Consider the following 230,178-nt stretch of genomic DNA (forward strand, 5'->3'; position numbering starts at 1 on the left):
ATTGGCAGCGGGGGCGCTGGCGCCGACCGCGCCCGCGATCTGGTCGCCGGCCAAGGCCGACGCGCGCTCCGAGACGCTGCTGATCGTTTCCGAAGGCGGCCCCAACAATCTCGATATCCACGGCATCGGCACCAACGTGCCCGGCTATGAGGTGTCGTGGAATTGCTACGACCGGCTGATCAGCCACGAGATGAAGAGCGGTCCTGGCGACGTGCCCTATTACGACCGCGACAAGTTCAAGCCCGAGCTCGCCGAGGATTTCAACATCGGCGACATGTCGGCGACCTTCAAGCTGCGCAAGAACGCCAAATTCCATGACGGTACGCCGGTCACGGCGAAGGACGTCAAATGGTCGCTCGACCGTGCCGTCAGCGTCGGCGGCTTCCCGACCTTCCAGATGAGCGCGGGCTCGCTGACCAAGCCCGAGCAGTTCGTCGTCGTCGACGACCACACGGTGCGCGTCGACTTCCTGAAAAAGGACCGACTGACGATCCCCGACCTCGCCGTGATCGTGCCCTGCGTCGTCAACTCGGAGCTCGTCAAGAAGAACGCCAGCGAGAAGGACCCCTGGGGTCTCGAATTCACCAAGCAGCAGACCGCGGGCTCCGGCGCCTACAAGGTGACCAAATGGACCGCCGGCACCGAAGTCGTCATGGAGCGCAATGACGACTGGGTCTCGGGTCCCCTGCCGAAGATCAGGCGCGTGATCTGGCGCATGGTGCCGCAGGCCGGCAACCGCCGTGCGCTGCTCGAGCGCGGCGATGCCGATATCTCCTACGAACTGCCGTTCAAGGATTTCCAGGAGATGAAGGCGAACGGCAAGCTCAACGTGGTCTCGCTGCCGTTCTCCAACGGCATCCAGTACATCGGCATGAATGTCACCAAGCCGCCGTTCGACAATCCCAAGGTGCGGCAGGCGATGGCCTATGCGATGCCGTACCAAAAAATCATGGACGCGGTGCTGTTCGGCCTCGCCAACCCGATGTTCGGCGCACCGAAGGACAAGCCGACCGAGGTCGCCTGGCCGCAGCCGACCAAGTATGTCACCGACATGGAGAAGGCCAAGGCGCTGCTCGCGGAAGCCGGCTACGCCAACGGTTTCGAGACCACGATCTCGTTCGACCTGAATTTTGCCGGGGTCAACGAGCCGCTCTGCGTGCTGGTGCAGGAGAGCCTCGCGCAGCTCGGCATCAAGACCACGATCAACAAGGTGCCCGGCGCCAACTGGCGCACTGAGCTCACCAAGAAGGAGATGCCGCTGTTCACCAACGTGTTCTCGGGCTGGCTCGATTACCCCGAGTACTTCTTCTACTGGTGCTATCACGGCAACAATTCGATCTTCAACACGATGAGCTACAAGTCGGGCGAGATGGACAAGCTCATCGACGGCGCGCGCATCGCGGCCGCCAATGGCGACACCGCGGCCTACGATGCCGACGTCAAGGGCTTCGTCGATCTCGCGTTTACCGACATCCCGCGCATCCCGCTCTACCAGCCGTTCGTCAACGTCGCGATGCAGAAGAACATCTCGGGCTACCAATACTGGTTCCACCGCCGGCTGGATTATCGCGCGATGGCGAAGGGGTGAGGCGGTGATGCTGCGCTCCCTCCGCAATACGCTCGCGTATGGATGTGAGGTGAGCACACCTCTCAGGCTCCCTCCCCCCTTGCGGGGGAGGGCATTCGCATATGGCAAAAGAACTTCGTCGTCCCGGACAAGCGCAGCGAAGCGGAGCGCAGATCCGGGACCCATAACCACAGGATTTAGTTTGACGAAGACTCGTGGTCACTCGCCCGCGCCGCAACCGCTCCCTTGGGTTATGGGTCCCGGCCTACGCCGGGACGACACCGAACGCTTCATAGACGATTGCCCTGCCCGCAAGGGGGGAGGGAGCCCTGCCAGTCCCGTTGTGGCTTTGCATGATGCCGTTGGGAGCGCCTCATGCTGACCCTGATCGGCAAGCGGCTGCTGTTCGCGATCCCGTCGCTGATCGGGGTCGTGATCGTGACGTTCCTGCTGACGCGCGCGCTGCCCGGCGATCCCGCGGCGTATTTCGCGGGGCCTGCCGCAACGAAGGAAGCGGTCGACCAGATCAGGAAGAAGCTCGGTTTCGACAAGCCGCTGATCGAGCAGTTCGTGCGCTACACCAATGATCTCGCCCATGGCGATCTCGGCACCTCGCTGACCACGGGCCAGCCGGTCGCCGCCGAGCTGCGCAGCCGCCTGCCGGCATCGGCCGAACTCACACTGCTCGGCCTCGTCGTCTCGATCGTGATCGCGATCCCGCTCGGCGTGCTGGCGGCGACGCGGCCGGGCTCGTGGATCGACCATCTCTGCCGCGTCACGACGACGGCCGGCGTGTCGCTGCCGGTGTTCTTCACCGGGCTCGTGCTGGTCTATGTGTTCTATTTCCGGCTCGGCTGGGCACCGGCGCCGCTCGGCCGGCTCGACGTGTTCTACAGCGCGCCGCCGACCGTCACCGGCTTCTATCTGATCGATACGCTGATCGCGCGCGACTTCGAGGCGTTTCGTTCGGCGTTCAGCCAATTGATCCTGCCGGCGGTGACGCTCGCGATCTTCTCGCTGGCGCCGATCGCGCGCATGACGCGCGCCTCGATGCTGGCGGTGCTGGCGTCGGATTTCGTCCGCACCGCGCGCGCCAGCGGCCTGTCGCCCGGCAAGGTGATCGTGACCTACGCGTTCCGCAACGCGATGCTGCCGGTCATCACCACGCTCAGCATGGTGTTCTCTTTCCTGCTCGGGGCCAACGTGCTGGTCGAGAAAGTGTTCGCCTGGCCCGGCATCGGCTCCTATGCGGTGGAGGCGCTGATCGCATCCGACTTCGCGCCCGTCCAGGGCTTCGTGCTGACCATGGCGGTGATGTACGTCGCTCTCAATCTGCTGATCGACATCCTCTACGGCGTGATCGATCCGCGCGTCAGGCTGGAAGGGTAGGAGGGGCACATGAGCACCGTTGCGCCGACCGTCGAACCCGCGGGTCCCGCCCGAACCTCCGGGCTTGCCGCAGTGTTCGAGCAGACCCGCTATGTGCTGAGCGAGAACAAGGTCACCGGCTTCGCCTTCGCGCTGCTGATCCTGATCCTGTTCGCTGCGTTGTTCGGGCCCTATGTGGTGCCGTATGATCCGCTCGCCTCGAACACTGCGGCGGCATTGAAGCCGCCGTCCGCGGCGCACTGGTTCGGCACCGACCAGCTCGGCCGCGACATCTTCAGCCGCGTCATCGTCGCAACGAGGCTCGACACCTTCATCGCGGTCGCTTCCGTCGTGCTGGTGTTCCTGATGGGCGGGCTCGCCGGCATCGCCGCCGGCTATTTCGGCGGCTGGACCGACCGCATCGTCGGCCGCATCGCCGACACCATCATGGCGTTTCCGCTGTTCGTGCTGGCGATGGGCATCGTCGCGGCGCTCGGCAACACCGTGCAGAACATCATCATCGCGACCGCGATCGTGAACTTCCCGCTCTATGCCCGCGTCGCACGCGCGGAAGCCAATGTCCGCCGCAACGCCGGCTTCGTGCAGGCGGCGCGGCTGTCCGGCAATGGCGAATACCGCATCCTGCTCGGGCACATCCTGCCCAACATCATGCCGATCATGATCGTGCAGATGTCGCTGACCATGGGCTATGCGATCCTCAACGCCGCGGGGCTCTCTTTCATCGGTCTCGGTGTCCGCCCGCCGACCGCGGAGTGGGGCATCATGGTCGCCGAGGGCGCGGGCTTCATGGTGTCCGGCGAATGGTGGATCGCGCTATTCCCGGGCCTGGCGCTGATGATCGCGGTGTTCTGCTTCAACCTGCTCGGCGACGGCCTGCGCGACATCGTCGACCCGCAGCGGAGGACGTGATGACTGTGTCGCCGCGGTGTCATGCTACCGTAACACTGCTTTGCATGGGGTTGTTTTCGATATTTTGTGGGAGGCGCGCATGACTGCGCAGCCACTGCTCGACGTCAGCGACCTGACCGTCGAGTTCACCACGCGTCGCGGCATCGTGAAAGCCGTGCAGCACGTCAACATCTCGGTCGGCAAGGGCGAGACCGTCGGCATCGTCGGCGAGTCCGGCTCCGGCAAGTCGGTGACATCTTACGCCGTGATGCGCATCCTCGATCGTGCGGGCCGGATCGCCGAGGGCTCGGTGATGTTCTCCGGCATCGACGTCAAGGCGGCGACCGAGAGCCAGATGCGCGATCTGCGCGGCCGCGAAGTCTCGATGATCTTCCAGAACCCGCGCGCCGCGCTCAATCCGATCCGCAAGGTCGGGCACCAGATCGAGGATGTGCTGCGCCAGCATGTGCAGCAGGCCCAGGTCACCGACCGCGGCGAGACCGCGATCGAGGCGCTGGAGCAAGTCAAGATCGCGCGGCCGCGCGAGCGTTATCACGCCTATCCGTTCGAACTGTCAGGCGGCATGTGCCAGCGCGTCGTCATCGCGCTGGCGCTGGCCTGTAACCCGCAGCTTCTGATCGCCGACGAGCCGACCACCGGCCTCGACGTCACCACCCAGAAGGCGGTGATGGATCTGATCGTCGAGCTGACGAGGCGCCGGTCGATGTCGACGATCCTGATCACCCACGATCTTGGCCTCGCCGCCGCCTATTGCGACCGCGTCGTGGTGATGGAGAAGGGCCGTGTGGTCGAGACCGCAAAGTCGGCCGACATCTTCGCCGCGCCCCAGCACGATTATACGAAGAAGCTGATGCGCGCGACGCCGCGGCTCGGCGTGTCGCTGAGGGATTTGTTGCCTGAAGAGGAAGCGACTGCTTTCGCCTCTCCCCGCGTGCGGGGAGAGGCCGACGCGCGCAGCGCGGCGGGTGAGGGGGACTCTCCACAAGCTGTGCTCGCGGAGAGCCCCCCTCACCCCAACCCTTTCCCCGCACGCGGGGAGAGGGAGCAGGTGCAGCCCCTCCTGTCCGTCGAAAAGCTCGTCAAGGAATACCCTCGCCAGGGCGCGGGCTCGGTGCTGACAAAACTGTTCGGCCGCAAGCCGCCGGTCGAGGAAGACGTATTCCGCGCCGTCGACGGCATCAGTTTCGAGGTCGGCCATGGCGAGAGCGTCGGGCTGGTCGGCGAGTCCGGCTGCGGCAAGTCGACGACCTCGATGATGGTGATGCGGCTATTGGACCAGACCTCCGGCCGCATCATGTTCGACGGCGAGGACATCGGCGGCATCGTGCCGCAATCCTTCGCGCGGCTGCCGCGGCGCAGCCAGATCCAGATGGTGTTCCAGGATCCGACCGACAGCCTCAATCCGCGCTTCACCGCGGCGCGCGCGATCGCGGACCCGATCATGCAGCTCGGCGACGTCAGGGGGCGCGCCGCGCTGCGCGACCGCTGCGAGGAACTGGCACGGCTGGTCGGCCTGCCGGTCAATCTGCTGGATCGCTTTCCGCATCAGCTGTCCGGCGGCCAGAAGGCCCGCGTCGGCATCGCACGCGCCATCGCGCTGCACCCGAAGCTCGTGATCCTCGACGAGCCGACCGCGGCGCTCGATGTGTCCGTGCAGGCCGTCGTGCTCAATCTGCTGCAGGACCTCAAGCAGTCGATGGGCATGAGCTATCTGTTCGTGTCGCACGATCTCAACGTGGTGCGCCTGCTGTGCGATCGCGTCATCGTGATGCGGGCCGGCCGCATCGTCGAGCAGGGCACGTCAGAAGCCGTCTTGGGCAATCCGCAGGATGCCTATACAAGGGAACTGCTGACGGCGATCCCGCATCCGCCGTTGCCGGTTGCTTGAAGACTCACTGGGAGCGAAATGGCCGATCACCTCGACGACTACGTGAATGCTGCCGCCCGCGCGCTGGAGCTGCCGCTGGAAGATGCCTGGCGTCCCGCGGTGCGCGCCAATCTTGAGGTCGCGCTGCGGCTGGCGAAACTGGTCGATGACTTCCCGCTGCCCGATGACGCCGCATCGGCTGCGATCTATTCGGTCTGAGATCGCGATGTCCGACATTCCTGCTCTCCTGTCGGCCGCCGAAATCGCGCAGGCCGTCTCACACCGCAAGATGACGGCCTTCGCCGCGACCGAGGCGGCGCTCGCGCGCATTGCGCAGCACGACAAGGTCCTCAACGCCTTCACCGACGTCACCGCCGATCGCGCGCGCGCCAAAGCCAGGGCCATCGACGCCGCGATCGCGGCGGGTCAGCCGGCCGGCCCGCTCGCCGGCGTACCGTTCGCGGTGAAGAATTTGTTTGACGTGCAGGGCCTCTCGACCCGCGCCGGCTCGAAGATCAATCGCGACCTGCCGGCCTCGCCGCGCGATGCCACGCTGATCGAGCGGATGGAAGCCGCCGGCGCCGTGCTGGTCGGCGCGCTCAACATGGGCGAGTACGCCTACGACTTCACCGGCGAGAATGCGCATGACGGTCCGTCGCGCAATCCGCACGATCCGGCGCGGATGGCCGGCGGCTCCTCGGGCGGCTCCGGCAGTTCCGTCGGCGGTGCGCTGGTGCCGATCGCGCTCGGCTCCGATACCAACGGCTCGATCCGGGTGCCGTCATCGTTCTGCGGCATCTTCGGCCTGAAGCCGACCTACGGCCGGCTGTCGCGCGCGCGATCGTTTCCGTTCGTCGCAAGCCTCGATCATCTCGGCCCGTTTGCGCGCAGTGTGACGGATCTCGCCCTCGCCTACGACGTCATGCAGGGGCCCGAAACTGATGATCCCGCCTGCGTCGCGCGACCGCTCGAGCCCACGATGCCGCTGCTGGCCGAAGGAATCGGCGGGCTGCGGGTCGCGATCGCCGGCGGCTATTTCCAGCAGAATCTGTTGCCGGAGGCGGTCGAGGCGGTCGCGCGCATCGCAAAGGCACTCGGCGCGACGCAGGTCGTGGAGGTGCCGGAAGCGGCGCGTGCCCGTGCCGCGGCCTTCATCATCACCACGACCGAGGGCGCCGCGCTGCATCTCGACAGGCTGCGCACCCGTCCGAACGATTTCGATCCGGCAGTGCGCGATCGCCTGTTCTCGGGCGCGATGATCCCGGCCGTCCATGTCGACAAGGCGCAGAAATTCCGCCGCTGGTATCGCGCCAGGGTGCTGGAGCTGTTCCAGTCGGTCGACGTGATCCTGGCGCCGGCAACGCCGTGCATCGCGCCGAAGATCGGTCAGGCCAACTTCACGCTCGATGGGGTCGAGCTTCCGGTGCGTCCCAATATCGGAATCCATACCCAGCCGATCTCCTTCATCGGCCTGCCGGTGGTCGCCGTGCCGGTGCCGCTTGAACCGATGCCGATCGGCGTTCAGATTATTGCCGCGCCCTGGCGCGAGGACATCGCGCTGCGGGTCGCCTACGCGCTGGAACAGATGGGCGTTGCGAACGCGCCTGCGCCGAGAGGACTTTGACTATGGACATCGATCTTCCCGACGTGGTCGCCGAGGTCACCGCGCAGTTCCAGCGCTACGAAACGGCGCTGGTGTCGAACGATGTCGCGGTGCTCGGCGAACTGTTCCGCAACGACAGCCGCACGCTGCGCTATGGCATCGGCGAGAACCTTTACGGCTACGGCGAGATCGCGGCGTTCCGCGCCGGGCGGCCGGCGGCCGGGCTGATGCGCAGGATCGACCGCACCGTGATCACGACCTATGGCCGCGACACCGCGATCGCCTCGACGCTGTTCTATCGGGACAGCGCTCCGGGCAGGGTGGGACGGCAGATGCAGACGTGGATTCGCTTCCCCGAGGGCTGGAGAATCGTCGCGGCCCATGTCAGCGTCATCGACGAGCCCAAAGGCGTTTGAACAAGAGCGCTTGAACCATGAGCCTGGACGATCTTCCGACCCGCGCGCCGCAGCCGACTGAATCCGAGCCGGTCGTGCCGCGCGTCGATCGCCCGTCGTCGCTGGTCGACAAGGTCACGCGCGCCGAAGAGCTGCGCCTGCAACTCGCCGACGAGATCGTGCGCGGCACGCTGCCGCCGGGGGCCGGACTCGACGAGACCGACCTTGCGCGCCGCTTCAACGTCTCGCGGACGCCGGTGCGCGAGGCGCTGCGGCAGCTGGCCGCCAGCGGCCTGATCGACGCCCGTGCGCATCGCGGCGCGGTGGTGGCGCGGCCCTCGCTGGAGCGGCTCACCGGCATGTTCGAGGCGATGGCCGAGCTGGAGGCGATGTGCGCCGGCCTTGCCGCGGAACGCATGACGCCGGCGGAGCGTCACGCGCTGGAGGCGATCCACGAGGAGCTGCGGGTGCTGAGCTACACCGGCAATCCCGAGCGCTTCCACGAGGTCAATGAGCGCTTTCACAATGCGATCTATACCGGCTCGCAGAACGCCTATATCGCCGAGATCACCTTGGCGACGCGGGTGCGGGTGCAGCCGTTCCGCCGCGCCCAGTTCCGTAACCTCGGGCGCCTTGCAAAATCCCACGCCGAACATGATCGCGTCGTGGTCGCCATCATGCGCGGCGACAAGCCGGGCGCTGCGGCTGCGATGCGCGCCCATATCGAGCAGGTGCGCGGGGAATATGAGACCTACGCGGTGTCGGTGTAGCTCTCACCGTCATTCCGGGGCGCGCGAAGCGCGAGCCCGGAATCCATTCATCGGCATCTGACGTAGATGATTGGTTGCGGGCCGCTTCCGGCAACGGTCGCTGAGGCGAAATGGATTCCGGGCTCGCGCCAAGAGGCGCGCCCCGGAATGGCGGAAGGGGCGGCTAACCTTTCGCCTTCTCCGCCATGAACGCCCGCCAGCCGCCAAAGGCCGAAATATCTTTCGCGCCATGAATCGCGGCCGGCTCGACGATGAAGCCTTTGGCCTGCCGCCCGTCGGCAAGCCGGATCGTGCCGATCGACAGCGGCGGCGGGATCGCGGCAACGAATCTTCCGAACGCGGCAGGTGACATCGCCCAGAGCTCGAGCTTGATCGCATGACCCGCACCCGTCTCGATGCGCAGCATGCCGGGCTTCGGCGGCGTGGTGTCGAGCGCATAGAGCTTGTAGTCCGTTGCGGTGGCGGTCTCCTCCAGCAGGCGCGCATCGAGCGCGGTCAATTCGTGGTTCAGCGCCATGCCGGAGAGATGCGCGCCGACCACCGCGATGGTGATCTCGTTGGATGTCGCTTGCGCCGGCACTTGAGCGAGCGCGGGCTGCGGCAGCGATTTTGCGCCAAGGCCAAGTCCGGTGTCGGCATGGAATACCCGGCCGATGCCGGCAAGCTCGGCGTCGCGGCCGGCAGGTGCCAGCAGCGTGATGCCGAATGGCGCACCGTCGGGCCGTATCGCCGCCGGCAGCGCCAGGCCGCAGAGATCTAGCAGGTTGACGAAATTGGTGTAGGTGCCGAGCCGCGAGTTGAGCTCGATCGGCTTGGCCAGCACGTCGGCGGTGGAATAGACCGTCGGCGCCGTCGGCAGCACGATCGCGTCGAGTTGCGCGAAGCTGCGCTCGGCAACGCGGCGCAGCGCTTGCAGGCGATAGAGCGCGGAGAAAGTATCGGCCGCGGTCGGCCGCGCGCCGCCGATGGTGATCTCGCGCGTCACGGGATGGATCGCGTCGGGTGACGATGCCAGGAGGTCGCGGATCACGAGATAGCGCTCGGCGACCCACGGGCCCTCGTAGAGCAGCCGCGCGGTCTCGTAGAACGGCTCGAGGTCGAATTCGACGAGATCGGCGCCAAGCACCTGCCAGCGCTGCAATGCCTTGCCATAGGCCGTCTCGGCCTCGCGATCACCGAAGAAGATCAACTGACCCGACTTGGGAATGCCGAGCTTCAGCCTGGAGGGAAACGCTGCGAGGGCGGCCAGCGGCCGGTCGCGCGAGAACGGATCAGCGTCGTCGGGACCTGCCATCACGGCAAGCGCGGCCAGCGCGTCGTCGACGGTGAGCGAGAACACCGAGATGCAGTCGAGCGTGCGGCAGGCCGGCACCAGCCCGGTATTCGGGATCAGCCCGAGGCTCGGCTTGAGCCCGACGACGTTGTTGAGCATGGCCGGCACCCGGCCGCTGCCCGCGGTGTCGGTGCCGAGCGACAGCGGCACCAGGCCCGCGGATACCGCGACCGCGGAGCCCGAGCTCGATCCACCCGGCACGAGATCGTCGCGAACTGGATTTTTGGGAATGCCGTAGGGCGAGCGCACGCCGACCAGGCCGGTGGCGAACTGGTCGAGGTTGGTCTTGCCGATGATGATGGCGCCTGCCGCGCGCAGTCTTGCGACTGCGGTCGCGTCGTGCGCTGGCGTGTACGCGAAGGCCGGGCAGGCGGCGGTGGTCGGCAAGCCCGCGACGTCGATATTGTCCTTCACGGCGACCGGCACGCCATAGAGCGGCAGCGTCGGATCGGCGAGCTGCGCGGCCTCGGCGAGTGCCTCCTGCTCGTCGCGCAGGCTGATGAAGATGGCGGGATCGTTGTGTTCGCGGATGCGCTGGTAGCTGCGCGCCACGGTTTGCGCCGGCGTCATGGTCCTGGTGCGGTGTGCGGCAACGATCGCGGCGACAGTTTCAGTCACGTGGTTGGCCTCGTCTTTGGGAGCGGTGGCCTTCGGAAGGTCGCCGCGAAGGAATTGCCGCCTGATCGAAGCAAGCAATGTGCCATTGTGTACAATTAACCTGCGCCAGATGCGCGACAGATTATTACACAATATCAGCTGCTTGGAATGGCCACCGCGCGCTGAGGCGAGCTTGCTTGAAAGCGCATTCGCCTATTTTTCAGGCAGGCGTGGCTGAGCAGAAATCCGATCGATGGATCAGGTGAAGCAAGCAAGGATCCGTAGCAATTGCTCGCGGTTTGCCTTGCCGATCTTCTCGGCGACATGCCGCTCGTGTTCGGCGGCGAGCCGCTTGAACTGCGCCAGCGCCGCCTTGCCGCGCGTGGTCAAATGCAGCGCATGGGAACGGCGGTCGATGGTGGAAGGGATGCGGCTGACGAAGTCGCGCTCTTCCAGGCTGTCGAGCAGATGCACCAGCCGCGCGCGCTCGATCCCGAGCCGCTTGGCGACCGCCATCTGGCTCAGGCCTGGATTGGCCCCGATCACGGTCATGACCGAGTATTGGGTCGGACGGATATCGACCGTTGCCAGTGTCTTGATGAAGTCCTGGAAGATCCAGAGCTGGAAGCGACGCACCGCATAGCCGGCGTGGCCGACCAGCGCGTCGAGGCCGATATCATCGCCGGCGTCGCCACTGTGCGCCCGGCCACTCGCCGGGCGCGCGCGACGGATTGCCGCTCTCGTTCCTGCGGCCTTGCGCGATGTCTTTTGCGGGCTTGCCATGGCCGCAAGGCTAGCGTGCTTGAGGCGAGAGGGAAAGATTGTTGTTGACGACAACAATTGATGTCCGCAACATTATCGCCAAAGAGCCCGGCGGGGGCGCGGCGCAGCACGTTGTTGCGGCGCGATCCCGACAAGACACGGGCGAGGAGGAAACCATGACGGCCGTCAGCGGAGACAATCCGAACAGCCTGTTCGCGACGCCTGCCATCGTGGCGGATCGACGTGGCGACGGCAGCATCCTGGTTCGATCTACGACGCCCTTGCAGGAAAGCGCCCGCTGCATCGGCGACTGGCTGGAGCACTGGGCACGGCAGGCGCCGGATCGCATCTTCCTCGGCGAACGCGCCAGCGTCGAAACGCCCTGGAGCACCGTCAGCTATCGCGATGCGCTCGGCATCGTGCGTCAGGCCGCATCATGGGTCCTGTCACAGGGGCTGAGCGCGGAACGGCCGCTGGTCATCCTCTCCGACAACGGCATCGATCACGCATTGTTTGCGCTCTCCGCCCAGCATGTCGGCGTGCCATCGGCGGCGATCTCGCCGGCCTATTCATTGATGTCCCGGGATTTCGACAAGCTGAAGAGCACGATCGAGCTGCTCGATCCCGGTGCGATCTATGTCGCGAGCACAAAGCCGTTCGCCGCGGCGCTTGCCGCGATCAAGCCGCTGCATCGCGCCGTCATCGTCAGCGGCAATCCCGAGGACGCCGACGCGCTGGCATTCCCAGCCATCGCGGCGACGCCGGAGTCGCCGGATGTGGCTAAAGCCTTTGCCGCAGTGACGCCGGACACGATCGCAAAGTTCCTGTTCACTTCAGGCTCGACCGGCACGCCGAAGGCCGTGATCAACACCCAGCGCATGCTGACCTCGAGCCAGCAAGCCAAGGCGCAGACCTGGACGTTCCTGGAGCAGCCGGGCGCCGAACTCGTCATCCTGGATTGGCTGCCCTGGAGCCACACCTTCGGCGCCAACCACAATTTCAACCTGGTGCTGCGCAACGGCGGCACGCTTTATATCGACGGCGGCAAGCCGGCGCCCGGCCTGTTTGCGACGTCGCTCGCCAACCTGCGCAGCGTGGTGCCGACGGTCTATTTCAACGTGCCGCGCGGCTTCGACATGCTGATCGCGGCGCTGCGTACCGACGACGAATTGCGCCGCAAGTTCTTCGAGGGTGCGAAATTCGCCTTCTATGCCGGTGCGGCACTGCCGCAGAATCTGTGGGACGCGCTGGAGGAACTGTCGTTGCAGGCGGTCGGCCATAGGCTGCCGATGGTGTCGGCCTGGGGTTCGACCGAGACCTCGCCACTGGCGACCGACTGCCACTTCCTCGCCAAGCGCTCCGGCAATATCGGCGTGCCGATTCCCGGTACCGAGCTGAAGCTTGTGCCCTCGGGTGACAAGCTCGAGGTTCGCGTGCGCGGCCCCAATGTCACGCCGGGCTATTGGAAGGCGCCCGATCTGACCGCAGCGGCCTTTGATGATGAGGGATTCTACAAGATCGGCGACGCCGTCACCTTCGCCGATCCCGAGTGGCCCGATCTCGGCCTGTTCTTCGACGGCCGCGTGGCGGAGGATTTCAAGCTCAATTCCGGTACCTGGGTCAGCGTCGGCACTCTGCGCGTCGCCGGCATCGCGGCGCTGGCGCCGCTCGCGCAGGACATTGTCGTCACCGGCCATGGCCGCGACCACGTTCGCTTCCTGGTGTTTCCGAATCTTGCCGCCTGCCGCTCGCTGGCCGGACTGCCCGAGAGCGCCGACACGCGGGAGGCGATCGGCCATCCGTCGGTTCGCGCCGCGATCGGGCAGGGACTGGCGCGGCTGAAGGCGCAAGGCGGCCATTCCTCCGGCCACGCCACCCGCGCGCTTCTGCTGGCCGAGCCAGCCTCGGTCGACGGCGGCGAGATCACCGACAAGGGCTACATCAACCAGCGCGCCGTGCTGACGCGCCGCGCTGCGGCGGTCGCGGTGCTGGAGGACGACGGGTCGTCCGAGCCGGTGGGCTGCGCGGGGTGAGATTGCGGTAGAAAAGGCGGATGTAAGGAAGGCACCAGCGGAAGGGTTCCCTCCCCCGCAAGGAGGGAGGGAGCCTGGGCAGTGTGCTCACCTGACCCAAAGGCGACGTTACAAGTCTCGGCATGAGACCTGACGTCGCATGCGCTCGCGTTTTTAGTTGCCATAGCAACTAAGCTGTGCGAGTTTCCGCACCCAGAGAGACAGGGCCGGTTAACGGCCTCGCATTTGGGAGGATCATGTTGCGCAGCAGCGCGCGAGCACCACGTTTGAAAGGGCTGACGAATACCGCGGTGGCGCAGGGCGCCGGCCGTGGTCCGGCTGCGCCATCAGCTCGTGCTTTGCCCGGTCACGGCGCCGAGATTCTCGTGCAGCCGGCGCAGCAGGTCGATCAGCACCTCGCGCTCATCCTTTCTCAGGCACGACAGCAGCCGCCGCTCGCGCTCCAGCGCCGCGACGATCACCTTGTCGTGGATGGCGCGGCCGCGCGCGGTCAGCGTGATCGAATGGGTGCGGCCGTCGTCCGGCGCGGTGCGGATGGTCAACAGCCCGCGCTTCTGCAGCGCTGCGAGGTTGCGGCTGACCGGGCCCTTGTCGAAGCCGATCACCTGGCAGATCCGCGAGGCCGGAATCCCCGGCTCGATCGCCAACTGCGAGATGATCCGCCACTCGGTGACGTTGACCCCGAAATTCTTCTGGTAAAATGCGGTGGCGCTGTTCGACAGCTTGTTGCCGATGAAAGTGATGAACGCCGGCACATAGCGATTGAGGTCCAGCAGCGGGCCATCGATGGCGTCTGCGGGATCGGCCGGTCTTGGCCGGCGGGGCTTTCGGGGGAGGGGCTGGCTGCTCATTTCTCAAATCATCGCTGCGAAACCGCTCGGGAGCAAGTGACATGCGGCCCGTGTTGACAAGATCAAACCTCGGGAGGTCCCGATGACTGCAACAGACGATGCGTCCGTCCCGCATCTGGACGTCGATCCGTTCGCGCTCGATTTCTTCGCCGATCCGTTCCCGACCCATCAGCGGCTGCGCGAGGCCGGACCGGTGGTTTATCTGGACAAGTGGAATGTCTATGGCGTGGCGCGCTACGCGGAGGTGTACGCCGTCCTGAACGATCCCGCCACGTTCTGCTCCAGCCGCGGCGTCGGTCTCAGTGACTTTTCCAAGGAAAAGCCGTGGCGGCCGCCGAGCCTGATCCTGGAGGCCGATCCGCCAGCCCACACCCGAACCCGCAATGTGCTGAGCTCGGTGCTGTCTGCGACCGTGATGAAGCAGCTTCGTGGGCGATTTGCCGAGGCCGCGGAGGCTCGCGTCGATGCGCTGCTGGAGAAGCGCCGGTTCGACGCGATCGCGGACCTTGCGGAAGCCTATCCGTTGTCGATCTTCCCGGATGCGCTCGGTCTTAAGCCGGAGGGCCGCGAGCATCTGCTGCCTTATGCCAGCCTGGTGTTCAACGCCTTCGGTCCGCCGAACCAGCTCCGCGAGGAGGCGATCCAGCGCTCGGCGCCGCATCAGGCCTATGTCGCCGAGCAGTGCCAGCGCGACAATCTGACCCCGGGCGGCATCGGCGCCTGCATCCATGCCCACGTCGATAGTGGCGCCATTACCGCGACCGAGGCGCCCCTGCTGGTGCGCTCGCTGCTGTCGGCCGGCCTCGACACCACCGTCAACGGCATCGGCGCCGCCGTCTATTGTCTGGCGCGCTTTCCCGACCAGTTCGAGAAGCTGCGCGGTGATCCAACGCTGGCGCGCAATGCGTTCGAGGAAGCCGTGCGGTTCGAAAGTCCGGTCCAGACCTTCTTCCGCACCACCACCCGGGATATCGAGCTCAGCGGCGTCAATATCCCCGAGGGCGAGAAGGTGCTGATGTTCCTCGCCGCGGCCAACCGTGATCCGCGCCGTTGGGACGAACCCGACAGTTACAACATCACGCGCCGCACCTCGGGCCATGTCGGTTACGGCTCAGGCATCCACATGTGCGTCGGCCAACTCGTCGCCCGTCTCGAAGGCGAGGTGATGATGGCGGCATTGGCGCGCCGTGTTGCCAGGATCGAAATCACGGGCGAGCCGAAGCGCCTGTTCAACAACACGCTACGCGGGCTCGAGACGCTGCCGGTCGAGATCACGCCGGCCTGATGCCGGCTGCGGAACAACGCCAGGGAGGGGACAGGATGAGGGGCTTTAGGATTGGGCGATTTGGGATTGGATTTACGCTGGCATTGGCCTGCGCCGCGGGCAGCGCACGCGCGGAAATATCAGACAATGTCGTGCGGGTCGGCGTGCTGAACGATATTTCCGGCATCTTCCAGGACACCAACGGCATGGGCTCGGTGGAAGCCGCGCGGATGGCGGCGGAGGATTTCAACGGCGGCGGCAAGGGCATCAAGGTCGAGATCGTCTATGCCGATCACCAGAACAAGGCCGACGTCGGATCCGCGATCGCGCGCAAATGGCTCGATGTCGAGGGCGTCGATGCCATCGTCGACGTGCCGAACTCGGCCGTCGGGCTCGCCATCAACACCATCCTGCGCGACAGCAGGATGACGTTCCTGGCGTCGTCGACCGCGAGTTCCGATCTCACCGGCAAGGCCTGCTCACCCAACACCATCCAATGGGTCAACGACGCCTGGGCAACCGGCAACACCACGGCGGCCGCGATGATGCAGCGTGGCGGCAAGGACTGGTATTTTGTCACGGTCGACTATGCGCTGGGCAAGGGCATTGAGGCCGAGGCGACGAATTACATCGAGAAGCACGGCGGCAAGGTGCTGGGATCGAGCAAGCATCCGCTCGGAACCTCGGACTTCGCATCCTTCCTGTTGCAGGCGCAGGGTTCGAAAGCAAAGGTAATCGGCCTCGCCAATGCCGGCGGCGACACCATCAATGCGGTGAAGCAGGCGGCCGAGTTCGGCATCCAGCAGGGCGGCCAGACCATGGTGGCGTTCCTGCTGTTCGTGAACGACGTCCACGGCATGGGTCTGAAGGTCGCGCAGGGCCTGCAGCTACTGGAGGCGTTTTACTGGGACATGAACGACGACACCCGCGCATTCGCCAAACGCTTCGCCGCGCGTCCCGGCATGAACGGCAAGATGCCGAGCGGCAACCAGGCCGGCGTCTATGCTTCGACGCTAGCGTATCTCAATGCGGTCGCCGCCACCGGCAGCGACGATGCCAAGGTCGTGGTGCCGCAGATGAAGACCTTCAAGGGCAAGGACAAATTGTTCGGCGACACCACGATCCGCCAGGACGGTCGCGTCATCCACCCGATGTATCTGTTCGAGGTGAAGAAACCGGAGGAGTCGAAATACCCCTACGACTATTACAGACTGATCGCGACCATCCCGGCCGAGCAGGCGTTCCGGCCGCTGGCCGATGGCGGCTGCCCGCTGGTGAAGTGAGACGTTCGCCGCGAGTCTCGCCGCGCATGCTGAACCGCCTGTTCGCGCGCGAAGGCTCGACGCCGATCCGCTGGCTGTGGCAGCAGCGCCTCGCCGGCGCCTATCAGGCGCTGGCCGAACGGCGGTTCGGCGGCGTCACCGATGTCGCGCCGAGCTTCGGCTTCAGCGATGTCTCGCATTTCAGCCGCGCCTTGAAGGCCGCGTTCGGCCGCTCACCGCATCAGGTGATGGGGTGACGCGGCCTCCCGTCATGGCGCGCAGACGAAACTCGCCGCTTCAGTAACCGGTCCCGTCTTGTAATGCGGCCATGCCGGCCAGCGGCACAAGGGCAGCGAGCGGAGGGTGTCGAAGGCGGGCGCTTCCGTTGTCTGCTCGCGCACCTCGAGATCGCCGGGCGCTTTGCCGTTCTCGACCCAGTCGACCAGCACGGCCAGCATGTCGATATTGGCGGGCGCGCCGGAGCCGACATGGTCGACGCCGGGGGCAGTGTAGAGCCTGGCGAATTCCGCGACCTTGTCCTTGCCGAGCGTCTTCTCGATAGTCTCGAAGTAGCGGATGCCGGCATAGGGGCTTTGCGCGTAGTCGGCCATGTGTTCGAGAATCACGAGCTTGCCGCCACGCGCATGGAAGCGGCTGAGATCCGGATCGGTGGAATCCATCAGCGCGGACACTTCAAGCACGCGTGCCTTGTGATCTTCGGGGCGATAGGTCGTGACGTCGAGTTTCGGATCGCGTGCGAAGACATATTGAATGCCGCCGGCACCGTAGATCCAGGCGATGCCGTTGGTCGGAGCGGGCGGCTGCGCCGGCGCAGTGGTGCCGAGCCACCAGGCCTTCCAGCCGCCGGTCGGGCCGAACGCCGGCGTGTCCTCGCCCGACACGCCCCAGCCCGGATAGTCGTCGAGGCCGTTGGCGAGCGGAAACGGGAATTTGTACGGCGAATGCAGCGTCTCGATCGCGGCGATTTGCTTCTCGGTCAGGCAGTCGTCGCCGCTCTGGCCCGCAGTGCAGGCCAGCGTGGCCGGCTTGAACGCGGCCTTGCAGCCGACGGGATCCTGCACCAAGGCGTCGTCCGAGCCGTCCTGTTTGTCGCAGGCCTTGAGCACCGCCTCGGCCACGAGCTTGACCTGCGCCGGCCGGATCCAGCCGTCGCCCATCGTCACGAGGCCGGAGCGGGTGCCGGCATGTTGCAGTCCGACCCAGTTGATCACGGGCACGCGCGCGAAGATGCCGTCGAAATCGTCCGGGTAACGCTGCGCCATGGTCAGCGCCTCGCGCCCGCCCTCGGACGATCCCATGAAATACGTCTTCGCCGGCGGCTTGCCGTAGGCGCGCACCGTCAGCGCCCGCGCGGCGTCGCGCACCTTCTTGTAGGCCTTGTGCGAGAAATTCTCGAACGCCTCGTCGTTGAGCGCGAACAGCTGCGGCGGCTCGCCGGGCTTCTGCTCGTGGCCGGAGTCGGTGCCGGCCGTGACGAAGCCGAGCGCCAGCGGCGATGCCTTGTCGAACGGATAGGCTGGCGGCAGGCCGAGGCCCGATATCAGCACGCCGTTGAAGCCGCCGCCGCCATATTGCAGCGCGCGGCCGTTCCACTCGACGGGCAGATTCACCTCGAATTTGATCGGCGGGGCCTTGGGATCGACAGAATCAATATGCCCGAGCAGCTTGCAGAAGGCGGGATTGGCCGGGACGATGCGGCCGGCCGGTGTCGGCGCCTTGTCGGAGACCGAGAGCTGTGTCGGCGCCTGCAGCGTGGCGGTGTCGATCCTGACGGCACCGTCGGCTGGACCGGCAAGGCTGCTGCAGGTCGCCGCGGGATCGCCGGTCATCTGCGCCGCGGACGCGACTGAGCCGCATGACGTCAGCGTGACCAGCGAAGCCGCAAGCGCCCATACGCGCGCATCGATCCGCATCGTTTCCTCCCAGGGCATTATTGTTGCTGCGGCAAGTATTTCATGCGCGGCCCTGGCGCACAAGCCGCGCCGAGCATTGCGCGAGCGGAGCACGTCTACTGCGCGACCTTGCTGCTGCCCTGCGTGATCAGTCGTGCGGCGCGCTGGTTGCGGGCGTGGACCCAGAGCCAGCTCAGCGCGACGCTGAGGCGGTTGCGCAGGCCGATCAGGAAGTAGATGTGGGCGATGCCCCAGATCCACCACGCGAGCGCGCCGCGCAGCTTGAACTTGCCGAAATCGATCACCGCCAGCCGCTTGCCGATCTGCGCGAGGCTGCCGGCGTGCTTGTACTGGAACGGCGGCAAGGTCTCGCCCTTGAGCCGCGCCTTGATCAGGGCGGCGGCGTAGCGTCCTTCCTGCTTGGCGGCCGGCGCGATGCCGGGCACCGGATTGCCGTCCGGTCCCTTGATGGTGACGGTGTCGCCGACGGCGAAGATGTCGGGATGACCCGGCACGGTGAGATCAGGCTCGACCTGGAGCCGGTGCGCGCGGTCCGCGGGCGCGTTCAGCCATTCGGCGGCGCGCGAGGCGCGGACGCCGGCGGCCCACACGATGGTGCGTGCCGCGAGCTTGTTGCCGCCATAGATCACGCCGTCGGCCGCGCATTCGGTGACCGCTTCGCCGAGCACCACCTCGACGCCGAGGCTCTCCAGCGCGCGCTGAGCATAGGCGGAGAGATCGTCGGGGAAGCCGGCCAGCACACGCGGTCCGGCCTCGATCAGCACCACGCGCGCCATGCGGGTGTCGATGTGGCGGAAGTCGCGCGGCAGCGTGTCCTTGGCGAGGTCGGCGATGGTGCCGGCCATCTCGACACCGGTCGGGCCGGCGCCGACCACGACAAAGGTCAGCAGCGCGGCGCGCGCGTCCGGATCGGTCTCGCGCTCGGCGCGCTCGAACGCGACCAGGATGCGCCGCCTGAGCGTGGTGGCGTCCTCCAGCGTCTTCAGGCCGGGCGCGAATGGCTCCCATTCGTCATGGCCGAAATAGGCATGCCGCGCGCCTGTAGCGAGGATCAGCGTGTCATAGGGAATGCTGCCGCCGTCGTCGAGCTGCACTTGTTTCGCGGCCGCGTCGACGCCGCAGACATTGGCGAACAGCGTCCTCACTTCGGGGCGATCGCGCAGCAGATAGCGGATCGGCCAGGCGATCTCGCTGGTCGCGAGCGAAGCGGTCGCGACCTGGTAGAGCAGCGGCTGGAACAGATGGTGGTTGCGGCGGTCGATCAGCGTGATTTCGACCGGCGCGCCCGCAAGACCGAAGGCGGCTTCCAGTCCGCCGAAGCCGGCGCCGACGATCACCACGCGATGAGGTTTGGCCGGTGCTTGCGTCATCTGATGTCGCCCTCGGTTTCGAACGGCTTCGTCGCTTGATTATGTAATCATTCGCAGCTCCATTCCAATACGAATTGCTTGATCGCCCGATAGCGAAACCCAATCGCGGCAGGTCTCACGCATCCTGCGGCGCGGCCGCGGCGATGACCTGACGTCGCATCGGCAGGAACATTCCCGCGATCGCGCCGGCGAATGACAGCATTGCCGCAAGGCTCATCGCCGCAGCGAATCCATTGCTGAAATGTCCGGATGAATCTCCCGCGCCGTTCGCGACGAAGCTCGCCACCATCGCCGCGATGCCGAACATGCCGCCAAGGAAGCGGCCCATGTTGAAGATGCCCGATGCCTTGCCCATCTCGCTGACCGCAACGGCGCCCAGCACCGCGTTCTGCGCGGCCGGCATCGCCATCGACACACCGACGCCGGCGAGCACCAGCGGCGCGATCAGCGCGGAGTAGGGCACAGAGGGGCTCACGATCTCGCTGATCCAGCCGAGCCCGATCGCCTGCATCAAGAGGCCGGTGACCACGAGCGTGCGCTCGCCGAACCGGTTGACCACGGCGCCGGCGATCGGCGCCGTGACGAACAGCGTAGTCGTCCACGGCAACAGACGCAGCCCGGCGCCGAAGGCATCGAAGCCGAGCACGACCTGCAGGAACTGCGGCAGCAGGAACAGCACGCCGTACATCGCGGCATAGAACAGCACGCTCGCCGCCATGCCGGACGCGAATGGCCTTGCCGCGAACAGCCGCATCGGCACCATCGGGCTCGTCGCGCGCAGCTCCCACAGCACGAACATCACGGCCAACGCGACGCCGGCGATCAGGGCGCCCGCCACTTCCGCGCTGGCCCATCCGACGCTGTTGCCACGCAGCAGGCCCCAGACCAAAGCCAGCGCCGCGAGTGCGACCAGCGTCAGTCCGGGGATGTCGAGCGGCGCTGACGGTCCGAAGCTCTCACGCAGCCGCGCGATCACGAGTGCAATAGCGGCAAGGCCGATCGGCAAATTGATCCAGAAGATCCAGCGCCAGCCGAGATGCTCGGTGATGAAGCCGCCGATCGCAGGACCGATGATCAGCGCGCATCCGGTGATGCCGCTGAAGATGCCGAGCGCGCGGGCGCGCTCCTCGCGGCCGAACGCGCCGCTCAGGATCGCCATCGCCAGCGGCATCACCAGCGCCGCACCGGCGCCCTGCAGGGCGCGAGCGGCAACCAGCGAGGCGGCGTTGCCGGCCAGTGCACACGCAACTGAGGCCGCGACGAACAGGCCAATTCCGGCGGCGAACATCCGGCGCCGCCCGAAACGGTCGCCGAGCGCGGCACCGGTCAGCAGCAGCACCGCGAAGGTCAGGTTGAAGGCATTGACGGTCCATTGCAGCGTCTCCACGGCGCTGCCGAAATCCGCACGGATGGTGGCGAAGGCGGTGGTCATGATCATGGCGTCCAGCGCCATCATGAAGGATGCCAGCGCGGTGAGGCCGAGCGCCCAGCGCTGTTCAGGGGTCTGCATGGTGGTTCTCCGTTGGCGTACCGCAGGGCCGCGGCGCGCTTCGCCGGCAAGGACGAACCGGGATGGGCAAAGGATGCGGCCAACAATTATTTTTGCCGGGCCGCATCCTTTGGCGGTCCGCAAACGTCCTTGGGTCTGACGCGGCCGGTTCGGGCCGCAAACCAAGGAGGCTGCGATGCGACGGACCCTGATCAGGTACAAGACCAAGCCGGAGCTGGCGGAGAAGAATGCCGCGCTGGTTGCGGCTGTGTTCGCCGAGCTGAAGGCGGCCGGCCCGGACGACGTGCGCTACATGACGCTGCGGCTGGAGGACGACACCTTCATCCATATGGTCGAGACTGCGGCCGACGACGGCTCGAGCCCGATCCCGAAGCTGGCTGCGTTCCAGGCCTTCCAGGACGGCATCCGCGACCGTTGCGCCGAGCCGCCGCTGGTTCGCAGTGCCGTGATTGTCGGCAATTATCGTATGCTGGACGAGCCGTGAACCGATGGGCCATGAACAGATCCGCGGAGCCGTCATGACGTCACCACCCCAGGCGCCGGCCCCGACCGAGGTCGACGCGCTGCTGGCAGCGATGCGGCCGAGGCTGCATCGCTACTGTGCCCGCATGGTCGGATCCGTCATCGACGGCGAGGATGTGCTGCAGGATGCGCTGATCAAGGCGATGGAGGGCTTCGCGTCCGCAGCGCCGATCCAGAACCCTCAAGCCTGGCTGTTCCGGATCGCGCACAACACGGCGCTGGATTTCCTCAGGCGGCGCAACCGCCAGGACGCGCTCCACTCTTCGGAGGAGGTGGACATGATGGCCGGAGAGCTCGACGATGTCGGCCGCCGCGAGATCGCGGCGGCCAGCCTGCGCACCTTCATGCGGCTGCCGGTGGCGCAGCGCTCCAGCGTGATCCTGATGGATGTGCTCGGCTGTTCCTTGCAGGAGGTCTGCGGCATCATGGATTTCAGCCTGCCGGCGGTGAAGGCGGCGCTGCACCGTGGACGCACGCAACTGCGCGCGTTCGCCCGCGAGCCCGACGATGCGCCGCGGCCGGGCCTGTCGCCTGGCGAACGCACCAGGCTGAACGCCTATGTCAGCCGCTTCAACGCCCGCGACTTCGACGCCATCCGCGCCATGATCGCCGATGACATCAGGCTCGAGCTAGTCAACCGGACGCGGCTGAACGGCAAGGCCGAGGTATCACGCTATTTCGGCAACTATGCCAAGATCGATGACTGGCACCTCAAGACCGGACAGGTCGAGGGCCGTCCCGCGATCCTGGTGTTCGAGCCGGACGCGCTGGATGCGCCGCCGCGATCGTTCATGCTGCTCGACTGGTCCGCCGACAAGGTTGCGATCATCAGGGATTTCCGCCACGCATCCTATGCGATCGACGGCGCCGAATGGGCGGTGGACGAGGGGTGAGCGCGCCGCGGCTCAGCCGCCGCAAGGCAGTGACCGCGCCACAAACTCAGTGTCGTCCCGGACAAGCGAAGCGCGATCCGGGACACATAACCACGAATGGCAATTGGTTTGCGATGCTGGGGCCCCAGCTTGCTGCGACAACGCAAGGCAGTGGTTATGGGTCCCGGCCTTCGCCGGGACGACGGTGAGAAGAGAGCGCCGCTACCGCGTCTTGCCGCCGAATTCGCCGCTGGCAATCCGCGCCACGCGGCTGCCGCCGACGGCCGGTGCGCTGTTTCGTTCAAACATGCCGTCGCCGCCGCTCTCGCGCGGCGATGGCGAGGCTTCATCGAAACGGCCGCTGCCCGGCCAGAACGTCAGCACCAGATTCATCACGCCGTTGGCGATCGTGCCGACCACCGTTGCGGTGTGATGATAGGTCAGCGCATATTCGGGAAATCGTCCGGCAATGGCCCGGTCGAGCACCATGAGAGCGATCCATGCCGCCATCACGCAGACCGGATCCCATCCGATGTCACGCACGCGCATCGATTGCAGCATGAAGCAGATCAGGAGCATGCCATAGAAGGAAAAGATCAAGGCGGGGCTGTTCGCGGCCTGCGCCAGCAGCACGTCCGTCCTGCCGCTCGCCGGTGCATTGCCGGTGATGCCGTAGACCAGCATCAAGAAGCCGAAGCCGGTCACGAAGCTGCAGAAGAAGAAAGCCAGCCGGCCCATTCGGGCATTGAAGCCGAAGATGTAATTCAGCATGTGACGCACCCCTTTGGCGGCAGCGTCGCCCGGCGATGCTTTCCGGACCATGAAGCCTGCGAATGCTTGCCGGCCTGTGGTTTCCGCGTCCTTTACCGGATCACTAAAGCCTGCTGCACTGTGCGCCGGGGCCGTCGGGAGGAAGCGCGGGCCTGCGACAATCGTTGCCTACGCAACCGGCATTATATTTCTTGCCACGGTCGATTTGGACGAATTATGATGCAAGGTGCTGGGGTATGCGCCGAAGGTTCTAATCGAGGGCCGTCGGTTCATGCTTGCTGCACACTTGCGATATCGCGCACAAAACACGTCACAGAACGACGCGCGCAACGCGTGACCGCCGGCCTCGATCGGGCCCGGCGGAATCTTTGGTTGAGGAGGGGAGTGAATATGAAAAAGGCATTTTGGCTGGCAGGCGCCATGGCTCTGGCGCTGGCGCAGCCGGCGACGGCGGCTGACAGCGTCAAGATCGGCTTCGTCTCGACCTTCAGCGGTCCGACCGCCGTGATCGGCAACGACATGCGCAATTCGTTCGAGCTCGCGCTCGACCATCTCGGCCGCAAGATCGACGGCAAGCCGGTCGAGGTGATCTACGAGGACGACCAGCAGAAGCCTGATGTGGGCAAGCAGAAGACCGAGAAGCTGGTGCAGTCCGACAAGGTCGACTTCATCGTCGGCTACATCTGGTCGAACGTGCTGCTGGCCTCGCTGAAGACCGCAGTCGATTCGAAAACCTTCCTGATCTCCGCCAATGCCGGCCCGTCGCAGCTCGCCGGTGAGCTGTGCTCGCCTTACGTGTTCTCGACCTCCTGGCAGAACGACCAGACGCCCGCCGCGATGGGCCTCTACATGAACCAGAAGGGCGTCAAGTCGGTGTTCCTGATCGGCCCGAACTACGCTGCCGGCAAGGACATGCTCGCGGGCGTGAAGAGCACCTTCAAGGGCGAGGTGGTCGGCGAGGAATACACGGTGTGGCCGAGCCAGCTCGACTTCTCCGCCGAGCTGACCAAGGCGCGCAACTCCAAGGCCGAGTCGATCTTCGTGTTCTATCCGGGCGCGGCCGGCGTCCAGTTCCTGAACCAGTATGCACAGGCCGGCATCAAGGCGCAGATCCCGCTCTACACCGCCTTCACCATCGACGAATTGTCGCTGCCGCTGCAGAAGGACAATGCGATCGGCATCCCCGGCGCGCAGGAATGGGTCAACGACCTGCCGAACGCCGAGAACAAGAAGTTCGTCGAGGACTATCGCAAGAAGTATCCCGGCCTGCGCCCGACCTATTACGGCGCCCAGGCCTATGACGCCGCCCAGCTGATCAACAGCGCCGTCGTCGCGGTGAAGGGTGATCTCACCAAGAAGGACGCGATGAAGGCCGAGATGGAGAAGGCCAACTTCAAGTCGCTGCGCGGCCCGTTCAAATACGGCAACAACCACATCCCGATCCAGAATTTCTATCTGCAGGACGTGGTCAAGGATGCCGACGGCCAGCTTTCGTTGAAGACGGTCGCGACCATCGTCAAGGACGACCAGGACAAATTCCACGACAAGTGCTCGATGAAGTGATTGTCGGGCGCCTTTTGGCGCGCGGCTTGCTTCTTCACCTCGCCCCGCTCTTGCGGGGAGAGGTCAATCGCGAAGCGATTGGGTGAGGGGCCGTTTCCAAGAGCTCGATCCTGGAGACAGCCCCTCACCCCAACCCTCTCCCCGCAAGAGCGGGGCGAGGGAGAACGCGCAGCGTGCAATGCGCGGACACCCCAACCCGCTTCGCTCAAGGTGACGTAGCCTCACGATGTATCTCGTCGTCGAACAACTGCTGAATGGCCTGCAATTCGGCCTGCTGCTCTTCCTGCTGGCGGCCGGCCTCACGCTGGTGTTCGGCATCATGGACTTCGTCAACCTGGCGCATGGCTCGCTCTACATGATGGGCGCCTATTTCGCGGCGACCTTCGTGGCCTGGACCGGCAGCTTCGTGCTCGGTGCGCTGCTGGCGCTCGGCGCCACGCTGCTGCTCGGCGTCGCGCTGGAATACGTCGCGCTCAGGCATCTCTATGGCCGCGACCATCTCGACCAGGTGCTGGCGACGTTCGGCCTGATCCTGTTCTTCAACGATGCCGTGCGGCTGATCTGGGGCCCGGCCGGCCTCGCGCTGCCACTGCCGGCCTGGCTCACCGTGCCGGTGCAGATCGTTCCCGGGGTGTATTACCCGGCCTACCGGCTGATGATCATCGTGGTCGCGCTGGCGGTTGCGGCCTTGCTCTATCTCGTCGTGATGCGCACCCGCGTTGGCATGCTGATCCGCGCCGGTGCTTCCAATCGCGAGATGATCGGGGCGCTCGGCATCAACATCAAGCTGCTGTTCACGCTGGTGTTCGGCCTGGGGGCCGCGCTCGCCGGCCTCGCCGGGCTGATGCAGGCGCCGATCCTCACCGTGCAGATCGGCATGGGCGAGAACATCCTGATCCTCGCCTTCGTCATCATCGTGATCGGCGGCATCGGCTCGATCCGCGGTGCGTTCATGGCCGCGCTCTTCGTCGGCATCATCGACACGATGGGACGCGCCTTCCTGCCCGACCTGCTGCGCAAGGTCCTGAGCGGGGCGGCCGCTTCGACCGCGGCGCCGGCGCTGTCCTCGATGCTGATCTACCTCCTGATGGCCATCATCCTCGTATTGCGGCCCGAGGGGCTGTTCCCGGCGGCCAAACGATGATGCCCAAGCTCAACGCCTCCAATGCGGTCGCGGCGCTGCTGTGCGCCGCCCTGCTCCTGCTGCCGGCCTATTCGGCCGTCACCGGCAACATCTTCATCCTCACGCTGTTCACCCGCATCGTGATCTTCGCGCTGGCCGCGGCGAGCCTCAATCTGATCATGGGCTATGGCGGCATGATGAGCTTCGGCCACGCCGCCTATCTCGGCATCGGTGGCTATGCCGTCGGCATCCTCGCCGCCGAGGGCATCGGCTCCGGTTTCATCCAGTGGCCGGTGGCGCTCGTCGTCTCGGCGCTGTTCGCGCTGGTGATCGGCGCGCTCAGCCTGCGCACCCGCGGCGTCTATTTCATCATGATCACGCTGGCCTTCGCGCAGATGGCCTATTACATCGCCTCCGGCCTGTCGCGTTACGGCGGCGACGACGGGCTCACCGTCTACAAGCGCAGCGACTTCGCCGGCCTGATCAACCTGTCGGATCGCAACCAGTTCTATTATCTGTGCCTGGCCTGCCTGTTCGGCGGCCTCTATCTGATCTGGCGCATCGTCAATTCGCGCTTCGGGCTCGTGGTGCAGGGCGTCCGCTCCAACGAGCAGCGCATGCAGGCGATCGGCTTCCATGCCAACCGCTATCGGCTGGTCTGCTTCGTGATATCAGGTACGATCTGCGGGCTTGCCGGCGCACTGCTCGCCAACAATACCGATTTCGTCAGCCCGGCCGTGATGTACTGGACGCGTTCCGGCGACCTGATGGTGATGGTGATCCTGGGCGGCATGGGCACGCTGTTCGGCCCCGTGGTCGGCGCGATCGTCTATCTGCTGCTGGAGGAACTGCTGTCGCAGTTTACCGAATTCTCGGGCCTGATCCTCGGCCCGGTGCTGCTGTTGATCGTGCTGTTCGCGCGCGGCGGCATCATGGGGCTGCTCGGGAGGATGCGCCGTGGCTGAACCCTTGTTGCGTGTCGACAATCTGGTGCGCCGCTATGGCGGCATCACCGCGACCGACAACCTTTCGATGGAGGTGGTGCCGGGCGAGCTGCACGCCATCATCGGCCCCAACGGCGCCGGCAAGACCACGCTGATCAGCCAGTTGACAGGCCAGGTGATGCCGAATTCCGGCACCATCCGCTTCGCCGGCCGCGACGTCACGGGCTTGCCGTCCTACAAGCGCTCGAGGCTCGGGCTGGCGCGCTCGTTCCAGATCACCTCGCTGCTCAAGGACTTCTCGGCGATCGACAATGTCGCGCTGGCGGCGCAGGCGCATGACGGCCACTCGTTCCGCTTCTGGGGCAATGCGCGCAAGGAGACGCGTCTGCGCGAGGCCGCGCGCGCCGCGCTGGAGCGGGTCGGCCTCGGCAAGCGCGCCGATATCGTGGTCTCGCAATTGAGCCATGGCGAGCAGCGCGAGCTGGAGCTTGCGGTTGCGCTTGCCACCAAGCCGCAGCTTCTGCTGCTGGACGAGCCGATGGCCGGGCTCGGCGTCACCGAGTCGGCGCGGATGGTCGCGCTGCTCAAGGAGCTGCGCAAGGAAGTCACCATCGTGCTGGTCGAGCACGACATGGAGGCGGTGTTCGCGCTGGCCGACCGCATCACGGTGCTGGTCTATGGCCGCGTCATCGCCTGCGACGTGCCGGACGCGATCCGCAAGCACGAAGAGGTCAAGCGCGCCTATCTCGGCGAGCAGCATGCGGTGACGCGCCATGTCTGACACTTTGCTCGACGTCGATGGGATCGAGACCTGCTACGGGCTGAGCCAGGTGCTGTTCGGCATGTCGTTGCAGATCAAGGTCGGCGAGATGGTTGCCCTGATGGGACGCAACGGCATGGGCAAGACCACGACCATCCGCTCGATCATGGGCCTGACGCCAGCGCGATCAGGCGCCATCCGCTTCGCCGGCGAGGCGGTGCGCGGCCTGCCGTCCTACAAAATTGCAAAACTTGGCATCGGCCTGGTGCCGGAAGGCCGTCAGATCTTCCCGAACCTGACGGTGCGCGAGAATCTCGTCGCCGCCTCAGGCAATCGCCTCGGTGCCTCCGATCCCTGGACCATCGACAAGATCCATGCGCTGTTTCCGCGGCTCGCCGAGCGCACCAGCAATATGGGCGTCACGCTGTCCGGCGGCGAGCAGCAGATGCTCGCGATCGGCCGCGCACTGATGACCAATCCGCGGCTGCTGATCCTCGACGAAGCGACCGAGGGCCTAGCACCCCTGATCCGCGACGAGATCTGGAGCTGCCTGTCGATGCTGAAGGGGCGCGGCCAATCGGTGCTGGTGATCGACAAGAACGTCGGCAACCTCGCCCGCATCGCCGACCGCCACTACATCATCGAGCGCGGCAAGACGGTGTGGAGCGGCACCAGCGAGCAGCTGCTCGCCGAGCCGGACCTGCAGCACAAGTATCTCGGGATTTGAAGCAGAGCCTCCTCCACGTCTTGGTTGTCAAACGGCGGTTGACTGCCACTTCCGGTAGCGGACCACTCATATTGACTGTACAGTGACTAAATCACGGGTAGTGAGCGATTGTGCGCTCGCGCCGTTCGATCCAGCGCAGCCGTGCCATGAATTCTGAATCAAGATCATACTCGCATGTATCATTCTGGAGATGGGCGCTGTTGCTGCTCATTGCTCTCACGTTCCTTCCAGAAATCGTCGTCCTCGCAACCTCGGCTGTCGCAAAGCTGAAGGGCTGTCAGGCGGGCAGCAACGTGACGTGCGAGATCGGGCCGAGTTCGGCCGGCGAGATTATCCGCAGCGCACTGGAGGCCGGGTCCTTTGTAGGCCTCCGGTTCAGCGATGGCTTGGCGGCGATTTGGCTGACGTTGGGGTTTTTCCTGATCTGGAAAGGCTGGATGCGTCTCTCGAGCCGATTGTTGCTGGGGCTTGCCATCAGCCTGGTCTGCGCCTTCGTACCCTATTTCGGGCCGATGCTATCGATCGGATCCCTGGTCAATCCGAACTGCAATCCCAATGAGGGCGGTGTCGGTCCCTGCATGATCTATGGCGGAAATATCGGCGTCGTCGCCCACGATACCGTACGACTGGCGTGGCGGATCGCCGACGGCGCACCGATAGCTCTGGGCATTTTCGGCATCTATGCGATCGCTGTCATTGGCGTTCAACTGATCTCGAGGCGAGTTGCACCCCCGCCGCGCGGGTAGCGTCGCTCCTGCTTGATTCACGGGGCATATTGTCAGCCGCTGGTTGCTGTGCTTTGATACACGCATAGATTGCCAATTTATTTTCCGGAGGAAGCCGCCATGCGATCCAACCCGGTTTGGTCGATATTGAAGCTCGTCGCAATCGCGATACCCCTGGTAGCGGCGAATGTTGGTCCTGCGACGGCCCAGTCCGACGGACGCTATATTCAAGCTTCATTCGTCTATAACTACGCAAGATACTACGCTCCCTATGCGATCCAAGCGTCTGCGGCCTACCTGCCTCTCGACGAGTTCAATGCCCGGCGCGCAACGCAGGATGCCGATGGCTACGGCGCGGATGTGAACTACGCCGTTCAGACGATATTCCCGGATGAAAAAGTGAAGCCGCGGGCGCGGGAAGCCTTCAAGCGGTGGCGATATCAGTTCGGAAGTGACAGCTATCTCACCTGCATCGATCCGACTGACGCTGACTGCCTCGCCGCTTACAACAACCGAGGCTGGAGTTTCAGTGGCGGCCCGGCTTTCCAGGTCTGGGCTCGCGCGCGCTCGGCAAAGGTCGCCAGCGGGGCCTGCAGCGAAGTCAGCATTGCATTTCGCGGAACGGTTGGAACGTCGCTTGGCGATTGGCTCTCCAACGCGGACCGGTTCGGTTCTCCCTATGATGACTACTATCATCAGCTGCGCCGCAATGTGGACGCCATCATCAAGTCGGTCCAGAATCTCGATTGCTACAAGCGAGCCGCCGTCAAGCCGCAGATCGTTTCGACTGGGCACTCTCTTGGCGGCGGCCTCGCGCAGCTCGCCGCTCTGGCCACCAAGTTGAAGGGGCCGCGAATATCGAAGGTCTTCGCGTTCGATCCTTCCCCGGTCACCGGAGCGCATCTGGTCGACCAGTCACTGCGGGAATCGAATGCTGACGGCCTGACAATCGACAGGATCTACCAGGAAGGCGAAGTCCTGTCCTATGTACGCAGTGCGGCCCAGCAATATCCGTCCGCAAAGTCGAAGTGCAATCCGTATGTCCGAACCGTCAAGGTCGACGCACTGCCACCCGGTAGCCCGATTCAGCTTCATGGCATGACTGGCATGTCCACCCAGCTGGTGCAGCTGTCCTACAATGGCGAAACGCAGCTTGCCTATGAAGCACCGCCAGGGGGCTGCAGGGACATCAGATATCGTGCTCCGGCCACTGACCAGGACGAAGTGCTGGTTTCCAGCGTTTCGCAGCGCCAGACGCTGCTGGCGGCAGTGCGCAAGAAGCTGCGCGGCGGAAGCCAGCTTGCCGGATCGAGCTCGCTCGGAAGGCAGTGGACACAAGCCCTTCAGCGCGCGAATTCTCGTGAAGTCTTCGCCCAGGTTGGAGGCGCTGTTGCCTTCGAACCTCTACAAAGAGCGGAGTAAGCGGATAGCTTAACCTCAAAACATCTCGAAATATTCGCGGTGCTCCCAGTCCGATACCTCGGCCTGGAAGCGCTCGATCTCGGCGTTCTTGATGAAGACGTAATAGTCCACGAACTCCGGCCCCAACGCGCCGCGGAAGAACGGATCGTCGTTGAGCGCGAACACCGCTTCGCGCAGCGACTTCGGCAGCAGCGCGGCCTTGGTCTCGTAGGGCGTGTCGGCGGATGGACCGGGATCGAGCTTGCGGTCGACGCCGTCGAGGCCGGAGAGAATTTGCGAGGCCATGTAGAGATAGGGGTTGGCGGCGGGCTCGCCGATCCGGTTCTCCAGCCGTGTCGCCGGATCATTCGCTCCGCCGAGCACGCGGATCATGACGCCGCGGTTGTCGCGGCCCCAGATCGCGCGGTCCGGTGCCAGCGAGTAGGAGCGGTAGCGCTTGTAGCCGTTGATGGTCGGCGTCGTGAACACGGTCGAGGCCCGCGCGTGCTCGAGCAGGCCAGCGAGCCAGGCGCGGCCGAGCGGGCTCAAGGGCTCGCCGGTCTCCTTTCCAGTTTCCTTGGCCATGAAGGCGTTCTCGCCACCGGTGCGCGACACCAGCGACTGGTGCAGATGCCAGCCGCTGGCAAAAATGTTCGGCAGCTTCGGCCGGCACATGAAGGTCGCGTGATAGCCGTGGCGGCGCGCGATCTGCTTCACCGCCGAACGGAACAGCACCATGGTGTCGGCAGGGGCAAGGCCCACAGTGGGCGCGAAGGTGAATTCGCACTGGCTCGGGCCGAACTCGACCTCGACCGTGCGCAGCGGCAGCCCGAGCGCGAGGATGTCGCGGCGGATGATCTCGAGCGCCGGCTCCATCTGATCGTAGCGCTGCTCGGTGAGATACTGATAGCCGTGCGATAGCAGGCTGACCGACGGCGGCCGTCCGGGCTGGCCGGCATCCTCCGGCGCCATGTGCGTGTCGTCGAGCTTGAACAGATGAAACTCGACCTCGAGGCCGGCGACGAAATCGTAGCCGCGGTGTCCGAGCTGATCGAGCACCTTGCGATAGAGGTTGCGGGTCGCGAACGGCACCGGGCGGCCGTCGCTGAAATAGAGATCGCACAGCACCCAGCCGGTATTCTCGGCCCAGGGCAGCACGCGGAACGTGGTGGGGTCGGCGACCATCAGCACGTCGGCTGCGCCTTCCATTTCCTTCATGCCGAAGCCGCCGCCGGCGGTGAAGACGGGAAACACCGTCTTGTGCGAGGTGTCTTTGGCGAGCATCGTCGTGGTGATCGAGCAGCCGCCCTCGAGCGAGCGCACGGCTTCGCTGGCGATCAGCGTCTTGCCGCGCAGGATGCCGTGCTGGTCGGGGAACGACAGCCTGATGACCTCGAGGTTCCTCTCCTCGACGATGCGGCGGAGGCGGTGCGCGGCCTCCTTCTGCTCGTCCGACCACAGGCCGTGACGCTCGACGAAGCTCAAGGTGTCACTCCTTTGCTTCTTCCTCTCCCCGCAGGCGGGGTGAGGTGAAGGATACAGTGCGGCGTCACCGGAGCCATCATCACTCCGCCGCCGTCAGATGCTGCACCTTGCCGGCGATCTCGCGCGGCACGGGGGCGGCCCACGGCGCGCCGCGGCGGCGCTTGACGTCGACCTCCATCCAGTAGAGCTCCCAGCCCAGCGTCGGCCCGATGCCGTCCATCGTCGCCGGGCCCTGGATGCTGCGCGCGGAGGCCTCGTCGAGGAACAGCATCGGTTTCTCGCCGCCGCCGACCTTCTCGATCTCTTGCCGCAGCAGGCGGCGATACTGCACGATCGCCTTGTCGCTCTGGCCGAGATGCTCGTTGGTGCGGTCCTGGATCGCGCCCATCGATTCCACGGCCCACTGGTCGTGGACGTTGATGTCGCTGCCCATGCCGGTATAGGTCGCGCTCGCCTGCTCGTGCGGATCGAACCCGTAGTCGTTGCTGCGGTTCTTGCGCGACTTGTAGTCGGGCAGCGTATAGAGCTCGAGCCGCTGGTCGCGCATCTTCTGCTTGTCGACCGGCGCGGCGTAGCTGGTGAAGATCGCATACCAGTAGCAGTTCTCGTCGTCGACCGGCACGTGCCATTGCGTGATGGTCATCTCGGTCGACATCGGAATCACGAAGCCGTGCGGGAATAGCTGATTTGTCACCCGTACATGGGTGCGCTCGTTGTCGAGCTCGCGCAGCGCGATCAGGCGCAGGCCGTATTCGGTGTGCTCGACATTGATGATCGGGCGGTCATATTCGCGCAGGATTTTGGTCATCGGCATGTCGGAGCCGGCGGACGCGCCGCGGAATTGCTTGCCATAGGCCGCCGAAGTGTCCTCGTCCTCGAAGAAGCGATGCAGGAAGGAGGCGTGCGCCGGATCGATGCCGACCTCGAGCGCCTGCAGCCAGTTGCAGTTCATGTGGCCCTTGAACGCAAACGTATGCGTGCCGGGGGCAACGAAGCAGTCGAGCTCGGGGAAGGCCGGCGGTTCGCCTTCGCCGAGATACGCCCACAGGATGCCGCTCTTCTCGACCACGGGATAGGAGCGCTGCTTGATGCCCTTGCAGAGCTTCGAACCGGCGGGCTCGGCCGGCGTCTCGATGCACTGGCCCGACGTGTCGAACAGCCAGCCGTGGAAGGCGCAGCGCAGCCCGCCATTCTCGAGCCGGCCGAAGGCGAGGTCGGCGCCGCGATGCGCGCAGTGGCGATCGATCAGCCCGTAGCTGCCGTCCTCGCCGCGAAACAGCACCAGGTTTTCGCCGAGCAGGCGCACCGGCCGTACCGGGCGCGGGCCGTCCAGTTCGTCGACCAGCGCCGCCGGCTGCCAGTACATCCGCATCAGCTTTCCGCAGGGCTCCTTAGCCCCGGTGCGGGTGATCAGATCGTTCGCTTCCTGGCTCATCATGGCGGCGTCTCCCGGATTTGGATTTGTTCGCCTATTGAACGAATGTGCGAATTATGCCATGTCTGGTTCCGACAGCAAGCCCAATTTTTGAACCATTCAAATCATGCCCAAGCTGAAGCGGACCGACCAGGACGAGCGCGCCACCGACTTCGTCGAGGCGCTGGATCGCGGGCTTCGCCTGCTGCAGGTGTTCGGCACCGTCACCGGTCCGGCGACGCTGAGCGACCTCGCGCGTGCCGCCGATCTGCCGCGCGCCACCGCGCGCCGCATCCTGTTCACCTTGGCGCATGGCGGTTTTGTCACCACCGACGGCAAGCTGTTCACGCTGACCCCGCATGTGCTGACCTTGGCGGGCTCGTTCCTGCAATCCAACCAGGTGGTGACGGTGCTGCAGCCGGTGCTCGACCGAATCGCCTCCGCAGCGCAGGAGATTGCTTCGCTCGCGCTGCTCGACGGCGACGACGTCGTGTTCGTGGCGCGCTCCAGCCCGACGCGGGTGTTCTCCGCCGGTCTCGACATCGGCTACCGGCTGCCGGCGTTCTGCACCTCGGTCGGCCGCGCCATGCTCGGCCGGCTCGATGATGCCGAGCTTGCGGCGCGGCTGAAGGCGATGCGCCGCGATGCCGTGACGCCGCAGACCGTCACCGATCCGAAAAAACTGCTCGCGACGATCATCGCCGACCGCGCGCAGGGCTACTCGCTGGTCGACCGCGAGGCCGAGCCGCATTTCCGCTCGATCTCGGTGCCGGTGCGCCGCTACGACGGCACCATCGTCGCCGCCATCAACATGGGCGCGCATGTCGATCGCGTGCCGGCGGCTCAGATGATCGGAAGTTTTCTGCCGCAGTTGCGCGAGGCGGCAACTTCCGTCAAGCCGATGCTGCTGTGAGCGAGAAATGGCGGATGATGTTCCGGGCGGTCACTTCCGCAGAAGCCGTCCCTGTGTCGAGCGTGAGGCAATCGGCACGCGGCACGGCCGTGAAGTCGTAACTGTCGAGAAATCTGATCAGGTTCTCGCCTGACGTGATCTTGCGCCTTTCAATCCGATCGGGATTGTCGACCCTGCGCAGCGCCTCTTGCCTTGAGCAATGAAGGAACACCGGGAGCAGTTCACCGCCGTGCCGGTGTACGATCTCCTCAAACTTGCCGAACTGCTCGCGATCCTCAGGCTCGGCGTAGCAGAACGTCGTGACCAGCAGGGGGATGCTGTGTTCGGCCGCGGCGTCGAGCGCCGAATACCTGATCTGATGGACCAGCTCCCAAAATCCCGGGGCGCCAAAGTCGAAGATTGTACGCGCGAAATCAATCGCCGCGTGGTTGTCCATCAGCCGTCCCGGCATCATCCGGAGCAGCGCCTTGGCGACGGTGAGCTTGCCGGGTGAGCCGTGGAAGAACAGCAACTTCATGTGCAATTATTGGCTGAAAGGCGCTCGCGGAGCAACTAAGGCTGTACTTGCTGCTGCGCATCCGGCGTTTGACGCCGGTTTATCAGCTCATCCGAGCTACAGCGCCACGCTGCGCAGCCCGAACGAGCGCGCCTCGTTCTGCAGCACCGGCCGAACGGAATCGATCAGCCGCGCCGCGGCTGCATCGACCGATAGCCCGGCGGTGTCCACCACTGCCGACGCGCGGGCATAGAGCGGCTCGCGGCTGACCAAAATATTGCGCAGCTCGGCCATCGCCGAGCGGTCGTCGGCCATCGGGCGCAGATCGCCCTGGCGGCGGACGCGGGCCATGTGCTCTTCCGGCTCGGCCTTCAGCCAGATCGTGTAGAACGACGACAGGATCAAATCGAAGGTCAGCGCCTCCGAGACGATGCCGCCGCCGGTCGCCAGCACCATCAACTCCTTGCGCGCGAGCAGCTGCGTCAGCGCGGCCTGCTCCATGCGGCGAAAGCCTTCCTGGCCGTACAGCGCGATGATCTCGGCGACCGAGAGCCCGTTCTGCGCCTCGATCTCCTTGTTGAGCTCGACAAAGCTCCAGCCGATCTTCTTCGCCAGCATCCGCCCGAGCGTGGTCTTGCCGGCGCCGCGCAGGCCGATCAGCGCGATGCCGGAGAAAGAGGCGCGGCGTGGCGCCAGCGGGCTGCTGCCGGCGAGCATGTCCTTGGCCTGCGCGATCTGGCTCGGCGACGCCTTGCGCAGGAGATCTCGGATCACCGCCCAATCGGGCACCGGCTCGCTCGAGGGGATCAGGTCCTCGAGATGCGCGCCCATCGCGCCTGCGACACGGCGCAGCAGCACGATCGAGACATTGCCTTTGCCGCTCTCCAGCTGGGCGATGTAGCGTTCGGAAATGCCGGAGACTTTTGCGAGCACCTTGCGCGACATGCCGGCCAGGCCGCGCGTGGTGCGCACCCGCTGGCCGAGCTGTTCGAGGAAGTCGGTTTCCGGATCGTTGGCTGCGGTCATGATCCCTGTGCGACGCGCGGTCCTGGCTGAATCAGGCCGTTAGTCTAGGAAACATAATGCCGATAAAGATTGACAGCAAGCCGAGCTGGTGGCCTTGTATGAATTATAATTCTTAAATTCACAGGAGAGGGAAGCGTGGCGCGTCTGGGTCCCAAGCAAGGTCCGGGGAGCGGGGCATGACTTATAACGCAGTCTCCTGGCTGCTCGACCGCAACGTCGATGAGGGTCGCGGCGACAAGGTCGTGTTCGACGACACGGCCTCGCAAATCACCTACGGCCAGTTGCAGCAGCAGACCCGGCGGGTCGGCAACATGCTGCGCCGGCTCGGCGTCCGCCGCGAAGAGCGGGTCGCCATGATCATGCTGGACACGGTCGATTTCCCGATCGTGTTCCTGGGCGCGATCCGCGCCGGCGTGGTGCCGGTGCCGCTCAACACGCTGCTGACCGCGGAGCAATACGCCTACATCCTCGGCGACTGCCGCGCGCGCGTGCTGTTCGTGTCGGAGGCGCTGCTACCGGTCGTGAAGGACATCGTCGCGCGCATGCCCGACCTCGCGCATGTCGTGGTCTCCGGCAAGGACGCGCACGGCCACGCCAAGCTCTCCGACGAGATCGCGCGCGAGAGCGACGTGTTCGCGACCGCACCGACCCACGCCGACGAGCCGGCGTTCTGGCTCTATTCGTCGGGCTCGACCGGCATGCCGAAGGGCGTGCGCCATCTGCATTCCAATCTCGCCGCGACCGCGGAAACCTACGCAAAGCAGGTGCTCGGCATCCGCGAGGACGATGTCGGCCTGTCGGCGGCAAAGCTGTTCTTCGCCTATGGGCTCGGCAATGCGCTGACCTTCCCGATGTCGGTCGGCGCCACCACCGTGTTGAATTCGGAGCGGCCGACACCGGCTGTGATGTTCGCGCTGATGAACAAATATCACCCCAGCATCTTCTTCGGCGTGCCGACCTTGTTCGCGGCGATGCTGAACGACGAGGCGACCAAGACGCAAAGCGGCGGCGATCGCCTGCGCGTCTGCACCTCGGCCGGCGAGGCGCTGCCGGAATCGGTCGGCAATGCCTGGCGCGCGCGGTTCGGCGTCGACATCCTCGACGGCGTCGGCTCGACCGAGCTGCTGCACATCTTCCTGTCGAACGCGCCCGGCGACATCAAATACGGCTCGTCCGGCCGTCCGGTGCCCGGCTACAAGGTGCGGCTGGTCAACGAGGCCGGCGCCGACGTCGCCGATGGCGAGGTCGGCGAATTGCTGGTCGATGCGCCCTCGGCCGGCGAGAGCTACTGGAACCAACGCGCCAAGAGCCGCGCCACTTTCGAGGGCGCGTGGACCCGCACCGGCGACAAATACACGCGTGATGCCGATGGCCGTTACACTTTCTGCGGCCGCGCCGACGACATGTTCAAGGTGTCAGGCATCTGGGTCTCGCCGTTCGAGGTCGAGAGCGCGCTGATCACCCATCCCGCGGTGCTGGAAGCCGCCGTCGTGCCGGAAGCCGATCCGGAAGGTCTGCTCAAGCCGAAGGCCTATGTGGTGCTGCGGCCCGAGAGCTCGGCCGAAGGCTTGCACGAGGCGCTGAAGGAGCACGTCAAGCAGAAGATCGGCCCGTGGAAATATCCGCGCTGGATCGACGTGGTCGACAACCTGCCGAAGACCGCGACGGGGAAGATCCAGCGGTTCAAGTTGCGCGACGGTGCGCAATAACTCTCCACATGTCATCCCGGCGACGGCCGGGACCCATACGCCGCGGCGATTGTTTTGAGAGATGCAGTTCGACGGCTTTTGCGCAACAACTGAAGCCTGTGGTTATGGGTCCCGGCCTTCGCCGGGACGACGATTGAGGAAGGCCCCATCATGACAAACTTGAATCCATCAGGCTTCCTCACCATCGACGGCGCCGATCTCGAATACCGCATGATCGGTCCGTCACCCGAGTCAGCGCCGACCATCGTGATGCTGCATGAAGGCCTCGGCTGCGTCGGCCTGTGGGGCGACTTCCCCGAGAAGCTGCGAGCTGCGACCGGCGCCGGCGTGTTCGCCTATTCGCGCGCGGGTTATGGCGCGTCGTCGCCGGCGAAGCTGCCGCGCCCGGTCGACTACATGCATCGCGAGGCGCTCGACGTGCTGCCGCAGCTGCTGAATCGGATCGGCTTCCAACGTGGCCTGCTGCTCGGACATTCCGACGGTGCGTCGATCGCGGCGATCTATGCCGGCGCGCACCAGGATCATCGCCTGCAAGGCCTCGCGCTGCTCGCGCCGCACTTCATCGTCGAGGACATCTCGGTCAAGTCGATCGCCGAGATCAAGACCGCATACGAGACCACCAATCTGAAGGAGAAGCTGGCGCGCTGGCACAAGGATGTCGACAACGCCTTCTACGGCTGGAACGGCGCCTGGCTCGATCCGGCATTCCGCGATTGGGATATCTCCGACTATCTCGCCTATATCCGCGTGCCCGTGCTGATCGTGCAGGGTGCGGACGATCAATACGGCACGATGCGCCAGGTCGAGATCGCCGAGGCCGAGTGCTACTGCCCGGTCGATGTCACAGCGATCGCAGGTGCCGGTCACTCGCCGCATCGCGAGGCGCCGGCGGTGACGCTGGACGCGGTCACCGAATTCGCCAAGGCGGCGCTGCGCGACGACCCGGCGCTGGCGGCCTGACATTTCCTGCCGGTGTTAGGCCATTGGCCCAGCAAGTGATTTTCCCAAACATGAAACAAAATGCATGTTTTTGCGGTTTGAACTGGACTAGGTCAAAAACATGCATTATTGTGCATGAAGGCAAGACGAACCATCGCAACGAACAACAGGTAAGGGTGGCCCATGGCTGGTGACGATCGCGTCCTTGCAGGCGGGGCGAAGTACATCGACTTCCAGACCGAGCCGTCGCGCTACCGGCACTGGAAGCTCGACGTCGCGGGCGACGTCGCGACGCTGACCATGGACGTCGACGAGAACGCCGGCCTGTTCGAGGGCTATCAGCTCAAGCTCAATTCCTACGATCTCGGTGTCGACATCGAGCTGGCGGATGCCGTGCAGCGACTGCGCTTCGAGCATCCCGAGGTCAAGGTCGTGGTGATGCGCTCGGGCAAGAACCGCGTGTTCTGCGCCGGTGCCAACATCCGCATGCTGGCGGGCTCGACCCACGCCCACAAGGTCAACTTCTGCAAGTTCACCAACGAGACCCGCAACGGCCTGGAAGATTCCAGCGAGAATTCCGGCCAGAGCTTCATCACCGTCGTCAACGGCACCGCAGCCGGCGGCGGCTATGAGCTGGCGCTCGCGACCGATCACATCATGATGGCCGACGACGGCGCCGCCGCGGTCGCGCTGCCGGAAGTGCCGCTGCTCGCGGTGCTGCCGGGCACCGGCGGCCTCACCCGCGTCGTCGACAAGCGCAAGGTGCGCCGCGACCACGCCGATTTCTTCTGCACCATCGAGGAAGGCATCAAGGGCAAGCGCGCGGTGCAATGGCGGCTGGTCGACGAGATCGCGCCGAACTCCAAGCTCGAGGGCAAGCTCGCCGAGCGCGTCAAGGAATTCGCCGCGAAGTCGAAGCGCAACGGAGCGGGCAAGGGCCTAGCGCTGACGCCGTTGGAGCGCACCATCGACGACAGCGCGATCCTCTACGGCTTCGTCAGCGTCGACATCGATCGCGCCGCGCGCATCGCCACCATCTCGATCAAGGCGCCGGAGGCTGCGGCTCCCGCCGACATCGACGGCATGGTCGGGCAGGGCGCTGCGTTCTGGCCGCTGCAGGTCGCCCGCGAGCTCGACGACGCGATCCTGCATCTGCGCATCAATGAGCTCGGTATCGCGATGCTGGTGTTCAAGAGCCATGGCGACCGCGCCAACGTCGTGTCCCATGACGCGTTCCTGGAGGCCAACAAGGCGCATTGGCTGGTCAACGAGATCAGGCATTACTGGAAGCGCGTGCTCAAGCGCATCGACGTCACCTCGCGCACGCTGGTGACGCTGGTAGAGCCCGGCTCCTGCTTCGTCGGTACGCTCGCCGAGCTCGTGTTCGCCGCCGACCGCTCCTACATGCTGATCGGCCAGAAGCAGGGCGACAACCGTCCGCCGCCGGCGATCGAGCTGACCGCGATGAATTTCGGGCCCTATCCGATGAGCCACGGCCTGACGCGCTTGCAATCGCGCTTCCAGGCCGACCCAATGGACCTGGAGCGCGCGCAGGCCGCGATCGGCAAGGCGCTCGACGCCGAGGAGGCCGAGGAGCTCGGCCTCGTCACCTTCGCGCTCGACGATATCGATTGGGATGACGAGGTCCGCGTGTTCTTCGAGGAACGCACCTCGTTCTCGCCCGACGGCCTCACCGGCATGGAAGCCAATCTGCGCTTCGTCGGTCCCGAGACCATGGAATCGAAGATCTTCTCGCGCCTCACCGCGTGGCAGAACTGGATCTTCCAGCGGCCCAACGCAGTCGGCGAAGACGGCGCGCTGCGCCGCTACGGCACCGGCCAGAAGGCGCAATTCGACATGACGCGAGTTTAAGGGAGCACGGCCATGAACATGAACATCATGAACGTCGATTACTCGACCAAGATTCCGAACAATGTGAATCTCGCCGAAGACCGCCAGGTGCTGAAGGCGCTGGAAGGCTGGCATCCCGGCTACATGGACTGGTGGAAGGACATGGGCCCGGACGGCTTCCAGGAGTCGCTGGTCTATCTGCGTACCGCCTATTCGGTCGATCCGCGCGGCTGGGCCAAGTTCGACTACGTGCGGATGCCCGAATATCGCTGGGGCATTCTGCTTGCTCCCCAGGAGGAAAACCGCGTCATTCCGTTCGGCGAAGATTACGGCAAGCCGGCCTGGCAGGAAGTCCCCGGTGAGCATCGCGCGATGCTGCGCCGCCTGATCGTGATCCAGGGCGACACCGAGCCGGCCTCGGTCGAGCAGCAGCGCCATCTCGGCAAGACCGCGCCCTCGCTCTACGATATGCGCAATCTGTTCCAGGTCAATGTCGAGGAAGGCCGCCATCTCTGGGCGATGGTCTACCTGCTGCAGAAGTATTTCGGTCGCGACGGCCGTGAGGAAGCGGATGATTTGCTCCGCCGCCGCTCGGGCGATGCGGATTCACCGCGCATGCTCGGCGCCTTCAACGAGGCGACACCGGACTGGCTGTCGTTCTTTATGTTCACCTACTTCACCGACCGCGACGGCAAGATGCAGCTGCATTCGCTGGCACAGTCGGGCTTCGATCCGCTGTCGCGCACCTGCCGCTTCATGCTGACCGAGGAAGCTCACCACATGTTCGTCGGAGAGACCGGCATCACCCGGGTCGTGCAGCGCACCTGCGATGCGATGAACGAAGCCGGCATCACCGATCCGAACGACATCGCCAGGATCCGCGCGCTCGGCGTCATCGACCTGCCGACCATCCAGAAGAAGCTGAACCTGCACTATTCGCTGTCGCTCGATCTGTTCGGCTCCGAAGTGTCGACCAACGCGGCCAACGCCTTCAATGCCGGCATCAAGGGGCGCTACAAGGAAACCACGATCGAGGACGACCACCAGCTCAAGAACTCGACCTATCCGGTCATGAAGATGGTGGACGGCCAGATCAAGATGGTCGACGAGCCGGCGCTGACCGCGCTCAACATGCGGCTGCGCGACGATTACACGCAGGATTGCGTCAAGGGCATGCTGCGCTGGAACAAGGTGATCTCGACCGCGGGCATCGACTACAAGCTCCAGGTGCCGAACACCGCCTTCCACCGCCAGATCGGCGAGTTCAAGGACGTCCATGCGACGCCCGATGGCCTCCTGATCGACGACGCGACCTGGGCGAGCCGCAAGAACGACTGGCTGCCGTCGGCCGCGGACGGCGACTTCATCGCCTCGCTGATGAAGCCGGTCACCGAACCCGGCGAGTTCGCCTCCTGGATCTCGGCGCCCAAGGTCGGCATCGACAACAAGCCGGGCGATTTCGAGTATGTGAGGATCGAGAGCTGATCTTCAGCTCCTCTCCTCCCGGAGGGGCGGAAAGGGGTGAGCCGAACAAGGTCCTGGCTCGCCCCTTTTCTTTTTCGGCCAGATGCCGGTATGAAGCCGGCCTCAATCGTCATTTGCAAGTTCGTCGGGCCACATCTGCGCGCCGTGGAGCACGCGCAAGATGCGAACAGTCTCACTGTCGACAAGGTACGCCGCGACATAAGGTGTGCGCGGGATGACCAGCTCGCGCGTGCCTGCGACGCGCCCGGACCGACCACTGTCAGGAAAGTCGAGCAGGCGCCGCGCGGCATCGGCAATCCGCTCGTCAACATGAACCGCGGCAAGTGGGTTCTCGGCTTCGATGTAACTGAAAATATCGTCGCGATCGGACAATGCGAAGCGCGACCAGACGAGTTTCACCGCTTGCGCTCCGCCGCTTTTCGAAGCGCGGCGGCACGACGTTGCGCGAAATGCGTTTCAACTTCGGAATCATCGAGGCTGGGCCGGGTATCCGCCAGGGCCTGGCGCACCTTCTCGCGAAACCAGCCGTCGTAAGCGTGGCTGCTGCTTACGAGTTCCAGTGGAAGCATGCCTTCATTGGCCGTCCGCGTCAGCAGGATCCGCACGGCGTCGGACACCGTGAGGCCCATGTTCTCTAGAACCGCAGTGGCCTTTTCCTTTACGCCCGCATCAATGCGGGTTTGGATCAGGGCATTCGACGCCATAGCGCCCCCTCCTTGTTTGCAGTCAATGTAATGCATTTGAATGACAAATGCCAGAGGTGTCACAACCTGTGGCCAGAGCTGAGCACGGCGGCTAATTCGGCCCCGCCTCTCGGCGGGTCCATTGCCCCGCATGATCAAAGAAGGGCGCCACGCTACCAGCGAGGCGCCCCTTATCACCGTCCCGCTGACCGGCGCGGGAATGCCTGATGCTTGTGAGAGCCGCGGCTGCTACCCCGCGATCTCCAGTCCGGCGGTCGCGTAGACCACGCCGCCATCGACCGCGATGGTGTTGCCGACCACATAGTCGCCGGCGCGGGAGGCGAGATAGATCGCGGTGCCCGCCATATCCTCGTCGCTGCCGACCCGCCGCGACGGGACGCGCTGCGCGACCTCGTCGGCATGGTCGCGCGCGGCGCGGTTCATGTCCGACTTGAAGGCGCCCGGCGCGATCGCGGTGACGTTGATGTTGTCCTTGATCAGCCGCGTTGCCATCCGGCGCGTCAGGTGGATCACCGCGGCTTTGCTCGCGGCATACGAGTAGGTCTCCATCGGGTTGACGAAGATGCCGTCGATCGAGGCGATGTTGATCACCTTGCCGGGCTTGTCGTGCGTCGCTGCCGCGCGCAGCGGCTTGGCCAGCGCCTTGGTCAGGAAGAAGATCGACTTGACGTTGAGGTTCATCACCTTGTCCCAGCCGCTCTCCGGGAATTCGTCGAAGTCCGCGCCCCAGGCCGCGCCGGCATTGTTGACCAGGATGTCGAGCTTCGGCTCGCGCTTGATGATCTCGCCGGCGAGCTTGTCGCAGCCTTCGACCGTCGAGATATCGATCGGCAGCGCGATGCATTCGCCGTCATAGGCGGCTGTGAGCTCCTGGGCGGTGGCCTCGCAGGGACCTGCCTTGCGCGCGGTGATGTAGACCCTGGCGGCGCCCTGCGCCAGGAAGCCGGCCGCTATCATCTTGCCGATGCCGCGCGATCCTCCGGTCACCAGCGCGACGCGGCCCTTCAGTGAAAACAGATCCTTGAACATGCGTTCCTCCATTGCGTTGCCAGTGGTTCTGGGCGCGGCCGGGGATCGAGTCAAGGAAGGAGAGCGTCTGTAGCCGGGCTACATGTGCAGGCTCTACGCCGCATCGATCCGGCGAAAACCATTCCATACCGCGGTGGCAGCGCCCGAGGTGAGCACCGGCAACAGCCGCGCGTCCTGGTAATTGCCGTTCAGCGAGACCCGCTGCAAGGCGGTCAGATGGTCGGCGCTTTCGGGAAACAGCATGCCCGGCCGGGTCGTCACCGCGGTCCGGAAGCCGATCGATTTGGCGAGCGCGAATTCGCGCGGCCCGGCGGCGATCCGGTCGCCATAGGGATAGGCGAGATGTGCGACTTGCCGCTGCAATGCTTCCTCGATCCGCGCCCGGCTGGTCGCAAGCTCGAACGATGCGATGGTCTCGCTCTGCTTGGCGAGGTTGCAATGGCTGATGGTGTGGGCGCCGATCGTGACCAGCGGATCGGCGGCAAAGCCGCGCAGCTCGTCCCAGGACATGCAGAGCTCGCGCGCGATGCCCGCCTCGTCGACGCCGTGGCGGGCGCACAGCGCCGAGATCGCGTCCTGCATCTCCGTCTCGCCCGGCAGCGAGCGCAGCCAGTCATGCATGCGGCCGAACGCGGCCCGCTTGGCCTGCGGCGTCGCGGTGTCGAGCCGGGTCATCGCGCCGTCGATCGGCACCTCGATCGCCGATGCCGCCGCGATCACCCGCTCCAGTGCGATCCACCACAATTTGCCGCAGCCCTCGGCGAAATCGCTCGCGACAAACACCGTGAACGGCGCGCCGAACTGGCGCATGACAGGCAGCGCGAAATCGCGGTTGTCGCGATAGCCGTCGTCGCAGGTGAAGCAGGCGAAGCGCCGCGCGAAATTCCGTTCGGTGAGGCGGCGATGCGCCTCATCCATGCTGACGACGTCGACGTCGAGCGCGCGCAGATGCGTCAGCATCGCGCGCAGGAAGTCCGGCGTGACCTCGAGATGATGGTTGGGCTGGAACGCGTCGGCACGCCGCGGGCGGACATGATGCAGCATGAAGATGGCGCCGACGCCCGCGAAAATCGGCCGCAGCAGGATATGCGCACCCGAAAAATACAACGCCTCCATCCCGGCTCGGATCACGGTGTTGCGGAGTTGTTTCATGAGGGCACGGGCCGGCCGATTTGCATTCCGCCGCAAACTTAGCGAAAGACCACTGAAGAAACTGTTATCCCGATATCCGACATGGTGCCCCGCCTTGGTTCCGGATTTGGGGTTTGACAGTCAGCCAAGGGTTTGTTTTCTCTCTGGTTCCCGACCCGCAGGACGCTGAATGCACGGACTTTTCAAGTGGAGTAGCAAGTGGTGGCCGGGGGTGATTCCGCTGGTCGTCCTGTGGGGTATCGCTGCCTGGACCTCAACGGCGACAGTTGAAGCCGATCTTGCCGCGCGCTCGAATGCCGCGTTGAAGGACACCGTCCTCGACAAGCGCCGCATCAGCGTCGATGGCCGCGACGTCACGTTTGCGGCCAATGCCTTCTCCGAAGACGGCCGCCTCAGCGCGGTGGCATCGGTCGAAGCCGTGCCGGGCGTGCGGCTGGTCAACGACGAGACCCGCCTTGTTCCCGAGGCCAAGCCCTATGTGTGGTCGGCGGAACGCGACGTGGTGCGCGTCACGCTTGGCGGCAATGCGCCGCTGCCGTCGAGCAAGAGCAAGCTGACGGAGGCCGCGAAGGCCGGTCTCGGCGGTGTCGAGGTGGTCGATCAGATGGCGCTCGCCCGCGGCGCGCCACAGCGATTCGATCCGGCGGCGCTGTTGCTGCTCGACCAGATCGGCAAGCTGAAGGAAGGCAAGATCACGCTGACCGACAACAAGGTCGCGCTTGCCGGCATGGCGCGCGAGCTCGGCGGACGCGAAGCGATCGCGGCGGCGCTGAGGAACCTGCCGGACGGCTATTCGATCGCGGCCAATGACATCAAGGCGCCGCCCTATGTGTTCCAGGCCTACAAGGATCCGGTCGCGGTGACGCTGACGCTGACCGGCTACGTGCCCGACAACAACGTGCATGCCGCGCTGGTCGCCGCCGCCGGCCGCAAGTTCTTCAGCGAGAAGGTGGTCGACAATCTCAAGGCCAGCATTGGCGCGCCGTCAGGGTTTGCGGCTGCGGTGGTGCCCGCACTCGGTGCGCTGTCGCGGCTGTCGACCGGAACGCTCGTGGTGTCGGATCGCGAGGTGAAGCTGTCGGGCGATGCGCTCTACGACGCCGCAGCGGGCCAGATCCGCGAAGGGCTCGGCAAGGATTTTCCGCAGGGCTGGCAGTACAAGGCCGAGGTCACGGTCAAGCCGGCGGCGGCGCCGGTCGATCCCACCGTGTGCCAGCAGCTGTTTTCCGAGACCCTGTCGAAGGGAAAGATCCGCTTCGAGTCGGGCAAGGCCGACATCGTTCCTGACTCGGCCGGCCTGCTCGACCGCCTGATCGAGACCGCGATGCGCTGCCCCAACGCGACGATAGAGGTTGCCGGCCACACCGACAGCGACGGCGAGGAGGCGGCCAACCAGGCGCTGTCGGAACGCCGTGCACAGGCCGTGGTGGATTACCTGGTGCGCGCCGGACTGCCGGCCAACCGCTTCACGCCGATCGGCTATGGCAGCACGCAACCGCTCGCCGGCAACGAGAGTGAAGATGGCAAGGCGCAGAACCGCCGCATCGAATTCGTGGTGAAGTAGCGATGACCGTGCTCGCGACATTCGTCTGGGGTTGGCTGCTCGGCGCTGCGCTGCTCGGCTTCTGCATGGGCTGGATCGCGGTAGTGCATCGGGCGCAGGGCGTCTCGAAGCTCTGGATGCGCTGGCTCGCGCTGCTCGCCGCCGCGCTGGTGGCGGCATCGTTCGCGCGGGTCGTGCCCGGCCGCTTCGGCTATTGGCTCGATCTCTTCCTGATGATGTTCGCGCTCTACCTCGTCGGCTGCGCGATCGGCTCCTGGTTGCGCGACTGGGTGGTCTCGCGCAGCAAGCCCGCGAGCTGACCCCAAACCCTTGATCCATCGCGCCTGAGCGGTGTCGCCAAGCGGGGCGCACGCCGCATCCATCTTTGTGCTTGACAACAATACGTACGTACGTATTAAATGGCGTCCATGCCAAAGCCCTCTCTCCGCGATGCCATCCTTGACGCCGGCCTGAAGGAAATGTTCCGGACCGGCTATCACGGCACCAGCGTGCGCGACGTCACCGCGGCCGCCGGCGCGCCGCAGGGCTCGTTCACCAACCATTTCCGCTCCAAGGAGCTGTTCGCATCCGAAGTGCTCGACCGCTACTTCCTCTATGTGCGCGGCCTCGTCGCGGAAGCCCTCAGCGACACCTCGCTGCCGCCGCGCGACAGGCTGCGGCGCTATCTTGATCTCATCACCGGCAAGCTTGCCCATGACGGCTTCACCCGCGGCTGCCTGATCGGCGATTTCAGCCTCGAGGCGTCGGGCTCGAGCGAGATGCTGCGCGAGCAACTCGACGAGATCTTTCGGGAATGGCGCGCGCCGTTTGCTGCCTGCATCGCGGAAGCCCAGGCCGCGCGCGAGATCGCGTCCGACTTCGATGCCGATGAACTGGCCGATTTCCTGCTCGCATCCTGGCAGGGCGCCATGCTGCGCATGAAGGTCGAACGCAGCGCGGCCGCGCTCGAACGTTTCAAGACGATCGCATTCCAAACCGTGTTCAAGGAGTTGCCATGACGCTATCCGACGAGATCAGCCTGCATCACCGGCCCGTGCTCGCCTCCACGATGGCCTATCGCGAAACCGGGCGCGGCGACGCGCCGCACGTGCTGTTCCTGCACGGCAATCCGACATCGTCCTACATCTGGCGCAACATCATGCCGCTGGTGGCGCCGGTCGGGCACTGCATCGCGCCCGATCTGATCGGCTACGGCCAGTCCGGCAAGCCCGATATCGCCTACCGCTTCTTCGACCAGACTGACTATCTCGACGCGCTGATCGACGAACTCGGCATCACCTCGGCCTATCTCGTCGCCCAGGATTGGGGCACCGCGCTCGCCTTCCACCTTGCGGCGCGCCGTCCGCAATTGGTGCGCGGCCTCGCTTTCATGGAGTTCATCCGTCCGATGCGGGACTGGTCCGACTTCCACCAGCACGAGGCCGCCAGGGAGACGTTCCGCAAATTCCGCACGCCGGGCGTCGGCGAGGCGATGGTCCTCGACAACAACGCATTCGTCGAGCGCGTGCTGCCCGGCTCGATCCTGCGCACGCTCAGCGACGAGGAGATGGAAGCCTACCGCGCGCCGTTCGCGACGCGCGAGAGCCGCAGGCCGACGTTGATGCTGCCGCGCGAGCTGCCGATCGCAGGCGAGCCTGATGATGTCTATCAGGCGCTGACCACGGCGCACGTGGCGCTTGCGGCATCGACCTATCCGAAGCTGTTGTTCACCGGCTCGCCCGGCGCGTTGGTGTCGCCGGCCTTTGCAGCGGATTTCGCGGCGCGGCTGAAGCATTGCGCGGTCATCCAGCTCGGCGCCGGCGCGCATTATCTACAGGAGGATCATCCGGAAGCGATCGGTCGCTCGGTTGCCGGTTGGATCGCCGGCATCGAGGCCGCGAGCGCGCAACATCTTGCCGCAGCATGAGCGACCGGGAGGATATGCCATGACCGATCTCTCGATCACCTATTGCCGTCCCTGCGGCTACGAGATGCGCGCCAGGGAGGCGGCCACGCTGCTGCGCGAACGCCTTGGCCTCGATGCGGAGCTGGTGCCCGGCAAGGGCGGCGTCTTCGAGGTCAAGCTTGACGGCAAAGTGATCGCCAGGCGCGTGAAGGGACATTTCCCCGATGCCGAAGAAATCGTCGCCGCAGTGACTACCGCGCGGGCATAACGAAGCACGGACTTGCCGCCTCGCCGTCGTAATGATCATTGCGGCGGCGATTTTCGTTGATCGGCTGCCGCGCGGCGCGTCACTCTCCGTAGTTTCCCGGATGGTCTTGTGTACCTTTCGCCGGGCTAACTGCCGCACATCGACATCAAGCCTTGTCGAAGGTGGCGAGAAACGCGCATATTTGTGCACCCGCTGTCATGAATCATCCCTAATATCTTGAAGATGCGCGTTTTATTGTCGTTTGACGAATTCCACTCCGGCTTAAAACGCGCTACACGGGGCAGGGCACAGCGAAGCGCCGGCGGAGATCGCCGGGGGCCGTCGTCGCGGGATCGCAATTCGAGGTCTAGATGCTGGAAGCAATAGGCAGGGCGATGGCGTTTCTACGCCAGAAGCAACTCCTGCATCGGCTGGGTGTTGTCATCAGCATCGCCGTCATCGGCATCGCCTGCTACGTCCTCTACCACATGCTGCGCGGCATCGACACCAACGAGGTGCTCGAGGCCATCAAGAGCACCGAGCCGCGGCAGATCATGCTGGCGGGACTATTCGTCGCAGCCGGCTATTTCACGCTGACCTTCTACGACTTGTTCGCGGTGCGCGCGATCGGCCACGCCCATGTGCCCTATCGCATCAATGCGCTCGCGGCATTCACCTCCTATTCGATCGGCCACAATGTCGGCGCCAGCGTCTTCACCGGCGGCGCGGTGCGCTACCGGATCTATTCGGCCTGGGGACTAAACGCGATCGACGTCGCCAAGATCTGCTTTCTCGCCGGCCTCACCTTCTGGCTCGGCAATGCCGCGGTGCTCGGGCTCGGCATCGCCTATCACCCGGAGGCCGCGGCCAACATCGACCAGCTGCCGCCCTGGCTCAACCGCACGCTGGCGTTCGGCATCATTATCGCGCTGGTCGCCTATGTGGTCTGGGTCTGGACCCAGCCGCGGGTGGTCGGTCGCGGCCCCTGGACGGTGACCCTGCCGGGCGGCCCGCTGACGCTGCTGCAGATCGCGATCGGCATCGTCGACCTCGGCTTCTGCGCGCTCGCGATGTACGTGCTGGTGCCGGACGAGCCCAATCTCGGCTTCGTCGTGGTCGCGGTCATCTTCGTGTCGGCGACCCTGCTCGGCTTCGCCAGCCACTCCCCCGGCGGGCTCGGGGTGTTCGACGCCGCCATGCTGGTCGGCCTCTGGCAGATGGACCGCGAGGACCTGCTCGGCGGTATGCTGCTGTTCCGGCTGCTCTACTATATTGCGCCGTTCGTCATATCTGTAATCTTGCTGACGTTTCGGGAGGTTATCGTCGGCGCCCGACTCAAACGGCTGCCGCAGACTGATTCGGGTCCCCGCGCCGAGCCGCACCACGAGGCGGTTCTGGTCCGCAAGCGGGGCGATTCCGGGGTCTGATGACGCGGCCCGATGCCTCCCGAGGGACGGTCAATGTGACCGCGCCTGGGCGAGACACGAACCGACGGGAAGAAAGCCGCCGCGATGGCAATTGACGATACGCCGCAATCCATCTTCGCACCCTGGCCCGACCGCCTGCGCCATTCCGCGCTGATCCTGCTTGCTGCGGCGCTGGCGCTCAGCGTGGTGGTCGCGCTCGGCGAATTGTCGCTGGTGCGCGCCTGCGCGGTGTTCGTCTGCATCGCCGCCGCAGCGCTGGTGCCTTGGCGGCTGCATGATGCCGGGACTTCGCGCGAGGACGTCCGCGGCGTCAATCCGGTCGAGGCTGCCGCGGTCAGCGCCGTCGTCGCCGGCATGCCCGATCCGGCCGTGCTGCTCGATCGCGCCGGGCGCGTCATCCATCTCAATGCCGCCGCGGCCCAGCTCGCGCCGGCGCTGCGCAGGAACGAATTGGCGCAATTTGCCCTGCGTTCGCCGGAAATCATCACCGCGCTGCGCGAGGCGATCGCGACCACCGAGCCGCGCCGCGCCACTTACTCGGACCACGTTCCGGTCGATCGCTGGATGGAATTGGTGATCACGCCGGTGCCGGTGCCGACCCAGTTCGGCGGCACCGAGAAATGCATGCTGATGACATTCCACGACCTGACGCCGCTGCGCCGGGTCGAGGAGATGCGCGCCGACTTCGTCGCCAATGCCAGCCACGAGCTGCGCACCCCGCTCGCCGCCCTGTCCGGCTTCATCGACACGCTGCAGGGGCCGGCGCGCGAGGACGCGCGGGCCCGCGAACGCTTCCTCGGCATCATGCACACCCAGGCCACCCGCATGGCGCGGCTGATCGACGACCTCCTGTCGCTGTCGCGGGTCGAACTGTCGGCCCATGTGCGGCCCGAGGCCTCGATCGACATCGTGCCTATCATCCGCGAGGTGGCTGACGGGCTCGAGATGCTGGCCAGCGAGCGCCAGGTCGAGATCGAGGTCGACCTGCCGCAAGCCCCGGTCAGAATCGCCGGCGACCGCGAGGAACTGCTCCGCCTGTTCGAGAACCTGATCGAGAATGCCCTCAAATACGGCGCCTCGGGCGGCCGCGTCATAGTGTCGCTCAATCAGACCGTTCCGGGCGGATCGGGCGAGGGAAGCCCCGAAATCCGTGTCATGGTACGGGATTTCGGCCCCGGCATCGCGCCCGAGCACCTGCCGCGGCTGACCGAGCGCTTCTACCGGGTGGACGTCGGCGACAGCCGCAACCAGGGCGGAACGGGCCTCGGATTATCGCTGGTGAAACATATTCTTAACCGTCATCGCGGGCGTCTTCTGATCGAGAGCGTGCCGAACAATGGCGCGACTTTTACTGCCTGTTTTCCCCGGCCGAAGACCCCGCTACCGACTCAAAGCTAAGCATTTTCAGTTGCTTAGCTCTGTCATCCAAGTGTCATCCAACCTTCGTAAAAGCGGCACCGACCGCTCCTAGATGGACCGGCGTGAGCGCGATCGGGCGCATTCGGCGCTTCGCTCACAAGATGGAGACCACCCCATGAATTTCATCAAAGCAATCGTCGCTGCCGGCATGGTGGCCGCTTCGACGTCGGCCTTCGCTGCCGATATTACCGGCGCGGGCGCGACGTTTCCGTTCCCGATCTATTCGAAGTGGGCTGATGCCTACAAGAAGGACACCGGCAATGGCCTGAACTATCAGTCGATCGGTTCCGGCGCCGGCATCAAGCAGATCCAGGCCAAGACCGTGACCTTCGGCGCCACCGACGCGCCGCTCAAGGCCGAGCAGCTCGAGAAGGACGGCCTCGTCCAGTGGCCGATGGTGATGGGTGCGATCGTTCCGGTCGTGAACGTCGAGGGCATCAAGCCGGGCGATCTCGTGCTGTCCGGCGAAGTGCTCGGCGACATCTATCTCGGCAAGATCACCAAGTGGAATGACGCGGCGATCGCCAAGCTCAATCCGAAGCTGACCCTGCCGGGTGACGCGATCACCGTCGTGCGCCGTTCGGACGGTTCGGGCACCACCTTCAACTTCACCGACTACCTCTCCAAGTCGAACGCCGACTGGAAGTCCAAGGTCGGCTCCGGCACCGCGGTCGAGTGGCCGGTCGGCGTCGGCGCCAAGGGCAACGAAGGCGTTGCCGGCAACATCAGCCAGACCAAGAACGCGATCGGCTATGTCGAATACGCCTATGCCAAGCAGAACAAGCTGACCTACACGGCGCTGGTCAACAAGGCCGGCAAGACCGTGCAGCCGACCGTCGCCGCCTTCCAGGCTGCTGCGTCGAATGCCGACTGGTCGAAGGCCCCCGGCTACTACGTGATCCTGACCGACCAGCCGGGCGACGCCTCCTGGCCGATCACCGCGGCGACCTTCATCCTGATGCACAAGGAATCGACCGACAAGGCGGCCTCGCAGGAAGCGCTCAAGTTCTTCAAGTACGCCTTCGAGAAGGGCGGCAAGGCGGCCGAAGAGCTCGACTACATCCCGATGCCGGACTCGGTCGTCAAGCTGATCGAGAAGACCTGGTCCTCGGAGATCAAGAGCTAAGTCCGACGTTTCGAACAGGGCCTGTGCCGTCCCTCGAGGGCGGCGCAGGCCAAGCGATTAAGACCCGGGCTCCATCATCGCGGCAACAAGCGCGGGCGGGTCCCGGGGTTCGCGCCCCTGGCGCAGCCGGAACGACGCCCGGCCTTATGCGTCAGTGAAGATCGCTTCGGGGGCGTGGCGGTTTGTGCAAGTTTCAAATAAAAACGAGGGGATTGGCGTGGCAGACATGGCTGTTCAGAGCGATGTGATGGAAGCCGCGGGACCTTACGATCGCGCCAAGGCCCTCAGTGCCTTCAAGCTCGGTGATCTCACCTTTTATTGGATCACCCGCATCTCGGCGATCTCGGTCCTGTTGATCCTCGGCGGCATTATCCTGTCGCTGATCGTCGGCGCCTGGCCGGCGATGAAGGAATACGGCTTTGCCTTCCTCTGGACCCAGCGCTGGGCGCCCTCGGCTGATCCGCCGGTGCTCGGCGCGCTCGGCCCGATCTACGGCACGCTGATCACCTCGGTGATTGCGATGCTGATCGCGATCCCCGTCGGCATCGGCATCGCCGTGTTCCTCACCGAACTGTGCCCGCAGATGCTGCGCCGCCCGATCGGCATCGCGATCGAGCTGCTCGCCGGCATCCCCTCGATCATCTACGGCATGTGGGGCTTCTTCGTGCTGGGCCCGTTCCTGGCCAACACGTTCCAGCCGTTCATGATCAGGCTGTTCGAGGGCGTCCCGGTGCTCGGCGCGGTGTTCGCCGGCCCGCCGTCCTATCTCAGCCTGTTCAATGCGGCGCTGATCCTCGCCATCATGGTGCTGCCCTTCATCACCGCGATCTCGGTTGACGTGTTCAAGACCGTGCCGCCGGTGCTGAAGGAAGCCGCCTACGGCATGGGCTGCACCACCTGGGAAGTCGTCCGCAGCGTAGTGATCCCCTACACCCGCGTCGGCGTGATCGGCGGCATCATGCTGGCGCTCGGCCGCGCCCTCGGCGAGACCATGGCGGTGACCTTCATCATCGGCAACTCGTTCCGCATCTCGTCGTCGATCTTCGCGCCGGGCACCACGATCTCGGCGGCGATCGCTAGCGAATTCGCCGAGAGCGACGGCCTGCACCAGTCCGGCCTGATCCTGCTCGGCCTCTTGCTGTTCGTGCTGACCTTCTTCGTGCTCGCCGGTGCGCGGCTGATGCTGATGCGGCTTGAAACGAAAGCGGGGAAGTAGCGCCATGAACCCGATCTACAAATCCCGCCGCCGCAGCGACATCGTCATCCGTGCACTTTGCGTCGGCGCGGCGCTGTTCGGCGTCACCTGGCTGGCGCTGATCCTGATCACGCTGGTCTACAACGGCCTTGCTGGCCTCAGCGTGCAGCTATTCACCCAGAACACGCCGCCGCCGGGCTCGACCGATGGCGGTCTGCTCAACGCCATCGTCGGTTCGGTGATCATGACCGTGATCGGCGTCGGGATCGGCGCGCCGCTCGGCCTGTTCGCCGGCACCTACCTCGCCGAGTACGGCAAGCACGACAAGCTGACCTCGGTGATCCGCTTCATCAACGACATCCTGCTCAGTGCGCCCTCGATCATCATCGGCCTGTTCATCTATGGCGCGGTCGTGGTGCCGATGCGCGGCTTCTCGGCGATCGCAGGCGCGCTGGCGCTCGCCGTGATCGTGATCCCGGTCGTGCTGCGCACCACCGAGGACATGCTGCTGCTGGTGCCCAATCCGCTGCGCGAGGCGGCCTCCGCGCTCGGCCTGCCGCGTTCGCTGGTGATCAAGCGGATCGCTTACCGTGCGGCCCGGTCGGGTCTGATCACCGGCGTGCTGCTGGCGACCGCACGCGTCGCCGGCGAAACCGCGCCGCTGCTGTTCACCGCGCTGTCGAACCAGTTCTTCAGTCTGGATCTGACCAAGACGATGGCCAACCTGCCGGTGACCATCAACAACTTCGTGCAGAGCCCCTACGCCTACTGGAAAGAGCTGGCGTGGAGCGGTGCACTGCTGATCACATTCACCGTGCTCGCGCTGAATATCGGCGCGCGTATCCTTGGTGCCGAAAGGGCCGCAAAATGACCGAGCTTTCCGTCTCCACGACCGCCGCGGGCCACGTTCCCCAGGTTCCGCTTCCGGAAGCGCCGCCGAAAGTCACGGTGCGCAACCTCAACTTCTATTACGGCGAGCACCACGCGCTGAAGAACATCAACCTGACGCTCGGCACCAACCGCGTCACGGCGTTCATCGGCCCGTCGGGCTGCGGCAAGTCGACCCTGCTGCGCATCTTCAACCGGATGTATGACCTGTATCCGGGCCAGCGCGCGGTCGGCCAGTTGATGCTGGACCAGACCAACATTCTCGATCCCAAGCTCGACCTCAATCTGCTGCGTGCGCGGGTCGGCATGGTGTTCCAGAAGCCGACGCCGTTCCCGATGACGATCTACGAGAACATCGCCTTCGGCATTCGCCTCTATGAGAAGATCTCGAAGTCCGAGATGGACGATCGGGTCGAGAAGGCGCTGCGCGGCGGTGCGCTGTGGAACGAGGTCAAGGACAAGCTGAACGCCTCCGGCCTGTCGCTCTCCGGCGGCCAGCAGCAGCGGTTGTGCATCGCGCGCACCGTCGCGGTGCGCCCCGAAGTGATCCTGTTCGACGAGCCCTGCTCGGCGCTCGATCCGATCTCGACCGCCAAGGTCGAGGAGCTGATCCAGGAGCTCTCCGAGGACTACACGATCGCGATCGTGACCCACAACATGCAGCAGGCGGCGCGCGTCTCCGACAAGACCGCCTTCATGTATCTCGGCGAACTGATCGAGTTTGACGACACCAACAAGATCTTCACCTCACCGAGTGATCGACGCACCCAGGACTACATCACCGGCCGGTTCGGTTAGAGCATGATCCGGAAAAGTGGCAACCGGTTTTCCGATCGGATCATGCTGAAATATGGACACGAGATCATGGTCCCCAAGGGATCATGATCGAGGGAGACAAGCGATGGCTTCTGAACATACCGCCAAGGCATTCGACAGCGACCTGCAGGAGTTGACCCGCCTGGTCGCCGAGATGGGCGGCCTCGTCGAGCGGATGATCACCGAGTCGGTCGACGCGCTGATCCGCCGCGACGTCGCGCTCGGCAAGCGCGTGGTCGCCGCCGACATCGAGATCGACAATCTGCAGCGCGTCATCGAAGAGCGCGCGGTGCTGACGATCGCGCGCCGCCAGCCGATGGCGATCGACCTGCGCGAGATCGTCAGCGCGATGCGCGTGGCCACCGATCTCGAGCGGATCGGCGACCTTGCCAAGAACATGGGCAAGCGTGTCGCGGCGCTGGAAAGCGACTTCCAGCCGCTGAAGCTGATCCGCGGCCTCGAGCACATGACCGACCTCGTGCTGTCGCAGGTCAAGTCTGTGCTCGACGCCTATGCCGCGCACGACCTGCCGGCGGCGATGAACGTCTGGAAGGGCGACGAGGAGGTCGACGCGATCTGCACCTCGCTGTTCCGCGAGCTGCTCACCTACATGATGGAGGATCCGCGCAACATCTCATTCTGTATCCATCTGATGTTCTGCGCCAAGAACATCGAGCGGATCGGCGATCACGCCACCAATATCGCCGAGACGGTGTTCTACATGATCGAAGGCCAGCAGATCACCGACAAGCGCCCGAAGGGCGACATGACCAACTTTGCCACCACGGTGCCGGGTAACACGTAGTCGACGGCGTTTCGGTTTGCGTCAGGGCAACGGATCACCACAGAGAAAGAACTTAGACCGATGAGCGCACGCATTCTGGTAGTCGAAGACGAGGAAGCGCTGACGACACTGTTGCGCTACAACCTCGATGCCGAAGGCTACGATGTCGAAACGGTGGGGCGCGGCGACGATGCCGACACCCGGCTGAAGGAGCGCGTTCCCGACCTCGTGGTGCTGGACTGGATGCTGCCGGGCCTGTCCGGCATCGAGCTGTGCCGACGGTTGCGGGCGCGGCCCGAGACCAAGCAGCTTCCGATCATCATGCTGACCGCGCGCGGCGAGGAGAGCGAGCGGGTGCGCGGGCTGGCCACCGGCGCCGACGATTACATCGTCAAGCCGTTCTCGGTGCCGGAATTGCTGGCACGGGTGAAGGGCCTGTTGCGCCGCGCGAGCCCGGAGCGGCTTGCGACCGTGCTGACCTATGGTGACATCGAGCTCGACCGCGAGAAGCGCCGCGTGGCGCGTTCGGGGCGCCCGATCGATCTCGGGCCGACCGAATATCGCCTGCTTGAATTCTTCCTCGAGCATCCCGGCCGCGTATTCAGCCGCGAGCAGCTGCTCGACAGCGTCTGGGGCCGCGACATCTACATCGATGAGCGCACCGTCGACGTGCATATCGGCCGCCTGCGCAAGCTGCTCAATCCGGGCCGCGAGCAGGATCCGATCCGCACCGTGCGCGGCGCCGGCTATGCGCTCGACGACCGCTTCGCGAAAGCCGAGCCGCAGCCGTAACGGCTTGGTCGCGATCACAGGCCACAACACGGCGTCGTCCTGTTGGCTCCATGACGAGCTGCGCACCACAAAAAAATCCCCGCTTTCGCGGGGATTTGTTTTGAAGTCTTCCGTCGTTTCCCGAGTGCTTACTTGATCTGTGGCTTCGCCGATGGCCGGCGGCGATCGGCGGCGGGCTGGTAGGCGACGCGCGAGTGATGTGCGCAATAGGGCAGGCCGGCGAGCGCCTTGCCGCCGCAGAAGAAGAATTCCGGGCTCGAGGGATCGCCGACCGGCCAATGGCAGGTCGCCTCGTTGAGCTCGAGCAGCGACAGCCGCTGGCTCATCGGCACCACGTTGTCGAAGGAGATCGGATCGGGCTCCATCTCGACCTCGAAGGCGTGTGCGAGCGCGGTGTTGCCGCGCGAAACCGGGCGCGCCACCCGCATCATGTGCTGGGCGGGACGGGCCTTGCGCTGCCGCGGCGCGGCGGTCGAGGGGGCCTTGGCGCGGCCGGAGAGGCCGAGCCGATGCACTTTGCCGATCACGGCGTTTCGCGTCACATTGCCAAGTTCCGCTGCGATCTGGCTGGCCGAAAGGCCAGACTCCCAGAGCTTCTTCAGCTGCTCGACGCGATCGTCGGACCAGGTCAATACCGTCATCGCATTCTTCCTTTCGCATGGCGCCGGCCAGTCATTGGAGCGGCGCTGCGAGCCAAATCTGGACAAATATCCCTGCGGCCAGAATCCCTTAGCCCTCGCCGGACACGATGTTGCGCCCGAACGTTTACGTGAGACACGAAGGCTACTTAGAGGGTCCAGTACTGCCGCACGAGATGTCGTACCCGACAGGCCAAACGCTACAATATGGCGTGACTCTGGCGCAAGAGTCCGCGGTCGTGCGTCCACATGTTCCCACAAAGTTAAGCATTGCTATGAGGCTTTTCCACTGCACCGGAATGCTCCGGATTGCGCTGGTTTGGCATTGCAGGACGGCCGGCAAAGGGCGGCTCCTGGCGATTGACACCGACCGGCCGCAGCATAGAATGACCCCACGTGCCGCCCGCAAAGGCGGCCGTTTTGTTTTCCGAAGCTGGCCGTTGCTGCGCTGGCGTCAATGCGCGCGGCAATTGTCGGCCCCAAACCGGCAGTGAACGCCATGACCAACAGCGCCCCGTCGCATCTGCTCCCCGTCTTCGCCAGGGTCGATCTCGGCTTCGAGCGCGGTGAGGGCGCCTGGCTGATCGCAACCAACGGCGACCGCTATCTCGATTTCACCTCGGGCGTCGCGGTGAACGCGCTCGGGCACGCGCATCCGCATCTGGTCAAGGCGCTGCAGGAACAGGCGACCAAGCTGTGGCACATGTCGAACCTGTTCAAGAGCCCCGACGGCGAGGTGCTCGCCGCGCGGCTGTGCGAGCAGAGCTTTGCCGACTTCGTATTCTTCTGCAATTCCGGCGCTGAGGCGATGGAGGGCGTGATCAAGCTGGTCCGCCATCATCACTTCTCCAAGGGCCATGGCGAGCGCTACCGCATCATCACCTTCGAGGGCGCGTTCCATGGCCGCACGCTGGGCACGCTGGCCGCGACCGGCTCGGCGAAATATCTCGAGGGCTTCGGTCCGCCGATGGACGGCTTCGACCAGGTGCCGCATGGCGACATCGAGGCGGTGAAGAAGGCGATCGGTCCGCACACCGCCGGCATCCTGATCGAACCGGTGCAGGGCGAGGGCGGCGTGCGCGGCGCGCCGCAGGCGTTCTTCAAGGCATTGCGCGCGCTGTGCGACGAGCACGGCCTGTTGCTCGCCTTCGACGAGGTGCAGACCGGCATGGGCCGCACCGGCGAGCTGTTCGCTTACAAGCGCACCGGCGTGACGCCCGATGTGATGTCGCTGGCCAAGGCGCTCGGCGGTGGATTCCCGATCGGCGCGGTGCTGGCGACCGCGCAGGCCGCGGCCGGCATGGCGCCGGGCTCGCATGGCTCGACCTTCGGCGGCAATCCGCTCGCGGTTGCCGCCGCCAATGCCGTGCTCGACGTCGTGCTCAAGCCCGGCTTCTTCGAGCACGTGCAGAAGATGTCGCTGTTGCTCAAGCAGAAGCTCGCCTCCGTGGTGGACCGCTATCCCGGCGTGCTGTCGGAGGTGCGCGGCGAGGGCTTGCTGATAGGCGTCAAGGCCGTGGTGCCGTCCGGCGATCTGATCACCGCGCTGCGCAACGAGAAGCTGCTCACCGTCGGCGCCGGCGACAATGTGGTGCGGTTCCTCGCGCCCTTGATCGTGACCGAAGCCGAGATCGACCAGTCGATCGCCTCGCTCGAGCGCGCCTGCGCGACATTGTCGCCGGCGCAGCCGAGGAAGGCCGGATAATGAGCAAGCCGGTCCGTCATTTCCTCGACATCAACGAGCTGCCGCTCGGCGAGCTGCGCAACATGCTGTCGGCCGGCGCCGCCATGAAGGCGAAGCTGAAGGCGCATGAGAAGGGCAGGAAGCCGCTCGAAGGCAAGACGCTGGCGATGATCTTCGAGCGCCCGTCGACCCGCACCAGGGTGTCGTTCGACGTCGGCATGCGCCAGCTCGGCGGTGAATCCATCATGCTGACCGGCGCCGAGATGCAGCTCGGCCGCGGCGAGACCATCGCCGACACCGCGCGCGTGCTGTCGCGCTATGTCGATGCGATCATGATCCGCATCCTCAACCACGACGCGCTGCTCGAACTCGCCGCGCATGCCACCGTCCCCGTCATCAACGGCCTGACCCGGCGCTCGCATCCCTGCCAGGTGATGGCCGACCTCATGACCTATGAGGAAAATCGCGGCTCGATCGCGGGCAAGACCGTGGCGTGGACCGGCGACGACAACAACGTGCTGGCGTCCTGGGCGCACGCCGCCGAGCGGTTCAAGTTCCAGCTCAATATCGCGACGCCTCCGGAGCTGTCGCCGAAGAAGCCGATGCGCGACTGGATCAAGGCGACCGGCGCGCCTATCGTGCTCGGCACCGACCCGGAAGCCGCCGTGCGTGGCGCCGATTGCGTCGTCACCGACACCTGGGTGTCGATGGGCGACAAGGAGGGCGAGCGCCGCCACAACGTGCTGCAGCCCTATCAGGTCAATGCCAAGCTGATGTCGCTCGCCAAGCCGGACGCGCTGTTCATGCACTGCCTGCCCGCGCATCGCGGCGAGGAGGTCACCGACGAGGTGATCGACGGGCCGCAATCCGTGGTGTTCGACGAGGCGGAAAACCGCCTGCATGCGCAGAAGGGCATTCTGGCCTGGTGCTTTAACGAAGTCGCGTAAGCGCCGCTTCAACGCTGTCGTCCCGGCGAAAGCCGGGACCCATAAGCCGCGGCCCGTGGAAAGGGCACAAGGGGAGACGCCTTGTGTCGTAACAGAACTCTGTGGTTGGGTCCCGGCCTTCGCCGGGACGACGTTCCCTCGTTGAGTGAACCCCTTTATTTCACGGTCCGAGACCCCAGATAGAGCGCCATGGTTTCACAATCCCCCGACATCAAAATCACGACCGAGGCGCCGGTTCGCGCGCCGTCTTCGGTTCCTGTCGACGATGCCGTGCTGGCCTTCGAGGTCGGCGCGCTGGATTTGCGCGGCCGGTTGACCCGGCTCGGCCCCGCGCTCGACGAGATCCTGCACAAGCACGATTATCCGCCGGCAGTCGGCAAGCTGCTCGGCGAGGCCATCGTGCTGACCACGCTGCTCGGCTCGTCGGTCAAGTTCGAGGGGCGCTTCATCCTGCAGACCCGGACCGAAGGCCCGGTGTCGCTGCTGATCGTCGATTTCCAGGCGCCCGACCGGCTGCGTGCCTATGCCCGTTACGACGCGGCGCAGCTCAAGCCGGGGCAGACCTCGGGCGAACTGCTCGGCAAGGGTCACCTTGCGATGACGATCGACCAGGGCTCCAACACCAGCCGCTACCAGGGCCTGGTCGCGCTCGATGGCGGCGGCCTCGAAGAGGCGGCGCACGAATATTTCCTGCGCTCGGAGCAGATTCCGACACGGGTCCGGCTGGCGGTCGGCGAGGAGATGCGCGGCGGCGAGGGCGGCAAGCTGCACTGGCGCGCCGGCGGCATCCTGCTGCAGTTCCTGCCCAAGGCGCCGGAGCGCGCCAAGCAGGCCGATCTGCACCCCGGCGATGCGCCCGATGGTACGGTCACGCACAGCGTGCCGGACGACGATGCCTGGGTCGAGGGACAGTCGCTGATCTCGACCGTCGAGGATGTCGAGCTGATCGATCCCGATCTGTCCGGCGAGCGGCTGTTGTACCGCCTGTTCCACGAACGCGGCGTCCGCGTCTTCAACCCGCAACCGCTGCGCGCACAGTGCTCGTGCTCGCGCGATGCGGTGTCGTCGATGTTGAAGAGTTTTGCGCCGAACGATCGCGCCGAGATGGTCAAGGACGGTAAGGTCGTCGTGACCTGCGAGTTCTGCTCGTCGGTCTACGAGTTCACGCCGCAGGAAGCCGGCGTGGAGCAATAGCGGCGTGCGCGGAAGCGCATCAATTCAACACCCGCTTCCCGTCCGGGCTCGGGCTGTCCAGCGAGAAGGTCGGCACGTCGATCTCAAAACGCTCGCCGGCTTCGGTGACCATCTGATAGCTGCCGGCCATGAAGCCGGAGGCGGTCGGCAGCGGCACGCCGGAGGTGTATTCGAAGCGTTCGCCGGGCGCGAGCACCGGCTGTTCGCCGACCACGCCCTCGCCACGCACCTCCTGGCGGCGGCCGGTGGCATCGGTGATGATCCAGTGCCGCGTCCGCAGCTGCACCGTTTCCGGACCCGAATTGACGATCACGATCTTGTAGGACCAGAAATATTCGCGCCGGTCGACCGACGAGCGCTCCGGCATGAAGTTCGGCTCGACGGTGACTTCGATCTGGCGGGTAACGGCGCGGTACATGCGGCTCAATCCGATGGTCTTGGCCGTGATCCACTTTCGGCCGGATCACACTCAATCAGGACGCCATCATAGCCAATTGGTCAGCCGGAACCAATCGCCTGCCGGGCTGTGAAAACCCGGCCCCCGGGGACAGTCTGTTCATCGCGCTTTCAACATAGTTCCGCTCTAAAGCGCGGCCGCATGTCGCCGCACTCTGCGCTTTGTCCGCAAGTCGCGGACCGATATTATGTTTTCAGCTGGGCATGCGGAGCGTCCGCAGCCGACACGGTGTTTGATGAGCTCGATTGCCGATCCCATAGCCGGCTCGCCGGTGGCTGAGGCCAAAGCCGAGGCGAAGGTGGCGGCGGCCGCGCCCGCGATCACACTGCCGGCGACCGGCGAGCGCGAGCTCAGGCTCGATCTGTTCCGGGGGCTCGCGCTGTGGCTGATCTTCATCGATCACCTGCCGACCAATCTTTTGACCTGGCTGACGCTCCGCAATTACGGCTTCTCCGACGCCACCGAGATCTTCATCTTCATCTCCGGCTACACCGCAGCCTTCGTCTACGGCCGCGCGATGCTGGAGGGCGGCTTCGTGATCGCGACCGCGCGCATCCTGCGCCGGGTCTGGCAGATCTATGTCGCGCACGTCTTCCTGTTCACGATCTTCCTCGCCGAGATCTCCTATGTCGCGACCTCGTTCGAGAACCCGCTGTACAGCGAGGAAATGGGGATCATGGACTTCCTCAAGCAGCCCGACGTCACCATCGTGCAGGCGCTGCTGCTGCGCTTCCGTCCCGTCAACATGGACGTGCTGCCGCTCTATATCGTGCTGATGCTGTTCCTGCCGCTGATCCTGTGGCTGATGAAGTGGAAGCCCGACGTCACGCTCGGCCTGTCGGTCCTGCTCTACGCGCTGACCTGGCAGTTCGATCTGTATCTGTCGGCCTATCCGAACGGCTTCTGGGCGTTCAATCCGTTCGCCTGGCAATTGTTGTTCGTGTTCGGCGCCTGGTGCGCACTCGGCGGCGCGCGGCGGATGTCGCGCATCCTGTCGTCGAACATCACGATGTGGATCTGCATCGTCTATCTGGTCGCCGCGTTCTTCGTGACCCTGACCTGGTACGTGCCGCAGCTCGGCCACATCATGCCGAAGGTCATCGAGCAATGGATGTATCCGATCAACAAGACCGACCTGGACGTGTTGCGGTTTGCGCATTTCCTGGCGCTCGCCGCCCTCACCGTGCGCTTCCTGCCCCGGGATTGGCCGGGCTTGAAATCGCGGTGGCTGCGACCATTGATCCTGTGTGGCCAGCATTCGCTTGAGATATTCTGTCTCGGGGTCTTCCTCGCCTTTGCCGGTCATTTCGTGCTTGCCGAGGTCTCTGGCGGTGCCGCACTGCACGCCCTGATCAGCGTGTGCGGCATCCTCATCATGTGCGGCATGGCGTGGATTATTTCGTGGTACAAGCACTCCGCCGACAAAGGCGCCTCGAAAAAAGGTGCGGTCGGCAACGCCGATCTGGCGGGAGGGGGAGCATGAAGTCCGCACGGACGATGCTGGGCCTGCTGCTGCTGGCCGCCAGTTTGGCGGCAGCGCCCGCGCGCGCCGGCGACAATCCCGAGCCTGCGCCGCCGCCGCCCTGCGACGTGCCCGCCTATCTGCTGTCGAGCGAGAGCTCGCTGCCGAAGGTCACCGATGCGGTGAAGGCCAACCAGCCGCTCAACGTGCTGGTGGTGGGCAGCCGCTCCTCGACCATCCAGGGCAACGAGGCGAGTGCCTATCCGGCCAAGCTGCAGGCGGCGCTGAAGGAGGCATTTCCGCAGGCAAATATCGATCTATCCGTAGAATTACAGGGAAAAAGCACCGCGGAAGAGACCGCGGGAACCCTTGTTAAGCTTGTCGAAGCAAAAAAGCCTACTTTGGTTATCTGGCAGACCGGCACGGTCGATGCTATGCGAGCGGTCGATCCCGACGATTTCCGGACCGCCATCAACGACGGCGTTGTTGCGTTACGGGGCGCTGGGACAGACGTGGTGCTGGTCAATCTGCAATACAGCCCGCGCACGGAGACGATGATCTCTGCGCCGCCATATCTCGACAATATCAAGGTGGTGGCGCAGCAGCACGACGTTCCGCTGTTCGACCGGTTCTCGATTATGAAGCAGTGGAGCGACGCCGGATATTTTGACCTGTTCAGCACCTCGCATGGTGTCGACCTGGCCAAGAAGGTTCACGCCTGTCTCGGCCGCGCACTGGCGAAATTCGTGATCGATGCGGCCCATCTGGGCCCGGTGCAGTAGAATTAGAGGAAGCAGAGTTGATGCGTTTTGCGTTCCCTTTTCGCTCTCATGCAGGGCGGAGCCTGCGCGCCGTAGCGGCGCTCTTGCTGCTCGCGCCGTTGTCGGTCGCGCCGTCGCGCGCCCAGACCGGCCAGGCCGACCAGCATGCGGCATTGTCATCGGGTGCCGCGACAAGATCCGACGCCGCACGGCCTGATGTCGGCAAGCCCGCCGCGATGGCGGTCGACGCCGCCAGCCCGCAGCAGCCCGGCATCGCCTCCCAGGCGCTCGACAAGGTCAAGCAGGTCGCCAGATCCGCCGGCGACATCTTCCACCGCGTGCCCTGCCATCAGCCGACCGGCGTGCCCAACACCACCGGCTCGCTACCGCATGTCGCGGCCAAGCTTGCCGCCGGCAAGCCGGTCGTCATCATCGCGTTCGGCTCGTCCTCGACCCAGGGCTACGGATCGTCGGCGCCGGAATTCACCTATCCGAGCCGGCTCGCTGCGCAACTGCGCCGGCAATATCCCTCGGCCGACATCACCGTGCTCAACCGCGGCAAGGGCGGCGAGGACGCGCCGGAGATGATGAAGCGGCTGCAGACCGAAGTGATCGACATGCATCCCGACATGGTGATCTGGCAGGTCGGTACCAATGCGGTGCTGCGCAACCTCGATCCGAGCGAGACCGCCAAGCAGGTCGAGGACGGCGTGGCGCGCATCCAGGCCGACGGCGCCGATCTCGTGCTGGTCGATCCGCAATATTCGCCGCGCGTCACCGAGCGTCCGGAAAGCGCCCGCGGCATGGTGAAGCTGCTCGGCCGCATCGCCGCGCTGCGCCATGTCGGCATCTTCCCGCGCTTCGAGGTGATGCGCGACTGGCACGAGCGGCAGGCGATCCCGATCAACGATTTCGTCATCGACGACGGCCTGCACATGAACGATTGGGGCTATGCCTGCTTCGCCCAACTGCTCGGCGACGACATCATCCGCTCGGTCGGCGCGATCAAGATCGGCGTCAACGTGCCGGCCGACGTGCGGACGTACCGGCCGATGTGATCGGCCGCGCTTCGCGCGGACCCGCTGGCGCGGATCACAGAATGTAGGTGCATGAATCACCGGCGGTACCAAGCGTTCAGTGTCGTCCCGGCGAAGGCCGGGACCCATAACCACCGAGGGTCATTGTCGCACGCTCATGGGATGACGAGTCCCGCCTACAACAACCGCCGCGGAGTATGGGTCCCGGCCCCCGTGCGCAATTGCGCACTAGGCCGGGACGACAGCGGAGCGTGTGGCGCCACTCGCGCCTTAGGACCGTGGGTCTCTCACCACCACCTTCCCAAAGCTTGACCTCGCCGCGGTAATCCGCTCCCTTGGCGCCTGCTACCAAGCCTCAAGGGAAACGCTCATGTCTTTCGTGCTGGCCATCGATCAGGGCACCACATCGTCGCGCGCCATGGTGTTTCGCGGCGACATCTCCATTGCCGCGGTCGCGCAGCAGGAGTTTCCGCAGCATTTCCCGGCTTCCGGCTGGGTCGAGCACGAGCCGGACGACATCTGGACCTCGACCGTGATGGTGTGCCGCGAGGCGCTGGAAAAGGCCGGCCTGAAGGCCAAGGACATCGCCGCGATCGGCATCACCAACCAGCGCGAGACCACCGTGGTGTGGGACCGCGCCACGGGGCAGGCCGTGCACCGCGCCATCGTCTGGCAGGACCGCCGCACCGCCGACATCTGCGCAAGACTCAAGGCCGAGGGCCATGAGCCTGTGATCTCGGCCAAGACCGGTCTCATTATCGATCCCTATTTCTCGGGGACGAAAGTCGCCTGGATTCTCGATCACGTGCCGGGTGCGCGCGAGCGCGCCGAACGCGGCGAGCTGTTGTTCGGCACCATCGATTGTTACCTGCTATGGCGGCTCACCGGCGGCCGGGTGCACGCGACAGACGCCACCAACGCCTCGCGCACGCTGCTGTTCAACATCCACACCGGCGTGTGGGATGACGACCTCATCAACCTCCTGCGCGTGCCGCGCTCGATGCTCCCGGAGGTGAAGGATTCCTCCGCCCGGTTCGGCGAGAGCACGGCGGATCTGTTCGGCGGCCCGATCGCGATCTCCGGGATTGCCGGCGACCAGCAGGCCGCGACCATCGGCCAGGCCTGCTTCGAGCCCGGCATGATGAAGTCGACCTACGGCACCGGCTGTTTTGCCTTGCTCAACACCGGCACCACGCCGGTGGCCTCGAAGAACAAGCTGCTGACGACGATTGCCTATCAGCTCGGCGGCCAGCGCACCTACGCGCTCGAAGGCTCGATCTTCGTCGCCGGCTCCGCGGTGCAGTGGCTGCGCGACGGGCTCGGCATCATCAAGCACGCCGCCGAGACCGGCCCGCTTGCCGACAAATCCGACTCGATGCAGAGCGTCTATCTGGTGCCGGCCTTCGTCGGCATGGGCGCGCCATACTGGAATCCGCGCGTACGCGGCGCGCTGTTCGGGCTGACCCGCAACACCGGCCCGGCCGAGCTCGCGCATGCGACCCTTGAGAGCGTCTGCTACCAGACCTTCGATCTGTGGGCTGCGATGCGCACCGACTGGCCCGAGGCCAACGCCGCCAACACCGTGCTGCGCGTCGACGGCGGCATGACCGCATCCGATTGGACCATGCAACGGCTCGCCGACCTGCTCAACGCGCCGGTCGACCGCCCGATGATCCAGGAGACCACGGCGCTGGGCGCGGCCTATCTCGCCGGCCTCGAGGCCGGCGTCTACCCGGAGCCGGCGAAGTTCGCCGACAATTGGCGGCTCGAGCACCGCTTCAGGCCGGCGATGAGCGAGGCGACCCGCGAGCGCAAGCTCGCCGGCTGGGCGCGCGCCGTGAAGGGCGTGCTGGCGAGCGACGAGGGGGAGTAGTTGAACTCGTGCGGCAGAGTTTCTTCACCTCTCCCGCTTGCGGGGGAGGTCGACGCGCGTAGCGCGGCGGGTGGGGGCTCTCTCCGCATAGCGACTAGTCCCATCGCGGCGAAACCCCCACCCCAGCCCTCCCCCGCAAGCGGGAGAGGGGGCACGCCATCACCGCGGATGCAGACTTCCAACCAATAACAACCATTGGAGAACAACATGAACACGGATCTCAACCGCGTCACCAGACTGCTCGCTGCCGCGCTCTGCACCGCGATGCTCGCAGCTCCCGCCACCGCGCGCGAGAAGCCGAGCGCGCTTGTGTCGGCGCGCGAGGTGAAAACCGACGTCGCCGGGTTGAAGGCGCCGGGCCAGATCCTGGTCGACGTCTGGGGTATCCCGCACATCTATGCCGGCAACGAGCACGACCTGTTCTTCCTGCAGGGCTTCAACGCCGCGCGCGACCGGCTCTGGCAGATCGATCTCTGGCGCAAGCGCGGGCTCGGCCTGCTGGCGAAAGACTTCGGCCCCGCTTATGCCGAGCAGGACAAGGCGCTGCGCCTGTTCCTCTATCGCGGCGACATGAATGCGGAATGGGCCGCCTATGGCCCGAAGGCGAAAACCTATGCCGAGGCGTTCGTCGCCGGCGTCAACGCCTATGTTGCCGACGTCAACGCGGGCAAGCGTCCGCTGCCGATCGAGTTTCGGATCGCCGGGACGAAGCCGGACCTGTGGTCAGCGGAGGATGTCGTGCGCGTGCGTAGCCACGGACTAACGCGCAACGTCGCCTCCGAGGTGAAGCGCGCACTGGTCGCCTGCGCCGCAGGACTCGATGCCGATCGCTTCCGCGTCAAGCTGGAGCCGGACTGGACCACGAAGATTCCCGAGGGGCTCGATCCCTGCAGCGTGCCGAAAGGCGTGCTCGAGGCCTACGACCTCGCCACGCGCCCGGTGAAGTTCGCCGCGCCGAAGGACCAGAAGGCGGCGCTGGCGCATGATCCCGACCGGTTTTTGGCCGAGGCCGACCAGCAGCGCGACACCATCGGCTCCAACAACTGGGTGATCGCGGCGTCGCGCACCGCGACCGGACGTCCGATCCTCGCCAACGATCCGCATCGCGAGCATTCGGTGCCGTCGCTGCGCTACATCGTCGGCCTCAACGCGCCCGGCATCTCGGTGATCGGCGCCGGCGAGCCGGCTTTGCCGGGCATCTCGATCGGCCACAACGATACCATCGCGTTCGGTCTCACCATCTTCAACGTCGACCAGGAAGACCTCTACGTCTACGAGCTCAACCCTGACAATCCGAACCAGTACCGCTACGGCACGGGCTGGGAGGACATGAAGGTCGTGCATGAGAAGGAAGCGGTGAAGGGCGAGGCCGACCGCGACCTCGAGCTGAAGTTCACCCGCCACGGCCCGGTGATCTTCGTCGACGCCGACAACAAGCACGCGTTCGCGGTGCGCTCGATCTGGTTCGAGCCAGGCACCTCGGCCTATTTCGGCTCGTCCGACTACATGACCGCGAAGTCGTGGACCAGCTTCCTCGGCGCGATGCGGCGCTGGGGCGCGCCGTCGGAGAACCAGGTCTACGCCGACACGTCAGGCAATATCGGCTGGGTCGCGGCCGGCAAGACGCCGCGCCGCACCAGCTTCGACGGCCTGATGCCGGTGCCGGGCGACGGTCGTTACGAGTGGCAGGGTTTCCTGTCGCTCGATGAATTGCCGAAGCTGTACCAGCCGAAGCAGGGCTTTATTGCCACCGCCAACCAGATGAACCTGCCGGCGGATTATCCGGTGAACGAGCGCCGGGTCGGCTTCGAGTGGTCCGACAGCGCGCGCTGGCAGCGCATCACCGAGGTGCTGCAGGCCAACAGCAAGGTGACGCTGGCAGATGCGATGGCGTTGCAGAACGACGACACCGGTATGCTCGCGCGGCGCCTCGTCGCGCTTTTGAGGCCGCTCACGTCGGACGATGCCAACGTCAAGAAGGGTCTCGACCTGCTCAAGGCCTGGGATGCGCGCGACGCCGAGGACAGCGCCGCGGCTGCTGTCTATGAAGTGTGGATCGCAAACCACCTCGGCCCGGTGCTGCTTAAGACCACGGCGCCGAAAGCGGCCGAGCTGATCGCGCCGGAGGCTTCCAGCATTTCCGCCATCATCGGCTATCTCGAAAAGCCCGACGCTGCGCTCGGCAACGATCCGGCAGCGGAGCGCGACCGCGTGCTGCGCGACAGCCTCGGCGCGGCCGTCGCCGATGTCACCGACAAGCTCGGGAGCGATGCGTCCATGTGGCGCTGGGGCCGGTTGCACGTCGCCAAGTTCGACCACGCGCTGATGCCGCTCGCCGACAAGGCAACCGCGGCGCAGATGCAGGTCGGCCCGCTCGCCTTCGGCGGCGCCGCCAATGTGCCGCGCGCCGCCACTTATCGCCGCACCGACTATCATCTCACCGCGGGCGCCTCGTTCCGCATGGTGCTCGATGTCGGCAATTGGGATGCGAGCCGCACCATCAACACGCCAGGCCAATCCGGCGATCCCTTCAGCGGCCACTACCGCGACCTCGCCCCGCTCTGGGCGACGGGGCAGTATGTCCCGCTGCTCTACAGCCGCGGCGCGGTGGAAGCCGCAGCCGCCGAGGCGATCTCGCTGACGCCGAGGTGAGGGGGAGCGTACTCTCACTGACCGCGCCACAAACTCCGCAGTCGTCCCGGCGAAGGCCGGGACCCATAACCACGAATGCCAAATTGTTTCGCGCGCTGGGGCCACAGCGTGCCTTAACAACTCCACTTTGTGGCAATGGGTCCCGGCCTTCGCCGGGACGACATATGTGGCTCGTATCGCGCGCTCTATTTCGCCAGTTCTTCCTGCAGCTCCTGCATCGCACGTCGCATTGCATGTGCCGCGACATGCGAATATCTCCGGCCGATACGCAGAAATAAGGTCGCCTAATGCTGCTGCCCGACGGTTACTCCGACATTCCCCACGGCAAGGTCGCCGCCGTCGTCACGCATCTGGAAATGACTGCGCGCCCGCCGATGCGCGATGATCCGCCCGGCGCGTGGCGCCTACGCAAGGTCGAGCCGCCCGCGCTCGACTGGTATCGCGATCTCTACCGCCGCGTCGGCGAGGAATGGCTGTGGTTTACCCGCAGCGGGCTCGATGACGCCGATCTCGCCGGGCGCATTCACGCGCCCGGGGTCGAGCTCTACGGGCTGGTCGTCGATAGCCAGGATGAAGGCCTGCTTGAGCTCGACTTCAGCGTGGACGGCGAATGCCAGCTGCTCTATTTCGGCGTCACCGCAAAATTCATCGGCACCGGCGCCGCGCGCTTCCTGATGAACCGCGCGCTGGAGATCGCCTGGTCGCGCGATGTCGGCCGCGTCTGGGTGCACACCTGCACCTTCGATCATCCCTCAGCGGTCGCGTTCTACCAGCGCTCCGGCTTCCGCGCGTTCAAGCGGCAGATCGAGGTGGCGGATGATCCGAGGCTCAATGGCAAACTGCCGCGCGATGCGGCGAGGCATGTGCCGGTGATTGCATAGCTCGTCACACAGATCGGATCATGATCCGGTTGCAATGCAGCGCGGTCCATCTAGGATGGTGCAAAGCGCAACCTCTGACCTCGGCTCGACCGCCACACCTCGAAAGCCCTGCTTTCGCGGCCGCGGTCCGCTGCGGCATGACCTTCGAGATGACAGATGTTCCTGATCGGCCAGTACGACTCGCCCTTCGTCCGCCGCACCGCGATCGCGCTGCGGCTTTATGGATTGCCGTTCGAGCACAAGCCGTGGTCGACCTTCGGCGATGCGGAGCAGGTTGCGGCCTATAATCCGGTGCAGCGGGTGCCGACGCTGGTGCTGGACGACGGCGAGGCGCTGATCGAGAGCAGCGCGATCCTGGATTATCTCGACGAGTTGGTCGGGCCGGACAAGGCGATGATTGCACGCTCAGGCATCGAGCGGCGCCGGCATCTGCGCATCATGGCGCTGGCGACCGGGCTCGCCGACAAGGCGGTGAGCCTGGTCTACGAGCGCGTGCTGCGCAAGGAGCAGCTCAAGCTCTGGGTCGAGCGCTGCGAGGGACAGATCTCCCGCGTGCTCGCGGTGCTGGATCAGGAGCGCGCGGCGGTGCCGACGCCATATTGGCTCGGCGATCGTATCGGTCACGCCGACATCGCCGTGGCCTGCGCGCTGCGCTTCACCCGCGAGGCGCATCCGCATCTGTTCGACGCGCGCTATCCGGCGCTGCAGGCGCACGCCGCGCGCTGCGAGGCGCTGCCGCCGTTCCAGGAGATCGTGCAGCCGCTGGCGCCGCCGAAGGGGTAGGGAGCATATCGCCGACCTCTCTCCGCCGTCATTCCGGGGCTCGCGAAGCGAGAGCCCGGAATCCATTCCACTGCTTGTTCTGCGGTCCAATGGATTCCGGGCTCGGCGCTTCGCGCCACCTCGGAATGACGAAGAAATGCTGCAAACTCAGTGTCGTCCTGGCGAAAGCCAGGACCCATTACCCCGAATCTCAATTGTTGCGCGGCGCTGGGGCCGCCATCCCGTTCATCACCAACTGCGGTGGTTATGGGGTCCTGGCTTTCGCCAGGACGACATCGGTGAATGCGGCGCTATTGATGATCAGGCGAAGGCAACGCGCCGCACGACTCCGCGCCGCCCCCAATGCGCGCGCTTCGGGCTACCCATTGCCAGTCCGATCTTCTATGGTGAGCCGTTCGGGTCGCATGCGGCGAACTCGATAAATCCATGATATCAAAGGCTTAAGGCTCGGAGCGAAGCCTTTGGAGGGCGGTTTGACGCGATATATTTCGACCAGGGGTGAGGCCCCGGTGCTTGGCTTCTGCGATGTGATGCTGACCGGGCTCGCCCGCGACGGCGGGCTCTACGTGCCCGAGACCTGGCCGCAGCTGTCGCATGAGACCATCGCCGGCTTGTTCGGCCGTCCCTATTGGGAGGTCGCGGTCGAGATCATCAGGCCGTTTGCCGCCGGCGAGATTTCCGATGCCGAGCTCGGCCGTATGGCCAACGAAGCCTATGCCACGTTCCGGCATCCTGCGGTGGTGCCGCTCGACCAGGTCGGGCCGAACCAGTTCCTGCTCGAGCTGTTCCACGGGCCGACCCTAGCGTTCAAGGACGTCGCGATGCAGCTGATCTCGCGGCTGATGGATCATGTGCTGGCCAAGCGGGCGCAGCGCACCACCATCGTGGTCGCAACCTCGGGCGATACCGGCGGCGCCGCGGTCGAAGCTTTTGCCAATCTCGACAATGTCGACCTCGTGGTGCTGTTCCCGAACGGGCGCATCTCCGAGGTGCAGCGCCGCATGATGACGACGACCGGCGCTGCCAACGTCCATGCGCTGGCGATCGAAGGCACATTCGACGATTGCCAGGCGCTGGTGAAGGAGATGTTCAACAACCATCGCTTCCGCGACGCGGTGGCGCTGTCCGGCGTCAACTCGATCAACTGGGCGCGCATCGTGGCGCAGGTGGTGTATTATTTCACCTCGGCGGTGGCGCTCGGTTCGCCCGCGCGCACCGTCGACTTCACGGTGCCGACCGGCAATTTCGGCGACATCTTCGCCGGCTATGTGGCGAAGCGCATGGGGCTGCCGATCCGCTGGCTGCGCATCGCGGCCAACGTCAACGACATCCTGCCGCGCACGCTGAAGACCGGCAATTACGAGGTGCGCGAGGTTCACGCCACGGCATCGCCGTCGATGGACATCCAGGTGTCGTCGAATTTCGAGCGGCTCTTGTTCGAGGCGTCTGGCCGCGACGCCGACCAGGTCCGCCGCCTGATGGCTTCGCTGAAGCAGTCCGGCCGCTTCGTGCTCCCTGATGCGACGCTGGCCGCGGTGCGCCGCGATTTCGACGCCGGCCGCGCCGACGAGACCGAGACGGCGGCGGCGATCCGTGCCGCCTGGCGCGAGGCGGGCGACCTGGTCGATCCGCACACCGCAGTGGCGCTCGCGGTGGCCGATCGCGACACCTCCGACTCGAGGGTTCCGAACATCGTGCTGTCGACCGCGCATGCGGCCAAGTTCCCCGATGCGGTCGAGGCCGCCTGCGGGGTGCGTCCGCAACTGCCGGCCTGGCTCGGAGGGTTGATGACGAAATCAGAACAGATGACGGTCATGAAGAATGATTCCGCCGAGGTCGAGCGCTTCGTGCTGTCGGTCAGCCGTGCCGCCAAGCAGGGAGTTGCCTGATGAGCGTTGAAATCACCAAGCTGCCGAGCGGCCTGACCGTCGTCACCGACACCATGCCGCATCTGGAGACCGCGGCGCTTGGGGTCTGGGCCGGCGTCGGCGGGCGCGACGAGAAACCGAACGAGCACGGCATCTCGCATCTCCTGGAGCACATGGCGTTCAAGGGCACCGCGCGGCGCTCCTCGCGCGAGATCGTCGAGGAGATCGAGGCGGTCGGCGGCGACCTCAATGCCGGCACCTCGACCGAGACCACGGCCTATTATGCGCGGGTGATGAAGGCCGACGTGCCGCTGGCGCTCGACGTGCTCTCCGATATCCTCGCCAATCCGTCCTTCGTGCCGGATGAGCTGGAGCGCGAGAAGAGCGTCATCGTGCAGGAGATCGGCGCGGCGCAGGATACGCCCGACGACGTCGTGTTCGAGCATCTCAACGAGCTCTGCTACCCGGACCAGCCGATGGGGCGATCGCTGCTCGGCACCGCCAAGACGCTGAAGGCCTTCAACCGCGACACGCTGCGCGGCTATCTGTCGACCCATTACCGCGCCCCCGACATGGTGGTCGCCGCCGCCGGCGCGGTCGATCACAAGCGCGTCGTCGAGGACGTCGCGCAGAAATTTTCCAGCTTCGACGCCACGCCGGCGCCGAAGCCGCAGCCGGCGATGTTCGGCAAGGGCGGCTCGAAGGTGGTGCATCGCGATCTCGAGCAGGCGCATCTGACGCTGGCGCTCGAAGGCGTGCCGCAGACCGACCTGTCGCTGTTCTCGCTGCAGGTCTTCACCAACACGCTCGGCGGCGGGATGTCGTCGCGGCTGTTCCAGGAGGTGCGCGAGAAGCGCGGGCTGTGCTATTCGATCTACACTTTCCACGCCCCCTACACCGACACCGGCTTCTTCGGCCTCTACACCGGGACCGACCCCGCCGACGCGCCGGAAATGATGGAGGTCATCGTCGACGTCATCAATGACGCCGTCGAGACCCTGACGGAGGCCGAGGTCGCCCGCGCCAAGGCGCAGATGAAGGCCGGGTTGCTGATGGCGCTGGAAAGCTGTTCATCCCGGGCCGAACAGCTGGCACGCCATGTGCTGGCCTATGGCCGGCCGCAGACGGTGGAAGAACTGGTGGCGCGGATCGATGCGGTCAGCGTCGAATCGAGCCGCAATGCCGCCCGCGCGCTGCTGTCGCGCAGCCGGCCTGCCGTTGTCGCCCTCGGCAGCGGCAGGGGTCTGGACACGGCGGTGTCTTTTGCGGAAGGATTGACGAAGTCGAAGGCAAAGACGCTGCTGCATTGATTTGAGGTTTCACCTCGCCCCGCGCTTGCGGGGAGAGGTCGAAGCCGAAGGCTTCGGGTGAGGGGTCCATCCGCACATCGAGTCTGCGGAACGACCCCTCACCCCGACCCTCTCCCCGCAAGCGCGGGGCGAGGGAGAAGTCGGGGGAGTGTTGGGCCATGGCCCTGTTTCGTTTGCCGTCCGGTGGACCCGCTGCACTGATGCCGCGCGGTCACGGGCTTTTGCTGCGTGCGCCGCAAATGTCGGATTTCCCGCAATGGGCGCAGTTGCGCGAGTTCAGCCGCGCCTACCTGACGCCGTGGGAGCCGATCTGGCCCTCCGACGACCTGACCCGCGCCGGCTTCCGCCGCAGGCTGCGCCGCTACTCCGAGGATATCGCCGCGGATCGCTCCTATCCGTTCATCATCTTCCGCGAATCGGATGGGGTGATGATCGGCGGGATCACGCTCGCCAATGTCCGCCGCGGCATCGTGCAGGCCGGCACGATCGGCTATTGGGTCGGCCTGCCGCATGCCCATCGCGGCTACATGACGACGGCGTTGCGGGTGCTGCTGCCTTCGCTGTTCGGCGAGCTCAACCTGCATCGCATCGAGGCGGCCTGCATTCCTTCCAACGCGTCGTCGATCCGCGTGCTGGAGAAGTGCGGCTTCACCCGCGAGGGCCTGGCGCGGCGCTATCTCTGCATCAACGGGATCTGGCAGGACCATCTGCTGTTCGGCCTGCTGCACGAGGATTTCCGCGGCTGAACCGCGGGCCTGCCGGCGGATGGCCGCAGCCGCCCGGCGCGTTCCGGATGCCGTGTTACATGCCCTTCACATGCCTTTCACAGGCCTTGGGTTCGCCGCCATTGGCTTGCTATAACGCCCCGCGAACGGGGAACCGGTTTGGAGATTTGAGGATATTGATGGGTGACAGGGTGATCAGGTTCGCGCTCGCGGCGGCGGTATCGATCGGTCTCGGTGCCACCCTGCTGCCGGAGGCCAGCTCGGCGCAGTCGTTGAGCGACCGCTTCAAGAGCCTGTTCGGCGGCGGGTCGTCGGATTCGAAGCCGGCGACGCCGGCGGCGCCGCAGCAACTGAACGACGCCGATGCCGAGCTGACCTGCCCGCCGGTGCAGATCCGCTCCGGGGCCTCGACCTATTCGGTGGCGGCGGACGGCAAGGAGGCGGTCGGCAACGACGTCAAGTTCCTGGCCTCGATCACGCGCACCGCACGGCAATGCAGCCTCAATGGCGGCGTGATCACCGCCAAGATCGGTATTCAGGGACGGATCATCGTCGGGCCGCAGGGCGCCCCGCCGAGCATCCAGGTGCCGCTGCGCGTCGCCGTGGTGCTGGGCGGCGTCGGCGAGAAGACCATCGCGACCAAGGCCTACACGACCACGGTGCAGATGGACGACAGCGGCAGCGTGCCGTTCAGCCTGGTCGCCGAGGATGTCGTCTATCCGGCGCCGTCGCCGGCCGACAACGACAATTACATCTTCTATATCGGCTTCGACCCGCAGGCCCTGAAGCCGGAACCGAAGCCGCGCGCTCCGCGCAAGAAGAAGTAAAACAAGAAGTAAAACAAAAAGGCCGGCGCGATCAGCTCGCACCGGCCTCTTTTAGATCGAGTTGGGATCGCGTCAGTTCAGCTTGGAACGGACTTCGGCGATGCCCTTGCCGACGAGGTCGTCGGCAACCGAGCCCTTGACCGACTGCGACAGGATGGTCGAGGCGGCGGTCACCGCGGCGTTGGCCGCGGCGGCGCGGACATCGGCCACGGCCTGGGCCTCGGCCTGGGCGATCTTGCTCTCGGCGGTCTTGGTCCGCCTTGCGACAAAATCTTCCATCTTGGTCTTGGCTTCAGCCGCGATCCGCTCGGCTTCGGCCTTGGCGCTGGAGATGATGTCCTGGGCCTCGCGCTCGGCGCTGGCGCGGCGCGCCTTGTACTCGCCGAGCAGCTTGTTGGCCTCGTCCTTCAGACGGCGGGCGTCCTCCAGCTCGGCCTTGATGCGCTCGGCACGGTGGTCGAGCGCCGTCAGCAGGGTGCGATGGACACCGAGATAGCCGAAGACGACCAGCAGAATGACGAAGGCGATCGCAACCCAGGTTTCCGGTTCGTAAAACATCGTCTATCCCTTCAGCGACGCGTCGACGGCGCTGTTGACCGCATTGGCGTCCGGCGTGACGCCGGCGAGTTGCTGGACGATGGCGCCGGCCGCATCCGCCGCGATGCCGCGGACGTTGCTCATGGCGTTGGTCCGGGTCGTTGCGATCTGCTTCTCGGCGTCGGCGAGCTTGGCCGTCAGTTTCTCTTCCAGCGCCTTGCGCTCGGCTTCCGAGGCCGCGTTCAGCTTCTCGCGGGTCTCGTTGCCGATCGCCTGCGCGTTGGCGCGCGCATTCGCCAGCTCGGTTTCATAGGCCTTCAGCGCCGCGTCGGACTCGTCCTTCAGCTTCTGCGCCTCGGCCAGATCGCCCTCGATCTTGTTCTGACGTGCATCGATCGTCCCGCCGACACGCGGCAGTGCGATACGCGACACGATCAGGTAGAGCGCGACAAATGCAATCGCCAGCGACACCAGCTGCGAGGCGTAGGTGGACGAATCGAACGGCGGAAAGGCTCCGCCGTGATGTCCGCCTTCGGCCTCGGTGTGGGCGCCGGCTTTCTGGCCTTTTGCCTCGCCATGACTCTCAGCCATGGTGTTCTCCTGTTGCTGTCATGCGCGCCGCCCCTGGAACGATCCTCGGGATGATCCTGGGCGGCGCGAAGGAAGTGCCGCTCAGAGCGGAACGAACAGCAGGAGCAGCGCGATCAGCAGCGAGAAGATGCCGAGCGCTTCGGTCACGGCGAAGCCGAAGATCAGGTTGCCGAACTGGCCCTGAGCGGCCGAGGGGTTACGCACCGCAGCGGCGAGGTAGTTGCCGAAGATGATGCCCACGCCGACGCCCGCACCGCCCATGCCGATGCACGCGATGCCCGCGCCGATAAGTTTTGCTGCTGCCGGTTCCATTTGTAGCTCCTTGAGAAAGATAGACAGATTGGTGGGTGGAGATTCCCCGGACCGCTTAGTGTCCCGGATGAATGGCGTCGTTGAGGTAGATGCAGGTCAGGATCGCGAACACGTAGGCCTGCAGGAACGCGACCAGCAGTTCGAGGGCGTACAGCGCGACCGTGAGCGCCAGCGGCAGCACACCGCCGACCCAGCCGAGCGCGCCCAGCGAGAAGCCGAGCATCGCGACAAAGCCCGCGAACACCTTCAGCGCGATGTGGCCGGCCAGCATGTTGGCGAACAGACGAACGCTGTGCGAGACCGGCCGCAGGAAGAACGACAGGACCTCGATGAACATGACCAGCGGCAGGATGTAGACCGGAACGCCGGAGGGGACGAAAATCTTGAAGAATTTCGGGCCGTTCTTGTAGAGGCCGTAGATCAGGACGGTGAAGAACACCAAAAGCGCCAGCGCCGCGGTCACGATCAGGTGGGTCGCGATCGTGAACGTGTAGGGGACGACGCCCACCAGGTTCGAGACGCAGATGAACATGAACAGCGAGAAGATCAGCGGGAAGAACTTCATGCCTTCCGCGCCGGCGTTGCCGCGGATCGTCGAGGCGATGAACTCGTAGGAGAGTTCGGCGACCGACTGCAGCCGTCCCGGGACCAGCTCCCGGCCGCTCGCCAGCATCAGCAGTGCGATCAGCAGCACCGCGATGAACATGTAGAGCGACGAATTGGTGAAGGCGATCGTGTGATTGCCGATGTGGCCGAGCGTGAAGAGGGGCTCGATATTGAACTGATGGATCGGGTCGATTTTCATCCGCGCGGCTCTTGGTCCACCGGCCATCCTGCCGGTTATCGAATTTCAAATGTCGTGACTTCCGCCGGCGCTCAACGCTTGCCTGAAGCCACGCCCGCGGACCTCACCACGTTGAACACGCCGGCGACGAAGCCGAGCAGCATGAACACGATGAAGCCGAATGGCGACGTCGACAGCCAATGGTCGACCCCCCAGCCAATCGCCGCTCCGACGGCAACGCCCGCGATCAGCTCCGAGGAAAGACGAAAACCGAGCGCCATCGCCGAAGCTCTGGCGGCACTGTCCCCGCTTTCAGTACCGGATTGATCAGTCTTGTTCCTGCGGCTGTCGCGAATTTCTGACAACCGATGATCGAGACTTCCGAGCCTTGCGGAAAGCGCAGCTTCGTCAGGAGGCGATTGATCGCGACTTCCACTTGCGCCGTCGTTGGTGTTCTCAGCCATGCTGCAAACACTAACCGATGCCGCGGATGATGGAAATTGCGCCCGTCCCCGTCAAAAGCCGCGCGGACCATACTTACCGCGTCTAATCAAGTCAAGATTGCGTCGTAACCGGTTATTGCTTTGATTCTGCTCGATTTATTTTGAGATATTCAAGGTCAGAGTGACGCAGTGTTCGCAGTGCAACAGCTTGCGTGACATTGAGCGATGTTGCGCGGCTTTCCCCGCTCTGCTGGGATCGCCGAAAGTCTTCATCCCCTCGTGCAGTCAAGGTTCCGCATGCCGCGCCAGATCGACTACTACTTCTCGCTGCAATCACCCTGGGCCTATATCGGCCACACGCCCTTCGTTCGGCTCGTAAGCACTTACGATCTCAAGGTAAATTACCGGCCCGTGCTGCTCGTCGATCTGTTCTCGGAGACCGGCGGGCTGCCGCTCGCCAAGCGCCATCCGGTGCGGCAGCGCTATCGGTTGATCGAGTTGCAGCGCTGGCGCGACAAGCGCGGGCTGAATTTTCACCTGCAGCCGGCCAACTGGCCGTTCAACGCACGCCTCGCCGATGGCGTCGTGATCGCAGTGCTCGAGGCGGGTCTCGATCCCGAGCCGTTCCTGCAACGCGCCTACCCCGCGGTCTGGGAGCTAGAGCTCAACCTTGCCGATCCCGCGACGCTGGTGAAGCTCGCCGACGATGCGGGTTTGCCGGGCCGGCAACTGGTGGAGCGCTCGGGTTCTGATGCGATCAGCGCGGCCTACGAGCAGAACCGCCAGAATGCGTTGGATGCCGGCGTGTTCGGCTCGCCCGGATATGTGCTCGACGGCGAGGTCTTCTGGGGGCAGGACCGGATCGAATTGCTCGACGACGCGTTGAAGTCAGGCCGCAAGCCCTATAGCTCTGTGGGTGAGGGGCAGGAATCAGACTGAGGCGGAGCAAGCCATGCCCATCGCGATGTCGTGCCCGAAATTGTCGATTGCAATTGTCGCCGTTCTGATCTCGAGCGGCGCGGCGATCGCGGAAACCGCGCCCGACACCGAGAATGGTCGCTATGCATTGTCGCCGGCCGGCGACGGCTTCCTGCGGCTCGACACCCGCAGCGGTGCGGTGTCGACCTGCACCAACTCCAGCGCCGGCTGGGCCTGCTACATAGTGCCGGACGAGCGCGCGGCGCTCGATGCCGAGATCGGGCGCCTGCAGGCCGACAATGACAAACTGAAAGGCGAACTCGCCGCGCGCGCACCGTCGGCGAAGACTGACGAGGCGTTGCCGAAATCGGATTCGTTGAAGAAGCCGGATGCGAAGACCGCCGAGGGCGAGCGCAAGATCGAGATTCCGCTGCCGAGCGACCGCGACATGGATCGCATGATGTCGTTCGTCGAGCGGGCCTGGCGGCGGCTGATCGAGATGGCGAACCGCGTCCAGCGTGACGTCAACGGCGGCAAGATTTGAGGCGGCTCTGTCCGCTGCGTCGTCCCGGCGAAGGCCGGGACCCATAACCACCGCTCGGAGTTGGGTGGACAAGCTGGCAACTCCAAATCTTCGTGACCGAGGGGCCGCGGAGTATGGGTCCCGGCCTTCGCCGGGACGACATAGTGAAAGTTACTGATGACCTCACCAAGAACAATGTCCCGCTCAGCGCCATCCTCCGTCGCGGCAACCAGCATCGCCTCCTCGCGCTTGACGGTGGAAACGCCGGGCGCCGGCTTCACCGACGTCACGCGCGAGGTCGCAAAGTTCCTGCGTGAGGTGCGCGCCGGCGAGGGCGCGGTGACGCTGTTCATCCGTCACACCTCGGCTTCGCTGACGATCCAGGAGAATGCCGATCCGACCGTGTTGGCCGACCTGATGACGGCGCTCGACCGCGCAGCGCCGGAACACGGCGGCTGGCGTCACGACACCGAAGGTTCCGATGACATGCCGGCGCATATCAAGACCATGCTGACGGCGACCTCGCTGCAGGTCCCGGTGCTCGACGGCGAGATGGCGCTTGGCACCTGGCAGGGCATCTATCTGATCGAGCATCGCGCTAAGGCGCATCGGCGCGAGGTCGTGCTGCAATTCATCGGCGCCGTGCGCTGAAGCGCCCGAATGGCCAAACAAAACGACATCGGCCGCGGATCGCTCCGCGGCCGATGCATTTTGAGTGAGCCGTCGACCGGTCAGGTCTTGGTGATGTCGACGTCCTTGGTTTCCGGAATGAACAGCGCGCCGACCACGACGGTGATTGCCGCGAAGATGACTGGATACCAGAGACCGGAGTAGATATCGCCGGTCGAGGCGGTGATCGCGAACGCGGTCGCCGGGAGCAGGCCGCCGAACCAGCCGTTGCCGATATGATAGGGCAGCGACATCGAGGTGTAGCGGATGCGGGTCGGGAACAGTTCGACCAGCATGGCGGCGATCGGGCCGTAGACCATGGTGACGTAGAGCACCAGGATGAACAGCAGTCCGATGACCGCAGCCACCTGCGGACGGAAGACGTCGAACGGGTTCGACATCTTGACGATGCCGGCATCACCCGGCTTCGGATAGCCCGCCGCCAGCACCGCCGCCGTGATCGCGGGGTTCGACGTCTTGGCGTCCGTGTACGGCACGTCCTTGTCGTTGACCGTGACCTTCACCGGCGAGCCGGCCGGGCCCGGTACCGTCGCGTATTTCACCGACGACTGGGCAAGGAAGGCGCGGGCGGTGTCGCAAGGCGCGGTGAAGACGCGGGTACCGACCGGGTTGAACAGATCGCCGCAGCCGGCGGGATCCGCCACCACCTGCACCTTGACCGTCTCGTAGGCCTTCTCCAGCGCCGGGTTGGCGTTGGTCGTGATCATCTTGAAGATCGGGAACAGAGTGAGTGCGCCGATCAGGCAGCCCGCCAGGATGATCGGCTTGCGGCCGATGCGGTCCGACAGCGCGCCGAACACCAGGAAGAAGCCGGTGCCGAGCAGCAGCGCCCAGGCGATCAGGAGGTTGGCGGTGTAGCCGTCGACCTTGAGGATCGATTGCAGGAAGAACAGCGCGTAGAACTGCCCCGTGTACCAGATCACCGCCTGGCCCATGGTCAGGCCGAGCAGGGCGAGGATCACGATCTTGGCGTTGCTCCAGGTCCCGAAGGCTTCGGTCAGCGGCGCCTTGGAGGTCTTGCCTTCCTCCTTCATGCGCTGGAACACCGGCGATTCATTCAGCCGCAGCCGGATCCAGACCGAGATGCCGAGCAGCAGCACCGACACCAGGAACGGAACGCGCCAGCCGCCCCAATAGGCGCCCGGTGCGCCGGCGAAGCCGGGCTCGCCGGTCGCGGTGCGGGTGAACAGGATCACCAATAGCGACAGGAACAGGCCGAGTGTTGCCGTGGTCTGGATGAAGGAGGTGTAGTAGCCGCGCTTGCCCGGAGGCGCATGCTCGGCAACGTAGGTCGCCGCGCCACCATACTCGCCGCCGAGCGCGAGACCCTGGAGCAGGCGCAACGCAATCAGGATGATCGGTGCTGCGATGCCGATCTGGGCCGCCCCGGGCAACAAGCCGACGATGAAGGTCGACAGGCCCATGATCAGGATGGTGACGAGGAAGGTGTATTTGCGGCCGACGATGTCGCCGATGCGGCCGAACACGATGGCGCCGAACGGGCGCACCAGGAAGCCTGCCGCAAAGGCCAGCAGCGCGAAGATGTCACGCGTGGCCTGGTCGAACATCGGCTTGCCGTCGGCGCCGGCGATCGTGAAGAACTGCGTGCCGATGATGCCGGCCAGCGAGCCGTAGAGATAGAAGTCGTACCACTCGAACACGGTGCCGAGCGACGACGCGAGGATGACGAAACGCTCATCCTTGGTCATGCCGGCGGGCCGCGCCGAGGTTGCAGTCATTGTGGACATCTGGATAGCTCCCCCCGAATTATTGCTGATGCTCGCCCCCGGCTGGCGGGTTAGGCCCGAATGAGCCTAAGGCTTGATTTGAGGGTAACATCGCAGTGAAACCCGCCCCAATAAGACTTTTGGCTTTTGCACGCTTGAACTTATCTTTGGGGGCGAGTGCTGGATGGAACGTCCCCGCGTGCGTCTATTGCGGCGCACAAGCTAGGCGGGTTAACTGCGTTGGCATCTGGCATTTTCGAGCGCTTGCGTGATACTGCCGCGCGGGCGACAACCGAACGGCGCGGGGCTGCCAAAGCCCGCTTGTGGGACTGAGATGATTGCTGCTGCCAATACTCACCTTGTCATCGCCGACGACCATCCGCTGTTCCGCGATGCGTTGCGCCAGGCGGTGTCGAGCGTCGTGAGTTCGGCCACGATCAGCGAGGCCGGATCGTTCGAGGACCTGACCGGACTGCTGGAACGGGACTCCGAGGTCGACCTGATCCTGCTCGACCTGTCGATGCCGGGGATCAGCGGCTTTTCCGGGCTGATCTATCTGCGGGCGCAATATCCGGCGATCCCGGTGGTCATCGTGTCCGCCAGCGACGATGCCGGAACCATCCGCCGCTCGCTCGACTTCGGCGCCTCGGGGTTCATCCCCAAGCGGTTCGGCGTCGAGACGCTGCGCGATGCCATCATGAAGGTAATGGAAGGCGATGTCTGGGTTCCGCCGGACACCGACCTGTCGGCCGCCGGCGATCCCGACATGACCCGGCTGCGCGACCGCCTGGTGACACTCACCCCGCAGCAGGTGCGGGTGCTGATGATGCTGTCCGAGGGGCTGCTGAACAAGCAGATCGCCTATGAGCTCGGCGTCTCCGAAGCGACCATCAAGGCCCATGTCTCGGCCATCCTCCAGAAACTCGGCGTCGAAAGCCGGACCCAGGCTGTGATCGCCGCCGCCAAGATCGCCGGTGGCCAGTGGCGCCAGGGCACGCCGTCGACGTAGCATCCAACCACCGCCGTCATTCCGGGCTCGCGCCTTTGGCGCGCCCCGGAATGACGGTGAATGTGTTGAGCAGCTACTCCGCCGCCACCATCTGCTGCGTCCGCCACTGCCCGAGCAAGGCGCGCAGCGACGCCGGTTTGACCGGCTTGTTCAGCACCGCGATGTTTTCCTCGCGCGCGGCGGCGCGCACGGCGGGGCTGCGGTCGGCGGTGATCAGGATCGCCGGAATGTTGTCGCCGAAGCGGCGGCGGATCTCGCGGATCGCGGCGACGCCGTTGCCGCGGTCGAGGTGGTAGTCGACCAGCACGCCGGTGACGCGGCCGCCAGCGGCCTCGATCGCGCTGATCGCGCCGTCGGCGTCGAGCACCGCGATCACCTCGGCATCCCACGCCGTCAGCAGCGTCTTCATGCCGTCGAGAATGGCGGGATCGTTCTCGATGCAGACGATCAATGAGCCGCTCATCGGCGTCTTCGACAGTGGCGTGGCGCTGGTGACGGCCGCGGTGTGGTTGACGGCGGTCGCGACCGGGACCGTCACCGAGAACGCCGAGCCGCCGCTGACATTGGCGGAGATCGCGATGCGGTGGTTGAGCACCCGCGCCAGCCGCTCGACGATCGATAGTCCCAGGCCGAGGCCGCGGGCGATCCGGGCGCCCTGCTCGAGGCGGTGGAATTCCTTGAAGATCTCGCCGCGCTTCTGCACGGGGATGCCGACGCCGGTGTCGAAGATGCTGATCTCGAGCGCGTCGCCGCGGCGGCGGCAGCCGATCAGCACGCGGCCGCGCGGGGTGTATTTGATGGCGTTGGAGATGAAGTTCTGCAGCAGCCGGCGCAGCAGCGAGCGGTCGGATTCGACCGGCAGCGAGCAGGCCACGAAGCGCAGATCGAGGCCCTTGTCGCGGGCGATCGGCATGAACTCGATCTCCAGCGAGCGCATCAGGTCGGCCATCCGGAAGCTGGTGATCGCCGGTGTCATGGCGCCGGCATCGAGCCTCGAAATATCGAGCAGCGCGCCGAGGATGTCCTCGATCGCTTCGAGCGAGTCGTCGATATTCTCGACCAGCCGCGAATCCTCGCCGCCGTTCTGGCGCTCGACCAGGCTCGTGACATAGAGCCGCGCCGCGTTGAGCGGCTGCAGGATGTCGTGGCTGGCGGCAGCCAGGAAGCGCGTCTTGGAGGCGTTGGCGTCCTCCGCGATTCCCTTGGCGAGCGCGAGCTCCGAGTTCAGCCGGGTCAATTCCTCGGTGCGGTCGCGCACCCGCTTTTCCAGCGTCGCGTTGGCGCGCTCCAGCGCCTCCGCGGCCTCGAAGCTCGGGGTGACGTCGGAGAAGGTGATGACGAGTCCGCCGCCCGGCATCCGGTTGGCGCGGACCTCGATCACGAGGTGGCGGTCGGCGAAGCGTTCCAGATAGGGCTCGCCCTCGGTGGTGTAGGCACGCAGCCGCAATTGCAGCAGGTTGTTGCCGTCACCGGCCGGCGGCGGATTGATCGCGCCCATGAATTCGAGGATCTCGCGCAAGGGAATGCCGAGCTGCACCAGATGCGGCGGCAAAGCGAGCAGTTCGGAGAACTGGCGGTTGGAGCAGATCAGCTGCAGATCGGCGTCGAACACCGCGATGCCCTGGCGCACGTGATTGAGCGCGGTCTGCAGGATCTCGCGGTTGAAATGCAGCGCGGCGTGGGAGTCGTCGAGCAGCTTCAGCGCGGCCTTGGCCGACACCGTGCGCCGCTGCAGCAGCAGCGACATCACGAGGCGCGAGGACGCCGCCCCGATCGAGGAGGCGATCAGCCGCTCGGCGTGCTGCAGCAACTCGAAATCGGCCGGCGCTGCGGTTTGCAGCACGATGTTGCGGTCGGCGGCGAATGCGGCGAAGGCCTCGCGGGTGCGGTCGGGGCCGAGATATTGCGTCACCGTGCTCTGGATGTCCTGCACCGTCACCGTGGTGCGCCAGCGCCGGAAGCTCGGCGCGATCGGAGCCAGCGCGTTGGGCACGAACAGGTCGGCCTGCAACAGCTCGATCGCGGACGGCGCGCGCGCCAGCGAGAACACGACGTAGGTCAGGATGTTGAGGGCAAGGCTCCACAGCACGCCGTGCAGCAGTGGCGGCAGATCGGCGCTGAACAGCGCCTGCGGCCGCAGCGCCTCGATCCCGAACGGCCCGTGTTGCAGCAGCATCAACCCGGCAGTCGAGTTCTCCAGGAAGCTCGGGATGAACAGCGTGTAGAGCCACACCGCGAAGCCGACCAGCATGCCCGCCATGGCGCCGCGCGCGGTGGCCCTGCGCCAGAACAGGCCGCCGAAGAAGGCCGGCGCGAGCTGGGTGATCGCGGCAAAGGACAACAGGCCGATCGCGACCAGCTGGGTGTTGCCGAGCGCGCGATAGTAGAAATACGCCATCACCATGATGGCGAAGATCGAGAAGCGGCGCGCCTTCAGCAGGAAATCGCCGAAATCCTTCTGGCCGATGCGGGCGTCGTCGCTGCGCGGCAGCACCAGCGGCAGCACGATGTCGTTGGAGACCATGATCGACAGCGCGACGCATTCGACGATCACCATCGCGGTCGCCGCCGACAGCCCGCCGACGAACACCGCAAGGCTCAGCAATTGCGCATTGCCCTCGATCGGCAGCGCCAGCACGAACATGTCGGCATCGACGGCGCCGAACGGGAAGATGACGAGGCCGGCGATCGCGATCGGGATCACGAACACGTTGATGGCGACGAGGTAGAGCGGGAACAGCCAGCGCGCCCTCGTGACTTCCGCGGCGGTCGAATTCTCGACCACGCTGACATGGAACTGGCGCGGCAGCAGCATCACCGCGCAGAACGACAGCAGCGTCATGATCAGGAAGTTGCCGATCGACGGTACATATTCGATCGCGCGCACCGCCTCCGGCGTCTTCAGCGCGCGCTCGTAGAGCTCGACCGGGGAGAACATCCAGAAGGTGACGAAGGCGCCGGCGGCGATGAAGGCGACCAGCTTGACGATGGATTCGGCGGCGATCGCCAGGATCAGCCCGTGCTGGTGCTCGGTCGCGTTGGTGTGGCGGGTGCCGAACAGCACCGCGAACACCGCCATCGCCAGCGTCACCATCAGCGCGATGTCGCCGAGCACGGGGATCTTCGAAAATGCCTGGTCCTCGCTCAGGATGGTCTCCAGCGACGAGGCCATCGCCTTGAGCTGCAGCGCGATATAGGGCACCGAGCCGATGATCGCGATCAGCGCCACGGTGGCGGCGACCTTCTGGCTCTTGCCGTAGCGCGCGGCGATGAAATCGGCGATCGAGGTGATGTTCTGCGACTTGGCGAGCGCGATGACGCGGCGCAGCAGCGGCGTGCACAATCCGATCATCACGATCGGGCCGACATAGATCGCCAGGAAGTCGATGCTGGTGCGGGTGGCGAAGCCGACCGAGCCGAAGAAGGTCCAGGAGGTGCAGTAGATCGCCAGCGACAGCGGATAGATCCACTGGCTGGCGCGGCCGCGCGCGCCCGCCGACATCCGGTCGCCGCGGCTGGCAATGAAGAACAACAATCCGATGTAGGCGAACGCCGTGGCGATGACGCCCCAGTCGTGCAGCATCGCTGCCTATCTCCTGTCCCGGCCTCTAGGGCATGATCCGGAAAGGTGTGAAGCGGCTTTCCGAAAAGATCATGCTCAAACAAAGCGGCCGGGTGTCAGGATTATAACGCATTGGGCCGGCCGCGCGATGCACGGCCGGCCCAAATTCGGGACCCGTAACGGATAGGGTTACTCGGCGGCCAGCGACTTCTGGTGCAGCGGCAGGCCGAGCCGGTCCCAGACCTGGAGCAGGGCCTCGGCCAGCGCATCGACCAGCCCGTCGTCATGGTAGGGCGAGGGCGTGATGCGCAGCCGCTCGGTGCCCTTGGCGACCGTCGGATAGTTGATCGGCTGGATGTAGATGCCGTGGTCCTCGAGCAGCATGTCCGAGGCCCGCTTGCATTTCTCGGGGTCGCCGACGAACAGCGGCACGATATGGGTGTCGCTCGACATGACAGGCAGGCCGGCGGCGGTCAGGATCGCCTTGGTGCGCGCGGCGCGGTCCTGGTGGCGCTCGCGCTCCCAGTTCGAGGTCTTGAGGTGGCGGATCGCGGCCGTCGCGGCCGAGCAGATCGCCGGCGGCAGCGCGGTCGTGAAGATGAAGCCCGGCGCGTAGGAACGCACGGCATCGATGACCTCGGCCTTGCCGGCGATGTAGCCGCCGAGGCAGCCGAACGCCTTGGCGAGCGTGCCCTCGACGATATCGACCCGGTGCATCACGCCGTCGCGCTCGGCAATGCCGCCGCCGCGCGGGCCGTACATGCCGACCGCATGCACCTCGTCGACATAGGTCATGGCGCCGTATCTCTCGGCGAGATCGCAGATCCTGCCGAGCGGCGCGACGTCGCCGTCCATCGAATACAGGCTCTCGCAGACGATCAGCTTCGGCCGGTCGGGACCGGCGGCGATCAGCAGCTCTTCGAGATGGGCTGTGTCGTTGTGGCGGAAGATCTGGCGCTCGCAGCCGGCCTGGCGCACGCCTTCGATCATCGAATTGTGGTTCAGCGCGTCCGACAGGATCAGGCAGTTCGGGATCAGCTTGGCGAGCGTCGAGATGCCGGTCTGGTTCGAGACATAGCCCGAGGTGAACAGCAGCGAGGCTTGCTTGCCGTGCAGGTCGGCGAGCTCGGCCTCGAGCGCGACCAGCGGATGGTGGGTGCCCGCGATGTTGCGGGTGCCGCCGGCGCCGGTGCCGACCCGGGTCGCGGTCTCGACCATGGCGCCGACCACCTTGGGGTGCTGGCCCATGCCGAGATAGTCGTTGGAGCACCAGATCACGACGTTGCGGCTGCCCTTCGGCGAATGCCAGGTCGCGTGCGGGAAGCGTCCCGCGATCCGCTCGAGGTCGGCGAACACCCGGTAGCGCCGCTCGTCATGCAGGCGGTTGAGGGCGGAATTGAAGAACTGGCTGTAATCCATCGGCGAACCCAGAAAGCGGAACCTGACCGGAATGACTGCTTCTTCTTAGAGCTTTTCCAGCTCTAATGTCCATGCATTGGCCCACATCTGGGCATGCGTCGCAGTTGGGCAAATTGCCCTATCTGGCTCTATTTGGTTTGATTTTGCTCAAATCGCACGGCAGGCGCCCCTGCCGCCGATTCAGGTCGTCTTAAAGCGCAGCATGCCGTCGTCGTGCATCTGGGCGGTCAGGCGGCCCTCGACCAGCATGTAATTGACATGGGCGACCAGTTCGCCGGCGGCAAATCCCATCTGGTGCTCGTCCAGCACGTGCTTGTGGAACACCACCGGCACCAGCTGCTTGGAGGTCTGGGGCACCTCGCGGCAGGCCTCGGCGATCAGCCGGCAGCGCTCCTCATGGTGATCGGCGAGCTGCTTGATCCGGGTCTTCAGCCCGTAGAACGGCACGCCATGGCCGGGCAGCACCAGCACGTCGTAGGGCAGAGTGGTGGTCAGGCTCGCCAGCGAGGCCAGATATTCGCCGAGCGAGTTCTGCTCGGGTTCGACCGCCCAGACGCTGACATTGGGCGAGATCTTGCTCAGCACCTGGTCGGCGGAGAGGAACAGCTTGTCGGCCGCGCAATACAGCATCACCTGGTCGAGCGCGTGGCCGCCGCCGGTGATCACCTTGAAGCGCCGTGTGCCGATCACGACCTCGTCGCCATGGGTGAGGCGGTGATAGGACGGCGGCAGCACCGACACCCGCTTCAGGTAATCCTGGCCGCGGCCGAGCAGCTTCTCGGTCAGATCCTCGTCCATGCCGTGACGGCGGAAGAACAGCCGCTGCGCGTTGCGCCGTTCCTCGGTGCCGCGGTTCTGGTGATAGACCGATTGCAGATATTCCACCTGCGACATGAACAGCGGGCAGTCGAAGCGCTCGGTGATCCAGCCGGCGAGACCGACATGATCGGGATGCGAATGTGTCACGATCAACCTTGTGACCTTGACGTGCTTCAGCGGTCCCTCGAACAGCGTGGTCCACGCCGCGATCGATTCCTCGTTGCCGAAGCCGGCATCCACCATGGTCCAGCCGTCGCCGTCGGCGAGCAGATAGATGTTCACATGGTTAAGGCGGAACGGCAGCTTCAGCCGCGCCCACAATACGCCTGGAGCCACCTCCACGACCTGGTCGTGGCCGGGATGATTCTCCCAGGGGTATCGCAATGCCTCCGCCGAGGAGGGCAGGCTGTCGGTCTTCTTGTCCATGGTACCGGCTTAGCGGGACCCGGGCCGCCGCGCCAGCCGAAAATCAGATGGCCGTCCGGAGAATGGGGTCCGCAATTCCCGGGAATTCCGCAGCCCGGATCAAGCCGGGCTGCGGATCGCACGCAGCCCTGCTAGGCGGCGCGAATATTCGACAGGAAACCGTCGATCTCCGAGCGCAGCACGTCGGCCTCGCGGCGCAGCGCGTCGGAGGCGTTCAGCACCTCGCCGGCGGCGGCGCCGGCCTCGGCCGAGGCGGTCGAGACGCCGACGATGTTGCTCGACACCTCGCTGGTGCCGCCGGCGGCGTGCTGGATGTTGCGGGCGATCTCGCGGGTCGCCGCGCCCTGCTCCTCGACGGCGGCGGCGATCGCGGTGGTGACGTCGTTGATCTCGCCGATCGTGCTCGAGATGTTGCGGATCGCGGAGACCGCCGTGGTGGTGACCTCCTGCATGCTGACGATCTGCTGGCGGATCTCCTCGGTCGCCTTCGCGGTCTGGCTCGCGAGGTTCTTCACCTCGGAGGCGACCACGGCAAAGCCGCGGCCGGCTTCGCCGGCGCGCGCCGCCTCGATGGTGGCGTTGAGCGCCAGCAGATTGGTCTGCGAGGCGATGGTCTGGATCAGGTCGACCACGACGCTGATCCGCGCCGCGTTGTCGGCAAGGCCCTGCATGGTGGCGTCGGTGGCGCTGGCTTCCTCCACCGCCTTGCGGGCGATCTCCGCCGAGGTGACGACCTGGCGGCCGATCTCCTGGATCGAGGACGACAGCTCCTCGGTGCCGGCCGACACGGTCTGCACGTTGACCGAGGTCTCCTCGGCGGCCGAGGCAACCGCGTTGACCAGGGCGCTCGACTGGTCGGCGGTCGCCGACATGCTCTGCGCGGTGGACTGCATCGAGTTCGCCGCGGTCTGCAGGCTTTCGAGCGCGTCGCGGACCGTCGATTCGAACGTCGTGATCTGCGTCTCCATGCGCGAGGCGCGCTCCGCCTTGGCGGTGCGGTCCTTGTTCTGGTTTTCGGTGAGCTCGCGGCTCTCGATCATGCTCTCGCGGAACACCTGCAGCGCGTCGGCCATCACGGCGATCTCGTCGCGCTGGCGACTCTGCGGGATCTCGGTATCGAGGTCGCCGTCGGACAACAGCTGCATCGAGCGCTGCAGGCCGCGGATGCGGCGCAGGATGTTGCGCCCGACATAGAGCCAGACGAACAGGAACGAGCCGACCAGGGTCAGCGCGCCGAGGCCGATCATGACCGTGGTCGCGAGCGAGATCTGCTGCCGCGCCTGGAAGGTCGAGGCGTCGGTGTCCTTCTGCACGGCGTCGACCAGCTGCTGGACGCTGATGCCGAGCCCGACATTGAGCTTGCGGGTCTCTTCCAGGATGGTCTGACCGTAATCGATCGAGTCGAGCTCCTTCTGGCGCACCTTGAACACGCCGGTCTTGCCTTCGCCGAGCACGAGAAGCTTCGCGGCGGTGTCGCGCACGGCGACGATCGCCGGATTGTTCGGCAGATCGTCGAGGTTGGACTTGATGCGTTCGCGGCCCTTCTTGAACTCCGCCTCGATCGCATCGAGCGTCTCGCTGGAATTGGCCGACAGCGCTGCGGTCATGTCGGCGGCCATCAGATTGCCGGCCGCGAGCACGTTGCTGATCTGGCCGACGGTGCGGGCCGCTTCGGTCGCGTCATCCGCCGACACTTCGGCCGAGCCGAGGATGGCGTTGAGCCGGGTCTGCGCATCGAGCATCGCGGGACCGGCGGCGGAGACGAAGGCGTCTTGTGCCTTGCGCAGCGCGTTGTACTGCTTGTCGCGCAGCGCGCCGACCTCGAGCCGCTCGCGCGCCGCAGAGATCAGGCTCTTGGTCGCCTCGTCGGTGTTCTTGACGTTCTCCTGCAGCGCGCTGACGACGGATTTGTCGGCGCCGAGCTCGATGATCTCGCCGAGCTTGGCATTGGTCTGCTGCGCGACCTCCTGCACCTTCCTGGTGCGCTCGTTGAGCGCATCGTCGCTCTGCACCGCGAGCAGGCCGGGCCCCTGGGCGGCGAGCGAGGCACTCTGCGCGGACAGCTGCAGGCTTGCGGCGAGCCGCGGAATGTCGCGGCCTGAGAGATCGCTCATGGTGCCGCCGAGCCGATGCAGCACGATGCCGGCGCCTGCGCTGATCACCAGCGCCATGCCTGCGATCACGGCGAATGCCGCGAACAGGCTGCCCCTGACGCCCATCTGCGGCAGGCGGATGCGCTTGAGATTTGGTTTGCCGAGCTTGAACCGAAACGCCATTGCCCCGTGTCCCCCTGGCCAACTACAAGTGGCCACTACTCTTGGATGTTTCCCCGGCGCGGGAGTATCGGTGCGGTGGGTTAACAAAATCGGGAAAATCGCGGCAATCCGCAGGATTTTTCGGGGCTTGCCGCGCTGCCATGGTTCGCCATGCGGAATCGATGCGCGCGATCGGACGCAAAAAGGCCGGCTTGCGCCGGCCTTTTCTACTGTTGGTTGTGGCGCGTAATTCTCAGTAACGGCCGTAGGCCGGACCGCCGAGGCTGCCGAGGTTGAAGCGGTAGTTGAGGCCCGCCTTCACGGTGTGCTCGTCATTGTGGAAGCTGCCGTACTGCGCCAGCGCGCCCGGCGCGGTGAAGCGGCTGTCGCCGAAATCGTAGTACTGGTACTCGACCTTGGCCGACCAGTTCGGCGCGAACATGTATTCGGCGCCGCCGCCGATGGTCCAGCCGTTGCTGTGGTTGTCGGTGAGCGCGAAGCCGACCGGCGCGCCGCCGAGCCTCACCGATTCGTTGTTGTCGGAATAGGCGTAGCCGCCCTTCACATAGATCAGGCCCGGGCCCCAGGTGTAGCCGACGCGGCCGGTGATCGAGGCGATGCCGCGCTGGTTGTTGTTGTAGGTGTAGCCGCCCGGGAAGATCGCGTTGAGCTGGTGGCCGCCAAGCCAGGAATACTGGCCTTCGAGACCGATCACCCACATCGGCGACAGCTGCCAGTCGTAGCCGGCCTGCACGCCGCCCATGAAGCGGGCGTCGGAATTGGACAGCGCGAGGCCGTTGAACGAGTTGTTGCCCGAGAACGCGCCGCCGAGATGGCCGCCGAGATAGAAGCCGGTCCAGTTGTAGAGCGGAGCGGCGTAAACAGGCGCGGGCGCCTTCTGGTAATAGCCGCGGGAGCCGAGGTCGGCAGCCTGGGCGGTCGCGCCAAAGGCAGCGAGGGCAGCAGCCGTGGCTGCGGTTGCGAGCAGGAAGGTCTTCATGGGGCAGTCTCCGGACAAGTCATGAGGCGCAGCGTGAATGGCGCCATCCACGGCGAGGGGTTAGACCGCATTTGAATAAAATGCTGTCACCGAAAGACGACTTGGAGCGTTAAGTCGCACCTGATGCGATGAAACGTTTTGTTGTGCCTAACGAACGCTTAAAGCGGGATGACCGAAGGCTTAACGCGGCGTGCGCGGCTTGGCTCTCCCGTTAACCAAGCCGCCGCCTGCCGATCGAGACGCCGGCTAAGGCCTGATGAGATCGGGTTGAGCTGGAACGGCGTCGAAAGTTCACCTCTCCCTTGGGAGAGGTCGATTTGCGCAGCAAATCGGGTGAGGGGTTGCGGTCTATCGAGAGAGCAAGAGCCCTCACCCGGATTGCTGCGCAATCCGACCTCTCACCGCCGGGGAGAGGTGAAGCAAGACCGTGCGAAGCTCATTCAACCAAAACTTATCCCGCTTTAGTCGAGCCGCTTGCGCACGTCGTCGCGCATCTGCTCGCGGAACGCTTCGCGGCGCGCTGCGCGCTCCTTGACCGGTACGTCGTGGCGATTGAACACGTCGAACTCCTCCAGGATCGGATAGTGCTCGCTCGCCATCGCCAGCACGCGCAGCAGGCCCGCGACCTTCGGGGTCGGGCCGGTGACTTCCCATTTGCGGAGCTTTTCGGCGCCGTCGGCCGTCGGCAACCCGCACAGCTTCGCCATATCCGCCGCCGTCAGCTTGCGGCCGAGCGCCTCGCCGAGATGTTCGCGCAATTTTCTGAGTTCTGGGCCGGTCACTCTTGGGTCCGCTCCGCGACTTGGATGTGTGAAGTGAGTCACATGACGTGCTCGAGCTGCGGTCTATACGCCGCATATGCGACTTTCAAAGGAAACCATCATGCACGGCATCATCGAGAGCCTGAGCCCGGAACACGCACAGATCGATTGGAAATGGGTCGGCAGTGTGTTCGTGTTCTACGTCGTGCTGGTGATCGGCGGGGTGGGCCTGCTGCTCGCGCATTGATTCGGCTGACGCGGCCGGGCGCGTGCTCATCGCGGCGATCGTTGTGCGAAGATCCTGGTGCTGCCAGACAGGATTGAACTGTCGACCTCTCCATTACCAATGGAGTGCTCTACCACTGAGCTACGGCAGCATGCCCGGGAAAAATTGAATCGGCCCCAAGGGCCCGTCCAAGCGGGCGGTTCTTGCCACAGGCATCCCCTTGGCGCAAGCGAAACAGCGCTCCTCTTGCCGGGCAAATCGGCAGAAATGACGTTCCGCGGCGGTGATTGCGTCCAATCCGGCCGAATTTGGCTCGATTGGGTTCCAGATCGTGCCGGAAGGCGTCCGATCCACTGGCCACCGAATCATGCCGTCGCGCGCAACTGGCCGACCGGGCAGGGTGCGCCGGCGGCGGTCATTGTCTATGCTCGGCGCGGCGCAAGGCGTCGGCGGTTCGAGAGTTTTCCAGATGACGGGCGATCAGGACAGAGGCGGCGGGCAGGCTGGTGCCCGCGTGAAGGATTCACGACAGGATCGGCTCAAGCTGGCGCTGCGCGAGAACCTGAAGCGGCGGAAATCCCAGGCGCGCGGTCGCGAGGATGTGGCTTCCGAACCGGCTGACGGCTCGCTAGATCACGGCGCGCCGGATCACGCCGGCGGAAACGAGCCGGGCCGCTAACCCGGCTCGGATGTGTGTGCAAAGAGAAGCGGGGCGCCGACATGACTGCAATCGATGAGACGACGATCAATCGCCTGAGCGCAACCGCCGCCGCCTTCCCGCGCCATGAACAGACCTTTCCGACCTTGACGGCGCATGAGATCGAGCGGATGCGCCGCTTCGGCGAGCCGCGGTCATACAAGGACGGCGAGGCGTTGTTCGAGACCGGCACGCCGGGGCCCGGCATGTTCGTGGTGCTGTCGGGCAGCGTCGCGATCACCCAGCGCGACGGCCTCGGCCGTGTCACGCCGGTCATCGACCAGGGGCCGGGCCAGTTCCTCGCCGAGATCGGCCAGCTCTCCGGCCGCGCGGCGCTGGTCGACGGCCATGCCGACGGTGCGGTCGAGACATTGCTGCTGCCGCCGGACCGGCTGCGCGCGCTGCTGGTCGCCGAAGCCGACCTCGGCGAGCGCATCATGCGGGCGCTGATCCTGCGCCGCGTCAGCCTGATCCAGGGCGGCGCCGGCGGGCCGGTGCTGATCGGCTCGGCGTCGGCCGGCAACATGGCGCCGCTGCAGAATTTCCTGGCGCGCAACGGCCAGCCGCATCACGTGCTCGATCCCGAGGCCGACACCGATGCCGCCGACCTCGTCGCGCGCTATTCGCCGACGCGTGCCGAGTTGCCGCTGGTGGTCTGCCCCAACGGCACGGTGCTGCGCAATCCATCAGAGACCGCGCTGGCGATGGCGCTCGGCATGATCGGCAACAGTGCACAAGACAGGCTCTACGATGTCGCGGTGGTCGGCAGCGGCCCGGCCGGGCTCTCCACCGCGGTTTATGCCGCCTCCGAGGGCCTGTCGGTCGCGGTGTTCGATTCCCGCGCTTTCGGCGGCCAGGCCGGCGCCAGCATGCGGATCGAGAACTATCTGGGATTCCCGACCGGCATCACCGGCCAGGCGCTGGCCGGACGCGCCTTCAATCAGGCGCAGAAATTCGGCGCCGAGATGCTGATCCCGGTCTCGATCAAATCGCTCGACTGCTCGAAAGCGTCGGGCGCGTTCACGCTCGCCACCGGATGCGGGCACACGCTGCGCGCCAAATCGGTGGTGGTCGCAAGCGGCGCGCGCTATCGGCGGCCGGCGATCGACAATCTCGAGCACTATGAAGGCCGCGGCGTCTGGTACTGGGCCTCGCCGATCGAGGCGCGGCTGTGCGCCAACCAGGACGTCGTGCTGGTCGGCGGCGGCAACTCCGCAGGCCAGGCGGCGGTGTATCTGTCCGCGCATGCCCGCAGGGTCAACATGATGATCCGCGGCGGCGGGCTCGGCGCCAGCATGTCGCGCTATCTGATCGAGCGTATCGAGGCGACGCCGAACATCGAACTGATGTTCAACACCGAGGTGATCGGCCTCGACGGCGCGGAGACGCTGGAGCGCGTCCGCTGGCGCAGCCGGCTCGCACCCGACGAGTTCACGATGGATATCCGCAATCTCTTTTTGTTCGTCGGCGCCGATCCGGCCACCGGCTGGCTCGAGGGCTGCGGCGTGCAGGTCGACCGCGGCGGCTTCGTCAAGACCGGCGTACAGAACGGCGAGGGCGCGCCCGCCGTGCCGCTGCTCCAGACCACGGTGCCCGGCGTGTTCGCGGTCGGCGACGTCCGCTCCGGATCGGTCAAGCGCGTCGGCGGCGCGATCGGCGAGGGCGCACAGGTGGTCGCCGCGCTGCACGGCTATCTCGCCGATGCCGGCAGTCCGACGTTGTAGTGGAAAGCCATGCTGCACCATCCCCGTCATCCCCGCGCCTTTGCGCGGGGATGACGGTTCAAAGAGGTGCGGATAAAGATAGATCCGCGACCGTTCAGAACGAGAGGCCCGCAAATGCCAAAAGGCTGCACCCATATCGCCGGCATCCAGGACGTCACGCCGAGTGCGCGCGGCTGCGAGGAGTGCCTGAAGAGCGGCAGCCGCTGGCTGCATCTGCGGATCTGCCGGACCTGCGGCCATGTCGGCTGCTGCGACGACTCGCCGAACCGGCATGCAACGGCGCATTTCCACGCCACCGGCCATCCGGTGATCGAGGGCTACGATCCGCCGGAAGGCTGGGGCTGGTGCTATGTCGACGAGGTGCTGTTCGACCTGTCGAAGCGCAAGACGCCGCAGGATGGGCCGATCCCGCGCTTCTATTGATTCAAGTTCTCACAGGATGCCGCGGCGCGCGACGCCGACACCAAGGTTTTGCAACGGTCGGCGTCAGCGATTTTCTTGAGTGTCGGGCGTCCTGCCATCGAACGATGTAGCAATTTTCAAAGACGCATCGTAACGTCGTGCGGGTCTCAACGGGGGAGTGTGCTACATGACGACGTTGGTGCTTGTGCACGTCATTATCAGCCTGATCGCGATCGTCGCCGGTGTGATCGTGATGTTCGGCCTGCTCGGCTCGCGCCCGATGCCCGGACTGACCGCGATCTTCCTCATCTTCACGATCCTGACCAGCGCCACCGGCTTCGTGATCCCGCCACTGATTACCGAAAAGGTGCTGCCGTCCCAGATCATCGGCGGCCTCTCGCTGGTGCTGCTGGCGATCGCCTGCATCGCGCTCTATGCGATGCAGCTGAAGGGCGCATGGCGCCCGATCTATGTCGTGACCGCGATGGTCTCGCTTTATCTCAACGTCTTCGTGTTGGTCATCCAGAGCTTCCTCAAGATCCCCGCGTTGCAGGCGCTGGCGCCGGCGGTGCCGCCGAACCCGCCGTCCGGGCCGGTGTTCGGGGCGGTGCAGGGCATCGTGCTGGTGTTCTTCGCCGTGATGATCATCGGCGCCTGGCGCCGCTTCAGGCCGGTCAATTTCGCCTGATCCGGGGCGGGTGACATCAATTCGGAGCGACGCACGGCGTAGAAGGCGAAGGGCGGTGGCATGTCGGCGACACGCCGTCGCTCGGGGTCCGCTCATGTTTGGCGTGCCGGACCAACACATCGGCAACAGGAGGAGCGTTCAATGCCCACCATCACCACCAAAGACGGCGTCGAGATCTTCTACAAGGATTGGGGTTCGGGTCAGCCGATCGTGTTCAGCCATGGCTGGCCGCTGTCCTCGGACGATTGGGACGCGCAGATGCTGTTCTTCCTCAACCATGGCTTCCGCGTCATCGCCCATGACCGCCGCGGCCACGGCCGTTCCGCCCAGGTCGCCGACGGCCACGACATGGACCATTACGCCGACGACCTTGCGGCCGTCACCGCGCATCTCGACCTCAGGAATGCCGTCCATGTCGGCCATTCCACCGGCGGCGGCGAAGTCGTGCACTACATCGCGCGCCACGGCGAGAGCCGGGTCGCGAAGGCCGCGATCCTGAGCGCGGTGCCGCCGCTGATGGTGCAGACGGCCGCCAATCCCGGCGGCCTGCCGAAATCGGTGTTCGACGGCTTGCAGGCGCAGCTTGCGGCCAACCGTTCGCAATTCTACCGCGATCTCCCGGCCGGCCCGTTCTATGGCTACAACCGGCCCGGCGCAAAACCGTCCGAAGCCGTGATCCAGAACTGGTGGCGGCAGGGCATGATGGGCGGCGCCAAGGCGCATTACGACGGCATCGTCGCGTTCTCGCAGACCGACTTCACCGAGGACCTGAAGAAGATCAACGTGCCGGTGCTGGTGATGCATGGCGACGACGACCAGATCGTGCCCTACGCCGATTCCGGCCCGCTCTCGGCCAAGCTTTTGAAGAACGGCACGCTTGAAGACCTACAAGGGCTTTCCGCATGGCATGCCGACGACGGAAGCGGAGACCATCAACGCGGATCTGCTGGCGTTCATCACGGGGTGAGGCCAGCGCAAACACCATCGCAGGTCGGTGCGACTAGGTGAGGGAGCCACCAGCGGTAGGGTTCCCTCCCCCCTTGCGGGGGAGGGTTAGGGAGAGGGGTGGCCACACGGGTGCTCTCTCGAAATGCGCCTCTGATCATGCAGCCGAGATTGCGGGACCAACTGCGCCGTCGCTCATCTCGCCCGGGGCCACCCCTCTCCCCAACCCTCCCCCGACGCAAGTCGGGCCTGCCCGACTTGCGCAAACTTGCGATGCGCAACCGCGGTATACCCCGGTTGCGTGGGGGAGGGAGCCTGACGAGCGTGCTCACCTGACGAAGAGTGCCAATGCGCGTACGTTCGGTCGGGGCATGCCACGCCGCTTCCAGCCCCTTTGCATGGGGTTATTTTCGATATTTTGCTCGTGCGCTTGCCGGTTCCCTCGAGCGGGATTTCCTTGCGGCCACTGGTACCTCCGAGGCCGCGAGGCGTTATAGTCACCGTCATGTCCCCACCCGCGCCGCTGAAACTGATCGCCCTCGACGCCGATGACCTCGCGGTGATCTCCGCCCATCTGCAGGACGCCCGCGTCCAGCCTGCCGACATCGTCTGGCGCCAGGACGAGAAACGCCTCGTGGTCGGCCTGAACCGGCTCGATTGGGAGCAGACCCTGTCCGGCGGCACCTGCTCGCGCCGGCTGATCGCCGCACTCAGGTTCGACCGGGTGCTGGCATGCAAGTCGCGCAACATCGACCTGGAGACCCCGGAGGCGACCCTGGAACTGCTCGGGATCGAATTCCATGCCTCCGACCCGCCTGGCGGCAGCGCGCTGCTGATGTTCGGTCAGGGCGCGGCGCTGCGGCTCGATGTCGAATGCCTGGAGTGCGAATTGACCGATCTGGGGCCAGACGACCTCGGGGTGGGGCCTGGGTAACTCTCGGCCGTCGTCCCGGCTTTCGCCTGGACGACGGGAGCCAAGGGTTGACGGCCATTATCCGTCGCGCCATTGAGCAGGGACCCGAATTCCTCCTAAGAAAGCCGCCATGCCCGTTCGCCTGGACCGACAGAGCGCCGATTTTGAGCAGCGTTTCCGCGATTTCCTGGCGGCCAAGCGCGAGGTATCGGCCGACGTCGAGCGCGCCACCCGCGCCATCGTCGACGATGTGGCCGCCCGCGGCGATGCCGCGCTGCTCGAGGCGACCAGGAAGTTCGACCGGCTCGATATCACCGCCGCCGGTCTGCGCATCACGCCGGCCGAGATCGATGCCGCAGTCGCGGCCTGCGATCCCAAGACCGTCGAGGCGCTGAGCTTCGCGCGCGACCGGATCGAGACGTTCCATCGCCGCCAGCTGCCGAAGGACGAGCGCTTCACCGATGCCGCCGGCGTCGAGCTCGGCTGGCGCTGGAGCGCGGTCGATGCGGTCGGGCTCTATGTGCCCGGCGGCACCGCGGCCTATCCGTCCTCGGTGCTGATGAATGCGGTGCCGGCCAGGGTCGCCGGCGTGCCGCGGGTGGTGATGGTGGTGCCGGCGCCGGACGGCAAGCTCAACCCGCTGGTGCTGGCGGCCGCCCATCTCGGCGGCGTTTCGGAGATTTACCGCGTCGGCGGCGCCCAGGCGGTGGCCGCCCTGGCCTATGGCACCGCGTCGATCGCGCCGGTGGCCAAGATCGTCGGCCCCGGCAACGCCTATGTCGCCGCCGCCAAGCGGCTGGTGTTCGGCAAGGTCGGCATCGACATGATCGCCGGCCCTTCCGAGGTGCTGGTCATCGCCGACGATACCGGCAATGCCGACTGGATCGCGGCCGATCTGTTGGCGCAGGCCGAGCACGACGTCAGCGCACAGTCGATCCTGGTCACCGACAGTGCGCGGCTCGCCGCCGATGTCGAGCGCGCGGTCGAGGCGCAGCTGGCGACGCTGCCGCGTGCGGCGATTGCGCGCGCCTCGTGGGAGGATTTCGGCGCCGTGATCAAGGTGGCGAAGCTCGACGACGCGGTCGAGCTTGCGAACGCGATCGCGGCGGAGCATCTGGAGATCATGACCGCGGACGCCGAGGGCCTGTCGAAAAAGGTCCGCAATGCCGGCGCGATCTTCCTCGGGGCCCATACCCCGGAGGCGATCGGCGACTATGTCGGCGGCTCCAACCATGTGCTGCCGACGGCGCGCTCGGCGCGGTTCTCCTCGGGCCTCGGGGTGCTTGACTTCATGAAGCGAACCTCGATCCTGCGGTGCGGGCCGGATCAGCTTCGTGCGCTCGGGCCTGCCGCGATGACGCTCGGCCAGGCCGAGGGTCTCGATGCCCATTCACGTTCCGTCGGATTGCGCCTCAACCTCTCATGACCAAGCCACCAGACGACGAGGATTCCAACAATCGCATCGTCGCGGTGACGCTCGACGAGGAATCGATCGGCCGTTCCGGGCCCGATATCGAGCATGAGCGGGCGATCGCGATCTACGACCTGGTCGAGCAGAATTTGTTCGCGCCCGAGGGCGTCGCCGGGCCGGGTCCGTATACCCTGCATATCGCGATCACCGGCAACCGGCTGATGTTCGATATCAGGAAGGAGGACGGCTCGCCTGTCGTGGCGCATCTGTTGTCGCTGACGCCGTTCCGCCGTGTCGTGAAGGACTACTTCATGATCTGCGACAGCTACTATCAGGCGATCCGGACCGCGACACCGGACAAGATCGAGGCGATCGACATGGGCCGCCGCGGCATCCATGACGAGGGCTCGCGCACGCTGCAGGAGCGGCTCAAGGGCAAGGTGCGCGTCGATTTCGAGACCGCCCGGCGGCTGTTCACGCTGATCACTGTGCTGCACTGGAAGGGTGAGGGCGCATGATCCCGCTTATCGTCACTTCGCCAGACGACGGGGGCGTACCCCGGTCGAAAAAAGCCTGATCGCATGGCAGCGCCAAGCGCGCGCACCCCGCAGGCCGTGCTGTTCGCATGCGGCCACAATGCCGTGCGTTCGCCGATGGCCGAAAGCCTGCTGCAGCAGATGTTTCCGCAAGGGCTCTATGTGCGTTCGGCCGGCGTCAAGAAGGGCGAGCTCGATCCGTTCGCGGTCTCCGTCATGGCCGAGTTCGGCCAGGACATTTCCGGCCACAAGCCGCAGACCTTCGAGGAGCTCGAGGACTGGGAGGGGTTGAACTTCGATCTCATCATCACGCTCTCGCCGGAGGCGCACCACAAGGCGCTGGACCTGACGCGCACGCTCGCCGCCGATGTCGAATACTGGCCGACGCACGACCCGACCGGGACCAGCGGCAATCGCGAGCAGAAGCTCGCCGCCTATCGCGAGGTCTGCGACGGCCTCTTGATGCGCATCCGCCGCCGCTTCGCCAAGGCTGCGGCGAACTTGTGATGCGAACACGCGGCGTGTTCCGATTCGCAGGACCGCCCCTTGTCGCCAGACTGACAAACAGCTGTGCTTATGGGGCCTTGTCTCCAAGCGGGAGTACGATTCGCGACCGGTTCCAAGGTTGTGCATCCATGCCCCATCCGATAGGTTCCGCCCGCGTCCGTCCCCCCGATTCAGCCCAAAAGCCCGCATGCTAGGCCGTCCCAAATTCGTTCTTGCTTCCGGTTCGCCGCGGCGGCTGGCCCTGCTCAACCAGGCCGGCATCGAGCCCGACGCGCTGCGCCCGGCCGATGTCGACGAGACCCCGCGGCGGGGCGAGTTGCCGCGCGCCTGCGCCAACCGCCTGGCGCGCGCGAAGGCGGACGCGGCGCTGAAGTCAGTTCAGCTCGACGACGATCTGCGCGGCTCCTTCATCATCGCCGCCGACACCGTGGTCGCGGTCGGCCGCCGCATCCTGCCCAAGGCCAATCTGGTCGACGAGGCCGCGCAGTGCCTGCGGCTGCTGTCGGGCCGCAACCACCGCGTCTACACCGCGATCTGCGTGGTGACGCCGCGCGAGGCGTTCCGCCAGCGCCTGGTCGAGACGCGCGTGCGCTTCAAGCGGCTCAGCGAGGACGACATCCAGGCCTATATCGGCTCCGGCGAATGGCGCGGCAAAGCCGGCGGCTACGCCGTGCAGGGCATCGCCGGATCCTTCGTGGTCAAGATGGTCGGCTCCTACACCAACGTCGTCGGCCTGCCGCTCTACGAGACCGTGACCCTGCTCGGCGGCGAAGGCTTTCCGATCCGCCACGGCTGGCTCAACGCCGTCGCGGTGTGAGGCCGAGGAACCTCGTGCCCTCAGCGCCCTTGCATCTCGATTGATGTAAGCTACCTCCGAGCCATGACCGACCAGCCCCGAACGCCCCCGACCACGCGTGCCTGCCCGATCTGCGGCAAGCCGGTCGCGCAGGCCTTCCGCCCGTTCTGTTCGCCGCGCTGCCGCGATGTCGACCTGAACCGCTGGCTGACCGGCCGCTATGTCGTTCCCGGCCGCGAGGACGACGCGGAGGACCCGGAATAGCCAAGATTTCCCAATAAGTTGGGGAAATTGCACAGGGCGGGCCGCGCCCGGCGAAGCGTTTCGCGAAGCCGGGTGGACACAGCGCTCCGACCTCTCTATAAACCGCCCGCTCGCTCCGGCCTTTTCGGCCCAGCTTGTATGCCCAGGTAGCTCAGTTGGTAGAGCATGCGACTGAAAATCGCAGTGTCGGTGGTTCGATCCCGCCCCTGGGCACCATCCCCCTCTCTCTGACCGTAGTCCGCACGAACGGCACGCAAACGGTCGTCCCGGTGTAGCCCGAGGGCGAAGGCGGAGGTCGGTCGCCGCGTGTGGCCGGTGGCGGACATGTTTGTCGGCTGTTGACCGAGCCCTTGTCACCATCACGGTCTGCGCTCGCGATGATGGCGCTCGACTGGCGCGGCCGCTTCGCTTCATCGCCGCATGGTTGTATGCGGTGGCCGCGGTCGCGGTTTGGTGCTGCGATGCTGAAGCAGCAAGCGCTCGCTCGTCTCGTTTCGCAGGAAATGACAATCGCCTCGCGGCGCTCGTCGTTGCCGTGGTGTCGTGCAGAAGGTGCTGGCGCGATACTCAGCCGATCCCGGAAAGACCGGCTTCAGGTTCCGCGCCGCGACGTCGGTGCGCCACAATGATGGGAGACCTACGTGAAGGGGAGTGGCTCAAGACCTTTGCAGACGCTATGGGATAGGCGGAGTTCACCCGGGATAATGATGTCTGCATCTCATGCCGTTTCGGTGGCGTTTCTGGTTCTGCGGCCTTTTCTCCCTGGGCATGTTCTGGGCTTGTGCGGTATCGGCGCAAACCGCTCAACCGTCGAGCCAGGCTTGGTTCGACATTCCCGCGCAATCGCTCGCATCGGCACTAGACGCCTATAGCAAGACGACCGGCGTCGTCATCGCCTATAACGGCAATCTGGCGGTCGGCCGGGTCTCGAACCCGGTGCAGGGGCAGTTCAATCCGCAGCAGGCCATCCTGCTGCTTCTGCAGGGCAGCGGACTGGTCGCGGACTACACGGCACCCGATGCCATCGTCGTCGTTCCCGCGCCGAATGAAACTTTTGTGACGCGTTCGCCGGCGGCGATCGCGCAAGCGGCCTTGTCACAACAGAGCGCTATTGAACGGCGATATTCGGCGCTGCTACAGGAGCGGCTGAACAATGCCCTGTGCGCCCAGCGAGCGACAAGGCCTGGTGCGTACCGGGCCGCAATCAGCTTCTGGATCGGGCCGTCCGGCAGTGTGACGAGGGTGAAGCTTTTGGGGACGACCGGCGATCCGCAACGGGATGCAGCGATTGCGGAGGCGGCAAATCGCGTATCCGCGGGCGAAGCTCCCCCTGTGCAGATGACGCAACCCTTCACCATGGTGATCCTGCCCCGGGCGTCCGGCGGTACCGTCGACTGTCCGCCGGATGAAGGCGGCCGACGAGATGAGTGAGGGCGAGAGCCTCTCCAAGGCGTCGGATCATGACGAGGCCGCGGACAATGAGAGCGCGCGCACGTTGCGGGCCCTGTTGATCGAGCGCTATCAGGATTTGAAATCGCGCCTTGCGCGTCGACTGGGCTCGCTGGAATGGGCCGAAGACGCGCTGCAGGATACCTATCTGCGCCTGAACGGCCGGGAGATCGTCGGCGATGTCCGCAATCCGGCCGCCTACCTGCTTCGATCCGCCTTCCACGTCGCGCTCAATCAGCGGCGCGCCGACAACCGGCGCCTCAATGCGGAAGAGGTCGAGGCGCTGCTCAATCTGGCGGACGATGCACCCGACGCCGTGCGCGTGATCTCCGGCCGCTCCGATCTCGAAAGGCTCAAGCAGGTGATGGCGGAATTGCCACCGCGGCCGCGGGCCATCCTGCTGGCCGCCAGGCTGGAGGGGCTGTCCCGGCAGCAGATTGCCCGGCGCTTCGGCATTTCCGTGAGCCTGGTGGAGAAGGAATTGCGGAGGGCGCAGGAGCATTGCGTCGCCCGTTTCAAGAAAATCCGGCGCCCGGAGTAGAAAATTGTGCGGTTCGCGTCCTCTGGAGTGTCTATGTTACGGGAGGGCCGCCGGCTCGCCCGCAGAGCATTGCGACCACGGGCTTCAAGACGACCGGCAACATGCAACGTTGATGATTGAGAGCGACCAACATCACGACGAGCTTTCCGCGCTTGAGCGCGAAGCCCATGCCTGGATTCGTCGTCTGACGTCCGGAGAGGCGAGGGCGTCCGACGCGGCGGCCTTGCGGCGCTGGTGCGGCCAGAGCCCGGCGCATGCGGCGGCTTTTTCGGAGGCCAGCCGGTTCTGGAAGGCGTTCGGCCCCGCGGGCCAGAGCCTGCTCGCGGATTCGAGGACGACGGGCCGCCGCGCGCCCGCCGGCGGCAGGACGGCGATCACCAGCCGCCGTGCGATCATCGGAGGTGCGCTGGCGGCCACGGCAGCCGGGATCATGGTGGTGCACCCTCCGCTCGATCTGTGGCCGTCGCTGTTCGAACTGCGCGCTGATTATCGTACCGGCGTCGGCGAGCAGCGCGAGGTGGCCGTGGTGGACGGCGTCGCGGTCCAGATGAACACGCGCACCAGCATCTCGCTCGGATCGGGAGCTGCGTCCGGCACGGTCGAACTGATCGCCGGCGAGGCCTCTTTCAAGGTCGCGGATCGGCGAGCCGAGACATTCAGCGTGATCGCGGCGGGCGGAAGGACCACGTCGACGGGGGCGCAGTTCGACGTGCGCGTCGACGGGGCGAGCGTCTGTGTCACGTGCCTCGCGAACGAAGCGCATGTGGAGCATCTGGCGCAACAAGTCGTTCTCAAGTCCAGGCAGCGCGTCACCTATGGCGATGGCGGATTTGGCGATGTCGTCGCGATCGATCCGTCGATTGCCGCCGCCTGGCAACAGGGCCTGATCATCTGCAACATGACACCGTTGGCGGAGGTGATCGGGGAATTGAACAGATACCGCTCCGGCCGCATCGTGCTGCTGAATGCGGAGTTCGGGCGCAGCCCCGTCAACGGTCGTTTCAGGATCGATCGTCCGGACGAGGCCTTGCTGCAGATTGAGCGTGCGTTCGGCATTCGCGCCCGCAGCTTGCCCGGCGGGCTTGTCCTGCTTTCCTAGCGCTTTTGTCGCGCGCAACACGTGTTCCACGCGTTTCAGTTCCAGGGCGCGGCCTTGCTCGAACGCGCTCTGACGCTCGCGCGTGTGACACAAAACATTCATAAAAAACCTTTGAGGGCGTCGACGTCCGGAGGTGTCACGACAGTGAGCCCGCGGTCATCACAGTGATCGCGATTTGGCCTAGTCAGGATGCCTCATGTTCGTCGACCGTGTGATCTCCCGCCCATCGCGCGCCCGGAAAGCCGCCGACCGTTCCCGCCTCGCTCAGCGTCGGGTTGCGCCGCTGCCGCCGCGGCAGCGGATCGGATTGGTGTCCCGCTCGATGCTGCTGGCCGGAACCAGCACGCTGGCGCTGCTGCTGACCGGGCTCGAGGATGCGTCCGCGCGTCCGTTCGGCAATTTCGGAGCGATCAATTCGGCGCCGACGATCGCCAGCGACGGCGCCACCGCCGCGGCCCAGCAGGCAACCGAAGTCGCAAGGCAAAGCCAGGGCGCGCTGACCCGGGCGACCCAGGCCATCCAGGCGCTGCAGGCCGCGCAGGCGGCGGCCCGCGGCGCGGCTGCCGCCTCGCAGCGATCCACCACGCTGCCGCAGGTGGCGGTGCCGAACGGTCTTGCCGTGGGCGGGCTTCAGGTTGCGCCGGGCGCCGTGCCCGGCTCGGCCCTCTGGCAAGGCGCCGCGCTGCCGAGCCAGGCCGCGAGCGGCGGCCAGACCACGGTGACCGTCAACCAGACCGCGCCGCAGGCAATCCTCAACTGGCAGAGCTTCAATGTCGGCAGCCAGACCACGCTCAACTTCAACCAGCAGGCCGGCAACTGGACCGCGCTGAACCGCGTCGTCGGCAACACCGGGCCGAGCCAGATCCTCGGCCGCATCACCGCTCCCGGCCAGGTGCTGGTGATCAATCAGAACGGCATCATCTTCGGCGGCGCGAGCCAGATCAATGTCGGCTCGCTGATCGCCTCCAGCGCCAACATCACCGACGGCCAGTTCGGTAATGGCATCTATGCGAGCCAGAGCGGCAACGTCTATGTGCCGAACTTCACCGGCGCGGGCGGCAAGATCGTGGTCGAGAGCGGTGCGCTGATCACCACCAATGCGCCGTCCTCGGTGACGGCAGGCGGCGGCTTCGTGCTGCTGATGGGCACCGAAGTCAACAACGCCGGCGCCATCACCACGCCGAAGGGCCAGACCCAGTTCGCGGCCGGCGACGATTTCATCCTGCGCGCCGGTTACGGCACCAACGCCAACCAGAACTCGACCACACGCGGCAACGAGATCGCGCCACTGCTGCGCAGCGGCAGCAGCAGCGGCACGGTCACCAACACCGGCCTGGTGCTGGCCCAGCAGGGCGACATCACGCTGGCCGGCCATGCCGTCACCCAGGACGGCATCCTCGTCTCCACCACCTCGGTCAACCAGCGCGGCACCATTCATCTGCTCAACTCGGCGTCCGATACAAGCGGCAGTATTACGCTGACCAGTAACGGCATCAGCCTGATCCTGCCGGAGACCGATGCCGCGGCCGCGCTGGTCTCGGGCATCGATCCGACCGCGACCGCGTTCAATTCGCAGCGCGATGCGCTGATCGCCTCGGCCAAGCCCAATCTGCTGGCGGCCGGCCAGTTCGACAACCTCTCGACATTGGTGGATCGCCCCGATCAGTCGCGCATCGAGATCGTCACCGGCGGCACCATCGACTTCAGGAACGGCTCGCTGACCATGGCGCAGGGCGGCCAGGTGTCGGCTTCCGCCGGCAAGCGGGTGTTCGCCGAAACCGGCTCTGTCATCGACGTCTCCGGCACCACCGGCACCGTGCTGCCGGTGTCGGCCAATGCGATCAAGGTCAACGTCCAGGGCAACGAGCTGCGCGACAGCCCGCAGAACCGCGACAGCGGCACGCTGCTCAACAGCAACATGTGGATCGACGCCCGTGATCTCACTTTGGTGCCGGCCGGCACCGGCGGCTATGCGACCGACCGCTATTACACCGCGGGCGGGCTGCTCGAAGTCTCCGGCTATCTCAACAACACCGGCCACAAGATCGGCGAATGGACCGCGGTCGGCGGCACCATCACGCTGTCGGCGCCGGAAGTGGTGGCGCAGCAAGGCGCGCTCTTCAACATCTCCGGCGGCGCCGTGCAATATCAGAGCGGCTATGTGCGGCAGACGCTGCTGCTCGGCAGTGACGGCCGCATCTACAGTGCCGACAATGCGCCGTCCTATTTGACCTATGTCGCGGTGGCGAACGGCTTCATCGTCAATCACGCGCATTGGGGCGTCGTCGAGGTCTATCTCAGCCCGTTCGGCAAGGGCAGCAGCCGCTGGGAAAACGGCTACACAATGGGCCGCGATGCCGGCAGCCTCCTCCTTTCGACCCCGACCTCGGTGTTCGAGGGCACCATCCTCGCCAACGTGATCGACGGCGAGCAGCAGCTTGCCAAGCGGCCGGCCGGCATCACCGACGGCTACAAGCTGACGCAGACCACCGTGCCGCTCGCCGGCACGCTGGCGCTTGGGCAGTACGATCGCTATGGACTCTCCAACGCCTACAACACCGACGTGACGTTCGGTAACGTCGCGCCGGTCTCAGGCAATCTCGGTTTGACCTCCGCGCTGCCGTCCGACCGCACCAACACGGCCTGGTTCGATGCGCCGACGCTCAACAGCTTTGGCCTCGGCGGCTTCAACATCAACACCGGCAACAAGATCTCGATCAACGCGCCGCTGCAATTTGCGCCGGGCGCGCAGGTCAGGCTGACCGCTCCGACCGTCGATATCGCAGCCGACATCATCGCGCGCTCCGGCAGCGTCACGGTCAGCAACATCCTCAACACCGCAAACGGAACGGTTACGTTGACGAACGCGACCGGCGGCGCGACGCTGACGCTGGAGGGCGGCGCGACCATCGACACGCGCGGCCTGTGGGTCAATGCGCAGATCGATCCGATCAGCGTGTCGGGCCTCGGCCTGCTCGACGGCGGCAACGTCACCTTCGATTCGACCCAGAACGTCACGCTCGCGGCGGGCAGCGTGATCGATGTGTCCTCCGGCGGCGCCGTTCTCATCAACGGCAAGACGCAAGGCGGCAAGGGCGGCAACGTCACGATCATTGCGGGCCACACCCAGCAGAACGCCGGCACGCCGGGCGATGGAAATCTTGTTCTCGACGGCGCGATCCGCGCCTGGGGTGTCAGCGGCGGCGGCACGCTGACGATCTCGACGCCCGGCAACATCCTGATCGGCGAGAATGCCGAACTTGCCGGCGGTGTACTGCCCGCGGGCATGTCGGCGCCTCTGGCCGTGAAGCTGAAGCAGGCCATGACCATTCGCGCAGGCCAGCCCTTGCCGACGGCGCTGACGCTGAATTTCACCTCGCTGGTGTACGACACGCCGATACCGGTCGACGTCACGATCTCAGCGGTACCGACCGCGCCGACCGGTGCAGATTGGACCGTGCCGCAGGGCATGGATTCCCTCCAGAGCAGAGACAGCAATGGCGGGACAAGTTATTGGAGCGCAGGCAACGTGATCCCGGCCGGGACGCTCATCACCGGCTGGAGCGGCACTGGCCGTATTCCGGCGGGAACCGTCATTCCGTCCAACGTCTTCCCGAGTGGCCTTCCAATCACGCCCTATCAAGTCACTTACGCCGCAGGATCAATTCAATCCACGCCGATGACCTATCCGGTCGGGACCATTATTCCAGCCGGCGTGGTGCTGCCGCAGACGGTCCAGATCACGCCAGCACCGGCGCTCAATCCCGCGTTCTTCACCGCCGGCTTCTCCAACTACGACATCAATGGCGGGCTCGGCGTTGTGGTGGCCAGCAACACGGTGGTCGCGCCCGCGATGCCGGTCTATCGGTTCACGGCGAACAGCTATGCCGCAGCTACCGGCAGCGATCCGTCGTCGGCTCTGATGCTATGGACGCCGCCGTTGTTCACCGCGGACTCGGTCAAGGCCACGCTGACGCAGCGGGCCGGTGTCAGCGTAACCTTGCGTTCGCTGCTGAACGGAGCCGGCGGCGGCGCGATCGTGGTCGGCCATGGTGCGTCGATCACCGTCGATCCCGGACAGAGCATCAAGCTCGATGCCTACAATCAGATCACGATGAATGGCAGGCTCACCGCGCATGGCGGCGGCATCACGCTGATCAACGAGTCCGACAATGTACTGGAGCCGTCGCGCAACTTTGACACATCCGGCAACGGCCGTGCCTTATCGCTGTGGATCGGCGCGGACGCCGCGATCGACGTCTCGGGTGCGGCCTACACGGCCACCGATAACGGTGGACGGACCTACGGCACGGTCACCGACGGCGGCAGCATCAGCCTGAATGGTGGAACCGGCTTCGTGATCGTCCGGCCCGGTGCCGAACTCAATGCCGACGGCGCCAGCGTCACCGTCAACTCTGCGGCCGGGATGTCACCAAACACACCTGGCGGCGCGCAGACGCTTCCGAGCAATGGCGGCTCCATCGCACTCAGCTCATCGAGCGGGCTCTATCTCGACGGCAGCATCCATGCCGCGGGCGGCGGTTCGGGCGCGGCGGGCGGCAGCCTGTCGGTCTCCTTGCCCACCGCCGTTTTCCCGGCCGACGGCTCGGTCATACCGGCTACCGCGTTTGTGCCCAGCACGCTGATTGTGACTCAGGCGCGGCAATCGCTGCTGCCCGCCGACATCGCGCCGGGGACCGACGCTGCGAAGCTGACGTTCGGCCAAGCCACGGTCAGTGCCGACATGATCAAGGCGGGTGGCTTCGGCAGATTGTCGCTGAGCTCGGGCGACTACATGCAGTTTGCCGGCGACGTATCGCTCGCGCTTAGCCAAAGCATTACGCTCACGGCTGCCGCGTTCACATCGGCGCCGCCCGTGCCGGGCCTGCCCGTACCTGTCGGCTCGCCAAGCAAGCCGGATCCGTCCGCACCGGTCCCGACCGGCAACGTCTTGCTGTCCGCGCCCTATGTATTGCTGCGCGAACCGGTTGCGGTCGTCCCGGACAAGAGCACCAGCGGATTGATCGGCAATCCAGGTGCGGCCGGTGTTCCGACCAAAGCGAGCTTCGAGGTCGATGCCAACCAGATCGACGTTCAGGGGCTGATCCTGTTCTCCGCATCCGCGCCGAACAGCATGTATTCGCCCGGCTTTGCCGAGATCAGGCTGGTGAGCAAGGGCGATATCCGCTTCCTGGCCAGCGGCGCCGCGCAGAAGGCGACGACGCTGGCGACCGACTGGAATCTCGATCTCATTGCCGCTCAGCTCTATCCCGCCACGGGCGCCGTTGCGGTCGTCACCGCCGGGCAGAACAATTTCACGGCTGCACAGTCCGATCAGCCGCCGACGCTGACCATCGGCCGCAGCACCGACACGATTCCCGACGCACCGCTGTCGGTGTTTGGCAGCCTTGCGCTCGCCGCACCTGTTGTGGAGCAGGGCGGTATCGTCCGCGCGCCGTTCGGCAGCGTCGTGCTCGGCAACAACAATCCGTTCGACAACCGCATTCCGACACAACGGGTCGACGTGCTGCCGGGCAGCCTGACCTCGGTCTCGATGGCGGGCATGACCATCCCCTATGGCGGCACCGTCGACGGCGTGACCTACAGCTACAACGGGGCGAGCGTAAGCCGGATCGACGTGACGAACTTCGGCAATGTCGGCCATCAGTCCGGCGTCACGCTGGACGGTCAATCCATCAACGTCGAAAGTGGCGCAACGCTCGACATGTCGGGTGGTGGCGTCCTCAGCGGAGCCGCCTTCATTTCGGGGCGCGGCGGCTCGGTGAATGTGCTCAACACACCGTTGATCAATGCCAATCCGGCCACGCCTGTCAGCAAGCCTAGCGACAAGGTCTATGCCATCCTGCCTGGCTATGCGTCCGGTTATGCGCCCATCGCGCCCGAAAATGGCGCCGGGGATCCGGCCATCGGCCAGCAGATCACCGTTCCGGCCGGCGTGCCGGGCCTGCCGGCAGGCAGCTACACATTGCTTCCGTCGAACTATGCGTTGCTGCCTGGCGCCTATCGCGTTGAACTCGGCGCGGCCACGCGAACGCCGATCAACGGCGCCGTCGCGATCGGCAACGGCACATATGCGACCTCGGCGTACACCGGCACCAGCAATACCGCGATCAGGAGCGCACTTGCGTCGCAGGTGTTGATCACGCCGGGCGCGTCGGTGCGGATATATTCGCAGTACAACGAGCAGGGCTACAGCGACTTCATGATCGCCAATGCCACGCAGTTCGGCGGCGTGCGCCCGCTGCTGCCGGCCGATGGCAAGATGCTGATGCTGGCGTTCGAGCCGCCATCGACGACGCCACCGACATCGCCCGCATTGGCATTCAGCGGCACCGCGCTGTTGCAGGCCGGACCAGGCGGCTTCGGCGGACAAGTGGCCCTGTCAGGTGTAGATGAAATCTACGCCGGCTCGCCAACACCGGGTTTCGCCGGTGTATCCGTTCGCGCAGGCGATCTGGACGCGATCGGCGCTACGCGGATGATCATCAACGGCACCGATGGCATCGTTAACGGCACGATGCTCTTTTCCGGCGGAAGAGACCTCCAGGTTCGCGACGGCGTCACGCTGAGCGCCGGCGAGTTGTTCCTGGTCGGCGGCAATATCACGATCGGCAACAACGTCACGCTCAGCACCATCGGGCAGGGGCCCGCGCCGTTCGACTCCACGTCCCTTGGCGTGAGCTACACCACGGGCTCCGGCACCACAGTGCTGGCGCTGTCGAACGGCAATCTCAACTTCCTCGGCTCGAATGGCGGCGCCGGCACGATCACGATCGGCGCCGGTTCGCAGCTCTATTCCGAAGGGACGTTGGCCTTTGCCACCAACGGTGCCTCGAGCATCGATCCCACAGCGCATTTCGGATCGCGCAACATCACGCTCGCGGTCGGCAGCATCAATATCGGCGACGGCGGCACGATTGCCGCGGCCGGTGCCCCGGCAGGGTTCCTGTTCAACCAGGCGCTGTTCGATGTGCTGGTGCATGGCGACCCCAGCCATGCCGCGCCGGCGCTGGAAAAGATCACGTTGAGTGCCGCGAACTCCATCAACCTGTTCGGCGCGACCGGCCTCGACGCCACCGGCACCGGCATCGATCTGGTCCTGAACACGCCGGCGATCTACGGCTACGGCACCGCGAGTGACACCGCGACCATCGCAGGTGGCAAGATCACCTGGAACGGCATCGCCGGCGCGACGCCGCCGGCACCCGGGGCCAGCGGGCTCGGGACCGGCCTCGGCACGCTCAATCTGGTCGCGAACGAGATCGATTTCGGCATGGTCGCCTCGCTGACGTCGACGACGTCCAGCCGGGTCATCTACGGCTTCGGCAATGTCAACATGACCGGCGGCGCGCGGATCGTCTCGTCCGGCAACGGCTCGCTGTACGTCTACCAGGCGCCGAGCACGGCGGCCGGCGCCGTGTTCGGCCAGAGCGGCACCGGCGGCAACCTGACGCTGTCGACGCCGCTGCTGACCGGCGCGCAGAAGTCGATCATGAACTATACCGCCGGCGGTGCGCTTGCTGTCACCGTGCCCACAGGGCTCGCGCAGAGCGCTGCGACCTCCACGATATCAGGCGCCGAGATCGATCTGACCGGCAACAGCGTCGCGATCGCCAGCACCATTCTGCTGCCGAGCGGCAAGCTGGTCGTGAACGCGACCAACGACATCGCGATCGGCGGCAGCGGCCGCATCGATCTCTCCGGCCAGCCCTCGATGATCCAGAAGGCGACGGTCTACGGCTTCGGCGGTACCGCGATCTTCAACAGCAGCCAGGGCGGATTCACGCAGGCGGCCGGCTCGGTGATCGACGTCTCCGCCACTAACGCCAGCGCAGGGTCGATCAGCATCAGCGCCGGCAGCGGAGCGGTCTCGTTCGGCGGCCGCCTCGCGGGCAGCGCCACCGGCAACAACACCAGCGGCGACTTCAGCGTCACCGCCGCGAGCATGAGCAGCACCGATTTCGCCGCGCTCAACGCCCTCCTGACGCAAGGCGGCCTGTTCGATGCCCGCAGCTTCGACATCAAGAGCGGCGATCTGGTGATCGGCGACGGCGTCAAGGCGCACAGCGTGACGGTGTCGGTCGATGGCGGCGCCCTGACTGTCGCCGGCACGATCGATGCCAGCGGCGCGGCGCCCGGCACGATCCGCCTCTCGGCCGGCAACGGCTTGGCGCTTGCGTCGACTGCCGTACTCGATGCCCACGGCACGGTGCTGCAAACGGATAGCTACGGCCAGCCGATCGAAGCCAAGAACCGCGGTCATATCGAGTTGACCGCCGCCGGCGGCGTGCTCACGCTGTCGCCCGGCGCGACGATGGATCTCACCGCGCCGAACGGTGTCGCCTATGGCGACGTGGTGCTGAATGCCCAGCGCACCGGCGAGACCTCCGGCGATATCGCGATCAACGCCGCGGGTCCGCTCAACATCAAGGGCGCCTATAGCATCGCGCTCAACGCCTTCTGGACCTACGATCTGCCTGGCGGCAGCACCATCACCCAGGCCACGCTCGACGGGTACGACACCGCGAGCACGGCCTTCATCAGCGCGGCACTCGGCAATGCAGGATTGTCGGCGCGTGTTGCGGGGCTGTCGGCGTACGGCAGCGCCTATCATCTGCGGCCGGGCGTTCAGATCACCTCGAGCGGCGACCTGTCGACCTCGGGCGACATCGACCTCGCGACGTATCGCTACGGCGCCAATGCCGATCGCGATCCGAACTCGGCGACCTATGGCGCCGGCGAAGCGATGGCCCTCGTGATCCGGGCGGGTGGCAATCTGGCCATTCAGGGAAGCATATCGGACGGCTTCCGGCCGGCCACAGATGCTCCGGCGCTGTATTCCCCGGTGGCCGACGTCACCGCGAGTTCTGCTTTCAGACAGGTCGGCACCAACTATCTGCTGAGCATTGGTGGGACCGTGAAAACGGCCACCGCCTGGACTGTTCCAACGACGTGGGGATTGGTGCTGCCCTTCTATCCGAGGGACCCGAGCGGCCATCGCTATGCCCCGGGGCAGACAATTCCGGCCGGCACTACTCTCAGCTTCCTGTACATTCCGGCCACCAAGGCATCCTCCGTCGGCGGCGTATTCAGCTCGCCATCGGGTCCCGCCCTTCCAGCCGCACAGGGAACGTCGGCCTGGGCCGTCATGCTGCCGAGCGGCTCGCAATCGGCATCGCTGCGCTTGACGGCGGGCGCCGATCTCACTGCCGCCGACCAACGCGGCTTGCAAACGGTGGGTGCGCTGAGCGGCGCGGGCAATCTGACGCTCAACGATCCCACCTATGGCAACTTCGGCCAGGGCACCTTCTACAGTGTCGTTCGCACCGGCACCGGCAGCCTCGAGTTGCTCGCCGGCGGCAGCTTCAGCGAAGCGACCCCGTATGGCGTCTATACGGCCGGCACGCAGGCTGCCCCGGTTCTGGTCAACGGCAGCAATCCCTATGACCTGATCGGTGCGCTGCGAAGCAACATCACCCATGCCTGGTATCCGGAGCATGGCGGCGATCTGCTGCTCGTGGCGCAGCAGGATGTGACGGGTTACATCGAGACCGCCCCGGTACAAAACACCTTACGCAACACCAACACGGATCGGATCGCGAACTGGCTGCAAACCCAGGGCGGTGGCGGGCTGACGCCGGATCCGACCGCATGGTGGATCAATTTCGGCACCTTCGCCAAGACCGACGCGGCTGCAACCGGCGCCTCCCTCGTCGGCTTCCAGGGGATCGGTACGCTCGGTGGCGGCAATCTGACAGTGATCGCAGGCCGCAATGCCGGCGCATCCGGCGGCGGCGCCGCAACCACCTCGACCGGGCTCGATCTTGCGGTCGCGTCGAGCGGGCGGGTGCTGCCGGACGGGACGGTGCTGCAGACCGGCGGCGGCGATCTGACGCTGAACGTCGGAGGCATTCTCAATCCGATGAGCCCACTCACCGCGTCGGGATCCTACTGGCCGGATTATTTCGGGTCGGTCGCCGATCTGCGCGGAAACACCATTGTTCGCGCCGGGTCGGTCGGAGCTGTGCTTCCAAACGGGCGAGGTGGCGGGGCCTCGTCGGTCGATCCGCGCACGCTTGATCCATCCACCTTCAAGGATTCGATCAAGACGCTCGGCCCGACATTCACGCCGGGCGACGGCAGCGTCAGCATCACGACGCGCGGTGACCTCGTGATCAGCGGGGCGAGCGACCCCGGCATGGCCGCGCCGGTCGACGTGAATCGTGGCCTCTATACGCGGTTTCAGGTTAACGCGGACGGATCGTTGACGCCGGTGGTGAGTACCGGCGGGCTGACCAATTTCACGCTGTGGACGTCGGCCACTGCGATCAATCTCTACTCGGCGGGTGGCGATGTGGCACCAATGTCGGGAGACACCGGCGGCAAGCAGAACGCGAACGGCTTCTATCCGGGAACGCTGATCGTTGCAGCCGCCAACGGCGACATTCGCTTCAGCGGCGGATCGATCGAGATGATGCCGTCGCAATACGGCCAGCTGGAATTGCTGGCGGCAGGGTCGATCTACGGGCAGGGCCAGGTGTTGTCGATGTCGGGCGCCGACATCAGCGCGCTCGCGACGCCACGGCATCCGGTGTTCTCCACCAGCCGAGGGAACACCAACGCGTCGCCGGACGGGATTTACCGTACCAACAATTTCAACCCGCTCGCCTTCGGCGAAGACACGCCGGTCTCCAATCTGCACCAGGGTGATAGCCAGCCCGCGTTGGTCTATGCCGGCGTCGACATCGACGATCTCAGCCTTGGGGCGGCGCTGCCCATGGTCCGCAGCTCCGGCGCCGGCTTCTTTCCCCAGCACGGCACCTGGTATCTCGCGGCCAAGCCGTTCGAGGTGATTGCCGGCCGCGATATCGTCGGTCTTGGCGCGACGCCGGATGTGTTCTTCAACACCGGCCCCACCAGCGTTTCGCTGATGCAGGCCGGTCGCGACATCATCTACCAGTCGGTGGATGTGGTTGGTCCGGGCGTGTTTCAGATCCAGGCCGGCCGCAACCTGTACCAGGGCTATTATGGTACGCTGACCAGCGTCGGGGATGTCTTGAACCCTGCCAACAATGCGGGCGGCGCCGATATCGCGGTGCTGACCGGTGTCGGCGCGAACGGCCCGGATTATTCCGATTTCGCCAAACGCTATTTCGACCCGGCCAATCAGCTGGCAGGCAACGGCACGCCGCTCGCCGGCAGCGGCAAGGTGGTGCACGCCTATGGCGCCGAGCTGTTGGCATGGTTGCAGAAGCGCTACGGCTACACCGGAAGCGCGGCCGACGCGCTCGCCTATTTCCTGGCGCTGCCGAGCGAGCAACAGGGCGTATTCGTCCGCCAGGTCTTCTATGAGGAACTGACCCTCGGCGGCCGTGAGTACAACGATGCGACCGGACCGCGCTACAAGAGCTATCTGCGCGGCCGCGAGGCGATCGCGACGCTGTTCCCCGACCAGGACGCCCAGGGCAACGCGATCAACTATTCGGGTGGGCTGACGATGTTCAGCGGCTTTGCCAAGGACTACCTGGGCAATATCTATCTCGCCGATGCCGGCATCCGCACCCAGTACGGCGGCGCCATCCAGGTGCTGAATCCGGGCGGGCGGACCATCCTCGGCGTGGAAAGCGTCACCCCGGGCGCGGGCTCCGGCCTGATCACGCAGGGACGCAACAGCCCGATCGACATCTATTCGCTCGGCAGCATCCTGCTCGGCCAGAGCCGCATCATGACGACCTTCGGCGGCAACATTCTCGCCTGGTCCGCCACCGGCGATATCAACGCCGGCCGCGGCTCGAAGACCACGACGATCTTCACCCCGCCGCTGCTCAGCTACGACAGCTACGGCAACGCCACGCTCGCGCCCGCCGTACCGTCGAGCGGCGCCGGCATCGCCGCGCTCGCGACCATCCCGGGCACCCCGCCGAGCGATGTCGACCTGATCGCGCCGCTCGGCACCATCGATGCGGGCGAGGCCGGCATCCGTGTCTCGGGCAACGTCAATCTCGCCGCGCTGCAGGTGGTCAACGCCGCCAACATCCAGGTGCAGGGCACCTCGACCGGCGTTCCGACGGTGCAGGGGCCGCCGGTGGCCGCGCTGACAGCGGCGTCGAACACCGCCGCCGCGAGCCAGCAGGCCGCCGCGCCGCCGCCAAAGGGCAATGACCAGCCCTCGATCATCATCGTCGAGGTCATGGGTTACGGCGGCGGCGACGGCGCTGCGCCGGATCCCGCGCGGGACGAGCAGAAGCGGCGGCCGCAAGACCAGCACAGTTACAACCAGAACAGTGTTCTGCAGCTTGTCGGCAATGGTGCGCTTTCGGAGACGCAGAGGCAGGCGCTCACCGCGGAGGAACGAGCGAGTCTCGAGACGCACTGAAGAATAGTTTGGGGGCGCTGAACGTGGGCAATACCAACCAGGCGAGGCTGCGCGACCAGCTGGTGGAGAACTATGATGGTCTCATCGCAAGGCTGACGCGCCGCCTGGGGTCCTCCGACTTCGCCCACGAGGCGCTGCACGAGACATTCCTGCGGCTGGATCGGGTCACGGATGCGGCGCCGGTCCGCAGCCCGCCCGACTTTCTCTTTCGTATCGCCATCAATGTCGCGAAGGATCGGCACAGGGCCCAGACCCATCGTCTCGGCGCGTCCGAGGTCGATGCGCTGTTGGATGTCTGCGACAATCAGCCCGACGCCGCACGGGTGGTCGAGGCACGCTCCGAGATCGCGGCCTTCAAATCTGCGTTGGCCGAGCTTCCCGAGAGGCCTCGCCGGGTGCTCCAGGACATCTCGATCGAGGGCGCAACGGCACAAGAGGTGGCGGACCGTTTGCAGATCGGCCTTCGTACGGTCGAAAATGATCTCAAGCTGGCCTTGCTCCACTGCGCGAATGCCCTTGGCCGCACGGTGGCCCGTCGTCTCGGCGGGCCACGGCTGCGGTGGTAGCTGCTTCCGCCGATCCCGCGAGACCTTGACGTTGAGAAGGTTGAAGGTCGCCGCCTAAAGCACGATGAGATTAGTGAATCATCATCGCGCTTTAGCTTGTTGTCTGAGCATGATCTTTTCGGAAAACCGCTTCGCACTTTTCCGGATCATGCTCTAGTGGCGCTTGCGTTTGGGCTGGATCCGGTACGCCTCGCGCTCGATGCTGGCGGCCACCAGCGGCGCCTTGTCGGCGGCGATCGGCGGGGAAAACACGAAGCCCTGCACCAGGTCGCAATCGAGCCCGCCGAGCACGTCGACCTCGGCCGGCAATTCGGCGCCCTCGGCCACCACCGTCATGCCGAGCCCATGCGACAGGGCGATGATGCCGCCGAGCAGTTTGCGCTTCTCCGGCGCGGTGGAAATGCCGTCGACGAAGGCGCGGTCGACCTTCAGGCAGTCGAACGGCAGGCGCGTCAGATAGCCGAGCGAGGAATAGCCCGAGCCGAAATCGTCCAGCGCCAGCCGGGCGCCGAGATCAGAGAGCGCCGTCAGCGTGCGGCTGATCCGCTGCTCGGTATGATCGACGAACAGGCTTTCGGTCAGCTCCAGGCAGAGCAGCTCCGCCGGAAAGCCGGTCTCTGCCAGCACGGCCGCGACGGCCGTCTCGAAGTCCACGTTCCAGATCTGCGCCGGCGAGACGTTGACCGAGACGGTGCGCGGCGGCAGCCCGGCATCCAGCCAGGCGCGGCCCTGCCGGCAGGCCTCACGCAATACCCACAGGCCGAGATCGACGATCAGCCCGGAGCTTTCCGCGATCGGGATGAACTCGGCCGGCGAGATCGGCCCGCGCTCGGGATGGGTCCAGCGCAGCAGCGCCTCGAAGCCGGTGACGCGTCCGGTCCGCAGGTCGAGTTGCGGCTGGTAATGGGCCTCGAGCGTACCGGCTTCCACGGCGTGGCGCAGATGGCGGCCGAGGTCGAGCCGTTGATCGACCGCCTGGGCATAGACCGGCTCGAACAGCTGGGCCCGGCCGCGCCCGGCCTCCTTGGCCATGTAGAGCGCGAGATCCGCGTTGCGCACGGCGGTCTCCGCCGTCGCCCCATGCTCCGGCAGGCGGGCGATGCCGATGGTGGCGCCGACGCAGGCCTCGCCCTCGCTGAGATCGACCGGGACCGAGAGCCTGCCGATCAGCCGGTTGGCAAGTCCGGTCAGCGCGGCGTCGGACATGCCGCGTCCCTCCGCCAGCACGGCGAATTCGTCGCCGCCGAGTCGGGCGATGAAGGCGCGCGGCCCAAGGTCCTGGCGCAGTGCAGCCGCCACCTGGATCAGCAACTGGTCGCCGGCGGCATGACCGAGCGAATCGTTGACCTCCTTGAAGCGATCGAGGTCGATCAGCAGCAGCGCGCCGCCGCGGCCTTCGACGGCGCAGCCCTCGATCATGGCGGCGAGCTGGCGCGTGAACAGCGCGCGATTGGCGAGCCCGGTCAGGGGATCGCTGTAGGCGAGCTGCTCGAGCTGGCGCTCGGCCTCCTTGCGCTCGGTGACGTCCTGCACGGTGCCGACGATGCCGATGACCTTGTCGTGGGCGATCTCGGCCTTGCAGATGACCGCCAGGTCGCGGGCGGTGCCGTCCGCGTGCAGGATGCGCAAATCCGTCGCCTCGGTCCGGCGGGTGCGGAGCACCCGTTTCTGCACCTCGCGGAGGCGGTCGGCGTCGCCGCCCAGGAAATGGGGCATCACGCTCGCATTGGTCGGCTCGAACGTCGCCGGATCGAAGCCGAGCAACTGATAGAGCTCGGGTGCCCAGGTCGTGCGGCCGGTGTCGAGCCGATAGCTCCAGGTGCCGATCTTGCCGAGCCGGTGGGCTTCCTCCAGCGCCCGCGTGCGCTGGTCGAGCAACGCCTTGGCCGCCCTGAGCTGGGTGATGTCGCTGGCCGTGCCGCGGTAGCCGAGAAAGCTGCCGTCCTCGGCGTAGATCGGTTTGCCGCTGGTGCAGATGCTGACGCGCGAGCCGTCCTTGCCGATCAGCGTATAGGTGAAGTCGCGAAAAGGGCGATGGGCCTCCATGTCGGCCCGATGCTGCGCCATACCCTCCGCGTCCTCAGGCGCGTAAGCCAGCTCCCAGCGTGCTTTGCCGCCGGAGGCCACCGTCTGGAAGGCGGCATTGCCGGGAAGCGATTTGGGATAGGGCAGCAGCCGATGGTCGGGGGCACTCTCCCAGCACCAGTCCGAAGCGGTAGAAACGAAATCGGCCAGCCGCTGCTCGCTCTCGGCGAGGCGCCGCAGCGCGGAGGTCTCCTCCGTGACGTCGCGGACAATGCCGGACACGCGCCGGACCTGACCGCGCGCGTCGAATTCCGGCTCGCCATGCACTACGCAGTCGAGCACGCTGCCGTCGGACCTGCGCAGCCGCGTCTGGACCGCATAGGGCTGCCCCTCCGCCCAGCAGGCGGCGTAATGCGCCTCCAGAACCTTCCGGCTTTCGGGCAAATAGCGCTCGCGCACCGCGGCGATCGGGATGAAGCCGTCGCGCGTCTCGAATTCGTAGAAGGCGGCGAACTCGGGCGATATCCAGACATCGGTCGCGGCGGCGCTGTGCGATTCCCAGTAGCCCATGCGGGCCATCCTGATGGCGCATCGCAGCGACCGTTCCTCATTCCAGCGTCGACGCGCTACCCGCGTGGGGGCCTGCCCTTGCGGCAGTTTACGAGCGGCCATCGGTCCCCAACCAAAAACGCCAACGTACAATTACGCGGCAAACTCGTTAGCATATAGCGCGACAACCTTGGAGCGATGCCGCTCACAGTCGGGGGCTCTTCCGCAGATTTGGTATAGTATCGGTGAATCCCGCAACCGGCATTCGGGATGGGGAGGAACTTAACCTGGATGAAACTCTTTGCTGCCGCGGGCAAGCTCAGATTGCGTTGGCATCCGCTTGGTATCCCCTTGGCATCCCGCGCACGAAGGACGCTACAAAGATGACCAGGAGATTCAAGGTCGGCGATCACGTCAGCTGGAACTCCGAGGCCGGACGCGTCTCCGGCACCATCATCGCGGTTCACACGCGTGATTTCGATTACAAGGGGCACATGCACCGCGCCTCGGAAGCCGATCCGCAATACGAGATCAAGAGCGACAAGACCGATCACGTCGCAGCCCACAAGGGCAGCGCGCTCCATCCTGCCTAGCAGAGCCGCGGCATGGCGCTTCCGTTCTTCACGATAGGTCATTCGAACCGCAGTCTCGAGGATTTCGTCGCCGTCCTCACCGCGGCCGGCATCGATCGCGTGGTCGACATCAGAACGGTGCCGCGCTCGCGAACCAATCCGCAGTTCAACAAGGACACGCTTCCCGGTTCGCTCAAGGCCACGGCCATCTCGTATGAGCATCTGGCCGATCTCGGCGGGCTGCGCGGCAAGGCGCGCAACGTGCCGCCTTCGGTCAACGGCTTCTGGAGCAACGAGAGCTTTCACAATTACGCCGACTATGCGTTGTCGCCGCAGTTTCACGCAGGCCTGCAGCATCTGCGCAATGAGGGTCGCGCGCAACGCTGCGCGATGATGTGCTCGGAGGCGGTGTGGTGGCGCTGCCACCGCCGCATCGTCGCCGACTATCTGATCGCGGCCGGCGAGAGCGTCGTCCACATCATGGGAGAGGGCCGGCTCGAGCCTGCCCGGCTCACCGAAGGCGCGCTCGTGCAGGGCGATGGGACGGTGGTCTATCCGGCAACGGGGCAGCTCGATCTATGAGAGCGTGATGCAACCCGCGGCGACCGCGGTGTGCCATGCGCCTCACTCCACGCTGCGCTTCCAATAGCCGGTGCCGAGCTTGCCCGTGATGACAGCAGTCGCGTCATGAACCTCGTAGGAGCCGGCGTCGCTATAGTTCCTCATGCCCTTCAGCGCATGCAGCGTCCAGCGGCCGTTGGCGAAGGTCACGGTGCCTTCGTGGGCTTGTGCCGAGCGGAACGGCTCGGCGTGGAATTTGTAGGTGCCGTCGGCCATGATCTGCCAGATCCAGCGCGACTGGCCGCGGCCGCTCGCCACCATGATCTCCCAGGTGCCGACCAGCGCGGGATCGATGGCGCCGACTGGCGTTGCCGGCGGGGCCGATAATGCCGGAGCGGCCGCTGCCGGCGCATTGTTCGCCTGTTTCGCGCTTGCGGTCTCGGCGGGCGGCGCTGCCAGATAGATCGCCTTGCGCGAAAGCGAGCCGTAGACGAAGGGCTGCTGCTCGTTGCGCGTCGCCTCCATCACGTCGTCGCGGACGTTGCGGAACATGAAGGTGACCTCGACGCCCGGCGCCTCGATGTTGCGCAACAAGGCTGCGGCGAACGGGCTGTTGCGGCCGTCGCCGTCGAGCGCGGTGGTGCCGTCGCGCGCGGCATAGGCCACCAGCACGTTGCCGACCGGCTCGATGCGGCCGAGCCCGCTGGTCGCGGCGGCGCGGGTCGCGATCGAGCGGCTCATCTTCGTCGCGAATGGATTGTTGCGGCAGGCGTCGAGGATGACGAGGCCGAGACTTCCGGTGCTCGAGACCTGCAGCATCACGCTCTGCAGGCTGATCGCTTCATTCGCAGCATCGGTATCGCGCTTCAGCTCGGCATCGACCGGGATCAGCCAGTTGTCGCCGTTGATCTCCATGCCGTGGCCGGCGAAATACACCGTTGCCATGTCGGCACCTGCGGCCTCGCGCCCGAACGCGATCAGGCTGCGCCGCATGTCATCGAAGCTGCCGTTCCTGATCAGGGTAACGGCGAAGCCGAGGCGCTTCAGCGCCGCAGCGATATCGCCGGCGTCGGTCGGCGGATTGGTCAGTGCCGGCACGCTTCTGTAGGCGCCGTTGCCGATCACCAGCGCCACCCGCTTGCCGTCGGCGGCGGCGGGCAGCGGCGCAACGCCGGCGAGCGCCGCGACAGCCAGTCCCGAAACAAACGCGCGCCGGTTCATCCTGGACCCGTTCGGAGGTGATGGGTGCAGGGTATCGCAGCCGGCGCGAGCCGGCCATCGAAATGGCTCCGCGTCAGGCCGCCTGCTTCGGCGTCCAGACGCCGGCCGGCACCGGCTCGGCCGGCAACAGGCCGGCGCCGGCGGCGCCCGCGATCGACATCGTGATCTCGTGGATGTCCTGCACCGACCGCTGCATCGAGAAGCGCGGATAGAGCTCGCTCATCGTGGCGGCGGTCGCAGCCTGCGCCGCGGCAGGATCGGCAAGCACCGCCTCGACGCTGGCGGCGATGCTGGCCGTGTCCTGGCCGAAGCTGTAGCGGGCGAGATGCGGCATCTCCGCGGCCGAGAAGCGGTTGGCGTCGAACACCGGCACGGTGCCGGCGCCGAGCGCGAAGAACACCCGGTCATGCACCGACTGGTCGATATTCGGATTGAGCGAGACCGCGCCGAGATAGCTGCCGAGGCCCTCGCGCATCGCATCGAAGGTCATCGCGCCGAGCACGCGGGCCGGGCGCCCGGTGACGTCGAGATCGCTCCAGCCGCCGCCGATGAAATCGACCGGGTAGTCGGCAAGCACGGCGCCGACTTCACGGGTGCGCACGCCCCTGGTGTAGTTGTCGAGCCGGGTCAGGATCACGTTGAACAGATCGCCGCCCGGCGTCAGATAGACCAGATGCCGCTCGGCGACGTCGACGATGATCTTCGGAAACGCGCCGCAGGTCTTGCCGCGCGCCTCGGCGATCGCGTCGAACAGCAGCGCGAACAGCTTTGGCGGCATGGTCTTGCGCCAGCCGCGCTCGAGCCCCAGCGGATTCCAGCCCGACTTGGCGAACACCAGCCGGCCGTTGCGCTGCTCGGGCGGCAGGCCGCCGAAGAAGCCGGGATCGGGGATGCCCATATGGGTCGCGAACACGCTGCCATTGGCGCCGAGGTGGTCGCGGTTGAATGCGGCGTGGTCCGGAAACACGTAGCCATGCGCGGTATAGCGGCTCTCGAGCCCGTGCCGCTTGGCGAAGTAGCAGGGATGGTCGCAGAACCAGGTGAAGACCGGGATCTGGGCCACGTCCCAGAACAGCCTGCCGTCCTTGGTGTGGATGTCGAGCCCGATGCCGGAGAAGCCGAGCGCCATCGTCTCGGCCTTCCGCGGCAGCAGGGCGTTGAGCCGGGCCGAGAAATCCGGCGCCAGCAGGTCGAGCATCTTGACCTCGTGCCCGAGCCGGTCGAGCTCGGCGGCGGCCATCGCGAGGATGCCGCGCAGTGAATCATAGGTCGTGTTGCTGGAGTACAGGACGCAGATCACGGACATGGAGCCCCCGCGCATGATGCTGTTGCCGCGTGCGCGGACAAATCCACCGCTTCGCATGCTGCCAGTTGAACGGCCGAGCCGGCCGTTCCGGGCTCGGAATTATCGTGGCCTTAACCAAAATCTTCGCCGGAAGTCGACCGCAGCGCCGTTGAAGTTCCGTCGGGATGTCGCGGCGGGCTGCCGCCTGCGCCCGCGGGGAGCGGGGCCACATGCAGCTTGATAGCTTCGAGGTCGTGGTGGTGGGCGCGGGCTTCTTCGGCGCCGTGATCGCCGAGCAGGCGGCCAGCAGGCTCGGTCGCTCGGTCTGTGTGCTCGACCGGCGGCCGCATATCGGCGGCAATGCCTACTCGGAAGTGGATTCCGACAGCGGCGTCGAGGTGCACCGCTACGGCACGCATATCTTCCACACCAATTCCGAGACGGTCTGGCGCTATATGCAGCGCTTCACGTATTTCACCGACTACCGTCACCGCGTCTTCACGGTGGCGAACGGCCGTGTCTATTCGATGCCGATCAACCTTGCGACGGTGTGCGCCGCCTTCGGCCGCATCATGTCGCCTGACGAGGCGCGCGCCGTGATCGCGGCCGAGGCTGCCGCGCATGGCGCGGGTGGGATCGGCAATCTCGAGGACAAGGCCATCGCCTCGGTCGGCCGCACGCTCTACGATCTGCTGATCCGCGGCTATACGCAGAAGCAGTGGCAGACCGATCCGCGCGAGCTGTCGGCCGACATCATCGGCCGCCTGCCGGTGCGCTTCAGCTTCGATGATCGCTACTTCGCCGACCGCTATGAGGGCATGCCCGTCGACGGTTACACCGCGATCTTCCAACGGATGCTCGAGCATCCAAAAATCGCGGTCGAGCTCGGCGTCGACTATTTCGACGTCGCTGAGCGCATCACGCCGCGCCAGCTCGTGATCTATACCGGGCCGATCGACCGCTTCTTCGGCTATGCCTGCGGCCATCTCGGCTGGCGCACCGTCGACTTCGCGCGCGAAGTCCATGACGTCGCCGATTTCCAGGGCGCCGCCGTCATCAACTATGCCGACGCCGAGGTGCCGTTCACAAGGATCCACGAGTTCAGGCATCTGCATCCGGAGCGCACCCATACCGGCGCGCGGACCACGATCTACCGGGAATATTCCCGCTTCGCCGGCCGCAACGACGAGCCGTATTATCCGATCAACACCGCCGCCGACCGCGCCATGCTCGCGTCCTATCACGCCATGACGGCGGCGCATCCGAACGTCATCTTCGGCGGCCGGCTCGGCTCCTACAAATATCTCGACATGCACCAGGCGATCGGCGCGGCGCTGAAGACGTTCGAGCGCGAGGTCGAGCCGTTCTTCGCAGAAGATATGCGCACCGGCGGCACCGCCGCGCGTCGCCACGCCTTGTCGCCGTTGTCGGCGTGATCTATTCCTGCGAGCTGCGGGCACCAAATCGCATAACAATCGCCCGCCCCGGTGAGGAAACAATGCGAAAGATCGCCATTGCCGCGGCTGCCGCCGCCACAAGTCTTGCCATCACCATCGCTCACGCCGCACCGCCGCTCCCGGAAGCTTCGGCGCACCAGGTCGGCTTCTCCGACCAGGGGCTGGCGCGGCTCGACGACTTCTTCGCGCGCGAGATCGCGGCCAAGCGGGTGCCCGGCGCCGTCGTGGCGATCGCCCGCGACGGCCGGCTCGTGCATTACAAGGCTTATGGCCAGCTCGACCCGGTCAAGGGCACGCCGATGCCGATCGACGCCGTGTTCGCGCTGGCCTCGATGACCAAGCCGATGGCCGCGGTCGCAGGTCTCACGCTGATGGAGCAGGGCAAGTTGCCGCTGCAGGCCAAGGTCGCCGACTATTATCCGGCGTTCGCCGACATGAAGGTCGGCGTGCAGCAGGCCGACGGCTCGCTCGCGATGGAGCCGCAGGCACGCCCGATCTTCATCCACGATCTCTATCGCCACACCTCCGGCCTGATGTATGGCGGCCGGCCCGACAGTTCGAGCGCGCTGGCCCGGCTTTATCCCGACGGCACCGCGCCGGCGGTCGAGGGCGACACTCAGGCCTTCATCGACCGCATCACCCAGTTGCCTTTGGTGCATCAGCCCGGCACCGAGTTCGAATACGGCTTCTCGATCGATGTGCTCGGCGCCGTGGTCGAGAAGGTTTCGGGCGAACGGCTCGGCGACTATCTTGCGGCCAATGTCTGGAAGCCGCTCGGCATGAAGGAGGCGACGTTCCACCCGAACGAGGCCCAGCGTGCGCGGCTGGCGCGGCCGTTCCCCAACGATCCGCTGACCGGCAAGCCGCAATCGATCAAGCTGCTCGACACGCCGACCAGGTTCGACTGCGGCGGCGCCTGCTCGTTCGCCACCGTCGGCGACTATGTCCGGTTCGGGCAGATGCTGCTCAATGGCGGCGAGCTCGACGGCAAGCGCATCCTCAGCCCGCAGACGGTGCATCACATGACGTCGAACCATCTCGGGCCCGAGATCAAGAACAACGTCGCCGCGGTCGAGCCGCATCGCGCCGGCTTCGGCTTCGGGCTGGCGGTTGCGGTGCGGACCAGCGAGGGGCTGTCCTCGGTGCCGGGCAATCCCGGCGAGTTCACCTGGAACGGCGCCTACGGCACGCAGTTCTTCTGCGATCCGAAGGAGCGTCTCGTCGTGGTGGTGGGAACCGCGGCGCCGGGCGAGATGCGCAAATATTATCGCGAGAACGTCCAGGACATCGTCTACGGCGCGATGGTGAAGTGATCGTCCTCCAAATTGCGAGAGAGTCGTTCACAGATATCGGTTCGCCGAAATGGCAAAAGGCCCGCCGCTCAATCCGAGCGACGGGCCGTTGAATTTGCGTGGCTTACCACTGCCGGTAAACGCCGGTCAGCGATCAGCGACGCTGTTCCGTTCCATGCATACACTCCTTGCTGGTGTCGCGACCAACGACCGCCGCGGAGCAGCGTTCCTGATCCGCGATGCCGCGGACGAAGGTGAATTTGCACGGAGCCGGGATCGGGATTTGGTGAAGAGCCTTGCGCTGCGAGATTGGCGCGCCGGCTCTGCCCGGTCGCATGCATTCGCTCGATCGCTATGCTTTTCCAGCTATAACGGTCCACGGCAAGCTGCGCCCGAGCTGGGCGGTTCGTAAAAGGAAGCCCGCCGACCGGGGCGGGCAAGGTCTCAGGGAGGAAAACGCTCTGACAAGGGAGCGTGCCACCAGTGTCCTCGATTCGGGTGCAGCTGCGAAGATCGTATAACTACTGTCATCAGGGCCGGCATTATGCGAATGCTGCTGCGGGCCGCGGCCGGCCGGCAAGGCAATAACAACGCGCAATAACCGGCGCGAATAACAGGGGAAGTTCATGAGCACGTCTGGAGTTTTTGCCCGCGTCGTCGCGGCGATCGGGGCCGGCGCCGTGGCGTGGCGGCGGATGCAGGGCGCGCAGCCCGCGCCGGCCTGGGGCGACGCGCCGCAGATTCCGGCGGCGAAATCGCAGGGCGCGATCCCGACGCTGAAGATGCCGACCGCGCGCGGCTGGGACAAGGGGCAGGTGCCGACCGCCGCGCCCGGGCTCAAGGTTAACGCCTTTGCCGCCGGGCTTGACCATCCGCGTTGGATCAACGTGCTGCCCAATGGCGACGTGCTGATCGCGGAGGCGACGCAGATCGCAGGGACACCGCGCAGCGTCTTCCACTATGCGATGCAGGCGACGATGCGGCGCGCCGCGGCCCTCGGCGTCAGCGCCAACCGCATCACGCTGCTGCGTGACCGTGATGGCGACGGCATCGCGGAAAGCCGCGGTGCCTTCATGGAGGGACTGCGCCAGCCGTTCGGCATGGCGTTGATCGGCGACACCTTCTATGTCGGCAACACCGACGGCGTGGTCGCCTTTCCCTACACTGCGGGCGCCGATCGCATCACCGCGGAGGGACGCAAACTCGCAACCTTCAAGCCCGACGGGCACTGGACGCGCAGCCTGCTGCCGAGTGCCGACGGCAAGAAGCTTTACGCCGGCGTCGGCTCGCTCAGCAACATCGCCGAGAACGGCATGGCGGTCGAGGAAGGCCGTGCCGCGATCTACGAGCTCGATCTTGCCGCCGGCACCAGCCGCATCTTCGCCGGCGGCCTGCGCAATCCGGTCGGGCTCGCATGGGAGCCGAGCACCAACGTGCTGTGGACCGTCGTCAACGAGCGCGACGGTATCGGCGACGAGACGCCGCCCGACTATCTGACCTCGGTGCGTGACGGCGGCTTCTATGGCTGGCCTTATTGCTATTGGGGCCAGACGGTGGACGATCGCGTGCCGCAGGATCCGGCGATGGTCGCCAAAGCGATCCAGCCGGACTACGCGCTCGGCGGGCACACCGCTTCGCTCGGTCTGTGCTGGATGCCCAAGGGCACCTTGCCTGGTTTCCCCGACGGCATGGTGATCGGCCAGCACGGCTCATGGAATCGCTCGACGCTGTCGGGCTACAAGGTGGTGTTCGTGCCGTTCGAGAACGGCCGCCCTTCGGGGCCGGCGCGCGACATCCTGTCGGGCTTCCTCGCGCCCGACGAGAAGGTGTCCTACGGCCGCCCGGTCGGCGTCGCGCTCGGCCCCGACCGCTCGCTGCTGGTCGCCGACGATGTCGGCAACGTGATCTGGCGCGTGACGGGGGCGTAGACGCCGGCTCAGCGCCGCTGTCGATCGATTGCCGGTCGACGAAGATGTGTCAGGAGCCTTACCCTTTCGCCGATCGCCGAGGGAAGGGCAAAAGCTCTCCAGGCCCGATCGCTCGGAAGCGCATAAAACCGGAATGAAATCCATAGCGGTTTTCAACCATGCCCCTTGAGCCTTCCTCAACTTCCCCGGCCGATGCTTCGCCTACGGCAGGGATCGACAGGATCGAAGGAGCTTGAGCATGCCGGCCAAGGCACGAACGACCGCGACCAACGCCACTGCGCAGGCGCGCGAGGACATCCTTAACGCGCGCGCTATCAGCGCGCTGGGCGCCGGCGTCGTCAGCGCGATGAGCGCGGTCGGCGCCGCCGTCATCAAGAAGAACAAGCCGGCGCTCGGCAAGAGCCCGGACTGGTTCTGGCACATGTTCGCGAAATGCGAGGCCAAGGCCGCGCGCGTCGCCGAGCAGGCCGCGCGCGATCCGCAAGGCTGCGGCGATGCGACCTTCATCGAGGTCTATGCCGCGCAATTGCCGAAGCTGATGACGGCAGCACTCGAGAGCCACGAGAAGGCGCTCAAGGCGAAGTGAAGCTACGTTCAGAAGAGACAGTGTAATAACGGCGGTCGTCCCGTCATCGTTCCCTTGACCTCTCGGATGCGCTGCCGCGCGGGGCAGCCATGCAGCTGAAACCACGACCCGCGTTCGTTCGTAAGTAGCGATGGCGGAATCCCGCGCCCGCGGGCTTCGATCTTTTCAATCCGGGACGTTCGATGGTGAAGCACCTTATTTCCGATGAAGAGAAGTGTGACGCGTGCAACGGGACAGGTTTTCCCGAGGTCAGGCAGCCGAGCGAGCCGGGACGCAAAATCTATCCTGAGCCTTGCAGGACATGCGGCGGCAAGGGGCGGATCAGGAAGGCGATGTGGGGCAAATAGCAATCGCCTAACGGCAGTCAGCGAACATCACGAGCCGCAGCCTCGAACGACCGCGGTGGATGGGGCGCGCGTGGGCTGCGGCCGCGTGTGACACTCGTCACGGCGGCCACGCGCGCCGCGCGCCATTGATAGCGCCATGAACGGGCGGTCTCCCGACAATCATGGAGCTGAAGATGACGTCCACCCTTGCAATTAGCACTTCCGATGACAGCCTTGCTCTGGTGCCGGAGCACGATCAGGCCGCCGCGTCCCTCGTCCCGGCCGTGCCGCAGCGCCAGTTCTGGGAGACCGAGCACACCCGTCCGGATTTCCAGCCCTCCAGCGATGCGGCGCCGGAATTGGTCGCGGCCACCGCAAACTATCTCGGCGAATGCATGCGGCATCCCTATCTGCCGGTGTCCGAAATCCGCGCACGGCAGCTCGCCCGCATCAAGGAGCTGGTCGAGCTCGCCTATCGCGACATTCCGGTCTACCGCAACAAGTATGATGCGGCGGGATTCAAGCCGGAGCATCTGCGCGACTATGACGACATCCAGAAGATTCCGGTCATCACCAAGCCCGAGCTGGTCGCGGCGTTTCCGGACCAGTGCGTCAACAGGAAGTACAAGCCGGAAAACCTGTTTCCGACCCGTTCATCCGGCTCGTCCGGCCAGACGCTGCTGATCCGCGTCGACTATGACGCCGTCATCACCGACACCATCCAGGGCGTCCGCCAGTTCGCGATGCAGAGCGGCGGCAACTACCGCGCGGAGGATCTGCTCGCCCATGTCTACACCGTGCCGTGGTGGTTCGATTCGATCGGCGGCGATTATCCGACCGCGTTCATCTCGAACCTGATCCCGCCGGCGCGCGTCGCCCAGCATCTGCGCTATCTCGGGCCGAAGATCCTGTCGCTGTATCCGTCGAGCCTCGATGCGCTGATGCCGCATGTCGACGAGTTCCGTTCTTCGCTCAATCTCGCGGTGACGCATTCGGAATACTCCTCGCGCGCCGCGCGTCAGGAATGGTCGCGCCAGCTCGGCGTGCCCGTGCTCGACGAATATTCCTCCGAGGAGGCGACCCGGATCGCGCTGGAGATGCCCGACGGCCAGTATCACGTCTGCGAGGACACCGTGCATCTCGACGTGCTCGATCCCATCACGATGGAGCCGCAGGCCGACGGCCAGTCCGGCATCGCCGTAATCACCAATCTGCTCAACGAGGCGATGCCGTTCATCCGCTACGTCCAGGGCGATTACATCACCCGGCCGGTCAATCCGGCGCCATCAGACATCAACTGGTCGCAGATCGCGAGCATCGACGGCCGGCTCAACGACGCCTTCGTCAACCGTGACGGCCGCAAGGTGCCGGCCGGCAGCATCCTGGATGCGACCTATCGCTGGATGTTCGACTGCAACCTGCATCTGGCGCAGTTCGAGATCGTGCAGCGCGGCGTCGACCTCGTCGAGGCGCGCGTCGTGCTCGGCCAGGATACGCCGCCGTGCCGGCTGCACAGCTCGGTCGCGCATCTCGAGGACCTGCTCGCGGCCTGCCTCGAGCATCCGGTCCGGGTGCAGGCCAACGCGCTGCTGGCATTTCCGCCCAAGGTCGGCAAGCGCCGCCCGATCCGCCGCGAGTTCGACTGATGCAAGCCACACGGATGGGTGCCATGACACAGTCACTGAACCGCATCGCCGCGATGACGGCGCGCTACTACTACATCCTGCGCTCGTCATCGCTGCGGCTGCTCGAGATCGTCTACTGGCCGGCGATGCAGATGCTGGTGTGGGGCTTCCTCTACACCTACCTCTATGACAGCAAGTCGGCGATGGCCTCCACCGCCGGCCTGCTGCTCGGCGCCGTCCTGCTCTGGGACGTGCTGTTCCGCGGCCAGCTCGGCTTCACCTTCACCTTCCTGGAGGAGATCTGGTCGCGCAACCTCGCCAATCTGATGATGAGCCCGTTGCAGCCGTTCGAGCTTGCGGCCTCGCTGATGGCGATGAGTCTGATCCGGCTCGTGATCGGCACGTTGCCGGTGATGCTGTTGACCTTCGTGCTGTTCGGCTTCAACGTCTTCGCGATGGGGCCCGGGCTGGTCGCGTTCTTCCTCAACCTGGTGCTGACCAGCTGGGCGATCGGGCTCGTGGTCGCAGGCCTCGTGATCCGGCAGGGCTTTGGCGCCGAAAGCCTCGCCTACTCGATCATGATCGTGCTGCTGCCGCTGTGCTGCGTCTACTATCCGGTCGCCGCGCTGCCGCTCTGGCTGCATCCGGTCGCCTGGTCGCTGACGCCGACCTATGTGTTCGAGGGCATGCGCGCCGTGCTGCTCGACGGCACCTTCCGCACTGACCTGATGATCGAATGCCTCGCGCTCAATGCCGTCTATCTCGGCTTGGGCTTCATCACATTCGTTGCCCTGCTGCAGAGCGCCCGTCACAAGGGCGGCCTGCTCACGATGGGCGAGTAAGGGGAGACATCCATGAGCCGCATCGAACGCTTGCTGCCCCGCAGACATCTGACATCCGTGTCGCCGAACGCCACGCCCGCGCAGGGCAGCTCGTCGAACCTGGCCAATCCCGAGGAGGCGCCAGCCATCGCGGTCGAGGATCTCTGCAAACAGTACCGTACCCATTGGGCGGTCGACGACGTCAACTTCATCGTGCCCAAGGGCTGGACCGTCGGCCTGCTCGGCGGCAACGGCGCCGGCAAGACCACCACCATCGCCATGATCATGGGCCTCGTGATCCCAAGCTTCGGCCGCGCCATGGTGCTCGGCCACGACATGGCGACCGAGCGTCACAAGGTGCTCGGCCGGATGAATTTCGAAAGCCCCTATGTCGCGCTACCCGGACGGCTCACCGTGCGCCAGAACCTGACGGTGTTCGGGCGGCTTTACGGTGTCGCCAATCTCAAGGCCCGGATCGAGGAGCTGGTCGAGGACTTCGAGCTCGGCGACGTGCTCGACCGCGTCACCGGGCGGCTCTCGGCCGGCCAGAAGACCCGCGTCGCGGTGGCGAAGGCGCTGATCAACGATCCGGAGGTGCTGCTGCTCGACGAGCCGACGGCTTCGCTCGATCCCGACCGCGCCGAATGGGTGCGTAGCCGGCTGCGCGCCTATCAGAAGCGCCGCGGCGCCACCATCCTGTTGTCCTCGCACAACATGGCCGAGGTCGAGCAGCTCTGCGACTTCGTCGTGATCATGAGCCAGGGCCGCGTCGTCGCGATGGGGCGTCCGCAAGAGCTCGCCGAACGCTTCAAGTGCCGCGACCTCGACGAGGTCTTCATCTATCTGGCGAGGGTCGCGTGATGTTCTCATCTGGTTCTCCGAACGACAAACCGGTTGCGATCCGCAGGGAACGCCGTTCGGACGTGGCGGCGCGAGAGAGTCTGCTCGACGCCGCATTCGGTCCTGGCCGCTTCGCCAGGACCTCGGAGCGGCTGCGCGAGGGCCGCAAGCCTGCGCGCGGCCTCGCGTTTGTCGCGCGCCGTGGCGGCCGCCTGGTCGGCACCTTGCGGCTGTGGCCGGTCGTGACCGGAACCGGTCATGCCTGCCTGCTGCTCGGCCCGCTCGCGGTGTCGGAGGAGGTGAGGTGCCTCGGCATCGGCGCTGCGCTGATGCGGCAGGCGCTGCAGCGGGCCGATCTGCTCGGTCATCGCGCCGTCGTCCTGGTCGGTGACGCCGGCTATTACGCCCGCTTCGGCTTCTCGGCGGCGTCGACCGGTGCGCTCCGCATGCCCGGCCCCTACGAACGTGAGCGTCTGCTGGCCTGCGAGCTGGCGCCGGGCGCGCTGCGCGGCGCGGGCGGCCGGATTGCGCCAGCCAGCCCGCCACCATCGCGGCTGTCCGGATTGATGGACCGGATCGCCGGCGGCCGGGCCCCGATCGGGCAGCCGGCCTGATCCGGCATCTTTTCCGCAATAGAAGGCCTTTTCCGTCATGGGAGGGCCTTGGGGGCATGGCGATTTGGCCGGTCTTGGCGTAAAGCAGCGCCAAATCGTCATGCGGCCGTGCCGCCTGCCGGGTCGCAGCTTCAGGTCGTCCCGCTCGACGTTCTGCGCCCGGACCAATCAAGGTTTCCCATCTCGTGCCCTTTCCGACCACAAGTCCGCCGCTCGCCCGCGCCCTGGCTGAGCGCAACTACGAACAGCCGACCCCCGTCCAGCTCGCCGTGCTGGCCGACGACGCCGTCGGCCGCGACCTCCTGGTTTCGGCCCAGACCGGCTCGGGCAAGACCGTTGCCTATGGATTGGCCATGGCACGGGATCTGCTCGGCGACGCCGAGCGGTTCGAGCCGGCCGGCGCGCCACTGGCGCTGATCGTGGCGCCGACGCGCGAGCTCGCCTTGCAGGTCCAGCGCGAGCTCGCCTGGCTTTACGAACATGCCGATGGCCGCGTCGTGTCCTGCGTCGGCGGCATGGATCCGCGCCGCGAGCAGCGCGAGCTGGCTCAAGGCGCCCACATCGTGGTCGGGACGCCCGGCCGGTTGTGCGACCATTTGCGCCGCGGCCGTCTCGACATCTCCGGATTGCGCGTCGTCGTGCTCGACGAGGCCGACGAGATGCTCAATCTCGGTTTTCGCGAAGACATGGAATTCATCCTCGAAACCACGCCGGACACCCGGCGCACCCTGCTGTTCTCGGCGACGTTTCCGCGCGGCATCGTAGCACTTGCCAAGCAGTATCAGCAGCAGGCGTTCCGGATCGAGGTCGCGGGTGACGAGGGCGGCCATTCCGATATCGAGTACCGCGCCATCCGCGTCGCGGCCGACGATGTCGAGCACGCAGTCGTCAACGTGTTGCGCTTCCATGAGGCGCCGAGCGCGCTGGTGTTCTGCAACACGCGGGAAGCGGTCAGGCACTTGCAGGCGGCGCTGCTGGAGCGCGGCTTCTCGGTGGCCGCATTGTCGGGCGAAATGACCCAGAACGAGCGGACCCAGGCGTTGCAGGCGTTGCGCGACGGCCGCTCGCGGGTGTGCGTCGCGACCGACGTCGCGGCGCGCGGCATCGACCTGCCGAGCCTCGATCTCGTCATTCATGCCGACCTTCCGAAAGACCCGGAGGTCATGCAGCATCGCTCGGGCCGCACCGGCCGCGCCGGCCGCAAGGGCGTCAGCATCCTGCTGGTGCCGCCGGCACGGCGGCGCCGCGCCGAGCTTCTGCTGGACCTGGCCGGCATCGATATCGTCTGGGGCACCGCGCCGCAGGCCGACGAGATCCGCAAGCTCGACCATGAGCGCCTGTTGAAGGATGCGGTGTTTGCCGAGGAGGCGACATCGGACGATCTGGCCCTCGCGCAGGCCCTGCTCGCCGAACGGTCGCCCGAGGCGGTCGCCGCGGCGCTGGCCAGGCTCTATCGCGCACGGCTGCCTGCGCCCGAAGACATTCTCGATCCCGGCGAGGGGCGGGGCCGCGACCGGGGCGATCGCGCCTCGCGCCGCGAGGAGCGTGGCGCCGAGCCGCGCACGAAGACCGGCAAGTCTCCACGCCACGGCATGGAGGAGGCCACCGTCTGGTTCCGCGCCGCGATCGGGCGCCGCAAGAATGCCGAAGCCCGCTGGCTGCTGCCGATGATCTGCCGCCGCGGCGGCATCGACAAGCGCGACATCGGCGCCATCAAGATCATGGATACGACGACCGAATTCGAGATCGCCGCGCGGGTCGCGGATTCCTTCGCCGTCAAGATCAAGCGTCCGGACAAGGAAGACAGCATCCGCATCGAGCCGCTGGCGGACGCCCCGCAGGGGGAAGCGCGCGCGGAGAAGCCGGCGCGCAAGCCGAGGCTCGAGCCTTGGCGCGATCAAGACGACGGCGGGCACGGCGCGCCGCGCAGCGACGACGCAGCAAGGCGACGCGGCAAGCCGGATCGTGAGACCAGAGCGTTTTCGCGCGAAGCGGAGGGCAGATCGCGTGACGACAACGCCCCAAGGCGCGACTCCAGAGCCCCGTTCCGATCCGATCGGAACGAAAAGGGCGCCAGGCCGACATCCGGCGATGAGCCGAGGTTCGGCAAGAAAAAGAAGCATCGGGGCAAGCCCGGCCACGCCGGACCTGCGCAGTGGCCGGACGTGGCGGCGAAGCCGAAATTCGGCAAGAAGCCAAAGAAGAAGCGGCGGGGCTGAGCTGGCGGCTGACGCGGCGGAGCCGCCTTTTTTGCCTGCGGCGATGATGGCGGCAAGCCTCGAACGCAGCGCGCCGCGAGAGCCACGGGACCTGCCACATTCTCAGTGTCGTCCCGGCGAAGGCCGGGACCCATTACCCCGAATGCTCGTTGTTGCGTGACGCTGCGGCCACAATCCCATTCACAATCACATGCGGTGGTTATGGGTCCCGGCCTTCGCCGGGACGACGATGTGGAGGGATTGCGCGACGAACTCAATTGCGTATGCAGCCGGGCATCTTGCCGCGGCAAACTTCGTCCTCACGCCACCAGCGCGATCTTCGTCGTGGTGGCCACCACCGACTGGTTGCGGCCGTTGGCCTTGGCGGCGTAGAGCGCCTTGTCGGCGGCTTCGATCAGGTCGGCCCATTGCTGGCCTGCAAGCGGTCGCATGCTGGCAACGCCGATGCTCACCGTCGTGCTCAGCTCGCCCTCGCACCATTGCTGGACCTTGCCGCGGATGGTCTCGGCCAGGTTGAAGGCCTCGAGCGCGGTCATGTTGGGCAGCAGCACGGCGAATTCCTCGCCGCCGAAGCGCGCCGGGCAATCGCCGGCGCGGCGTACCGCATCCGAAATGCAGATCGCGATTCCGACCAGCACCTGGTCGCCGGCCTGATGGCCATAGGTGTCGTTGTACGCCTTGAAATGATCGGCATCGATCATCAACAGCGCGACCGGCTGGCCGTAGCGGCCGGCGCGGCGCCATTCGCGTTCGATCTCGGCATCGAACTTGCGCCGGTTCTTCAGGCCGGTAAGGGCGTCGGTGGTCGCCATTTCCTCGAGCCTGTCCTCGGCGTCGGCGCGGCGGACGATCTCGCGGGCGAGCACCAGCGTCGCGCTGAGCACGAACAGGATCAGGAACGCCATGATCGCGCCGATGCGAATGGCCTCGGTGCGCCAGAGGTTGAACACGGCCGCGAGCGGCTTGCCGACCACCACATAGAGCGGCCCGGAGCTGCCGCGCCGGACATAGAGCCGCGGCGTATTGTCGACCGGGCCCTTGCCCGAGAACGCGCCGCCGGCCTTCAACTTGTCGGCCTTCCAGTCCGGTTGCTCCGCGAGATTCTTGCCGATCACGTCGAGATCGAATGGCGTCCGCATGATGATGGTGCGGTCGTTGCGCAGCACGGTGATGGTGTCGCCGGGCACGAGGTTCAGCCGTCCGAACAGGTCGTGGAAATAGCTGAAGCGGATCGAGCCGACCACGACGCCGAGGAAGCGGCCGTCCTCGCCGACAATGCGCCGGCTCAGCACGATGGCGTAGGCGCCGCGATGCAGCATCGGCCGGCTGATATACAGCCCGGTGTCGGGATGGTCGCGATGGACGGTGAAATACTCCTCGTCGCTGCGGTTCTCCAACTGCGGATCCAGGCTCGCCGCGTCGATGGTCAGATCGCCTTTGCTGTCGAACACCTGGATAGCGCCGAAATGCTTCGCGGTCGCGGCGTGGTCGAACAGGATCAGCTGGCGCAGCTCCTTGCTGACATTGCGGATCTCCGGCATTTCCAGATTGCTGGCGACCGCGCGCAGCGACAGGTCGTAAAGCTCGATGTTGCGGCTGATGTCGGCCTCGATGCCCGACGCCAGATTCTCAAGGGTCCGGCGCGCCAGTTCTTCCTCGCCGCGGCGCATGTCGAACATCACGCCGGCGCAGACCGCGGAGAAGCCGAGGACGGTGGCAATCGACGCTGCGATCAGCAGCTTTGCCGATAGCCTCCAGCGCCGCCTAGCTTCGTTTCCCCGTCGAAATGGCATTTTCAGCTCCAATGCGCCGTCATGCATCGGGAAATCTTGTCGTCGCCTTAAATGGCGACAGCGGTCGCCGAATGGGTTAACGGATGGTTGCCGGAACCCTGAGCCTTGAGGATGACGTGAACGACTACGACGCGCTGCGGGATTATCTGAAGAAGCAGCATCTGCCGGAATTCGTGCTGACCTTCGACGAGATCGAGGCGATCATCGATGCGGCGCTGCCGCGCGCCGCGCACCGGGCGTCGTGGTGGGAAACCCTGCGCAGCCCGCAGGAGAAGATGCCGCAGCGCGAGGCCTGCATCGAGGCCGGCTACATCGCCACCCGCCAGGCCGACGGCAAGAGCGTCAAGTTCAAGCGCATGCCGAAGCCGCGTTAACTCGCGGCTTCCAGCCGTTCCTCGGTGAGCAGGCGCGTGGCGGCGTCGGCGTCCATCGGCTCGCCGAAGGCGAAGCCTTGCGCATATTCGCAGCCCAGCTGGTAGAGCTCGACGGCGTCCGAATCCGTCTCGGCGCCTTCGGCGACCACCTCCATGCCGAGATCGTGCGCCAGCGCGATGATCGATTTCAGGATCACCGGGCGAGTGCCGCGGCTGGTGGTGCGGACGAAGGACTGGTCGATCTTGATGGTATCGAACGGGAAGCGCTGCAGATAGGACAGCGAGGAGTGCCCGGTGCCGAAATCGTCGAGCGACAGCCCGGTGCCGAGCTCGCGAATCCGCGCCAGCATCTGGGCGGCGTGCTCCGGATTCTCCATGACCAGCGATTCGGTCAGTTCCAGCTTCAGCGTTCCGCGCGCGACCGTGGAGCGCGACAGCACGGTGCGGATATCGTGGATCAAATCGTGGCGCAGCAATTGCCGCGACGACACGTTGACTGAGGCGAAGATCGGCTCGCGCGCCCGCATCGCGCGCTGCCACACCGCGAGTTGGCGTGCGGTCTGGTCCATCACGAACATGCCGAGGTCGACGATCAGACCGGTCTCCTCGGCGACGTTGATGAATTCCGACGGCGACATCCGGCCGAGCTTGGGGTGGTCCCAGCGCGCCAGCGCCTCGAAGCCCGCGATCGCGCGATCCTCCAGCCGCACGATCGGCTGATACAGGATCGTGATCTCCTGCCGCTCGATGGCGCGGCGCAGGTCGCTCTCCAGCGTCAGGCGGTCGGTCTTCCGCGCCCGCATCGCCGGCTTGTAGACGTCGATGCGATCGCCGCCGATCCGCTTCGAATGATACATCGCAAGCTCGGCGTCCTTGATGATCTCGTCGGTCAGCGGCGCCGCCGGGTCGGACAGCGCAAGCCCGATCGAGGCGGTCAGGAAGATCTCGCGGTCGTTGAACGCGATCGGCGCGCGGATGGTCTTGCGGATGGTCTCGGCGAAATTGGTGATCCGCGCAGGGTCCTGCTCCGACAGCAGGATCAGGCCGAACTGATCGCCGGCCATCCGCGCCAGCGTATCCTGCGGCTTGAGGATGCGGGTCAGACGGCGCGCCAGCGTCAGCAGGATGGAATCGCCGACCGCGATGCCGACGGAATCGTTGACCTGCTTGAAGCGGTCGAGGTCGATCACCATCAGGGTCGGCCGCAGGTTCGGCATGGTCTTGGCGAGGTTCGCCACCGCGCCGAGGCGATCCATGAACAGCTTGCGGTTCGGCAGGCCGGTCAGATTGTCATGAACCGAGTCATGCAGCATCCGCTCTTCGGAGTTCTTGAACTCGGTGACGTCGGTGAGGGTGCCGACCACGCGCGAGACCTCGCCGTCGGAGCCGACCACCGGCCGCGCCTTCAGCGCGAACCACATGAAATGGCCGTCGGGCGTGCGCAGCCGGAAATCCTGCACCAGGCGGCCGCGGCGCTGGTCGAGCACGCTGTCGAGCGCGGCGCGGAAGCGGTCCTGGTCGAGCGGGTGCAGCACTTCGAGCCATTTCGCGGCCGGGCCTTCCAGCGTGCCGCGCTTGAGGCCGAGCAGGGCCTCGGTCTCGGGGCTGGTGAACACCTTGTCGGCGGACACGTCCCAGTCCCAGATCAGGTCGCCGGAGCCGGTCAGCGCCAGCGCGCGGCGCTCGACATCGGAGACGACACCGGTGGTGGCGCCACCGCCGGCGAAGGCGTGCTGCATCACCGTGAAGCCGATCAGCATCACGATCAGCACCAGGCCGCCGAGCAGCGCCGGACCGACGATGTCGTTGGTGACCGAACCCGCGACCGTCATGCCGGCCGCGACCACCCAGACCACCAGCAGGAACCAGGTCGGGATCAGCAGCACCGCACGGTCGAAGCCGTGGGTCGACAGATAGACGATCAGCGCGAAGCCGGCGAATGCGATCATGACAAGCGACATCCGCGCGATGCCGGAGGCGACCGCGGGATCGAACAGCGCCAGCGCCACCAGCGAGCCGAGGAAGACCAGCCAGCCGATCGTGATGTGCGAATAGCGGACATGCCAGCGGCTGAGATTGAGATACGCGAACAGGAACACCAGCAGCGTCGCCGCGAGGATCGCCTCGCCCGCCGCGCGCCAGACGCGCTCGGCGTTGTTCGACATGTCGAGCACCTTGCCCCAGAAGCCGAAGTCGACGCCGATATAGACCAGCACCGCCCAGGCCAGCGCCGCGGCGGCCGGGAACATGATGCTGCCCTTGACCACAAACAAGATCGTGAGCACGAGCGCGAGCAGGCCGGAGATGCCGATCACGATGCCCTGGTACAGCGTGAACGAGTTGACCTTGTCCTTGTAGGCGTCGGGTTCCCACAGGTAGAGCTGCGGCAGCTTGTCGGTGCGCAGCTCCGCGACATAGGTCACGACCGCGCCGGGATCGAGCGTGATGCGGAACACGTCGGCGGTCGGGCTCTCCTGCCGCTCCGGACGGTCGCCGACCGACGGCGTGATGGTGGCGATGCGCGACAGGCCGAGGTCGGGCCACAACAGGCCTGACGACACGATGCGGTAATGCGGCGCGACGATCAGGCGGTCGAGCTGGTCGTCGGTGTTGTTGGCGAGCGCGAACACCACCCAGTTCTGGCCGCCCTCGCGGGCGCGAACTTCGATGCGGCGCACGATGCCGTCGGTTCCCGGTGCGGTGGAGACCTGGATGCGGTCGGTTTCACTGCGCTGATGGTCGAGCACCGCGGTGAGGTCGATCGCCGGCGCATCGCTGCGCACGCTGACCGCGTCGATCGCATACGCGGCAGGCGCAGCGGCAAACATCATGAGGCCCAGCGCCAGCAGCGCAAGGCACCTGATCAGACGCAATGTCAGTACTCCGCGATCGACAAACTGCCCGGGCCCGGCGACCGGCCCGGAGGTGGCGCGATAAATGACACGAAAGCGAAGGGAATCAAAGGGTTTCCGCCTCTGCTCCAGTCGCGAGAGTTAAACCGCCAACACAATTTTGCCAATATGTTCGCTGGTCTCCATGCGCCGGTGCGCGTCGGCGGCCTTTTCCAGCGGGAATGTGCTGTCCATCAACGGTTTGACGCGGCCTTCGCGCAGCAGCGGCAGCACCTTTGCCTCGATCGCCGCGACCATCGCCGCCTTGTCCGCATTACTACGGGGGCGCAGGGTCGACCCGGTGTGGTGCAGCCGCTTGACCATCAGCTTGGCGAAATTGGCCGTTGCCTTCGGTGTTCCCGACAGGAACGCGATCTGGACGATGCGGCCCTCGACCGCGGCGGCGTCGTAGTTCCGGTCGATATAGTCGCCGCCGACCATGTCGAGGATGACGTTGGCGCCGGCGCCGTCGGTCGCCTTCTTCACCGCCTCGACGAAATCTTCGGTCTTGTAGTTGACCGCATGATCGGCGCCGAGCTTGAGGCAGGCGTCGGCCTTGTCCTGCGAGCCGACGGTGACGATCACCTTGGCGCCGAACGCCTTGGCGAGCTGGATCGCCATCGTGCCGATGCCCGACGAGCCGCCGTGAATCAGCAGCGTCTCGCCGGCCTTGAGCGCGCCGCGCTCGAACACATTGTGCCACACCGTCATCAGCGTTTCAGGAATCGCACCGGCTTCCTGCATCGTGAGCTGCGGCGGCACGGTCATCGCCTGCGCGTCCTGCGCGATGCAATATTGCGCGTAGCCGCCGCCGGCGACCAGCGACATCACCTTGTCGCCGATCTTGTGCTTGGCGCCTTCGCCGAGCGCCACCACTTCGCCCGCGATCTCGAGGCCGGGCAGGTCGCTGGCGCCGGGCGGCGGCGGATAGGAGCCGGAGCGCTGCGCGACGTCGGGACGATTGACGCCGGCGGCCGCGACCTTGACCAGGATCTCGCCGGCCTTCGGCACCGGCAGCGCGCGGGTCTCCGGCACCAGCACCTCCGGGCCACCGGGCTTGCTGATGGCAACGACGGTCATTTGCGCGGGCAGGTTGGTCATGGCTGGTCCCTGGTCGGAGAAGAGGATTGGCGGATGGCATACCGCCTTTTGCAACGAAGCGAAACGCCGTTAGGCCCCGAACCCGGTTCTCTGACAGCCGGCTTTCCGGGAGCGCTTTTGTCAGCGAGCAGTCCGCGCTCGCAGCGGCGTGCCATGCCGCGTCGGCGGCCGGGGCATTCGCGCCGGCTGTTGCGCGCACACGAAAGTCACTGCAAAATTCTCCGCACAGGGAGCCAGATCACATCGCGGGGAGGACACATGCCGATTGAGGATGAGGACCGGCCGCGGAAGAAGATCAGCCACGAGATCGGACAGGATCTCTCGCTGCTGTCGGTCGAAGAATTGACCGAACGCATCGCGCTGCTCATGACCGAAGTCGATCGCTTGAAAGAGGCGATGACCAAGAAGCGCGCCTCGAAGGATGCCGCGAACGCGTTCTTCAAGTCGTAGCTTCCGACCTCACATCGCGTCGTCCCGGACAAGCGAGCAAAGCGAGCGCGATCCAGGACTCATAACCACAGCTGTCTCTAGTCGCGCAGGGCTGGCCGCAGCCGCGCGCAACGCGGGCATTGGTGGTTATGGGTCCCGGCCTTCGCCGGGACGACTCGTTGGGGGCCTGTCTCAAACTAGGTCAATGGCCGACATGGCAAACAAAGCCTGAAGAAAACCGTTCATTTACGATCGGTTAAGCTTTCTCGATTATGACTGCATTGTCCTCGTTTGGACACCGAGTGGCTCCTGTCCACTCTGTTTGACGCCTCCCTGTTATCAACTTCAAAAGCCGCCGGAAACGGCGGCTCTTTTTTGTTGCGTCCACGGCTGGAAACCATAAATCCGGTTGCGGCTGGACTCTTCGGCGCGCCCGCGCAATGATTTGTTCATCATAAGCTGGCGCGCGAGATGCCGGCGGGCGTTACGATGGTGTGAGGGCGTTAACCATGGCCGATCGTTCCCAGAACGAAGCCGGGCTTGTGCTGTTCAGTGAACGGCTGACCAATTCTGCGGCATTCGGCGTGCTGTTCCGGGAAGGCATGGACCTGGTCGAGCAGACCGCGGCCTATCTCGACGGCGACGGCCGAGCCGAGGCCAAGGCGCTGGAACGGTCCGTGAGCCTGACCTATGCCACCGAAAGCATGCGCCTGACCACGCGGCTGATGCAGCTCGCGTCCTGGCTGCTGCTGCATCGCGCAGTCAAGGAAGGCGAGATGACGCTGACCCAGGCCAATCGCGAGAAGACCAAGGTCAAGCTGTCGGCCGCCGATCCCGGCCCGGCCGACATGGTCACCAAGCTGCCCGAGCAATTGCAGCAGCTGATCGCCCGCTCGATGGACCTGCAGGCGCGCGTCCGCCGCCTCGACACCACGATCCACGCGCCGGCGCCCGATCGCTCGTCGATCGGCAACCCGCTGGTGCCGCAGCTCAACCGCCTCAAGGCGGCGTTCGAGCAGTAGGATCAGCGAGAGGGATCGTTACCGGGGCGGGCGCGATCGGCACGATGCCGTGCGTCAGGAACATCGCTTCGAGGCTGTCCCGGTCGGACAGCACGGTGCGATAAATCCACTGGTAATAGTGCTTGCGGCCGACGATCTCCATCACGCGCTCGCGTCCGATAACCTGTGACGCCGCTTCGATCTCCAGCCAGTTCACCAGCAGGTGCAAGTACGTTGAGTATTCATCGTTCGCGCCGTCCGGAAATCCGACCGGCGCTTCCGGGTAGCGCTGCTTCAGCGCGGTGATCACTGGCGCGCCTTCGCTCGCACAGTCCAATCTCACCAGATACCAATGCATTTGCTCATGCAGGTATTCGCAGAGGATCGCCTCGGGATCGTGCGAGGCGGTGTTGAGCGTTAGCACCGGGTGACTGTGGGGTATCTCCGTCGGAGCAACCCGGAGGTGGTTGGTGTATTCGAAGCGGCGGAGATCGTGCTGGTCCCTGAGCCGCTTCATGCATTCGATGACCTTCTCGGCTCTCGCCTGTGCCATCGACAGATCGATCGAGTACCGAAAATCATCGGTCATGGCACATGCCCCGAGCTGCTGAGAGTTGCCGCTTCTATCGCAGGTCGTGAAAGTGGCTCTTATCATAGGCCACTTCTGCGCTATTGTGCGAGCAGCAATCGATGAGGTCGAAGAGGTCTGTCCATGTACCTGCCGCTGCATTTCAAGATGGAAGAGCTCGGCCCGATCCACGCCGCGATGCGGGCCTCACGGCTCGCGACGCTGGTCACCGCGACCGCGGACGGCCTGATTGGTACGCCGCTGCCGCTGATCCTCAGTGAAGACGAGGGCGATTACGGCACGCTCTACGGTCACGTCGCACGGCCCAATCCGCAGTGGAAGCTGCCCGCTGTCGGCGAGGCGATGGCGATCTTCATGGGGCCCGACGCCTATGTGACGCCGTCCTGGTATGTGACCAAGGCCGAGCACGGCAAGGTGGTGCCGACCTGGAATTACGTCGCCGTGCACGCCTATGGGGTGGCCGAGTTCTTCGAGGATGCCGACCGTCTGCTCGACGTCGTCACCCGGTTGACCAGGCTGCACGAGAGTTCGCGCAAGGAAGCCTGGCAGGTCAGCGATGCGCCCGATGATTTCATCAAGGCGCAGCTGCGCGGCATCGTCGGCTTCCGGATGCCGATCAGCCGGATCGACGCCAAGAAGAAGATGAGCCAGAACCGCAAGCTCGAGGATCGCGCCGGCGTCATCGCGGGGCTCGGCGAAAGCGACAATCCTCATGACCGTGAGGTCGCGGCGCTGATTCCGGCGAACTGAGATAAAGCACACGATGGAATTGTACCTTGCCTTCGCGATCACGACCGCGACCTTCGCGCTGATCCCGGGGCCGGCCATGCTGTACGCCGCCGCCCGCACGCTCGCGGGCGGCCGGCGCGCGGGGCTGATGGCCTCGCTCGGCCTGCATCTCGGCGGCTATGTCCATGTCATCGCCGCGGCTGCCGGCCTTGCACTGCTGTTTCACGCGGTGCCGCCGCTATTCACCGCGATGAAGCTCGCCGGCTCGGCCTATCTGGTCTGGCTCGGCCTGTCGCTGTTCCGTGATCGTAACACGACGAGGCGCCCCGAGCTGGCGCCGCTCTCCGCGGAGCGCGCCTTCGCGCAAAGCATCGTCGTCGAGGTGCTCAATCCGAAAACCGCGATCTTCTTCCTGGCGTTCCTGCCGCAGTTCGTCGACGCGACGGCAAGCTTGCCGGTCTGGGCCCAGCTGCTCCTGCTCGGTACGACGGTCAACCTGACCTTCTCAGCGGTCGATATCGTCTGCGTGTTCTTTGCCAGCGCCGTGATGTCGAAGCTGCAACGCTCGCGCACCTCGCAGCGGATCATGCAGCGGATCGGCGGCAGCATCCTGGTCGCGCTCGGCGCACGGCTGGCGTTCGGGGATCGTTAGGCGCAGGCGTTGTCGATCAATGGCAAGGAGGGCGACAACGGCTTCGCCGGCCTGCGCTACGAGCTGCTTCCGTGGATCCAGGGCGGGTCTTCATCAATCTCGGAAACGGCTGGTAATCGGCGGAAAGATCCTCAACCCTCGGTAGCGCAATCCGGGATGTATGGTACCGTGCGCTTCTCGGGACGGCTGTTCCGTCCCGCATTTGGGAGGGCATGTCATGAGATTGTCGTCACGCTTTGTCGCGCCTTCAGCTGCCGCTGTCTTGTCGAGCGTCGTGCTGTGCGGCCCGGCGGCGTCACAAACCGATTCCGCCAAGCCGCTTCCTTCCATCACGGTCGAAGCGCCGAAGCCGGCGGTACGGCCAAATCGGCCGACGCAGGCGGCGACCGCAGGGGCATCGCACCGGAGATCGAGAACCGCTCAGACGTCGTCATCGTCAGCGCGCGCGCCGTCGCCGGATTCCGTGATGGGCAGGATTGCCGCGCTGGAGAAGGTCGCCAGCAATTGCAATGGTGGTTGCGAGTCGAGCATGCCGCACGGCAAGGACCCCTGGGTGGGGTGCAGCGAGTCGGGTGGCGGACAAACCTATGGACCGTTCTCGGCAACATGCCGCGACAATCTGACCTACAAATCCTATGTGGATTGCGTCGAGACCAAGTGGTTCCTGGGCGAGTATCGCAATCGGGCCTGGTGGCTTTGCAGCAGTCTGCAGGCCGCTGGGAAGTTCAAGGTCGCCGAGCTCAAGCGACCAAAACGTCCGCGCTAGGTCGGACCTGCCGCAGGTTGTCTGTTCCGGTTGAACGCAAGCCCTGCGTCTCTGGACGTCGCGAGCGTGCCACACACTCCCTATCGTCCCGGCGAAGGCCATGCTTTCGCAGGGACGACGATGGTGGGCACAAGCGCGTCGCATATTCTCTGCCGACCGACGGCCGCCCCCCAAAACAAAAACGCCTCCGAAACGAAGGCGTTTTGCATTCGACAGTGAAGGCAATCTCGAAGCGGACTTTAGTCCTTCTTGAGGAACCCCGAAAACTTCTTCTGGAAGCGCGAGACGCGGCCGCCGCGGTCCATCAGCTGCTGGGTGCCGCCGGTCCAGGCCGGATGCGACTTGGGATCGATGTCGAGGTTCAGCGTGTCGCCTTCCTTGCCCCAGGTGGAGCGGGTCAGGTACTCGGTGCCGTCGGTCATGACGACCTTAATCGTATGATAATTCGGATGAATATCGGCTTTCATGACAGTTCCTTCGGCGCGCCGGCGCCCGTCTCAAGATGTCTGGGATACGGGATTTGGGCGGCTCTATAACCCATGGAGACCCCCAAAACAAGCCAAGAAAGGGCTTAAGCCCATCACCGCATTGGGACTTTACCGGATTTGCCAGCCGGGGGTCGGCGGGCCTATGTGGGGGGCGATAGAACCGGTCTAAGAATAATGAGTGCAGCCGAACAGCTTGAGACCCCTCGAGGCGCCCCCGAGCCTCCGCGCGACGCGCTGCTCGATGAGGAAGCCTTGATCGAGAGCCAGATCGCGGAGCCGGCGAAGAGCCGTGCGCGTTTGCGCCCCCTGCTTGCGCTCGCACCCTATGTGGCGCGCTACAAGGGGCGGGCGATCCTGGCGCTGATCTCGCTGACGATTGCGGCGATCACCACGCTGGTCGTGCCGGTCGCGGTGCGGCGGATGATCGACCTCGGCTTCACGCCCGAAGGCATCGCGATGATCAACAGCTATTTCAGCGTGATGATCGCGGTGGTCGCGGTGCTCGCCTGCGCCAGCGCCTCGCGCTACTATCTCGTGATGACGATCGGCGAGCGCATCGTCGCCGATCTCCGGCGCGACGTGTTCGCGCATCTGATCTCGCTGTCGCCCTCGTTCTTCGATTCGGCCCGCTCGGGCGAACTGGTGTCGCGACTCACCGCCGATACCACGCAGATCAAGTCCGCGGTCGGCGCCTCGGTCTCGATCGCGCTGCGCAATGTGATGCTGTTCTTCGGCGCCGCCGCGATGATGGTGATCACGAGCCCAAGGTTGTCTGGCTTCGTGCTGCTCGCGATCCCGATCATCGTGATTCCGCTGGTCGCGTTCGGCCGCTGGGTGCGGCGGCTGTCGCGCAACGCCCAGGACACGCTGGCCGATGCCAGCGCTTACGCGTCCGAGCTGGTCAACGCGATCCGCACCGTGCAGGCCTATACCGGCGAGCGGCTCGCCCGGACGCGCTTCAGCCGCGAGGTCGAGCAGGCCTATGAGGCCGCGCGCAGCTCGACCAAGGCGCGCGCGGTGCTGACCCTGATCGTCATCTTCATCGTGTTCGCCAGCGTCGTCGTGATCCTGTGGGTCGGCTCGCACGACGTGCTGGTCGGCACCATCAGTCCGGGCCGGCTCGGCCAGTTCATTCTCTATACGGCCTTCGCGGCCAGCGGCCTCGGCCAGCTCAGCGAGGTCTGGGGCGAGGTCTCGGCCGCGTCGGGCGCCGCCGAACGGCTGTTCGAGATCCTGCGCGTCAGGCCGCAGATCGCAGCGCCTCCCTCGCCGCGCGCGCTGCCGCAGCCGGCGCGCGGCGATGTCGGCTTCGATAATGTCAGCTTCGCCTATCCGACCCGGCCCCATGCGCTGGCGGTCGACGGCGTGTCGCTCTCGGTCCGATCAGGCGAGAAGGTCGCGATCGTCGGCCCCTCCGGCGCCGGCAAGAGCACGCTGTTCCATCTGCTGCTGCGCTTCTACGATCCGAAATCGGGCACCATCTCGCTCGACGGCGTGCCGATCCGGCAGGCCGATCCGGCCGAGGTGCGGGCGCGGATCGCGCTGGTGCCGCAGGATTCCGTGGTGTTCGCCGCGAGCGCTCGCGAGAACATCCGGTTCGGCCGCCCCGATGCCACCGATGCCGAGGTCGAGCGCGCCGCCGAGCTCGCGCATGCCACCGAATTCCTGCGCCGCCTGCCTGATGGCTTCGACGCCCAGCTCGGCGAGCGCGGGGTGACGCTGTCCGGTGGCCAGCGCCAGCGCATCGCGATCGCGCGCGCGATCCTGCGCGATGCGCCGCTGCTGCTGCTCGACGAGGCGACCTCGGCGCTCGACGCCGAGAGCGAGACGCTGGTGCAGACCGCGCTGGAGGAACTGATGCGCCACCGCACCACGCTGGTCATCGCGCATCGGCTGGCGACCGTGCTGTCCTGCGACCGCATCCTTGTCATGGACCAGGGCAGGATCGTCGAGCAGGGCACGCACGCCGAGCTGGTCGCCGTGGGCGGCCTCTATGCGCGGCTGGCGCGCTTGCAGTTCGAGGGCATCTGAGCGGATCGGACTCCGCGCGCTCCGTCTATGCGATTCCTATGCGATCGCCGGCGCGCTCCCCTCGAAAACCTATTGTCGCGCAAGGATAGTCGCGCCGCGCCGGACCTCCCTCGACAACCGAGGCAGCTCAGTCGCGCGGGGTGTTCGACTGATGCGCGAGATGGTGAGCGAACCGGAGAGCAGGCTGCTTTGTGCCTGGCAGCTTGCGGTGCTGCGCTTTGCCGTGACGCTCGATGACGACGATCGGATCCACGCGCTCGGCGTCGCCGGCGAGGTCGACCGGCTCGGCGGTGCGGCCGATGATGCCTTCCACTTCTTCCGCAGGACGACCGCGGAGCTGTGCGCGGCGATCTCGGGCCGGGGAGTGGATCGGGCCGCCGTGATTCGGCGATTCCTGGCGCAGATCGACAATGTCAGGCTCAAGCGTGCGTTCGAGGCGGCGATCGCCAAGGAGAGCACGCCGCCGAAACTGCTGGCGGGCCGCATCAAGCCGGGCAACGATCTCTGGCGAGGGTTGCCGTCGCGGCGTGCAACCGGAACGTAGGCAGCGGCTCCCCTGCAATCGCCGTCACGGCGCGGCGGATATTCCGCCAGAGCATGTCGCCACAACCCTGGCCCGGTTGCTGTGATGCGTGTGATGCGCTTCTCTGTGCCCGAAATGAGACCGGTCGGTTTCGGGCAATGCGGGGAGTGGCGAGATGGGTGGTTTGGTGATCAGCGGCGGCCGGGTGGTGGATCCGGCCAGCGGGATGGACGCGATCGGTGACGTCGCCGTGGTCGACGGCAAGATCGCTGCTGTCGGCACCGGCCTTGGCGGCGCCGAGCGCCAGATCGACGCGACCGGCCTCGTAGTCGCGCCGGGCTTCATCGACCTGCACGCGCATGGCCAGACCATTCCGGCCGATCGCATGCAGGCGTTCGACGGGGTGACGACATCGCTCGACCTCGAGGCCGGCGTGCTGCCGGTGGCATCCTGGTACAAGCGCCAGGCCGAGAAGGGGCGGGTGCTGAATTACGGCGCCGCGACCAACTGGGCCTTCGCACGGATCGGCGCGATGACCGGCTCCAATTCGGAAAGCTCGCTGGAATCGTTCGGCGCGGCGATGCGCGATCGCCGCTGGATCGAGAACGTGGCGACCGACGGCGAGGTCGCCGGCATCCTCGAGCGTCTCGCCAACGGCCTGAACGAGGGCGGCATCGGCATCGGCATTCTCAACGCCTATGCCCCCGGCGCCGGCGTGCAGGAATTGACCGCGGTGTGCCAGCTCGCCGCCGATCACGCGGTGCCGACCTTCACCCACGTCGCCTACATGTCGCGGATCGATCCCGAGAGCGCGGCCGAAGCCTATATCCGCCTGATCGGCTATGCCGGCGCCACCGGCGCGCATATGCACATCTGCCACTTCAACTCGTCGAGCAAGACCGACATCGAGCGCTGCGTCGCGCTGATCGCGAAAGCGCAGGCGCAGGGCCTGCCGATCACGGTGGAGGCTTATCCTTATGGCACCGGCTCGACCGTGCTGGCGGCGACCTTCTTCAGCGATCCCAAATTCGAGGAGCGCAACGGCCTCGGCTATGATTCGGTGCAGCGCGTCACCGACGGGCATCGCTTCGGCAGCCGCGAGGAGTTGCTGGCGGCCCAGGCCGCTGAGCCCTCCACGCTGGTGCTGTGGCATGTGCTCGACATCGAGAACAACGCGCATCATCGCGATCTGCTCGACATGGCGGTGTTGTATCCGGGCGGTGCGATCGCCTCCGACGCGATGCCGTGGACGCTGTCGGACGGCCGCCCCTACACCGGCGACGCCTGGCCGCTGCCGGACGATGCCACCTCACATCCGCGCTCGGCGGGCTGCTTCACCCGCTTCATCCGCGAATGGGTGCGCGAGCGCAAGAAGGTGTCGCTGCTCGAGGGCATCCGCAAATGCGCGCTGATTCCGGCCGAGATCCTGTCGGCGAGCACGCCGGCGATGCGCGCCAAGGGCAGGCTGCAGGCGGGCGCCGACGCCGACATCGTCGCGTTCGACTATGAGACGCTAAGCGACCGTGCGACCTTCTCGGCGATGAACCGTCCGGCGGAAGGTGTGCGGCACCTCGTGGTCAGCGGCCAGCCGCTGATCAATGACGGCGTGCTCGATGTCGCGGCGCGGCCCGGCCGGCCGGTGCGCCGGCCGGTCACCGGGGGCTGACGTGCCGGTCCCGATCCTGCTGGTCGCGGGCTTCCTCGGGGTCGGCAAGACCACGGTCGTCAACCATCTGCTGGCCCATGCGCAAGGCAAGCGCATCGCCGCCGTTGTGAACGATTTCGGCGCGATCAACATCGACGCGGAGTTGATCGCCGGCGCCAGTGATGGCGTGGTCAGCCTGAGCAACGGCTGCATCTGCTGCACGCTGGAGGGCGACCTGCTGCGCACGCTCGCAACCCTGCTGCGGCGTGATCCGCGTCCGGAGTTCATCGTGATCGAGACCAGCGGGATCGCTGATCCCGCCGACATCGTGCGCAATCTGATGGATCCGGTGATCTGGAGGGAGGCGCCGCTGGAGACGGTGCTCTGCGTGGTCGATGCGACGCAACCGGTGACAGCGCTGGATGATGCACTGCTGCGCTCGCAGCTGCGGGCGGCGGATGTGGTGGCGTTGAGCAAGGTGGATCTCGCCGATGCCGCCGCCTGCGCCACGATTCGCGCCGCCGTGCGGACGGTGCGTCCGGCGGCCGTGGTGGTCGATACCCTGCATGGCGAGGTGCCGGCCGCGCTGCTGTTTCCGGCTGATCTCGATCATGTGCCGGCGCCGCGCGAGCCCGCGCCGCGACGGCCGGCGACCGATCGCTTCGAGACGCTGAGTTGGACCTCGGAGCGGCCGGTGCTTCTGCCGCGCCTGCAGCAGGCGATCGGCAAACTGGCGCCGAAGCTGGCGCGGGCGAAGGGATTGTTCGAGACGGTGGAGCAGCCCGGACGGCTGACGGTATTTCAACTCGCCGGCGGCCGCGCGAAGCTGGCTGCAGGCGGTGTCCCGGCGCCCGGTGTACCGCGCACGCGGCTAGTGTTCATCGCCGAGATGGGAGCGCTCTCGCGTGCCGAGATCGATGAGATCATGCAGGGATGCGTCGAAGCAGGATGACGGGACAATAAGCCTCCGCGTCAGCAAACGGCTGTGTCATCGCCGCAGCACAATCGCGCAAAGCATGCGTGCGACAATCGCATCGAATTGACAGCCCAGCCGGCACCTCCTATCAATTTCGGCGACGGTTCCCTTCGGGGATCAAAAGGGAATGCGGTGCGAGGGTAACCCAATGCCGCAGCTGTCCCCGCAACTGTAAACGGCGAGCCTTTCGTCAATTTGCCACTGGGCTACTCAGCTCGGGAAGGCGTCAACAGGCGATGACCCGTGAGCCAGGAGACCTGCCGTCAGTCGTGGTCACACGCGAGCACATCGGGCGGGGGCGTCCTGGTGGGATCGGAGCACTGCCTTTCCGGCAATGCGCCAGTCCGCGTTCGCGGTGACGTGCCACGTTACCGCGAGTCGTTTCATGTCCTCGTCTTCTTCCGTTGCGCGCAACTGGCGCCTCGGTCTCGTCTGCTCCTTGTCATCATTGTTGCTGCCGGCTGAAGCTTCAGCACAAACAGCTCCACCCACCACGCTCGATCCGATCGAGGTCGCACCATCGGCATCCGCGAAGCCCAAACCCGCGGCGCGAAGCAGCAACACCGCGACCGCGCGGCAGCGCGCCAGGCCGGCAACGGCCGCGGCAGCCGGCGGCGCGCCGCGCGCCGCAGCGTCGGGCGCATCGGGGGCGGCTTCGCCGACACTCAATGCCACCACGCAAGGCGGCACCGGCAGCCGCCTCAACCTGACGCCGCTGCAGACGCCGGCGAGCGTCGAGATCATCACCGCGCAGACCATCGCCGAACGCGGCCAGCATAGTGTGCTCGATGCCGTTACCCAGAACGCGGCCGGCTTCATCGCAACGCCTGCGCCTGGCAATGGCGGCCTGTCGTTCAGCACCCGCGGCTTTGCCGGCAGCAACTCGGTGATGACGCTCTACGACGGCTCGCGCTTCTATATCGGCTCCGGCACCCTGACGTTCCCCTACGACACCTGGTCGGCGCAGCGCATCGAAGTGCTGCGCGGCCCGGCCTCGGTGCTGTACGGTGAAGGCGCGATCGGCGGCGTCATCAACGTGATCCCGAAGAAGCCGCAGAACACGCCCTACAACGAGGCCGAGGTTTCGCTCGACAGCAACATGACGCGGCGGCTGTCGGTAGGACAGCACCGGTCCGATCAATCCCAATGTGTCGTATCGCATCAACGCCACCGGCAACATGTCGAACGGCTGGGTCGATCGCGACAAGACCTCGAATGCGGCGGTGTCGGCCGCCGTGCGCGTGCAGGCGTCGGAGAATCTCGCCTTCACGCTGTCGGAAGATTATGCCGATCGCAGCCCGTCGCGCTATTTCGGCACGCCGTTGATCAACGGCGCGATCCAGGACGCGCTGCGCTTCAAGAACTACAACGCCTCCGACAGCGCGATCCGCTACCAGGACAGCTGGACCCAGTTCAAGACCGAGTGGGATGTCGCCGACGGCATCAAGGTCAACAACACGCTTTATTACCTGACCAGCGAGCGGCACTGGCGCGACATCGAGAACTACACCTGGAATCCGAAGACGCAGCTGATCGACCGCTCCAGCTATATCGAGATCTTCCACGACCAGAAGCAGTCCGGTAACCGGATGGACGCAACGTTCAGCGGTCACATCTTCGGCCTTGCGAACCAGTTCGTCGCCGGCTTCGACGTCAATCACATCGAGTTCTTCCACACCAACAACTCACCCTATGGCGGCGCGTCGTCGGTGAACCCGTATGTGTTCGATCCCGGGTCGTTTTTTGCAACCACGACGGCGACCGCGCCGGGCTTCAATTCGATCGTCAATCAATACGCGCTGTTCGCCGAGGACCGGCTCAAGCTGACCGATCAATTGTCGCTCGTTACCGGCGTCCGATACGACCGACCCGAGATCGATCGCACCGACTACAAGATACCGGGGAACAGTTTCGAAACCACGCTGTCGGGTACCAGCTGGCGCACCGGCCTCGTGTACGAACCGATCAAGGACCTCGCGCTCTACGGCCAGTATGCGGTCGGCGTCGACCCGGTCGGCAATCTCATCTCGCTGTCTGCTTCGCAGAAGAACTTCCAGCTCGCCAGCGGCAAGCAGACCGAGATCGGCGTCAAGCAGTCGTTCCTGGGCGGACGCGGCGAGTGGACGCTGGCGGGCTATGAGATCGTCAAGAACAATCTGCTCATCGCAGATCCCGGCAATCCCGGATACTCGCTCCAGGTCGGGCAGCAATCATCGCGTGGCGTCGAGGCCTCGGTCGGGCTCGCGCTCGACTACGGCTGGCGCATCGACGCCAATACGGCGCTGCTGCGCGCCAAATACGACAACAACAGCCAGCTGGTCGGCGGCAAGATCGTCAGCTATGCCGGCAATGTCCCGGTCAACGTGCCGCAGCAGGTCTCCAATGTCTGGCTGACTTGGGATTTCGCGCCCAACTGGTCGGTCTATGGCGGCGTGCAGATCGTCGGCGCGATGTACTCCGATCTCGCCAACACCCAGAGGCGGCCGGGCTACAATGTGGTCAATGGCGGCATCAGGTGGAAACCGGACGATCGCACGACGGTTGCCTTCCGTGTCTACAATCTGTTCGACCAGGTCTACGCGGTGACCGCGAACGGCACGGGGCAGTGGCTGCTGGGCATGCCGCGCACGGCGGAACTGTCCGTCAACGTGAAGTTCTGACCATGCGCAAGGCTCTGATCCGGCGAGGGCGGCGGTGGCTCTATGTCGTCCATCGCTGGATCGGCATTGCGACGTGCCTCTTGTTCGCGATGTGGTTCATCTCGGGCCTCGTCATGATGTATGTCGCGTTTCCACGCCTCACCGACGGCGAGCGCCTCGCTGCGCTCCCGCTCATTCTCTGGAACAAGGTGCAGGTCGCGCCGGATCGCGCGATGGCGATTGCGGGCGCAGAGCATTATCCGCGCGACCTGCGGCTCTCGATGATGGATGATACGCCGGTCTATCGCGTGACCGGCTGGAAGGGCGCCGCCGGCACCATCTCGGCGACCGATGGCCGCGTGATCGATCACATCACGCCGGATCAGGCGCTTGCGATCGCCGGCCATCACTCGCATGCGGCGCAGCCACAATTGCTCGACACGGTGACGCGCGATCAATGGTCGGTCACCGCGCGCTTCGATCCGTTGCGGCCGCTCTATCGGATCGGCCTCGGTGATGCCGACGGCACCGAGCTCTACGTCTCCGCGCGCAGCGGCGAGATCGCGCTCGATACCACGCGGCGCGAACGGATCTGGAACTGGCTCGGATCGATCCCGCACTGGATCTATCCGACCGTGCTGCGCAAGGACGGCCCGCTGTGGCGGGACGTCGTGCTGTGGATCTCGGGCATCTGCCTCGTGGTCGCGGTCACCGGATTCTGGATCGGCATTCTCCGGCTGCGGCTGACGCGCCGCTACGCCGATGGCGCCGTCTCGCCCTATCGCGGCTGGATGGGCTGGCATCATATCGCGGGCCTCGTCGGCGGCATCTTCGTCTTCACCTGGATGTTCAGCGGCTGGCTGTCGCTCAATCCCGGCGGTGCGTTCTCCGGGCGCGGCATGACGCGTGAGATCGCGACCGGCTACAGCGGCCATGATGCGCCCGACATCGTCGCCGAGTTCCGGTCGCCGCCGTCGATATCGGCAGTGGAGGCGCGCTTCGTCTGGATCGGCGGACGCCCGCTGATGTTGCTCGACGACAGCAGCGGCCGTCGCAGCCTCGCCGATCCGGCAACCGGCGCGCCCGTGGCGCTCCCGCGGGACGAGATCATCGCGGCCGCCCGACGCGCGATGCCGGGCGCTGCGATGACATCGGTGCATCAACTCGATGAGCCGGATGCGTATTGGTACACGCTGCATCATCAGCGCGAGCTTCCGGTGTTGCGGATCGGCTTCGACGATCCGGCCCACACCTGGCTGCACATCTCTCCGGTCACCGCCGAGATCCTCGACCGCAGCGACGACAGCCGACGATCGTATCGCTGGCTGTTCAACGCGCTGCACAGCCTCGACTTCCCGTTGCTGCTGCGCATCTGGCCGGCGCGCGACGTCGTGGTGTGGCTGCTGTCCGTGGTCGGCACGGTCGTCTCGATCAGCGGTATCGTGATCGGATGGCGCCGGCTGCGGCGCAAGGTGCGGTCTTGCGCGGTCGACGCCCGTGTTAGCAGATTGTCATAATCTCTTTCTATGTTGCGCCTGCCGCTGACTTGACGAACGGCTGTATCGATCGCCGATGGATCGTGCTGTTCCGCTGGGGCTTGGGGATCAAGGCGGCGCCTCATGCACTTTGTTGGTCGGAAGATTGAGCTGCGCGCAAAGCATGATCGGATGTGGCAGCGCTTTCTCGCCCTGGTCATAGGCACTCTCGTTGCCGGGAATATCCAGACGGTAGCGATGGCGGGGGGTCCTGAATCAGTTCGAACGCCGGCAACGGTCGACTTCGATATCGGGGGGCAGCCCTTGGTCTCGGCGCTCGATGCCTACAGCGCGGCGACAGGTCTGCAGGTCGTCTACGACGCCACGCTGGCCGGAGGACGCCGCGCACAGGCCGTCAAGGGATCGATGGCGCCTGACATGGCTTTGCAGCTTCTGCTCGAAGGGACCGGCCTGGTCGCGGTCTATGCCGCGACCAACGCCTTCACGATCGTGCCCGCGGCCACCACGCCGCAGACCACGTCGATGCGCAGCTTCATGCCCTATCTTGCGGTCGTCCAGAGCAGCGTCGAGGATGCATTCTGCCGATCCGCGCTGACCACGCCGGGAGGATATCGGATCAAGTTCAGGTTCTGGATCGGGCATGGCGGTGAAGTGCTGCAGCCCCAACTGCTTGGCTCGACCGACGACAGCGCGCGCGACCGGGCGATCGCCGCCATGTTGCGTGCGGTCGTGATCGGCCGGCCGCCGCCACCGGACATGCCGCAGCCCGTCATGATGGCGGTTTCGCCGCGGCCGCCTTCCGAGACCGGCGACTGCGCTGCACGTGAGCCGCAGCGCCAGGGACTGGTTGCGCGATGACGGAAACCACCTGGACGACGCTTAGGCAGGTGCTCGTCGAGCGCTACGACGAGCTTCGCCGCCGCCTCGCAAGGCGGCTCGGCGACGAGAAAGCGCGCGAAACCCTGCACGAGACCTGGTTGCACCTTCGTGACAAGAACGGCCCGGGCGTGGTGGACAGCCCGATCGGCTATCTGCTGCGCAGCGCGCTCAATCTTGCGATCAGCCGGGAGCGCCAGGAGACGCGGCGGATCAAGCGGTTCGAGGTGCAGCCGATGCTCGAGATCGTCGACGCGGCGCCCGGGCCGGAGCGGGAGGTCGAATCGCGCGAGCAGATTGCGCGCCTCGAGCAGGTGCTCGAGGAGCTGACGCCGCGCCGCCGGACGATCCTGCTGGCATCCCGCCTGGAGGGTACCCCGCTCCGGGAAATCGCCGAGCGTCTTGGGGTTTCCCAGCGGTTGGTGGAGCTCGAGTTGAAAGCCGCGCTCGAACATTGCGCCAAGCGGTTTGGTAAAAAAGTCACGAGGCGTTTCGGTCCGGCACCGCGGGAAACGTCCTGATGTGAGAACGTCAGAGAGTATTGCGCATTTGGATGGAAGTGATTCTGAAAGAAACGCCCGATCGATGACACGTAGCGACGAACCGCCGGAGGAGCTGACCGCGATCGAGCGCGAGGCGCTTGCGCGCGTCCAGCGGCTCGGTTCGGGGCAGGCCACCCGGCGGGACATCGAGGAAACCAAGCGCTGGGGAAACCAGAGCAGCGCCCATTCGGAGGCGCTGGCGCAGGCCAGCCTGCTGTGGGATCAGCTCGGCCCGGCCGGCGCCAACCTGCTGAAGCGGCGCGGCGATTCCATCCTGGCTGCGGCAAGGCCACAGCCGCGAATGACGCGGCGGGCGGTGCTCGGCGGCGCGCTGGCGACAACGGCGGCCGCGTATCTCGTGGTGTCGCCTCCGCTGCAGCTGTGGCCGTCGCTGCAGGACGTCATGGCGGATTATCGCACCGCTGCCGGTGAGCAGCGCAAGCTGACGATCGATGGCGGCGTCAAGGTGACGCTGAACACCGGAACCAGCGTCAATGTTCGATCGGACGACGCCAGCCAGGACCGCATCGAGATTTTGACCGGGGAAGCGGTGATCGCGGCGGGCTCTGCGAGCCGCGAGGTGCGCGTCGTTGCCGGCGACGGCGAGATGCGCGCGCACCAGGCTCAATTCAACGTCCGCCATGACCAGCGCAGCACCTGCGTGGTGACCTGTCTCGATGGCGAGGTGCGGGTCAACCGTCACAGCTCTGTCGCGACGCTGCGTGCGGGGCAGCAGGTCAGCTATGCGGCGCTCGGCCTCGCCGCGCCGATGTCGGTCGATCCCGCCGAGGTGACCGCGTGGCGCGACGGAATGTTGATCTTTCATGACGCGCCGCTCCGTAACGTCGTGACGGAGATCAATCGCTACCGGTCGGGCAAGGTCATGGTGACGAATGCGGAATTGGAGCGCCGTCTCGTCAACGGCCGGTTCCGCATCGACAATGTCGATGGCATTCTGACCATGTTCCAGCAGATTTTCGGCGCGAAGGCGCGACATCTGCCGGGCGGCATCGTGCTGCTGAGCTGATGTTTGGCGAGCCATGAAAGCGTGCACCGCGTGTGCGCGGGAATTGTGATGCGGCCCGTGATTTTGTTGTTCGGTCCCGCCGATCAGATGGCGTCCTTGGGGACGAGAAGCCCGGCATGCGGTTCAGCCGCGTGACGGGCGCCTGCGCAGATCCGATCTGCGCAAACGTTCCGTCCGTTGTTCCCAGGGGACATCCCATGCCGTCTCGTCAGCGCGTTGCCCGCCGTTCCCGCCTCGCTCAGCGCCGGGTTGCGCCGCTTCCGCCGCGGCAGCGGATCGGATTGGTGTCCCGCTCGATGCTGCTCGCTGGAACCAGCACGCTGGCGCTGCTGCTGACCGGGCTCGAGGATGCATCCGCGCGGCCGTTCGGCAATTTCGGGGCGATCAATTCGGCGCCGACGATCGCCAGCGACGGCGCCACCGCCGCGGCCCAGCAGGCAACCGAAGTCGCGAGGCAGAGCCAGGGCGCGCTGACCCGGGCGACCCAGGCCATCCAGGCGCTACAGGCCGCGCAGGCGGCGGCCCGCGGCGCGGCTGCCGCCTCGCAGCGATCCACCACGCTGCCGCAGGTGGCGGTGCCGAACGGTCTTGCCGTGGGCGGGCTTCAGGTTGCACCGGGCGCCGTGCCCGGCTCGGCCCTCTGGCAAGGCGCCGCGCTGCCGAGCCAGACCGCGAGCGGCGGCCAGACCACGGTGACCGTCAACCAGACCGCGCCGCAGGCAATCCTCAACTGGCAAAGCTTCAACGTCGGCAGCCAGACCACGCTCAACTTCAACCAGCAGGCCGGCAACTGGACCGCGCTGAACCGCGTCGTCGGCAACACCGGGCCGAGCCAGATCCTCGGCCGCATCACCGCTCCCGGCCAGGTGCTGGTGATCAACCAGAACGGCATCATCTTCGGCGGCGCAAGCCAGATCAATGTCGGCTCGCTGATCGCCTCCAGCGCCAACATCACCGACGGCCAGTTCGGTAATGGCATCTATGCGAGCCAGAGCGGCAACGTCTATGTGCCGAACTTCACCGGCGCGGGCGGCAAGATCGTGGTCGAGAGCGGCGCGCTGATCACCACCAATGCGCCGTCCTCGGTGACGGCGGGCGGCGGCTTCGTGCTGCTGATGGGCACCGAGGTCAACAACGCCGGCGCCATCACTACGCCGAAGGGCCAGACCCAGTTCGCGGCCGGCGACGATTTCATCCTGCGCGCCGGTTACGGCACCAACGCCAACCAGAACTCGACCACACGCGGCAACGAGATCGCGCCGCTGCTGCGCAGCGGCAGCAGCAGCGGCACGGTCACCAACACCGGCCTGGTGCTGGCCCAGCAGGGCGACATCACTCTGGCCGGCCATGCCGTCACCCAGGACGGCATCCTCGTCTCCACCACCTCGGTCAACCAGCGCGGCACCATTCATCTGCTCAACTCGGCGTCCGATACAAGCGGCAGCGTTACGCTGACCAGTAACGGCATCAGCCTGATCCTGCCGGAGACCGATGCCGCGGCCGCGCTGGTCTCGGGCATCGATCCGACCGCGACCGCGTTCAATTCGCAGCGCGATGCGCTGATCGCCTCGGCCAAGCCCAATCTGCTGGCGACCGGCCAGTTCGACAACCTCTCGACATTGGTGGATCGCCCCGATCAGTCGCGCATCGAGATCGTCACCGGCGGCACCATCGACTTCAGGAACGGCTCGCTGACCATGGCGCAGGGCGGCCAGGTCACGGCCTCCGCCGGTAAGCGGGTGTTCGCCGAAACCGGCTCTGTCATCGACGTCTCCGGCACCACCGGCACCGTGCTGCCGGTGTCGGCCAATGCGATCAAGGTCAATGTCCAGGGCAACGAGCTGCGCGACAGCCCGCAGAACCGCGACAGCGGCACGCTGCTCAACAGCAACATGTGGATCGATGCCCGTGATCTCACTTTGGTGCCGGCCGGCACCGGCGGCTATGCGACCGACCGCTATTACACCGCGGGCGGACTGCTCGAAGTCTCCGGCTATCTCAACAACACCGGCCACAAGATCGGCGAATGGACCGCGGTCGGCGGCACCATCACGCTGTCGGCGCCGGAAGTGGTGGCGCAGCAAGGCGCGCTCTTCAACATCTCCGGCGGCGCGGTGCAATATCAGAGCGGCTATGTGCGGCAGACGCTGCTGCTCGGCAGTGACGGTCGCATCTACAGTGCCGACAATGCGCCGTCCTATTTGACCTATGTCGCGGTGGCGAACGGCTTCATCGTCAATCACGCGCATTGGGGCGTCGTCGAGGTCTATCTCAGCCCGTTCGGCAAGGGCAGCAGCCGCTGGGAAAACGGCTACACGATGGGCCGCGACGCCGGCAGCCTCCTCCTTTCGACCCCGACCTCGGTGTTCGAGGGCACGATCCTCGCCAACGTGATCGACGGCGAGCAGCAGCTTGCCAAGCGTCCGGCCGGCATCAGCGACGGCTACAAGCTGACGCAGACCACCGTGCCGCTCGCCGGCACGCTGGCGCTTGGGCAGTACGATCGCTATGGACTCTCCAACGCCTACAACACCAACGTGACGTTCGGTAACGTCGCGCCGGTCTCAGGCAATCTCGGCCTGACCTCCGCGCTGCCGTCCGACCGTGCCAACACGGCCTGGTTCGATGCGCCGACGCTGAACAGTTTTGGCCTCGGCGGCTTCAACATCAACACCGGCAACAAGATCTCGATCAACGCGCCGCTGCAATTTGCGCCGGGCGCGCAGGTCAGGCTGACCGCTCCGACCGTCGATATCGCCGCCGACATCATCGCGCGCTCCGGCAGCGTCACGGTCAGCAACATCCTCAACACCGCAAACGGCACCATCGCGCTGACCAACGCGACCGGCGGCGCGACGCTGACGCTGGAGGCCGGCGCGACCATCGACACGCGCGGCCTGTGGGTCAATGCGCAGACCGATCCGACCAGTGTGTCGGGCCTCGGCTTGCTCGACGGCGGCAATGTCACCTTCGATTCGACCCAGAACGTCACGCTCGCGGCCGGCAGCGTGATCGATGTCTCCTCCGGCGGTGCCGTTCTCATCAACGGCAAGACGCAGGGCGGCAAGGGCGGCAACGTCACGATCATTGCGGGCCACACCCAGCAGAACGCCGGCACGCCGGGCGATGGAAATCTTGTTCTCGACGGCGCGATCCGTGCCTGGGGTGTCAGCGGCGGCGGCACGCTGACGATCTCGACGCCCGGCAACATCCTGATCGGCGAGAATGCCGAACTTGCCGGCGGTGTACTGCCCGCGGGCATGTCGGCGCCTTTGGCCGTGAAGCTGAAGCAGGCCATGACCATTCCCGCAGGCCAGCCCTTGCCGACGGCGCTGACGCTGAATTTCACCTCGCTGGTGTACGACACGCCGATACCGGTCGACGTCACGATCTCAGCGGTACCGACCGCGCCGACCGGTGCGATTTGGACCGTGCCGAAGGGCATGGATGCGCTCCAGAGCAGGACCAGCAATGGCGGGACGAATTATTGGAGCCCAGGCGATGTGATCCCGGTCGGGACGGTCATCACTGGCTGGAGCGGCAATGGCCGTATTCCGGCGGGAACCACCATTCCTTCCAATGTCTTCCCGAACGGCATTCCAATCACGCCCTATCAAATCACCTACGCCGCAGGATCGATTCAATCCACGCCGATGACCTATCCGGTCGGGACCATTATTCCAGCCGGCGTGGTGCTGCCGCAGACCGTCCAGATCACACCGGCAGCGGCGCTCAATCCAGCGTTCTTCACCGCCGGCTTCTCGAGCTACGACATCAATGGCGGGCTCGGCGTCGTGGTGGCCAGCAACACCGTGATTGCGGCCGCGATGCCGGTCTACCGGTTCACGGCGAACAGCTATGCGGCAGCTACCGGCAGCGATCCGTCATCGGCGCTGACGCTGTGGACGCCGCCGTTGTTCACCGCGGATTCGGTCAAGGCCGCTGTGACCCAGCGCGGCGGTGCGAGCCTCACGCTGCGCTCGCTCGTCAGATCCGGCTCCGGTCCTCTCGCGGGCGGCGGCGCGATCGTGGTGGGCGACGGTGCCTCGATCAGCGTCGATCCGGGCCAGAGCATCACGCTCGACGCCTTCGGCCAGATCAGCGTGTTCGGCAACCTCACTGCGCGTGGCGGCAGCATCACTTTGGTCAATGATGCCTACAGCTCGCCGGTTCTGGCGGGTCTCAACTTCGACCTGAACGGCAACGGCCGCGGCGTTTCGGTCTGGGTCGATGCCGCAGCCAGGCTCGATGTCTCGGGTCTGGCCTATCAGGCATCCGACACATCAGGACATCTGTTCGGGCGAGCGACCGACGGCGGCGCCATCACCATCAATGGCGGCGGCGCCTTCGTGATCCTGCGCCCGGGCGCCGAACTCAATGCAGACGGCACCCACGTCGCGATCGATCTGGCAGCGGGCGGTGCAGCGTCGTCAACCCAACCGCAGATGGTCACGACGAATGGCGGCTCCGTTACGCTGGCGTCGCAGAGCGGTCTCTATCTCGACGGCGATATCCACGCCTTCTCCGGCGGGAGCGGCGCTTCCGGCGGCAATTTGTCGATCGCGCTCACCACGCCGATCTTCAAGATGAGTACCTTCCCCAACAGCACGGCGCCGTCCAATGTGATCGTGCCAAGCCTGATGACCGTGGTGCAGGGGCGTCCGGATTCCTTGCTGCCTGCGGACATCGCTCCGGGGACGGATGCGTCGCATCTCGCGTTCGGCCAGGCCACCGTGAGCGCCGACATGGTCAAGGCCGGCGGGTTCGACAGCCTGACGCTGATCTCCGGCGACTACATGCAGTTCTCCGGCAACGTGTCGCTCGCGCTCGGCCGCAGCCTGACGCTGACGGCGGCGGCGTTCACGTCGGGAGCTCCGGTGTCCGGGCCGATCGATTCCTCGATGGCGGCCGCGACCGGGAGCGTGAAGCTGTCGGCGCCCTACATCCTGTTTGCTGAATCGGTCGCCAATATCCCTGACGGCACCATCAGCGGCAGCATCCGCAATCCCAGAAGCGCGGTGTTGCCGACCAATGCGATCTTCGAGGCCGATGCCGGTCAGATCGACATTCAGGGGCTGATCCAATTCTCGGCTGCCGCGCCGAACAGCATGTACGCGCCCGGCTTTAGCGACATCAGGTTCGCCAGCAAGGGCGATATCCGCTTCCTGGCCAGCGGTGCGGCGGGGCAGGCGACGACGTTATCGACCGACTGGAATCTCGCTCTCATCGCAGCCCAGATCTATCCTGCCACAGGCGCTGTCGCGGTCGTCACCGCCGGGCAAAGCAATTTCACGGCAGCGCAGTCCGATCAGCCGCCCACGCTGACCATCGGCCGCAGCACCGATACGATCCCGGACGCACCGCTGTCCGCGTTCGGCAGCCTCGCGCTCGCCGCGCCTGTTGTCGAGCAGGGCGGCATCGTCCGCGCACCGTTCGGCGTTGTCGTGCTCGGCAACAACAATCCTTACGACAACCGCATCTCTACGCAACGAGTCGATATCCTGCCGGGCAGCCTGACCTCCGTATCGATGGCGGGCCTGACCATTCCCTATGGCGGTACGGTTGACGGTGTCACCTATAGTTATAACGGCAACAGCGTCCGTCCCTTCGACCTGACAAATAGCGGCACCAATTGGGTCCAATCCGGCATCCTGCTGGATGGGCAGTCGATCAAGGTCGCGAGCGGCGCGATCCTCGACATGTCGGGGGGCGGCATGCTCAGCGGCGCCGGCTTCGTCTCCGGACGCGGCGGTTCGATCAACGTGCTCAACGCCCCGCTCGTCAACGCCAACCCCACGACGCCTGTCAGCAAGGCCAGCGACAAGGTCTACGCCATCCTGCCTGGCTACAAGTCCGGCTATGCACCGGTCGCACCCGAGAATGGCGCGGGTGATCCGGTGGTCGGTCAGCAGGTGACCATCCCTGCCGGCGTGCCCGGACTACCCGCCGGGACCTACACATTGCTGCCGTCCAACTATGCGCTCCTGCCCGGTGCGTACCGCGTGGAGCTCGCAGGTACGAACACGACACCGGTTGCCAGCCCGATATCGATCGGCAACGGCACTTACGCCGCTTCGGTTTCGACCGGCATTGCCAACACCGCGATCAGAGCCACCTTGCCGGTGACGGCGCTGATCACCGCGGGCAAGTCGGTTCGCAACTATTCGCAGTACAACGAGCAGGGCTACAGCGATTTCCTGACCGCGAACGTGACCCGGTTCGGCGGCGTGCGGCCGCTGCTGCCGGCCGACGGCAAGGGGCTGGTGCTGCTGTTCGAGACCCCGACATCGCCGACAGGCGAATCCGCGCTCACCTTCAATGGCACGGCCCTGTTCCAGGGCGCACAAGACGGGAATGCGGGTCAGGTGACGCTGATGCGGGTCGGCGAAATCTATGCCGATGTGCCGACGGCGGGATTTAATGGCGTCTCGGTTCGCGCATCCGACCTGAATGCGATCGCGGCCCCGCGCCTGACGGTCAATGGCTCCATGTTGATCAATAACGGCACGTTGCTCTTCCTGTCCGCGTACTTATCCAATCTCTATATCCGCGACGGAGTCTCTCTGAATGCCGGCGAGCTGTTCTTTGTGGGCAACAACATCGTCGTGGGCAATGATGTCACGCTGAGCACGATCGGGCAGGGCGCGGCGCCGTTTGATTCCGTGTCCACCGGCATGAGCTACTCGGCGAACAGCCTCACGGTGCTGGCGCTGTCCAACGGCAAGCTGAACTTCCTCGGATCCGGTGCCGGTACCGGCTCGATCACGATCGGCGCCGGATCACAGCTCTATTCCGAGGGAACACTGGCGCTCGCGACCAACGGCGCCTCCAGCATCGATCCGACTGCCCATTTCGGATCAAGCAACATCGCGCTGGCGGTCGGCAGCATCAATATCGGCGACGCTGCGACCGTCGCCGCAGCGGGTGCACCATCCGGTTTGCTGTTCGACCAGACATTGTTCAACACGCTGCTGCACGGCGATCCTCTCCATGCAGCGCCAGCACTCAAGTCGATCACGCTCAGTGCTGCCAATGCCATCAATCTGTTCGGCAGCGCCGGTCTCGATGCCACCGGCAGTGGCGTCGATTTCGTGCTGAATACGCCGGCGATTTACGGCTACGGCGCGACCGGTGATCACAGCGTGATCGCCGCCAACAAGATCACCTGGAACGGAGTTCCCGGCGCGACGCCGCCGGCGATCGTTGCGGGCGGAGCGGGGACCGGCAGCGGCACGCTCGATCTCGTCGCTGACGAGATCGACTTCGGCAAATTCGCATCGCTCGACAACTCGTCGGTGAGCCGTGTGATCTACGGCTTCAACAACGTCAACATCACCGGCCGTTCCCGGATCGTTTCGGCCGGCAACGGCAAGCTGTTCGTTTATAAGTCGCCGAGTTCCAGCTCCGCCGATGTCTTCGGCCAGAGCGGCACGGGGGGCAGCCTGACGCTGTCGACGCCGCTGCTGACCGGCGTGCAGAAGTCGATCATGGCCTATGCCGCGGGCGGCGCGCTCAACGTCGCCGCGCCTGCAGGCACAGCGCCGAGCAGTGCGACCTCGTCGGTTGCGGGCGCCGAGATCGATCTCACCGGCAACAGCGTCGCCATCGCCAGCACCATCCTGCTGCCGAGCGGCAAGCTCGTGGTCAATGCGACAGGCGATATCGCGCTGGGCGGCGGCAGCCGGATCGATCTGAGCGGTCAGCCGTCGACGATCCAGAAAGCGACGGTCTATGGCTTCGGCGGCACGGCGATCTTCAACAGCACGCAAGGGAGTCTGACGCAGGCTGCCGGCTCCGTCATCGACGTCTCCGCCATCAACGCCAATGCCGGATCGATCAGCATCAGCGCGGGCAACGGGCTCGTGGCGCTCAACGGCGTGCTCCATGGCGGCGCGGCAGCTGGTTACGGCAGCGGCGACTTCAGCGTGGTTGCCGGTACGCTGGATTTTGCGGCGCTCAACGCGCTGCTGAATGCCGGCGGCTTCTTCGACGCCCGCAGCTTCGATATCAAGACCGGCGATCTCGCCATCGGCGACGGCGTCAAGGCCCGCAACGTCACGGTCTCCGTCGACGGCGGAAGCCTGACCGTTGCCGGCACCATCGATGCGTCCGGCTTTGCTCCCGGGACCATCCGGCTCTCTGCCGGCAACGGCCTGACACTCGCATCGAACGCAGTGCTCGATGCCCACGGCACGGTGCTACAGACCGATAGCTACGGCCAGCCGATCGAGGCCAAGAATCGCGGTCACATCGAGCTGACCGCCGCCGGCGGCGCGCTCACGCTGTCGCCCGGCGCGACGATGAATCTCACCGCGCCGAACGGCGTCGCCTATGGCGACGTGGTGCTGAATGCCCAGCGCACCGGCGAGACCTCCGGCGATATCGCGATCAACGCCGCGGGTCCGCTCAACATCAAGGGCGCCTATAGCATCGCGCTCAACGCCTTCTGGACCTACAATCTGCCTGACGGCAGCACCATCACCCAGGCCACGCTTGACGGCTACGACGTAGCCAGCACGACCTTCATCAGCGCGGCACTCGGCAATACGGGATTGTCGGCGCGCGTTGCAGGGCTGTCGGCCTACGGCAGTGCCTACCATCTGCGGCCGGGCGTGCAGATCACCTCGAGCGGCAATCTGTCGACCTCGGGCGATATCGACCTCGCGAAGTATCGTTACGGCGCCAATGCCGACCGCGACCCGAACTCGGCGACCTATGGTGCGGGCGAGCCAATGGCTCTCGTGATCCGCGCCGGCGGCAACGTGACGGTGAACGGAAGCATCTCGGACGGTTTCAGGTCGTCACCCGGGATGCCGGCCTCCTTCACGATCTTCGACGTCACCAACAGTCCGTACTTCAAGCAATCCTCATCCGGCGGCTATTCTTACTGGCTTGATCAGAACACAGACGTCTATGTCGTGCATGATTGGACGATTCCAAACGACGACTTCTACAATTGGTGGACGTTCAACTGGTGGTACAATCTGGTCGATTCCAATAACCACGCCTACAATCCCGGTGACACCGTTCCGGCTGGCACAATACTGAGCATCAGCAACAGCTATGGGGCGTTCGCATTCGAGCCCGGCAATATGCCTACGGTCGCAATTGTGAACAGCCCCGCAATTCCAGGCGCTTCCGCTACGGCAGCCGGGGCCTTCATGCTGGCGCCCGGTTCGCTGTCCGCGTCGGTTCGACTGGTTGCCGGCGCAGATCTCGCCGCCGCCGACCAGCGCGCGCTGCAGGCGCCGCAGGCGCTCAACGGGCGCGGCAATCTCTCGCTCAGCGATCCGGCCTACAATTCGTCGCTCAACGGAACCTTCTTCAGCGTGCTGCGTACCGGTACGGGCAGCCTGGATCTGTTGGCGGGCGGAAGCTTCAGCGAGGCCACGCCCTATGGCGTCTACACCGCCGGCACCCAATCCGCGCCGTTCCTGGCCGCGGACGGCAGTAACCCGTACGACGTGATCGGCACCGCGAGCCGCGGTGGTGTCCATGCCTGGTATCCGGAGCATGGCGGCGATGTGCTGCTCGTTGCGCAGGGAGATGTCACCGGCAACGTTCAAATATTCAACAACAACAGTCGCTATGTGGACTCGAATCTCACCAGCAATTGGTTCGGCCGGCAAGGCGGCGGTCAGTCGATCGATCCGACCGCGTGGTGGGTCAATTTCGGCTCATATGCCAAGACATCTGCGTGGAATAACAGCCTGCAGCTGATCGGCTTCCAGGGCATCGGCACGCTCGGTGGTGGCAATTTGACGTTGGTCGCTGGCGGCAACGCCGGCGTGACCGGCAACGGCTCGACCGGTCTCGATCTCGTGGTGGCTTCGACCGGGCGGGTGCTGTGCGACGGCACGCTGGTTCAAACCGGCGGCGGCGATCTCACGGTAAGGATCGGCGGCAAGCTCAACTCCGTGGTGCCGACTTACGGGGTGCAGGTGCCTGATTATTACGGCTCGATCACCAATCTGCGCGGCGACATCGCCGTGAACGCCGGCGCCATCGGTGGGCTCGCGCCGAACCTCGGCGGTGCCACCTTCACCTCGTACGATCCGCGCGCGGTCGACCCGAACGTCTTCAAGCGCTCGATGAAAACCCCCGGACCGATCTTCACGCCGGGCGATGGCACCATCAGCATCACGACGCGCGGCGATCTCGTGTTCGGGGGCGCCGGCGATGCCGGCATGGCTGATCCGGTCGATCAGAACCAAACCCCTTACACGGTGCGGAATGCGGACGGCACGACCTCGCTCGTCGCGAGCGGCGGGCAATCACGCTTCACTTTGTGGACGCCGTCGACCGCGATCGGCCTCTACGCCGCGGGCGGCGACGTCGCAGCCCTGGACGGAAATCCCGCCAGCGGCGTCGGCAGCGTCGCCTTCTATCCCGGCACGCTGATCGCTGCCGCCGCCAATGGCGACATTCGCTTCTCGGAGCCCGGAGGTACTGCTCTGTCGTTTGCGCCGATCGAGCTCGCACCTTCGCCGTTCGGCCAGCTCGCGCTTCTGGCCGCCGGCTCGATCTATGGCTCGAGCCAGGTGGTGGCGATGTCGGGTGCGGACATGAGCACGCTCGCGACGCCGTTCCATCCCGTGTTCAATACGACGAATGCCTCCAATGCCAGCCCGACGGCGCCAAACCGCCTGACCAATGGCATTCCGATTGCCTTCGGCCCCGATACGCCGCTGACCAATCTGCACGCCGGCGACAATCAGCCTGCGCTGGTTTACGCCGGTGTCGACATCGTCGACCTGACTATCGGACAGGTCCAGGGGATGCAGCCGCAAACCAATCTGGGATTCCTGCCGTCGCCCACGACCTGGTACACAGCCGCCAAGCCGTTCCAGATCGTCGCGGGTCGCGATATCGTCGGCACCGGCCCGACGCCGGATGCAATCTTCAACAACCCGGACCTGGCCTTCGCCAACGCCGGCGACAATTCCGGTTATGTCTCCATCATCAAGGCCGGCCGCGACATCATCTATCAATCGGTCACCGTTGCCGGCTCGGGACTGCTGGATGTGCAGGCAGGCCGCAACCTGTATCAGGGCTATTACGGGATGCTGCAAAGCGTCGGCCCGCTGTTCGGCGCGAACACGTCGACCAGGTCGGAGGGCGCCGGCATCTGGGTGCTCGCGGGCGTCGGCCCGACCGGGCCGAACTATGCAGGTTTCGCAAAACTCTATTTCGATCCGGCCAACCAGCTTCCGGGGGACGGCACGCCGCTCGCCGGCAGCGGCAAGGTGGTCCAGACCTATGATCGGCAGCTCATTGCCTGGCTGAACAAGATGTACGGCTTCACCGGCTCGAGCGCCGACGCGTTGACGTTCTTCCTGGGATTGTCGAGCGAGCAGCAGAGCATCTTCGTCCGCCAGATCTATTTCGCGGAGCTCACCGCCGGCGGACGCGAGGAGACCGGCGCGCTGGCCAGTCCGCGGCTCGGCAGCTATCTGCGCGGCCGCGAGGCCATCGCCGCGTTGTTCCCGAGTACGGATGCGCAGGGCAAGCCGATCGCCTATGGCGGCGACATCACGATGTTCAGCGGCATTGCGCCGAATGGAACGGGCGGCACCTACCTTGCCAATGCCGGCATCCACACCGACTTCGGCGGCGATATCCAGATCCTCAATCCGGGCGGCAAGACCATCATTGGCGTGGAGGGCGTTGCGCCCGGTGCCAGCGCGGGTCTGATCACGCAAGGCTCCGGCAACATCGACGTCTATTCGCTCGGCAGCGTGCTGCTGGGCCAGAGTCGCATCATGACCACCTTCGGCGGCGACATCATTGTTTGGTCAGCAACCGGCGACATCAACGCCGGCCGTGGCTCGAAGACGACGACGATCTTTACCCCGCCCCGGCGCGTCTACGACAATTACGGCAACATCACGCTGTCGCCGACCACCCCGTCGGCCGGCGCCGGCATCGCGACGCTCAATCCGATTCCCGAAGTCCCGCCCGGCAACATCGATCTGATCGCACCGCTCGGCACCATCGATGCGGGCGAGGCCGGCATCCGCGTCTCCGGCAACGTCAACCTCGCGGCGCTGCAGGTGGTCAACGCCGCCAACATCCAGGTGCAGGGCACGTCGACCGGCGTTCCGACGGTGCAGGGGCCGCCCGTTGGCGCGCTGACAGCCGCGTCGAACACCGCCGCTGCGAGCCAGCAGGCCGCGGCGCCACCGCCAAAGGCCAATGACCAGCCCTCGATCATCATCGTCGAGGTCATGGGTTACGGCGGCGGCAGCGGTGACCAGACGCAGCCGGAGGAATCGCCGGGGCAGAAGCGTCAGCGGCGTGACAAGCAGACCTACAACGAGAACAGTGCCTTCCAGGTCATCGGGCTCGGCGATGCGGCGAGCTCGTCCGGTCGATGACGGCGAGGGCGCAAGATCGCGACATGGGAAAAGCGACGGCGCGATGCAAATTCCGCTGTCGCGGGGAGCGCGACGGGTCGCGCGCGGCGCGGGCTTGCGATCGGTGATTACTTGACCGTCAGGTGCACGTCCGGCGCTGCCCGGTCGGGAACCCATCCCAACGCAAACCGCTGGCCGGCAATGATCTCATAGGTCGAGAGTTTCGATGCGACTGCATCGCGAAACCTCAGATAGGCGTCACGCTGCCGCCCGCCGGCGCGGGCGGCCGCCAGGTTGAGCCATTTGTAGGCCAGCACAAAATCGGTCGGGACGCCGTGTCCCTTGTCGTAGATCAGGCCGAGCTGGGCTTGCGCGAACGGGTCGCCCTGCACGGCGCCGCGATAATAGAGATCGGCGGCAGCGGCGTAGGCCTGCGGGACGCCGAAGCCGTGCTCATACATGAAGCCGAGCATGCCGAGCGCTCTCGGGTTGCCGCGCTCGGCGGCCGGCGCGAGCTCCCGAGCGGCCCTGACATAATCGCCGTGATTGAAGGCCGCCGCGCCGCGCGCGACGCTGTCGGCGCTCGCAGCAGACGCGGTGATGGCCCAAAGCACGACGGCGAGCGAAGCCGCAACGCCTGTCCGTTGTGCGAGTCCGCGGCGCATCCCGTTGCTCCGCTCAGTGATAGCTGGTGGTGATCGGCGCATTGGTCGTTGTCGTGGCGATGCTGCCGCGCAATTTCGATCGCAGCTCCTCGGCCACGGTCTGGGCGTCGGAGCCGTTGCGGATGATCTGCGGGCGGATGAAGATGATCAACTCGGTGCGCTGGGTGCCGTTGCTCTGATGCCCGAAGGCATCGCCGAGGCCGGGAATCTGGTCGAGCACGGGAAGCGCGTTGCGGGCGCCGCTCTGCTGCTCGCTGATCAGGCCCGCCAGCAGCACGGTCTGGCCGTTGGCGACCGAGATCTGGCTCTTGACCCTGCGCTCCGACACCGTCGGCGTCAGGTTCACCGTGCTGCTTTGCGGAACGTTGCTGATCTCCTGCTCGATATCGAGCCGCACGGTGCCGTTGACGCTGACGCGCGGCGAGACCTTCAGGATGATGCCGGTGTTGCGATAGTCGATGGTGTTGACCACCGTATTGCTGGTGGTCAGCACCGTCGCGCTGCCGGTCGACACCGGGACGACGTCGCCGACCTGCAAGGTCGCGACCTGGTTGTTGATCACGACCAGCGACGGATTGGAGAGCACCTTGACGCTGGTGACGGCATGCAGCGCATCCAGGATGAAGCTCGGCTGCGTCTCGGACCCGACCAGGAAGTTGAAGCCCGGGAAGGCCCGGTTGATGAAGGCATTGGTGACCGAGCCGGCGACGGAAGCGACGCCGGTGGCCGCATCCGTGGTGGTCGCGGGCGCCGTGGTGGCCTGGGTGCCGGTGAACGAGCCCATGTTCGGCTTCAGGCCGAGGCTCCGGCTGGTGAGATAGGTCTGCACGCCGTAGGACAGGGTGTTGTTGAGCGTGACCTCGGCGATCGTCGCGTCGATCGCGACCTGCAGTTGCGGCTCGTCGATCTGCACCAGCGTCGCCTCGATGATGCGGTAGTTGGCCTGGTCGGCATAGATCAGGAGATTGTTGTTCACGACATCGGGCGTGATGCGTACGTCCTGCATGACGGGCTGGCCGTTGCCCGAGCCCGACGCGCCGCGGCCGGCATCCAGCGCATTGTTGCCCTGTCCCTGATTGTTGGGATTGTTGGACTGTCCGCCGGCGCCGAATCCCTGGCCGAGGCCCTGGCCCGTCGCGCCTGTCCCCGACGTGCCGCGCGATGCGAAGCCGCCCATGCTCGAATTCGCGCCGCCGTTATTGTTGAGCGACAGGCGGTCGGCGGCGCTCGAGGTCGACGAGGTGCCGGAGCCGGGCGCGAGCTGGCTGTCGGCACTGTCGAGCAGATTGCCGGACGAGCCGCCGAGGAACATGTCGGTCAGCACCCGCGCGATCTGGCGCGCATCGCCGTATTTGACGCGGTAGACGTGGACCGAGGTGCGCGCGGTGTCGTTGCGGTCGAGGCGCTTGATCCAGGTCGCAGCCGTATGCAGCATGTCCGGCTTCTTGGTCACCACCAGCACGGCGTTGAGGCGCTGGATCGGCATGAACTTGATGACGTTCTGGCTGAGGCCGTTCTCGCCGGAATCGACGATCTTCTCCAGCTCGGCAATGACCGGCGCGGGCGAGCCGCTCGAGATCGGGAAGATGCCGACGGACTGGCCGCGCATCCAGTCGACGTCGAAGCTGAGCACGGTATCGACCGCGGTGCGGCGCTCGGCGCCGGTGCCCTGGATCAGCAGCAAGTTGCGCGTCGTGTCGGCGCGAACCGAGCCGGCCCGGGTGGCGAAGCTGTCGGTCAGCTTCAGCAGGGTCTGCGCCGACACATATTGCAGCGGGACCACCGAGATGCCGAATCCGGCCTCGGGATTGGCTGCCGCGGCATCGACGCGGCCGCCGCCGACGGCGTCGCCGAGCGGCGTCAGGCGGTAGCCCGCCGTATCCTTCATCAGCACGACGCCGCTCAGGCGGAGTGCGTTTTCAAGCACGAAGACCATGTCGGATTTCGGCACCGGTCGGACCGACACCAGGCTCACCGTGCCCTGCACCCGCGGGTCGATGGTGTATCCGACATGCAGGATGTCGCCGAGCACGACCTTGGCGACGGTCGCCACCGGCGTGCTCTCGAAATTCAGATCGAAGCCATTGCCGTTCGAAGCCGGCTGCGGCCGCGCATCCGCCACCGCCGTGACGTCGCTTCCGTCATACATCGCCGCGCGTACGCTGCCGCTTTGGCTGCCGCTCGTGGCCGCCAGCCCGCTCACCGGCTGCGGTTGGCGTGGCAACAAATCCAGCGACCGCACCTTGTCGGTGACGTCGACCTGGGACGCGTCGACGCTCTCGCTGACCGTCGCGGAATTGCAGGACGCCAGCAACCCCAATGACGTCAATGCAAAAATGGCTGCGAGGCCGCCACGGATCGTCGGGCAGCGGCCCACTGTGCCTGCGCGTTGCATGAAGGCCCTTCGCTCCGACTAACTGAAAAATCGATGGCTTGCGACGATCGGTCCTACCCCGGGAGGACTCTTATCGATCGAACATGACAGAAATAAATTGGTTACATGATTGTCGTTCGCGCACCGCCCCACCGCATCGCACCAACATCGAGCTGCGCTCGCCCGGTCGTGTCCGCGGTGCCACGTCGAGGCTTGTTGAGCGAGGCGAACGACGCCACTTCGCACAGCTGTCACACTTCGGATCGATAACCGCAGAACCGCCGGAGCCGAACGCGGCGGCGGATGGCACGAGCTGATCCGGGATAGTGTGGCGGGATATCGAGAATGGCCAACGACCTGTCCGTTCGGTTCGTGGATTATCTGCGTCAGAACAATCACCTGGCGCCGATCGACGGGGTAGTCGAGCGGACCGGGCCGGGCGCCGATGTCAGGCAGTTGAAGTTGTGGGAGGTCACCAGCCTCTCACCGACCGAATTCGCCGACGAGGCGGCACGTTTCTTCGCGCTCGGCCGCCTGGCGCTGCAGGACATGACCTCGGCCGAACCGCTGGTCAGCGCGTTCTCGGCGCGCTTCCTGCGCGAGACCATGGTCTATCCGTGCCGGGCCGCCGACGGCACCACTGTCCTCGCGGTCGTCGATCCGACCGACCAGGCGACGCTGCGGGCGGCGCAGATCGTGCTCGGCGCCGGCATCGATGTGAAGGTGGCCTCGTCGGAAGACGTCGTCATCGCGCTGAACAACGCGAGTGCCGAGGAGGCCGAGGCGACCGATACGACGTCGGCGCTGCCTCGCGAGGACGACATCGAGAGCCTGCGCGATCTGGCCAGCGGCGCCCCGGTAGTACGCGCGGTCAACGATCTGATCGAGAAGGCGGTCGAGCTTCGCGCCAGCGACATCCATATCGAGCCGTTCTCGGCCGGCCTCATGGTGCGCTTGCGGATCGATGGCCTGCTGCGGCCGGTTGCGGCGCTGTCGGGCGTGCTGCCGCAGGCGGTGGTCTCCCGCATCAAGATCATCGCCAATCTCAACATCGCCGAGCGCCGCCTGCCGCAGGACGGCGCGGCGCGGCTGCGGGCCGGGCGTACCGACATCGATATTCGCGTCGCGATCATGCCGACCCAGCACGGCGAATCCGCCGTCATCCGTATCCTGCCGAAGGATCGCGGCCTGCTGGTGGTCGAAAAGCTCGGCTTCTCTGCGCCTGACGAGGGCAAGCTGCGGCGCCTGTTGAAGCTTCCGCATGGCATGGTCGTGATCACCGGGCCGACCGGCAGCGGCAAGACCACGACCTTGGCGACCATCCTGTCGATCCTCAACGAGCCCAGCCGCAAGATCCTGACCATCGAGGACCCGGTCGAATACGAGCTGCCCGGCGTCAACCAGTCCCAGATCAAACCGGCGATCGGCCTGACCTTCGCCACCGCGCTGCGCTCGTTCGTTCGCCAGGACCCTGATGTGATCATGGTCGGCGAAATCCGCGACACGGAGACCGCGCATGTCGCGGTGCATGCCGCGCTGACCGGCCATCTGGTGCTGACGACGCTGCACACCGAGACCGCGGCTGCCGCGGTGCCGCGCCTGCTCGACCTCGGGGTCGAAGGCTATCTGCTGCGGTCGGTGTTGCGCGGTGTGATCGCACAGCGCCTGGTCCGGCAATTGTGCGAGCGCTGCAAGACGGCGCGGCCGCTGGCAGCGGCCGATTTCACCGAGGATCCCCGGCTCGCCGCGCTCGGCTTCAAGGCCGAGGAGATCATCCAGGAGCCATGCGGCTGCGAGCGCTGCGGCGGTACCGGTTATCGCGGCCGCCTCGGGGTGTTCGAGCTGCTCGAACTGTCCAATGAACTGCGCGAGCTGATCGGAGAGCGAACCGACGGACTGAAGATCGATACGATGGCGATCCGGGCGGGCATGACCACGATGCTCGACGACGGGGTCGCCAAATGCCGCGCCGGATTGACCTCGCCCGCCGAGATCCTCCGCGTCGCAACGGTGCGGTGACGCCGTGCCGAATTATCGCTATCGCGCTCTGACCCAGGCCGGCGAGATCGTGAACGGCACGATCTCGGCGCCGACCGCGGCGGAGGTGGCGCGGCGCATCGAATATCTCAAGCTGCTGCCGATCGAGACCACCGAGGACAAGCGCGCCGCCGGCGCCGGCGGCGGCCGCAGCCTGTTCGGCGGGCCGAGTGCCGCCGAGGTCACCACCTTCACGCGCGACCTCGCGCTGCTGCTCAAGGCCGGTGCGCGTCTCGACGATGCGCTGGAGCTCCTGTCGGGCGATGCCGATGTCGGGCGGATGCGCCCTGTGGTGGCCAAGATCCGCGCCGCCCTGCTCACCGGCGAGAGCTTTGCCGATGCGGTGGCGGATCATCCGGCCTTGTTCCAGCCGATGTACATCGCCCTGGTCCGGGTCGGCGAAATCTCCGGCACGCTCGATTCCGTGCTGGAGATGTTGGGGACCGAGCGCGCGCGGTCCGAGCAGATGCGGCGCAAGCTGACCGACGCGATGCAGTATCCGGCCTTCGTGCTGGTCGCGGCATCCGGCGTGATGCTGTTCTTCCTGCTGTTCGTGCTGCCGCAATTCTCGACCGTGCTGGGCGATTTCGGCGGCAAGTCGGACACCGCGCTCGCCAGCTTCATCGCGCTGTCGGACTTCCTGCGCGCCAATGCCACGGCGGCAAGCCTGATCGGCGCGGCGGCGATTGCGCTCGCATGGTGGCTGCTGCGGCAGGCGCGGGTGCGCGCCGCGCTGGTCAGCGGCATTTCGCGGGTGCCGGGCATCAGCAGCGCCTTCCAGTTCTACCGCGCCAGCCTGTTCTGCCGCAATCTCGGCGTCCTGCTCGGCAGCGGCGTCAACCTCACGGCCGCGCTGCGCATCCTCGTCGACATCATGGCGGTGACCGGGAGCGAGGCGAACTGGACCGCGGCCGCGGACCGCGTCCGTCATGGCGGCAAATTATCCGAAGCACTTGCGGTGGCGGACAGCCTGCCGCCGATGGCAGTCCGCATGCTGCGGCTCGGCGAAGAGACCGGGCAGTTGCCGGTGCTCGCCGGGCGGGTGGCGGAATTCTACGAAGCTAAACTGCAGCGCAGCCTGGACCGTGTCGTCGGCATCGTCGGTCCACTGGCGATCATCACGATTAGCACCGTGGTCGGCGGGCTGATCGTCTCGGTCATGACGGCGCTGCTCTCGGTCACGCAGCTAGTCGGTTAGAGCAGAGGTCATCGGTCATGATATCGCGCAACAGCATCATCGAAACTTTTTCCATGCGAGCGGGATACGGTCGCGCGCGGTCGCAAACGCCGCGGCGTTCGGGCGAGGCGGGCTTCACCCTGGTCGAGATGCTGGTGGTGATCGCAATCATCGGCCTCATCATGGGGCTGATCGGCCCACGGGTCCTCAATTATCTCAGCGAGTCCAAGGTCAAGACCGCGCGCATTCAGCTGCAGAGCTTCTCCAGCGCGCTCGATTTGTTCTATCTCGATGCCGGGCGCTTCCCGTCCACGGCGGAGGGGCTCGCCGCACTGGTGCGGCGCACGCCGGGGGTCGCCGCCTGGAACGGCCCGTATCTCAAGGGCGGCAACGTCCCGAACGATCCCTGGAATCACCCCTACGTCTATCGTTCGCCCGGCGAGCACGGTCCTTATGACATCGTCTCCTATGGCGCCGACGGTCAGGAGGGCGGCAGTGGCACCTCGGCCGATATCTCGCTCGAGAAGAGCACGGCCGCCAACAACGACCAGTAAGGATGCACGGCGCGCATGAATGACGCGATGCAACGCGGCTTTACCCTGCTCGAGATGGTGTGCGTGCTCGCCATCATCGCGCTGCTGGCGGCCGTGCTGCTTCCGTTCATTCCGCACCAGACGTCGCGGTCGCGCCTGCAGGCCTATGCGCTGCAGACCGCGACGCTGCTGAAGGCCGACCGGAATGCCGCCATCGAGCGCAGCACCAGCGTTGCGACCCTGGTCGATGCACCAAGCCGCGTGATCCATTCGGGGGCGTCGCGCATTACCGTGCGGATCCCCGATGACGTGCGGTTCGATGCCGTGCTGCCGCAGAGCTGTCAGCGCCGCGCGGCCCTGTCGACCATCCGCTTCTTCGCCAATGGCGGGTCCTGCGGCGGCTCCATCGCGCTGACGCGGCTCGATGCCGGATATGAGGTTCGCGTCAACTGGCTCACCGGAAGGGTTGAAATCGTTGCGCGCGACGTCGCCACCAACTAACCGCATGGAAGCGGGGTTCACCATCATCGAGGTGCTGGTGGCGCTGGCGCTGGTGGCTGTCTCGATCGTTGCGATCGGCGCCGTCATGGGCGTCAAGATGCGCGGGGTGCGGGCCATGGAACAGCACGTGGCGCTGATGCAGGCAGTGCGGACGTTGATGACGGTCGGCATTCCGCCGCGCGCCGAATTGCAGTCGGGCACGTCGACGGGACAGGCGGAGGGGTACCGCTGGACCATCGAGGTCAGTCCGCTCGGCGGCGACTGGAAAGTCCCTGATGGCAACGCGCCCTGGGCCCCGGAGCTGGTGCGAATTCGCGTCAAATCGCCGGGCGGTGCGCTGTCCGACATCCGCACCGTGCGCCTGATGCCGAGGTCTGCGGAATGATCCGGGCAGGGACAGCACAGCGAACCAGTGAGCGCGGCTTCACGCTGATCGAGATGATCGTCGCGCTGGCGCTGATGGGGCTGTTGCTGTCGGCGCTCGCCGGCATCACCGGGGAATGGCTGCCGAGCTGGAACAGGGGACTCGACCGGATCCAGCGCAGCGAACTGATCGGGATCGCGCTGGAGCGGATCGGCGCCGATCTCGCCGCGGCGGAATTCGTTGCCGCCAACCGCGATACCCGCAAGCCGCTGTTCGACGGATCGGAGCTGTCCGTGACCTTCGTGCGCACCTCGCTGGGGCCGAATGCGGGCCCGGGGCTCGACGTGGTGCGCCTTGGCGAGGTCAGGGATCGCGGCGAGTTCGTCACGGTCCGGTCGCAGGCGCGGTTCACGCCGCTGGCCGACGGGGTGTCGCTGTCGGAGCAGGTGCATCTCGGCAGCCCCGTGGTGCTGCTGCGTGCGCCCTATCGGCTGTCCTTTGCCTATGCCGGTGCCGACCGGGCCTGGAAGAACGCGTGGAAGGATGCCGAGCGGCTGCCGGCGATGATCCGGCTGACCGTGCGTGACGCGGCGAGCCAGCGCGTGTTGTCGGTCTCGACCATCGCGCCGGTCCATGTCCAAATCCCGAGCGACTGCACCAAGCCGGACGGCAATTGCGGCGACAAGGGCAGCTCCAATGTTCCGACCGATCAGGGGAAGACGTGATGAACGCGCCCGGCAACAGCAGCCGATCGCCGGCCGACCGCGGCTTCGTCATCGTCGCGGTGCTCTGGATCCTGCTGGCGTTGTCGTCGCTGGCGATCATCTTCTCGGCCTATCTTGCCGCATCGGCGCGGGCGCTGGCGGCGAGCGACATCTCGCTGCAGACCGAGGCGCTGGTGTCGGCCGGGCTCGAGCTCACCGCCTATCAGCTGACGCTCACGGATGAGAAGACGCGGCCGCAGCACGGCGCGTTTCAGTTCGGGCTGGACGATGCCAGCGTCGGTGTCACCTTCACGTCGGAAGCCGGCCGCGTTGACCTGAACTACGCATCGAAGGAGATGCTGGTCGGCCTCTTCGTCGTGCTCGGCGCAAGCAAGGATGCAGCCGGCGAATATGCCGACCGGATCGTCGGCTGGCGGACCCGGCCAACGCCGGGCAGCGAGAATGTCGAGGTCGCGCGCTACAACGCGCTGGGCTATTCGCCGCGGCAGGGGCTGTTCACCCATGTCAACGAGCTGGCGTTGGTCGCCGGTATCCCCGAAGCCTTTGTCGATCGCGTGCTGCCGTTCGTGACGGTGTTCAACGGCAGTCCGGATGTCGATCCGAAAATCGCCGCGCCGGAAGTCGCCCTGGCCGTGAACAAGGCATCGGGGAAGGATCAGGACGGCTTCGGGTCGGCTGCGCCGTCGCCGAACGGGACCGTCGCGGGAGCGCAGGCCCCGAGCCCGCAAAGTGCGGCCTCGACTGCGCAGAGCCCCTGCTACCGGATCGCAATCTCTATCCGCTTCCGCAATGGTCACCGCACCACGTCCGAAGCGGTGGTCGCACTCGGCGACAAGGCCGAGCCTTATCGTGTGTTGTCCTGGCAGAACGATCTTGAACCGAGAAGCCCGGTTCTGTTGCGCGGGAGAGGATGATGGCAATGCTTGCCGAAGCACGGCAATGGTTCGAGCAATGGATCGGCGCGGTCGCGACGGCCGTTGACGGCGTGGCGGGCAGGTTCATGCACCGGCGCAGCGTCGAACTCGACGAGAATGCCGACGGCACGTTCACCGCCCGCCTCGCGGCGTCGAAGGACGGCTCGCCTTTGACGCCGGCATCGTTCCGGCTCGATCATGATGCGCCGCAGCCGCCGTTGTCGGCGGACTGGAAGGCGGCGCTCGATGGCAGCCGCATCGAGGTGCGATTGCGATCGGATCAAATCGTCAGCCGCGTGCTCGATTTCCCGAGCCAGGCGGCCGACTTCCTTGACGGGATGATCCGCGCGCAGGTCGATCGGCTGACGCCATGGACCGCCGCCGATGCGGTCTTCGGCTGGGGTTCGCCGCAGCCGGTCGCCAACGATCGTATCGAAGTTGCGTTCAGCGCCACCGCGGCGGCCAAGGTCGATCCGTTGCTCCGGCTGGCCGGGATGCTCGGCGCCGCCTCCGTTGCGGTCACGGCGCCGGCAGTCGGCAGCGATGGCACGCCGCAGCAGGTGACGTTGCTCGACCGGTCGCTGCGCGGCCTTGCTGGCCCCACGGTTCCGCGCCTGCTGCGCATCGCCCTGGTTTCGACGGCTGCCGCGGCCGCGGCCTGCCTGCTGCTCAACATCTATGTCGGCGGATGGCTGCAATCCGAGCAGGAGGATTTGCAGCACCGGATCTCGCAGCGCCGTGCCGCGCTGCGTCTCGATGCCAATGGCGATACGTCCGGCCTCGGCCTCCTGGCCAAGCGCAAGCAGACGACGCCGTCGAGCGTCATGGTCCTGGAAGCGATCTCGCGCGTGCTGCCCGACACCACCTATGTGACGGAGCTTCGCATCGAGGGCAACAAGGTGCAGGTGGTGGGACTGACCCAGGATGCGCCGTCCCTGATCCGGCTGCTGGAGCAGTCACCGCAATTCACCCGCGCGACGTTTTTCGCGCCGACGACGCGGGCCGCGAATGAATCGGCGGAGCGATTCCACGTCGAGGCCAACATATCAGCCTATTTTGGGTCCGGCTCATGAGCGCAGCTTCCCGATCGCTGACCGCGGTCAGCACCTCGCCACTGGTCGCCACCGCGAGCTATCTCGGCCTTTTCGTGCTGCTGCTCTTTGTCGTCATCTCTTCGCTCTCGGACCTCATCGGCCTGCGCAGCGATGTTGCGGCGTCGGCCGGGATGCTGGAGCAACTGGAGGGGCGATCCAGGGCGAAGACTGCGCCCGGCGAGGCCGCCATGCCGACCGGTTCGGCCTATCTCGAAGGGGCGACGGTCACGGTTGCCGGCGCCACCTTGCTGCAACGGGTGTCGGGTGCGGTGATCAAGGCCGGCGGCAACGTGCTGTCGACGCAGCTCGACGTTCCCAACGCGCCGGCCAAGGCCGGCTTCATCAGCATGGTGGCAAGCAGCGAAATCGAGCAGGCGCAATTGCAGCAGGTGCTCTACGATCTCGAAGCCGGCATGCCGTTCCTGTTCATCGACCAGCTGGTGGTGCAACCGGTCGCCGACGAAGCCGCCAAGGGCGGCGATCCCGGCAAGCTGCGCGTGCTGCTCGGTGTGTCCGGACAATGGCGAGGAGCCAAATGATGCGACGCCATGCTGCGATCATCGTGCTGCTCGCGATGTCGGCTCATGCCGCGCCGGCCGCGGTGCCGGACCGGTCCGGCGATGCGCTGGATGCCGGCCTGCTCGACGAGACCCGTCTCGGGGGACCGGTGTTGAATTCACCGCCGCCCTCCGAATCGGTGACGTCGGTTCGGGTCGCCCCGTCGCCGGCGGCGACGCCGCGGCCGCTCAGTGCTAATCCGTTGTGGGGCATTCCGCTGACGACGCTGTCCAACACCCGCGACCGCCCGGTGTTCTCGCCGTCGCGACGGCCTCCGCCCGCCGTCGTTGCGGAACCCGAGGTCAGCAAGCCCGCGCCGCCACCACCGCGCAGGATCGCGACCGAGCCGCCGCCGCTGTCGCTGGTCGGCACGATCTCGGGAGATGATGAAAGCTTCGGGATCTTTCTCGATCAATCGAACAAGACCGCGCTGCGCCTGAAGATCGGCGACGACTTCCAGGGATGGAAGCTGCGAACCATCAAGGGGCGCGGAGCCACTATGGAGAAAGACGAACATGGGGCCGTGCTCACATTGCCCCAACCCGGCAGCGATGAGGGCGGCGAAGCCCGCCTCGTTCCGGTCAGCACCGAGCGGAAGCCGTTGGCCGCGCGGCGCCAGATGTAAGGGCACGTCCCGCAGGAGCCAAAGCATGATCCGGAAAAGTGCGAAGCGGTTTTCCGAAAAGATCGTGCTCAAACAAAGGTCTAAAGCGCGATAATGATTCAACCAAATCTCATCGCGCTTTAGTTCAGCGCAAGCCAGTTCTGAAGTGCCGGCGTCAGCAGAAGTCCGAGCGCAAGAAACGGGCCGAACGGGATCGATGTCTGGCGTTTCATCTGGTGTCCCGCGAGCTGCATGCCGCCGGCAACACCAAGTGCCGCGAGCGCCGCGATCAGCAGCAGGGTCGGAATCCCCGACGCGCCGACCCAGATCGATGCGGCGGCAAGAAACTTGACGTCGCCAAGTCCCAGGCCGTCCACGCGCCGCAAGGCGAAGTAGAGTCGCTGCAACAGCCAGAACACGATGCCGACGAGGGTGGCGATCGCCATCGCAGTGAAGGCGGCTGTTGCACTTTCAGTGACGACGACGTTCGCAAGCCCGAGTGCTGCGATCGCAAGATTGAGCCAGTCGGGAATGATGCCGTGGCGAAGATCGATCAGCGCGACGCCGCAGCAGAGCACGCAAAGCGTGCCGTAGGATGCAATGAAATAAAGCGCTTCGTGATCGATCTGCATGGTGACGGGACAAGTGTGACGCGTGAACACATTGTGTTGCAACAACTTGCGTGGGTTGAACAGTCCATTTTCAATTGATCAGCAGCCGCGTGATCCGCTTGCGGGATTGTGAACGTCATCGGCGATGACGAAACAGAAAAGATGCGACAAAAAGTCTGCGCTGTCACAAATCCGCATAGGATACCGACAATAGTTCGCTCCGCTATGTGCCGCGAGCCCTTCGCGGCAGACGAGTGGGTTGACTATGTACAAGATGCGAGTGGCGGCGTGCCTGGTTTTGCTGGCAGCGTCGGCAGGCGTGCGTGCCGCGCGTGCAGGCACTCTCGAGGACGGTGCCGAGCGTTATCGGCCGTATCTGATCGAGGGCGTCGGCAGCGCGCTGGCGGGCGCGCGTGCGCTGCGTGAACGCGCCGCGGCTGCGGATGTGCCCGGTGCAAGGAAAGCCTGGTTGTCGGCGCGCGCCGGCTGGGAGCGCTCGGAGGTGTTCACCGCGGGCTTCGTGCCCGAGCTCGATGCACAGATCGACGCCTGGCCGAACGCGGACAGCGGGTTTCACGCCATCGAGGCCAAGCTGTTCGGTGCTGCCAGCACCGACGTTGCGACCGATGCGACGGGCCTCGTCGAGCATTTGAATGATCTTCACGGCAAGCTCAAGGACATCAAGCTGACGCCGCAGGGCCTGCTGGACGGCACAGTGCGGCTCGCCTACGAAGTCGGCGAGAGCAAGGCCGATGGCGGCGAGTCGCGCATCAGCGGCACCTCGCTGGACGACATGCGCAACAACATCGCCGGCATCGACTTCGCCTATCACACGATCTTCTCCGCCGCGCTCAACACGGTGGACGGCAAGCTCGACGAGATGGTGACGAACCGCATCGAGCAACTGCAGGCGATCGTCGCCACGCCGGACCTGCCCCATGTCAACATCGCCGATCTGCGCCGCACCAGCGAGGAACTCGTGGTCGCGTTGCAGAGCGCCGCGGCCAAGCTCGGGCTGCAGCGCCCGACCCTGGAGGCGCAGGCGCGATGACATCGTTCCACCGGCAGCTGGGCGCGCTGCTCTCCGGCGTCATCGCTCTTGCGTTGCTCGGACGTGCCGCGGCGTTTCCGGTCGACGGCGACAAGACCGTGCTGCCGGTCGCGACCGAGCTGAACGAGGACGCGCTCGACAAGCCGCGCGAGGTGTTCCAGTCGGAGCGGACCGGAGCCAAGTCTTATCTGGTGAATCTCGGTGATCTGGCATTCAACTCGCCGGGGCTGCTCGGCGAGGTGGCGCGGCAGGCCGGCGTGAGCTGCGGCACCTGCCATGTCAACGGTGCGAACAACGCCAAGTTCTTCATGCCGAAGATGTCGAGCCGGCCGGGCACGTTCGACACCACCGGCCCGCTGTTCAATCCGAAGGCCAACAATCTGTCGTTCGATCCGGTGCGAATCCCGAGCCTGCGCGGCGCGCGCTACCTCGCGCCCTACGGCGCCGACGGCCGCTTCGCTTCGCTGCGCGACTTCGTCCACAACGTCATCACCAATGAATTCGCCGGACCCGAGCCGTCGCCGGCCACGCTCGATGCGATCGTGGCCTATCTTCACGACATCGACTTCCTGCCCAATCCGAGTCTCGGTCCAGCCGGGCGGCTGGCCGGCAAGATCACCGACGCGGAGCGCCGCGGCGAAGCGCTGTTCGCAAAGCCGTTCCCGCACGATCCTGCGCTCAGCTGCGCGGGGTGCCACGTTCCGTCCTCCGGCTTCGTCGACCACCAGCAGCACGATGTCGGCTCGGGCGGATTGTTCAAGACGCCGACGCTGCGCAACGCCGACTTCAACGCGCCGTACTTCCACGACGGCCGCTTCGACAATTATGGCCAGGTGGTCGATCATTTCGACCGGACCTTTCAGCTCGACCTTTCGGCGCAAGACAAGGGCGACCTCGTCGCCTATCTCACGGCCGTCGGCGATGGCGTGCAGCCGTATGAACGCGATGGGGCCGGTGCGACGCTGAAGGAGATCAACGATTTCTCGACGGTGCTCGCGACCGCGATTCCCGCCGGCGACAAGGACATCGTCGCGCTGGCGGTCGATACGATCGGGCGCGAGCTGCGCGAATTGACCGAGCAATATCCCGATCGCAAGAATACCAGCGTGTCGGGCGGCGAGGAGCAGCGCGTGCTCGCGCGCAACGGGCTCAAGGAGCTCGTGCTGACGTTGCGCCGTATCGAGATGGCGGTTGCAGCGGGCCGCAACGCCGACGCCGCGACCGAGTTCAGGAATTATCGCAACCTGATGGCTGCGGCGGTACCTGCGTTGCTGGCCAGCGCCGAGCCGTGGTCGTTGTTCAATCAAGACGTGCATGACCAGCATTACGCCGCACTGCGCGAGGTGATGCGCTCCAGGCACATCTCGCACTGATCGACTTGTATCGTTGTGGATCTGCGCAACGCGCCGTTGCGTGAATTGCTTCGGCGTTTCTCGCTCTTCGGTTGAAGAGTTGTCTCCACAGAAAATCTTTCAACGTTTCGAAATTTCTCGCGCGCTTTCACGTTAGCGAAAAGCATGCGTCATACTGTCGCACTAAGCAATGGGTGTTGCTAACCGCAAACACCCTGAGGTCGACAATGAGTCTGAATTACAAAAAGCACTGGCGAACCAGCACCGCGCTCTCCATCGCGTCAACGGTGCTCGTCGCAACAGCCGCATATGCCGCTCACTACCCGGGCGGCCGCAGTGATTGGGACAGGCGTTCGCATCACAATCACAAGGTGCACGAAGAAGCCGATCGTGCGAAGCACGAAAACCATGAAAATCACGGTGACAAGGATCACGGCGACAAGGGCAAGACCGCGTCGCCGATCAAGCACGTCATCATTCTGATCGGCGAGAACCGCGGCCTCGATCACACCTTCGGTGTGTACAAGCCGAAGGGCAAGGGGCAGACCATCTCCAACCTGTTGTCGAAGGGCATCGTCAACGAGGATGGAACGCCGGGACCGAACTTCGCGCTGGCGCAGCAGGCCTCGGTCGCGGGTCAGCCTTCGTATTACATCGGCGCGCCCGCTATCTCGAAGTCGCCCTACAACGCGACCAACCTGATGCCGCAGCCGAACACCAACGGCACGCCGACCGCGCAGAGCGACACGTCGCCCCCGTTCAAGACGATTGCCGAGGCCAGCGTCGAAAAGGACATGGACCCGGCCGATCTCGACATCCTCACCACCGGCTTCAGCGGCCTGCCGACCGGTGTGCTGGATACCCGCGTGCCCGGCGCCGGCGGTCTGAACGGACCGTTCCCGCTGCAGGGTGAGCAGATCAGCGACGACGACTACACCGGCGACTCGACCCATCGCTTCTATCAGGATTGGCAGCAGGAAGACTGCAGCGCCGCCAACGCCACCAAGAAGAACAATTCGGGCTGCCTCAACGACCTGTTCCCGTTCGTGATGGCGACCTATTCGGCGTCGAACAAGAGCATGGCCAACTCGATGGGCTTCTACAACGCCCAGCAGGGACAGGCCCCGATCCTGAAGATGCTGGCCGATCGCTTCACCCTGAGCGACAACTTCCACCAATCGTTCCACGGCGGCACCGGCGCCAACCACTTCATGCTCGGCACCGGCGACGCGGCCTTCTGGAGCGACGGCAAGGGCAACCCGGTGACGCCGCCGTCCACCCTGATCGCCAATCCGAATCCGGTTTCGGGCTCGGTCAACCGCTACACCGTCGACGGCAACTGGAGCAACTGCTCGGATGTCTTCCAGCCCGGCGTGAAGCCGATCGTCACTTATCTCAACAATCTGCCCTACGCGGCGGAGCCGAACTGCAAGCCCAACCACTACTACATGCTCAACAACGTCAACCCGGGCTATCTGCCGAACGGCGCGCTGTCGGGCGGCAACAACGTTCCGCCGTCGTCGGTTCGCACGATCGGCGATGCGCTGATGGAGAAGAACATCTCCTGGGCGTTCTATGGTGGCGCGTTCAACGACGCCGTGGCGCTCTCCAATGCCGCGGTTGCCGCCAATCCGTCGAACCCCAACCTCAGCGCCGCTGCGGTCGCCGACCCGGCGCACGCGCTCGGTGTCGCCTACTGCCAGATCTGCAATCCGTTCCAGTATGCGACCTCGATCATGGCCAACCCGGCCGTGCGTCAGGCCCACTTGAAGGACACTGCCGATCTGATCACGGCGATCCACAACAACAAGCTGCCTGCGGTGTCGTTCGGCAAGCCGGACGGTCTGCTCGATGGTCATCCGCAAAGCTCGAAGGTTGACCTGTTCGAGGCCTATGTCCTGAACGTGCTCAGCGCGCTGGAGAACAACCCGGAGCTGAAGGCTGATACGGCGGTCTTCATCACCTGGGACGAAGCCGGCGGCTACTGGGACTCCGGTTACCAGCAGTCGATCGACTTCTTCGGCGACGGACCGCGGATTCCGACCCTGATCCTCTCGCCCTATTCGACGGGCGGCAAGGTCAACCACAATTATGCCGACCACGTTTCGCTTCTGAAGTTCATCGAACGCAACTGGGGCCTCCAGCCGCTCACGAACCGCAGCCGCGACAACCTGCCGAACCCGAGCTACGCGAAGAACAACGAGTATGTCCCGACCAACAGCCCGGCGCTCTCCGACCTGTTCGACGCGTTCGACTTCAGCAAGCCGGTGACGCTGTCCTACACCGAATGATCGGGCTCTCGTCCTGAACGAGGTCTTGAATCCATCCAAGGCCGGCGCCGATCGAACCATTGGTTCGGTCGGCGCCGTCATTTTCTGCCTGCCGATCAGCCGAACGACCGGGGATATGCGATGACTCGCGACGAGAACACGTACAAGGGGCGCAGCCGCGTGGCGGCCAGCCTGTTCGCGGTCGCCATCCTGGCCGCTGCGCCGATGCCCGCCACGGCGCAGCAATTCTCCGCTGACCTCGTCGCGCGGAAAGACGACAAGGCAACCGCGATGGGAACACTGCGTGTCTCGGGCGGAAAAGCGCGCATCGAGACCGTCGCGCTGCCCGACGGCTTCTTCCTGCTCGATGCGGCGAGGCCCACCGCCTATTTCGTCCGGCCGGCCGCGCACGTCTACATGGATGCGATGCAATCGAGCCCGCTCACCCGGCTGTTCGTGCCGGTCGATCCCGACGATCCGTGCCGACAATGGCTGGCGATGGCGCAGCTATCCGCGCCGGTCGATCTCGCGACGTGGCACTGCCGGCACGATGGACAGCAGGCCATCGCGGGGCGCGACACCGAACTCTATCGAATTGCCGGAGCGTCCGGACAAAGTTTCACAGGCTGGATCGACCGCGCGCGCGGCTTTCCAGTGCAGATCGAGACCGCGGATGGCACGGTAATATCAGCGGATCACATCCGGGACGAGCCGCAGCCGGCGCAAAGCTTCGACATTCCCGCGGGCCTGCGCAAGTTCGATCCGCAGGCGCTGATCCGCCGGATCCAGCAGAGCGACGTATGGGTCGAGCCGCCGGCCGCGCAGTGATGGGCTATGCGCTACTGTGATTGCCCGCTCGTGACCGGCAACATCCGGCCGAGCGCGGTGTAGTGGGCTTGATGCACGTTGCTGTTGAACAGCGACCACGGCTCGGCCTTCTTCAAGGCGACGGGAACGTCGAAATTCACAAGCTGGGCGAATCTGCGATACTCCGTCATCGCCTCGTCGATATGGCCGGCCGCAACTTCGAGGTCGATGCGGCGCAGCGTGAGGACGAGGTCTTTGAGGATCGCACGCGCCGCCAGCCGCTGGTCCTTGCCACCGATCGAGGTGTTCCTGATGTCGGGGATGTGCTCGGTCAATTCGCGCAGCTCGGCGCCGACCCCGGTCACGGCCAGCGACACTACCGCGGTATCGGCGGCCGGGATCGCGGCCTCGAGCACGCTCGAGAGCTCCAGCACTTCCTTCATCCGGAGCACGACGCCGTCCTTGTCGAACGGACGTTCGCCGTCGCCGACCGCATTCAGATAGGCCACAAGGTCCTGCACGTCCTGGGTCGACAGTTCGAGGTCGAACACACGGTCGAAATGCTCGACCACCTGCTCATACGTATCGTAGCGGCCGTCGTGGAAGTACGGTGCATTGAAATTGGCGTTCAGCAGGGTCGGGGTCTTCACCAGCCCGCCCGATCCGACGTCGTGACGCACCTGGTCGTTGAAAGTTCCCCCCGGAATGTGACAGCCGGCGCAGCTCAACTCGGCCTGCTTCGGGAACGGCTTGAAGAACAGCGCCTCGCCACGGTGCTCGGCCACGCTTGCCTGCGTGCCGAGCCTGCCGCCGGGCGCGATCTTCGGATTGGGGAGGAAGTCGATGTCGTTGATATAGGCGACGAGGCCGTCGAGAACCTGGTCGCTCGGCCGCGGCCCGGAAAACTCGTTGACGATGACATTATAGACGAACTCGCGCAACGAGGTGATGCGGCCGTCATGTCCATAGGGCGCGAGGAAGCGGGCGCCCCGCAGGCTCGGAATCCTGACCGGATCGAGGATGCTGTTGAACGTCTTCGCGTTGAAGACGAGGCTGGTCGTATCGAAGGTCCCGGGGCGCGAGGATACGCCCGGAACGAACAGCTTCGGGTTCGATGCGCCGTTGACGTGACAGGTGCCGCAGCTCATCTCGGCCTGACGGGCCTTGCCGCCGAGGATGGAGGGCGAGTTGAACGCGAGGTCGCCGAGATTGACCAGATAGGACTTTCGGCCGCCGATCGCCTCGGAATGAAAGAGTTCGCGTGGCCGCGCCAGCGCGTCCTCGGCAAATTCGGTGCCGGCCGGCAGCACGGTCTGGTCGCCGCCGAGCGGGAACGCCGTCGCGCGCAATGGCAGCAGGGCAACGACAAGCGCCAGCAACGCGATCCGCACCGGTCCGACGCCACGATCGCCAGATGCTGAACGACATTTTCCGGAGCCGGACGCCAGAATATCCCAAACCATCGCTAGAAAACGCCCCTTGTCACAATGCAAATGTGCCGCCCTGCGTCGGAAGATGTCACGGAGGTGACAGTTTCCTGTCGGCAGCATCAATGACCATCTGTTTGGATAGACGACTGTTGATTGCGGTTTGATGACGATCGATCAACGTCCCGCAGGCCGAGCTGTATGTGACGGAAAGAAAAATGATCGGCGCGCTTGCACCTTTTCACGCGTTTGCGCACGCGTCGAAAAACGGTCATCCCAGCGAAATGTGTTTTGCATAGCGTGTAGCTCCATTTCTATTTCTTTCTAAAATCAGGAGAGCACTATGCGGCTTTGGGGAGCCATTCCGGCGCTCGCAGTTGTTGCTGGCGCCGTTGCCATCTCACCGGCGGCAAACGCCGAGAATTTGGTCGAAAAGATCGTTGATGAATTCAAGCACGAGGTCAGCGACGAGCTGCGTGAGCTGCGCGACCGCGGCCATGAGGGCGTGCATCAGTACAAGCATATCGTCGTCATCTATCAGGAGAATCACAGTTTCGATAACCTGTACGGGCATTGGGGCGATGTCGGTCGTGACCACCTCAACGGCACCTCCGACGCCGATCAGGCCCACACGCTGCAGGTCCGGCAGGACAACCAGACCGTCTATGCCTGCCTGTTGCAGAATGACCTCAACCTGACCTCACCGTCGCCGCAGCCGACGACCTGCACCGACAATACGGGCTCGGTCGCAATCCTGAGCGCGTTCAAGAACAAGCCGTTCGAGATCAATGACTTCATCCCGACCTCGGCGACCACCTGCCCGAAGCCGCTCGGTGCCTTCGCGGCGCACGGCTTCCTCAACGGCACCGGCGCGCCCGGCGGCTGCACCGAGGATATCGTGCACCGCTTCTACAGCGAGCAGTACCAGCTCAACGGCGGCCGGCAGAACCGCTACGTGACCGGCAGCGACGCCTCGGGCCTGGTGATGGGCTATTACGACACCAAGAAGCTGCCGATCTACACCTATCTGCACAGCCACGGCGCGCCGAACTACGTCATCGCCGACAGCTTCTTCCAGGGCGCCTTCGGTGGGTCGTTCCTCAACCACCAATTCCTGGTCGCGGCCGCAGCGCCGCAATTCGTCGGTGCCTTGAACGACGGCAGCGCCAACGACTTCCACTCGATCGTCGATGCCAACGGCATGCCGACCAGCACGCCGCTCTACAAGCCGGCCTCCACCGTGAAGGACGCGCAACTGACGGCCAAGTGCAACCAGACCGGCCTGCCGGCCGGCCTCGCCTGCGGCGACTACGCGGTCAACACCACGCAGCCGACCTACCAGCCCTATTCGCCGGGCACGCCCGACATCAAGCGCCTGCCGCCGCTGCATACGCCGAACATCGGCGATCGGCTGTCGGCCAAGCATGTTGACTGGGCATGGTATTCGGGCGGTTGGTCGAACGCCAATGGTGATGTCGGCGCGTCCGGCTGGACCAACGGCAACGGCACCACCTGCACCGATCCGAACCATAACTCGAATGCGGTGTTCCCGAACTGCCCCGACGTGGACTTCCAGTACCACCACCAGGCGCTGAACTACTTCGCCAACTATGCGCCGGGAACGCAGGCCCGCAGGGATCACCTGAAGGACGAGGCGGAGTTCATCCAGGCGGCCAAGACCGGGCGGCTGAAGCAGGTCAGCTTCATCAAGCCGATCGGCGAGGAGAACGAGCACCCCGGCTACACCAGCGAATCCGAGGGCAGCCAGCACCTGGTCGATCTCGTCAAGGCGATCGTCGAAGGGCCTGACGGCAAGAACACGCTGATCGTCATCACCTATGACGAATTCGGTGGACAGTGGGACCACGTCCCGCCGCCGCCGTACAACCGTCATGGCGCCGAAGCCAAGGCTGCGGATCAGTGGGGCCCCGGCACCCGCATTCCGGCACTGCTGATCGCCAAGCGCTTCAACAAGTCGGGCGTCGCGCATGAGGACTTCGACACCACGTCGATCCTCAGGCTGCTCGAGAAGCGCTTCGACCTCGAGCCGCTGGTGACACGTCCGGTGCGCAGCCTCTCGGCGGCGCTGAAGGCCGGCGAAGGCTGGCATTGATACGAGAGATCATCCTGGCCCGCGCCAACAATCTAGCGCGGGCCAGGACCTTCACCAGGCTTCAGGGCCTTTACAGGATCAGATCGTGCTGCACATGCGTGACAGGATCTGAAATGATATTGGCGGTCATCGCAGCGTCTTCCGGACTCGGCGCGAATGGCGAGGCGTGTGTCCCGGTGCCGGCGGCCTGGATGTCAACCTGAAGGCTGGTCGTGGCGGAATGGCCGCCCTTGTCGACGGCAGATACATCGAACAGAAGATCCGTGCTCGGAATGCTCGTCTTCTCGTCGTAGGTGATGTTGTTGACCGTGAAGGTGGGGTGGCCAGCTTCCGCTCGATCATAGTCGATCTGGACCTGAGTGAATGCCTTTCCGACGTAGAGCGTGTACGCCTGCGTCGCGTTGTTGAAGGTGAAGGTATCGATCAGTGACGTGTTCGACGTTTCCTGTACCACGATGCCGGCGCAGCCGCTGCCTGGTTTGGGAACGCAGATGCTGAAGTCGTGAACGCAGGTGCTGCCGTCGAGTACCTTGAAAGTCAGAGTTGCAGTGCCGCAACCCTGCCAGTGAGCGAGAGTAAAATCGACCTGCGATTGCTTCTCGGTGAATGCGAGATTCAGCCGCTCGCCGGGATCGATTTGCTGGCCGCAATCGCCGACCGCGATGCCGTCGCTCGATGCTTTGACATCGAGGGGATGACCAGCGCAGTCGGACCCGGTGATGACGAGTTGTGCGTCCGGAGCCGTGAGTTCCATCGAGCCGCCGTCCGAGGCGCCGAAATCGGAGCCTGTCACGGTGACATCCTTCAACTGCTCGACCTTCTCGAAATTAAAGCAATAGGTGCCGTTCGGATTGATCAGGAGTGCAAAGAGCGGATCGCTGAGCTCACCGCCTGAATCCGTACGGTAGGCGTCCAGTTCGACGCCGCCGCTGACCGCATGGGTCGAATAGTAGAAAGTGTAGTCATCGCAATGTCCGGTGACATGCACCGAGGTGACACTATCGCCGAGGCTAGAGGTCGCGAGGTCATATCCCGTGCTGCCGACCTCGCCGTTGTGGATGGCGACGTGCATTGCGGCATCACCATCTGCGCCGAAATTGACATCGTAGGTGCCGGTCGCGGCCTGATCGTCGTGAGCGGCGATGACGGTCACCGGGAAGCCACCAATTGTCGGACTGTCTTCCCTAATCGACAGCTGCTTACCGAGATCAATACTCGCGCTCTGGAAGTTGCCGTCCTTGTCCGTGATGGTCGCGATCAAGCCTATGGTTCCGGCAGTCAGCGACACGGTTTCATTGTCGTCCGGGTCGGTGCCGCGCGGCTGCGTCACTGCCCGATACTCGGTGAAGGTCACAAGCCCCGTGGCTGGATCGAGCGTGATGGTAAAAGCCAGTGTGCCGGTCGTCGTGCCGACATGGCCCTCGATGGCGTTGCCGTTCAGCACCAGCACGTCGGCGCAACCGGTGTGCGAATCGATCAGGCCCGACGCAGCGCCGTTGCCGCCGGTGATCGTCAGTGCGTAACTGATGGTCGCGCCATCCGCGCCCTGAACCGAGCTGAATGCCCTGGAAAAGTCGGCTGACGTAGTGGTCAGGAGCGCATCCGGCGCGGACCCGGCAATGTTATCGTCGAGTGTCGTCGCAGTCAGATGCGTCTCGCTCAATGTCAGAGATGGAGTTGTGCCGCTCGCCTTGATGCTCGGACCGTCGTCCGTGATCGTGAGCTGCTTGCCAAGATCAATGCTCGCGCTCCGGAAGTCTGCGTCCTTGTCCGTGATCGTCGCCACCAGGCTTATGAGACCGGCGTCCAGCGCCAGAGCTTCTCCGCTGTCCGGATTGGGACCGAGCGGGTGCACTACCGCGCGGTACTCGGTGAAGGTCACCCGTCCGGTGATCGGATCCACCGCGATGGTGAACGCCAGCGTGCCGGTGGCCGTACCGACATGGCCCTCGATGGTATTGCCATTCAGAACCAACAAGTCGGCGAGGCCGGTGTGGGAGTCGATCAGGCCCGACGCGGTACCGTTGCCGCCCGTGATCGTCAGCGCATAGCTGATCGTCGCACCATCCGCGCCTTGGACCGAGGTGAATGCCGTCGAGAAGTCGGCAGAGGTCGTCGTCAGCGTCGCATTGGGCGCAGAGCCGGCGATGTTGTCGTCCAGCAGCGTTGCCGTCAGATGCGCCTCACTCAGCGTCAGCGAGGGGACTGTTCCGCTTGCGCTGATGCTCGGATCGTCTTCGACGATGACCAATCTGCTGCCGAGATCGAGGGTCACATCCTGCGAGATGCCAGCCTTCGTCACGGTTGCAATCAGGGTTACGATCCCGGTCGCCAGTGACACGGCTTCGTTGTCGTCGGTGTTGGTGCCAGGCGGCGCCATCGCCGACCGGTACTCGGTGAAGGTCACGAGCCCCGTGGCCGGGGCGAGCGTGATGGTGAATGCCAGCGTCCCGTCAGCCGCGCCGACGTGGCCTTCGACGGTGTCACCGTTCAGAACCAGGACGTCGGCGAGGCCGGTGTGCGAGTCGATCAGCCCTGAAGCCACGCCGTTGCCGCCGGTGATCGACAGCCCGTAGCTGACCGCCGCGCCCGCCGCGTCCTGTGCGCTGGCGAACCTCACCGAGAAGTCTCCTGTAATCGTGGTCAGCGCGACGTTCGGTACGGAGCCAGCGATGTTGTCGTCCAGCGCCGTCGCGGTCAGATGCGTCGCGCTCAACGTCAGCGACGGTACCGTTCCGAACGTCAGCTTGGGCGGCGTCGGTGGCGGCTTGAAAGTAATGATGAACTGGGGGACGACCGTCGGCAGCGGTCCGAGCTGATACGGCGTCTGCGAAGGGTCAGGCTCGGTGAAATTGATCGGTTGCAGCAGCGGCGAACCTTGGTAGGTGGGTGCGCTGGAGCCTTTTGATCCCGTTCCTCTCTCCAGATTGGCGAGCGTCTCCTGTTGCGCGTCGCGCAATTCCTCCATGTGAGCAGGGCTGTTCGTGAGGTGGTTCACGCTGACCGAAGACCCTCGCTTGGTCAGGATGATCGTCTCTCCGGGGTCGTCGACGATGATGTGCCGGGGGATCGCCTCCTTGGTCACCAGCTCGAACACGCCGTGGTGGAGGTCCTTGTAGCCGATGGTGTCGTCGTCCAGCAGCGTGACGTCCGGCTCCGCAGCCCGCGCGTTGTCCAGGAGCGCGAAGGTCAGCACGGCGAATGTCAGCATGCCGAGGCCGCTGGCCCTGACGGTGCCAACAGGCGTCTCCGCCGTCAGCACGCCTGCCCCCGTCAGCCTGCTGCCAATGATCCGGAAGAAGCTTCTGGCTTTCGCGAACAGGCCCGAGCCGCCACCGGGGTCCTGCGCGAAATCGCCCAGCTCCAACCGGGTGCCGGGCGGCAGCCTGAGCAGCGTGCCGTCGATCAAGCGGATCTCGACCTGTCCGCCGGTCGCGACCTCGATGACGTCACCCCGGCGAACGGGATCGCCGGCCACGACCTGCACGGCAATGCCGCGCGCACGCGCGATGGTGCCGCAGCCGATCGCCGTCTGAACAGTGCCGATCACCCGGGGCTGCTGACCTGAAACGGCCATGCACGCGTTCCCGGGCATTACGCCGGAAGCGACCAATATTGGCATTTTCGCCCGCTCAACAGCTCAGGCGGAAGGTGGTGCCGCAGTTTTTTCGTCTGGCTTGCTTTCGTCGCGAGGAAAAAAACCTCGCACCGGCAGCCATAGGCTTGCCCGCCGAAACGTCCTGATTGAAACCAAATACGGTAGTGAAAATCGAATTCCAGCACTGCGAGAACCGACCGCGAAAACAGCAGAACAGCTGTCTCTTATCGCGGGGGTGCAGCCCCACTGGATTTATAGTATAATTATCGAGTAAATTGTCCATATATTAATTTTTATTCGAATTGCGTCAGGCCTTTAGGCCTGGTTGCAGCAATGCGTTTGGCACTCAAGGTCCTGCGGTCTCGGCCCGGCGGTTCGGATCTCCATCGCGCCGCGACACGACAAGATCTTCTCGAAAGGGAGGGGATCGTGCGCATCCATTTGGTTATTCACTTGCTCGCAAGCTTCGTCTTCGCCGTTACGCTCGCAACCTTCATGCCGGTCCAGGTGCAGGCGCAAGCCGGGCCGGCCCAACCCGCGGTCGACAATTCCTCAGCGAAGTCGATCGGGAAGGTCGTGACGGCCACCGGTTCGGTCACGATCGAACATGCGAGCGCGGTCGTCGTTCAGGCCGCGCTGTCCGATCAATTGCCCCAGGCGAAGGTTGGCGACCCCGTCTATATGGGCGACACGGTACAGACCGGAGCCGATGGACGGGTCGGGATCAACTTCACCGATGGCACCTCGTTCAATCTGTCGAGCAACGCCAAGATGGTCATGACCGAGTTTGTGTACGACCCGAACGGAAAATCGAACTCGACCCTGTTCAAGCTGGCCAATGGAACGTTCACCTTCGTGGCCGGCAACATCGCGAAGACCGGCGACATGAAGATCGACACCCCCGCCGCGACGATGGGAATTCGAGGCACCACGCCGCGTATCGAAATTTCCGACGATGGAACGGTGAGGTTCGCGACGCTCGTCGAAGAGGGCAAGAGCAAGCTGCTCAGGAAGCCCGCGACACGCGTGACGCCGCAGTCCGAGCCGAACACCTACCACAGGTTCAATCCGAACATTTGTCGCGGATGCTAGGCGGGCAGGGCGTTGGTCTTGAGCGGCTACTCACGGACATCGGTGACGCTGCGTCGTCAAAAACCGGAGCCCGACATGAAGCCTCGTGCAGGCTCCTGTGGGAGTCGCGGCCTGTCGGCGGTCTTCATCCTGCTGTTGCTCGTAACGCCGGCGGGCGCGCAGAACGCGAAGCAAAGGGGCAGCTACCTGCGCAATATCGAGCTGTGCAGCGGTCTCGATCACACGCCGGCCGACGCGCGCATCGGTGCGTGCACGGCGCTGATCGATGCAGGCGAGGACATGACACAGGCCGGCCTCGCGATCGCCTACAACAACCGCGGCAACGCCTACGCCACCAAGGAAGACTATGACCGCGCCATCCGGGATTTTGATCGATCCATCGAGCTCAATCCAACCTACAGCAAGCCGTTCAACAACCGCGGCGTAGCCTATGTCAGGAAGCACCAATACGATGGCGCGACCGACGCGTTCGATCGCGCCATCAAGCTCAACCCGAACTACGGCGAAGCCTTTGCCAACCGCGCCGGTGCCTATCTGAAAAGGAACGAATATGCCCGCGCGGTGCAGGATTACGATCAGGCCATTCGCCTCGATCCGAACCTTGACGGTGTATGGAGCGGACGCTGCTGGAGCCGGGCCATTCTTGGCGCGTTGCAGGAGGCGCTGGAAGACTGCAACAAGGCGTTGCAATCGGGGGCGGCCAATGCTGCGACCTACGACTCGCGCGGCCTGGTCTATCTGAAGACAGGCGAGCTTGGCGCGGCGATCGACGATTACAGCTCCGCGCTTCGCATCGATCCAAGGCTCGCAAGCGCGCTCTATGGACGCGGGCTGGCGAAGCTGAAGCAGGGCGACAAGGCCGGCGGCAATATCGACATCGCGGCGGCCAAGGCGATCCAGGGCAGCATCGCCGACGATTTCACGCGCTATGGCGTGCAATAGGCGAGCCGAGCCGATCCCGCGCGAAGCAAGCGCGGGCGAACCGGGGTCTGGTCGCTCCAGCTGAAGCGGGATGAGTATTGGTTGAATCGGCTTGGCGTCGTCTTGCTTCACCTCTCCCAAGGGAGAGGTGAAGCTTCGACGCCGTCCCAGCTCAACCTAATCTCATCAGGCTCTAGTCGGTGATCTCGACCGTCGCCGAGCGGCCGGCGACCAGCGCGATGCGATCCGGCAGATGGTCCAGCGCGATCCGCACCGGGACCCGCTGTGCGAGTCGAACCCAGCTGAAGGTCGGATTGACGTTGGCGAGCAGGTTCGCGCCTTGCCCGCGGTCGCGATCCTCGATCCCCGCCGCGATGCTCTCGACGTGCCCGGTGAGCCGGACCGGCTCGCCCATCAGCCTTATCTGCGCCTTGTCGCCGACGCGAATGCGCGCCAGCTTGGTCTCCTCGAAATAGCCTTCCACATGCAGCGTATCGCTGTCGACCAGCGCCATCACGCCCTTGCCCGCGGTGACGTAGGCGCCGGGCCGCAGGTCCATGTTGGTGATGGTGCCGTTCACGGAGGCGTGCACCTCGCTGCGATCGAGATTGAGCTGGGCGACGGCGCGATCGGCGACCGCCTGGTCATAGGCGGCCTTGGCTTGCAGCTGCGTGGCCAGCACCTGTTCCTGCTTCTGCTGCGACACCGCATCGGTGGTCAGCGAATTGTAGCGCCTGAGATCGGATTCGGCCTGATCCAGCGTGGCGCGATGACCGGCGACCGCCGCGTCGGCCTGCTGCAACGCCAGCGCAAAGCGCGCGCGATCGATCCGGAACAGGATATCGCCGCGGTGCACCTGCTGATTGTCCTTGACCAGCACGTCGGTGACGAAACCGGATACGTCGGGAGCGACCTGAACCACGTCGGCGCGGACCCTGCCGTCGCGGGTCCACGGCAACTCCATGTAGTAGACCCAGAGCGCGCGACCGACGGCCAGCGCGGCGACAAGCGCGATCGCGGTCAACGCGACCCGGCCGAGCCAGGCGAAATTCCCCTTCATGGCAGAAACTCCGAAAGATAAACGACGCCGCCGAGCAGGCAGACATACAGTGCGAAATTGAACAGCGCGCGATGCCAGACCAGCCGGTAGAGGCCGAAGCGGCGCATGATCCGGCTCACCAGCACGCTCAGCGCATAGGCAATGACGAGCCACAGCAGCAGCGCGGGGACCAGAACTCCGTAGATGTCGAGCTCATATCTCATGCCGCAAAACTCTCCTCGGGCTGCGATCGGTAGGCGGGCGCATCCGGAAACAGGCCGCGGCGGATGCCGACGAGGCCGAGCAACGCATCGTCCCGCGCGCGCTCATTGGGATCCTTGACGACCGCGGTCACCGCCGCGTCGATGCATGACAGCAGCTCGGCCGGTAGCGCCTGGTCCGCATGGGCGCGAAACGCCGCCGCGAGGTCATCCAGCATGTGGTCGATGGCGCGCACGGTCGATGCGGCGAGGCCGTAGCGGGCGCGCCTGAGATCGATGATGTTGAGCCCGATGCGCAACTGGACCAGGCTGTCGGTATCGCGGCGGTCGCTTTCGGAGATGAAGGCGATGCGCTGCACCAACAGCCCGAGCCGATGCAGCATCAGGCCGGCAAACTGCGCGCGATCGCCGCGGCCGCGCCGCTCGGCCGCGACCGCCAGCGTCTGCCAGCTCGACGTCGTCAGCCGCTTGGCGATCCATTCGGCGCCGACGCCGCGCGCGATCCGCGTCACGATCTCCGCGATGACGACGCCGAGGAAGAAGGCGACCGACGTGTTGGCGAAGCTGGCAAAGTCCGCGGTGTAGGTCGATTGCAGCGCCAGCAGCGTCGCGGTGTTGGCGGCGAGCGCCATGCCGATCGGCGAGGTTTTCGGCCGCGCGATCAGGAAGCCGTACAGCAGGAAGGTCGGCGCCAGCGCGGCGATCAGAACCTCGACATGGGAGATGCCCGGCACCAGCGCGAACTGATAGATCGCGACCACGACGATCGCGACCAGCGAGAACAGGCCGAAGGCCCGGATGCTGCGTGCCGGCTCGTCCTGCGCGGCGAAGAAGGAGCAGGCGACCGCCGCCATCATCGGCGCCGAGGCGCCATCGGCCCAGCCGGTGGCGATCCACACGCCGCAGCAGATCAGGATGGCCACCGCGGTCCCCGCGGCCGACCACAGCGCCATGCCGTGGTCGCGATGACGAACCGGCGCCGCTCCCGACTCCGGATGGAACGCGAGCTGGACGGTCGAGATATCCCGGCCCGCGGCGATCGCATCGGCCACCGCGCGGCAGTCGGCCGAGATGTCGATGAGGTCGCGCAACCGCAGCAGCAGGCTGATCGTGAGGATGCGTTCCCGCGGCGCGAGGCCGTCGAGCGCAGACAGCCGCGCGGTGACCGTCGCGCGGATCTGTTCGCCGGATTGCCGCTGGCGATCCTCGTCCACGATCCATGCGGCGACGTCGCCGATCAGGCGCTGGAGTTCCGGTTGCCGTTGCAGCGCCATCTTGCCGAGCGCGGCGAGCCGGTCTTCGATCGACGTGGCAATCGGCAGCAGCATCAGCATGCGCAGCCGGACCTCGGCGAGACCGCGCACGGTGCCGGTGTCGGCCAGCCGGTCATAGGCGAGATGGGTCGCCAGCGTATCGATCTCGACGATGTCGGTCGCGAGGCGGAGGCGTTGGGCCCGGCGCGTCTCGCTGGTGCCGTGATCGAGCAGCACGTCGCGGGACAGGCGGCGGGCATCCGACAGCCAGCTCCTGACGCGACCGCCCACCGCCGGCGCGACGCTGCGCGGAAACACCACGGTCGACACCAGGCTTGCGCAGATGATGCCGAGCGAGATTTCCTCGACCCGCGCCAGCGCGATATCGAAAATGCTTCCCGGCTCGGCGACGGACGGAAAGCCGATCAATGCGACGGTGTATCCGCCCAGCATGAAGACATAGCTGCGCGGCGTTCCGTCGAGCAGCGACAGATAGAGACAGAGCCCGACCCACAGCGCGATGGCAAGGCAGAGCAGCTCGGGCGCGTTGACGAGGTTCGGCACCATCGCCACCGTGACGGTGGCGCCGATCAACGTTCCGATCACGCGGAAGAACGCCTTCGAGCTGGTCGCGCCGGCCAGCGGCTGCGACGTGATGTAAACCGTCGCCATCGCCCAATAGGGGCGCGGCAGATCGATCGCCAATGCGATGACGAGCGCCAGCATCGACGCGGCGAACGTCTTCAACGCGAAGATGAGGTCCGCGTGGCGGACCAGGAACGGCTCTTCCGCGCGCATGACTATCGCGCCTCTGCAGTCGATTTCGCTTGAGCGGTCTTGACTTGAGCGGTCTTAGCGTCCTGCGGCCGGCTTGCCCGCTGCTCGATGCGCTGGAGCGTCTCGAAGGTTACCGCAAGTTCCTCGCTGCCGATATCCTTCAGCATGCTGGCGCGCACCCGGCGCAGCACCCGGTTGGTCTCCTCGACCTTGGCGTCGCCGGCCGCCGTGAGATGCAGCGTCTTGGCGCGCCGGTCGGTCGGGTCCTCACGACGCTCGACCAGGCCTTCAGACTGCAGCAGATCGATCAGCCGCACCAGTGAAGGCCCCTCTATTCCCAGTTCGTCGGCCAGCACGCCCTGACGGACGTTCTCCCCGTGCCGCGACAGCACCAGCAGCGGGATGGCCGTCGCGTAGGATAGGCCGTGATCGGACAGCGCCTGATCCGACAAGCGACGCCAGATCCGGGCGAGCCTGGTGATCAGGCGGCCGATCTCGGCGTGGATATGGGATTGCGACGGAGGCATGCAAATTAGATAGGATACAAACTATTAGGCTGCAATCATATATCCCGGCGATCACGCAAAAGCGATCGCAAGCGGCCCCGCAGCCTCGTTCCAGGATGGAGCCGGGCCGGTTGCGCTCAGGAACCTCGTTCCAAACGCGCCGTTGGCGCGTGGTGCGATCGTCCGCGCGAGACATCGGCGCAATGAGGCGGCCGCAGCGCCATTTGCGTAAGGAGAACACGATGGGATTGGCTCAATACGCGGTGATTTCAGCCGGCGAAGAATGGGGCGTCCTGCACGACGGCAAGCTCAACGCCGGATACGCCACCAAGGAAGCCGCATTCGAGTCGGCGGCCGCCGCCGCGTCGCCGGCGATCAGGCTGGGACATGAAGTCCATGTCAGCGTACCCGGACGCGAAGAAGGTGACGCGGCGCCGACGAAGCAGTCGGCTTAGTCCGGTCTCAGCCGAAGTCGCACATCAGCCGGCTCCAGTCCTCGCCCGCGAGGCCGCCGACATAGATATCGCCGCGCACGATGGCGTCGTTCACTTCCGGAACACGCGTCAACGCCATGGCGAAGGCGCGGTGCCGGAACACGAGCCAGCGCTGCAGCCCGAGCCCTGCCATCAGAGCCGGTTGTGCGCGGCCGCGGGCTTCGAGGTGGCCGGTGTCCTCGAGGTGGCGGAACATCGCACCGAGCACGCCAACCTCCCGACCGGGAAGCGACAGGATGTTGAGGACATGCGCGGTCCGCCCCGGAGACGCGTAGTAGACAAAGCAGCCGATCGTCGCGCTGGTATGGTCTACGATCGCGCGGATCGTGAATGCGCCGAGCCTGGTGTTCTGCGCCGCGAGGCCGACGAGCCAGCCGAGCTCGTCCTCCGACCAGAGCGGCCGGACAGCGTAGTGGGCAATGAGGCGGGGCGCGTGGGCGAGGAAGTCCGGGATGGACATCTCCTGCACCTTCAGGCCGGCGGGGCTCTCGAGGTCGCCGCCGCGCAGGCGGCCCAGGAAAGCGTCGACGGGACGCGCGAGCGTTGCCAGGCCGGGATCGATCCGGCGCAACAAGCGCGGCGAAAGACGTCCGAGCAGTGCGCCCAACGGACGGAAGGTGCGCACCCACTCCAGGTTCTGCATCGGAATGGTCTTTCCGCCGATGGCCATCAGGGATCTGGCGCTGGTCGGCGATGCACTGTCACAGAACGAAAGACTCGCCTTTTTCGGTCGCAGGCCAAGATTGAGCTGGGCCGCCCCGGCGGAGTCCCTGTTCGTCATGAAGACGCCGAGCAGCCGCCCCGGGATCACATTGCCGCAGGCCATGAAGCGCATCGGGACGGAGAGCAGCGCGCTCGAGATCAGGCCGTCCTGCTGCTGATAGATCTGGGTGCCCGCAGCCTCGCTGTAGGACGGCGACCCGAGGGTCAGCGCGTGCAAATAGCCCTTGAGATCGGTACTTGCCGGCTTGTCGGTGCCCCTGAAGACCTTGAGGAAGAGGCCGGCGACCGCAGGAACGTCAGCCGTGGTCATCGGCCTGGCGGCGCCCTTGCGTGACGTCTGTGCGTTGGCCTGGGCGATCGGTTCGGGCTGTTGACTCGGGTGATCCGGCGAGATCGACAGACCGTCGTGCGGGTGGATGAGCCGGACCGCTGTATCGGACGTTGCGCTAAGCATGATTCGCCATTTCGTCTGCTGCCGCCCAATTGCGACAGCACCGTCGGACGACAGGATCAAATGACAGCCGACAACCTCGAGCCGGTCGACATCACGCGAGCATGACAATTTCAGAACTGCTCCGCGCAGGCGTGCGTCCTTGCCGCGACTCTCCAGCGAGACGCGTGAGCCGTCAACAAGTTCAGCTTGTGGAGGTTAATTCGTTAACGCGGTCGCCGCCGTCGGCAAGGCTTCGATCGGCGGCAGCGACGCGCAGGAGGCGATCTTCGCGCAGGCGCCGGCGTGCTTCGGAGCGAGGTCGAAACCAATCAAAGATTGTTTTCTTCATAGTTGCGCCGCACGCAACCAGATCGGAGAGCTCAAGACGGAGAGCCGTGCCAGTTTCGGCTGCGGGGCCGGACAAGGAGCATGGTGCTCCTGATCCGCCGCGGCGATCGCCGTTCGGCGGGTGTCCGGTGCCCCGTGATTTAGTCGGCAGAGACTGCCGGACATTCCAAGGGGGCAGGCCATGACCAAGTCAGTGCAGATTGAGACCGGGATCGCCGATGTCGCTTACCTCAAGACCAACCGATACAGGCTATGTCTCGCCAAGAAGGTGAACGGCATCTACAACGTCGTATGGCAGTCACATGGCGACTTCGTCGCCATCAATAGCTTCAGTTGGATGACCCCGGTCTATCAGGTGTTCGGCAGCACCCACTTCCAGACCTCAGCCCGGGTCGTGGTGGACACCAATCTCGTGGCGGCCTCGCTTGGCGAACGCGTGATCATGGATCAGGCCGGGCATATTGGACCGGCCGAGCCCGGCGCGGACTCCCATAGCATCACTTTCGTTAACCAGGACGGCCCCATCCATCCCGGACTACAGTCCGGTTCGATCGGTCCCGGCGGCAATCAAGTCATCACACCGATTTATCTCTATCCGCAGTCCGTTCCGGTCGGCACCGTCATGTTCGCGCCGATCGAGAAGGTGCAGGTCTGGTTCGCGCAGAACCTGGCGACAGGCACGATCATCGATGACCACGTTCTCAACGCGGTCGAGATCGACCTGACGACGGTGAATTCGGCGGCCCGTCGCTACCAGAATGGCAACTGGTTATGATCTCAATCTCAATTTGATCAATTTAAGGTTGCTGAAATTGCAAAAACAAAAGTTAAAATTGCGCTGCGTGCAACCGGTCGAGAGAGCCTGAAGAAGCGCACCATGCCAGTTTTCGGCCGCGGGGCCGGACAAGGAGCATGGTGCTCTTGATCCTCTGCAGGGATCGCTGTTCGGCGATGTCCGGCGCCCCGTCGTTCAGCCGGCCGAGGCCGCCGGTTATGCAAGGGATTAGGCAATGACCAAGTCAGTCCAAATTCAGATTACAAAAGAGGCGCTCGAAACTCTCAAGGGCAACCACTACAAGCTTTGTTTCGCCAAGAAGGTGAAGGACGTCTACGACGTGGTGTGGCAGTCCTTCGACGAATATCTCGATACCAATACCTTCAGCTGGACTCCCGTCTATCAGGTGTTCGGCACCAATACTTTCCAGACCTCGGTGCAGGTCCAGGTATCGACCAACGTCGTGACCGCGACACTCAACCAGCAAGTCACCATGGACGCGGCCGGCAATCTCAGCGACGCCGTGACCGGCGGTTCTGCCGACGCCGTCACCTTCGTCAACAATTATGGTCTCATCCACCCCGGATTGAATTCCGTGTCGACCGGCCCCGACGGCATTCAGCGGACGACGCCGATCTACGTGGCGCCCGATGCAATCGAAACCGGCGCGGACGCTCTGACGCCGGTCGAAATGCTCCAGGTCTGGTTCGCGCAGGATCTGACCACGAGCACCATGATCAGCAAGGATGTCAGCAAGGCCATCGAGATCGACCTGACGGAAGTGGATTCAGCGACACGGCTTTATGACGGCAGCTGGTCCACCCCGTCGGCCCTGGAATCCGGCGATCCCAAGACGTACCTGCTGGTCACGGTGGCTGTGGTCGGGACCGTGGTCGCCGGCTTGTTGGCGACCAAGATCGGCACCTATCTGACCGGCGTCTACCAGAAGTTCGCGGTCAAGGTGAATCCCAGCGCAAGCAGCTTCACGATCACCTACAGTGAGACGCGGGGACTCAACGCCGTCGATCGTCAGCACCTGGCGTTGTTGGCGAGTGATCCCACGACGACCGACACCCTGGTCGAGTTCGTGATCCGAGCGCTGGCTGCCAGTGGTTGCACGTTCAGCTCGATCAGCACCAAAGTGCCGGCCTGAACCGGCGCACCGACGTCCCCGCGCGCGCCTCCTCGCGCCAGTTTGACGCGCGAGGCAAGCGTGCCGGCTGTCCCGGACATGGCGACCTCGCTATAACTTCACGCCGGGACGTCGGCCTCGTTCGTTGTCAGCATTGCGTCGACGCCGGCCTGGACCAGCCGGCGCCGGCGTTACGGAGCGTTGGGGAGCCGGCGGTCCAACCGCGACAGAGGAAGCGGGCCGGCAGGATCCCGCCGTCAAGAGTGAGCCGATCACATGCGGGGCAACAACCGAACATCCACGCTCGCGCGTGGAAGTCGGCTGGCGGAAGCAATGCTTCTGCGGGGATGGAATAAGCAGACGGCGCTCGCGGAGGCGCTTGGCGTCAAACCGAGTGCGGTATCGCGATGGCTGAAGAGCGGATCGCTGTCATTCGAGCACGCGGTGGCGCTCTGCGAATTTCTCGATATCTCGCTGGACTGGTTGATGTTGGGCCGCGGCAAGCCTGATATCGAGGACCGGCATGACAAGCGACCCGAACCGGCGATCCAGACGAGGGCGCGCGAGGCGCTGCGGCAATTCACGGCAACGTTGCCGGAGATTTTTGTCACCGATAACCTGTGCGAAACCGACGGAGCGGCGACCGCCGGACAGGAGAGCGGCGTCAATGCGGGCAGCCATGGGATCATCGAGGTGGCGCTGCGCAACGGCAGGGTCCTGCGGCTGCCCGAATTTTTCACGCCGGCACGCGTGGCGCGGCTGGTGGAGGCATTGGAGGAGATCGCGCGATGACGTCCGAAGACCCGTCGATGACCAAATCGGTGACCGTGCAGATCGCCCCGGGCGATCTGCAGATTCTCAAGGACAACGGTTACACGCTGTGCTTTGCGCGATGCGTCGAGTATAGCTACAGCGTGACCTGGCAATCGTTCCCCGATTATCTCGCCAGCAACACTTTCGCCTGGTCGGAGCAATTTCAGCTGTTCGGGACCGACATCATCGATGGCGTCGCGCGCATTGAGAGCCGAACCAATGCCGTAGACATCGCGCTCGGCCAGCAGGCAACCCTCGATGCCGTGGGGGTGCTCGGGCCTGCGAGTTCGGGCGGACCGCCCGAACAGATCACGCTCATCAACGATTACGGACCGATTCACCCTTCGCTGAGTGGTGCGTCAGTCGGACCGGACCGCGTGGTGCGCGTCACGCCGATCTATGTTGCGCCGAGATCCATCGTTCGCGGATCGGCCTCGCTGCGTCCGCTCGACAAGGTGCAGATCTGGTTTCAACAAGACTTTAGGCCCGGCGTGATGCTGTTCAACGCCGTTTCGAATCCGACCGTGGCAGACCTGACCCAGGCCGGTTCGGTGACGGTGCTCTATCAGAACGGCAACTGGATCAATCCGGCGCCGGCATAGCTGGGTAAACGTCCGCCGCCTATGGATCAAGCTCAGTATCCCAGTAGAGATAATCGAGCCAGCTTTCGTGCAGATAGTTCGGCGGGAACAGCCGGCCGTTGCGATGGAGCTGATGCACGGTGGGCGCGTAGGGCGTCTGCTTCGGAAACATCTTGGCCTGCTGCGGCGTCAGATTGCCCTTGCGCAGATTGCAGGGCGAGCAGGCGGCGACGACGTTCTCCCAGGTGGTCTGGCCACCCTTGCTGCGCGGAATGATGTGATCGAAGGTGAGGTCGTCCGGCGACAGGCAATACTGGCAGGAGAAGCGGTCGCGCAGGAAGACATTGAAGCGGGTGAAGGCGGGGTGCGTGGTCGGCTTGACGAAGGACTTCAGCGATACGACGCTGGGCAACTGGATTTCGAAGGAAGGACTTCGTACCGCGCGGTCGTAATATTCGACGATGTTGACACGATCGAGGAACACCGCCTTGATCGCGTCCTGCCAGGACCAGAGCGACAGCGGGTAGTAACTCAGCGGCCGGAAGTCCGCATTCAAGACCAGCACCGGCCAACCGCCTTGTGAGACATGTGCGTTCAAATAACGCTCCTGACTCCCATTAGCTGCGAAGCAGCATGCACTCACATACTACAGGCAGCGTGACGGGATTGTGAAGAGCGATGAGCGGCTTATCCGCCATCCCCTGCCATGTTCCTGCCCCGATTGCCTCCCGCCCGCGGGGCCCGTAAAGGGAGCCGCAAGGCCTGTCGGCCAGTGACGGACCCTGCCGATGACCACCAAGTCGAGCTATCTCGAAGCGCCGCGCCGGTTGCGCGCGTTCGTGCGCGCGCACGAGACGAGCCTGGTGGTGCTGGCGGTCCTGATCGGGGCCATAGGCGGCCTCGTGGTGGCCGTCATGGGCATGCTGGTCTCCGTGCTGCATGCCGTATTGTTCAATCTGCCCTATGGCGACCGGCTGTCGAGCCAGCCGAGTATCGATCCGCTGCGCGCGCTGCTGGTTCCCTCGATCGGTGGCCTGCTGCTAGGGATTGCGTTCCTGCTGCTGCTTCGAGTCCGGCCGGCCCGCGAGATCGACCCGATCGAGGCCAACGCGCTTTATGGCGGGCGGATGTCGTTCCGCGGCAGCGTGATCGTGGCGCTGCAGACGATCTGGTCGAGCGGCGTCGGCGGCTCGGTAGGGCTCGAGGCCGGCTATACCCAGCTCTCCAGCGGCCTCGCCGCCTCGCTCGGCCGCGGTTTCCATCTCCGCCGCAACGACCAGCGAATCATGGTCGGCTGTGGCGCGGCGGCGGCGATCGCCGGTGCCTTCAGCGCGCCGCTCGCGGGCGCGTTCTACGCTTTCGAACTTGTGATCGGCGGCTACACCCCGGCGAGCCTGACCCCGGTCGGGGTGGCGGCGGTGACCGGCTATTTCGTCGCCCATGCCTTCGAGCCGCTGCCGCTCGGGGTCGGCGTCGGAACCGTCGGCGACGTGCTCGGGCGGGATCTGGCGATCGCCACGCTGCTCGGCATGCTCGCGGCGCTGACCGGAATTGCGATCATGCGCGGGGTGACGCTGTGCGAGGCGCTGCTCGCCAAGACCCGGCTCTGGCCGCCGCTGCGCCCGGCGCTCGGCGGGCTTGCGGTCGGCGCCATGGCGCTGCTGACCCCGCAGGTGATGTCGTCGGGCCATGGCGCGCTGCGCTTCGCCGGCATCGTGGCGATGCCGCTCGCCTTCATCGCCGGCGTGTTCGTGCTGAAGGCGGTGGCCTCGATCATTTCGCTCGGCTCGGGCTTCCGCGGCGGCCTGTTCTTCGCCACGCTGTTCATGGGCGCGCTCGGCGGCCGGCTGTTCGCCGCCGGCGTCGACATCGTCTGGCCGGGGCTCAATCTCGATCCGAACGCCTATGCGGTGATCGGGATGAGCGCGCTGTCGGCGTCGGTGATCGGCGGTCCCTTGACGATGTCGTTCATCGCGCTGGAATCCACCGGCAATCTCTGGCTGACCACGGCGGTGCTGGTCGCGGTCATCATCTCGACCACGATCACGCGTGAGCTGTTCGGCTATTCGTTCGCGACCTGGCGGCTGCATCTGCGCGGCGAGACCATCCGCAGCGCCGCCGATATCGGCTGGATCCGCGATCTCACGGTCGGCAAGATGATGCGGCAGGACATGATCACGGTGAACGCCGCGATGCCGATCGCGGCGTTCCGCGAGGAATTCCCGCTCGGCTCGAAGACCCAGGTCGTCGCGGTCGACGGCGAGGGGCGCTATGCCGGGCTCGCGCTGGTCGCCGAAGCCCATGCGCCGGATCTCGAGGCCGACAAGGGGCTCGCCGGCATCCTGCGCTACGCCGACGTGGTGCTGCATCCCGGCATGAACGTGCAGGAGGCGATCGCGGTGTTCGACGCGGCCGAAGCAGAGTCGCTCGCGGTGGTCGAAGGCGATGGCGACCGGCGTCCGATCGGCCTGCTCACCGAAGCGCACGCGATGCGGCGCTACGCTGAAGAATCCGAGCAGCGCCGACGCGAGGCGATCGGCGAGATTTGATTTTGCTGTCCTCGGTGTCATTGCGAGGAGCGAAGCGACGAAGCAATCCATCTATCCCCGAGTTTGGCATGGATTGCTTCGCTGCGCTCGCAATGACGGCGTCGACGCGGTCCTTGCTGTCGACCGCGACGGAGGCGACGACGGTCAGGCTCCAGCCATCGGGGAGCTTTGCGAAGTTCTCGACGACGCGTTAGCGAGCTCGCCGGCGCCGAGGATGGTCGGCATTGGCTGTCCCCTCTCTTCTCGTCATTCCGGGGCGCGCGCAGCGCGAACCCGGAATGACGGCTGACTATAAAAGCCTCGCCACCGGCCCGACGTCGCGCGGCAGCAGGCTGGCCTCGATCGCCTTGATCTGCAGCGCGAGATAGCGCGAGTTGATGCGGCATTGCGCGAGGCTGCCGGCGATGAACCACAGGCCGGGCTGCGGCGTGCGGGTGTACATGTTGCGCAGCTCCTGCCCGTCGCCAAAACCCCAGATCGGGCCGACGCGTTGGGCCATCGCCTCGCCGAACAGTTTCTTCACCAGCTCTTCCTGCGGCCGGTAGCCGGTCGCGAGCACGATGAGGTCGGCTTCCACCGTCTCGCCGTTCTTGAGCCTTGCGCCTTCGCTGACGAAGGTCTCGATGTCGGAAAACTGCTTCAGCGCGACCGCGCCGCTCGCGACGAGGTCGGAGCAGCCGACGTTGAAGTAATAACCGCCGCCGCGGGTCAGGTATTTGAACTGCCAGCCGGTGCCGCCATCGCCGAAATCGAGCTTGAAACCCCTGCGGGCGAGACCGTCGAGCAGCGGCTTGTCGAGCTCCTTCGACTGCTCGGTCATCAGCACATGGCTGCGCTTGGCGAGCGTAAGCGGCATCGAGGTCGCGATCAGGTCATTGTCCTCGAGCGAGCCTTCATTATAGGCGGCATAGGCGAGCTGCGCCGACGGCTCGATATTGGTGACCAGGGTCGGGGAGCGCTGCACCAGCGTGACCGCGGCGCCGGAGGAATGCAGGTCCTGCGCGATATCGTGGCCGCTGTTGCCGGTGCCGATCACCAGCGCACGCTTGCCGGTCCAGCTCTCGCCGTCCTCGTAGCGGCTGGAATGCATGACCTTGCCGGAAAAATTCTTCAGGCCTGGGATGTCGGGCAGATTGGGGATGCCGCTGACGCCGGTTGCCATCACGACATGGCGCGGCTGCATGGTCCGCGTCGTGCCGTCGGCGCGGCGCAGCTCGACGGTCCAGCGTCCTTGCGCATCGTCGTAGCTGCCGCCCAGAAATTCCGTGCCGGTCCAGAAGTTCAGCTCCATGGCATCGACATAGGATTCGAACCAGTTGGCGAGCTTGTCCTTCGGGATGTAGGTCGGCCAGTTCGGCGGGAACGGCATGTAGGGCAGATGATTGACCTGCACCTGGTTGTGCAGGGTCAGCGCGTGGTAGCGCTTGCGCCAATTGTCGCCGACGCGCGCCTCGCGGTCGACGATCAGCGCGTCGATCTTGAGCTGCTTGAGCCGCGCGGCGATCGCGAGCCCGGCCTGTCCGCCGCCGACGACAAGCACATCCGGATCGCGATCGGCGTACTCGGTGGACGCCTTGCGCAGGTCGAGCCAGTTCGGTCCGCGGAAGTCGCGGGAATAGGCCTGTCCGCGCGGCCTTGTGTGACCCTGCTGTTCCTCAAAACCCTTGAGCTCCTCGAGCGCGGTCAACAAGGTCCAGGCTTTCAGCCGGTCGCCGTCGGCGGCGTCAGGGATCAGCCGCACGATGCCGTGGCCGCGGCCGGTCGCCGTCTCGAACTTGAAGATCGCCTCGATCGCATTGGTGCCGGCGCGCATCACCCGGCGCGGCGCCGCGCGCTCGGCATCGATGCGGAAGTCGCGTGGGTCACTGCGACGGGCATGTGACGGCAGTTCCTCGATGATGGCGAAGGCGCGGTTGACGGTCTGGATGTTCCAGCTCAGCGCCAGCACGTCGCGCCAGTAGCTGTCGGGATGGAACAGCGGCTTCAGCAGCACATCGTCGGGGCTCGCCAGCGCATCCTCGAACTGCACGAGCCAATTGTCGGCGGCGACTGAAATATCGTCCGTCTTGTCGAGCATCCGGCGTTTCCCGTCATCGGCCGCCCCTGGTCAGTTGCCCGGCGGCGTTCCCATTGCCGCAAAGCCTATACCCATTGGCGAGGCCGCAGAAAGGCCGTGACGGGATAGCGCCTATTCGCCCAGCGACAGGATCAAGCCCTGGTCCGGCGGAACGCGGCCCTGCAGGGTATCGAGATAGGCCTCGCGCACCGCGGCCGGGCCACGCCGTTCGACGACATCGAGCCAATCAGGCAGATGCGGCACGAGCCCGGTCCATGCGGCACCGAAGCGCTGGTCGATGCCGCCGGGGCCCCATTCCTTGGCGCGCTTGCGGATCTGGTCCGGCGCGAAGAACCACACCGGCTTGGCGCCGGGCAGTGCCGGCTCGTCCGGCTCGCTCGCGCGATGCGTCAGCCCGACCCGGCCGGAATAGACCATCTGATCGCCGAAGTGCCGGTGCAGGGCCTCGCGCAGCGCGCTGTTGCCGGCCATGTCGACATAGGCGACCGGCTCTGCCGGCGGGATCGCCGCGACCTGGTCATAGCTGACGACCTCGTCATAGCAGCCGAGCGAGGAGACGAAATCGACATTGCCCTTCGAGGTCAGCCCGATCACGCGGATACCCCGCTTGTGCAGCAGATGAGCGAGGCCGAATGCGGTCTTGCTCGAGGCCGATGACAGGATGACGCGGCGCGCGCCGTAGAATTCATTCTCGGCGAGGAAGTCGTCGACCAGGAACGACAGCATGAACAGCGGCAGCAGCAGCGCGCGGAAATCGCCCTGCCGGCCGGCATAGGTCGGATCGCCGGAGACGCGGGCATAAGCGTTGTAGACCGGCGACACCTCCTGCCGGTGCGCGGCGCCATCGCGCAGGCCGCGCTTGCTGACATCGGCCGCCTCGATCACCAGATGGGTCGCCATCGGGAAATAGCCGAACAGCGTCTCGCCGACGGCGACGGCGGGATGCTTCGAGGCCAGCACCTCGCCAAAGCCCCACACCGGGATGATGCCGTAGCCCTCGGGCGCCGGGAACAAATGCCAGTATTTCAGTTGCTCGCCGATCACGGCGTAGGTGATGTTGTTGGCGGTGAAAGCGAAGCGGGTCACCTTCACCAGCAGCGCGTCGGCCGGCAGCGCCGCGGCGTCGGGCAATCGCGTCTCGATCACCTTGCACTGCTGCAGGTCGTTGCGGATGACGATGAAGTCGGTGGCGTTCATGGCGATGATCCCGGCCTTGGATGCGGGCCGGCATCGTTGCGTCGATTGCCGGCTGTTTGCAACAGCAACTAAGTTTCAAACGCCGTTCGCTTCGCCGTTATATCGTTCAGCGAAGCTGTCCTTCGCGGTAGAGGTCGCGCAGCTTGCGCTTGAAGATCTTGCCGGTGGCCTCGCGCGGCAGCGCGTCCATGAAGCGGATGTCGCGCGGCACCTTGAAATTGGCGAGCTTGCCGCGCAGGAAATCCTGGATCGCCGCAGCAGATAGCGCAGCTCCTGCTTCCGGCTCGACGCAGGCGAACAGCCGCTCGCCATACTCGTCGTCGGGAACGCCGAACACCGCGCAGTCGCGCACGCCGTCCATGCCGATCAGGGTGTTCTCGATCTCGGCGGGATAGATGTTGACGCCGCCCGAGATCACCATGTCGCGCTTGCGGTCGCACAGGAACAGATAGCCGTCGGCGTCGAGATAGCCGACATCGCCGACGCTGATCAGGCCGTCGCGGTCGGCTTCGGCGCGCGCTTTGGCGTTGCCATGGTAATCGAAATCCGAGATCAAGGTCTGGCGCATGAAGATCTCGCCGGGCTCGTCGACGTCGCATTGCGTGCCGTCGGGGCGGAAGATCCTGACGATGCCGCCCTCGATCGCGCGGCCGACGGTGCCGGGCTTTGCCAATGCTTCCGCCGACGAATGCCAGACCGGGATGCCGGTTTCGGTCGAGCCGAGATATTCGTTGATGACGGGCCCCCACCACTCGATCATCGCGCGCTTGACGTCGACCGGGCAGGGCGCCGCGCCATGGATGATGAAGCGCAGCGACGACAGGTCGTAGCGGCGCCGCGTCTCCTCCGGCAGGCGCAGCAGCCGCACGAACATGGTCGGCACCATATGCATGTGCGTGACGCCGTGGCGCTCGATCAGTTGCAGCAGATCTTCGGGATCGAAGCGCGGCTCGAGCACGATGCTGCAGCCGTTGCGGAACGCCAGCATGCCGTAGGAATGCGGGGCCGAATGGTACATCGGCCCGTTCATCAGGATCACCTGATCCTCGTTGGGCTTTACGCCGTAGGTGATGGCGCCGATGCGGGCGGCCGCCGGCATCTGCTCGGGCCGCATCGGCTTGCGCCGGACGCCCTTCGGCAGTCCGGTGGTGCCCGAGGTGTAGAACATCGGCGCGGCGCCGATCGGGGCATCGGTCAGCGGCGCATGCGTGTCGCGCCATTGGTCCCAGTCGGTCATGCCATCCGGCACCCGCGTCAATTCAGGCGCCACGCCATAGGCGGCGGCGATCTCCGGCGGCGTCGTCACGATCAGCAGTTTGATTTCCGGCGGCAATCCGTCCCGGATCTGCGGCAGGAGATCCGCGTGGCAGACCAGCGTGTCGGCGCCGCTGTCGGCCAGGATGTAGGCGACCTCGTCGGCCTTCAGGTGCCAGTTGATCGGCACCACCGGGCTGCCGAGCGCGGCCGAGGCCGCGACCACCTCGAACAGCGCGAAATCGTTGCGCAGCATCATGCCGACCGGCTTGCCGTCGCGCATGCCGAGCCCGCGGAAGCCGTTCGCTGCCCGTGCGATGCGGGCGTGGATATCGCCGTAGCTGATCTGTCGGTCGCCGCTGATGATCATACCGGGTCTCTCCAGGCGATCGTCCAGCGTCAGGCGCTGGCCTTCATGAAGTCGTTGCGCGCCTCATTAAACTCCGCCTTCAGCCGTGTCACCAGTTCGGCGACCGGCGGGGCGTCGGTGATCTGGCCGATGCCCTGGCCCGAGCCCCAGATGTCGCGCCAGGCTTTGGCCTTGGTGTTGCCGCCGGAGCCGAAATTCATCTTGGACTTGTCGGCGACCGGCAGGTTGGCGGGATCGAGGCCGGCCGCCGCGATCGACGGCCCGAGGTAGTTGCCGTGCACGCCGGTGAACAGGTTCGAATAGACGATGTCGTGCGCGGCATGTTCGGTCAGCGCCTGCTTGTACCTGACGTCGGCGTTGGCTTCTTGAGTCGCGATGAAGCGGGTGCCTATATAGGCGAGGTCGGCGCCGAGCGCGAGCGCGGATGCGATGCTCCAGCCGTCGGAGATCGCGCCCGACAGCAGGATCGTGCCCTTGAACCATTGCTTGACCTCGCGCACCAGCGCGAACGGCGACAGCGTGCCGGCATGGCCGCCGGCGCCCGCGCAGACCAGGATCAAGCCGTCGACGCCCTGCTCGGCGGCCTTGCGGGCGTGCTTCACGTTGATGACGTCGTGGAACACGACGCCGCCATAGGAATGCGCGGCCTCGACGATCTCGGACGGCGGGCGCAGCGAGGTGATGATCACCGGCACCTTGTGCTTCACGCAGGTTTCCATGTCGCGCATCAGGCGGTCGTTGGAGGCGTGGCAGATCTGGTTGACGGCGTAGGGGGCGACCTTCTTCTCCGGATGCAGCGCCTGGTGCTCGCCGAGCTCGTTCTCGATCCGGGTCAGCCACTCGCCGAGCTTCTCGGCCGGGCGGGCGTTCAACGCCGGAAACGAGCCGACGATGCCGGCCTTGCACTGCGCGATCACGAGCTCGGGCCCGGAGACGATGAACAGCGGGGAGCCGACGACCGGCAGTTCGAGCTTGTTGGCGAGCGAAGCAGGCAGCGACATGTTCGGATCCTCCATGCGCGCCGCTCGGCCTGCGGCCGGGGCGGATCGCGATGTGTTGTGATGGCGGGAGCGGCGGCTCTCCTGGCGCGGCCGCAATATAAGGCTGGACGGCCGCGCGATCGCGTTCAATATTGAACGGCTGATTGGCCAGAATTGAACACGGGCGCAGGCGGACGGCGCATGGACTGGGAGCTCTGCAAGACATTCGTCGCGGTGGCGGAGACGCGCAGCCTCGCGGGCGCGGCGCGGCGGCTGCGCATCAGCCATCCGACCGTCGGCCGCAACGTCGCGGCGCTCGAGAAGCAGCTCGGCACCCGTCTGTTCGCCCGTTCCACTGACGGCCTGTCGCTGACCTCGCATGGCCGCAAGTTCCGCGAGCACGCCGAGGCGATGGCGGCGGCGGCCTTGCGCGCGGAAGCCTCCGCCTCCGCGACCGGTGAGCAGGCGCGCGGCGTCGTCAAGCTGTCGATCGGCGCGACGCTGGCGGCGCACTGGCTGATGCCGCGGCTCGGGCCGTTCCTGCGCGACCACGCCAATATCCAGCTCGAGATCATCACCCATCCGTTTCCGGCCAGCGTCCGCCGTCGCGAGGCCGACGTGGTGTTGCGCCCGGTCGATGCGGGCGACGAAAACCTGATCGGGCGCAGGATCGGCCGGCTCGGCGCCGGCTTCTATGCCTCGCGCAGCTATGCGGCCGGCCGCAAGCTTCCGGAGCGGCCGGACGAATGGAAAGGCCACAGCGTGATCGGCTTTGCCGACCAGGCCTCGAATGCGCGGCTGGCGCGCTGGAGCGACGTGATCACCCGGCAGGGCACGACGGTGATGCGCTGCTCCTCGCAGGGCGACATGCTTGCCGCGGCGCGCGCCGGGCTCGGGATCTGCGCGCTGTCCTGCCTGGTAGGCGCCGACTATCCCGATCTGGTTCGGGTCGCGCCGCAAAAACTCTCGAGCCTCTCCGATCTCTGGCTGCTCGCGCATCCCGATCTGGTCGAGCTTCCGTCGGTGCGGGCGGTGATCGGCTTCGTCACCGATTGCGCGCGCGAGGACCGTGTCAGGCTGCGCGGCTAAAGCGCGATGACATCGGGCTGAATCGTCATCGCGCTTTAGATTCTTGTTTAAGCATGATCTTTTCGGAAAACCGCTACGCACTTTTCCGGATCATGCTCTAGGACGCATGTTCATCAATCCGAGATGTCTGCTTTGGAGAAGATAGCGGCCACGCGATCTGACCGGAGAGAGGCCGCCTTGTGACCCCCAAACGGACATCAAGGTTGAGTGCCGGGCGGAGCTTGCGCGGTGCCCCAAAATAGCGATGATCACGCTTGGCAAGGCGACCATTTGCAACTGCGCACGGGAGGGCTACATCATGACTGCATTCAACGCGGTACGCTTCCGGGTGAAGCCCGGGCGTGATCAGGATTTCATCGACGCCCACAAGAACGTTAGCTGGCCCGGCCTCAAACACTCTTACATGATAAAGACCGGCGAGCGCACGTATTGCGTCATCGCCGAGTGGCCGGACATGGAGACGCTGGCAAACGCACGTCCGAACATGATCGCAACGCTTAATTCGTTCCGGGATACTTTGGAAGATCTCGGCAATGGACTTGGTGTAACAGACGCCGTTGCTGGATCGGTCGTCCTAACGCTCAAATAGCCTCCAAAGTACCCTGAAGAGAGGAGCCATTTTATGGCAACGATCGAGATGGGCTGCTCTTGACCCTTGACGGACCTTGCCGTCAAATCAGTGGTGTCGTTCAAGGACAATCAATGGAAGTCCATCAGCGAGTAGCCATTTCGAAGCGAAATAGCAGTACTCGCCGGGGAGGTCTTCAAGCGAGGCTGGCTTATCGGCAAGTCGTGACTTTACCTCAGTCTTCCAGAACTCGAACCTTTCCGCAGGATCGATCCAACGGGGCCGCAGTCCAACGTCAGCGACGACGAATGTCGCCCCTTCTTTAATTGTTGCCATTAATTCCGATGCGTTCAGCCCAGTGGAGATGCGTTGCGCGTTGAATATCTGTTCTTGGTCCCACAACTCCTCAAGAGGGAGCTTAGTGACCAGCTTCTTGGCAATGTCCATCTCTCGCTCAACGCAAGGTCAACTGGGCCAACCTTAGAACAGCCGAAAAATCAATGGAAGCAGGATGGCTGTGAGTACGCCATTCAGGCCCATCCCGAGCCCGGAAAAGGCACCGGCGACCTCGTTGATCTGGAATGCCCGCGCGGTTCCGATTCCGTGGGAGGCAATGCCCATGGTCAGCCCAACGACACGCGGATCGTCAATACGAGCAAGGCGCGCGATAAGTGGGCCGAGGACGGCTCCGGTAATGCCGGTCATGATCACGAGCACAATCGTAAGCGTTTGCAGACCACCGATCTGCTCGGAAATGCCGACCGCAATTCCGGCAGTGACCGACTTGGGCGCCAAGGAAAGGATGGTCTGCGACCTTGCCCCCATAACCCAGGCAATGCCGACAGCGCTTAGGACCCCAACGGGCAATCCGACACCCAATCCGACCGCGATCAACCGTGCGGAAGCGCGGATTACGGCCCGCTGACGGAATAGCGGTACGGCCAACAGAACGACCGCAGGCCCCAACATGAAGTGTATCGGGTCAGCGCCGCGCAAATACGTCTTGTAGGGGATATGTGTCGCTTCGAGGCCGAGCGAGATGAGGACGATCGCCAGAAGGGTGGGGTTGAGCAACGGGTGATTGCCGCCGAGGCGCGATATGCGAGTTGCTGCCAGGAAAGCGAATACGGTCGCACCTGTTTCCAGGATCGGCTGGTCAGCCAGGCTGACCCAGGTCAAATTTGTCAGATCAAGCGTTGACATCGCGTGCTGCTCCCTCGACGCGTTCGGACCCGGGCTCCCGACTTATTGCAATCGTTCGGCCGAGCCGGTTCACGACAACCATCGTGACAAAAAGAGTAATGGCGGTGCCTCCAATCACCGCGGCCAAAATTGGCGTTGCTTCGGTCTTGAAGACATCCAAATAGGCGATCACGCCGACGCCTGCCGGCACAAACAACATGCCCAGAAACTGAAGCAGTCGGTCTGCAAGGATGCCCAGATCATCGGGCAGCCGTCCCCGAATGGCGAGTTCGGCATAGAGCAGAATGAGGCCGGTGACTGGCGCGGGAAGCGGCCACAAGCCGGACTTGGCGGCAATTTCACCCAGGGAAAGCCACAAGAGTACGCGAGCAATCTGTTCAAGCATCGCAATCATCTCCAACATCATTTTGCGCGGAATAATTTTTCGTGTCCGTCCATTCGCGGACCACCATGCGCATTTAGGGGCTCATGCCCCAGAGCTGCTTTCGTTCGATGGAATCGGAACGGACCTCCCGATTCCCGTTTGAAGCGCTTCTTCACGCGGGCCGGTATTCGCTTCGCTCGAAGACGCTTTAGTTGCGTGCGGCCATTTCCGACGACAAATGGCGCCAGGAGTGTTCGGTTCGGCTTTCAGGCGAACCGATCAAGGTCCATACGCAGACCGCCGTGATGATGGATACAGCAACGCACCACGTGGTCAGTCGCAGGCGATCATTGGTCACGGCAATACCGTTGCAATCGCGAGCTCAGCTTGGGTGACACCCGACTGCCCCGCTGCCAAGTAGATCGCGGCGATTGCGACGAGCGCCAAAGCCACGTATCCGACGGTGATCAAGCCGCCGTGATTGCCGATCGGCAGTGTGGATCGAATCGTAGAGTGGGGAATTGCGGGAATTGCAATCTTCATGACAACTCTCCTGCAAATTACTTCCATTCAAATACGCAAGGCATCATCGCTTGGCAGGCACAACGGCGCAGTGAAATCGTTCACAAGCGCGCCCGCACCAACGGGATTATTCGCCCTCGAAGGTTCGGATGACAGCTCAATTTTTTCGCAGCACCTGCAACGGCGATAGGCAGCCCATTCGAGAAAGTATCTTTTGATCAGCCTCCACCGTGATCGACCGATGGCGAAATCTCACGAGTACAATGCGCCCAATCTGTTCTTGGATAATTTCGCAGCTTTGGAGAAGTCGTTTCGTCCGGCGGCGATTGTTTCGCCGATACCGAGCCGCTCGAAACGCGTTCACGACATCGCGAGCCGCGGCGCCGAATTTGTTCCTGAGCCGATGTCGCCTGGTGGCGCATAACGAAATTCGCCCTGAGCATCGGAACGCCGGCTTGTTGATGTGAAGCGAACGCAATTCTCCCCGATCGAGATGGGCTGCTCTTGACCCGTTGCGGTCTCTCAGTCCGGCCAGCGCTCTGCTTCGATTGCGGCGACCACGTCGCTTACTTTGAAACTCTGATATACGCGCGGCTCGATGCCGAGCAGCCTGCGGACCCGGTCGCGCACTTGCTTGAAGGGGTACTCCCCGGGGGCATATTTTGACAGATCGACTTTTCCCTCAATGCAGAATTCCCGCGTGGCCCACAGCACCACATCCAAGGCGAAATCGTCGCCATAGATACCCAAGTCGCCATACAGTTCTGTGTGGGGCGTTATCGTCGTGCCGCGAGCCCAAGGTCGAAGACGCTCCTCAACTCGGCGAAAAACCTCGTTCATCTCGGCTAAGTCTTTCAATCTAAGTTACTTGATCATATCGAGGAGCGGGCCGCGCTAGCGCCGTTACTCCACCGCTACCATTCTCGCGATTGCCATCTAACAAGCTTTTGGCGGGCCGCCCCAGTTGGGGGCTTCTTTCATATCAGGCCAAGGTCGCGATGTCGTCTGTTGGCCCTTCGCGGACATTCAGTCTGCCATCGTTGACGTCTGCTTGTTAGGGCAATCCGGACCCCGCCATTTCCACACGCCCGTACCGGATTCATGAGTACGCGCCCTGAAGCCGGAACGCTTCACGCACGCGCCCGCCACAGCGTCACCGCAAGCAGCATGAAGACGGCGCACGTCCACAGCGCCTGCCAGTTCTCAAGTCCTTCGTTGAGGACCGTATAGATCGCGGCTCCGACAAAGATCCCGGCAAAGATCGATTCCGCCAGCGGGCGGGCTCCCTTGGTGGGCGGATTGAGCAGCGTCATCGCCGCAAACGGCACGGCCGCCATGGTGAGAGGTGCAAAGGGAAAATCGATGAAGCGCGGATCGAACACGAGGCCGAGCGCTGCCGCCGTCCCGACCACGACGGTGACGATCAGCGCCAATCCGTGCATGGTCACCAGCACCGACTCCGTGTGGGAGCCCTTCGGACCCAGCAATTCCAGGAAGCTTGAGGGCACGCGGCCCGACATCAGGGCGTTGGCGCCGAACACCGGCGAGGCCGTTGCCGCCACCAGCAGCGAGCCCCACAACAGCCAGCCTCCGGTGCCGTAGCTTTCATAGACCATGCGCTGCGCGGCGACCCCGAGCAGGATTCCCCCTGTCGTCGCGGATACGCCGACCGCCAACCATGATCCGAACTCGGGCGGCCTCGGCCTGCGGCGCAAGGTCAGCCATGCGACGCCGAACACCAGGATCGCCAGCGCCATGCCGCTGCACATCTGCAGCTTCCAGGCCGGAAAATTGCTGACCGGCTGGCCCGGCGGATATTTCAGCGCGCGCTGCTCGGAATCGAACAGGCCCCAGGAGCCGCCGATCGTGCCTTCGATCTCGCGCTTCCACCCTTCGTCATAGGCCTCGAACAGGTTGACGCGGAAATGCTCGCGCCGCGCCAGGTCGAGCACCTCCGCGACCACGCGCGCCTGATTGGTGCGCGACGGCAGCGCGGACTCGCGCATCCGCCCCTCGCTCGGCCAGCCGATTTCTCCGATGAAGATTTCCTTGCCCGGAAACGCCGCCGCGACCTGCTTGCGAATCTCGTCTGCGTGCGCGGCGGCCAGATCGGCCCGGATTGGAATGTTCTCCCAATAGGGCAGGATATGAATCGTGACGAAATCGACTGCGTCGGAAAGCTCGCGATTGCTCAGCCAGAACTCCCAGACCTCGGCATAGGTGACGGGGACGGTGACCTGCGCCTTGATCGAGCGGATCAGGGCGGCGAGGTCGGACGCCGCCATTTCCTTGCGCAGCAAGACCTCGTTGCCGACCACGAGTGCGATGATCGTGTCCGGATATTCCCTGGCGAGGCGGATCGCGGTTTCGACCTGCGTTGCATTCTTCTTCCGGTCCCGATCGAGGAAGATGCCCTGAATGACTTTCAGCCCTGCCTTGGCCGCAAGTCCGGGAATCTGGTCGAGGCCGAGATCGGTCGCATAGGTGCGGATGCAGTGCGATATCTTGGCAAGCTGGGCCAGATCTTCCGCGATCTGTTCCGGCGTGACCTGCGTCGCCGGCGAGAGCGACGTCTGATTGTCGCGGAACGGGGCGTAGGAGATGCACTGAACCTTGTCGTTCGGATCGATCGGCGCGCGCGGCAGGTTGACCGGGATGCCCAGCCACCACCACGCGGTGGCGATAGCGCCCAAGGATATCAGGAGAAGCGTCAGCGGGGTGCGAAGCGATACCAGGTCGGTCCCCCTTGCAGGAAGGATGTGCTGGGCGTGCGAAATGGCGAGGCCGGCAAATTGAAAAACTATGCGTCGGTTGGTGCTATATCACGCGATGACACAGTTGGCGTGTCTTTCTCGACGGCCTACTTCGCACCGGCGATCACGCCTTCGCGATTCCTGAGTACGCGATAATAGGCCCACCACAGATGGGCGGCGGCGCCGCGCAGCGGCCGCCACGGCTCGGCCAGCGGCGCCATCTGCTTCGGCGTCGGCCGCTCCTTCAAGCCGAGCCCGACCTTGACCGCCTCCTGCACCGCGAGGTCGCCCGCGGGCCACGCATCGCCGTGGCCGAGGCAGAACAGCAGATAGACGTCGGCGGTCCACGGGCCGATCCCGGGCAGCGCGGTCAGCGTGTTGTGCGCGGCATCGGCCTCCTCGTTGGCAAGCACGTCGAGGTTCAGCCGCTCCTCGGCGAGCTCGCGGGCGATGTGTTTCAGCGTCTTGATCTTCGCGGCGGACAATCCGAGCCGGCCGAGGCGGTCGGCGCGCGCCTTGCGGATCGCATCATGGTGGAACGGGTCGAAAGCCTGGCTGACGCGGCCCCAGATCGCGGCAGCACTCGCGGTCGACAGCTGCTGGCCGCAGATGATCGCGGCGAGCCCGGCAAACCCCGGCTCGCGCTGCCGGATCGCCGGCATGCCGGTCGCTTCGAGGATCGGGCGCAGGCGGCGATCCTGGTCGACCAGTTTGTGGACGGCGTCGTCGAGGTCGGCCTGGGTTTCGAGATGAATCAGCATTGCGGGCTCTTCGTCATTGAGCATGGGCCGTCTGAACGATGGCATCGCTGGCGCGCCCATCGGCGACGTTCTTTTTGTCGGAGTTAGTTGTAAGAGCATGGATGCCCGGGACAAGCCCGGCATGACGAGATCAATTGGATGCCGCCACCCGTTTTCCGTTTTGCGCCGAGTCCGAACGGTTATCTGCATCTCGGCCACGCCTACTCCGCGTTGCTCAATTTCGATCTGGCGCGGCAGGGGGGTGGGCATCTGCTGCTCCGGATCGAAGACATCGATTCGATGCGCTGTCGTCCGGAATTCGAAGCCGCGATCTACGAGGACCTCGCCTGGCTCGGCATCACCTGGGAGACCCCGGTGCGACGCCAGTCGGAGCATTTCGCCGCCTATCGCGCGGCGATCGACCGCCTGTCGGTGCAGGGGCTGGTCTATCCGAGCTTCGAGAGCCGCGCCGATATCGCGCGGCTGGTCGCCGAACGCGAGGCTGGCGGTGCCTGGCCGCGCGATCCGGACGGTGCGCCGCTTTATCCGGGGGCGGCGAAATCGCTGTCGGCCGGGGAGCGCGACCGGCTGATCGGGCAGGGCGCGCCGTTCGCGCTGCGACTCGACATGGCCGCAGCCGCCGCGCGCGCCGGCAGCCTCTCCTGGCAGGAGGCCGGCGAGGGGCCGGGCGGCGAGAGCGGTGACGTCGCGGCCCGGCCCGAGGCTTGGGGCGACGTGATCCTGGCCCGCAAGGAGACCCCAACCAGCTACCATCTCTCGGTCGTGATCGACGACGCCTTGCAAGGCGTCACCGATGTGGTCAGGGGCGCTGACCTGTTCTGGTCGACCAGCGTGCATCGGCTGTTGCAGGCGCTACTCGGCCTGCCCGCACCCGCCTACCGGCACCATGCGCTGATCCGCGACGCGGCGGGTCAAAAACTGTCGAAATCCACCCGCGCGACCGGGCTGCGCGAATTGCGGGCTGCGGGGGCAAGCCCCGCCGACATCCGCCGTCTGGTCGATTTGGAGTAGTCCGCCACCGACGTGCTGCGCGGCTCTCTACCCTGGCGGAGGCGATGGGGCTTGCGCGATTTCGGAATAATAGAAAAGTACCACCGATTTGCCCGACATGTCAAGTTGCGGCGTTGGACGCCGGCTGCTTTGCATGGGGTTGTTTTCGACATTTTGCTCGGAGGCGCCCCTCGCGGCAGCTGGCGCCGCAAGTAGATGGACCGCTTACCATCATCCTGATTTGGCTTGGCTCCTCCCGAACAGCGCCGTGACTCCGCCACTCCTGGCATGCCATGTTGCCTCCGGGGCGGGGTCACGAGATCATGGCGGCATCATCGCGCGGAGGGCGCAGCAAGCGGCGAGCAAAGGGCGCGCCGTCGACGACCCGCGCCGCCAAGACGCGCAAGGCCAAGGCCAGCAAGTCGAAGACCCGCAAGTCCAAGGCGGCGGCCAAGCCGCGCCGCACGCGGACCGCGCCAAAGACATCCGCCAAGTCCGGAGCCAAGTCTGGAGCCAAGTCCGGATCGAAGTCCGGTCCCGGCATGGTCGAGACCGCTCTCGCCGCCTTTGCCCATGAGGTGCGGACGCCGCTGACCGGAATCCTCGCGATCAGCAATCTGCTCGCGACGTCGGATCTCGGAGAGCGCGAGCGGCGCTGGGTCGACACCATCAGGGCCGGCGCCGAGCACCTGGCGAGCCTTGCGACCCTGTTGGTCGATGCCGCCCGCAGCGAGGGGCCGGGGCTCGAGATCCGGCAGGACTTCTTCGACCTGCGCACACTGGCGCGCCTCGCCGGCGATTCGCTGGCGGGCCGGGCGGCAGCCAAGGGACTGCGGGCCTCGATCGAGGTCTCCGCCGAGTTGCCCGCCTTCGCGGTAGGCGATCCCGTCCGCCTGCGCGCGGCGCTGGAAAATCTGATCGACAACGCGGTCAAGTTCACCGAGCAGGGCAGCATCGAGCTGCGCGTCGCACCGGTGCGCGCCGGCAAGCGAAGGGCGAACGGCAGGATCGGCATTGCCTTTGCGATTGCCGACAGCGGTATCGGCCTGACGCTTCCTGAGCTCAAGCGCCTGTTCCGGCCGTTCTCGCAGGCCAATGTCTCGATCGCCGCGCGGTTCGGCGGCGCCGGGCTCGGCCTGTCCTCGGTCAAGCAGCTTGCGCGCGCCATGGGCGGCGACATCGTCGTGGCCCAGCGCTCGGGCGGCGGCACCGTCTTCACGCTCAACGTGGAACTGGTTTCAGCCGAAGGACCGGCCGGTGCGTCGTCGCGCGAAGGCGCAACAGCGCCGTTATCGCAGGGGCTGCGGCTGCTCAGCGTCGAGGACAATCCGTTCGGCCGCGTCGTGCTCAACACCATCCTGACCGAGCTCGGTCACCACGCCGAATTTATAGGTCAGGGCGAGGGCGCGGCCGACAGGCTCGGACAGGGTGCCTTCGATGCGGTGCTGATGGACATGGTGCTGCCCGGCATCGGCGGCGTCGAGGCGATCAAGCGCATCCGCGCGCTGCCGCCGCCGCGCGGCCGGATCGCGATCGTCGGGATCTCCGGCCGTGCCGAGGACGAAGCCGCGGCGCGCGCCGCCGGCGCCGACGCCTTCCTGGTCAAGCCTGTTTCTCCGCGGGCACTCGCAACTGCGCTGCATGAAGCGATACGCCGCGCGGCAGCCGCGACTTGATGATCGCGGCGTTCAATTCGCCGCCGAACACGAAGATCGCGGCGATGAAATACATGAACACCAGCGCGATCACCACCGAGGCGAGCCCCGCATACATCGTGACGTAATTGTTGGCGAAGCGCGCCAGGTACATGCCGAAGCCGATGCCTGAGATCAGCGACGCCACCACGGTAAAGATGATGCCAGGCAGGATCTGCGTGAAGCCGCGGCGCCCCGCCGGCAGCCAGGCATGCAGGATGAACAGCGCGACGACCAGCGCCAGGATCGTGATGCCGTAGCGGGCGATGTTGAGCAGGCTCTCGTTGGATTCGACGAAGAACGGGATGTAGCGCCGCGCCGCCTCGATGATCAGCGGCCCGAGCACGATCAGGAACGCCATCGCGAGCGAGGTGAAGGCAGCCACCAGCGTGTAGCCGATCGATTCCAGGCGCAGCCAGTACCAGCGCCGCGGCTCGATCACGGCATAGGCGCGGTTCAGCGCCACCCGCAGCGCCTCGACGCCGTTGGAGGCGAAGTACACCGCGAGCACCGCGCCGATGGTCAGGATGTCGCCGCGGGTGTTGGTCAGCACGTCGTGGATCTGGCCCGACAGCGCCCCGGCGACCTGATCCGGCCAGACCTGGAGCAGCAGCCCGACCGCCTGGTCGGCGAGCTCCTTGGAGCCGAAGAAGCCGGCCAGCGACGTCAGCACGATCAGGAACGGGAACAGCGCCATCAGGGTCGACAGCGCGATGTGGCTTGAGATCGCCCAGCCGTCATCGGCGAGGAACGTGTAAAAGGCATCCATCACGACGTGGGTGACGTAACGAAGCTGCTTCACATTCCACCCGGCATTGTCGAAAACGGCTCGGTCCGAGAACGGACCCAGCATCTGATATTACGCACTGAAAAGCCAGTTGGTTGCATCGGCCGCCTGTGTGGAAGTCCGCGTCATGCGGTGTTATGTACCGCAGATGACATCTCTTCTCAGCACGATCATTCTTCCCATCGCCGTCGGCGCCGTCGCGCTGGTGCTCCTGCTCGGCCTCATCAACATGATGAAGGGCGGCTCGCCGAACACGTCGCAGAAGCTGATGCGGCTGCGCGTGCTCTTTCAGTTCGTCGCTATCGTCATCGCGATGCTCGCGGTCTGGGCGATGGGGCGATAGATGCGCTATCGTACACCTCTCCCATTGGGAGAGGTCGGATCGCCAAAGGCGATCCGGGTGAGGGGCTTTGGTTTATCGTTAGACTGTAACCCCTCACCCGCTCGCAAGATGCTCGCGACCTCTCCCTACGGGAGAGGTGTCAACACCGGAGCTCACCATGGTCGTTCTCAATCGGATCTACACGCGCACCGGCGATGACGGCACCACCGCGCTCGGCTCCGGCGAGCGGCGGCCGAAATACGATCTGCGCGTCGCCGCCTATGGCACCGTCGACGAGACCAACGCCGCGATCGGCGTGGTGCGGCTGCATCTGGCTGATAGTCCCGAGGTCGATGCGATGCTCGGCCGGATCCAGAACGATCTGTTCGATCTCGGCGCCGACCTTGCGGTGCCCGAGCGCGAGGGCAAGGCCGAACGCCTGCGCGTGCTGGCGAGCCAGGTCGAGCGCCTCGAGCGCGACATCGACAGCCTGAACGATCAGCTCGCGCCGCTGACCTCGTTCGTGCTGCCCGGCGGCACGCCTGCCGCTGCATATCTGCATCTCGCCCGGACGATATGTCGCCGTGCGGAACGGATGATGGTGGAACTCGCCGCCCGGCCCGACGAGCCGGTCAATCAAGCTGGCATCCAGTATATGAATCGCCTGTCGGATTTCCTGTTCGTTGCCAGCCGCTTCCAGAACAATAAAGGGGCGGGGGACGTGTTGTGGGTGCCCGGCCAGAACCGTTAGACTGGCTCAAAACCGGGTGACGGTTTTTTGGCGTTGGCGCGTTGACCGGGGGAAACGGGACCTTTAGGTTCCGCGCCAGCCAACCGAAACCCATAAAATCAAAGCGAAAGAGGATCGATGAAGGTTCTTGTGCCGGTAAAGCGGGTCGTCGACTATAACGTCAAGGTCCGCGTCAAGAGCGACGGGACGGGCGTGGAGCTCGCCAACGTCAAGATGTCGATGAACCCGTTCGACGAGATCGCCGTCGAGGAAGCGCTGCGGCTGAAGGAAGCCGGCAAGGCGACCGAAGTGGTGGTGGTGTCGATCGGACCCGCGCAGGCCTCCGAGACCATCCGCACCGCCCTTGCGATGGGCGCCGACCGCGGCATCCTGGTCAAGGCCGAAGGCAATGTCGAACCGCTCGCGGTCGCCAAGATCCTGAAGGCGGTGGTCGAGGCGGAGCAGCCCGGCCTCGTCATTCTCGGCAAGCAGGCGATCGACGACGATTCGAACCAGACCGGCCAGATGCTGGCCGCGCTGCTCGGCTGGTCGCAGGCGACCTTCGCCTCCAAGCTCGAAGTCGAAGGATCGGACTTCAAGGTCACCCGCGAAGTCGACGGCGGCCTGCAGACCATCAAGCTGAAGGGCCCGGCGATCGTCACCACCGACCTCCGCCTCAACGAGCCGCGCTATGCGTCGCTGCCCAACATCATGAAGGCGAAGAAGAAGCCGATCGACGACAAGAGCGTCGCGGACTACGGCGTCGACGTGACGCCGCGTCTGGAAGTGCTGAAGACCGCGGAACCGGCAGGCCGCAAGGCGGGCGTCAAGGTCAAGGACGTCGCCGAACTCGTGAACAAGCTCAAGACCGAAGCCGGGGTTCTCTGATGACGACGCTGTTGATTGCCGAACACGACCACGAGACCCTGAAGGACTCGACCAACAAGGCGCTGACCGCGGCGAGCCAGCTCGGCGGCGACGTGCATGTGCTGGTTGCCGGTGGCGGCCAGGGCACCAAGGCGGCGGCGGAAGCAGCCGCCAAGCTCGCCGGCGTCAGCAAGGTGCTGGTGGCCGAAGGCCCCGCCTATGAGCACGATCTTGCCGAGCCGCTGGCTGCGCTGATCGTCGCGCTGGCGCCGAACTATGACGCCTTCGTCGCGCCCGCTACCTCGCGCTTCAAGAACGTGATGCCGCGCGTCGCAGCCTTGCTCGACGTCATGCAGGTCTCCGAGATCATCAAGGTCGTCGCGCCCGACACCTATGAGCGGCCGATCTATGCCGGCAACGCGATCCAGACCGTGAAGTCGAAGGACGCCAAGAAGGTGATCACCGTCCGCACCTCGACCTTCGCCGCCGCCGGCGAAGGCGGCAGCGCGGCGATCGAGAACGCCGCTTCCGCCGCCGATCCGGGCCTGTCCACGTTCGTCGGCGAGGAGGTCGCCAAGAGCGACCGTCCGGAACTGACCTCGGCCAAGATCATCGTCTCGGGCGGCCGCGCCATGCAGAGCCGCGAGAACTTCGCCAAGTACATCGAGCCGCTCGCCGACAAGCTCGGCGCCGGGGTCGGCGCCTCGCGCGCCGCGGTCGATGCCGGCTATGCGCCGAACGACTGGCAGGTCGGCCAGACCGGCAAGGTGGTGGCCCCGGAACTCTATGTCGCGGTCGGCATCTCCGGCGCGATCCAGCATCTGGCCGGCATGAAGGACTCCAAGGTGATCGTCGCCATCAACAAGGATGAAGACGCGCCGATCTTCCAGGTCGCCGATTACGGCCTGGTCGCCGACCTCTACCAGGCGGTTCCGGAGCTGACCGAAGCGCTCGGCAAGCTCGGAAAGTAAGCGACAAGACACCGGCCGGGTGGGTAAGCTCCGGCCGGTGTTATGATTTTCGAGGCAATGATCCGGAAACGTTTTTCCGGAAGGATCATGCCCGACAGGGGAAATGGGACCCCGGTGTGATGACCTGTCATCACACCATGGTCTCGGGAAACGTTTTCCGGCGGATTGGGCAACCCGGAAGGCTGCACTTCGGGTA

Annotated in this window: 194 protein-coding genes, 2 tRNA genes, 2 pseudogenes and 1 riboswitch (1 of these 199 only partly in view); of the genes and pseudogenes, 136 read left to right on the forward strand and 62 right to left on the reverse strand. The window is 65.4% G+C overall.

Features of this window, described 5'->3' with window-relative positions; translation table 11 throughout:
• From ACTUWL_RS19460 to ACTUWL_RS19495, 8 genes are all read left to right on the forward strand, one after another.
• A protein-coding gene (locus ACTUWL_RS19460) for an ABC transporter substrate-binding protein (protein ID WP_021076609.1) crosses the window boundary here: on the forward strand, positions 1-1,588 show its 3' portion. The gene continues 35 nt to the left of window position 1, outside the view; the window shows 1,588 of its 1,623 coding nt (coding positions 36-1,623); its start codon lies beyond the left edge, outside the window; it ends in the stop codon at positions 1,586-1,588.
• 354 nt (positions 1,589-1,942) lie between these two features.
• A complete protein-coding gene (locus ACTUWL_RS19465) occupies positions 1,943-2,956 on the forward strand; it encodes an ABC transporter permease (protein WP_021076608.1) in 1,014 nt (337 codons plus the stop codon).
• 9 nt (positions 2,957-2,965) lie between these two features.
• Complete coding sequence (locus tag ACTUWL_RS19470; protein ID WP_021076607.1) at positions 2,966-3,865, forward strand: ABC transporter permease; 900 nt, start codon at positions 2,966-2,968, stop codon at positions 3,863-3,865.
• A gap of 79 nt (positions 3,866-3,944) precedes the next feature.
• Entirely contained in the window at positions 3,945-5,753 is a 1,809-nt protein-coding gene (locus tag ACTUWL_RS19475) for a dipeptide ABC transporter ATP-binding protein (protein ID WP_021076606.1), read from the forward strand.
• 18 nt (positions 5,754-5,771) lie between these two features.
• A complete protein-coding gene (locus ACTUWL_RS19480; RefSeq protein ID WP_021076605.1) occupies positions 5,772-5,951 on the forward strand; it encodes a DUF4089 domain-containing protein in 180 nt (59 codons plus the stop codon).
• 7 nt (positions 5,952-5,958) lie between these two features.
• Entirely contained in the window at positions 5,959-7,356 is a 1,398-nt protein-coding gene (locus ACTUWL_RS19485) for an AtzE family amidohydrolase (RefSeq protein WP_021076604.1), read from the forward strand.
• Between the two features lie 2 nt (positions 7,357-7,358).
• Positions 7,359-7,751 carry an oxalurate catabolism protein HpxZ gene (gene hpxZ, locus ACTUWL_RS19490; protein WP_021076603.1) on the forward strand — a complete coding sequence of 131 codons (393 nt, stop codon included), beginning with the start codon at positions 7,359-7,361 and terminating at the stop codon, positions 7,749-7,751.
• Positions 7,752-7,768: 17 nt separating this feature from the next.
• Positions 7,769-8,500: a GntR family transcriptional regulator gene (locus tag ACTUWL_RS19495; RefSeq protein WP_021076602.1), complete on the forward strand. Its 732-nt coding sequence runs from the start codon at positions 7,769-7,771 to the stop codon at positions 8,498-8,500.
• 163 nt (positions 8,501-8,663) lie between these two features.
• Here the strand turns inward: ACTUWL_RS19495 and atzF are convergent, their stop codons facing one another.
• Both atzF and ACTUWL_RS19505 read right to left on the reverse strand, forming a co-directional pair.
• Entirely contained in the window at positions 8,664-10,403 is a 1,740-nt protein-coding gene (gene atzF, locus ACTUWL_RS19500; RefSeq protein WP_448214180.1) for an allophanate hydrolase, read from the reverse strand.
• A 285-nt stretch (positions 10,404-10,688) separates the two neighbouring features.
• Complete coding sequence (locus tag ACTUWL_RS19505; RefSeq protein WP_021076600.1) at positions 10,689-11,213, reverse strand: MarR family winged helix-turn-helix transcriptional regulator; 525 nt, start codon at positions 11,211-11,213, stop codon at positions 10,689-10,691.
• Between the two features lie 155 nt (positions 11,214-11,368).
• On the opposite strand from ACTUWL_RS19505, the gene ACTUWL_RS19510 reads away from it, so the two are divergent.
• Positions 11,369-13,225 (forward strand): feruloyl-CoA synthase, encoded by a 1,857-nt coding sequence (locus ACTUWL_RS19510; RefSeq protein ID WP_021076599.1) that lies wholly within the window; start codon positions 11,369-11,371, stop codon positions 13,223-13,225.
• A 326-nt stretch (positions 13,226-13,551) separates the two neighbouring features.
• Here ACTUWL_RS19510 and ACTUWL_RS19515 read toward each other — a convergent pair whose 3' ends face one another.
• Positions 13,552-14,076 carry a MarR family winged helix-turn-helix transcriptional regulator gene (locus ACTUWL_RS19515; RefSeq protein ID WP_021076598.1) on the reverse strand — a complete coding sequence of 175 codons (525 nt, stop codon included), beginning with the start codon at positions 14,074-14,076 and terminating at the stop codon, positions 13,552-13,554.
• A gap of 82 nt (positions 14,077-14,158) precedes the next feature.
• On the opposite strand from ACTUWL_RS19515, the gene ACTUWL_RS19520 reads away from it, so the two are divergent.
• Genes ACTUWL_RS19520 through ACTUWL_RS19530 form a run of 3 tightly spaced genes read left to right on the forward strand, consistent with a single transcriptional unit; the run spans position 14,159 to position 16,859 of the window.
• Complete coding sequence (locus tag ACTUWL_RS19520; RefSeq protein ID WP_021076597.1) at positions 14,159-15,361, forward strand: cytochrome P450; 1,203 nt, start codon at positions 14,159-14,161, stop codon at positions 15,359-15,361.
• A gap of 35 nt (positions 15,362-15,396) precedes the next feature.
• Positions 15,397-16,623, forward strand: coding sequence for an ABC transporter substrate-binding protein (locus tag ACTUWL_RS19525; protein WP_021076596.1), 1,227 nt, complete (start codon positions 15,397-15,399; stop codon positions 16,621-16,623).
• Positions 16,624-16,649: 26 nt separating this feature from the next.
• Positions 16,650-16,859, forward strand: a complete 210-nt coding sequence (locus ACTUWL_RS19530; RefSeq protein WP_021076595.1) for a helix-turn-helix domain-containing protein — start codon at positions 16,650-16,652, stop codon at positions 16,857-16,859.
• 12 nt (positions 16,860-16,871) lie between these two features.
• On the opposite strand, the gene ACTUWL_RS19535 is transcribed toward ACTUWL_RS19530, so the two are convergent.
• From ACTUWL_RS19535 to ACTUWL_RS19545, 3 genes are all read right to left on the reverse strand, one after another.
• The gene (locus tag ACTUWL_RS19535; RefSeq protein WP_021076594.1) at positions 16,872-18,536 is read right to left on the reverse strand and encodes a tannase/feruloyl esterase family alpha/beta hydrolase; all 1,665 of its coding nucleotides are present in this window, start codon (positions 18,534-18,536) and stop codon (positions 16,872-16,874) included.
• Between the two features lie 95 nt (positions 18,537-18,631).
• A complete protein-coding gene (locus ACTUWL_RS19540) occupies positions 18,632-19,906 on the reverse strand; it encodes an NAD(P)/FAD-dependent oxidoreductase (protein WP_021076593.1) in 1,275 nt (424 codons plus the stop codon).
• Between the two features lie 115 nt (positions 19,907-20,021).
• Positions 20,022-21,416 carry a DHA2 family efflux MFS transporter permease subunit gene (locus ACTUWL_RS19545; protein ID WP_021076592.1) on the reverse strand — a complete coding sequence of 465 codons (1,395 nt, stop codon included), beginning with the start codon at positions 21,414-21,416 and terminating at the stop codon, positions 20,022-20,024.
• Between the two features lie 175 nt (positions 21,417-21,591).
• Here ACTUWL_RS19545 and ACTUWL_RS19550 point away from each other — a divergent pair, with 175 nt between their 5' ends.
• Both ACTUWL_RS19550 and ACTUWL_RS19555 read left to right on the forward strand, forming a co-directional pair.
• Positions 21,592-21,900 (forward strand): hypothetical protein, encoded by a 309-nt coding sequence (locus tag ACTUWL_RS19550; protein WP_021076591.1) that lies wholly within the window; start codon positions 21,592-21,594, stop codon positions 21,898-21,900.
• 34 nt (positions 21,901-21,934) lie between these two features.
• Positions 21,935-22,831: a sigma-70 family RNA polymerase sigma factor gene (locus ACTUWL_RS19555; protein WP_021076590.1), complete on the forward strand. Its 897-nt coding sequence runs from the start codon at positions 21,935-21,937 to the stop codon at positions 22,829-22,831.
• Positions 22,832-23,032: 201 nt separating this feature from the next.
• On the opposite strand, the gene ACTUWL_RS19560 is transcribed toward ACTUWL_RS19555, so the two are convergent.
• Entirely contained in the window at positions 23,033-23,581 is a 549-nt protein-coding gene (locus tag ACTUWL_RS19560; protein WP_021076589.1) for a hypothetical protein, read from the reverse strand.
• 390 nt (positions 23,582-23,971) lie between these two features.
• Here ACTUWL_RS19560 and ACTUWL_RS19565 point away from each other — a divergent pair, with 390 nt between their 5' ends.
• The 7 genes from ACTUWL_RS19565 to ACTUWL_RS19595 all read left to right on the forward strand — a co-directional run bounded on the left by ACTUWL_RS19565 (position 23,972) and on the right by ACTUWL_RS19595 (position 30,845).
• Positions 23,972-25,144, forward strand: a complete 1,173-nt coding sequence (locus ACTUWL_RS19565) for an ABC transporter substrate-binding protein (protein ID WP_021076588.1) — start codon at positions 23,972-23,974, stop codon at positions 25,142-25,144.
• A 226-nt stretch (positions 25,145-25,370) separates the two neighbouring features.
• A complete protein-coding gene (locus ACTUWL_RS19570; RefSeq protein ID WP_021076587.1) occupies positions 25,371-26,288 on the forward strand; it encodes a branched-chain amino acid ABC transporter permease in 918 nt (305 codons plus the stop codon).
• Positions 26,285-27,232 (forward strand): branched-chain amino acid ABC transporter permease, encoded by a 948-nt coding sequence (locus ACTUWL_RS19575; protein ID WP_021076586.1) that lies wholly within the window; start codon positions 26,285-26,287, stop codon positions 27,230-27,232. The genes ACTUWL_RS19570 and ACTUWL_RS19575 overlap by 4 nt, the downstream gene beginning before the upstream one ends.
• Positions 27,225-27,992, forward strand: coding sequence for an ABC transporter ATP-binding protein (locus tag ACTUWL_RS19580; protein ID WP_021076585.1), 768 nt, complete (start codon positions 27,225-27,227; stop codon positions 27,990-27,992). Before ACTUWL_RS19575 ends, ACTUWL_RS19580 begins: the two co-directional genes overlap by 8 nt.
• A complete protein-coding gene (locus ACTUWL_RS19585) occupies positions 27,985-28,698 on the forward strand; it encodes an ABC transporter ATP-binding protein (RefSeq protein WP_021076584.1) in 714 nt (237 codons plus the stop codon). The genes ACTUWL_RS19580 and ACTUWL_RS19585 overlap by 8 nt, the downstream gene beginning before the upstream one ends.
• A gap of 200 nt (positions 28,699-28,898) precedes the next feature.
• The gene (locus ACTUWL_RS19590) at positions 28,899-29,444 is read left to right on the forward strand and encodes a hypothetical protein (protein ID WP_021076583.1); all 546 of its coding nucleotides are present in this window, start codon (positions 28,899-28,901) and stop codon (positions 29,442-29,444) included.
• Positions 29,445-29,543: 99 nt separating this feature from the next.
• Positions 29,544-30,845, forward strand: a complete 1,302-nt coding sequence (locus ACTUWL_RS19595; protein WP_021076582.1) for a lipase family protein — start codon at positions 29,544-29,546, stop codon at positions 30,843-30,845.
• 15 nt (positions 30,846-30,860) lie between these two features.
• Here ACTUWL_RS19595 and ACTUWL_RS19600 read toward each other — a convergent pair whose 3' ends face one another.
• Positions 30,861-32,309, reverse strand: coding sequence for a glutamine synthetase family protein (locus ACTUWL_RS19600; protein WP_021076581.1), 1,449 nt, complete (start codon positions 32,307-32,309; stop codon positions 30,861-30,863).
• Between the two features lie 79 nt (positions 32,310-32,388).
• Entirely contained in the window at positions 32,389-33,747 is a 1,359-nt protein-coding gene (locus ACTUWL_RS19605) for an aromatic ring-hydroxylating dioxygenase subunit alpha (protein ID WP_021076580.1), read from the reverse strand.
• Between the two features lie 103 nt (positions 33,748-33,850).
• On the opposite strand from ACTUWL_RS19605, the gene ACTUWL_RS19610 reads away from it, so the two are divergent.
• The gene (locus tag ACTUWL_RS19610; protein ID WP_021076579.1) at positions 33,851-34,636 is read left to right on the forward strand and encodes an IclR family transcriptional regulator domain-containing protein; all 786 of its coding nucleotides are present in this window, start codon (positions 33,851-33,853) and stop codon (positions 34,634-34,636) included.
• On the opposite strand, the gene ACTUWL_RS19615 is transcribed toward ACTUWL_RS19610, so the two are convergent.
• Together ACTUWL_RS19615 and ACTUWL_RS19620 are read right to left on the reverse strand one after the other, a co-directional pair.
• Positions 34,617-35,153: a hypothetical protein gene (locus tag ACTUWL_RS19615; RefSeq protein ID WP_021076578.1), complete on the reverse strand. Its 537-nt coding sequence runs from the start codon at positions 35,151-35,153 to the stop codon at positions 34,617-34,619. The two genes, ACTUWL_RS19610 and ACTUWL_RS19615, sit on opposite strands and share 20 nt — an antisense overlap.
• A gap of 96 nt (positions 35,154-35,249) precedes the next feature.
• Positions 35,250-36,158: a helix-turn-helix transcriptional regulator gene (locus ACTUWL_RS19620; protein WP_021076577.1), complete on the reverse strand. Its 909-nt coding sequence runs from the start codon at positions 36,156-36,158 to the stop codon at positions 35,250-35,252.
• A 176-nt stretch (positions 36,159-36,334) separates the two neighbouring features.
• Between ACTUWL_RS19620 and ACTUWL_RS19625 the strand changes: the two genes are divergently transcribed.
• From ACTUWL_RS19625 to boxB, 4 genes are all read left to right on the forward strand, one after another.
• A complete protein-coding gene (locus ACTUWL_RS19625) occupies positions 36,335-37,867 on the forward strand; it encodes a benzoate-CoA ligase family protein (protein WP_021076576.1) in 1,533 nt (510 codons plus the stop codon).
• A 150-nt stretch (positions 37,868-38,017) separates the two neighbouring features.
• Entirely contained in the window at positions 38,018-38,827 is an 810-nt protein-coding gene (locus ACTUWL_RS19630) for an alpha/beta fold hydrolase (protein ID WP_021076575.1), read from the forward strand.
• A 162-nt stretch (positions 38,828-38,989) separates the two neighbouring features.
• Positions 38,990-40,678: a 2,3-epoxybenzoyl-CoA dihydrolase gene (gene boxC, locus ACTUWL_RS19635; RefSeq protein ID WP_021076574.1), complete on the forward strand. Its 1,689-nt coding sequence runs from the start codon at positions 38,990-38,992 to the stop codon at positions 40,676-40,678.
• Positions 40,679-40,690: 12 nt separating this feature from the next.
• Complete coding sequence (gene boxB / locus ACTUWL_RS19640) at positions 40,691-42,142, forward strand: benzoyl-CoA 2,3-epoxidase subunit BoxB (RefSeq protein ID WP_021076573.1); 1,452 nt, start codon at positions 40,691-40,693, stop codon at positions 42,140-42,142.
• A 102-nt stretch (positions 42,143-42,244) separates the two neighbouring features.
• Here the strand turns inward: boxB and ACTUWL_RS19645 are convergent, their stop codons facing one another.
• From ACTUWL_RS19645 to ACTUWL_RS19660, 4 genes are all read right to left on the reverse strand, one after another.
• Entirely contained in the window at positions 42,245-42,541 is a 297-nt protein-coding gene (locus ACTUWL_RS19645; protein WP_021076572.1) for a type II toxin-antitoxin system RelE/ParE family toxin, read from the reverse strand.
• The gene (locus tag ACTUWL_RS19650; RefSeq protein WP_021076571.1) at positions 42,538-42,846 is read right to left on the reverse strand and encodes a type II toxin-antitoxin system RelB/DinJ family antitoxin; all 309 of its coding nucleotides are present in this window, start codon (positions 42,844-42,846) and stop codon (positions 42,538-42,540) included. Before ACTUWL_RS19650 ends, ACTUWL_RS19645 begins: the two co-directional genes overlap by 4 nt.
• 228 nt (positions 42,847-43,074) lie before the next feature.
• Positions 43,075-43,875, reverse strand: coding sequence for an SDR family NAD(P)-dependent oxidoreductase (locus tag ACTUWL_RS19655; RefSeq protein ID WP_021076570.1), 801 nt, complete (start codon positions 43,873-43,875; stop codon positions 43,075-43,077).
• Positions 43,876-43,968: 93 nt separating this feature from the next.
• Positions 43,969-45,027, reverse strand: a complete 1,059-nt coding sequence (locus ACTUWL_RS19660; RefSeq protein ID WP_035649876.1) for a polysaccharide deacetylase family protein — start codon at positions 45,025-45,027, stop codon at positions 43,969-43,971.
• 169 nt (positions 45,028-45,196) lie between these two features.
• Between ACTUWL_RS19660 and ACTUWL_RS19665 the strand changes: the two genes are divergently transcribed.
• The 13 genes from ACTUWL_RS19665 to phoB all read left to right on the forward strand — a co-directional run bounded on the left by ACTUWL_RS19665 (position 45,197) and on the right by phoB (position 57,170).
• Complete coding sequence (locus ACTUWL_RS19665; RefSeq protein WP_021076568.1) at positions 45,197-46,591, forward strand: OmpA family protein; 1,395 nt, start codon at positions 45,197-45,199, stop codon at positions 46,589-46,591.
• Between the two features lie 2 nt (positions 46,592-46,593).
• Positions 46,594-46,890, forward strand: a complete 297-nt coding sequence (locus ACTUWL_RS19670; RefSeq protein ID WP_021076567.1) for a hypothetical protein — start codon at positions 46,594-46,596, stop codon at positions 46,888-46,890.
• Between the two features lie 108 nt (positions 46,891-46,998).
• Positions 46,999-47,589, forward strand: a complete 591-nt coding sequence (locus tag ACTUWL_RS19675) for a TetR/AcrR family transcriptional regulator (RefSeq protein WP_035649908.1) — start codon at positions 46,999-47,001, stop codon at positions 47,587-47,589.
• The gene (locus tag ACTUWL_RS19680) at positions 47,586-48,497 is read left to right on the forward strand and encodes a haloalkane dehalogenase (protein WP_021076565.1); all 912 of its coding nucleotides are present in this window, start codon (positions 47,586-47,588) and stop codon (positions 48,495-48,497) included. The genes ACTUWL_RS19675 and ACTUWL_RS19680 overlap by 4 nt, the downstream gene beginning before the upstream one ends.
• Before the next feature lie 19 nt (positions 48,498-48,516).
• Positions 48,517-48,744 carry a SelT/SelW/SelH family protein gene (locus tag ACTUWL_RS19685; RefSeq protein WP_021076564.1) on the forward strand — a complete coding sequence of 76 codons (228 nt, stop codon included), beginning with the start codon at positions 48,517-48,519 and terminating at the stop codon, positions 48,742-48,744.
• A 350-nt stretch (positions 48,745-49,094) separates the two neighbouring features.
• Complete coding sequence (locus ACTUWL_RS19690; RefSeq protein WP_021076563.1) at positions 49,095-50,150, forward strand: lysylphosphatidylglycerol synthase domain-containing protein; 1,056 nt, start codon at positions 49,095-49,097, stop codon at positions 50,148-50,150.
• Between the two features lie 84 nt (positions 50,151-50,234).
• Positions 50,235-51,548, forward strand: coding sequence for a sensor histidine kinase (locus ACTUWL_RS19695; RefSeq protein ID WP_021076562.1), 1,314 nt, complete (start codon positions 50,235-50,237; stop codon positions 51,546-51,548).
• A 136-nt stretch (positions 51,549-51,684) separates the two neighbouring features.
• Positions 51,685-52,695 carry a phosphate ABC transporter substrate-binding protein PstS gene (pstS, locus tag ACTUWL_RS19700; protein WP_021076561.1) on the forward strand — a complete coding sequence of 337 codons (1,011 nt, stop codon included), beginning with the start codon at positions 51,685-51,687 and terminating at the stop codon, positions 52,693-52,695.
• 226 nt (positions 52,696-52,921) lie between these two features.
• The gene (gene pstC / locus ACTUWL_RS19705; RefSeq protein ID WP_035649873.1) at positions 52,922-53,911 is read left to right on the forward strand and encodes a phosphate ABC transporter permease subunit PstC; all 990 of its coding nucleotides are present in this window, start codon (positions 52,922-52,924) and stop codon (positions 53,909-53,911) included.
• Between the two features lie 4 nt (positions 53,912-53,915).
• The gene (gene pstA / locus ACTUWL_RS19710) at positions 53,916-54,761 is read left to right on the forward strand and encodes a phosphate ABC transporter permease PstA (protein ID WP_021076559.1); all 846 of its coding nucleotides are present in this window, start codon (positions 53,916-53,918) and stop codon (positions 54,759-54,761) included.
• The gene (gene pstB / locus ACTUWL_RS19715) at positions 54,758-55,576 is read left to right on the forward strand and encodes a phosphate ABC transporter ATP-binding protein PstB (RefSeq protein ID WP_016844065.1); all 819 of its coding nucleotides are present in this window, start codon (positions 54,758-54,760) and stop codon (positions 55,574-55,576) included. The genes pstA and pstB overlap by 4 nt, the downstream gene beginning before the upstream one ends.
• A 103-nt stretch (positions 55,577-55,679) precedes the next feature.
• Complete coding sequence (phoU, locus tag ACTUWL_RS19720) at positions 55,680-56,399, forward strand: phosphate signaling complex protein PhoU (protein ID WP_021076558.1); 720 nt, start codon at positions 55,680-55,682, stop codon at positions 56,397-56,399.
• A gap of 60 nt (positions 56,400-56,459) precedes the next feature.
• Entirely contained in the window at positions 56,460-57,170 is a 711-nt protein-coding gene (gene phoB / locus ACTUWL_RS19725) for a phosphate regulon transcriptional regulator PhoB (RefSeq protein ID WP_016844067.1), read from the forward strand.
• Between the two features lie 128 nt (positions 57,171-57,298).
• On the opposite strand, the gene ACTUWL_RS19730 is transcribed toward phoB, so the two are convergent.
• Positions 57,299-57,811 carry a GcrA family cell cycle regulator gene (locus ACTUWL_RS19730; RefSeq protein WP_021076557.1) on the reverse strand — a complete coding sequence of 171 codons (513 nt, stop codon included), beginning with the start codon at positions 57,809-57,811 and terminating at the stop codon, positions 57,299-57,301.
• 496 nt (positions 57,812-58,307) lie between these two features.
• Between ACTUWL_RS19730 and ACTUWL_RS19735 the strand changes: the two genes are divergently transcribed.
• The 3 genes from ACTUWL_RS19735 to ACTUWL_RS19745 all read left to right on the forward strand — a co-directional run bounded on the left by ACTUWL_RS19735 (position 58,308) and on the right by ACTUWL_RS19745 (position 61,633).
• The gene (locus ACTUWL_RS19735) at positions 58,308-59,513 is read left to right on the forward strand and encodes an aspartate aminotransferase family protein (RefSeq protein WP_035649868.1); all 1,206 of its coding nucleotides are present in this window, start codon (positions 58,308-58,310) and stop codon (positions 59,511-59,513) included.
• Positions 59,513-60,439, forward strand: a complete 927-nt coding sequence (argF, locus tag ACTUWL_RS19740) for an ornithine carbamoyltransferase (RefSeq protein ID WP_021076555.1) — start codon at positions 59,513-59,515, stop codon at positions 60,437-60,439. Before ACTUWL_RS19735 ends, argF begins: the two co-directional genes overlap by 1 nt.
• A 189-nt stretch (positions 60,440-60,628) precedes the next feature.
• Positions 60,629-61,633 carry an Hsp33 family molecular chaperone gene (locus tag ACTUWL_RS19745; RefSeq protein WP_021076554.1) on the forward strand — a complete coding sequence of 335 codons (1,005 nt, stop codon included), beginning with the start codon at positions 60,629-60,631 and terminating at the stop codon, positions 61,631-61,633.
• 19 nt (positions 61,634-61,652) lie between these two features.
• On the opposite strand, the gene apaG is transcribed toward ACTUWL_RS19745, so the two are convergent.
• A complete protein-coding gene (apaG, locus tag ACTUWL_RS19750) occupies positions 61,653-62,051 on the reverse strand; it encodes a Co2+/Mg2+ efflux protein ApaG (RefSeq protein WP_021076553.1) in 399 nt (132 codons plus the stop codon).
• Between the two features lie 274 nt (positions 62,052-62,325).
• Here apaG and ACTUWL_RS19755 point away from each other — a divergent pair, with 274 nt between their 5' ends.
• The 11 genes from ACTUWL_RS19755 to ACTUWL_RS19805 all read left to right on the forward strand — a co-directional run bounded on the left by ACTUWL_RS19755 (position 62,326) and on the right by ACTUWL_RS19805 (position 76,269).
• The gene (locus ACTUWL_RS19755) at positions 62,326-63,573 is read left to right on the forward strand and encodes an OpgC domain-containing protein (protein ID WP_035649864.1); all 1,248 of its coding nucleotides are present in this window, start codon (positions 62,326-62,328) and stop codon (positions 63,571-63,573) included.
• The gene (locus ACTUWL_RS19760; protein WP_021076551.1) at positions 63,570-64,334 is read left to right on the forward strand and encodes an SGNH/GDSL hydrolase family protein; all 765 of its coding nucleotides are present in this window, start codon (positions 63,570-63,572) and stop codon (positions 64,332-64,334) included. Before ACTUWL_RS19755 ends, ACTUWL_RS19760 begins: the two co-directional genes overlap by 4 nt.
• Before the next feature lie 20 nt (positions 64,335-64,354).
• The gene (locus tag ACTUWL_RS19765; RefSeq protein WP_021076550.1) at positions 64,355-65,371 is read left to right on the forward strand and encodes an SGNH/GDSL hydrolase family protein; all 1,017 of its coding nucleotides are present in this window, start codon (positions 64,355-64,357) and stop codon (positions 65,369-65,371) included.
• Between the two features lie 349 nt (positions 65,372-65,720).
• The gene (glpK, locus tag ACTUWL_RS19770) at positions 65,721-67,223 is read left to right on the forward strand and encodes a glycerol kinase GlpK (RefSeq protein ID WP_021076549.1); all 1,503 of its coding nucleotides are present in this window, start codon (positions 65,721-65,723) and stop codon (positions 67,221-67,223) included.
• A gap of 207 nt (positions 67,224-67,430) precedes the next feature.
• Positions 67,431-69,875, forward strand: a complete 2,445-nt coding sequence (locus tag ACTUWL_RS19775) for a penicillin acylase family protein (protein WP_021076548.1) — start codon at positions 67,431-67,433, stop codon at positions 69,873-69,875.
• Positions 69,876-70,162: 287 nt separating this feature from the next.
• The gene (locus ACTUWL_RS19780) at positions 70,163-70,756 is read left to right on the forward strand and encodes a GNAT family N-acetyltransferase (protein WP_021076547.1); all 594 of its coding nucleotides are present in this window, start codon (positions 70,163-70,165) and stop codon (positions 70,754-70,756) included.
• 156 nt (positions 70,757-70,912) lie between these two features.
• A complete protein-coding gene (locus ACTUWL_RS19785) occupies positions 70,913-71,539 on the forward strand; it encodes a glutathione S-transferase family protein (RefSeq protein WP_021076546.1) in 627 nt (208 codons plus the stop codon).
• Positions 71,540-72,012: 473 nt separating this feature from the next.
• On the forward strand, positions 72,013-73,428 hold the full coding sequence (gene thrC / locus ACTUWL_RS19790) for a threonine synthase (protein WP_035649905.1): 1,416 nt from the start codon (positions 72,013-72,015) through the stop codon (positions 73,426-73,428).
• Positions 73,428-74,717, forward strand: coding sequence for a M16 family metallopeptidase (locus tag ACTUWL_RS19795; RefSeq protein ID WP_021076544.1), 1,290 nt, complete (start codon positions 73,428-73,430; stop codon positions 74,715-74,717). The genes thrC and ACTUWL_RS19795 overlap by 1 nt, the downstream gene beginning before the upstream one ends.
• A gap of 158 nt (positions 74,718-74,875) precedes the next feature.
• Positions 74,876-75,463, forward strand: coding sequence for a GNAT family N-acetyltransferase (locus ACTUWL_RS19800; RefSeq protein ID WP_021076543.1), 588 nt, complete (start codon positions 74,876-74,878; stop codon positions 75,461-75,463).
• A 158-nt stretch (positions 75,464-75,621) separates the two neighbouring features.
• Positions 75,622-76,269, forward strand: coding sequence for a dTDP-4-dehydrorhamnose reductase (locus ACTUWL_RS19805; RefSeq protein WP_021076542.1), 648 nt, complete (start codon positions 75,622-75,624; stop codon positions 76,267-76,269).
• 72 nt (positions 76,270-76,341) lie between these two features.
• Here ACTUWL_RS19805 and ACTUWL_RS19810 read toward each other — a convergent pair whose 3' ends face one another.
• The 5 genes from ACTUWL_RS19810 to ACTUWL_RS19830 all read right to left on the reverse strand — a co-directional run bounded on the left by ACTUWL_RS19810 (position 76,342) and on the right by ACTUWL_RS19830 (position 78,957).
• Positions 76,342-76,827, reverse strand: a complete 486-nt coding sequence (locus ACTUWL_RS19810; protein WP_021076541.1) for a F0F1 ATP synthase subunit B family protein — start codon at positions 76,825-76,827, stop codon at positions 76,342-76,344.
• 3 nt (positions 76,828-76,830) lie between these two features.
• Positions 76,831-77,397 (reverse strand): F0F1 ATP synthase subunit B, encoded by a 567-nt coding sequence (locus ACTUWL_RS19815; protein ID WP_021076540.1) that lies wholly within the window; start codon positions 77,395-77,397, stop codon positions 76,831-76,833.
• A gap of 81 nt (positions 77,398-77,478) precedes the next feature.
• Complete coding sequence (locus tag ACTUWL_RS19820) at positions 77,479-77,709, reverse strand: F0F1 ATP synthase subunit C (protein ID WP_016847054.1); 231 nt, start codon at positions 77,707-77,709, stop codon at positions 77,479-77,481.
• A 55-nt stretch (positions 77,710-77,764) separates the two neighbouring features.
• Positions 77,765-78,514: a F0F1 ATP synthase subunit A gene (locus ACTUWL_RS19825; protein ID WP_021076539.1), complete on the reverse strand. Its 750-nt coding sequence runs from the start codon at positions 78,512-78,514 to the stop codon at positions 77,765-77,767.
• Between the two features lie 71 nt (positions 78,515-78,585).
• Positions 78,586-78,957: an AtpZ/AtpI family protein gene (locus tag ACTUWL_RS19830; protein ID WP_035649859.1), complete on the reverse strand. Its 372-nt coding sequence runs from the start codon at positions 78,955-78,957 to the stop codon at positions 78,586-78,588.
• Between the two features lie 276 nt (positions 78,958-79,233).
• On the opposite strand from ACTUWL_RS19830, the gene ACTUWL_RS19835 reads away from it, so the two are divergent.
• From ACTUWL_RS19835 to ACTUWL_RS19845, 3 genes are all read left to right on the forward strand, one after another.
• Entirely contained in the window at positions 79,234-79,875 is a 642-nt protein-coding gene (locus tag ACTUWL_RS19835) for a 2-hydroxychromene-2-carboxylate isomerase (protein ID WP_021076537.1), read from the forward strand.
• 13 nt (positions 79,876-79,888) lie between these two features.
• Positions 79,889-80,398, forward strand: a complete 510-nt coding sequence (locus ACTUWL_RS19840) for a hypothetical protein (protein ID WP_021076536.1) — start codon at positions 79,889-79,891, stop codon at positions 80,396-80,398.
• Positions 80,399-80,554: 156 nt separating this feature from the next.
• Positions 80,555-81,028, forward strand: a complete 474-nt coding sequence (locus ACTUWL_RS19845; protein ID WP_035649857.1) for a secondary thiamine-phosphate synthase enzyme YjbQ — start codon at positions 80,555-80,557, stop codon at positions 81,026-81,028.
• A gap of 80 nt (positions 81,029-81,108) precedes the next feature.
• On the opposite strand, the gene ACTUWL_RS19850 is transcribed toward ACTUWL_RS19845, so the two are convergent.
• A complete protein-coding gene (locus ACTUWL_RS19850; protein ID WP_199196579.1) occupies positions 81,109-82,776 on the reverse strand; it encodes an MFS transporter in 1,668 nt (555 codons plus the stop codon).
• A gap of 355 nt (positions 82,777-83,131) precedes the next feature.
• On the opposite strand from ACTUWL_RS19850, the gene ACTUWL_RS19855 reads away from it, so the two are divergent.
• Positions 83,132-83,803, forward strand: coding sequence for a response regulator (locus ACTUWL_RS19855; RefSeq protein WP_035649902.1), 672 nt, complete (start codon positions 83,132-83,134; stop codon positions 83,801-83,803).
• 73 nt (positions 83,804-83,876) lie between these two features.
• On the opposite strand, the gene ACTUWL_RS19860 is transcribed toward ACTUWL_RS19855, so the two are convergent.
• From ACTUWL_RS19860 to ACTUWL_RS19885, 6 genes are all read right to left on the reverse strand, one after another.
• Positions 83,877-87,386 carry a PAS domain-containing hybrid sensor histidine kinase/response regulator gene (locus ACTUWL_RS19860; protein WP_021076532.1) on the reverse strand — a complete coding sequence of 1,170 codons (3,510 nt, stop codon included), beginning with the start codon at positions 87,384-87,386 and terminating at the stop codon, positions 83,877-83,879.
• A 168-nt stretch (positions 87,387-87,554) separates the two neighbouring features.
• Complete coding sequence (hemA, locus tag ACTUWL_RS19865; protein ID WP_021076531.1) at positions 87,555-88,784, reverse strand: 5-aminolevulinate synthase; 1,230 nt, start codon at positions 88,782-88,784, stop codon at positions 87,555-87,557.
• A gap of 180 nt (positions 88,785-88,964) precedes the next feature.
• Positions 88,965-90,029, reverse strand: a complete 1,065-nt coding sequence (locus ACTUWL_RS19870) for an MBL fold metallo-hydrolase (protein WP_021076530.1) — start codon at positions 90,027-90,029, stop codon at positions 88,965-88,967.
• A 131-nt stretch (positions 90,030-90,160) separates the two neighbouring features.
• Positions 90,161-92,305 carry a methyl-accepting chemotaxis protein gene (locus tag ACTUWL_RS19875; protein WP_021076529.1) on the reverse strand — a complete coding sequence of 715 codons (2,145 nt, stop codon included), beginning with the start codon at positions 92,303-92,305 and terminating at the stop codon, positions 90,161-90,163.
• Between the two features lie 232 nt (positions 92,306-92,537).
• Entirely contained in the window at positions 92,538-93,284 is a 747-nt protein-coding gene (locus ACTUWL_RS19880; RefSeq protein WP_021076528.1) for an outer membrane protein, read from the reverse strand.
• 461 nt (positions 93,285-93,745) lie between these two features.
• Entirely contained in the window at positions 93,746-94,066 is a 321-nt protein-coding gene (locus ACTUWL_RS19885) for a hypothetical protein (protein WP_021076527.1), read from the reverse strand.
• Between the two features lie 100 nt (positions 94,067-94,166).
• On the opposite strand from ACTUWL_RS19885, the gene ACTUWL_RS19890 reads away from it, so the two are divergent.
• Complete coding sequence (locus tag ACTUWL_RS19890) at positions 94,167-94,292, forward strand: hypothetical protein (protein ID WP_021076526.1); 126 nt, start codon at positions 94,167-94,169, stop codon at positions 94,290-94,292.
• Between the two features lie 55 nt (positions 94,293-94,347).
• Here ACTUWL_RS19890 and ACTUWL_RS19895 read toward each other — a convergent pair.
• Positions 94,348-94,422: transfer RNA gene (locus tag ACTUWL_RS19895), tRNA-Thr, on the reverse strand.
• Between the two features lie 273 nt (positions 94,423-94,695).
• On the opposite strand from ACTUWL_RS19895, the gene ACTUWL_RS19900 reads away from it, so the two are divergent.
• From ACTUWL_RS19900 to ACTUWL_RS19980, 17 genes and pseudogenes are all read left to right on the forward strand, one after another.
• Complete coding sequence (locus ACTUWL_RS19900) at positions 94,696-94,950, forward strand: hypothetical protein (protein ID WP_021076525.1); 255 nt, start codon at positions 94,696-94,698, stop codon at positions 94,948-94,950.
• A 41-nt stretch (positions 94,951-94,991) separates the two neighbouring features.
• Complete coding sequence (locus tag ACTUWL_RS19905; RefSeq protein ID WP_021076524.1) at positions 94,992-96,692, forward strand: FAD-dependent oxidoreductase; 1,701 nt, start codon at positions 94,992-94,994, stop codon at positions 96,690-96,692.
• 114 nt (positions 96,693-96,806) lie between these two features.
• Positions 96,807-97,115, forward strand: a complete 309-nt coding sequence (locus tag ACTUWL_RS19910) for a UBP-type zinc finger domain-containing protein (protein WP_021076523.1) — start codon at positions 96,807-96,809, stop codon at positions 97,113-97,115.
• Positions 97,116-97,281: 166 nt separating this feature from the next.
• Positions 97,282-97,782: a hypothetical protein gene (locus ACTUWL_RS19915; protein ID WP_021076522.1), complete on the forward strand. Its 501-nt coding sequence runs from the start codon at positions 97,282-97,284 to the stop codon at positions 97,780-97,782.
• Positions 97,783-97,923: 141 nt separating this feature from the next.
• Positions 97,924-98,749, forward strand: a pseudogene (locus tag ACTUWL_RS19920) (alpha/beta fold hydrolase).
• A 483-nt stretch (positions 98,750-99,232) separates the two neighbouring features.
• Positions 99,233-99,661: a DUF2948 family protein gene (locus tag ACTUWL_RS19925; RefSeq protein ID WP_021076520.1), complete on the forward strand. Its 429-nt coding sequence runs from the start codon at positions 99,233-99,235 to the stop codon at positions 99,659-99,661.
• Positions 99,662-99,770: 109 nt separating this feature from the next.
• Complete coding sequence (hisD, locus tag ACTUWL_RS19930; RefSeq protein WP_021076519.1) at positions 99,771-101,066, forward strand: histidinol dehydrogenase; 1,296 nt, start codon at positions 99,771-99,773, stop codon at positions 101,064-101,066.
• On the forward strand, positions 101,063-101,569 hold the full coding sequence (locus ACTUWL_RS19935; protein ID WP_021076518.1) for a UPF0262 family protein: 507 nt from the start codon (positions 101,063-101,065) through the stop codon (positions 101,567-101,569). The genes hisD and ACTUWL_RS19935 overlap by 4 nt, the downstream gene beginning before the upstream one ends.
• A gap of 63 nt (positions 101,570-101,632) precedes the next feature.
• The gene (locus ACTUWL_RS19940) at positions 101,633-102,094 is read left to right on the forward strand and encodes an arsenate-mycothiol transferase ArsC (protein WP_021076517.1); all 462 of its coding nucleotides are present in this window, start codon (positions 101,633-101,635) and stop codon (positions 102,092-102,094) included.
• A gap of 187 nt (positions 102,095-102,281) precedes the next feature.
• The gene (locus ACTUWL_RS19945) at positions 102,282-102,911 is read left to right on the forward strand and encodes a Maf-like protein (RefSeq protein WP_021076516.1); all 630 of its coding nucleotides are present in this window, start codon (positions 102,282-102,284) and stop codon (positions 102,909-102,911) included.
• A 63-nt stretch (positions 102,912-102,974) separates the two neighbouring features.
• On the forward strand, positions 102,975-103,154 hold the full coding sequence (yacG, locus tag ACTUWL_RS19950; protein WP_021076515.1) for a DNA gyrase inhibitor YacG: 180 nt from the start codon (positions 102,975-102,977) through the stop codon (positions 103,152-103,154).
• A 140-nt stretch (positions 103,155-103,294) separates the two neighbouring features.
• Positions 103,295-103,370, forward strand: a tRNA-Phe gene (locus ACTUWL_RS19955).
• A gap of 504 nt (positions 103,371-103,874) precedes the next feature.
• Complete coding sequence (locus ACTUWL_RS19960) at positions 103,875-104,585, forward strand: secretin and TonB N-terminal domain-containing protein (RefSeq protein ID WP_021076514.1); 711 nt, start codon at positions 103,875-103,877, stop codon at positions 104,583-104,585.
• Positions 104,560-105,144, forward strand: coding sequence for an RNA polymerase sigma factor (locus ACTUWL_RS19965; protein ID WP_199196575.1), 585 nt, complete (start codon positions 104,560-104,562; stop codon positions 105,142-105,144). Before ACTUWL_RS19960 ends, ACTUWL_RS19965 begins: the two co-directional genes overlap by 26 nt.
• Before the next feature lie 112 nt (positions 105,145-105,256).
• Positions 105,257-106,243 carry a FecR family protein gene (locus ACTUWL_RS19970; protein WP_021076512.1) on the forward strand — a complete coding sequence of 329 codons (987 nt, stop codon included), beginning with the start codon at positions 105,257-105,259 and terminating at the stop codon, positions 106,241-106,243.
• A 196-nt stretch (positions 106,244-106,439) separates the two neighbouring features.
• Positions 106,440-118,640, forward strand: coding sequence for a filamentous haemagglutinin family protein (locus ACTUWL_RS19975; RefSeq protein ID WP_168471109.1), 12,201 nt, complete (start codon positions 106,440-106,442; stop codon positions 118,638-118,640).
• Positions 118,641-118,663: 23 nt separating this feature from the next.
• Positions 118,664-119,206: an RNA polymerase sigma factor gene (locus ACTUWL_RS19980; protein ID WP_021081354.1), complete on the forward strand. Its 543-nt coding sequence runs from the start codon at positions 118,664-118,666 to the stop codon at positions 119,204-119,206.
• Between the two features lie 153 nt (positions 119,207-119,359).
• On the opposite strand, the gene ACTUWL_RS19985 is transcribed toward ACTUWL_RS19980, so the two are convergent.
• Positions 119,360-121,801 (reverse strand): sensor domain-containing protein, encoded by a 2,442-nt coding sequence (locus ACTUWL_RS19985; protein WP_021081353.1) that lies wholly within the window; start codon positions 121,799-121,801, stop codon positions 119,360-119,362.
• A gap of 362 nt (positions 121,802-122,163) precedes the next feature.
• Between ACTUWL_RS19985 and ACTUWL_RS19990 the strand changes: the two genes are divergently transcribed.
• Together ACTUWL_RS19990 and ACTUWL_RS19995 are read left to right on the forward strand one after the other, a co-directional pair.
• Positions 122,164-122,373: a hypervirulence associated TUDOR domain-containing protein gene (locus ACTUWL_RS19990; RefSeq protein ID WP_021081352.1), complete on the forward strand. Its 210-nt coding sequence runs from the start codon at positions 122,164-122,166 to the stop codon at positions 122,371-122,373.
• A gap of 12 nt (positions 122,374-122,385) precedes the next feature.
• Positions 122,386-122,934 (forward strand): DUF488 domain-containing protein, encoded by a 549-nt coding sequence (locus ACTUWL_RS19995; RefSeq protein WP_021081351.1) that lies wholly within the window; start codon positions 122,386-122,388, stop codon positions 122,932-122,934.
• A 42-nt stretch (positions 122,935-122,976) separates the two neighbouring features.
• On the opposite strand, the gene ACTUWL_RS20000 is transcribed toward ACTUWL_RS19995, so the two are convergent.
• Both ACTUWL_RS20000 and ACTUWL_RS20005 read right to left on the reverse strand, forming a co-directional pair.
• Positions 122,977-124,134: a caspase family protein gene (locus ACTUWL_RS20000; protein WP_021081350.1), complete on the reverse strand. Its 1,158-nt coding sequence runs from the start codon at positions 124,132-124,134 to the stop codon at positions 122,977-122,979.
• A gap of 73 nt (positions 124,135-124,207) precedes the next feature.
• Positions 124,208-125,440, reverse strand: coding sequence for a hypothetical protein (locus ACTUWL_RS20005; protein WP_021081349.1), 1,233 nt, complete (start codon positions 125,438-125,440; stop codon positions 124,208-124,210).
• A gap of 209 nt (positions 125,441-125,649) precedes the next feature.
• On the opposite strand from ACTUWL_RS20005, the gene glf reads away from it, so the two are divergent.
• From glf to ACTUWL_RS20050, 9 genes are all read left to right on the forward strand, one after another.
• Positions 125,650-126,855: a UDP-galactopyranose mutase gene (gene glf, locus ACTUWL_RS20010; RefSeq protein ID WP_021081348.1), complete on the forward strand. Its 1,206-nt coding sequence runs from the start codon at positions 125,650-125,652 to the stop codon at positions 126,853-126,855.
• Between the two features lie 62 nt (positions 126,856-126,917).
• Entirely contained in the window at positions 126,918-128,189 is a 1,272-nt protein-coding gene (locus tag ACTUWL_RS20015; protein ID WP_021081347.1) for a serine hydrolase domain-containing protein, read from the forward strand.
• Between the two features lie 605 nt (positions 128,190-128,794).
• Positions 128,795-130,096, forward strand: coding sequence for a PQQ-dependent sugar dehydrogenase (locus ACTUWL_RS20020; protein ID WP_021081346.1), 1,302 nt, complete (start codon positions 128,795-128,797; stop codon positions 130,094-130,096).
• Between the two features lie 238 nt (positions 130,097-130,334).
• Positions 130,335-130,682: a hypothetical protein gene (locus tag ACTUWL_RS20025; protein ID WP_021081345.1), complete on the forward strand. Its 348-nt coding sequence runs from the start codon at positions 130,335-130,337 to the stop codon at positions 130,680-130,682.
• A gap of 520 nt (positions 130,683-131,202) precedes the next feature.
• Positions 131,203-132,654, forward strand: a complete 1,452-nt coding sequence (locus ACTUWL_RS20030; RefSeq protein ID WP_021081344.1) for a phenylacetate--CoA ligase family protein — start codon at positions 131,203-131,205, stop codon at positions 132,652-132,654.
• 23 nt (positions 132,655-132,677) lie between these two features.
• The gene (locus ACTUWL_RS20035) at positions 132,678-133,475 is read left to right on the forward strand and encodes an ABC transporter permease (protein ID WP_021081343.1); all 798 of its coding nucleotides are present in this window, start codon (positions 132,678-132,680) and stop codon (positions 133,473-133,475) included.
• Positions 133,476-133,487: 12 nt separating this feature from the next.
• A complete protein-coding gene (locus tag ACTUWL_RS20040; RefSeq protein ID WP_021081342.1) occupies positions 133,488-134,315 on the forward strand; it encodes an ABC transporter ATP-binding protein in 828 nt (275 codons plus the stop codon).
• Positions 134,315-134,908 carry a GNAT family N-acetyltransferase gene (locus ACTUWL_RS20045; protein WP_021081341.1) on the forward strand — a complete coding sequence of 198 codons (594 nt, stop codon included), beginning with the start codon at positions 134,315-134,317 and terminating at the stop codon, positions 134,906-134,908. The genes ACTUWL_RS20040 and ACTUWL_RS20045 overlap by 1 nt, the downstream gene beginning before the upstream one ends.
• A gap of 185 nt (positions 134,909-135,093) precedes the next feature.
• Positions 135,094-137,127, forward strand: a complete 2,034-nt coding sequence (locus ACTUWL_RS20050; protein ID WP_021081340.1) for a DEAD/DEAH box helicase — start codon at positions 135,094-135,096, stop codon at positions 137,125-137,127.
• Between the two features lie 299 nt (positions 137,128-137,426).
• Here ACTUWL_RS20050 and ACTUWL_RS20055 read toward each other — a convergent pair whose 3' ends face one another.
• Entirely contained in the window at positions 137,427-138,920 is a 1,494-nt protein-coding gene (locus tag ACTUWL_RS20055; protein ID WP_021081339.1) for a sensor domain-containing diguanylate cyclase, read from the reverse strand.
• Positions 138,921-139,036: 116 nt separating this feature from the next.
• Between ACTUWL_RS20055 and ACTUWL_RS20060 the strand changes: the two genes are divergently transcribed.
• Positions 139,037-139,294, forward strand: a complete 258-nt coding sequence (locus tag ACTUWL_RS20060) for a DUF7662 domain-containing protein (protein ID WP_021081338.1) — start codon at positions 139,037-139,039, stop codon at positions 139,292-139,294.
• Here ACTUWL_RS20060 and ACTUWL_RS20065 read toward each other — a convergent pair.
• Positions 139,291-142,167, reverse strand: a complete 2,877-nt coding sequence (locus ACTUWL_RS20065) for an EAL domain-containing protein (protein ID WP_021081337.1) — start codon at positions 142,165-142,167, stop codon at positions 139,291-139,293. The two genes, ACTUWL_RS20060 and ACTUWL_RS20065, sit on opposite strands and share 4 nt — an antisense overlap.
• Before the next feature lie 120 nt (positions 142,168-142,287).
• Complete coding sequence (locus tag ACTUWL_RS20070; RefSeq protein ID WP_021081336.1) at positions 142,288-143,286, reverse strand: NAD(P)H-quinone oxidoreductase; 999 nt, start codon at positions 143,284-143,286, stop codon at positions 142,288-142,290.
• 258 nt (positions 143,287-143,544) lie between these two features.
• Here ACTUWL_RS20070 and ACTUWL_RS20075 point away from each other — a divergent pair, with 258 nt between their 5' ends.
• Together ACTUWL_RS20075 and rcdA are read left to right on the forward strand one after the other, a co-directional pair.
• Entirely contained in the window at positions 143,545-143,736 is a 192-nt protein-coding gene (locus ACTUWL_RS20075; RefSeq protein ID WP_021081335.1) for a DUF1192 domain-containing protein, read from the forward strand.
• Between the two features lie 488 nt (positions 143,737-144,224).
• Positions 144,225-144,737 carry a protease adaptor protein RcdA gene (gene rcdA / locus ACTUWL_RS20080; protein WP_021081334.1) on the forward strand — a complete coding sequence of 171 codons (513 nt, stop codon included), beginning with the start codon at positions 144,225-144,227 and terminating at the stop codon, positions 144,735-144,737.
• On the opposite strand, the gene ACTUWL_RS20085 is transcribed toward rcdA, so the two are convergent.
• Positions 144,715-145,305 (reverse strand): hypothetical protein, encoded by a 591-nt coding sequence (locus tag ACTUWL_RS20085; protein ID WP_021081333.1) that lies wholly within the window; start codon positions 145,303-145,305, stop codon positions 144,715-144,717. The two genes, rcdA and ACTUWL_RS20085, sit on opposite strands and share 23 nt — an antisense overlap.
• Positions 145,306-145,428: 123 nt before the next feature.
• Between ACTUWL_RS20085 and ACTUWL_RS20090 the strand changes: the two genes are divergently transcribed.
• The 3 genes from ACTUWL_RS20090 to ACTUWL_RS20100 all read left to right on the forward strand — a co-directional run bounded on the left by ACTUWL_RS20090 (position 145,429) and on the right by ACTUWL_RS20100 (position 147,452).
• Complete coding sequence (locus ACTUWL_RS20090) at positions 145,429-146,055, forward strand: FMN-binding negative transcriptional regulator (RefSeq protein ID WP_021081332.1); 627 nt, start codon at positions 145,429-145,431, stop codon at positions 146,053-146,055.
• A 13-nt stretch (positions 146,056-146,068) separates the two neighbouring features.
• A complete protein-coding gene (locus tag ACTUWL_RS20095) occupies positions 146,069-146,686 on the forward strand; it encodes a LysE family translocator (RefSeq protein WP_021081331.1) in 618 nt (205 codons plus the stop codon).
• Between the two features lie 466 nt (positions 146,687-147,152).
• Entirely contained in the window at positions 147,153-147,452 is a 300-nt protein-coding gene (locus ACTUWL_RS20100; RefSeq protein ID WP_021081330.1) for a hypothetical protein, read from the forward strand.
• A gap of 239 nt (positions 147,453-147,691) precedes the next feature.
• Here ACTUWL_RS20100 and rpmE read toward each other — a convergent pair whose 3' ends face one another.
• A complete protein-coding gene (gene rpmE, locus ACTUWL_RS20105) occupies positions 147,692-147,919 on the reverse strand; it encodes a 50S ribosomal protein L31 (RefSeq protein WP_016845230.1) in 228 nt (75 codons plus the stop codon).
• A gap of 195 nt (positions 147,920-148,114) precedes the next feature.
• Here rpmE and ACTUWL_RS20110 point away from each other — a divergent pair, with 195 nt between their 5' ends.
• From ACTUWL_RS20110 to ACTUWL_RS20125, 4 genes are all read left to right on the forward strand, one after another.
• Positions 148,115-149,971, forward strand: a complete 1,857-nt coding sequence (locus ACTUWL_RS20110) for an ABC transporter ATP-binding protein/permease (protein ID WP_021081329.1) — start codon at positions 148,115-148,117, stop codon at positions 149,969-149,971.
• Positions 149,972-150,122: 151 nt separating this feature from the next.
• Positions 150,123-150,515 carry a hypothetical protein gene (locus ACTUWL_RS20115; RefSeq protein ID WP_021081328.1) on the forward strand — a complete coding sequence of 131 codons (393 nt, stop codon included), beginning with the start codon at positions 150,123-150,125 and terminating at the stop codon, positions 150,513-150,515.
• Positions 150,516-150,669: 154 nt separating this feature from the next.
• Positions 150,670-152,160, forward strand: a complete 1,491-nt coding sequence (locus tag ACTUWL_RS20120; protein WP_021081327.1) for an amidohydrolase family protein — start codon at positions 150,670-150,672, stop codon at positions 152,158-152,160.
• Position 152,161: 1 nt separating this feature from the next.
• Entirely contained in the window at positions 152,162-153,091 is a 930-nt protein-coding gene (locus ACTUWL_RS20125) for a CobW family GTP-binding protein (protein ID WP_021081326.1), read from the forward strand.
• Between the two features lie 108 nt (positions 153,092-153,199).
• Positions 153,200-153,394: riboswitch (cobalamin riboswitch) on the forward strand.
• Here the strand turns inward: ACTUWL_RS20125 and ACTUWL_RS20130 are convergent.
• Positions 153,389-153,934 (reverse strand): hypothetical protein, encoded by a 546-nt coding sequence (locus ACTUWL_RS20130; RefSeq protein ID WP_448214241.1) that lies wholly within the window; start codon positions 153,932-153,934, stop codon positions 153,389-153,391. It overlaps the preceding riboswitch by 6 nt.
• Here ACTUWL_RS20130 and ACTUWL_RS20135 point away from each other — a divergent pair.
• The 7 genes and pseudogenes from ACTUWL_RS20135 to ACTUWL_RS20165 form a co-directional block, all read left to right on the forward strand.
• Positions 153,873-154,085: pseudogene (locus tag ACTUWL_RS20135) on the forward strand (TonB-dependent receptor plug domain-containing protein); the annotation flags it as partial. The gene ACTUWL_RS20130 and the pseudogene ACTUWL_RS20135 overlap by 62 nt on opposite strands.
• A gap of 178 nt (positions 154,086-154,263) precedes the next feature.
• Positions 154,264-155,775: a TonB-dependent receptor gene (locus ACTUWL_RS20140; RefSeq protein ID WP_448211887.1), complete on the forward strand. Its 1,512-nt coding sequence runs from the start codon at positions 154,264-154,266 to the stop codon at positions 155,773-155,775.
• Positions 155,776-155,777: 2 nt separating this feature from the next.
• Entirely contained in the window at positions 155,778-157,271 is a 1,494-nt protein-coding gene (locus tag ACTUWL_RS20145) for a PepSY domain-containing protein (protein ID WP_021081324.1), read from the forward strand.
• Between the two features lie 282 nt (positions 157,272-157,553).
• Positions 157,554-158,108, forward strand: coding sequence for an STN domain-containing protein (locus ACTUWL_RS20150; RefSeq protein WP_106940560.1), 555 nt, complete (start codon positions 157,554-157,556; stop codon positions 158,106-158,108).
• On the forward strand, positions 158,105-158,647 hold the full coding sequence (locus ACTUWL_RS20155) for an RNA polymerase sigma factor (RefSeq protein WP_021081322.1): 543 nt from the start codon (positions 158,105-158,107) through the stop codon (positions 158,645-158,647). The genes ACTUWL_RS20150 and ACTUWL_RS20155 overlap by 4 nt, the downstream gene beginning before the upstream one ends.
• Positions 158,648-158,711: 64 nt before the next feature.
• The gene (locus ACTUWL_RS20160) at positions 158,712-159,695 is read left to right on the forward strand and encodes a FecR family protein (RefSeq protein ID WP_021081321.1); all 984 of its coding nucleotides are present in this window, start codon (positions 158,712-158,714) and stop codon (positions 159,693-159,695) included.
• Between the two features lie 284 nt (positions 159,696-159,979).
• On the forward strand, positions 159,980-172,072 hold the full coding sequence (locus tag ACTUWL_RS20165) for a filamentous haemagglutinin family protein (RefSeq protein WP_168471108.1): 12,093 nt from the start codon (positions 159,980-159,982) through the stop codon (positions 172,070-172,072).
• A gap of 107 nt (positions 172,073-172,179) precedes the next feature.
• On the opposite strand, the gene ACTUWL_RS20170 is transcribed toward ACTUWL_RS20165, so the two are convergent.
• Together ACTUWL_RS20170 and gspD are read right to left on the reverse strand one after the other, a co-directional pair.
• Positions 172,180-172,653 (reverse strand): tetratricopeptide repeat protein, encoded by a 474-nt coding sequence (locus ACTUWL_RS20170; RefSeq protein ID WP_035651713.1) that lies wholly within the window; start codon positions 172,651-172,653, stop codon positions 172,180-172,182.
• Positions 172,654-172,729: 76 nt separating this feature from the next.
• The gene (gspD, locus tag ACTUWL_RS20175) at positions 172,730-175,111 is read right to left on the reverse strand and encodes a type II secretion system secretin GspD (protein ID WP_021079399.1); all 2,382 of its coding nucleotides are present in this window, start codon (positions 175,109-175,111) and stop codon (positions 172,730-172,732) included.
• Positions 175,112-175,435: 324 nt separating this feature from the next.
• Between gspD and ACTUWL_RS20180 the strand changes: the two genes are divergently transcribed.
• From ACTUWL_RS20180 to ACTUWL_RS20225, 10 genes are read left to right on the forward strand one after another with little or no spacing between them, the layout of a single operon-like run.
• Positions 175,436-177,109, forward strand: coding sequence for a GspE/PulE family protein (locus tag ACTUWL_RS20180; RefSeq protein ID WP_021079400.1), 1,674 nt, complete (start codon positions 175,436-175,438; stop codon positions 177,107-177,109).
• 4 nt (positions 177,110-177,113) lie between these two features.
• The gene (locus tag ACTUWL_RS20185; RefSeq protein WP_021079401.1) at positions 177,114-178,325 is read left to right on the forward strand and encodes a type II secretion system F family protein; all 1,212 of its coding nucleotides are present in this window, start codon (positions 177,114-177,116) and stop codon (positions 178,323-178,325) included.
• Positions 178,326-178,378: 53 nt separating this feature from the next.
• The gene (gene gspG, locus ACTUWL_RS20190; RefSeq protein WP_035651717.1) at positions 178,379-178,858 is read left to right on the forward strand and encodes a type II secretion system major pseudopilin GspG; all 480 of its coding nucleotides are present in this window, start codon (positions 178,379-178,381) and stop codon (positions 178,856-178,858) included.
• A 15-nt stretch (positions 178,859-178,873) separates the two neighbouring features.
• Entirely contained in the window at positions 178,874-179,338 is a 465-nt protein-coding gene (locus tag ACTUWL_RS20195; protein ID WP_021079403.1) for a type II secretion system protein, read from the forward strand.
• A gap of 4 nt (positions 179,339-179,342) precedes the next feature.
• A complete protein-coding gene (locus tag ACTUWL_RS20200; RefSeq protein WP_021079404.1) occupies positions 179,343-179,723 on the forward strand; it encodes a prepilin-type N-terminal cleavage/methylation domain-containing protein in 381 nt (126 codons plus the stop codon).
• Positions 179,720-180,427, forward strand: coding sequence for a PulJ/GspJ family protein (locus tag ACTUWL_RS20205; RefSeq protein WP_021079405.1), 708 nt, complete (start codon positions 179,720-179,722; stop codon positions 180,425-180,427). The genes ACTUWL_RS20200 and ACTUWL_RS20205 overlap by 4 nt, the downstream gene beginning before the upstream one ends.
• A complete protein-coding gene (locus tag ACTUWL_RS20210) occupies positions 180,427-181,341 on the forward strand; it encodes a type II secretion system minor pseudopilin (RefSeq protein WP_021079406.1) in 915 nt (304 codons plus the stop codon). The genes ACTUWL_RS20205 and ACTUWL_RS20210 overlap by 1 nt, the downstream gene beginning before the upstream one ends.
• Positions 181,341-182,414 (forward strand): PilN domain-containing protein, encoded by a 1,074-nt coding sequence (locus tag ACTUWL_RS20215; protein ID WP_021079407.1) that lies wholly within the window; start codon positions 181,341-181,343, stop codon positions 182,412-182,414. Before ACTUWL_RS20210 ends, ACTUWL_RS20215 begins: the two co-directional genes overlap by 1 nt.
• Complete coding sequence (gene gspM / locus ACTUWL_RS20220) at positions 182,411-182,974, forward strand: type II secretion system protein GspM (protein WP_021079408.1); 564 nt, start codon at positions 182,411-182,413, stop codon at positions 182,972-182,974. The genes ACTUWL_RS20215 and gspM overlap by 4 nt, the downstream gene beginning before the upstream one ends.
• Positions 182,974-183,618 carry a hypothetical protein gene (locus ACTUWL_RS20225; RefSeq protein WP_021079409.1) on the forward strand — a complete coding sequence of 215 codons (645 nt, stop codon included), beginning with the start codon at positions 182,974-182,976 and terminating at the stop codon, positions 183,616-183,618. Before gspM ends, ACTUWL_RS20225 begins: the two co-directional genes overlap by 1 nt.
• Before the next feature lie 119 nt (positions 183,619-183,737).
• On the opposite strand, the gene ACTUWL_RS20230 is transcribed toward ACTUWL_RS20225, so the two are convergent.
• A complete protein-coding gene (locus ACTUWL_RS20230) occupies positions 183,738-184,229 on the reverse strand; it encodes a prepilin peptidase (protein ID WP_021079410.1) in 492 nt (163 codons plus the stop codon).
• Between the two features lie 244 nt (positions 184,230-184,473).
• Between ACTUWL_RS20230 and ACTUWL_RS20235 the strand changes: the two genes are divergently transcribed.
• The 4 genes from ACTUWL_RS20235 (at position 184,474) to ACTUWL_RS20250 (ending at position 189,709) form a co-directional block, all read left to right on the forward strand.
• Complete coding sequence (locus ACTUWL_RS20235) at positions 184,474-185,259, forward strand: EfeM/EfeO family lipoprotein (RefSeq protein WP_021079411.1); 786 nt, start codon at positions 184,474-184,476, stop codon at positions 185,257-185,259.
• Entirely contained in the window at positions 185,256-186,632 is a 1,377-nt protein-coding gene (locus tag ACTUWL_RS20240; protein ID WP_021079412.1) for a cytochrome c peroxidase, read from the forward strand. The genes ACTUWL_RS20235 and ACTUWL_RS20240 overlap by 4 nt, the downstream gene beginning before the upstream one ends.
• Before the next feature lie 206 nt (positions 186,633-186,838).
• Positions 186,839-188,902 carry a phospholipase C gene (locus tag ACTUWL_RS20245; RefSeq protein ID WP_021079413.1) on the forward strand — a complete coding sequence of 688 codons (2,064 nt, stop codon included), beginning with the start codon at positions 186,839-186,841 and terminating at the stop codon, positions 188,900-188,902.
• Between the two features lie 120 nt (positions 188,903-189,022).
• Positions 189,023-189,709, forward strand: coding sequence for a hypothetical protein (locus ACTUWL_RS20250; RefSeq protein ID WP_021079414.1), 687 nt, complete (start codon positions 189,023-189,025; stop codon positions 189,707-189,709).
• 11 nt (positions 189,710-189,720) lie between these two features.
• Here the strand turns inward: ACTUWL_RS20250 and ACTUWL_RS20255 are convergent, their stop codons facing one another.
• On the reverse strand, positions 189,721-191,079 hold the full coding sequence (locus ACTUWL_RS20255) for a cytochrome c peroxidase (RefSeq protein ID WP_035651696.1): 1,359 nt from the start codon (positions 191,077-191,079) through the stop codon (positions 189,721-189,723).
• A 379-nt stretch (positions 191,080-191,458) separates the two neighbouring features.
• Here ACTUWL_RS20255 and ACTUWL_RS20260 point away from each other — a divergent pair, with 379 nt between their 5' ends.
• Positions 191,459-193,228: an alkaline phosphatase family protein gene (locus tag ACTUWL_RS20260; RefSeq protein WP_021079416.1), complete on the forward strand. Its 1,770-nt coding sequence runs from the start codon at positions 191,459-191,461 to the stop codon at positions 193,226-193,228.
• Between the two features lie 70 nt (positions 193,229-193,298).
• Here ACTUWL_RS20260 and ACTUWL_RS20265 read toward each other — a convergent pair whose 3' ends face one another.
• A complete protein-coding gene (locus ACTUWL_RS20265) occupies positions 193,299-196,805 on the reverse strand; it encodes a DUF5801 repeats-in-toxin domain-containing protein (RefSeq protein WP_021079417.1) in 3,507 nt (1,168 codons plus the stop codon).
• Here ACTUWL_RS20265 and ACTUWL_RS20270 point away from each other — a divergent pair.
• From ACTUWL_RS20270 to ACTUWL_RS20280, 3 genes are all read left to right on the forward strand, one after another.
• Positions 196,804-197,100: a hypothetical protein gene (locus ACTUWL_RS20270; RefSeq protein WP_146160398.1), complete on the forward strand. Its 297-nt coding sequence runs from the start codon at positions 196,804-196,806 to the stop codon at positions 197,098-197,100. The two genes, ACTUWL_RS20265 and ACTUWL_RS20270, sit on opposite strands and share 2 nt — an antisense overlap.
• 59 nt (positions 197,101-197,159) lie before the next feature.
• A complete protein-coding gene (locus ACTUWL_RS20275; protein ID WP_106940484.1) occupies positions 197,160-197,918 on the forward strand; it encodes a FecR family protein in 759 nt (252 codons plus the stop codon).
• A gap of 75 nt (positions 197,919-197,993) precedes the next feature.
• The gene (locus ACTUWL_RS20280) at positions 197,994-198,860 is read left to right on the forward strand and encodes a tetratricopeptide repeat protein (protein ID WP_021079419.1); all 867 of its coding nucleotides are present in this window, start codon (positions 197,994-197,996) and stop codon (positions 198,858-198,860) included.
• 172 nt (positions 198,861-199,032) lie between these two features.
• Here the strand turns inward: ACTUWL_RS20280 and ACTUWL_RS20285 are convergent, their stop codons facing one another.
• The 4 genes from ACTUWL_RS20285 to ACTUWL_RS20300 are packed head-to-tail and all read right to left on the reverse strand — an operon-like array spanning position 199,033 to position 202,656.
• Positions 199,033-199,899, reverse strand: a complete 867-nt coding sequence (locus tag ACTUWL_RS20285; protein WP_021079420.1) for an efflux RND transporter periplasmic adaptor subunit — start codon at positions 199,897-199,899, stop codon at positions 199,033-199,035.
• Positions 199,896-200,102: a DUF1656 domain-containing protein gene (locus tag ACTUWL_RS20290; protein ID WP_021079421.1), complete on the reverse strand. Its 207-nt coding sequence runs from the start codon at positions 200,100-200,102 to the stop codon at positions 199,896-199,898. The genes ACTUWL_RS20285 and ACTUWL_RS20290 overlap by 4 nt, the downstream gene beginning before the upstream one ends.
• A complete protein-coding gene (locus ACTUWL_RS20295) occupies positions 200,099-202,150 on the reverse strand; it encodes an FUSC family protein (protein WP_021079422.1) in 2,052 nt (683 codons plus the stop codon). Before ACTUWL_RS20295 ends, ACTUWL_RS20290 begins: the two co-directional genes overlap by 4 nt.
• Positions 202,151-202,152: 2 nt before the next feature.
• A complete protein-coding gene (locus ACTUWL_RS20300) occupies positions 202,153-202,656 on the reverse strand; it encodes a MarR family winged helix-turn-helix transcriptional regulator (protein ID WP_021079423.1) in 504 nt (167 codons plus the stop codon).
• Between the two features lie 221 nt (positions 202,657-202,877).
• Between ACTUWL_RS20300 and ACTUWL_RS20305 the strand changes: the two genes are divergently transcribed.
• Positions 202,878-203,090, forward strand: coding sequence for a hypothetical protein (locus tag ACTUWL_RS20305; RefSeq protein WP_021079424.1), 213 nt, complete (start codon positions 202,878-202,880; stop codon positions 203,088-203,090).
• 7 nt (positions 203,091-203,097) lie between these two features.
• Here the strand turns inward: ACTUWL_RS20305 and ACTUWL_RS20310 are convergent, their stop codons facing one another.
• Positions 203,098-204,306: a hypothetical protein gene (locus ACTUWL_RS20310; RefSeq protein ID WP_021079425.1), complete on the reverse strand. Its 1,209-nt coding sequence runs from the start codon at positions 204,304-204,306 to the stop codon at positions 203,098-203,100.
• Between the two features lie 508 nt (positions 204,307-204,814).
• Here ACTUWL_RS20310 and ACTUWL_RS20315 point away from each other — a divergent pair.
• From ACTUWL_RS20315 to ACTUWL_RS20330, 4 genes are all read left to right on the forward strand, one after another.
• A complete protein-coding gene (locus ACTUWL_RS20315; RefSeq protein ID WP_021079426.1) occupies positions 204,815-205,408 on the forward strand; it encodes a hypothetical protein in 594 nt (197 codons plus the stop codon).
• 235 nt (positions 205,409-205,643) lie between these two features.
• On the forward strand, positions 205,644-206,561 hold the full coding sequence (locus tag ACTUWL_RS20320; RefSeq protein WP_199196618.1) for a hypothetical protein: 918 nt from the start codon (positions 205,644-205,646) through the stop codon (positions 206,559-206,561).
• Positions 206,562-206,816: 255 nt separating this feature from the next.
• Positions 206,817-207,332 carry a helix-turn-helix domain-containing protein gene (locus ACTUWL_RS20325; RefSeq protein ID WP_106940483.1) on the forward strand — a complete coding sequence of 172 codons (516 nt, stop codon included), beginning with the start codon at positions 206,817-206,819 and terminating at the stop codon, positions 207,330-207,332.
• On the forward strand, positions 207,329-207,955 hold the full coding sequence (locus ACTUWL_RS20330; protein ID WP_021079429.1) for a hypothetical protein: 627 nt from the start codon (positions 207,329-207,331) through the stop codon (positions 207,953-207,955). The genes ACTUWL_RS20325 and ACTUWL_RS20330 overlap by 4 nt, the downstream gene beginning before the upstream one ends.
• A gap of 19 nt (positions 207,956-207,974) precedes the next feature.
• Here ACTUWL_RS20330 and ACTUWL_RS20335 read toward each other — a convergent pair whose 3' ends face one another.
• Entirely contained in the window at positions 207,975-208,532 is a 558-nt protein-coding gene (locus ACTUWL_RS20335; RefSeq protein WP_024584725.1) for an HNH endonuclease, read from the reverse strand.
• 190 nt (positions 208,533-208,722) lie between these two features.
• On the opposite strand from ACTUWL_RS20335, the gene ACTUWL_RS20340 reads away from it, so the two are divergent.
• The gene (locus ACTUWL_RS20340; protein WP_021079431.1) at positions 208,723-210,483 is read left to right on the forward strand and encodes a chloride channel protein; all 1,761 of its coding nucleotides are present in this window, start codon (positions 208,723-208,725) and stop codon (positions 210,481-210,483) included.
• A gap of 289 nt (positions 210,484-210,772) precedes the next feature.
• Here ACTUWL_RS20340 and ACTUWL_RS20345 read toward each other — a convergent pair whose 3' ends face one another.
• The 4 genes from ACTUWL_RS20345 to ACTUWL_RS20360 all read right to left on the reverse strand — a co-directional run bounded on the left by ACTUWL_RS20345 (position 210,773) and on the right by ACTUWL_RS20360 (position 216,382).
• Positions 210,773-212,560: a flavin-containing monooxygenase gene (locus tag ACTUWL_RS20345; protein WP_021079432.1), complete on the reverse strand. Its 1,788-nt coding sequence runs from the start codon at positions 212,558-212,560 to the stop codon at positions 210,773-210,775.
• 111 nt (positions 212,561-212,671) lie between these two features.
• Entirely contained in the window at positions 212,672-213,757 is a 1,086-nt protein-coding gene (locus tag ACTUWL_RS20350) for a DUF2855 family protein (RefSeq protein WP_021079433.1), read from the reverse strand.
• 106 nt (positions 213,758-213,863) lie between these two features.
• Entirely contained in the window at positions 213,864-215,381 is a 1,518-nt protein-coding gene (locus tag ACTUWL_RS20355) for an acyl-CoA synthetase (RefSeq protein WP_021079434.1), read from the reverse strand.
• Between the two features lie 29 nt (positions 215,382-215,410).
• Positions 215,411-216,382, reverse strand: coding sequence for an NAD(P)H-dependent flavin oxidoreductase (locus ACTUWL_RS20360; RefSeq protein ID WP_021079435.1), 972 nt, complete (start codon positions 216,380-216,382; stop codon positions 215,411-215,413).
• 180 nt (positions 216,383-216,562) lie between these two features.
• Here ACTUWL_RS20360 and ACTUWL_RS20365 point away from each other — a divergent pair, with 180 nt between their 5' ends.
• Together ACTUWL_RS20365 and ACTUWL_RS20370 are read left to right on the forward strand one after the other, a co-directional pair.
• Positions 216,563-217,450, forward strand: a complete 888-nt coding sequence (locus ACTUWL_RS20365) for a LysR family transcriptional regulator (protein WP_021079436.1) — start codon at positions 216,563-216,565, stop codon at positions 217,448-217,450.
• Between the two features lie 298 nt (positions 217,451-217,748).
• Positions 217,749-218,039, forward strand: coding sequence for a hypothetical protein (locus ACTUWL_RS20370; RefSeq protein ID WP_021079437.1), 291 nt, complete (start codon positions 217,749-217,751; stop codon positions 218,037-218,039).
• A gap of 87 nt (positions 218,040-218,126) precedes the next feature.
• On the opposite strand, the gene ACTUWL_RS20375 is transcribed toward ACTUWL_RS20370, so the two are convergent.
• From ACTUWL_RS20375 to ACTUWL_RS20390, 4 genes are all read right to left on the reverse strand, one after another.
• Entirely contained in the window at positions 218,127-218,465 is a 339-nt protein-coding gene (locus ACTUWL_RS20375; protein WP_035651699.1) for a hypothetical protein, read from the reverse strand.
• A 33-nt stretch (positions 218,466-218,498) separates the two neighbouring features.
• Positions 218,499-219,221 carry an LrgB family protein gene (locus ACTUWL_RS20380; protein WP_021079438.1) on the reverse strand — a complete coding sequence of 241 codons (723 nt, stop codon included), beginning with the start codon at positions 219,219-219,221 and terminating at the stop codon, positions 218,499-218,501.
• Positions 219,208-219,606 (reverse strand): CidA/LrgA family protein, encoded by a 399-nt coding sequence (locus ACTUWL_RS20385; RefSeq protein WP_021079439.1) that lies wholly within the window; start codon positions 219,604-219,606, stop codon positions 219,208-219,210. Before ACTUWL_RS20385 ends, ACTUWL_RS20380 begins: the two co-directional genes overlap by 14 nt.
• 333 nt (positions 219,607-219,939) lie before the next feature.
• A complete protein-coding gene (locus ACTUWL_RS20390; RefSeq protein WP_021079440.1) occupies positions 219,940-220,128 on the reverse strand; it encodes a hypothetical protein in 189 nt (62 codons plus the stop codon).
• A gap of 220 nt (positions 220,129-220,348) precedes the next feature.
• Here ACTUWL_RS20390 and ACTUWL_RS20395 point away from each other — a divergent pair, with 220 nt between their 5' ends.
• Positions 220,349-220,531 carry a hypothetical protein gene (locus tag ACTUWL_RS20395; RefSeq protein ID WP_146160397.1) on the forward strand — a complete coding sequence of 61 codons (183 nt, stop codon included), beginning with the start codon at positions 220,349-220,351 and terminating at the stop codon, positions 220,529-220,531.
• A 98-nt stretch (positions 220,532-220,629) separates the two neighbouring features.
• On the opposite strand, the gene ACTUWL_RS20400 is transcribed toward ACTUWL_RS20395, so the two are convergent.
• The 3 genes from ACTUWL_RS20400 to ACTUWL_RS20410 form a co-directional block, all read right to left on the reverse strand.
• On the reverse strand, positions 220,630-220,947 hold the full coding sequence (locus ACTUWL_RS20400) for a hypothetical protein (protein WP_021079441.1): 318 nt from the start codon (positions 220,945-220,947) through the stop codon (positions 220,630-220,632).
• 290 nt (positions 220,948-221,237) lie between these two features.
• Positions 221,238-222,800, reverse strand: coding sequence for a glycoside hydrolase family 17 protein (locus ACTUWL_RS20405; protein ID WP_021079442.1), 1,563 nt, complete (start codon positions 222,798-222,800; stop codon positions 221,238-221,240).
• A 167-nt stretch (positions 222,801-222,967) separates the two neighbouring features.
• Positions 222,968-223,621, reverse strand: a complete 654-nt coding sequence (locus ACTUWL_RS20410) for a DNA-3-methyladenine glycosylase family protein (protein ID WP_021079443.1) — start codon at positions 223,619-223,621, stop codon at positions 222,968-222,970.
• Positions 223,622-223,759: 138 nt separating this feature from the next.
• On the opposite strand from ACTUWL_RS20410, the gene gluQRS reads away from it, so the two are divergent.
• Entirely contained in the window at positions 223,760-224,632 is an 873-nt protein-coding gene (gene gluQRS / locus ACTUWL_RS20415; RefSeq protein ID WP_021079444.1) for a tRNA glutamyl-Q(34) synthetase GluQRS, read from the forward strand.
• 302 nt (positions 224,633-224,934) lie between these two features.
• On the forward strand, positions 224,935-226,287 hold the full coding sequence (locus ACTUWL_RS20420; protein ID WP_021079445.1) for an ATP-binding protein: 1,353 nt from the start codon (positions 224,935-224,937) through the stop codon (positions 226,285-226,287).
• Here the strand turns inward: ACTUWL_RS20420 and ACTUWL_RS20425 are convergent.
• Entirely contained in the window at positions 226,214-227,074 is an 861-nt protein-coding gene (locus ACTUWL_RS20425; protein WP_373011826.1) for a YihY/virulence factor BrkB family protein, read from the reverse strand. The two genes, ACTUWL_RS20420 and ACTUWL_RS20425, sit on opposite strands and share 74 nt — an antisense overlap.
• Before the next feature lie 166 nt (positions 227,075-227,240).
• Between ACTUWL_RS20425 and ACTUWL_RS20430 the strand changes: the two genes are divergently transcribed.
• The 4 genes from ACTUWL_RS20430 (at position 227,241) to ACTUWL_RS20445 (ending at position 229,982) form a co-directional block, all read left to right on the forward strand.
• On the forward strand, positions 227,241-227,435 hold the full coding sequence (locus tag ACTUWL_RS20430) for a twin transmembrane helix small protein (protein ID WP_035651704.1): 195 nt from the start codon (positions 227,241-227,243) through the stop codon (positions 227,433-227,435).
• Positions 227,436-227,592: 157 nt separating this feature from the next.
• The gene (locus tag ACTUWL_RS20435) at positions 227,593-228,165 is read left to right on the forward strand and encodes a cob(I)yrinic acid a,c-diamide adenosyltransferase (RefSeq protein WP_021079448.1); all 573 of its coding nucleotides are present in this window, start codon (positions 227,593-227,595) and stop codon (positions 228,163-228,165) included.
• A gap of 117 nt (positions 228,166-228,282) precedes the next feature.
• Positions 228,283-229,032, forward strand: coding sequence for an electron transfer flavoprotein subunit beta/FixA family protein (locus tag ACTUWL_RS20440; protein WP_021079449.1), 750 nt, complete (start codon positions 228,283-228,285; stop codon positions 229,030-229,032).
• Positions 229,032-229,982, forward strand: coding sequence for an electron transfer flavoprotein subunit alpha/FixB family protein (locus ACTUWL_RS20445; protein ID WP_021079450.1), 951 nt, complete (start codon positions 229,032-229,034; stop codon positions 229,980-229,982). The genes ACTUWL_RS20440 and ACTUWL_RS20445 overlap by 1 nt, the downstream gene beginning before the upstream one ends.
• The last annotated feature ends 196 nt before the right edge of the window (positions 229,983-230,178 follow it).

The organism is Bradyrhizobium sp. WCU1 (assembly GCF_053474805.1).

What these genes read in the sequence shown, in the direction of transcription:
- ACTUWL_RS19465 (WP_021076608.1), top strand. Translation starts at nt 1,943, where the DNA reads ATGCTGACCCTGATCGGCAAGCGGCTGCTGTTCGCGATCCCGTCGCTG.
- ACTUWL_RS19470 (WP_021076607.1), top strand. Translation starts at nt 2,966, where the DNA reads ATGAGCACCGTTGCGCCGACCGTCGAACCCGCGGGTCCCGCCCGAACC.
- ACTUWL_RS19475 (WP_021076606.1), top strand. Translation starts at nt 3,945, where the DNA reads ATGACTGCGCAGCCACTGCTCGACGTCAGCGACCTGACCGTCGAGTTC.
- ACTUWL_RS19480 (WP_021076605.1), top strand. Translation starts at nt 5,772, where the DNA reads ATGGCCGATCACCTCGACGACTACGTGAATGCTGCCGCCCGCGCGCTG.
- ACTUWL_RS19485 (WP_021076604.1), top strand. Translation starts at nt 5,959, where the DNA reads ATGTCCGACATTCCTGCTCTCCTGTCGGCCGCCGAAATCGCGCAGGCC.
- hpxZ (WP_021076603.1), top strand. Translation starts at nt 7,359, where the DNA reads ATGGACATCGATCTTCCCGACGTGGTCGCCGAGGTCACCGCGCAGTTC.
- ACTUWL_RS19495 (WP_021076602.1), top strand. Translation starts at nt 7,769, where the DNA reads ATGAGCCTGGACGATCTTCCGACCCGCGCGCCGCAGCCGACTGAATCC.
- atzF (WP_448214180.1), bottom strand. Translation starts at nt 10,403, where the DNA reads ATGACGCCGGCGCAAACCGTGGCGCGCAGCTACCAGCGCATCCGCGAA.
- ACTUWL_RS19505 (WP_021076600.1), bottom strand. Translation starts at nt 11,213, where the DNA reads ATGGCAAGCCCGCAAAAGACATCGCGCAAGGCCGCAGGAACGAGAGCG.
- ACTUWL_RS19510 (WP_021076599.1), top strand. Translation starts at nt 11,369, where the DNA reads ATGACGGCCGTCAGCGGAGACAATCCGAACAGCCTGTTCGCGACGCCT.
- ACTUWL_RS19515 (WP_021076598.1), bottom strand. Translation starts at nt 14,076, where the DNA reads ATGAGCAGCCAGCCCCTCCCCCGAAAGCCCCGCCGGCCAAGACCGGCC.
- ACTUWL_RS19520 (WP_021076597.1), top strand. Translation starts at nt 14,159, where the DNA reads ATGACTGCAACAGACGATGCGTCCGTCCCGCATCTGGACGTCGATCCG.
- ACTUWL_RS19525 (WP_021076596.1), top strand. Translation starts at nt 15,397, where the DNA reads ATGAGGGGCTTTAGGATTGGGCGATTTGGGATTGGATTTACGCTGGCA.
- ACTUWL_RS19530 (WP_021076595.1), top strand. Translation starts at nt 16,650, where the DNA reads ATGCTGAACCGCCTGTTCGCGCGCGAAGGCTCGACGCCGATCCGCTGG.
- ACTUWL_RS19535 (WP_021076594.1), bottom strand. Translation starts at nt 18,536, where the DNA reads ATGCGGATCGATGCGCGCGTATGGGCGCTTGCGGCTTCGCTGGTCACG.
- ACTUWL_RS19540 (WP_021076593.1), bottom strand. Translation starts at nt 19,906, where the DNA reads ATGACGCAAGCACCGGCCAAACCTCATCGCGTGGTGATCGTCGGCGCC.
- ACTUWL_RS19545 (WP_021076592.1), bottom strand. Translation starts at nt 21,416, where the DNA reads ATGCAGACCCCTGAACAGCGCTGGGCGCTCGGCCTCACCGCGCTGGCA.
- ACTUWL_RS19550 (WP_021076591.1), top strand. Translation starts at nt 21,592, where the DNA reads ATGCGACGGACCCTGATCAGGTACAAGACCAAGCCGGAGCTGGCGGAG.
- ACTUWL_RS19555 (WP_021076590.1), top strand. Translation starts at nt 21,935, where the DNA reads ATGACGTCACCACCCCAGGCGCCGGCCCCGACCGAGGTCGACGCGCTG.
- ACTUWL_RS19560 (WP_021076589.1), bottom strand. Translation starts at nt 23,581, where the DNA reads ATGCTGAATTACATCTTCGGCTTCAATGCCCGAATGGGCCGGCTGGCT.
- ACTUWL_RS19565 (WP_021076588.1), top strand. Translation starts at nt 23,972, where the DNA reads ATGAAAAAGGCATTTTGGCTGGCAGGCGCCATGGCTCTGGCGCTGGCG.
- ACTUWL_RS19570 (WP_021076587.1), top strand. Translation starts at nt 25,371, where the DNA reads ATGTATCTCGTCGTCGAACAACTGCTGAATGGCCTGCAATTCGGCCTG.
- ACTUWL_RS19575 (WP_021076586.1), top strand. Translation starts at nt 26,285, where the DNA reads ATGATGCCCAAGCTCAACGCCTCCAATGCGGTCGCGGCGCTGCTGTGC.
- ACTUWL_RS19585 (WP_021076584.1), top strand. Translation starts at nt 27,985, where the DNA reads ATGTCTGACACTTTGCTCGACGTCGATGGGATCGAGACCTGCTACGGG.
- ACTUWL_RS19595 (WP_021076582.1), top strand. Translation starts at nt 29,544, where the DNA reads ATGCGATCCAACCCGGTTTGGTCGATATTGAAGCTCGTCGCAATCGCG.
- ACTUWL_RS19605 (WP_021076580.1), bottom strand. Translation starts at nt 33,747, where the DNA reads ATGATGAGCCAGGAAGCGAACGATCTGATCACCCGCACCGGGGCTAAG.
- ACTUWL_RS19610 (WP_021076579.1), top strand. Translation starts at nt 33,851, where the DNA reads ATGCCCAAGCTGAAGCGGACCGACCAGGACGAGCGCGCCACCGACTTC.
- ACTUWL_RS19615 (WP_021076578.1), bottom strand. Translation starts at nt 35,153, where the DNA reads ATGAAGTTGCTGTTCTTCCACGGCTCACCCGGCAAGCTCACCGTCGCC.
- ACTUWL_RS19620 (WP_021076577.1), bottom strand. Translation starts at nt 36,158, where the DNA reads ATGACCGCAGCCAACGATCCGGAAACCGACTTCCTCGAACAGCTCGGC.
- ACTUWL_RS19625 (WP_021076576.1), top strand. Translation starts at nt 36,335, where the DNA reads ATGACTTATAACGCAGTCTCCTGGCTGCTCGACCGCAACGTCGATGAG.
- ACTUWL_RS19630 (WP_021076575.1), top strand. Translation starts at nt 38,018, where the DNA reads ATGACAAACTTGAATCCATCAGGCTTCCTCACCATCGACGGCGCCGAT.
- boxC (WP_021076574.1), top strand. Translation starts at nt 38,990, where the DNA reads ATGGCTGGTGACGATCGCGTCCTTGCAGGCGGGGCGAAGTACATCGAC.
- boxB (WP_021076573.1), top strand. Translation starts at nt 40,691, where the DNA reads ATGAACATGAACATCATGAACGTCGATTACTCGACCAAGATTCCGAAC.
- ACTUWL_RS19650 (WP_021076571.1), bottom strand. Translation starts at nt 42,846, where the DNA reads ATGGCGTCGAATGCCCTGATCCAAACCCGCATTGATGCGGGCGTAAAG.
- ACTUWL_RS19655 (WP_021076570.1), bottom strand. Translation starts at nt 43,875, where the DNA reads ATGTTCAAGGATCTGTTTTCACTGAAGGGCCGCGTCGCGCTGGTGACC.
- ACTUWL_RS19660 (WP_035649876.1), bottom strand. Translation starts at nt 45,027, where the DNA reads ATGAAACAACTCCGCAACACCGTGATCCGAGCCGGGATGGAGGCGTTG.
- ACTUWL_RS19665 (WP_021076568.1), top strand. Translation starts at nt 45,197, where the DNA reads ATGCACGGACTTTTCAAGTGGAGTAGCAAGTGGTGGCCGGGGGTGATT.
- ACTUWL_RS19670 (WP_021076567.1), top strand. Translation starts at nt 46,594, where the DNA reads ATGACCGTGCTCGCGACATTCGTCTGGGGTTGGCTGCTCGGCGCTGCG.
- ACTUWL_RS19675 (WP_035649908.1), top strand. Translation starts at nt 46,999, where the DNA reads ATGCCAAAGCCCTCTCTCCGCGATGCCATCCTTGACGCCGGCCTGAAG.
- ACTUWL_RS19680 (WP_021076565.1), top strand. Translation starts at nt 47,586, where the DNA reads ATGACGCTATCCGACGAGATCAGCCTGCATCACCGGCCCGTGCTCGCC.
- ACTUWL_RS19685 (WP_021076564.1), top strand. Translation starts at nt 48,517, where the DNA reads ATGACCGATCTCTCGATCACCTATTGCCGTCCCTGCGGCTACGAGATG.
- ACTUWL_RS19690 (WP_021076563.1), top strand. Translation starts at nt 49,095, where the DNA reads ATGCTGGAAGCAATAGGCAGGGCGATGGCGTTTCTACGCCAGAAGCAA.
- ACTUWL_RS19695 (WP_021076562.1), top strand. Translation starts at nt 50,235, where the DNA reads ATGGCAATTGACGATACGCCGCAATCCATCTTCGCACCCTGGCCCGAC.
- pstS (WP_021076561.1), top strand. Translation starts at nt 51,685, where the DNA reads ATGAATTTCATCAAAGCAATCGTCGCTGCCGGCATGGTGGCCGCTTCG.
- pstC (WP_035649873.1), top strand. Translation starts at nt 52,922, where the DNA reads ATGGCTGTTCAGAGCGATGTGATGGAAGCCGCGGGACCTTACGATCGC.
- pstA (WP_021076559.1), top strand. Translation starts at nt 53,916, where the DNA reads ATGAACCCGATCTACAAATCCCGCCGCCGCAGCGACATCGTCATCCGT.
- pstB (WP_016844065.1), top strand. Translation starts at nt 54,758, where the DNA reads ATGACCGAGCTTTCCGTCTCCACGACCGCCGCGGGCCACGTTCCCCAG.
- phoU (WP_021076558.1), top strand. Translation starts at nt 55,680, where the DNA reads ATGGCTTCTGAACATACCGCCAAGGCATTCGACAGCGACCTGCAGGAG.
- phoB (WP_016844067.1), top strand. Translation starts at nt 56,460, where the DNA reads ATGAGCGCACGCATTCTGGTAGTCGAAGACGAGGAAGCGCTGACGACA.
- ACTUWL_RS19730 (WP_021076557.1), bottom strand. Translation starts at nt 57,811, where the DNA reads ATGACGGTATTGACCTGGTCCGACGATCGCGTCGAGCAGCTGAAGAAG.
- ACTUWL_RS19735 (WP_035649868.1), top strand. Translation starts at nt 58,308, where the DNA reads ATGACCAACAGCGCCCCGTCGCATCTGCTCCCCGTCTTCGCCAGGGTC.
- argF (WP_021076555.1), top strand. Translation starts at nt 59,513, where the DNA reads ATGAGCAAGCCGGTCCGTCATTTCCTCGACATCAACGAGCTGCCGCTC.
- ACTUWL_RS19745 (WP_021076554.1), top strand. Translation starts at nt 60,629, where the DNA reads ATGGTTTCACAATCCCCCGACATCAAAATCACGACCGAGGCGCCGGTT.
- apaG (WP_021076553.1), bottom strand. Translation starts at nt 62,051, where the DNA reads ATGTACCGCGCCGTTACCCGCCAGATCGAAGTCACCGTCGAGCCGAAC.
- ACTUWL_RS19755 (WP_035649864.1), top strand. Translation starts at nt 62,326, where the DNA reads ATGAGCTCGATTGCCGATCCCATAGCCGGCTCGCCGGTGGCTGAGGCC.
- ACTUWL_RS19760 (WP_021076551.1), top strand. Translation starts at nt 63,570, where the DNA reads ATGAAGTCCGCACGGACGATGCTGGGCCTGCTGCTGCTGGCCGCCAGT.
- ACTUWL_RS19765 (WP_021076550.1), top strand. Translation starts at nt 64,355, where the DNA reads ATGCGTTTTGCGTTCCCTTTTCGCTCTCATGCAGGGCGGAGCCTGCGC.
- glpK (WP_021076549.1), top strand. Translation starts at nt 65,721, where the DNA reads ATGTCTTTCGTGCTGGCCATCGATCAGGGCACCACATCGTCGCGCGCC.
- ACTUWL_RS19775 (WP_021076548.1), top strand. Translation starts at nt 67,431, where the DNA reads ATGAACACGGATCTCAACCGCGTCACCAGACTGCTCGCTGCCGCGCTC.
- ACTUWL_RS19780 (WP_021076547.1), top strand. Translation starts at nt 70,163, where the DNA reads ATGCTGCTGCCCGACGGTTACTCCGACATTCCCCACGGCAAGGTCGCC.
- ACTUWL_RS19785 (WP_021076546.1), top strand. Translation starts at nt 70,913, where the DNA reads ATGTTCCTGATCGGCCAGTACGACTCGCCCTTCGTCCGCCGCACCGCG.
- ACTUWL_RS19795 (WP_021076544.1), top strand. Translation starts at nt 73,428, where the DNA reads ATGAGCGTTGAAATCACCAAGCTGCCGAGCGGCCTGACCGTCGTCACC.
- ACTUWL_RS19800 (WP_021076543.1), top strand. Translation starts at nt 74,876, where the DNA reads ATGGCCCTGTTTCGTTTGCCGTCCGGTGGACCCGCTGCACTGATGCCG.
- ACTUWL_RS19805 (WP_021076542.1), top strand. Translation starts at nt 75,622, where the DNA reads ATGGGTGACAGGGTGATCAGGTTCGCGCTCGCGGCGGCGGTATCGATC.
- ACTUWL_RS19810 (WP_021076541.1), bottom strand. Translation starts at nt 76,827, where the DNA reads ATGTTTTACGAACCGGAAACCTGGGTTGCGATCGCCTTCGTCATTCTG.
- ACTUWL_RS19815 (WP_021076540.1), bottom strand. Translation starts at nt 77,397, where the DNA reads ATGGCTGAGAGTCATGGCGAGGCAAAAGGCCAGAAAGCCGGCGCCCAC.
- ACTUWL_RS19820 (WP_016847054.1), bottom strand. Translation starts at nt 77,709, where the DNA reads ATGGAACCGGCAGCAGCAAAACTTATCGGCGCGGGCATCGCGTGCATC.
- ACTUWL_RS19825 (WP_021076539.1), bottom strand. Translation starts at nt 78,514, where the DNA reads ATGAAAATCGACCCGATCCATCAGTTCAATATCGAGCCCCTCTTCACG.
- ACTUWL_RS19830 (WP_035649859.1), bottom strand. Translation starts at nt 78,957, where the DNA reads ATGGCTGAGAACACCAACGACGGCGCAAGTGGAAGTCGCGATCAATCG.
- ACTUWL_RS19835 (WP_021076537.1), top strand. Translation starts at nt 79,234, where the DNA reads ATGCCGCGCCAGATCGACTACTACTTCTCGCTGCAATCACCCTGGGCC.
- ACTUWL_RS19840 (WP_021076536.1), top strand. Translation starts at nt 79,889, where the DNA reads ATGCCCATCGCGATGTCGTGCCCGAAATTGTCGATTGCAATTGTCGCC.
- ACTUWL_RS19845 (WP_035649857.1), top strand. Translation starts at nt 80,555, where the DNA reads ATGACCTCACCAAGAACAATGTCCCGCTCAGCGCCATCCTCCGTCGCG.
- ACTUWL_RS19850 (WP_199196579.1), bottom strand. Translation starts at nt 82,776, where the DNA reads ATGACCAAGGATGAGCGTTTCGTCATCCTCGCGTCGTCGCTCGGCACC.
- ACTUWL_RS19860 (WP_021076532.1), bottom strand. Translation starts at nt 87,386, where the DNA reads ATGCTGCACGACTGGGGCGTCATCGCCACGGCGTTCGCCTACATCGGA.
- hemA (WP_021076531.1), bottom strand. Translation starts at nt 88,784, where the DNA reads ATGGATTACAGCCAGTTCTTCAATTCCGCCCTCAACCGCCTGCATGAC.
- ACTUWL_RS19870 (WP_021076530.1), bottom strand. Translation starts at nt 90,029, where the DNA reads ATGGACAAGAAGACCGACAGCCTGCCCTCCTCGGCGGAGGCATTGCGA.
- ACTUWL_RS19875 (WP_021076529.1), bottom strand. Translation starts at nt 92,305, where the DNA reads ATGGCGTTTCGGTTCAAGCTCGGCAAACCAAATCTCAAGCGCATCCGC.
- ACTUWL_RS19880 (WP_021076528.1), bottom strand. Translation starts at nt 93,284, where the DNA reads ATGAAGACCTTCCTGCTCGCAACCGCAGCCACGGCTGCTGCCCTCGCT.
- ACTUWL_RS19890 (WP_021076526.1), top strand. Translation starts at nt 94,167, where the DNA reads ATGCACGGCATCATCGAGAGCCTGAGCCCGGAACACGCACAGATCGAT.
- ACTUWL_RS19900 (WP_021076525.1), top strand. Translation starts at nt 94,696, where the DNA reads ATGCTCGGCGCGGCGCAAGGCGTCGGCGGTTCGAGAGTTTTCCAGATG.
- ACTUWL_RS19905 (WP_021076524.1), top strand. Translation starts at nt 94,992, where the DNA reads ATGACTGCAATCGATGAGACGACGATCAATCGCCTGAGCGCAACCGCC.
- ACTUWL_RS19910 (WP_021076523.1), top strand. Translation starts at nt 96,807, where the DNA reads ATGCCAAAAGGCTGCACCCATATCGCCGGCATCCAGGACGTCACGCCG.
- ACTUWL_RS19915 (WP_021076522.1), top strand. Translation starts at nt 97,282, where the DNA reads ATGACGACGTTGGTGCTTGTGCACGTCATTATCAGCCTGATCGCGATC.
- ACTUWL_RS19925 (WP_021076520.1), top strand. Translation starts at nt 99,233, where the DNA reads ATGTCCCCACCCGCGCCGCTGAAACTGATCGCCCTCGACGCCGATGAC.
- hisD (WP_021076519.1), top strand. Translation starts at nt 99,771, where the DNA reads ATGCCCGTTCGCCTGGACCGACAGAGCGCCGATTTTGAGCAGCGTTTC.
- ACTUWL_RS19935 (WP_021076518.1), top strand. Translation starts at nt 101,063, where the DNA reads ATGACCAAGCCACCAGACGACGAGGATTCCAACAATCGCATCGTCGCG.
- ACTUWL_RS19940 (WP_021076517.1), top strand. Translation starts at nt 101,633, where the DNA reads ATGGCAGCGCCAAGCGCGCGCACCCCGCAGGCCGTGCTGTTCGCATGC.
- ACTUWL_RS19945 (WP_021076516.1), top strand. Translation starts at nt 102,282, where the DNA reads ATGCTAGGCCGTCCCAAATTCGTTCTTGCTTCCGGTTCGCCGCGGCGG.
- yacG (WP_021076515.1), top strand. Translation starts at nt 102,975, where the DNA reads ATGACCGACCAGCCCCGAACGCCCCCGACCACGCGTGCCTGCCCGATC.
- ACTUWL_RS19960 (WP_021076514.1), top strand. Translation starts at nt 103,875, where the DNA reads ATGCCGTTTCGGTGGCGTTTCTGGTTCTGCGGCCTTTTCTCCCTGGGC.
- ACTUWL_RS19965 (WP_199196575.1), top strand. Translation starts at nt 104,560, where the DNA reads ATGAAGGCGGCCGACGAGATGAGTGAGGGCGAGAGCCTCTCCAAGGCG.
- ACTUWL_RS19970 (WP_021076512.1), top strand. Translation starts at nt 105,257, where the DNA reads ATGATTGAGAGCGACCAACATCACGACGAGCTTTCCGCGCTTGAGCGC.
- ACTUWL_RS19975 (WP_168471109.1), top strand. Translation starts at nt 106,440, where the DNA reads ATGTTCGTCGACCGTGTGATCTCCCGCCCATCGCGCGCCCGGAAAGCC.
- ACTUWL_RS19985 (WP_021081353.1), bottom strand. Translation starts at nt 121,801, where the DNA reads ATGGGCTACTGGGAATCGCACAGCGCCGCCGCGACCGATGTCTGGATA.
- ACTUWL_RS19990 (WP_021081352.1), top strand. Translation starts at nt 122,164, where the DNA reads ATGACCAGGAGATTCAAGGTCGGCGATCACGTCAGCTGGAACTCCGAG.
- ACTUWL_RS19995 (WP_021081351.1), top strand. Translation starts at nt 122,386, where the DNA reads ATGGCGCTTCCGTTCTTCACGATAGGTCATTCGAACCGCAGTCTCGAG.
- ACTUWL_RS20000 (WP_021081350.1), bottom strand. Translation starts at nt 124,134, where the DNA reads ATGAACCGGCGCGCGTTTGTTTCGGGACTGGCTGTCGCGGCGCTCGCC.
- ACTUWL_RS20005 (WP_021081349.1), bottom strand. Translation starts at nt 125,440, where the DNA reads ATGTCCGTGATCTGCGTCCTGTACTCCAGCAACACGACCTATGATTCA.
- glf (WP_021081348.1), top strand. Translation starts at nt 125,650, where the DNA reads ATGCAGCTTGATAGCTTCGAGGTCGTGGTGGTGGGCGCGGGCTTCTTC.
- ACTUWL_RS20015 (WP_021081347.1), top strand. Translation starts at nt 126,918, where the DNA reads ATGCGAAAGATCGCCATTGCCGCGGCTGCCGCCGCCACAAGTCTTGCC.
- ACTUWL_RS20020 (WP_021081346.1), top strand. Translation starts at nt 128,795, where the DNA reads ATGAGCACGTCTGGAGTTTTTGCCCGCGTCGTCGCGGCGATCGGGGCC.
- ACTUWL_RS20025 (WP_021081345.1), top strand. Translation starts at nt 130,335, where the DNA reads ATGCCGGCCAAGGCACGAACGACCGCGACCAACGCCACTGCGCAGGCG.
- ACTUWL_RS20030 (WP_021081344.1), top strand. Translation starts at nt 131,203, where the DNA reads ATGACGTCCACCCTTGCAATTAGCACTTCCGATGACAGCCTTGCTCTG.
- ACTUWL_RS20035 (WP_021081343.1), top strand. Translation starts at nt 132,678, where the DNA reads ATGACACAGTCACTGAACCGCATCGCCGCGATGACGGCGCGCTACTAC.
- ACTUWL_RS20040 (WP_021081342.1), top strand. Translation starts at nt 133,488, where the DNA reads ATGAGCCGCATCGAACGCTTGCTGCCCCGCAGACATCTGACATCCGTG.
- ACTUWL_RS20045 (WP_021081341.1), top strand. Translation starts at nt 134,315, where the DNA reads ATGTTCTCATCTGGTTCTCCGAACGACAAACCGGTTGCGATCCGCAGG.
- ACTUWL_RS20055 (WP_021081339.1), bottom strand. Translation starts at nt 138,920, where the DNA reads ATGCCATTTCGACGGGGAAACGAAGCTAGGCGGCGCTGGAGGCTATCG.
- ACTUWL_RS20070 (WP_021081336.1), bottom strand. Translation starts at nt 143,286, where the DNA reads ATGACCAACCTGCCCGCGCAAATGACCGTCGTTGCCATCAGCAAGCCC.
- ACTUWL_RS20075 (WP_021081335.1), top strand. Translation starts at nt 143,545, where the DNA reads ATGCCGATTGAGGATGAGGACCGGCCGCGGAAGAAGATCAGCCACGAG.
- rcdA (WP_021081334.1), top strand. Translation starts at nt 144,225, where the DNA reads ATGGCCGATCGTTCCCAGAACGAAGCCGGGCTTGTGCTGTTCAGTGAA.
- ACTUWL_RS20085 (WP_021081333.1), bottom strand. Translation starts at nt 145,305, where the DNA reads ATGACCGATGATTTTCGGTACTCGATCGATCTGTCGATGGCACAGGCG.
- ACTUWL_RS20090 (WP_021081332.1), top strand. Translation starts at nt 145,429, where the DNA reads ATGTACCTGCCGCTGCATTTCAAGATGGAAGAGCTCGGCCCGATCCAC.
- ACTUWL_RS20095 (WP_021081331.1), top strand. Translation starts at nt 146,069, where the DNA reads ATGGAATTGTACCTTGCCTTCGCGATCACGACCGCGACCTTCGCGCTG.
- ACTUWL_RS20100 (WP_021081330.1), top strand. Translation starts at nt 147,153, where the DNA reads ATGGGCAGGATTGCCGCGCTGGAGAAGGTCGCCAGCAATTGCAATGGT.
- rpmE (WP_016845230.1), bottom strand. Translation starts at nt 147,919, where the DNA reads ATGAAAGCCGATATTCATCCGAATTATCATACGATTAAGGTCGTCATG.
- ACTUWL_RS20110 (WP_021081329.1), top strand. Translation starts at nt 148,115, where the DNA reads ATGAGTGCAGCCGAACAGCTTGAGACCCCTCGAGGCGCCCCCGAGCCT.
- ACTUWL_RS20115 (WP_021081328.1), top strand. Translation starts at nt 150,123, where the DNA reads ATGCGCGAGATGGTGAGCGAACCGGAGAGCAGGCTGCTTTGTGCCTGG.
- ACTUWL_RS20120 (WP_021081327.1), top strand. Translation starts at nt 150,670, where the DNA reads ATGGGTGGTTTGGTGATCAGCGGCGGCCGGGTGGTGGATCCGGCCAGC.
- ACTUWL_RS20130 (WP_448214241.1), bottom strand. Translation starts at nt 153,934, where the DNA reads ATGAAGCCGGCCGCGTTCTGGGTAACGGCATCGAGCACACTATGCTGG.
- ACTUWL_RS20145 (WP_021081324.1), top strand. Translation starts at nt 155,778, where the DNA reads ATGCGCAAGGCTCTGATCCGGCGAGGGCGGCGGTGGCTCTATGTCGTC.
- ACTUWL_RS20155 (WP_021081322.1), top strand. Translation starts at nt 158,105, where the DNA reads ATGACGGAAACCACCTGGACGACGCTTAGGCAGGTGCTCGTCGAGCGC.
- ACTUWL_RS20160 (WP_021081321.1), top strand. Translation starts at nt 158,712, where the DNA reads ATGACACGTAGCGACGAACCGCCGGAGGAGCTGACCGCGATCGAGCGC.
- gspD (WP_021079399.1), bottom strand. Translation starts at nt 175,111, where the DNA reads ATGCAACGCGCAGGCACAGTGGGCCGCTGCCCGACGATCCGTGGCGGC.
- ACTUWL_RS20180 (WP_021079400.1), top strand. Translation starts at nt 175,436, where the DNA reads ATGGCCAACGACCTGTCCGTTCGGTTCGTGGATTATCTGCGTCAGAAC.
- gspG (WP_035651717.1), top strand. Translation starts at nt 178,379, where the DNA reads ATGCGAGCGGGATACGGTCGCGCGCGGTCGCAAACGCCGCGGCGTTCG.
- ACTUWL_RS20195 (WP_021079403.1), top strand. Translation starts at nt 178,874, where the DNA reads ATGAATGACGCGATGCAACGCGGCTTTACCCTGCTCGAGATGGTGTGC.
- ACTUWL_RS20200 (WP_021079404.1), top strand. Translation starts at nt 179,343, where the DNA reads ATGGAAGCGGGGTTCACCATCATCGAGGTGCTGGTGGCGCTGGCGCTG.
- ACTUWL_RS20205 (WP_021079405.1), top strand. Translation starts at nt 179,720, where the DNA reads ATGATCCGGGCAGGGACAGCACAGCGAACCAGTGAGCGCGGCTTCACG.
- ACTUWL_RS20210 (WP_021079406.1), top strand. Translation starts at nt 180,427, where the DNA reads ATGAACGCGCCCGGCAACAGCAGCCGATCGCCGGCCGACCGCGGCTTC.
- ACTUWL_RS20215 (WP_021079407.1), top strand. Translation starts at nt 181,341, where the DNA reads ATGGCAATGCTTGCCGAAGCACGGCAATGGTTCGAGCAATGGATCGGC.
- gspM (WP_021079408.1), top strand. Translation starts at nt 182,411, where the DNA reads ATGAGCGCAGCTTCCCGATCGCTGACCGCGGTCAGCACCTCGCCACTG.
- ACTUWL_RS20225 (WP_021079409.1), top strand. Translation starts at nt 182,974, where the DNA reads ATGCGACGCCATGCTGCGATCATCGTGCTGCTCGCGATGTCGGCTCAT.
- ACTUWL_RS20230 (WP_021079410.1), bottom strand. Translation starts at nt 184,229, where the DNA reads ATGCAGATCGATCACGAAGCGCTTTATTTCATTGCATCCTACGGCACG.
- ACTUWL_RS20235 (WP_021079411.1), top strand. Translation starts at nt 184,474, where the DNA reads ATGTACAAGATGCGAGTGGCGGCGTGCCTGGTTTTGCTGGCAGCGTCG.
- ACTUWL_RS20240 (WP_021079412.1), top strand. Translation starts at nt 185,256, where the DNA reads ATGACATCGTTCCACCGGCAGCTGGGCGCGCTGCTCTCCGGCGTCATC.
- ACTUWL_RS20245 (WP_021079413.1), top strand. Translation starts at nt 186,839, where the DNA reads ATGAGTCTGAATTACAAAAAGCACTGGCGAACCAGCACCGCGCTCTCC.
- ACTUWL_RS20250 (WP_021079414.1), top strand. Translation starts at nt 189,023, where the DNA reads ATGACTCGCGACGAGAACACGTACAAGGGGCGCAGCCGCGTGGCGGCC.
- ACTUWL_RS20260 (WP_021079416.1), top strand. Translation starts at nt 191,459, where the DNA reads ATGCGGCTTTGGGGAGCCATTCCGGCGCTCGCAGTTGTTGCTGGCGCC.
- ACTUWL_RS20270 (WP_146160398.1), top strand. Translation starts at nt 196,804, where the DNA reads ATGCACGCGTTCCCGGGCATTACGCCGGAAGCGACCAATATTGGCATT.
- ACTUWL_RS20265 (WP_021079417.1), bottom strand. Translation starts at nt 196,805, where the DNA reads ATGGCCGTTTCAGGTCAGCAGCCCCGGGTGATCGGCACTGTTCAGACG.
- ACTUWL_RS20275 (WP_106940484.1), top strand. Translation starts at nt 197,160, where the DNA reads ATGCGTTTGGCACTCAAGGTCCTGCGGTCTCGGCCCGGCGGTTCGGAT.
- ACTUWL_RS20280 (WP_021079419.1), top strand. Translation starts at nt 197,994, where the DNA reads ATGAAGCCTCGTGCAGGCTCCTGTGGGAGTCGCGGCCTGTCGGCGGTC.
- ACTUWL_RS20285 (WP_021079420.1), bottom strand. Translation starts at nt 199,899, where the DNA reads ATGAAGGGGAATTTCGCCTGGCTCGGCCGGGTCGCGTTGACCGCGATC.
- ACTUWL_RS20290 (WP_021079421.1), bottom strand. Translation starts at nt 200,102, where the DNA reads ATGAGATATGAGCTCGACATCTACGGAGTTCTGGTCCCCGCGCTGCTG.
- ACTUWL_RS20295 (WP_021079422.1), bottom strand. Translation starts at nt 202,150, where the DNA reads ATGCGCGCGGAAGAGCCGTTCCTGGTCCGCCACGCGGACCTCATCTTC.
- ACTUWL_RS20300 (WP_021079423.1), bottom strand. Translation starts at nt 202,656, where the DNA reads ATGCCTCCGTCGCAATCCCATATCCACGCCGAGATCGGCCGCCTGATC.
- ACTUWL_RS20305 (WP_021079424.1), top strand. Translation starts at nt 202,878, where the DNA reads ATGGGATTGGCTCAATACGCGGTGATTTCAGCCGGCGAAGAATGGGGC.
- ACTUWL_RS20310 (WP_021079425.1), bottom strand. Translation starts at nt 204,306, where the DNA reads ATGCTTAGCGCAACGTCCGATACAGCGGTCCGGCTCATCCACCCGCAC.
- ACTUWL_RS20315 (WP_021079426.1), top strand. Translation starts at nt 204,815, where the DNA reads ATGACCAAGTCAGTGCAGATTGAGACCGGGATCGCCGATGTCGCTTAC.
- ACTUWL_RS20320 (WP_199196618.1), top strand. Translation starts at nt 205,644, where the DNA reads ATGACCAAGTCAGTCCAAATTCAGATTACAAAAGAGGCGCTCGAAACT.
- ACTUWL_RS20325 (WP_106940483.1), top strand. Translation starts at nt 206,817, where the DNA reads ATGCGGGGCAACAACCGAACATCCACGCTCGCGCGTGGAAGTCGGCTG.
- ACTUWL_RS20330 (WP_021079429.1), top strand. Translation starts at nt 207,329, where the DNA reads ATGACGTCCGAAGACCCGTCGATGACCAAATCGGTGACCGTGCAGATC.
- ACTUWL_RS20340 (WP_021079431.1), top strand. Translation starts at nt 208,723, where the DNA reads ATGACCACCAAGTCGAGCTATCTCGAAGCGCCGCGCCGGTTGCGCGCG.
- ACTUWL_RS20345 (WP_021079432.1), bottom strand. Translation starts at nt 212,560, where the DNA reads ATGCTCGACAAGACGGACGATATTTCAGTCGCCGCCGACAATTGGCTC.
- ACTUWL_RS20350 (WP_021079433.1), bottom strand. Translation starts at nt 213,757, where the DNA reads ATGAACGCCACCGACTTCATCGTCATCCGCAACGACCTGCAGCAGTGC.
- ACTUWL_RS20355 (WP_021079434.1), bottom strand. Translation starts at nt 215,381, where the DNA reads ATGATCATCAGCGGCGACCGACAGATCAGCTACGGCGATATCCACGCC.
- ACTUWL_RS20360 (WP_021079435.1), bottom strand. Translation starts at nt 216,382, where the DNA reads ATGTCGCTGCCTGCTTCGCTCGCCAACAAGCTCGAACTGCCGGTCGTC.
- ACTUWL_RS20365 (WP_021079436.1), top strand. Translation starts at nt 216,563, where the DNA reads ATGGACTGGGAGCTCTGCAAGACATTCGTCGCGGTGGCGGAGACGCGC.
- ACTUWL_RS20370 (WP_021079437.1), top strand. Translation starts at nt 217,749, where the DNA reads ATGACTGCATTCAACGCGGTACGCTTCCGGGTGAAGCCCGGGCGTGAT.
- ACTUWL_RS20375 (WP_035651699.1), bottom strand. Translation starts at nt 218,465, where the DNA reads ATGGACATTGCCAAGAAGCTGGTCACTAAGCTCCCTCTTGAGGAGTTG.
- ACTUWL_RS20380 (WP_021079438.1), bottom strand. Translation starts at nt 219,221, where the DNA reads ATGTCAACGCTTGATCTGACAAATTTGACCTGGGTCAGCCTGGCTGAC.
- ACTUWL_RS20385 (WP_021079439.1), bottom strand. Translation starts at nt 219,606, where the DNA reads ATGCTTGAACAGATTGCTCGCGTACTCTTGTGGCTTTCCCTGGGTGAA.
- ACTUWL_RS20390 (WP_021079440.1), bottom strand. Translation starts at nt 220,128, where the DNA reads ATGAAGATTGCAATTCCCGCAATTCCCCACTCTACGATTCGATCCACA.
- ACTUWL_RS20395 (WP_146160397.1), top strand. Translation starts at nt 220,349, where the DNA reads ATGGCGAAATCTCACGAGTACAATGCGCCCAATCTGTTCTTGGATAAT.
- ACTUWL_RS20400 (WP_021079441.1), bottom strand. Translation starts at nt 220,947, where the DNA reads ATGAACGAGGTTTTTCGCCGAGTTGAGGAGCGTCTTCGACCTTGGGCT.
- ACTUWL_RS20410 (WP_021079443.1), bottom strand. Translation starts at nt 223,621, where the DNA reads ATGCTGATTCATCTCGAAACCCAGGCCGACCTCGACGACGCCGTCCAC.
- gluQRS (WP_021079444.1), top strand. Translation starts at nt 223,760, where the DNA reads ATGCCGCCACCCGTTTTCCGTTTTGCGCCGAGTCCGAACGGTTATCTG.
- ACTUWL_RS20420 (WP_021079445.1), top strand. Translation starts at nt 224,935, where the DNA reads ATGGCGGCATCATCGCGCGGAGGGCGCAGCAAGCGGCGAGCAAAGGGC.
- ACTUWL_RS20425 (WP_373011826.1), bottom strand. Translation starts at nt 227,074, where the DNA reads ATGGATGCCTTTTACACGTTCCTCGCCGATGACGGCTGGGCGATCTCA.
- ACTUWL_RS20430 (WP_035651704.1), top strand. Translation starts at nt 227,241, where the DNA reads ATGACATCTCTTCTCAGCACGATCATTCTTCCCATCGCCGTCGGCGCC.
- ACTUWL_RS20435 (WP_021079448.1), top strand. Translation starts at nt 227,593, where the DNA reads ATGGTCGTTCTCAATCGGATCTACACGCGCACCGGCGATGACGGCACC.
- ACTUWL_RS20440 (WP_021079449.1), top strand. Translation starts at nt 228,283, where the DNA reads ATGAAGGTTCTTGTGCCGGTAAAGCGGGTCGTCGACTATAACGTCAAG.
- ACTUWL_RS20445 (WP_021079450.1), top strand. Translation starts at nt 229,032, where the DNA reads ATGACGACGCTGTTGATTGCCGAACACGACCACGAGACCCTGAAGGAC.